Source organism: Pantoea sp. YU22 (genome assembly GCF_003970755.1).
GTDB lineage: Bacteria > Pseudomonadota > Gammaproteobacteria > Enterobacterales > Enterobacteriaceae > Pantoea > Pantoea piersonii.
This window is the reverse complement of sequence record NZ_RYDU01000007.1, coordinates 1-225,809: the sequence shown is the minus strand read 5'-3', so window position 1 is coordinate 225,809 and position 225,809 is coordinate 1. Positions and strand designations below refer to the sequence as shown.

Annotated in this window: 210 protein-coding genes, 1 tRNA gene, 1 pseudogene and 1 riboswitch; of the genes and pseudogenes, 132 read left to right on the top strand and 80 right to left on the bottom strand. The window is 59.0% G+C overall.

The window, feature by feature from the left end:
- Positions 1-83: 83 nt before the first annotated feature.
- Positions 84-159 (top strand) — tRNA-Trp (locus tag EKL29_RS12795).
- A 107-nt stretch (positions 160-266) separates the two neighbouring features.
- On the opposite strand, the gene hdfR is transcribed toward EKL29_RS12795, so the two are convergent.
- Complete coding sequence (gene hdfR, locus EKL29_RS12790) at positions 267-1,091, bottom strand: HTH-type transcriptional regulator HdfR (protein ID WP_120457013.1); 825 nt, start codon at positions 1,089-1,091, stop codon at positions 267-269.
- A gap of 121 nt (positions 1,092-1,212) precedes the next feature.
- On the opposite strand from hdfR, the gene EKL29_RS12785 reads away from it, so the two are divergent.
- The gene (locus tag EKL29_RS12785) at positions 1,213-1,551 is read left to right on the top strand and encodes a DUF413 domain-containing protein (RefSeq protein WP_120457015.1); all 339 of its coding nucleotides are present in this window, start codon (positions 1,213-1,215) and stop codon (positions 1,549-1,551) included.
- A gap of 26 nt (positions 1,552-1,577) precedes the next feature.
- Here the strand turns inward: EKL29_RS12785 and EKL29_RS12780 are convergent, their stop codons facing one another.
- Positions 1,578-3,098 carry a YifB family Mg chelatase-like AAA ATPase gene (locus EKL29_RS12780; RefSeq protein WP_126689870.1) on the bottom strand — a complete coding sequence of 507 codons (1,521 nt, stop codon included), beginning with the start codon at positions 3,096-3,098 and terminating at the stop codon, positions 1,578-1,580.
- A gap of 329 nt (positions 3,099-3,427) precedes the next feature.
- On the opposite strand from EKL29_RS12780, the gene ilvL reads away from it, so the two are divergent.
- The 6 genes from ilvL to ilvA all read left to right on the top strand — a co-directional run bounded on the left by ilvL (position 3,428) and on the right by ilvA (position 9,988).
- Positions 3,428-3,526, top strand: a complete 99-nt coding sequence (ilvL, locus tag EKL29_RS12775; protein WP_120457371.1) for an ilv operon leader peptide — start codon at positions 3,428-3,430, stop codon at positions 3,524-3,526.
- A 149-nt stretch (positions 3,527-3,675) separates the two neighbouring features.
- A complete protein-coding gene (gene ilvG / locus EKL29_RS12770; RefSeq protein ID WP_126689869.1) occupies positions 3,676-5,322 on the top strand; it encodes an acetolactate synthase 2 catalytic subunit in 1,647 nt (548 codons plus the stop codon).
- On the top strand, positions 5,319-5,582 hold the full coding sequence (gene ilvM, locus EKL29_RS12765; protein WP_120457021.1) for an acetolactate synthase 2 small subunit: 264 nt from the start codon (positions 5,319-5,321) through the stop codon (positions 5,580-5,582). The genes ilvG and ilvM overlap by 4 nt, the downstream gene beginning before the upstream one ends.
- Before the next feature lie 13 nt (positions 5,583-5,595).
- Complete coding sequence (locus EKL29_RS12760; RefSeq protein WP_120457023.1) at positions 5,596-6,525, top strand: branched-chain amino acid transaminase; 930 nt, start codon at positions 5,596-5,598, stop codon at positions 6,523-6,525.
- Between the two features lie 61 nt (positions 6,526-6,586).
- Positions 6,587-8,437, top strand: a complete 1,851-nt coding sequence (gene ilvD / locus EKL29_RS12755; protein ID WP_120457025.1) for a dihydroxy-acid dehydratase — start codon at positions 6,587-6,589, stop codon at positions 8,435-8,437.
- Positions 8,438-8,440: 3 nt separating this feature from the next.
- Positions 8,441-9,988 (top strand): threonine ammonia-lyase, biosynthetic, encoded by a 1,548-nt coding sequence (ilvA, locus tag EKL29_RS12750; protein ID WP_120457026.1) that lies wholly within the window; start codon positions 8,441-8,443, stop codon positions 9,986-9,988.
- Here the strand turns inward: ilvA and ilvY are convergent, their stop codons facing one another.
- Complete coding sequence (gene ilvY / locus EKL29_RS12745) at positions 9,989-10,870, bottom strand: HTH-type transcriptional activator IlvY (protein WP_126689868.1); 882 nt, start codon at positions 10,868-10,870, stop codon at positions 9,989-9,991.
- Positions 10,871-11,032: 162 nt separating this feature from the next.
- Between ilvY and ilvC the strand changes: the two genes are divergently transcribed.
- Positions 11,033-12,508, top strand: coding sequence for a ketol-acid reductoisomerase (gene ilvC / locus EKL29_RS12740; protein ID WP_120457030.1), 1,476 nt, complete (start codon positions 11,033-11,035; stop codon positions 12,506-12,508).
- Positions 12,509-12,566: 58 nt separating this feature from the next.
- On the opposite strand, the gene EKL29_RS12735 is transcribed toward ilvC, so the two are convergent.
- From EKL29_RS12735 to EKL29_RS12715, 5 genes are all read right to left on the bottom strand, one after another.
- Positions 12,567-13,565, bottom strand: a complete 999-nt coding sequence (locus tag EKL29_RS12735; RefSeq protein WP_126689867.1) for an aldo/keto reductase — start codon at positions 13,563-13,565, stop codon at positions 12,567-12,569.
- An 81-nt stretch (positions 13,566-13,646) separates the two neighbouring features.
- Entirely contained in the window at positions 13,647-14,579 is a 933-nt protein-coding gene (locus EKL29_RS12730) for a LysR family transcriptional regulator (protein ID WP_126689866.1), read from the bottom strand.
- Positions 14,580-14,659: 80 nt separating this feature from the next.
- Entirely contained in the window at positions 14,660-15,994 is a 1,335-nt protein-coding gene (locus EKL29_RS12725) for an MFS transporter (RefSeq protein ID WP_120457036.1), read from the bottom strand.
- Between the two features lie 275 nt (positions 15,995-16,269).
- Complete coding sequence (gene yhjD, locus EKL29_RS12720) at positions 16,270-17,286, bottom strand: inner membrane protein YhjD (protein ID WP_120457038.1); 1,017 nt, start codon at positions 17,284-17,286, stop codon at positions 16,270-16,272.
- Between the two features lie 45 nt (positions 17,287-17,331).
- On the bottom strand, positions 17,332-18,231 hold the full coding sequence (locus EKL29_RS12715) for a LysR family transcriptional regulator (protein ID WP_033753486.1): 900 nt from the start codon (positions 18,229-18,231) through the stop codon (positions 17,332-17,334).
- 115 nt (positions 18,232-18,346) lie between these two features.
- Between EKL29_RS12715 and EKL29_RS12710 the strand changes: the two genes are divergently transcribed.
- Positions 18,347-19,105 carry an SDR family NAD(P)-dependent oxidoreductase gene (locus EKL29_RS12710; RefSeq protein WP_126689865.1) on the top strand — a complete coding sequence of 253 codons (759 nt, stop codon included), beginning with the start codon at positions 18,347-18,349 and terminating at the stop codon, positions 19,103-19,105.
- A 75-nt stretch (positions 19,106-19,180) separates the two neighbouring features.
- Here the strand turns inward: EKL29_RS12710 and EKL29_RS12705 are convergent, their stop codons facing one another.
- Positions 19,181-20,029 carry a PhzF family phenazine biosynthesis protein gene (locus EKL29_RS12705; protein ID WP_126689864.1) on the bottom strand — a complete coding sequence of 283 codons (849 nt, stop codon included), beginning with the start codon at positions 20,027-20,029 and terminating at the stop codon, positions 19,181-19,183.
- A 98-nt stretch (positions 20,030-20,127) separates the two neighbouring features.
- Here EKL29_RS12705 and EKL29_RS12700 point away from each other — a divergent pair, with 98 nt between their 5' ends.
- The gene (locus EKL29_RS12700) at positions 20,128-20,751 is read left to right on the top strand and encodes a glutathione S-transferase family protein (protein ID WP_126689863.1); all 624 of its coding nucleotides are present in this window, start codon (positions 20,128-20,130) and stop codon (positions 20,749-20,751) included.
- Here the strand turns inward: EKL29_RS12700 and EKL29_RS12695 are convergent.
- Entirely contained in the window at positions 20,718-22,205 is a 1,488-nt protein-coding gene (locus EKL29_RS12695; RefSeq protein ID WP_126689862.1) for a PLP-dependent aminotransferase family protein, read from the bottom strand. The two genes, EKL29_RS12700 and EKL29_RS12695, sit on opposite strands and share 34 nt — an antisense overlap.
- Positions 22,206-22,340: 135 nt before the next feature.
- Between EKL29_RS12695 and EKL29_RS12690 the strand changes: the two genes are divergently transcribed.
- Positions 22,341-22,922, top strand: a complete 582-nt coding sequence (locus EKL29_RS12690) for a LysE family translocator (protein ID WP_126689861.1) — start codon at positions 22,341-22,343, stop codon at positions 22,920-22,922.
- Here the strand turns inward: EKL29_RS12690 and EKL29_RS12685 are convergent.
- The 3 genes from EKL29_RS12685 to EKL29_RS12675 form a co-directional block, all read right to left on the bottom strand.
- A complete protein-coding gene (locus tag EKL29_RS12685; protein ID WP_126689860.1) occupies positions 22,919-25,303 on the bottom strand; it encodes a phosphoketolase in 2,385 nt (794 codons plus the stop codon). The genes EKL29_RS12690 and EKL29_RS12685 overlap by 4 nt on opposite strands.
- A gap of 292 nt (positions 25,304-25,595) precedes the next feature.
- A complete protein-coding gene (gene mqo / locus EKL29_RS12680; protein ID WP_120457052.1) occupies positions 25,596-27,209 on the bottom strand; it encodes a malate dehydrogenase (quinone) in 1,614 nt (537 codons plus the stop codon).
- A gap of 515 nt (positions 27,210-27,724) precedes the next feature.
- Positions 27,725-27,967, bottom strand: a complete 243-nt coding sequence (locus tag EKL29_RS12675; RefSeq protein WP_120457373.1) for a DUF1158 domain-containing protein — start codon at positions 27,965-27,967, stop codon at positions 27,725-27,727.
- Positions 27,968-28,269: 302 nt separating this feature from the next.
- Between EKL29_RS12675 and mntP the strand changes: the two genes are divergently transcribed.
- From mntP to EKL29_RS12650, 5 genes are all read left to right on the top strand, one after another.
- The gene (gene mntP, locus EKL29_RS12670) at positions 28,270-28,845 is read left to right on the top strand and encodes a manganese efflux pump MntP (protein ID WP_120457054.1); all 576 of its coding nucleotides are present in this window, start codon (positions 28,270-28,272) and stop codon (positions 28,843-28,845) included.
- 119 nt (positions 28,846-28,964) lie between these two features.
- Positions 28,965-29,042, top strand: a complete 78-nt coding sequence (gene azuC, locus EKL29_RS23565) for a stress response protein AzuC (protein WP_120457375.1) — start codon at positions 28,965-28,967, stop codon at positions 29,040-29,042.
- 195 nt (positions 29,043-29,237) lie between these two features.
- Positions 29,238-30,074: a fumarylacetoacetate hydrolase family protein gene (locus EKL29_RS12660; protein WP_120457056.1), complete on the top strand. Its 837-nt coding sequence runs from the start codon at positions 29,238-29,240 to the stop codon at positions 30,072-30,074.
- Between the two features lie 135 nt (positions 30,075-30,209).
- Positions 30,210-31,130 carry an alpha/beta fold hydrolase gene (locus EKL29_RS12655; RefSeq protein ID WP_126689859.1) on the top strand — a complete coding sequence of 307 codons (921 nt, stop codon included), beginning with the start codon at positions 30,210-30,212 and terminating at the stop codon, positions 31,128-31,130.
- Positions 31,123-32,514 (top strand): hypothetical protein, encoded by a 1,392-nt coding sequence (locus EKL29_RS12650; protein ID WP_126689858.1) that lies wholly within the window; start codon positions 31,123-31,125, stop codon positions 32,512-32,514. The genes EKL29_RS12655 and EKL29_RS12650 overlap by 8 nt, the downstream gene beginning before the upstream one ends.
- Positions 32,515-32,538: 24 nt before the next feature.
- Here EKL29_RS12650 and EKL29_RS12645 read toward each other — a convergent pair whose 3' ends face one another.
- Complete coding sequence (locus EKL29_RS12645) at positions 32,539-33,891, bottom strand: MFS transporter (protein WP_126689857.1); 1,353 nt, start codon at positions 33,889-33,891, stop codon at positions 32,539-32,541.
- A gap of 167 nt (positions 33,892-34,058) precedes the next feature.
- Positions 34,059-34,961, bottom strand: coding sequence for a GntR family transcriptional regulator (locus tag EKL29_RS12640; RefSeq protein WP_120457064.1), 903 nt, complete (start codon positions 34,959-34,961; stop codon positions 34,059-34,061).
- A 137-nt stretch (positions 34,962-35,098) separates the two neighbouring features.
- On the opposite strand from EKL29_RS12640, the gene EKL29_RS12635 reads away from it, so the two are divergent.
- Entirely contained in the window at positions 35,099-36,127 is a 1,029-nt protein-coding gene (locus EKL29_RS12635; protein WP_126689856.1) for a zinc-binding alcohol dehydrogenase family protein, read from the top strand.
- Here EKL29_RS12635 and EKL29_RS12630 read toward each other — a convergent pair.
- Positions 36,108-37,034 (bottom strand): nucleoside hydrolase, encoded by a 927-nt coding sequence (locus tag EKL29_RS12630; protein ID WP_120457068.1) that lies wholly within the window; start codon positions 37,032-37,034, stop codon positions 36,108-36,110. The genes EKL29_RS12635 and EKL29_RS12630 overlap by 20 nt on opposite strands.
- A gap of 196 nt (positions 37,035-37,230) precedes the next feature.
- Between EKL29_RS12630 and EKL29_RS23115 the strand changes: the two genes are divergently transcribed.
- The 3 genes from EKL29_RS23115 to EKL29_RS12620 all read left to right on the top strand — a co-directional run bounded on the left by EKL29_RS23115 (position 37,231) and on the right by EKL29_RS12620 (position 38,837).
- The gene (locus EKL29_RS23115; protein ID WP_158618934.1) at positions 37,231-37,380 is read left to right on the top strand and encodes a hypothetical protein; all 150 of its coding nucleotides are present in this window, start codon (positions 37,231-37,233) and stop codon (positions 37,378-37,380) included.
- 36 nt (positions 37,381-37,416) lie between these two features.
- Positions 37,417-37,493: riboswitch (Fluoride riboswitch) on the top strand.
- 89 nt (positions 37,494-37,582) lie between these two features.
- Positions 37,583-37,960, top strand: a complete 378-nt coding sequence (gene crcB, locus EKL29_RS12625) for a fluoride efflux transporter CrcB (RefSeq protein WP_126689855.1) — start codon at positions 37,583-37,585, stop codon at positions 37,958-37,960.
- Positions 37,961-38,036: 76 nt separating this feature from the next.
- Complete coding sequence (locus EKL29_RS12620; protein ID WP_126689854.1) at positions 38,037-38,837, top strand: sugar phosphate isomerase/epimerase; 801 nt, start codon at positions 38,037-38,039, stop codon at positions 38,835-38,837.
- On the opposite strand, the gene EKL29_RS12615 is transcribed toward EKL29_RS12620, so the two are convergent.
- Genes EKL29_RS12615 through EKL29_RS12605 form a run of 3 tightly spaced genes read right to left on the bottom strand, consistent with a single transcriptional unit; the run spans position 38,834 to position 40,583 of the window.
- Positions 38,834-39,439, bottom strand: a complete 606-nt coding sequence (locus EKL29_RS12615) for an alpha/beta hydrolase (protein WP_126689853.1) — start codon at positions 39,437-39,439, stop codon at positions 38,834-38,836. The genes EKL29_RS12620 and EKL29_RS12615 overlap by 4 nt on opposite strands.
- Positions 39,440-39,449: 10 nt before the next feature.
- The gene (locus EKL29_RS12610) at positions 39,450-39,719 is read right to left on the bottom strand and encodes a hypothetical protein (protein ID WP_126689852.1); all 270 of its coding nucleotides are present in this window, start codon (positions 39,717-39,719) and stop codon (positions 39,450-39,452) included.
- Positions 39,720-39,758: 39 nt separating this feature from the next.
- Positions 39,759-40,583 carry an oxidoreductase gene (locus EKL29_RS12605; RefSeq protein WP_126689851.1) on the bottom strand — a complete coding sequence of 275 codons (825 nt, stop codon included), beginning with the start codon at positions 40,581-40,583 and terminating at the stop codon, positions 39,759-39,761.
- Positions 40,584-40,727: 144 nt separating this feature from the next.
- Between EKL29_RS12605 and EKL29_RS12600 the strand changes: the two genes are divergently transcribed.
- Together EKL29_RS12600 and EKL29_RS12595 are read left to right on the top strand one after the other, a co-directional pair.
- Complete coding sequence (locus tag EKL29_RS12600) at positions 40,728-41,648, top strand: AraC family transcriptional regulator (RefSeq protein ID WP_126689850.1); 921 nt, start codon at positions 40,728-40,730, stop codon at positions 41,646-41,648.
- A gap of 73 nt (positions 41,649-41,721) precedes the next feature.
- Positions 41,722-42,846, top strand: a complete 1,125-nt coding sequence (locus tag EKL29_RS12595) for a GNAT family N-acetyltransferase (protein ID WP_126689849.1) — start codon at positions 41,722-41,724, stop codon at positions 42,844-42,846.
- Here the strand turns inward: EKL29_RS12595 and EKL29_RS12590 are convergent.
- Positions 42,843-44,675 (bottom strand): ABC transporter ATP-binding protein, encoded by a 1,833-nt coding sequence (locus tag EKL29_RS12590; protein ID WP_126689848.1) that lies wholly within the window; start codon positions 44,673-44,675, stop codon positions 42,843-42,845. The two genes, EKL29_RS12595 and EKL29_RS12590, sit on opposite strands and share 4 nt — an antisense overlap.
- Positions 44,676-44,738: 63 nt before the next feature.
- Between EKL29_RS12590 and EKL29_RS12585 the strand changes: the two genes are divergently transcribed.
- The 3 genes from EKL29_RS12585 to EKL29_RS12575 all read left to right on the top strand — a co-directional run bounded on the left by EKL29_RS12585 (position 44,739) and on the right by EKL29_RS12575 (position 48,232).
- Positions 44,739-45,236, top strand: a complete 498-nt coding sequence (locus EKL29_RS12585) for a GNAT family N-acetyltransferase (protein ID WP_120457084.1) — start codon at positions 44,739-44,741, stop codon at positions 45,234-45,236.
- A 327-nt stretch (positions 45,237-45,563) separates the two neighbouring features.
- Positions 45,564-46,958 (top strand): MFS transporter, encoded by a 1,395-nt coding sequence (locus tag EKL29_RS12580; RefSeq protein WP_126689847.1) that lies wholly within the window; start codon positions 45,564-45,566, stop codon positions 46,956-46,958.
- 110 nt (positions 46,959-47,068) lie between these two features.
- Complete coding sequence (locus EKL29_RS12575) at positions 47,069-48,232, top strand: HD-GYP domain-containing protein (RefSeq protein ID WP_120457087.1); 1,164 nt, start codon at positions 47,069-47,071, stop codon at positions 48,230-48,232.
- Here the strand turns inward: EKL29_RS12575 and EKL29_RS12570 are convergent.
- Complete coding sequence (locus EKL29_RS12570; protein WP_126689846.1) at positions 48,229-50,319, bottom strand: TonB-dependent siderophore receptor; 2,091 nt, start codon at positions 50,317-50,319, stop codon at positions 48,229-48,231. The two genes, EKL29_RS12575 and EKL29_RS12570, sit on opposite strands and share 4 nt — an antisense overlap.
- Entirely contained in the window at positions 50,316-51,413 is a 1,098-nt protein-coding gene (locus EKL29_RS12565; RefSeq protein WP_126689872.1) for an ABC transporter substrate-binding protein, read from the bottom strand. The genes EKL29_RS12570 and EKL29_RS12565 overlap by 4 nt, the downstream gene beginning before the upstream one ends.
- A gap of 239 nt (positions 51,414-51,652) precedes the next feature.
- Here EKL29_RS12565 and kdpF point away from each other — a divergent pair, with 239 nt between their 5' ends.
- Genes kdpF through EKL29_RS12535 form a run of 6 tightly spaced genes read left to right on the top strand, consistent with a single transcriptional unit; the run spans position 51,653 to position 59,285 of the window.
- Complete coding sequence (gene kdpF, locus EKL29_RS12560; protein ID WP_033753373.1) at positions 51,653-51,742, top strand: K(+)-transporting ATPase subunit F; 90 nt, start codon at positions 51,653-51,655, stop codon at positions 51,740-51,742.
- Positions 51,742-53,430: a potassium-transporting ATPase subunit KdpA gene (gene kdpA, locus EKL29_RS12555; RefSeq protein ID WP_126689845.1), complete on the top strand. Its 1,689-nt coding sequence runs from the start codon at positions 51,742-51,744 to the stop codon at positions 53,428-53,430. The genes kdpF and kdpA overlap by 1 nt, the downstream gene beginning before the upstream one ends.
- Complete coding sequence (gene kdpB, locus EKL29_RS12550; protein WP_126689844.1) at positions 53,427-55,472, top strand: potassium-transporting ATPase subunit KdpB; 2,046 nt, start codon at positions 53,427-53,429, stop codon at positions 55,470-55,472. Before kdpA ends, kdpB begins: the two co-directional genes overlap by 4 nt.
- Positions 55,473-55,482: 10 nt before the next feature.
- Positions 55,483-56,046 carry a potassium-transporting ATPase subunit KdpC gene (kdpC, locus tag EKL29_RS12545; RefSeq protein ID WP_126689843.1) on the top strand — a complete coding sequence of 188 codons (564 nt, stop codon included), beginning with the start codon at positions 55,483-55,485 and terminating at the stop codon, positions 56,044-56,046.
- An 8-nt stretch (positions 56,047-56,054) separates the two neighbouring features.
- Positions 56,055-58,727 carry a two-component system sensor histidine kinase KdpD gene (gene kdpD / locus EKL29_RS12540; protein WP_126689842.1) on the top strand — a complete coding sequence of 891 codons (2,673 nt, stop codon included), beginning with the start codon at positions 56,055-56,057 and terminating at the stop codon, positions 58,725-58,727.
- 54 nt (positions 58,728-58,781) lie between these two features.
- Positions 58,782-59,285, top strand: coding sequence for a TIGR00645 family protein (locus EKL29_RS12535; protein WP_120457100.1), 504 nt, complete (start codon positions 58,782-58,784; stop codon positions 59,283-59,285).
- A 23-nt stretch (positions 59,286-59,308) separates the two neighbouring features.
- Here EKL29_RS12535 and EKL29_RS12530 read toward each other — a convergent pair whose 3' ends face one another.
- On the bottom strand, positions 59,309-60,250 hold the full coding sequence (locus tag EKL29_RS12530) for a LysR family transcriptional regulator (RefSeq protein WP_120457102.1): 942 nt from the start codon (positions 60,248-60,250) through the stop codon (positions 59,309-59,311).
- 95 nt (positions 60,251-60,345) lie between these two features.
- Between EKL29_RS12530 and EKL29_RS12525 the strand changes: the two genes are divergently transcribed.
- From EKL29_RS12525 to EKL29_RS12510, 4 genes are all read left to right on the top strand, one after another.
- Complete coding sequence (locus EKL29_RS12525) at positions 60,346-61,554, top strand: MFS transporter (RefSeq protein ID WP_120457104.1); 1,209 nt, start codon at positions 60,346-60,348, stop codon at positions 61,552-61,554.
- A gap of 59 nt (positions 61,555-61,613) precedes the next feature.
- Entirely contained in the window at positions 61,614-62,963 is a 1,350-nt protein-coding gene (locus tag EKL29_RS12520; protein WP_126689841.1) for a sodium:proton antiporter, read from the top strand.
- Between the two features lie 28 nt (positions 62,964-62,991).
- Entirely contained in the window at positions 62,992-63,342 is a 351-nt protein-coding gene (locus EKL29_RS12515; protein ID WP_120457108.1) for a hypothetical protein, read from the top strand.
- A 168-nt stretch (positions 63,343-63,510) separates the two neighbouring features.
- On the top strand, positions 63,511-64,407 hold the full coding sequence (locus EKL29_RS12510) for an alpha/beta hydrolase (RefSeq protein WP_126689840.1): 897 nt from the start codon (positions 63,511-63,513) through the stop codon (positions 64,405-64,407).
- Here EKL29_RS12510 and EKL29_RS12505 read toward each other — a convergent pair whose 3' ends face one another.
- Complete coding sequence (locus EKL29_RS12505) at positions 64,408-65,322, bottom strand: bestrophin family protein (protein ID WP_120457110.1); 915 nt, start codon at positions 65,320-65,322, stop codon at positions 64,408-64,410.
- A gap of 233 nt (positions 65,323-65,555) precedes the next feature.
- Between EKL29_RS12505 and EKL29_RS12500 the strand changes: the two genes are divergently transcribed.
- Both EKL29_RS12500 and EKL29_RS23110 read left to right on the top strand, forming a co-directional pair.
- Positions 65,556-66,197 carry a hydrolase gene (locus tag EKL29_RS12500; RefSeq protein ID WP_126689839.1) on the top strand — a complete coding sequence of 214 codons (642 nt, stop codon included), beginning with the start codon at positions 65,556-65,558 and terminating at the stop codon, positions 66,195-66,197.
- 203 nt (positions 66,198-66,400) lie between these two features.
- Positions 66,401-66,577 carry a hypothetical protein gene (locus tag EKL29_RS23110; protein WP_158618933.1) on the top strand — a complete coding sequence of 59 codons (177 nt, stop codon included), beginning with the start codon at positions 66,401-66,403 and terminating at the stop codon, positions 66,575-66,577.
- A 115-nt stretch (positions 66,578-66,692) separates the two neighbouring features.
- Here the strand turns inward: EKL29_RS23110 and gorA are convergent, their stop codons facing one another.
- On the bottom strand, positions 66,693-68,045 hold the full coding sequence (gene gorA, locus EKL29_RS12495; protein ID WP_120457114.1) for a glutathione-disulfide reductase: 1,353 nt from the start codon (positions 68,043-68,045) through the stop codon (positions 66,693-66,695).
- A gap of 124 nt (positions 68,046-68,169) precedes the next feature.
- Here gorA and rnz point away from each other — a divergent pair, with 124 nt between their 5' ends.
- Positions 68,170-69,081 carry a ribonuclease Z gene (rnz, locus tag EKL29_RS12490; protein WP_120457116.1) on the top strand — a complete coding sequence of 304 codons (912 nt, stop codon included), beginning with the start codon at positions 68,170-68,172 and terminating at the stop codon, positions 69,079-69,081.
- A gap of 12 nt (positions 69,082-69,093) precedes the next feature.
- On the opposite strand, the gene EKL29_RS12485 is transcribed toward rnz, so the two are convergent.
- A complete protein-coding gene (locus EKL29_RS12485; protein WP_126689838.1) occupies positions 69,094-69,936 on the bottom strand; it encodes a 23S rRNA (adenine(2030)-N(6))-methyltransferase RlmJ in 843 nt (280 codons plus the stop codon).
- 223 nt (positions 69,937-70,159) lie between these two features.
- Between EKL29_RS12485 and prlC the strand changes: the two genes are divergently transcribed.
- Complete coding sequence (gene prlC, locus EKL29_RS12480; RefSeq protein WP_126689837.1) at positions 70,160-72,202, top strand: oligopeptidase A; 2,043 nt, start codon at positions 70,160-70,162, stop codon at positions 72,200-72,202.
- Between the two features lie 8 nt (positions 72,203-72,210).
- The gene (gene rsmJ / locus EKL29_RS12475) at positions 72,211-72,963 is read left to right on the top strand and encodes a 16S rRNA (guanine(1516)-N(2))-methyltransferase RsmJ (protein ID WP_120457122.1); all 753 of its coding nucleotides are present in this window, start codon (positions 72,211-72,213) and stop codon (positions 72,961-72,963) included.
- A 148-nt stretch (positions 72,964-73,111) separates the two neighbouring features.
- Here rsmJ and uspA read toward each other — a convergent pair whose 3' ends face one another.
- Entirely contained in the window at positions 73,112-73,549 is a 438-nt protein-coding gene (gene uspA / locus EKL29_RS12470; RefSeq protein WP_081136391.1) for a universal stress protein UspA, read from the bottom strand.
- A gap of 427 nt (positions 73,550-73,976) precedes the next feature.
- Here uspA and uspB point away from each other — a divergent pair, with 427 nt between their 5' ends.
- Positions 73,977-74,312, top strand: a complete 336-nt coding sequence (gene uspB, locus EKL29_RS12465; RefSeq protein WP_033753315.1) for a universal stress protein UspB — start codon at positions 73,977-73,979, stop codon at positions 74,310-74,312.
- Positions 74,313-74,356: 44 nt separating this feature from the next.
- Here the strand turns inward: uspB and pitA are convergent, their stop codons facing one another.
- Positions 74,357-75,859, bottom strand: coding sequence for an inorganic phosphate transporter PitA (gene pitA, locus EKL29_RS12460; protein WP_120457377.1), 1,503 nt, complete (start codon positions 75,857-75,859; stop codon positions 74,357-74,359).
- Positions 75,860-76,101: 242 nt separating this feature from the next.
- Here pitA and EKL29_RS12455 point away from each other — a divergent pair, with 242 nt between their 5' ends.
- The 3 genes from EKL29_RS12455 (at position 76,102) to EKL29_RS12445 (ending at position 78,528) form a co-directional block, all read left to right on the top strand.
- A complete protein-coding gene (locus tag EKL29_RS12455) occupies positions 76,102-77,286 on the top strand; it encodes an NAD(P)/FAD-dependent oxidoreductase (RefSeq protein ID WP_120457124.1) in 1,185 nt (394 codons plus the stop codon).
- A gap of 236 nt (positions 77,287-77,522) precedes the next feature.
- Positions 77,523-77,720 carry a hypothetical protein gene (locus tag EKL29_RS12450; protein ID WP_120457126.1) on the top strand — a complete coding sequence of 66 codons (198 nt, stop codon included), beginning with the start codon at positions 77,523-77,525 and terminating at the stop codon, positions 77,718-77,720.
- Position 77,721: 1 nt separating this feature from the next.
- Complete coding sequence (locus EKL29_RS12445) at positions 77,722-78,528, top strand: hypothetical protein (protein WP_311779016.1); 807 nt, start codon at positions 77,722-77,724, stop codon at positions 78,526-78,528.
- Here the strand turns inward: EKL29_RS12445 and EKL29_RS12440 are convergent.
- Complete coding sequence (locus EKL29_RS12440; protein WP_126689836.1) at positions 78,506-79,525, bottom strand: LacI family DNA-binding transcriptional regulator; 1,020 nt, start codon at positions 79,523-79,525, stop codon at positions 78,506-78,508. The two genes, EKL29_RS12445 and EKL29_RS12440, sit on opposite strands and share 23 nt — an antisense overlap.
- A gap of 618 nt (positions 79,526-80,143) precedes the next feature.
- Here EKL29_RS12440 and EKL29_RS12435 point away from each other — a divergent pair.
- The 5 genes from EKL29_RS12435 (at position 80,144) to EKL29_RS12415 (ending at position 85,495) form a co-directional block, all read left to right on the top strand.
- The gene (locus EKL29_RS12435; protein ID WP_126689835.1) at positions 80,144-80,857 is read left to right on the top strand and encodes a gluconate 2-dehydrogenase subunit 3 family protein; all 714 of its coding nucleotides are present in this window, start codon (positions 80,144-80,146) and stop codon (positions 80,855-80,857) included.
- A gap of 32 nt (positions 80,858-80,889) precedes the next feature.
- Positions 80,890-82,662: a GMC family oxidoreductase gene (locus EKL29_RS12430; RefSeq protein ID WP_120457132.1), complete on the top strand. Its 1,773-nt coding sequence runs from the start codon at positions 80,890-80,892 to the stop codon at positions 82,660-82,662.
- A 1-nt stretch (position 82,663) separates the two neighbouring features.
- Complete coding sequence (locus EKL29_RS12425; RefSeq protein ID WP_126689834.1) at positions 82,664-83,974, top strand: cytochrome c; 1,311 nt, start codon at positions 82,664-82,666, stop codon at positions 83,972-83,974.
- Between the two features lie 119 nt (positions 83,975-84,093).
- Positions 84,094-84,756, top strand: a complete 663-nt coding sequence (locus EKL29_RS12420) for an SDR family oxidoreductase (RefSeq protein WP_120457136.1) — start codon at positions 84,094-84,096, stop codon at positions 84,754-84,756.
- 79 nt (positions 84,757-84,835) lie between these two features.
- On the top strand, positions 84,836-85,495 hold the full coding sequence (locus EKL29_RS12415; RefSeq protein WP_120457138.1) for an epoxyqueuosine reductase QueH: 660 nt from the start codon (positions 84,836-84,838) through the stop codon (positions 85,493-85,495).
- A gap of 50 nt (positions 85,496-85,545) precedes the next feature.
- Here EKL29_RS12415 and EKL29_RS12410 read toward each other — a convergent pair whose 3' ends face one another.
- Entirely contained in the window at positions 85,546-86,037 is a 492-nt protein-coding gene (locus EKL29_RS12410; RefSeq protein ID WP_120457140.1) for a helix-turn-helix domain-containing protein, read from the bottom strand.
- Between the two features lie 412 nt (positions 86,038-86,449).
- On the opposite strand from EKL29_RS12410, the gene EKL29_RS12405 reads away from it, so the two are divergent.
- Positions 86,450-87,472, top strand: coding sequence for an alpha/beta fold hydrolase (locus EKL29_RS12405; RefSeq protein ID WP_120457142.1), 1,023 nt, complete (start codon positions 86,450-86,452; stop codon positions 87,470-87,472).
- Positions 87,473-87,483: 11 nt separating this feature from the next.
- Here EKL29_RS12405 and EKL29_RS12400 read toward each other — a convergent pair whose 3' ends face one another.
- From EKL29_RS12400 to proP, 3 genes are all read right to left on the bottom strand, one after another.
- Entirely contained in the window at positions 87,484-88,455 is a 972-nt protein-coding gene (locus tag EKL29_RS12400) for a sensor domain-containing diguanylate cyclase (protein ID WP_120457143.1), read from the bottom strand.
- Between the two features lie 104 nt (positions 88,456-88,559).
- Complete coding sequence (gene hemB, locus EKL29_RS12395; RefSeq protein ID WP_120457378.1) at positions 88,560-89,537, bottom strand: porphobilinogen synthase; 978 nt, start codon at positions 89,535-89,537, stop codon at positions 88,560-88,562.
- 175 nt (positions 89,538-89,712) lie between these two features.
- A complete protein-coding gene (gene proP, locus EKL29_RS12390) occupies positions 89,713-91,218 on the bottom strand; it encodes a glycine betaine/L-proline transporter ProP (RefSeq protein WP_120457144.1) in 1,506 nt (501 codons plus the stop codon).
- A gap of 390 nt (positions 91,219-91,608) precedes the next feature.
- On the opposite strand from proP, the gene EKL29_RS12385 reads away from it, so the two are divergent.
- On the top strand, positions 91,609-92,052 hold the full coding sequence (locus EKL29_RS12385; protein ID WP_126689833.1) for a hypothetical protein: 444 nt from the start codon (positions 91,609-91,611) through the stop codon (positions 92,050-92,052).
- Here EKL29_RS12385 and EKL29_RS12380 read toward each other — a convergent pair.
- A pseudogene (locus tag EKL29_RS12380) lies at positions 92,041-93,000 on the bottom strand (D-2-hydroxyacid dehydrogenase family protein). The gene EKL29_RS12385 and the pseudogene EKL29_RS12380 overlap by 12 nt on opposite strands.
- Positions 92,975-94,579: an EAL domain-containing protein gene (locus EKL29_RS12375; RefSeq protein ID WP_120457148.1), complete on the bottom strand. Its 1,605-nt coding sequence runs from the start codon at positions 94,577-94,579 to the stop codon at positions 92,975-92,977. Before EKL29_RS12375 ends, EKL29_RS12380 begins: the two are co-directional and overlap by 26 nt.
- Before the next feature lie 235 nt (positions 94,580-94,814).
- On the opposite strand from EKL29_RS12375, the gene EKL29_RS12370 reads away from it, so the two are divergent.
- Positions 94,815-95,579 carry a class II aldolase/adducin family protein gene (locus EKL29_RS12370; RefSeq protein ID WP_126689832.1) on the top strand — a complete coding sequence of 255 codons (765 nt, stop codon included), beginning with the start codon at positions 94,815-94,817 and terminating at the stop codon, positions 95,577-95,579.
- 9 nt (positions 95,580-95,588) lie between these two features.
- Entirely contained in the window at positions 95,589-96,536 is a 948-nt protein-coding gene (locus EKL29_RS12365) for an ABC transporter substrate-binding protein (protein ID WP_126689831.1), read from the top strand.
- A gap of 187 nt (positions 96,537-96,723) precedes the next feature.
- Here the strand turns inward: EKL29_RS12365 and uxuA are convergent, their stop codons facing one another.
- Positions 96,724-97,911 carry a mannonate dehydratase gene (uxuA, locus tag EKL29_RS12360; protein ID WP_120457151.1) on the bottom strand — a complete coding sequence of 396 codons (1,188 nt, stop codon included), beginning with the start codon at positions 97,909-97,911 and terminating at the stop codon, positions 96,724-96,726.
- A 167-nt stretch (positions 97,912-98,078) separates the two neighbouring features.
- On the opposite strand from uxuA, the gene EKL29_RS12355 reads away from it, so the two are divergent.
- Positions 98,079-98,762, top strand: a complete 684-nt coding sequence (locus tag EKL29_RS12355) for a FadR/GntR family transcriptional regulator (RefSeq protein WP_126689830.1) — start codon at positions 98,079-98,081, stop codon at positions 98,760-98,762.
- Here EKL29_RS12355 and EKL29_RS12350 read toward each other — a convergent pair.
- The 4 genes from EKL29_RS12350 to EKL29_RS12335 form a co-directional block, all read right to left on the bottom strand.
- Positions 98,759-99,805 carry an AI-2E family transporter gene (locus EKL29_RS12350; protein WP_126689829.1) on the bottom strand — a complete coding sequence of 349 codons (1,047 nt, stop codon included), beginning with the start codon at positions 99,803-99,805 and terminating at the stop codon, positions 98,759-98,761. The two genes, EKL29_RS12355 and EKL29_RS12350, sit on opposite strands and share 4 nt — an antisense overlap.
- A gap of 87 nt (positions 99,806-99,892) precedes the next feature.
- Positions 99,893-101,545 (bottom strand): iron ABC transporter permease, encoded by a 1,653-nt coding sequence (locus EKL29_RS12345; protein WP_126689828.1) that lies wholly within the window; start codon positions 101,543-101,545, stop codon positions 99,893-99,895.
- A gap of 1 nt (position 101,546) precedes the next feature.
- Positions 101,547-102,518: an ABC transporter substrate-binding protein gene (locus EKL29_RS12340; protein ID WP_179256430.1), complete on the bottom strand. Its 972-nt coding sequence runs from the start codon at positions 102,516-102,518 to the stop codon at positions 101,547-101,549.
- Positions 102,496-103,209 carry an ABC transporter ATP-binding protein gene (locus tag EKL29_RS12335; protein WP_126689827.1) on the bottom strand — a complete coding sequence of 238 codons (714 nt, stop codon included), beginning with the start codon at positions 103,207-103,209 and terminating at the stop codon, positions 102,496-102,498. Before EKL29_RS12335 ends, EKL29_RS12340 begins: the two co-directional genes overlap by 23 nt.
- A 228-nt stretch (positions 103,210-103,437) precedes the next feature.
- On the opposite strand from EKL29_RS12335, the gene EKL29_RS12330 reads away from it, so the two are divergent.
- Positions 103,438-104,655: an MFS transporter gene (locus tag EKL29_RS12330; protein ID WP_120457160.1), complete on the top strand. Its 1,218-nt coding sequence runs from the start codon at positions 103,438-103,440 to the stop codon at positions 104,653-104,655.
- 89 nt (positions 104,656-104,744) lie between these two features.
- On the opposite strand, the gene EKL29_RS12325 is transcribed toward EKL29_RS12330, so the two are convergent.
- The gene (locus EKL29_RS12325; protein ID WP_120457162.1) at positions 104,745-105,560 is read right to left on the bottom strand and encodes a TIM barrel protein; all 816 of its coding nucleotides are present in this window, start codon (positions 105,558-105,560) and stop codon (positions 104,745-104,747) included.
- 403 nt (positions 105,561-105,963) lie between these two features.
- Here EKL29_RS12325 and EKL29_RS12320 point away from each other — a divergent pair, with 403 nt between their 5' ends.
- Together EKL29_RS12320 and iolB are read left to right on the top strand one after the other, a co-directional pair.
- Positions 105,964-107,469 (top strand): CoA-acylating methylmalonate-semialdehyde dehydrogenase, encoded by a 1,506-nt coding sequence (locus EKL29_RS12320; protein WP_120457164.1) that lies wholly within the window; start codon positions 105,964-105,966, stop codon positions 107,467-107,469.
- An 86-nt stretch (positions 107,470-107,555) separates the two neighbouring features.
- The gene (gene iolB / locus EKL29_RS12315) at positions 107,556-108,368 is read left to right on the top strand and encodes a 5-deoxy-glucuronate isomerase (protein WP_120457165.1); all 813 of its coding nucleotides are present in this window, start codon (positions 107,556-107,558) and stop codon (positions 108,366-108,368) included.
- Between the two features lie 67 nt (positions 108,369-108,435).
- On the opposite strand, the gene EKL29_RS12310 is transcribed toward iolB, so the two are convergent.
- The 4 genes from EKL29_RS12310 to iolD all read right to left on the bottom strand — a co-directional run bounded on the left by EKL29_RS12310 (position 108,436) and on the right by iolD (position 113,472).
- Complete coding sequence (locus tag EKL29_RS12310; RefSeq protein ID WP_120457167.1) at positions 108,436-109,275, bottom strand: MurR/RpiR family transcriptional regulator; 840 nt, start codon at positions 109,273-109,275, stop codon at positions 108,436-108,438.
- Positions 109,276-109,504: 229 nt separating this feature from the next.
- Positions 109,505-110,401, bottom strand: coding sequence for a myo-inosose-2 dehydratase (gene iolE, locus EKL29_RS12305; protein WP_120457169.1), 897 nt, complete (start codon positions 110,399-110,401; stop codon positions 109,505-109,507).
- Positions 110,402-110,458: 57 nt separating this feature from the next.
- Entirely contained in the window at positions 110,459-111,475 is a 1,017-nt protein-coding gene (locus EKL29_RS12300; RefSeq protein ID WP_120457171.1) for a Gfo/Idh/MocA family oxidoreductase, read from the bottom strand.
- Positions 111,476-111,531: 56 nt separating this feature from the next.
- Positions 111,532-113,472 carry a 3D-(3,5/4)-trihydroxycyclohexane-1,2-dione acylhydrolase (decyclizing) gene (iolD, locus tag EKL29_RS12295; RefSeq protein ID WP_126689826.1) on the bottom strand — a complete coding sequence of 647 codons (1,941 nt, stop codon included), beginning with the start codon at positions 113,470-113,472 and terminating at the stop codon, positions 111,532-111,534.
- 535 nt (positions 113,473-114,007) lie between these two features.
- Here iolD and iolC point away from each other — a divergent pair.
- The gene (gene iolC / locus EKL29_RS12290) at positions 114,008-115,921 is read left to right on the top strand and encodes a bifunctional 5-dehydro-2-deoxygluconokinase/5-dehydro-2-deoxyphosphogluconate aldolase (protein WP_120457176.1); all 1,914 of its coding nucleotides are present in this window, start codon (positions 114,008-114,010) and stop codon (positions 115,919-115,921) included.
- A gap of 84 nt (positions 115,922-116,005) precedes the next feature.
- Here the strand turns inward: iolC and EKL29_RS12285 are convergent, their stop codons facing one another.
- Entirely contained in the window at positions 116,006-116,560 is a 555-nt protein-coding gene (locus EKL29_RS12285) for a DcrB family lipoprotein (protein WP_126689825.1), read from the bottom strand.
- Positions 116,561-116,677: 117 nt separating this feature from the next.
- Positions 116,678-117,343, bottom strand: coding sequence for a 7-cyano-7-deazaguanine/7-aminomethyl-7-deazaguanine transporter (locus EKL29_RS12280; RefSeq protein ID WP_126689824.1), 666 nt, complete (start codon positions 117,341-117,343; stop codon positions 116,678-116,680).
- Between the two features lie 202 nt (positions 117,344-117,545).
- Here EKL29_RS12280 and tusA point away from each other — a divergent pair, with 202 nt between their 5' ends.
- Positions 117,546-117,797, top strand: coding sequence for a sulfurtransferase TusA (tusA, locus tag EKL29_RS12275; protein ID WP_103796303.1), 252 nt, complete (start codon positions 117,546-117,548; stop codon positions 117,795-117,797).
- Positions 117,798-117,812: 15 nt separating this feature from the next.
- Here tusA and EKL29_RS12270 read toward each other — a convergent pair whose 3' ends face one another.
- Together EKL29_RS12270 and EKL29_RS12265 are read right to left on the bottom strand one after the other, a co-directional pair.
- Positions 117,813-120,089, bottom strand: coding sequence for a zinc/cadmium/mercury/lead-transporting ATPase (locus EKL29_RS12270; RefSeq protein ID WP_126689823.1), 2,277 nt, complete (start codon positions 120,087-120,089; stop codon positions 117,813-117,815).
- Positions 120,090-120,175: 86 nt separating this feature from the next.
- Positions 120,176-120,805 (bottom strand): lysoplasmalogenase, encoded by a 630-nt coding sequence (locus EKL29_RS12265; protein WP_120457182.1) that lies wholly within the window; start codon positions 120,803-120,805, stop codon positions 120,176-120,178.
- 158 nt (positions 120,806-120,963) lie between these two features.
- Between EKL29_RS12265 and EKL29_RS12260 the strand changes: the two genes are divergently transcribed.
- A complete protein-coding gene (locus EKL29_RS12260) occupies positions 120,964-121,320 on the top strand; it encodes a DUF2500 domain-containing protein (protein WP_120457184.1) in 357 nt (118 codons plus the stop codon).
- A gap of 104 nt (positions 121,321-121,424) precedes the next feature.
- Here the strand turns inward: EKL29_RS12260 and EKL29_RS12255 are convergent, their stop codons facing one another.
- Together EKL29_RS12255 and rsmD are read right to left on the bottom strand one after the other, a co-directional pair.
- A complete protein-coding gene (locus EKL29_RS12255; protein WP_120457186.1) occupies positions 121,425-121,697 on the bottom strand; it encodes a DUF1145 family protein in 273 nt (90 codons plus the stop codon).
- The gene (gene rsmD / locus EKL29_RS12250; protein WP_126689822.1) at positions 121,687-122,286 is read right to left on the bottom strand and encodes a 16S rRNA (guanine(966)-N(2))-methyltransferase; all 600 of its coding nucleotides are present in this window, start codon (positions 122,284-122,286) and stop codon (positions 121,687-121,689) included. Before rsmD ends, EKL29_RS12255 begins: the two co-directional genes overlap by 11 nt.
- 235 nt (positions 122,287-122,521) lie before the next feature.
- Between rsmD and ftsY the strand changes: the two genes are divergently transcribed.
- From ftsY to rpoH, 4 genes are all read left to right on the top strand, one after another.
- Positions 122,522-123,967: a signal recognition particle-docking protein FtsY gene (gene ftsY / locus EKL29_RS12245; protein ID WP_126689821.1), complete on the top strand. Its 1,446-nt coding sequence runs from the start codon at positions 122,522-122,524 to the stop codon at positions 123,965-123,967.
- A 5-nt stretch (positions 123,968-123,972) separates the two neighbouring features.
- A complete protein-coding gene (gene ftsE / locus EKL29_RS12240; RefSeq protein WP_120457191.1) occupies positions 123,973-124,641 on the top strand; it encodes a cell division ATP-binding protein FtsE in 669 nt (222 codons plus the stop codon).
- The gene (ftsX, locus tag EKL29_RS12235; protein WP_120457193.1) at positions 124,631-125,614 is read left to right on the top strand and encodes a permease-like cell division protein FtsX; all 984 of its coding nucleotides are present in this window, start codon (positions 124,631-124,633) and stop codon (positions 125,612-125,614) included. The genes ftsE and ftsX overlap by 11 nt, the downstream gene beginning before the upstream one ends.
- Positions 125,615-125,855: 241 nt before the next feature.
- Entirely contained in the window at positions 125,856-126,713 is an 858-nt protein-coding gene (gene rpoH / locus EKL29_RS12230) for an RNA polymerase sigma factor RpoH (RefSeq protein ID WP_120457195.1), read from the top strand.
- Between the two features lie 38 nt (positions 126,714-126,751).
- On the opposite strand, the gene panM is transcribed toward rpoH, so the two are convergent.
- Entirely contained in the window at positions 126,752-127,138 is a 387-nt protein-coding gene (panM, locus tag EKL29_RS12225) for an aspartate 1-decarboxylase autocleavage activator PanM (protein ID WP_120457197.1), read from the bottom strand.
- 400 nt (positions 127,139-127,538) lie between these two features.
- Between panM and EKL29_RS12220 the strand changes: the two genes are divergently transcribed.
- The 10 genes from EKL29_RS12220 to ugpQ all read left to right on the top strand — a co-directional run bounded on the left by EKL29_RS12220 (position 127,539) and on the right by ugpQ (position 137,607).
- On the top strand, positions 127,539-128,666 hold the full coding sequence (locus tag EKL29_RS12220; protein WP_120457199.1) for a branched-chain amino acid ABC transporter substrate-binding protein: 1,128 nt from the start codon (positions 127,539-127,541) through the stop codon (positions 128,664-128,666).
- A 71-nt stretch (positions 128,667-128,737) separates the two neighbouring features.
- Positions 128,738-129,664 (top strand): high-affinity branched-chain amino acid ABC transporter permease LivH, encoded by a 927-nt coding sequence (livH, locus tag EKL29_RS12215; protein WP_120457384.1) that lies wholly within the window; start codon positions 128,738-128,740, stop codon positions 129,662-129,664.
- Complete coding sequence (locus EKL29_RS12210; RefSeq protein ID WP_126689820.1) at positions 129,661-130,929, top strand: high-affinity branched-chain amino acid ABC transporter permease LivM; 1,269 nt, start codon at positions 129,661-129,663, stop codon at positions 130,927-130,929. The genes livH and EKL29_RS12210 overlap by 4 nt, the downstream gene beginning before the upstream one ends.
- Positions 130,926-131,693: a high-affinity branched-chain amino acid ABC transporter ATP-binding protein LivG gene (gene livG, locus EKL29_RS12205; RefSeq protein WP_126689819.1), complete on the top strand. Its 768-nt coding sequence runs from the start codon at positions 130,926-130,928 to the stop codon at positions 131,691-131,693. The genes EKL29_RS12210 and livG overlap by 4 nt, the downstream gene beginning before the upstream one ends.
- A 1-nt stretch (position 131,694) precedes the next feature.
- Positions 131,695-132,408 carry a high-affinity branched-chain amino acid ABC transporter ATP-binding protein LivF gene (gene livF, locus EKL29_RS12200; RefSeq protein ID WP_120457205.1) on the top strand — a complete coding sequence of 238 codons (714 nt, stop codon included), beginning with the start codon at positions 131,695-131,697 and terminating at the stop codon, positions 132,406-132,408.
- A 274-nt stretch (positions 132,409-132,682) separates the two neighbouring features.
- A complete protein-coding gene (gene ugpB, locus EKL29_RS12195; protein WP_120457207.1) occupies positions 132,683-133,999 on the top strand; it encodes a sn-glycerol-3-phosphate ABC transporter substrate-binding protein UgpB in 1,317 nt (438 codons plus the stop codon).
- 62 nt (positions 134,000-134,061) lie between these two features.
- The gene (gene ugpA, locus EKL29_RS12190) at positions 134,062-134,949 is read left to right on the top strand and encodes a sn-glycerol-3-phosphate ABC transporter permease UgpA (protein ID WP_120457209.1); all 888 of its coding nucleotides are present in this window, start codon (positions 134,062-134,064) and stop codon (positions 134,947-134,949) included.
- Positions 134,946-135,791: a sn-glycerol-3-phosphate ABC transporter permease UgpE gene (ugpE, locus tag EKL29_RS12185; protein WP_120457211.1), complete on the top strand. Its 846-nt coding sequence runs from the start codon at positions 134,946-134,948 to the stop codon at positions 135,789-135,791. Before ugpA ends, ugpE begins: the two co-directional genes overlap by 4 nt.
- A gap of 2 nt (positions 135,792-135,793) precedes the next feature.
- Positions 135,794-136,867, top strand: coding sequence for a sn-glycerol-3-phosphate import ATP-binding protein UgpC (locus tag EKL29_RS12180; RefSeq protein ID WP_126689818.1), 1,074 nt, complete (start codon positions 135,794-135,796; stop codon positions 136,865-136,867).
- Positions 136,864-137,607 (top strand): glycerophosphodiester phosphodiesterase, encoded by a 744-nt coding sequence (gene ugpQ, locus EKL29_RS12175; RefSeq protein ID WP_126689817.1) that lies wholly within the window; start codon positions 136,864-136,866, stop codon positions 137,605-137,607. Before EKL29_RS12180 ends, ugpQ begins: the two co-directional genes overlap by 4 nt.
- Here the strand turns inward: ugpQ and EKL29_RS12170 are convergent.
- Positions 137,604-137,882 (bottom strand): DUF2756 domain-containing protein, encoded by a 279-nt coding sequence (locus EKL29_RS12170; RefSeq protein WP_120457216.1) that lies wholly within the window; start codon positions 137,880-137,882, stop codon positions 137,604-137,606. The genes ugpQ and EKL29_RS12170 overlap by 4 nt on opposite strands.
- Positions 137,883-138,071: 189 nt before the next feature.
- On the opposite strand from EKL29_RS12170, the gene ggt reads away from it, so the two are divergent.
- On the top strand, positions 138,072-139,823 hold the full coding sequence (gene ggt / locus EKL29_RS12165; protein WP_126689871.1) for a gamma-glutamyltransferase: 1,752 nt from the start codon (positions 138,072-138,074) through the stop codon (positions 139,821-139,823).
- Positions 139,824-139,863: 40 nt separating this feature from the next.
- Here the strand turns inward: ggt and EKL29_RS12160 are convergent, their stop codons facing one another.
- Positions 139,864-140,355 (bottom strand): GNAT family N-acetyltransferase, encoded by a 492-nt coding sequence (locus EKL29_RS12160; protein ID WP_126689816.1) that lies wholly within the window; start codon positions 140,353-140,355, stop codon positions 139,864-139,866.
- A gap of 360 nt (positions 140,356-140,715) precedes the next feature.
- Between EKL29_RS12160 and EKL29_RS12150 the strand changes: the two genes are divergently transcribed.
- The 4 genes from EKL29_RS12150 (at position 140,716) to gntU (ending at position 144,518) form a co-directional block, all read left to right on the top strand.
- A complete protein-coding gene (locus EKL29_RS12150) occupies positions 140,716-141,411 on the top strand; it encodes a pirin family protein (protein ID WP_126689814.1) in 696 nt (231 codons plus the stop codon).
- A gap of 92 nt (positions 141,412-141,503) precedes the next feature.
- Positions 141,504-142,499, top strand: coding sequence for a gluconate operon transcriptional repressor GntR (gene gntR / locus EKL29_RS12145; RefSeq protein ID WP_126689813.1), 996 nt, complete (start codon positions 141,504-141,506; stop codon positions 142,497-142,499).
- A gap of 139 nt (positions 142,500-142,638) precedes the next feature.
- Positions 142,639-143,175 carry a gluconokinase gene (gntK, locus tag EKL29_RS12140; protein WP_120457224.1) on the top strand — a complete coding sequence of 179 codons (537 nt, stop codon included), beginning with the start codon at positions 142,639-142,641 and terminating at the stop codon, positions 143,173-143,175.
- A gap of 2 nt (positions 143,176-143,177) precedes the next feature.
- Entirely contained in the window at positions 143,178-144,518 is a 1,341-nt protein-coding gene (gntU, locus tag EKL29_RS12135; RefSeq protein ID WP_120457226.1) for a gluconate transporter, read from the top strand.
- Positions 144,519-144,749: 231 nt separating this feature from the next.
- On the opposite strand, the gene EKL29_RS12130 is transcribed toward gntU, so the two are convergent.
- Complete coding sequence (locus EKL29_RS12130; RefSeq protein WP_120457228.1) at positions 144,750-145,343, bottom strand: YhgN family NAAT transporter; 594 nt, start codon at positions 145,341-145,343, stop codon at positions 144,750-144,752.
- On the opposite strand from EKL29_RS12130, the gene EKL29_RS12125 reads away from it, so the two are divergent.
- The 7 genes from EKL29_RS12125 (at position 145,318) to glgP (ending at position 156,457) form a co-directional block, all read left to right on the top strand.
- Complete coding sequence (locus tag EKL29_RS12125) at positions 145,318-145,551, top strand: hypothetical protein (protein ID WP_126689812.1); 234 nt, start codon at positions 145,318-145,320, stop codon at positions 145,549-145,551. The genes EKL29_RS12130 and EKL29_RS12125 overlap by 26 nt on opposite strands.
- A 12-nt stretch (positions 145,552-145,563) precedes the next feature.
- Positions 145,564-146,673 carry an aspartate-semialdehyde dehydrogenase gene (asd, locus tag EKL29_RS12120; RefSeq protein ID WP_120457230.1) on the top strand — a complete coding sequence of 370 codons (1,110 nt, stop codon included), beginning with the start codon at positions 145,564-145,566 and terminating at the stop codon, positions 146,671-146,673.
- A gap of 357 nt (positions 146,674-147,030) precedes the next feature.
- Positions 147,031-149,214 (top strand): 1,4-alpha-glucan branching enzyme, encoded by a 2,184-nt coding sequence (gene glgB, locus EKL29_RS12115; protein ID WP_126689811.1) that lies wholly within the window; start codon positions 147,031-147,033, stop codon positions 149,212-149,214.
- Complete coding sequence (glgX, locus tag EKL29_RS12110; protein WP_126689810.1) at positions 149,211-151,187, top strand: glycogen debranching protein GlgX; 1,977 nt, start codon at positions 149,211-149,213, stop codon at positions 151,185-151,187. Before glgB ends, glgX begins: the two co-directional genes overlap by 4 nt.
- 10 nt (positions 151,188-151,197) lie before the next feature.
- Entirely contained in the window at positions 151,198-152,484 is a 1,287-nt protein-coding gene (glgC, locus tag EKL29_RS12105) for a glucose-1-phosphate adenylyltransferase (RefSeq protein ID WP_120457236.1), read from the top strand.
- A 70-nt stretch (positions 152,485-152,554) separates the two neighbouring features.
- A complete protein-coding gene (gene glgA, locus EKL29_RS12100) occupies positions 152,555-153,988 on the top strand; it encodes a glycogen synthase GlgA (protein ID WP_120457238.1) in 1,434 nt (477 codons plus the stop codon).
- 21 nt (positions 153,989-154,009) lie between these two features.
- Entirely contained in the window at positions 154,010-156,457 is a 2,448-nt protein-coding gene (gene glgP / locus EKL29_RS12095) for a glycogen phosphorylase (RefSeq protein ID WP_120457241.1), read from the top strand.
- Positions 156,458-156,561: 104 nt separating this feature from the next.
- On the opposite strand, the gene glpD is transcribed toward glgP, so the two are convergent.
- Positions 156,562-158,070, bottom strand: a complete 1,509-nt coding sequence (gene glpD / locus EKL29_RS12090) for a glycerol-3-phosphate dehydrogenase (RefSeq protein ID WP_120457243.1) — start codon at positions 158,068-158,070, stop codon at positions 156,562-156,564.
- 227 nt (positions 158,071-158,297) lie between these two features.
- Between glpD and glpE the strand changes: the two genes are divergently transcribed.
- The 4 genes from glpE to malQ all read left to right on the top strand — a co-directional run bounded on the left by glpE (position 158,298) and on the right by malQ (position 162,673).
- The gene (gene glpE, locus EKL29_RS12085) at positions 158,298-158,624 is read left to right on the top strand and encodes a thiosulfate sulfurtransferase GlpE (RefSeq protein ID WP_120457245.1); all 327 of its coding nucleotides are present in this window, start codon (positions 158,298-158,300) and stop codon (positions 158,622-158,624) included.
- A gap of 33 nt (positions 158,625-158,657) precedes the next feature.
- Complete coding sequence (gene glpG / locus EKL29_RS12080; protein ID WP_120457387.1) at positions 158,658-159,482, top strand: rhomboid family intramembrane serine protease GlpG; 825 nt, start codon at positions 158,658-158,660, stop codon at positions 159,480-159,482.
- Between the two features lie 32 nt (positions 159,483-159,514).
- Positions 159,515-160,273 (top strand): DeoR/GlpR family transcriptional regulator, encoded by a 759-nt coding sequence (locus EKL29_RS12075; RefSeq protein WP_033753150.1) that lies wholly within the window; start codon positions 159,515-159,517, stop codon positions 160,271-160,273.
- A 327-nt stretch (positions 160,274-160,600) separates the two neighbouring features.
- The gene (malQ, locus tag EKL29_RS12070) at positions 160,601-162,673 is read left to right on the top strand and encodes a 4-alpha-glucanotransferase (RefSeq protein WP_126689809.1); all 2,073 of its coding nucleotides are present in this window, start codon (positions 160,601-160,603) and stop codon (positions 162,671-162,673) included.
- A 40-nt stretch (positions 162,674-162,713) separates the two neighbouring features.
- Here malQ and nfuA read toward each other — a convergent pair whose 3' ends face one another.
- Entirely contained in the window at positions 162,714-163,289 is a 576-nt protein-coding gene (nfuA, locus tag EKL29_RS12065) for a Fe-S biogenesis protein NfuA (protein WP_120457249.1), read from the bottom strand.
- Between the two features lie 58 nt (positions 163,290-163,347).
- The gene (gene gntX, locus EKL29_RS12060) at positions 163,348-164,028 is read right to left on the bottom strand and encodes a DNA utilization protein GntX (protein ID WP_120457251.1); all 681 of its coding nucleotides are present in this window, start codon (positions 164,026-164,028) and stop codon (positions 163,348-163,350) included.
- A 35-nt stretch (positions 164,029-164,063) separates the two neighbouring features.
- On the opposite strand from gntX, the gene bioH reads away from it, so the two are divergent.
- Together bioH and EKL29_RS12050 are read left to right on the top strand one after the other, a co-directional pair.
- Positions 164,064-164,840, top strand: a complete 777-nt coding sequence (gene bioH / locus EKL29_RS12055; RefSeq protein ID WP_126689808.1) for a pimeloyl-ACP methyl ester esterase BioH — start codon at positions 164,064-164,066, stop codon at positions 164,838-164,840.
- Positions 164,841-165,010: 170 nt separating this feature from the next.
- The gene (locus EKL29_RS12050; protein WP_120457255.1) at positions 165,011-165,280 is read left to right on the top strand and encodes a YdgH/BhsA/McbA-like domain containing protein; all 270 of its coding nucleotides are present in this window, start codon (positions 165,011-165,013) and stop codon (positions 165,278-165,280) included.
- Here EKL29_RS12050 and EKL29_RS12045 read toward each other — a convergent pair whose 3' ends face one another.
- The 4 genes from EKL29_RS12045 to yjbE form a co-directional block, all read right to left on the bottom strand.
- On the bottom strand, positions 165,281-166,972 hold the full coding sequence (locus tag EKL29_RS12045; RefSeq protein WP_126689807.1) for an alpha-amylase family glycosyl hydrolase: 1,692 nt from the start codon (positions 166,970-166,972) through the stop codon (positions 165,281-165,283).
- Between the two features lie 134 nt (positions 166,973-167,106).
- Positions 167,107-169,440: a Tex family protein gene (locus EKL29_RS12040; RefSeq protein ID WP_126689806.1), complete on the bottom strand. Its 2,334-nt coding sequence runs from the start codon at positions 169,438-169,440 to the stop codon at positions 167,107-167,109.
- A gap of 100 nt (positions 169,441-169,540) precedes the next feature.
- Positions 169,541-170,017: a transcription elongation factor GreB gene (greB, locus tag EKL29_RS12035; RefSeq protein WP_126689805.1), complete on the bottom strand. Its 477-nt coding sequence runs from the start codon at positions 170,015-170,017 to the stop codon at positions 169,541-169,543.
- Between the two features lie 154 nt (positions 170,018-170,171).
- Positions 170,172-170,411, bottom strand: a complete 240-nt coding sequence (gene yjbE / locus EKL29_RS12030) for an exopolysaccharide production protein YjbE (RefSeq protein ID WP_120457263.1) — start codon at positions 170,409-170,411, stop codon at positions 170,172-170,174.
- Positions 170,412-170,942: 531 nt separating this feature from the next.
- Here yjbE and ompR point away from each other — a divergent pair.
- Positions 170,943-171,662 carry a two-component system response regulator OmpR gene (gene ompR, locus EKL29_RS12025; RefSeq protein WP_001157751.1) on the top strand — a complete coding sequence of 240 codons (720 nt, stop codon included), beginning with the start codon at positions 170,943-170,945 and terminating at the stop codon, positions 171,660-171,662.
- Positions 171,659-173,017, top strand: coding sequence for a two-component system sensor histidine kinase EnvZ (gene envZ, locus EKL29_RS12020; protein ID WP_120457265.1), 1,359 nt, complete (start codon positions 171,659-171,661; stop codon positions 173,015-173,017). The genes ompR and envZ overlap by 4 nt, the downstream gene beginning before the upstream one ends.
- 37 nt (positions 173,018-173,054) lie before the next feature.
- Here the strand turns inward: envZ and pckA are convergent, their stop codons facing one another.
- From pckA to EKL29_RS11995, 5 genes are all read right to left on the bottom strand, one after another.
- Positions 173,055-174,674 (bottom strand): phosphoenolpyruvate carboxykinase (ATP), encoded by a 1,620-nt coding sequence (pckA, locus tag EKL29_RS12015; protein WP_120457267.1) that lies wholly within the window; start codon positions 174,672-174,674, stop codon positions 173,055-173,057.
- A 280-nt stretch (positions 174,675-174,954) separates the two neighbouring features.
- Positions 174,955-175,827: an Hsp33 family molecular chaperone HslO gene (hslO, locus tag EKL29_RS12010; protein ID WP_120457268.1), complete on the bottom strand. Its 873-nt coding sequence runs from the start codon at positions 175,825-175,827 to the stop codon at positions 174,955-174,957.
- A gap of 19 nt (positions 175,828-175,846) precedes the next feature.
- Positions 175,847-176,254 (bottom strand): ribosome-associated heat shock protein Hsp15, encoded by a 408-nt coding sequence (gene hslR, locus EKL29_RS12005; protein ID WP_126689804.1) that lies wholly within the window; start codon positions 176,252-176,254, stop codon positions 175,847-175,849.
- A 12-nt stretch (positions 176,255-176,266) separates the two neighbouring features.
- On the bottom strand, positions 176,267-176,929 hold the full coding sequence (gene yrfG / locus EKL29_RS12000; RefSeq protein ID WP_120457272.1) for a GMP/IMP nucleotidase: 663 nt from the start codon (positions 176,927-176,929) through the stop codon (positions 176,267-176,269).
- A gap of 106 nt (positions 176,930-177,035) precedes the next feature.
- Complete coding sequence (locus EKL29_RS11995) at positions 177,036-179,171, bottom strand: intracellular growth attenuator family protein (RefSeq protein ID WP_120457275.1); 2,136 nt, start codon at positions 179,169-179,171, stop codon at positions 177,036-177,038.
- A 392-nt stretch (positions 179,172-179,563) separates the two neighbouring features.
- Here EKL29_RS11995 and nudE point away from each other — a divergent pair, with 392 nt between their 5' ends.
- Positions 179,564-180,130: an ADP compounds hydrolase NudE gene (gene nudE / locus EKL29_RS11990; RefSeq protein ID WP_120457277.1), complete on the top strand. Its 567-nt coding sequence runs from the start codon at positions 179,564-179,566 to the stop codon at positions 180,128-180,130.
- 140 nt (positions 180,131-180,270) lie between these two features.
- On the opposite strand, the gene mrcA is transcribed toward nudE, so the two are convergent.
- Positions 180,271-182,820, bottom strand: coding sequence for a peptidoglycan glycosyltransferase/peptidoglycan DD-transpeptidase MrcA (gene mrcA / locus EKL29_RS11985; RefSeq protein ID WP_126689803.1), 2,550 nt, complete (start codon positions 182,818-182,820; stop codon positions 180,271-180,273).
- 117 nt (positions 182,821-182,937) lie between these two features.
- Here mrcA and pilM point away from each other — a divergent pair, with 117 nt between their 5' ends.
- The 12 genes from pilM to trpS all read left to right on the top strand — a co-directional run bounded on the left by pilM (position 182,938) and on the right by trpS (position 192,847).
- Positions 182,938-183,753: a pilus assembly protein PilM gene (pilM, locus tag EKL29_RS11980; RefSeq protein ID WP_126689802.1), complete on the top strand. Its 816-nt coding sequence runs from the start codon at positions 182,938-182,940 to the stop codon at positions 183,751-183,753.
- The gene (locus EKL29_RS11975; protein WP_126689801.1) at positions 183,753-184,295 is read left to right on the top strand and encodes a PilN domain-containing protein; all 543 of its coding nucleotides are present in this window, start codon (positions 183,753-183,755) and stop codon (positions 184,293-184,295) included. The genes pilM and EKL29_RS11975 overlap by 1 nt, the downstream gene beginning before the upstream one ends.
- Positions 184,288-184,779: a hypothetical protein gene (locus tag EKL29_RS23105; RefSeq protein WP_158618932.1), complete on the top strand. Its 492-nt coding sequence runs from the start codon at positions 184,288-184,290 to the stop codon at positions 184,777-184,779. Before EKL29_RS11975 ends, EKL29_RS23105 begins: the two co-directional genes overlap by 8 nt.
- On the top strand, positions 184,769-185,155 hold the full coding sequence (locus EKL29_RS11960) for a HofP DNA utilization family protein (RefSeq protein ID WP_126689799.1): 387 nt from the start codon (positions 184,769-184,771) through the stop codon (positions 185,153-185,155). The genes EKL29_RS23105 and EKL29_RS11960 overlap by 11 nt, the downstream gene beginning before the upstream one ends.
- A complete protein-coding gene (gene hofQ / locus EKL29_RS11955) occupies positions 185,094-186,359 on the top strand; it encodes a DNA uptake porin HofQ (protein WP_126689798.1) in 1,266 nt (421 codons plus the stop codon). The genes EKL29_RS11960 and hofQ overlap by 62 nt, the downstream gene beginning before the upstream one ends.
- A gap of 360 nt (positions 186,360-186,719) precedes the next feature.
- Entirely contained in the window at positions 186,720-187,241 is a 522-nt protein-coding gene (aroK, locus tag EKL29_RS11950) for a shikimate kinase AroK (RefSeq protein WP_033753090.1), read from the top strand.
- Between the two features lie 38 nt (positions 187,242-187,279).
- Positions 187,280-188,368, top strand: a complete 1,089-nt coding sequence (aroB, locus tag EKL29_RS11945) for a 3-dehydroquinate synthase (RefSeq protein ID WP_120457292.1) — start codon at positions 187,280-187,282, stop codon at positions 188,366-188,368.
- Positions 188,369-188,440: 72 nt separating this feature from the next.
- The gene (locus EKL29_RS11940) at positions 188,441-189,508 is read left to right on the top strand and encodes an SPOR domain-containing protein (protein ID WP_126689797.1); all 1,068 of its coding nucleotides are present in this window, start codon (positions 188,441-188,443) and stop codon (positions 189,506-189,508) included.
- 94 nt (positions 189,509-189,602) lie between these two features.
- Positions 189,603-190,415: an adenine-specific DNA-methyltransferase gene (dam, locus tag EKL29_RS11935; protein ID WP_120457389.1), complete on the top strand. Its 813-nt coding sequence runs from the start codon at positions 189,603-189,605 to the stop codon at positions 190,413-190,415.
- Positions 190,416-190,481: 66 nt separating this feature from the next.
- Positions 190,482-191,165 (top strand): ribulose-phosphate 3-epimerase, encoded by a 684-nt coding sequence (gene rpe, locus EKL29_RS11930; protein ID WP_126689796.1) that lies wholly within the window; start codon positions 190,482-190,484, stop codon positions 191,163-191,165.
- Positions 191,149-191,829 carry a phosphoglycolate phosphatase gene (locus tag EKL29_RS11925; protein WP_126689795.1) on the top strand — a complete coding sequence of 227 codons (681 nt, stop codon included), beginning with the start codon at positions 191,149-191,151 and terminating at the stop codon, positions 191,827-191,829. The genes rpe and EKL29_RS11925 overlap by 17 nt, the downstream gene beginning before the upstream one ends.
- 13 nt (positions 191,830-191,842) lie before the next feature.
- Positions 191,843-192,847 (top strand): tryptophan--tRNA ligase, encoded by a 1,005-nt coding sequence (trpS, locus tag EKL29_RS11920; RefSeq protein ID WP_126689794.1) that lies wholly within the window; start codon positions 191,843-191,845, stop codon positions 192,845-192,847.
- Between the two features lie 134 nt (positions 192,848-192,981).
- Here the strand turns inward: trpS and cysG are convergent, their stop codons facing one another.
- From cysG to tsgA, 4 genes are all read right to left on the bottom strand, one after another.
- Positions 192,982-194,346 (bottom strand): siroheme synthase CysG, encoded by a 1,365-nt coding sequence (gene cysG, locus EKL29_RS11915; protein WP_126689793.1) that lies wholly within the window; start codon positions 194,344-194,346, stop codon positions 192,982-192,984.
- A gap of 86 nt (positions 194,347-194,432) precedes the next feature.
- The gene (gene nirD / locus EKL29_RS11910; protein WP_126689792.1) at positions 194,433-194,759 is read right to left on the bottom strand and encodes a nitrite reductase small subunit NirD; all 327 of its coding nucleotides are present in this window, start codon (positions 194,757-194,759) and stop codon (positions 194,433-194,435) included.
- Complete coding sequence (nirB, locus tag EKL29_RS11905) at positions 194,756-197,296, bottom strand: nitrite reductase large subunit NirB (RefSeq protein WP_126689791.1); 2,541 nt, start codon at positions 197,294-197,296, stop codon at positions 194,756-194,758. Before nirB ends, nirD begins: the two co-directional genes overlap by 4 nt.
- Before the next feature lie 244 nt (positions 197,297-197,540).
- Positions 197,541-198,719 carry an MFS transporter TsgA gene (tsgA, locus tag EKL29_RS11900; protein ID WP_120457391.1) on the bottom strand — a complete coding sequence of 393 codons (1,179 nt, stop codon included), beginning with the start codon at positions 198,717-198,719 and terminating at the stop codon, positions 197,541-197,543.
- 261 nt (positions 198,720-198,980) lie between these two features.
- Between tsgA and ppiA the strand changes: the two genes are divergently transcribed.
- From ppiA to EKL29_RS11875, 5 genes are all read left to right on the top strand, one after another.
- A complete protein-coding gene (gene ppiA, locus EKL29_RS11895; RefSeq protein WP_120457308.1) occupies positions 198,981-199,553 on the top strand; it encodes a peptidylprolyl isomerase A in 573 nt (190 codons plus the stop codon).
- Between the two features lie 111 nt (positions 199,554-199,664).
- Entirely contained in the window at positions 199,665-199,847 is a 183-nt protein-coding gene (locus tag EKL29_RS11890) for a YhfG family protein (RefSeq protein WP_120457310.1), read from the top strand.
- Positions 199,834-200,430, top strand: coding sequence for a putative adenosine monophosphate-protein transferase Fic (locus EKL29_RS11885; RefSeq protein ID WP_120457312.1), 597 nt, complete (start codon positions 199,834-199,836; stop codon positions 200,428-200,430). The genes EKL29_RS11890 and EKL29_RS11885 overlap by 14 nt, the downstream gene beginning before the upstream one ends.
- A gap of 41 nt (positions 200,431-200,471) precedes the next feature.
- A complete protein-coding gene (locus tag EKL29_RS11880; RefSeq protein ID WP_120457313.1) occupies positions 200,472-201,047 on the top strand; it encodes an aminodeoxychorismate synthase component II in 576 nt (191 codons plus the stop codon).
- Between the two features lie 88 nt (positions 201,048-201,135).
- Positions 201,136-202,356 (top strand): aspartate aminotransferase family protein, encoded by a 1,221-nt coding sequence (locus EKL29_RS11875; protein WP_120457315.1) that lies wholly within the window; start codon positions 201,136-201,138, stop codon positions 202,354-202,356.
- On the opposite strand, the gene EKL29_RS11870 is transcribed toward EKL29_RS11875, so the two are convergent.
- Complete coding sequence (locus tag EKL29_RS11870) at positions 202,357-204,432, bottom strand: YccS/YhfK family putative transporter (RefSeq protein ID WP_120457317.1); 2,076 nt, start codon at positions 204,430-204,432, stop codon at positions 202,357-202,359.
- A 58-nt stretch (positions 204,433-204,490) separates the two neighbouring features.
- Complete coding sequence (crp, locus tag EKL29_RS11865) at positions 204,491-205,123, bottom strand: cAMP-activated global transcriptional regulator CRP (protein WP_000242758.1); 633 nt, start codon at positions 205,121-205,123, stop codon at positions 204,491-204,493.
- Positions 205,124-205,423: 300 nt separating this feature from the next.
- Between crp and EKL29_RS11860 the strand changes: the two genes are divergently transcribed.
- Positions 205,424-205,828, top strand: a complete 405-nt coding sequence (locus tag EKL29_RS11860; RefSeq protein ID WP_120457319.1) for an OsmC family protein — start codon at positions 205,424-205,426, stop codon at positions 205,826-205,828.
- Positions 205,829-206,063: 235 nt separating this feature from the next.
- Here EKL29_RS11860 and EKL29_RS11855 read toward each other — a convergent pair whose 3' ends face one another.
- From EKL29_RS11855 to EKL29_RS11845, 3 genes are all read right to left on the bottom strand, one after another.
- A complete protein-coding gene (locus tag EKL29_RS11855; protein ID WP_120457321.1) occupies positions 206,064-206,933 on the bottom strand; it encodes a phosphoribulokinase in 870 nt (289 codons plus the stop codon).
- Between the two features lie 61 nt (positions 206,934-206,994).
- Positions 206,995-207,213 (bottom strand): YheU family protein, encoded by a 219-nt coding sequence (locus EKL29_RS11850; RefSeq protein ID WP_120457323.1) that lies wholly within the window; start codon positions 207,211-207,213, stop codon positions 206,995-206,997.
- Positions 207,210-208,226 carry a hydrolase gene (locus EKL29_RS11845; RefSeq protein WP_126689790.1) on the bottom strand — a complete coding sequence of 339 codons (1,017 nt, stop codon included), beginning with the start codon at positions 208,224-208,226 and terminating at the stop codon, positions 207,210-207,212. The genes EKL29_RS11850 and EKL29_RS11845 overlap by 4 nt, the downstream gene beginning before the upstream one ends.
- A gap of 57 nt (positions 208,227-208,283) precedes the next feature.
- Here EKL29_RS11845 and EKL29_RS11840 point away from each other — a divergent pair, with 57 nt between their 5' ends.
- Positions 208,284-208,886, top strand: a complete 603-nt coding sequence (locus EKL29_RS11840) for a LysE family translocator (protein ID WP_126689789.1) — start codon at positions 208,284-208,286, stop codon at positions 208,884-208,886.
- Position 208,887: 1 nt separating this feature from the next.
- Here the strand turns inward: EKL29_RS11840 and EKL29_RS11835 are convergent, their stop codons facing one another.
- Positions 208,888-209,868, bottom strand: coding sequence for a LacI family DNA-binding transcriptional regulator (locus EKL29_RS11835; protein WP_126689788.1), 981 nt, complete (start codon positions 209,866-209,868; stop codon positions 208,888-208,890).
- Between the two features lie 235 nt (positions 209,869-210,103).
- Here EKL29_RS11835 and tauA point away from each other — a divergent pair, with 235 nt between their 5' ends.
- Genes tauA through tauD form a run of 4 tightly spaced genes read left to right on the top strand, consistent with a single transcriptional unit; the run spans position 210,104 to position 213,519 of the window.
- On the top strand, positions 210,104-211,084 hold the full coding sequence (gene tauA / locus EKL29_RS11830; protein WP_120457332.1) for a taurine ABC transporter substrate-binding protein: 981 nt from the start codon (positions 210,104-210,106) through the stop codon (positions 211,082-211,084).
- A 10-nt stretch (positions 211,085-211,094) separates the two neighbouring features.
- Complete coding sequence (tauB, locus tag EKL29_RS11825; RefSeq protein ID WP_126689787.1) at positions 211,095-211,862, top strand: taurine ABC transporter ATP-binding subunit; 768 nt, start codon at positions 211,095-211,097, stop codon at positions 211,860-211,862.
- Positions 211,859-212,683, top strand: a complete 825-nt coding sequence (tauC, locus tag EKL29_RS11820) for a taurine ABC transporter permease TauC (protein WP_120457337.1) — start codon at positions 211,859-211,861, stop codon at positions 212,681-212,683. Before tauB ends, tauC begins: the two co-directional genes overlap by 4 nt.
- Positions 212,680-213,519 carry a taurine dioxygenase gene (gene tauD, locus EKL29_RS11815; RefSeq protein ID WP_126689786.1) on the top strand — a complete coding sequence of 280 codons (840 nt, stop codon included), beginning with the start codon at positions 212,680-212,682 and terminating at the stop codon, positions 213,517-213,519. The genes tauC and tauD overlap by 4 nt, the downstream gene beginning before the upstream one ends.
- 115 nt (positions 213,520-213,634) lie before the next feature.
- Here the strand turns inward: tauD and EKL29_RS11810 are convergent, their stop codons facing one another.
- On the bottom strand, positions 213,635-215,539 hold the full coding sequence (locus EKL29_RS11810; protein ID WP_120457341.1) for an ABC transporter ATP-binding protein: 1,905 nt from the start codon (positions 215,537-215,539) through the stop codon (positions 213,635-213,637).
- Positions 215,540-215,652: 113 nt separating this feature from the next.
- Between EKL29_RS11810 and kefG the strand changes: the two genes are divergently transcribed.
- From kefG to slyD, 4 genes are all read left to right on the top strand, one after another.
- Positions 215,653-216,204 carry a glutathione-regulated potassium-efflux system ancillary protein KefG gene (kefG, locus tag EKL29_RS11805; RefSeq protein ID WP_120457343.1) on the top strand — a complete coding sequence of 184 codons (552 nt, stop codon included), beginning with the start codon at positions 215,653-215,655 and terminating at the stop codon, positions 216,202-216,204.
- A complete protein-coding gene (gene kefB, locus EKL29_RS11800; protein WP_126689785.1) occupies positions 216,204-218,009 on the top strand; it encodes a glutathione-regulated potassium-efflux system protein KefB in 1,806 nt (601 codons plus the stop codon). The genes kefG and kefB overlap by 1 nt, the downstream gene beginning before the upstream one ends.
- A gap of 21 nt (positions 218,010-218,030) precedes the next feature.
- Positions 218,031-218,225 carry a YheV family putative zinc ribbon protein gene (locus EKL29_RS11795; RefSeq protein ID WP_120457347.1) on the top strand — a complete coding sequence of 65 codons (195 nt, stop codon included), beginning with the start codon at positions 218,031-218,033 and terminating at the stop codon, positions 218,223-218,225.
- Positions 218,226-218,418: 193 nt separating this feature from the next.
- Entirely contained in the window at positions 218,419-218,970 is a 552-nt protein-coding gene (slyD, locus tag EKL29_RS11790; protein WP_126689784.1) for a peptidylprolyl isomerase, read from the top strand.
- Positions 218,971-219,125: 155 nt separating this feature from the next.
- Here slyD and EKL29_RS11785 read toward each other — a convergent pair whose 3' ends face one another.
- Complete coding sequence (locus tag EKL29_RS11785) at positions 219,126-219,344, bottom strand: SlyX family protein (RefSeq protein WP_120457351.1); 219 nt, start codon at positions 219,342-219,344, stop codon at positions 219,126-219,128.
- Positions 219,345-219,624: 280 nt separating this feature from the next.
- Here EKL29_RS11785 and fkpA point away from each other — a divergent pair, with 280 nt between their 5' ends.
- From fkpA to EKL29_RS23295, 9 genes are all read left to right on the top strand, one after another.
- Positions 219,625-220,452: an FKBP-type peptidyl-prolyl cis-trans isomerase gene (fkpA, locus tag EKL29_RS11780; RefSeq protein ID WP_120457352.1), complete on the top strand. Its 828-nt coding sequence runs from the start codon at positions 219,625-219,627 to the stop codon at positions 220,450-220,452.
- A gap of 165 nt (positions 220,453-220,617) precedes the next feature.
- Positions 220,618-221,340, top strand: a complete 723-nt coding sequence (locus tag EKL29_RS11775) for a transcriptional regulator (RefSeq protein WP_120457354.1) — start codon at positions 220,618-220,620, stop codon at positions 221,338-221,340.
- Entirely contained in the window at positions 221,340-221,726 is a 387-nt protein-coding gene (gene tusD / locus EKL29_RS11770; protein WP_126689783.1) for a sulfurtransferase complex subunit TusD, read from the top strand. The genes EKL29_RS11775 and tusD overlap by 1 nt, the downstream gene beginning before the upstream one ends.
- Positions 221,726-222,085, top strand: coding sequence for a sulfurtransferase complex subunit TusC (gene tusC / locus EKL29_RS11765; RefSeq protein WP_120457367.1), 360 nt, complete (start codon positions 221,726-221,728; stop codon positions 222,083-222,085). Before tusD ends, tusC begins: the two co-directional genes overlap by 1 nt.
- A 9-nt stretch (positions 222,086-222,094) precedes the next feature.
- Positions 222,095-222,382, top strand: a complete 288-nt coding sequence (gene tusB / locus EKL29_RS11760; protein WP_126689782.1) for a sulfurtransferase complex subunit TusB — start codon at positions 222,095-222,097, stop codon at positions 222,380-222,382.
- A gap of 124 nt (positions 222,383-222,506) precedes the next feature.
- A complete protein-coding gene (gene rpsL, locus EKL29_RS11755; RefSeq protein ID WP_126689781.1) occupies positions 222,507-222,881 on the top strand; it encodes a 30S ribosomal protein S12 in 375 nt (124 codons plus the stop codon).
- A 96-nt stretch (positions 222,882-222,977) separates the two neighbouring features.
- Positions 222,978-223,448, top strand: a complete 471-nt coding sequence (rpsG, locus tag EKL29_RS11750; RefSeq protein ID WP_013510774.1) for a 30S ribosomal protein S7 — start codon at positions 222,978-222,980, stop codon at positions 223,446-223,448.
- A gap of 93 nt (positions 223,449-223,541) precedes the next feature.
- Positions 223,542-225,656 carry an elongation factor G gene (fusA, locus tag EKL29_RS11745; protein ID WP_033752983.1) on the top strand — a complete coding sequence of 705 codons (2,115 nt, stop codon included), beginning with the start codon at positions 223,542-223,544 and terminating at the stop codon, positions 225,654-225,656.
- Positions 225,657-225,726: 70 nt separating this feature from the next.
- Positions 225,727-225,809: GTP-binding protein (locus EKL29_RS23295; protein WP_332459973.1), on the top strand; the 83-nt coding region annotated here is incomplete at its 3' end.

Here is a 225,809-nt window from a genome sequence, read left to right as displayed (position 1 = left end):
TGCGGTAGTTCAGTCGGTTAGAATACCGGCCTGTCACGCCGGGGGTCGCGGGTTCGAGTCCCGTCCGCACCGCCACCCTCTTTAGGGGCGTAGTTCAATTGGTAGAGCACCGGTCTCCAAAACCGGGTGTTGGGGGTTCGAGTCCCTCCGCCCCTGCCAGAAAAAAGAATCCTTTGCTTCGGCAAAGGATTTTTTTTGCTTTTTATTCAGCCGAAAGATCAAAAAGGCCGAAAATATCAGCCTCTTCTCCATTTTTTCCTGAAACCTTAGCGCGCCAGTACCGGAAACTTAAGCAGCTGTCGAATATGCGCCTGCTGGTCGCTGTTCTGCAGCCATACCGCGTATAAAGGACGCACCGCAACGGGCGTATCAGGGATCACCACCAGATCGCTATACAGGCTATGCCAGTAGTCAGGCAAAAATGCGCAGGCGCCCGTAGTGTAAAGCAGCTCTCGCGTAACGTGCGCAGAGGTCGTCGTTAACACCGGGACGTCGTCGCCACCCGACAGGTAGCTTTCATGCTGATGAAAGTCCGCGCCCCATTCCAGCTTGATGTAATCATACTTTTCTCGCTTCTCTGTTTTGCGCGCACGAAACAGCGCCAGCGAAATATGGCCGATCTGCTGGCTGGTAAGCTCATCCATTTTAGGCGCTTCTGTCGTGACCAGCAGATCCAGCTGTCGTTCGTGCAGCTGCTTGACCAGCAGGTGCCGCTGCGCCACGCGCGCCTCAAGATGCAGGCTCTCACGGTTCTCATAAAGGGTCTGCAGCCACGGCGTCAGATAGGCCTCCCATAGCGACGCGCTGGCGCCTATCGACAGCTCATGATGCTGCTGCGTATGCGAGACCTCTTTCTTGGCCATCATCCATGTGCTCATCAGGCTTTCCGCATAGGGCAGCAGACGTTCTCCTGCCGACGTCAGCCGTATGTTATTGCGATGACGAGTAAAAAGGTTAACGCCCAGCTGATTTTCCAGCTGACGAATGCGAAAGCTGACGGCGGACTGTGTGAGATAAAGTGCTTCTGCAGCACGCCCGAAATGGCGAGTTCTGCTCACTTCCAGGAAAGTTTTAAGTAATTCCGTATCCACAGCTTTCTCCCAAAAAATGTTTGTCGTATAGATTTAAATGTTTTGTTTTACACTCTGTCAAGCCTATCTAATACTCCGCGCCATTAATAGCTCGGCCATAAGAGAATCAGGAGCGTGTAAGATGGCGGAAAGCTTCTCAACCACAAATCGTTTCTTTGATAACAAACATTATCCGCGCGGTTTCTCGCGGCATGGTGATTTCACCATTAAAGAAGCCCAACTGCTGGAACGTCATGGTTTTGCTTTTAATGAACTTGATTTAGCAAAGCGTGAGCCGATTACTGAAGAAGAGCGTCTTTTCTTAGAAGTATGTCGTGGTCTGCGTGAGCCGCAAACCGAAGCTGAGCGAGTATGGTCTAAATATACTGCCCGCATTAAGCGTCCTAAGCGTTTTCATACGCTCTCTGGCGGCAAGCCGCAGATGGATACGGTTGAAGATTACAGCGACAGCGATGACTAAGCGGAATGGGGCAATCAGCCCCATTTTTATTCCAGACTACGATGCAAATGGATCAGTAACCGATCAATAGTGCGATAACCTAGCGCCTCCTGAAGATGAATACGTAAAATCCTCTCTTCACCCGCCAGATCGGCAATCGTACGCGACACCTTTAAAATACGCTGCCACGCCCGCACGGATAAGCCTAACTGATTAAGCACCTCCTCCAGCCACTCAGCATCTTCCCTGGCTATATCACACCACAACCTGATATCGACATTATTCATACGCGCATTGATCTTGCCTGCCCGCGCTATTTGCAATCTACGCGCCTTTAACACGCGTTCGGCGACGCTTGCTGAGCTTTCACCAGCGTCAGGGCGTTTGCTCAGCATCCCATTCGGTAGCAGCGGTACCTCAATCGACAGATCGAAGCGATCGAGAAAAGGGCCGGAGAGCTTACTCAGGTAACGCAGCACCTGTTGCGGCGAGCAGCGGTTATGTTGCCCCTGATAATGTCCGGTCGGGCTGGGATTCATTGCTGCGATGAGCTGAAAGCGTGCCGGATAAGTCACTTTCGCACGGGCGCGGGAAATAGCGATTTCGCCCGACTCAAGGGGTTCCCGCAGCGCGTCCAGCACTCGCCGGTCAAACTCCGGCAGCTCGTCCAGAAACAGCACGCCGTTGTGCGCCAGCGAAATCTCGCCAGGGCGAGGTAACGACCCGCCGCCAGTCAGCGCATAGATCGACGCGCTGTGGTGAGGCGAGCGGAAAGGCCGCTTACGCCACTCTCTCTGTAGCGTAACCTTATTCACCAGACTGGCGATAGCGGCGCACTCCAGCGCTTCTGTGTCGCTGAGTGGCGGCATGATGCCGGGCAGGCGTGTCGCCAGCATGGTTTTGCCGGTGCCGGGAGGACCAATCAACAGCAGGTTGTGTCCGCCAGCCGCCGTAATCTCCAGCGCGCGACGGCCTTGCTCCTGACCAATGATATCGCTCAGGTCTTCAGGCGGCTGTTGAGCGTCATCTTGTTGAGCCTGCGCGCATGCGAGTTCAGCCTGATTTTGCAGATACGCACAGATCTCCAGCAGATGAGCGGCAACCAGCGTATCGCCATGCTCTATCAGACCGACATCTTGCTGATTCTCTGTAGAGAGGATAAGGCGCCGTCCGGCGCGCATCGCTGCCAGCGCGGCCGGAATCGCGCCCTGAACGCCGCAGAGCGCGCCGTTGAGGGCAAGTTCGCCCACGAACTCATGTTGCGACAGTTTCGCTTCAGGAAGCTGTTCAGACGCCACGAGAATAGCGAGCGCCATTGGCAGATCGTAACGTCCGCCCTCTTTAGGCAGATCGGCAGGTGCCAGATTGATGGTGATACGCCTGGCGGGAAAACTGAATCCGCTGTTAATAATGGCGCTGCGTACCCGCTCGCGCGCCTCCTTCACCGTCGTTTCAGGCAAACCGACCAGCGTCAGCGCGGGTAATCCGTTGCTGATATGCGCTTCGATAGTAACCTGCGGCGCTTCTACACCTATCGCCGCTCGGGTAAGAATTCTGGACAATGTCATAACCGCTCCTTAACGCGGCGATTATGGCGCGGCAGAGACAAGGTCACGAGCCGGAATAGTTAACCTGTCGAAAGAGGCCGCAATAAAGCAGAGAGATTCTTGGCCCGCTGCATTTTTTCTGAAGCCGCTTAGCAAATATCACGCTTAACTGTTGCGACACGTTCGTGATGAATATTTATCAATGAAAAAATAACGCTTTAATTACAGTCTGATACCTCATGCCCGTGTCGAGGGGCATAAAAAAAGCTGATGGAAAAAGTTGTCATCTCACCCGTAACTGTGATAACTCTGTAGGCATTACTTCGAACAAACGAAAAAACAGACAACAGATGAAAGCCCTTCTACAAGTGATTAGCCTAGTTGTGATTAGCGTGGTGGTGATTATTAACCCACCGTGCGGGGCTGCGCTTGCAGGAAGAAAGGCTTAGAAATCAAGGCCGGAATTCGAAAAACCCCCGCACCGAAAGGTCCGGGGGTTTTTTTTTGACCGGAGTAAATATCAGCTAATTACCGAGGAGCAAACAATGAGCAGTAGCATAAAATTCTGTTGCTCCCCTAAGGATACAGGAGAATAACCATGACAGGTGCACAGTGGGTAGTTCAGGCTTTACGCGCGCAGGGTGTCGACACAGTATTTGGCTATCCTGGCGGTGCCATCATGCCAGTGTACGATGCGCTCTACGATGGCGGCGTGGAACACCTACTGTGTCGTCATGAGCAAGGCGCGGTGGTCGCGGCGATTGGCTATGCCCGCGCAACCGGCAAAACCGGCGTCTGCATTGCAACATCCGGCCCTGGTGCGACCAATTTAATCACTGGCCTGGCCGATGCGATGATGGATTCAGTGCCGGTAGTCGCGATCACCGGACAGGTCTCTTCGGCGTTTATCGGCACCGACGCCTTTCAGGAGATCGACGTATTAGGTTTGTCACTGGCCTGCACCAAACACAGCTTTCTGGTTGAGTCGCTGGATGATTTGCCTTCCGTCATGGCGGAAGCGTTCGCCATCGCCCAGTCAGGCCGCCCGGGTCCGGTGCTGGTTGATATTCCTAAAGATATTCAAATCGCCAGCGGCGAACTGACGCCGCATCTGCTGCAGGTTGAAGAGCCGGTCTCGCATTCACCGCAGCATATCGAAGAGGCGCGCGTGCTGATGGCGCAGTCGCGCAAGCCAATGCTCTATATCGGCGGCGGCGTTGGGATGGCGCAGGCCGTTCCCGCGCTGCGCGCCATGGCGCAGGAGACCGGCATTCCCATGGTCGCCACGCTGAAAGGTCTCGGCAGCGCCGACAGCGAAAGCGAAGTCTACCTCGGCATGCTGGGTATGCACGGCACCAAGGCCGCGAACCTCGCGGTGCAGTCCTGCGATTTGCTGATTGCCGTCGGCGCGCGTTTTGACGACCGCGTAACCGGCAAGCTCGATACCTTCGCGCCGCACGCCAGCGTTATCCATATCGATATCGACCCGGCCGAGCTGAATAAACTGCGTCGTGCGCACGTCTCGCTGCAGGGCGATCTGAATCAGGTGCTGCCCGCGCTGAGCATGCCGTTGCAGATCGAGGCCTGGCGCGAAGAGGTGAAGGCGATGAAAGCGGCGTTCAGCTGGCCCTACGACCATCCCGGCGAGGCGATCTACGCACCGCTGCTGCTGAAGCAGCTCTCCGATCGCAAGCCGGAAAGTGCCGTTATCACCACTGACGTTGGCCAGCATCAGATGTGGACCGCGCAGCATATGAACTTCAGCGCGCCGGAGAATTTCATCACCTCGAGCGGCCTCGGCACTATGGGTTTCGGCCTGCCGGCTGCGGTAGGTGCCCAGGTCGCCCGCCCCGATGACACCGTGATCTGCGTAACCGGCGACGGCTCCATCATGATGAATATTCAGGAGCTGGGCACCATTAAGCGTAAAAAACTGCCGGTGAAAATCCTGCTGCTGGATAACCAGCGTCTCGGCATGGTGCGCCAGTGGCAACAGCTCTTTTTCGACGGTCGCTATAGCGAAACTATTCTCACCGACAATCCCGATTTTCTGACGCTGGCCAGCGCGTTTGATATCCCTGGCCAGCGTATCAGCCGTAAAGATGAGGTCGATGCCGCACTTGATGCTCTGCTGAACAGCGAAGGTTCTTACTTCCTGCATGTTGCGATTGATGAGCATGAAAACGTCTGGCCACTGGTGCCGCCTGGTGCCAGCAATGCAAACATGATGGAGAAAACCGTATGAACCAGCACCAATTGTCTATCGAAGCTCGCTTTCGCCCTGAAATATTGGAGCGCATTTTACGCGTCGTCCGCCATCGCGGTTTTCAGGTCTGCGCCATGAACATGGGCGCAGTGGCTAACAGCGAGAACATCAATATCGAAATGACCGTTGCCAGTCAGCGCTCCGTCGATTTACTGTCTTCGCAGTTAAGCAAACTGATGGATGTCGCTTGCGTCCAGATCCAACAACATGCAACACAACAAATCCACGCCTGTTCGTGAAAGGAAAATAAGAATGAGTACGAAGAAAGCAGACTTTATTTGGTTCAATGGGGAGATGGTTAAGTGGGAAGACGCTAAGGTCAGCGTTATGTCTCACGCGCTGCACTATGGTACTTCTGTGTTTGAAGGCGTGCGCTGCTACGACTCGCACAAAGGCCCGGTGGTGTTCCGTCACCGTGAACATATGCAGCGTCTGCACGACTCAGCCAAAATTTACCGTTTCCCGCTGAAGTACAGCGTAGAAGAGCTGATGGAAGCGACCCGTAAAGTCCTGCGCGACAATAATCTGAAAAGCGCCTATATCCGTCCGCTGGCCTTTGTCGGCGACGTCGGCCTGGGCGTGAACCCGCCAGACGGCTATACCACCGACGTGATCATCGCCGCCTTCCCGTGGGGCGCATATCTGGGTGCCGAAGCGCTGGAGAACGGCATCAACGCGATGGTCTCCTCGTGGAACCGCGTTGCGCCGAACACCCTGCCGACCGCAGCGAAAGCGGGCGGCAACTATCTCTCTTCTCTGCTGGTGGGTAGCGAAGCGCGTCGTCATGGTTATCAGGAAGGCATCGCGCTGGACACCAACGGCTACATCTCTGAAGGCGCGGGCGAAAACCTGTTTGAAGTGAAAGACGGCATTCTGTTTACCCCGCCGTTTACCTCATCCGCACTGCCGGGCATCACGCGCGACGCCATTATTAAGCTGGCGCAGGATCTGGGTATCGAAGTGCGCGAGCAGGTGCTGTCCCGCGAGTCGCTCTACCTGGCAGACGAGATCTTTATGTCCGGCACCGCCGCGGAGATCACGCCGGTGCGCAGTGTTGACGGTATCCAGGTGGGCGAGGGCAAACGCGGTCCGGTGACCACCCAAATCCAGAAAGCCTTCTTCGGCCTGTTTACTGGCGAAACCGAAGATAAATACGGCTGGCTGGATCAGGTTAACGCATAACAAGACAGTAACGCGGGCGCAGCAGTGCCCGCGTCATTTTTCAGACTGGAGTAAACAGAGCATGCCTAAGTACCGTTCCGCCACTACCACTCACGGCCGCAATATGGCGGGTGCCCGCGCCTTATGGCGCGCGACAGGAATGACCGACGCCGACTTCGGCAAACCGATTATCGCCGTGGTCAACTCATTCACCCAGTTCGTGCCGGGCCATGTCCATCTGCGCGATCTCGGTAAGCTGGTCGCCGAGCAGATCGAAGCGGCGGGCGGCGTGGCTAAAGAGTTCAACACCATTGCGGTGGATGACGGTATCGCCATGGGCCATGGCGGCATGCTCTATTCGCTGCCGTCGCGCGAGCTGATCGCCGACTCAGTGGAATACATGGTTAACGCGCACTGCGCCGACGCCATGGTCTGCATCTCAAACTGCGACAAGATCACGCCGGGAATGCTGATGGCGTCGCTGCGCCTCAATATTCCGGTCATCTTCGTTTCCGGCGGGCCAATGGAAGCGGGGAAAACCAAACTTTCCGATAAAATCATCAAGCTCGATCTGGTCGATGCGATGATTCAGGGCGCGAACCCGAACGTCAGCGATGCCGACAGCGAGCAGATTGAACGTTCCGCCTGCCCAACCTGCGGCTCCTGTTCCGGCATGTTCACCGCCAACTCCATGAACTGCCTGACCGAAGCGCTGGGCCTGTCGCAGCCGGGCAATGGCTCGCTGCTGGCGACCCACGCCGACCGCAAAGATCTCTTTATCAATGCTGGCAAGCGCATCGTTAACCTGACCAAACAGTATTACGAGCAGGACGATGCGCGCGTACTGCCGCGTAATATCGCTAACAAAGCCGCATTCGAAAACGCCATGACACTTGATATCGCCATGGGGGGTTCTACCAATACCGTTCTGCACCTGCTGGCCGCCGCGCAGGAAGGCGACATCGACTTCAATATCTCCGACATCGATCGACTGTCGCGCAAAGTGCCGCATCTGTGCAAAGTCGCACCGAGCACGCAGAAATACCATATGGAAGATGTGCACCGCGCCGGCGGCGTGATCGGCATTCTCGGCGAGCTGGATCGCGCCGGTCTGCTGCATACCGACGTGCGAAACGTGCTGGGCCTGAATCTGCGCGAAACGCTGGACCAGTACGACATCATGCTGACCCAGGACGAGGCGGTGAAAAAAATGTTCCGCGCCGGTCCGGCGGGCATTCGCACAACGCAGGCTTTCTCGCAGGATTGCCGCTGGGATACGCTGGATAACGATCGCCAGGAGGGCTGTATCCGCACGCGCGAACACGCTTTCTCGCAGGATGGTGGCCTGGCGGTGCTCTACGGCAATCTGGCTGAAGATGGCTGCATTGTAAAAACGGCTGGCGTGGATAAAGAAATCCTCACCTTTAAAGGCCCGGCTAAAGTCTACGAAAGCCAGGATGACGCAGTCGAGGCGATCCTCGGCGGCAAAGTGGTCGCGGGCGACGTCGTGGTAATCCGCTACGAGGGGCCGAAAGGCGGGCCGGGCATGCAGGAGATGCTCTATCCGACCACCTATCTGAAATCGATGGGCCTTGGCAAAAGCTGCGCGCTGATCACCGACGGTCGCTTCTCCGGCGGCACCTCTGGCCTGTCGATCGGCCACGCCTCGCCGGAAGCAGCCAGCGGCGGCACGATCGCGCTGGTTAAAGATGGCGACATCATCGAAATCGATATCCCGAACCGCGGTATTAAGCTGGCGGTGCCGGATAACGAACTGCATGCGCGTCGCGAAGAGGAAGAAGCGCGTGGCGATGCGGCCTACACGCCGCACGGTCGCGAGCGTCAGGTTTCATTCGCGCTGCGCGCCTACGCATCCCTCGCCACCAGCGCCGACAAGGGCGCGGTGCGAGACAAGAGTAAGCTGGGAGGCTAACCGATGGCTGAGGCTCAACCGCTACCTGCGTCGCCCGGCGGCGCGGAATATTTGCGCGCAGTGCTGCGCTCGCCCGTGTATGAAGTTGCACAGGTGACGCCGCTGCAAAAAATGGAAAAAATTTCATCGCGTCTCGGCAACACCATTCTGGTGAAGCGCGAGGATCGTCAGCCGGTGCACAGCTTCAAGCTGCGCGGCGCCTACGCGATGATCGCCGGACTGAACGAAGAGCAGAAAGCGCGCGGCGTGGTGACGGCATCGGCCGGCAACCATGCGCAGGGCGTGGCGCTCTCCGCCAGCCGGCTCGGCATTAAATCGCTGATTGTGATGCCGGTGACCACGGCGGACATCAAGGTTGATGCGGTGCGCGCATTTGGCGGTGAGGCTTATCTCTACGGCGCTAATTTCGACGAGGCGAAAGCCAAAGCGATCGAGCTGGCGGAGCAGCAGGGCTACACCTTCGTGCCGCCGTTTGACCATCCGGCGGTAATCGCCGGTCAGGGCACGCTGGCGATGGAGCTGCTGCAGCAGGATGCGCATCTCGATCGCGTTTTCGTGCCGGTGGGCGGCGGCGGACTGGCGGCGGGCGTGGCGGTGCTGATCAAACAGCTGATGCCGCAAATCAAGGTTATCGCGGTGGAATCGCAGGACTCCGCCTGCCTGAAAGCGGCGCTGGAGGCTGGCGAGCCGGTGGATCTGCCGCGCGTCGGGCTGTTTGCCGAAGGCGTGGCGGTTAAGCGCATCGGTGACGAAACCTTCCGCCTGTGTCAGGAGTATCTCGACGACATCATCACCGTCGACAGTGACGCTATCTGCGCGGCGATGAAAGATCTGTTTGAAGATGTGCGCGCGGTCGCGGAGCCTTCAGGCGCGCTGGCGCTGGCGGGCATGAAGAAATATATCCAGCAGCACGGCATCAAAGGTGAACGTCTGGCCCATATTCTTTCGGGCGCCAACGTTAACTTCCACGGCCTGCGCTATGTTTCCGAGCGCTGCGAGCTGGGCGAGCAGCGTGAAGCGCTGCTGGCGGTCACCATCCCCGAACAACAGGGCAGCTTCCTGAAGTTCTGCCAGACGCTGGGCGGTCGTGCGGTCACCGAGTTCAACTACCGCTACGCCGATGCCGATAACGCCTGCATCTTCGTCGGCGTGCGCTTAACGCGCGGGTTAGAGGAGCGCAGCGAGATTATCAGCCAGCTGACGCAGGGCGGTTATCAGGTAATGGATCTCTCTGACGACGAGATGGCGAAGCTGCATGTTCGCTATATGGTGGGCGGACGTCCGTCGAAGCCGCTGCGCGAACGCCTCTACAGCTTTGAATTCCCGGAAGCGCCCGGCGCGCTGCTGAAGTTCCTGCAAACGCTCGGCACGCACTGGAATATTTCGCTGTTCCACTATCGCAGTCACGGCACCGATTATGGCCGCGTGCTGGCGGCCTTTGAAATCGGCGACAATGAACCGCGCTTTGAATCGCATCTGACCGAGCTGGGTTACGAATGCCACGATGAGGCCAATAACCCGGCGTTCCGTTTCTTCCTCGCCGGTCAGTAATTACAGCAGGTGCCAGAAGGCATGAATCAGCGGCTCCCCGAGCCGCTTTTTTTGTACGCATACGCCCAGCTCCAGCGGCGCCACCGACTCCACATTCTCCAGCGTCAGCACGCGATTGCGCACCGGTTCCGGGCTGTTCTCCAGCACCACGTCCGGCAGCAGCGCGATGCCGCAGCCGAGCGCCACCATCGAGACAATCGCTTCATGCCCGGAGACCGTGGCGTAAATCTGGGGATTCGGGATGCGGCGGCGGCGAAACCAGAGATCGATGCCGCGCCGCGCAGGCCCTTGATCGGGCAGGATAAAAGGGATTTTCGCCCAGTCGGGCGATTCCTGCGTCGCCTGGCTGCGCACCGGACAGGGTAGCGCCGGGGCGATTAAGACCAGCGGGATCAGGCCCAGCGGCGTAAAATCGATGCTGGCAGGTAGCGACTCAGGACGCCCGGCGATGGCCAGATCCGCCTCGCCGGACTGCACCATTTCAATGGCGTCCGCAGCGTCGCCGGTCGTCAGCTTGATCTCCACCTGCGGATGCTCGGCGCGAAAGCGATCCAGAATCGGCGGCAGATGGCTGTAGGCGGCCGTTACCGAACAGAACAGGCGGAGTTCGCCGCTCAGCGACGGACCGTTGAGATCCATCACGTGGCGCAGCTGCTGATACTGCAGCAGGGTCTGCTGCGCGAACTGGCGCAGACGTTCGCCCGCTTCGGTCAGGGTAACGGTGCGGTTATCGCGCAGAAACAGCGCATGCCCTACATCCTCTTCGAGACGCTGGATCTGGCGCGACAGCGTTGACGGACTGACATGCATAGCGCGCGCAGTACGGCCAAAGTGGCAGCTTTCGGCCAGATGAAGAAACAGCTTCAGATCGCGTAAATCCATACGGCTTAACCTCTCGCGTAGCGTTGCAAATCCTGCAATGTGGCCTTGCTAATATATCAATTTAAGCAACAGATTTCCTGTCATATGATGGGGTCATTCGCGGCGCTGCAGTCAGCAGCCGCTACCAGACAAAAACAAACACAACATCTGACCGGAGTGCCCATGGCTAACTACTTCAACACACTGAATCTGCGCAACCAGTTAGCGCAGTTAGGCAAATGTCGCTTTATGGCGCGCGATGAATTCGCCGACGGCGCCAGCTTCCTGAAAGGGAAAAAAGTGGTCATCGTGGGCTGTGGCGCACAGGGTCTTAACCAGGGCCTGAACATGCGCGATTCCGGTCTGGACGTCTCCTATGCGCTGCGTGCCGAAGCGATCGCCGAGAAGCGCGCTTCCTGGCGCAAGGCTACCGAGAACGGTTTTAAAGTGGGCACCTATGAAGAGCTGATCCCGCAGGCCGATCTGGTGGTTAACCTGACGCCAGACAAACAGCACTCAGCTGTAGTGCAGGCCGTACAGCCGCTGATGAAAGAGGGCGCGGCGCTGGGCTACTCGCACGGCTTTAATATCGTTGAAGTGGGCGAAACCATTCGTAAAGACATTACCGTCGTGATGGTCGCGCCGAAATGTCCGGGCACCGAAGTGCGTGAAGAGTACAAGCGCGGTTTCGGCGTACCGACCCTGATCGCCGTACATCCGGAAAACGATCCGAAAGGCGAAGGCATGGCGATTGCCAAAGCCTGGGCGGCAGCAACCGGCGGCGACCGCGCGGGCGTGCTGGAATCCTCTTTCGTCGCGGAAGTGAAGTCTGACCTGATGGGCGAACAGACTATTCTGTGCGGCATGCTGCAGGCCGGTTCGCTGCTCTGCTTCGACAAGCTGGTGGCGGAAGGAAACGACCCGGCTTACACCGAAAAACTGATTCAGTTCGGCTGGGAAACCATCACCGAATCGCTGAAGTTCGGCGGCATTACGCTGATGATGGATCGCCTTTCTAACCCGGCAAAACTGCGCGCTTACGCGCTGTCAGAGCAGCTGAAAGAGATTATGGCGCCGCTGTTCCAGAAGCATATGGACGATATCATCTCCGGCGAGTTCTCATCCGGCATGATGGCTGACTGGGCCAACGACGACAAAAACCTGCTGACCTGGCGTGAAGAGACCGGCAAAACCGCGTTTGAAACCGCGCCGCAGTTCGAAGGCAAAATCGAAGAGCAGGAGTACTACGATAAAGGCGTTCTGATGGTGGCGATGGTCAAAGCGGGCGTTGAGCTGGCGTTTGAAACCATGGTCGACGCGGGCATTATCGAAGAATCTGCTTACTATGAATCGCTGCATGAGCTGCCGCTGATCGCCAACACCATTGCGCGTAAGCGTCTGTATGAAATGAACGTGGTTATCTCCGATACCGCAGAGTACGGCAACTATCTCTTCTCCTTCGCTGCGGTGCCGCTGCTGAAAGAGTTTATGACTACGCTGCAGCCGGGCGATCTGGGCAAAGCGATCGAAGGCACGCAGGTTGATAACGCGCAGCTGCGTGACGTTAACGAAGCGATTCGTCAGCATCCGATCGAAGCGGTGGGCCGTAAACTGCGTGGCTACATGACCGACATGAAGCGTATCGCGGTTGCGGGCTAATTCACGCCTCCCACACTTTTCAGCACAGAAAAACCCCGGCTTGCCGGGGTTTTTCACATCAGGCGTTTATGCCTTTCATGCCCTCTTCTGAATAGCGCTCGCCTTGCACCTGAATGTGCTGGCGGAGATCATTCAGCAGCCTGACGTCTGCCTCGTCCAGCACCACCTCCGCCGCCATGGCATTTTCGACCAGGTACTGGATGTGTTTAGTGCCCGGGATCGGCACCAGTTTGTCGTACTGCGCCAGCAGCCAGGCGAGCGCAATCTGGCCTGGCGTGCAGCGGTACTTCTCCGCCAGCGGGCGCACGGCGTTCAGCAAGGCGGCATTGTGATCGAGACTGGCCTGCTGGAAGCGCGCACTGTTTTTGCGGAAGTCTCCCTCCGCGAAATCGCTGTTGCGGAGATATTTGCCGGTCAGGAAACCGCGGCCCAGCGGCGAATAGGCGACCAGCCCGATATCAAGCGCTTTAGCCGCTGGCAGGATCTCCTCCTCAATATCGCGCGTCCACAGCGAATACTCCGTCTGCAGGGCGGTGACGGGATGAACGGCGTGCGCGCGGCGTAAGGTTGCGGCTGAGACTTCACACAGCCCGATATGCTCTATTTTTCCCTCTTTCACCAGGCGGCTCAGGCAGGCCATGCTCTCTTCGATGGGCGTATCCTGACTTATGCGGTGAAGATAAAAGAGATCGATACGCTCAACGCCAAGCCGCTTAAGGGAGTCGTGGCAGCAACGCGTAATATAGTCAGGCCGGTTGTTGATGGTGCGGCTATAAGCCTCATCGGGCGCGCGTTCAATGCCGCATTTGGTGGCGATCTTAAACCTGTTTCGCGTGGCGCTATCCAGCCCGGCCAGAAAACGCCCTGTGAGCTTTTCATTGTGTCCGCGACCATACTGGTCCGCCGTATCAATAAAGGTCTGATCCAGTTCAACGAGTTTATGCAAAAGCTGCAGCGACTGCGTGTCATCCGTAGTGCCATAGAATTCACTGAGCCCCATCGCGCCATAGCCGATAGCGCTGACCTCAAAATCTTTTGCTAAATAACGTCTTTTCATAATCCCTCCTGTTGTCCTGACCTGATTCTTTCACCAGGCGCAGCAGCAGGGAATTGCCCTTTTTGTGATGCGGAAAAGGTATCAGCAAGGCGGGGAGGGATCGCGGGCGCCCAGGATGTCCAGCGCCTGCAGAAGCGGTAAACGCTCGTCAGAACGGCGCGTCGCGGCATAGATATCGATATTCAACTGCTGCGCCTGATCCTCGGACAGCGTCCGGTAGCACAACCCTTCCTGGCTAAAAGCGCATTTTGACTGAGGCAGCAGGGCGAATCCCTTACCACGGGCGATATGCGCCAGCATCGTCAGCGAATCCTCCGGCTCTTTGACCTTTTTTAGCGGCGTTTTCAGCGTAGCGAAAACTTTTTCACACTTATCGTAGAAGGCGGGGTTGGCGCTTCTGGAAAACCAGAACAGCGGCAGGTCGCTGACGTCATTCAGCGAGACGTTTTCCTGCTGGCTGGCGGGATGCGTTGCCGGCAGGGCGATAGACAGCGGCTCGCGGCAGAGCCAGCGATAGTGGACGCTCTCCTGCTGATATGCGCCTTTTTCTCCAGTCAGCACGATATCCAGCGTATTTTGCGTCAGGCACTGCAGCAGCTGGGCTGAGGAGAGATCGGGAGAGTCGATCTCATCGTCGATATCCAGCTGCGTCAGCCGCGCTCCGACAGGCTGTATGCGCGTAAAGTCCAGCGTTCGGGTGAGCCCGATACGCAGACGATCCTGATGGAAAAGGGGGTCGGCATTAAGAGCGTTAAGCGCCTCAAGAATCTTCTCCGCTCTGACAACCAGCGCGCGTCCAGCTTCAGTCAGGCTGACCGCATGGGTGCTGCGGCTGAACAGCTGCTGGTGGAGCAGAGACTCCAGGCTCTTAATCTGGCGCGTCAGCGGCGGCTGGGTCATGCTGAGGCGTTCGGCGGCCCGGCGAAAGTTAAGCTCATGCGCGACGGCCAAAAAACACTGAAGTTGTTTAACGCTGGGAAGGTTGCTGCTGATCAGGTGAGCTGTCGTCGCCATGGTTCGTGTCCTGCATACCGAAGTCACAGGCACTATAACATGACGATAAACCCGGCCTGAGCCGGGTTTATCTGTTTGTCTTACACCGCTTCGTAGAGCGTCTGATGGCGCGTCTCTTTACAGGCGATCAGCGCAATCAGCGTCAGCGCCGCCATCGCCGCCAGGTAATAGCCTACCGCCTGCAAACCGTAGCTGGCGTTCAGCCAGGTGGCAATATAGGGCGCAACGGAGGCGCCGAGAATCGACGACAGGTTATAGGAGAAAGAGGCGCCGGTATAACGCACCTCGGTCGGAAACAGCTCCGGCAGCAGCGCGCCCATCGGGCCAAAGGTCAGCCCCATCACGCTCAGGCCGAGCAGCAGGAAGGCCATCACCAGCGCCTGCGATCCGGAACCCAGCATCGACGGGAAAAGGAAGGCGAAGGCGATAATCATCAGCGTAATGGTGATCATGGTTTTACGGCGGCCAAAGCGATCCGCCAGCAGACCGGCGATAGGCACCATCACGCCGAAGCCGATAACCGCCACCATCAGCATCCACAGGAAGCTGTTGCGCGAGAAGCCGAGACCCGCAGGCGCAGGCGCAGTGCCGTAGCTCATCGAGTAGACCGTCATAATGTAGAACAGCGTATAGGTCGCCAGCATGATAAAGGTGCCGAGGATGGTCGCCTTCATATGCTGGCCAAGCAGCGTGCCGATTGGGATGCGCACCTGTTTTTTCTCTTTCTGCACCTTCGCAAATACCGGGCTTTCATGCAGCGAGACGCGCACATAGAGACCGATAATGACCAGCACCGCCGAGAGGATAAAGGGTACGCGCCAGCCCCACTGCATAAACTGCTCGTCGGTCAGCAGCCAGGAGAGCAGCAGAAAGGTGCCGTTGGCAAAGAAGAAGCCGATCGGCGCGCCAAGCTGCGGGAAGGAGCCATAGAGTGCGCGCTTTTTCGCCGGCGCGTTTTCTGTCGCCAGCAGCGCCGCGCCGCCCCATTCACCGCCAAGGCCGAGACCCTGACCAAAACGCGCCAGCGCCAGCAGCAGCGGCGCCGCGACGCCAATCGACTGGTAGCCCGGCAACAGGCCGATGATCACAGTGGAGACGCCCATGGTCAGCAGCGAAGCTACCAGCGTCGCCTTACGGCCTACACGGTCGCCGAAGTGGCCAAAAAGGGCGGAGCCGATCGGGCGCGCCACAAAGGCGATGGCAAAGGTCGCCAGCGACTGTAGCGTCGCCACGGTGTTATCACCCTGCGGGAAGAAAATATGTGGGAAAACAATTACCGCCGCCGTGGCGTAGATATAAAAATCGAAGAATTCAATGGCCGTACCGACCAGCGAGGCCACCACAACTTTGCCGCGCGAATTCACTGGCGTATCGTCTTGTGACTTTTTCAGAGGTTCTGTGATGGAGGCTTGCATAACTGTTTCTTAATTGTAAATAGAGACCAGGAATATTACGCACCTGTCATGCTGCATTCAACGATGATAAACCGCGCCAGAACGGGCTTTTTCGGCGAAAAAGTGAATAATTTGTGTCGAAATGGAATGCGTGGATTAAGGCAGGGAGAAGCCCGCCTTTTGCAGCGGGAATCTCTATAAAACGGGTAAATAAAAGTGACCCTTCAGCTATTCATCCTGCTGGTTGCATAATAAATAGCCGAAGGGGAAAATTTTCCGCTGATGTTAACGTTTTGTCACACCTGGCGATGCGAGCCGCGACCCGCTTCCGGCAGTTGCGGATCGTCCTTATATTTAGCAGTGGCGATCCAGGCGGCGCAGAAGAGCGTCAAACGGGCAAAAAAGTAGAAAAACGCCATCAGACCGAGCACGGAACCAAAGGCCGCGCCGGAGGGCGACGAGGCCAGCTTCGGCAGCGTCATCGTCATAATAAACTTGATTAACTCAAAGCCGATCGCTGCCAGCAGCGTGCCGCGAAACAGCGCTTTTTTACGCGGCTTATGGCGGGGCAATATCCAGAAAATCCACAGGAACAGAAGATAGTTCGCCAGAATTGAAATCGTCAGCGCTATCGCTGTCATTGCCGGACGCAGCCACTCGATATCCGCCAGACCCAGCGCGTTAACGATCGCCGTCTGCGCCGCCCCGGCGATAGAGGTCAGTGACAGGGTGATCACCAGCGCCAGCATCAGGCCGATCAGCGAGATCAGGTCACGCAGATATTTTTTCCAGAACTTCTCCTGATCGTCCGGCTTACGCTCCCAGACATCGCGCGACTGAGCGCGCACCGCTTCGCGCAGGTTGCCCATCCAGTTAATGCCGGAGTAGAGCGCCAGCAGCAGCCCGGTGATGCCGACGGTCGCGCGCTGCTGGATCGCCGTATTCACCGTATTCTTCAGGGTGGTGGCGAGCGTAGGATCGCTGATGCTGCTAACGATCTTGTTGATCAGCTGCGACAGCAGATCCTGGTTTGACGCCAGCACGAAACCCACCGCGGCAAAAGAGACCATCAGGATCGGGATAAGCGACAAGAAAGAGAAGTAGGTAATGGCCGCGCCAAACTGGCTGCCCAGACGATCGTTAAAGCGCTCCAGCGCGCGAATAAAGTGCGCCACCGCCGGAATGGCCTGAAACCAGGCGGCAAAGCGCGATACGCGCCGAATCGACCCGTCAACGGTTTTATTGCCGGTCTGAATATCGATCAGCGGTTTAGGTTGTTCGGGGTTAGTCGGGTTTTCCTGTTTGTCCGTCATAGACAGTTATCATCCTGCTTAACTTGAAAAGGCAATTATAGCCGCTCAGGTGACATACTCCTGTAGTACCTGACTCAGCCATTCCATAAACACGCGCACGCGACGCGCCACATTGCGCCGGTGAGGGTAGAGCAGCGAAATCGGCATCGGCTTCGCCGGGAAAGCGTGCAGCACCTCCACCAGCTGGCCAGACTCCAGCAGCGGATAGATGCCCATCGCTGGCACCTGAATAATGCCCAGCCCGGCCAGGCAGGCGGCGCGATAGGTTTCGGTGCTGTTGACCGTCACGACGCCGCCGGTCTGCACGTAATGGCACTGTTTGCCGTCGAAATACTCAAAGCCGGGCGAAGGCTGGCCGAGCTGCTGCGTGTAGTGCACCATGGCGTGCGACGACAGCTCCTCCAGCCGCGTCGGCATGCCGAAGCGGGAAAGGTAGCCAGGGCTGGCGCAGTTGATCAAGGTATAGGTGCCGATTTTCCGCGCAATCAGGCCGGAATCCTTTAACTCGCCGACGCGTATAACGCAGTCAAAGCCTTCACGAATGACATCCACCATGCGGTCGCTGCTGCTGAGCTCAATTTCTACGCCGGGGTAGTGCTGTAAAAACTCCGGCAGGCGCGGCAGGATAAAGCCTGTCGCCATCGCGACAGACATATCAACGCGCAGCTTGCCGCTCAGCGTAGCGGGATCGTGCTGGAACAGGCTATCCATATCGTCGATCATCGACAGCAGATCGAGACAGCGGTCGTAGTAGACCAGCCCGTCCTGCGTAAGCTGTACGCGGCGCGTGGTACGATGCAGCAGCCGCGTCCCCATCTGATTTTCCAGCGCCTGCAGCTGGCGCGACACGCTACCTTTGGGCAGGCCTAAACTCTCCGCCGCGCGGGTAAAACTGCCCATCTCCGCAACCCGCACAAAAACCTGCATTGCGTGAATTTTGTCCATGTTGTTCACCGATTGTTGTTGTAAGTGAAACAGTGCTGCGTATTCCCAAGCGTTTATAGATCAATTATTCGGGAATATCCTGATTTGGTGTTCAATTTTGCAACAGGATCGAAACATGACTCATAAAATTGCATTGATTACTGGCGCGAACCGCGGTTTAGGCAAGAATGCGGCGTTAAAACTGGCTGCAAAGGGCGTCGATATTCTTTTTACCTGGCGCAGCCATGGTGAAGAAGCTGAGACGCTGGTGAAAGAGATCGAGGCGCTCGGCAGCCGCGCGGTCGCGCTAAAGCTGGATGTCGGCGACAGCCGCCAGTTCGACGGCTTTGTCGTGCAGGTCAAAGAGGCGCTGAAAAACAGCTGGCAGCGGGAGCGCTTTGATTACTTAGTCAACAATGCCGGACATGGTCACTATAAGCTATTTAGCGAGACCACAGAGGAGGAGTTCGACGCGCTGGTTAACGTTCATTTTAAAGGCCCCTATTTCCTGACGCAGAAGCTGCTGCCGCTGATCAACGACGGCGGACGGATACTGAATATCTCCAGCGGCCTGACGCGCATGACCTATCCCGGCTCCGGCACCTACGCCGCCATGAAGGGCGCGATGGAAGTGCTGACGCGTTATCAGGCGAAAGAGCTGGGCGAACGTCGCATTCGCGTCAATATCCTGGCGCCGGGTGCCATTGAGACTGATTTCGGCGGCGGTCGCGTGCGCGATAACAAGGAAATCAACGATACCATCGCGGCCTTTACCGCGCTGGGGCGTGTAGGCCAGCCGGATGATATCGGCGACGCTATCAGCGCCATCCTCAGCGACGAAACTGGCTGGATCACGGCGCAGCGCATTGAAGCGTCAGGCGGTCAGGCGCTATAGGTACTGCTTGCAGGCGCGCGGTTGCCCCGCGCGACTTTGCAATCGAGTGGCGGTACCGGACCTGCAGCGTTGAGGCTACAGCGCGATGGTGCCGTCAATTACCGTAACGGTCTTTCCGCCGATCCAGATCGTGTCGCCCTCGTAGCGCACCGCTACGCGGCCCGCGCGCTGAATCGCCGTCCCCTGACGCGCCCGGTAATCTCGCCTCTGCCCCTGGGCGGCAAAATAGCGCGCCAGGCAGGCATTGGCGCTGCCGGTAATGGGATCTTCCGTCAGGCTGCCGTTCTCCACCAGCAGGCCGCGTACCTCGTACTGCTCGCTCTCGCCGTGCGGCAGCGGGCCGAACGGCATAACGCCGTTGGCGCCTGCATGAGTGATAAGACGCTGTAAATCACTGACGGCGGGCTGAATCGCCAGCACCGCGTCGGCGCTAATCATCGGGATCAGCAACCAGCGGATGCCCATATCGACAACGACGGGCGTTTGCGTGGTATCGAACAGTTCACAGTTCAGCGCATTGCCCATTAACGCGTCGGTGAAGGACGTAATGCTCGCCTCGGGCGCGGCAAACGCCAGCATACCGTCGGCGGCGATGCTGACCGTCACGTTGCCGACGCCGCACTCCTGCACGATTTCACCCGGGTTTTTCGTCGGCCAGCCCGCTTCGAGCAGCGCGTGCGCCGTACCCAGCGTAGGATGACCGGCAAACGGCAGCTCGCCTTCAACGGTAAAGATGCGTACGCGATAGTCAGCCTGCGGATGCTGCGGCGGCAGTACAAAGGTGGTCTCTGATAAATTGGTCCAGCGGGCAATAGCCAGCAGCTGGTCGTCGCTCAGTCCCTGCGCATCCATAATCACTGCCAGCGGGTTGCCGTTAAAGGCTGACGAGGTAAAGACATCTACTTGCTTAAACGCGACGTTCATTGCTGCTCCTTTCTCAACAGGGCATTTCCATGCCCGAGATTTGCGTTTATTGCCTGACAGGGTTATCAATATGTTAACAATTCCTGCAGGAGACCGTTATGCTGAAAATCCTTGGGCGCGACTCGTCAATCAACGTGCGTAAAGTGCTCTGGCTTTGTGACGAGCTGGATCTCGACTATGAGCACGAGGAGTGGGGCGCAGACCCTGACTCGCTGCGTAAACCGGAATTTCTCGCCCTTAACCCTAACGCCCTGATCCCTGTACTCATTGATGACGACTTCGTCATGTGGGAGTCAAACGCCATCCTGCGCTACCTGGCTAATGCCTATGAAGGCGACTGGCTCTATCCGCAAAATCCGCGCGCCCGCGCGCCGGTCGATCAGTGGATGGACTGGCAGTCCACTGAACTCAATACCTCGTGGCGCTACGCTTTTATGTCGCTGGTGCGCAATTCGCCCGCCCATCAGGATCCGCGCCTGCTGGCGGCGGCCTGCAAAGGGTGGGCGCACACTATGGGCATTCTCAACCAGCAGCTGGAGAAAACCGGGCGCTATGTCGCAGGCCGCAACTTTACCCTGGCAGATATCGGCGTCGGGCTGGCGGTAAACCGCTGGTATGAAACCCCACTGGATCATCCCAGCCTGCCTGCGGTGCGTAACTACTATGAGCGCCTTACCGAACGCCACCCTTACACGGTCTGGGGACGCAACGGCAAACCCTGATCGATCCCAGGCGCCACTCCCGCCAGCTCACAGGCGACAGCGCCGGTGCGCTTCAGCGCCCAGGTATAGCGATCGTCAAAGGGGTAACAGCAGGAGAGGCGCAGCGCATGATTATAGCGCTCGCTTAGCGAATAGAGCGCGCCGGGCGTAACGCAGATCTGCTCCTGCAGCAGGCGGTGAAACATCGCCACGGTATCAACCTTTTCCGGCAGTTCGACCCAAAAAACAAACCCGCCGCGCGGCAGCGTCGCGCGCGTTCCCTGCGGAAAATGGCGAGCGATCAGGCCGCGCGCCTCATCCATATTGGCGGCATAGCGGCGACGCAGCGTGCGCAGGTGATGATCATACCCGCCGTTGGCGAGAAATTCCGCCAGGGTCTCCGACAGCAGCCGGGATTCCGCCATGGAGGAGACCGCTTTCAGACGCGCAATCGCCTCATGGAAACGGCCTGCCGCGATCCAGCCGATACGAAAGTCAGGCGCGACGGTTTTGGTAAAGCTGGTGCAGTAGATCACCCAGCCTTCGCTATCGAATGACTTTACGGCAGGCGAGAGCGGCCAGTCGAACTGGAGTTCGTCATATAACCCATCTTCCAGCAGAGGAACGTTGTAAGTGTTAACTAACTTCGCCAGCCGCTGTTTGTTCTGTCGCGACATGCAGCAGCCCAGCGGATTTTGCGCGCTCGGCATAGCGATTAGCGCCTGAATGCGCTTCTCCTGCAGCAGCATCTCCAGCGCGTCGAGCGAAAGCCCGTGCTGCGGATCGGTAGGAATCTCCAGCGCCTTCAGCCCCAGCGACGCCAGCAGCGGAAAAAGGAAGAAGTAGGTCGGCGACTCCAGCCCAACGCAGTCGCCTGGCTGCGTTACCGCGCGCAGCGCCAGCTGTAGCGCCTCCATACAGCCGTGGGTCAGGGTGATCTCTTCGCTGGTCAGCGACACGCCCGCATGCAGCGCGCGGCGCGCTATCTCCTCCCGTAAGCGCTCACTACCAGGTGGAAGCGCATAGCGACCGATCAAATCGGGGCTGCGCCGCAGCAGCGAAGCGGTAATGCGGCTCAGACGCGCCGAGGGATAAAGTTCGCCATCCTGCGGGCAGGCCAGCGAAATATTGACGTAATCGGGATGATTCTGCGCGGCGAATACCTGATCGATCAGGTCGAGCTTTTCGCTGCTCGGATCTTTAATGCGCGCGCGGTGTGCTACAGGTCGCGTCAGGGCGGGCAGTACGCTGCGCACATAGTAGCCGGACTGGGGACGCGCCTCGATCAGGCCGCGGTCTTCCAGCAGCTGCCAGGCGTTCAGTACGGTATTGATGCTGATTTGATGAGTCTGTGCCACCCGGCGAATAGCGGGCAGGCGTTTGCCAGGCTTCAGCGTGCCCTGATGGATCGCCTCGGCGAAACTGTCGGCAAGCTGATAGTAGAGTGGCTGATCGGCAGAGAAAGCAAGGGACACAAAAGCCTCCGCGAGTCATGGGTACAATAGGTAAAATTCTAAACTGTAACCATGACAATAGTGATTTTGTGTCTCTGTTACCAATCCTTTTCGCGCTCTAGCATAGAGGCCTGTTTCTTAAACGAGAATGCCGACATGCTCGATCCCTCCTTTTTCAGCTACGTCACCGTTATGTCTATTACGCCCGGCCCCAACAATCTGCTGCTGGCGACCTCCGGGGTTAATTTTGGCCTGCGGCGCACGCTGCCGATGATCTCCGGCGTCCTGCTTGGCTGCCTGCTGCAAACCGCACTGGCGGTGCTGGCGCTGGAGTGGCTGCTGAGCTGGATGGGTGCCGTCAGAGTGCCGCTGACGGTCGCAGGTTGCGCTTATCTGCTCTGGCTGTCGTGGAAAATCTGGCGCGCGGACGCCCCGGCGCAGCGGGAAAAGGCGCATCCCATGACCATCGCAGGCGCCATCGGCTTTCAGGCGGTAAATCCTAAAGCCTGGCTGATGGCGACTAACGTGGCGCTGCTCTGGAGCGCGCAAAGCGGTCTGCTGCCGGTCATACTCGGCTTCGCGCTGGTGAACCTGCCCTGCATTCTTATCTGGGCGGCGCTGGGCGACCGGCTGGGCCTGCATCTGCAAACGCCGTGGAAGCGTCGTCTCTTCAACAGCGTGATGGCGCTGTCGCTGGTCGCCACGACGTTATGGATGCTGGTGGACGCGCTGCGTTAATCCGGCGCGCCGGAGCCGGTCTGCGACGGCCATTTCCAGTTGCGCACTTCCGGCACGTCTTCGCCATACTCGCGTACGTAGCGATGGTGTTCGGCGATGCGCTCCTGCAAATCATCCAGCAACTCCGGATGCCGGTCCGCCAGACCCGGCACGCGCAGAATCGCCTCCTGCGCCAGATGATAGCGGTCCAGCTCGTTAAGCACCGTCATATCGAACGGCGTGGTGGTGGTGCCTTCTTCATTGAAGCCGCGCACGTGGAAATTACGGTGGTTTTTACGCTGATAGGCGAGGCGATGCACCAGTGTCGGGTAGCCATGGAAGGCGAAAATCACCGGCTTATCGAGGGTGAACAGCGCGTCGAATTCCTCTTCGCTTTTGCCGTGAGGGTGCTGCTCCTGGGTCTGCAGCGCCATCAGGTCCACCACGTTCACCACGCGAATTCGCAGGTCGGGCAGATAGTCGCGTAGCAGATCCACCGCCGCCAGCGTCTCCAGCGTGGGGACGTCGCCCGCGCAGGCCATAACCACATCAGGCTCCTCGCCCTGCGGCGTGGTGCCTGCCCAGCGCCACTCGCCCATTCCCGCTTCGCAGTGCGCAATGGCGCTCTCCATATCCAGCCACTGCGCCGAGGGCTGTTTGCCCGCCACAATCACATTGATGCGGTCCCAGGTGCGCAGGCAGTGATCGCCGACCCACAGCAGCGTATTGGCATCGGGCGGCAGATAGATGCGCACGATATCCGCCTTTTTATTGGCGACGTGATCGATAAAGCCGGGATCCTGATGGCTGTAGCCGTTGTGATCCTGCCGCCAGACATGCGAGGAGAGCAGATAGTTAAGCGAGGAGACTGGCTTGCGCCAGCCGAGTTTGCGCGTCACCTTCAGCCATTTGGCATGCTGGTTGAACATCGAATCGACAATATGGATAAAGGCTTCGTAGCAGTTAAACAGGCCGTGTCGGCCGGTGAGCAGATAGCCTTCGAGCCAGCCCTGACACTGATGTTCGCTAAGGATTTCCATCACGCGGCCATCGCGCGCCAGCTGCTCGTCGTAGGGTTTAACCGGCTCCAGCCAGGTGCGGCTGGTGACATCGAAGACCGGCGTCAGGCGGTTCGAGGCGGTCTCATCGGGGCCGAACAGGCGGAAGTTATGCTGATTGCGCGCAAAAATCTCCGCCAGATAGCGGCCAAACTGCTCGGTGGCCTGCGCCAGCTGTGAGCCGGGCTCTTTTACATCAAAGGCGAAATCGCGGATATCTGGCGTTTTAAGCTCACGGCGCAGCACTCCACCGTTGGCGTAGGGGGAGGCCCCCATGCGTTTATCACCCTGCGGCGCCAGCGCGCGCAGCTCTGGTTTCAGGCGACCCTGCTCGTCGAACAGATCGTCCGGCTGATAGCTACGCAGCCACTGTTCCAGAATCTGGCGATGCCCCGCATCCTCGCGACAGGCCGCTACCGGCACCTGGTGCGCGCGCCAGAAATCCTCCACTTTTTTCCCGTCGACTTCCTGCGGGCCAGTCCAGCCTTTGGGACTGCGCAGAATAATCATCGGCCAGCGTGGAATGCCGTCCTGCTCGCCGCCCGTACGCGCCGCCTGCTGGAAAGCGGCGATGTTATCAAAGGCGTTTTCCAGCGTGGCGGCCATCTGTTGATGCATCTTCTCTGGTTCGTGGCCGCTGACGAACAGCGGTTCATAGCCATACCCGCGGAATAGCTGTTGCAGATCGTCATCGCTGGCGCGACCCAGAATAGTCGGGTTAGCGATTTTATAACCGTTGAGATGCAGGATCGGCAGCACTGCGCCGTCGCGCTGGGGATTGAGAAACTTAATGCCATGCCAGCTCGACGCCAGCGGGCCGGTTTCTGCCTCGCCGTCGCCGATCACGCAGGGCACGATCAGATCCGGATGATCGAAAGCCGCGCCAAACGCGTGCGACAGCGAGTAACCCAGTTCGCCACCTTCGTTGATCGACCCCGGCGTTTCCGGCGCGGCGTGGCTCGGAATGCCGCCGGGAAAAGAGAACTGCTTAAACAGGCGCTGCATGCCTTCGGCATCGTCGCTGATATGCGGATAGATTTCGCTGTAGCTACCTTCCAGCCAGGTATTCGCCACCATGCCCGGCCCGCCGTGGCCCGGCCCGCAGATATAGATAAGATTCAGGTCGCGCTGGCGAATAATGCGGTTCAGGTGCGCGTAGATAAAATTGAGGCCTGGCGTGGTGCCCCAGTGTCCCAGCAGACGAGGCTTAATATGTTCCGGCTGCAGCGGCTCGCGCAGCAGCGGGTTCGCCATCAGGTAAATTTGCCCGACGGACAGGTAGTTGGCGGCGCGCCAGTAGCGATCCAGCAGTTGCAACTCACTGGCAGCGGTCGATTGTGACATCGGGCATTCTCCTGGTTAGCGAAACGGTGACAGGTAAAAGCGTTTCATTAACCCTAATAGAGAATCCGCAACTCGACCAGGCGACGGGCAAGGACGCCGGGTGCACAAAAGTTAACAGCGCGGGGAGTATAAACTGACGAGCAAAGCGTCCCGCGCCATAGTGAGCGCCGGAAAAGCAGGCTGGGACAGGGATGCTCTGTTAGCGTTTTAGCGATCGGTTAATACGCGTTGTTCAGGCGCCACGGCCGAAAAAAAAAGCCTCGCTAATGCGAGGCTTTTTTGTCAAAACGCTTTATTTGCCGACGACATGGGCGGTTTCGCGCCCTTCGTCGTTCGCCGCGCCAGGGGTAACCGGCGAGTAGGCGAGCTTCAGGAGGCGGCTGGTATCCGCCAGCACTTTCTCCGTCAGCGCCACGTCGCCGTTGAGCTTGCGGCCCCAGGAAGGCACAACGGCGCGAATGCGGTTCTGCCATTCAGTCGAGGCCATTTGCTCCGGCCAGGCTTTCGCCATCAGCTCCAGCATAATAGGCGCTGCGGTCGATGCGCCCGGCGAGGCGCCGAGCAGGGCGGAGATAGAGCCATCCTGCGAGGTGACGACTTCAGTGCCGAGACGCAGCACGCCGCCCTCTTTGGCATCTTTTTTAATGATCTGCACGCGCTGGCCAGCGGTAACCAGACGCCAGTCGTCCGGATGCGCATCCGGCACGTAGGTGCGCAGTGCCTCCATGCGATCGGCGTCGCTCTGCAGCACCTGATCGACCAGATATTTCACCAGATCGAAATTCTTCAGCCCGACGTTCATCATCGGCAGCAGGTTGCCGCTGTTCATTGAACCGAACATATCCAGCAGCGAACCCTGTTTCAGGAATTTAGTCGAGAAGGTGGCGAATGGGCCAAACAGCAGCACCCTTTTGCCGTCCAGCACGCGCGTATCGACGTGCGGCACCGACATCGGCGGCGCGCCGACCGAGGCTTTGCCATATACCTTCGCCATATGCTGGCGTACCACGTCTGGATTCTCGGTGACGAGGAAGGAGCCGCCTACCGGGAAACCGGCATAACCGCTGACTTCCGGAATACCGCTTTTCTGCAGCAGCGGCAGCGCCGCGCCGCCCGCGCCGATAAAGACGTTTTTCGCCGTCAACACGCGTTTCTCGCCGGTGGCCAGCGCATGCAGCGTGACCTGCCAGCGGCCGTCACTCAGGCGTTTAAGATCGTGCACTTCCTGACGCAGACGCAGGCGGAAGCCAGGGTGCTTCTCCAGCGAAGCGATCAGCTGGCGCGTCACTTCGCCGAAGTTGACGTCAGTGCCCATTTCCGTCCAGGTCGCCGCCACTTTCTGTCGGCGATCGCGTCCTTTCATTACCAGCGGGATCCACTCGGCAATCTGCTGCGGATCTTCAGAGTAGGCCATGCCGCGGAACAGCGTGCTTTTCTGCAGCGCCTGATAACGCTTGCGCAGGAAAGCTACGTTCTCTTCGCCCCAGACAAAACTCATATGCGGCGTGCTGTTAATAAAACGTTCAGGCGAATGAAGACGCCCCTTCTGAACCTGATACGCCAGGAACTGACGGGAAATCTGGAAGGATTCATTGATCGCCAGCGCTTTGCTGATGTCGATGCTGCCATCCGCCTTTTGCGGCGTATAGTTTAGCTCCGCCAGCGCGGCATGGCCGGTACCGGCATTATTCCAGCCGTTAGAGGACTCTTCCGCCACGCTCTCGAGACGCTCGACCATTTCAATGGTCCAGTCCGGCTCCAGCTCCTGTAGCCAGGCGCCTAACGTCGCGCTCATCACGCCAGCGCCGATCAGCAGCACATCAACGTCTTTACGCTCGGACATCTGTGGTTTTTCCATGCCAGTGGCGCTCATTGCGAGCGTAAGGCTTAAAGCTGTCTTGCACATGAGGCGACATCTCCTCTCTCTGTTGACCTGATGCTCAACAGGTTCGCAGGCAAAATAGCCGCGCTTCTTGGGAACGCGTTGCGCTATTTCTCAAAGGTTAAGACTCAGGTTCGTTTAAGCGGGATGCAGGTTAACTGCACGTTATGCTTTGTCCATTGAATATAACATTCTCGCCTCTGAATTAAACATTTGTTTATTTTTTAAATGCAGAAATGATTCAGCATAAGAATTAATCATCTCAGGCTGGCGGCTATAAGGAATTTTTTACCGAAAACTCAGCAGGTTAACCGAATATGATGTTGCGTAAATGCACAATGACAGTGCAAGACAGGAAATGGAGAAGAATTCGCCTTATTTTATAAGCTTTTGATTTGAATGGTGTAAGCAGAAAGAGAACGATAAAGAATTTTTTATGAGGCGGGGTTTTTCAGCCGATCCTGTAAAAATAATGTTACATTTTTGTGATTCTTAACTGCCCGCTTCGGCGCAAAAACCGCCACGGGCAGGCCAGAGCATCAGGGACGAAACCAGCGGCGATAAATAAAGCGGATGACGTAAAACTCGATCGCGCCCAGCAGCAGGAACCACACGCAAAAAATCAGGGTGTAGAGCTGGTTGATATCCTGCAAGTGCAGCCGTTGCGTCAGGCTTTTAGCCATAGTCAGACCGAAATTCGGCGCGGGCAACAGCAAAGCAGAAAGAAAGCCAAGCAGCAAAATGCCGCCGGGAATAATCAGGGATTCAAAGGGGTTTTTCATCAGCAGGTTCCGCATTAATCAGCGCGGCTATTTTCCGGTAATCCGCGGCAGGGTTCAATCCCCGTGGTTGCTGTAGGGCCGCGTACCATTTTTATCCTGAGAAAAGGCTTAAGTACCATTAACTTAGCGGTAAAACATAGCGAACGATAAAAGTTATAGCCTTTGCTATACTTAAACCCATGATTTTCTTGTCTTTTTATCAGGCAGGATGCGTGTTAGACTGCGCGCTCTTTTACCAGACTGAACCTTTATTGCGGTAAAAAGCGGGTTTCTGAACGCTTTTTACCCTGACATTAGCCATTATGACTTTTATCGCAACCCTGATCCTTGCCTTCGGAATGTCGATGGACGCGTTTGCCGCTGCGTTAAGCAAAGGCGCGGCGTTGCATCGCCCCGGATTCAAAGAGGCGCTGCGCACCGGTCTGATTTTTGGTGCCATTGAAGCGCTGACGCCGTTAATTGGCTGGGCCGCAGGGCTGGCCGCCAGCCGCTATGTGATGGCCTGGGACCACTGGGTCGCCTTCTTTCTGCTGGCGTTCCTCGGCGGCCGCATGATGATGGAAGGTTTTCGACAGACTGCGACGGCTGAGCCGTGCGAAGCGCCGCAGCGCCATGGTTTTATGGTGCTTGCGACCACCGCGGTCGCCACCAGTCTCGATGCGCTGGCGGTCGGCGTCGGTCTGGCCTTCTTGCAGGTTAATATCATCGCGACGGCGCTAACCATCGGTATGGCGACGACGATCATGGCGACCACGGGCGTGCTGGTTGGCGGCTTAGTCGGTCCTGTACTGGGCAAGTGGGCGGAAGTGCTCGGCGGGCTGGTGTTGATTTCAATTGGCTGCACCATCCTTATCCAGCATCTCAATCTCTTCTCTTAACGCCTTGCGCAGAAAATTAATACTGTTTTTGTGATCTGCTTCAAAATTTATTGCCTGTAAAATGCACAAAAGCTATACTTTCACTGCATTTATTCAACAAATTTTGAATCAGGTGATCTATGAAACGCTTAGTAAAATACGTCTTCCGCGCTTACGTTGAGACCTTCAAATACGTTCCCCCCGGCGCAATGTACTAATCTGCTGCCAGCAGCGCCTGGCATCGCGGGCAGCTCATAACCCGTGATTATCATCTCGCTTCAGACCGTGCTGAACTGTTGCTGTGTCATGCGGTCTGCGCTCCGTCGACAGATCGGATGAGCGAAAGTCTGTACGATTTTTATCTTATCTTTTGCTAACCTGCGCGCGAATTTTCCTATAACAACGAGGCAGTAATGCAGCTTTGCAGTTTTTATCTTCCTGACCAGGCAAGAAAAAGTTTTGGCATCGTGCGTGAGAACGGCGTGGTAGATGTCGGATTGCGCCTGGGCGCGCAGTGCCCGGATTTGAAAACCTTTCTTGAACGTTCTTCCATGGCTGACCTGGCCGCTTTTCGCGAGATGCCGGCTGACTACGCTTTTTCCGCACTGCAGTTCCTGCCGGTGATTGAAAATCCAGGCAAAGTTTTCTGCGTCGGCATGAACTACGCCGACAAGCGCAAAGAGTTCTCCGAGACCCTGGATGCCCCTACGCTGTTTATTCGCTTCGCCGACTCGCTGACCGGACACGACCGGCCGCTGCTGAAGCCAGCGACCACCAGCGAATTCGATTATGAGGGCGAGCTGGCGGTTATCATCGGCAAACCTGCGCATCAGGTAAAAGCGGCGCAGGCGCTGGAATATGTCGCCGGCTACAGCTGTTTTATGGATGCGACGGTGCGCGATATGCAGTTTACCTGGTTCACCGCCGGGAAAAACTGGCCGCAGACCGGCGGCTTCGGGCCGTGGATGACCACTGCCGAAGCTGTCGGCGATCCGCAGGCGCTGGCGATTAAAACCTTCCTGAACGGTCGCGAAGTGCAGAACGACACCACCGGCAGCATGGTGCACAAGGTGGCGAATATCATCGAATATATTTCCGCTTTTAGTCCGCTCTCGCCGGGCGACGTCATTTTCACCGGCTCGCCGGGCGGCGTCGGTAAGAAACGCACGCCACCGCTGTTTATGTTCAGCGGCGACGTGGTGGAAGTGGAAATCGAAAAGATTGGCCGCTTGCGCAACGTGATCGCCTGATCCCGCTGCTGGCTGCGATTGTGCCCGATCGCAGCCTCTTCTTTTGTACCGCACCACAACTTTCCCCCGTCTCGCCTGCTGGTCACGCTTTCGCCGCCTACACTGAAGTAACACAACCATTTTCAGGAGTGGGTAATGAGGCGGAAGGAAAAACCGACGCGCTGGAAAAGCGGCGCGCTGCTGGCCGGGCTAGGGCTGGGCGCAGCGGCAACCTGGTGGGGCGTTCAGCAATGGCGACGTTTAAAGCAGACGCCGCCCGTTTCGCCGCGCAGTCACCATGCGGGACTGGCCGGCTATTTTCAACAGGTCGGTGAGTGGCGCATGTTTACCCGCGTCACGCCCAATGACGCGCCCGGTCTGCCGCTGGTGCTGGTGCACGGGCTGGTGATGTCGGGCCGCGCGATGGAGGAACTGGCGCTGGCGCTCGGCAATAATTACCGCGTTCTGGTGCCGGATCTGCCTGGATTTGGTGCCAGCGCGTTGCCGCCTTCCGCGCCGACGCTGTCGGTTGACGAGCAGGCCGACGCGCTCTGGGAGTGGCTGCAACACAATCAGCTGTCGCGCGCCATCTGGATAGGCAACTCCTTTGGCTGCCAGATCCTCGCTGCGCTGGCCGTCAGGCATCCTGACGCGGTGGCAGGGTTAGTGCTGCAAGGGCCAACGGTAGATCGTCACGCACGCAGTCTGGTGCGTCAGGCCTGGCGCGACTGGCGCAACGGCCGCCTTGAGCGGCACCGTTCTCCCGCATCGCTGGCGCGCATCGACTATGCCAAAGCCGGACTCTGGCGCGCGCTGCAAACCATGCGCGCGATGCTGCACGATCGTATCGAACAGCGCCTGGCTTACGTCAACGCACCGACCCTGCTTCTGCGCGGCTCGCGCGATGCGGTTTCGCCTGCGCGCTGGGTAGAAGAGCTGGGCGCGCTGCTGGCGCGAGGCGAGATAATGACGCTGCGCGGCGGCACCCATATGCTGCACTATGTTTATCCCTGGAGTTTCTGCCACGCCATTCGCCCGTTCCTGGCGCGCATTCAGCAGGAGAATCAGCATGAGTAAACCACCGAAGGGCATCGCCCGCTTCGACTCCGCCGCCGCCATGCTGATGGCGCTGGCCCACGCTCTGCATGACAAACCCTTCGACAGCCCAAGCCAGTCGCCGATGCTGGACCGCCTGCTCCCTTCGCTCAATCGTCTGCCGACCCGGCTGAAAGAGTGGGGCTACGCCATTGGCGGCATGGCGGAGGGGATCAGCGAAGCGCAGGCAGGGGATCTCGACGTCGAAGGCATTGCCGAGTGGATGGTGAGCGAATATCCGGAGCGTGACTATCCTGCCGCTTTTATCGGCTCATCGAACGGCGCGCTGACGCATCTTGCCGCCGCGATGGGCGCGCCCTGGCTGCCGCAAACTTTTCTCTGTCCGGTGCGTTCCCTTAATAACGATCCTGACGACGCGCAGGCGGGATTCGAGCAGGGCAAAGCAGTGGCGGCGGCGCTGCTGGCTGCCTGGCCGCGTCTGGCGGTGCACCATATGCAGGATCCGAATCAGGACAGGCTGATGCTCGATCAAATGAGCTATTTCCGTCTGAAGCTGCGCGCGCTGCCGCTGGCGTTTAATGAATTCCTGATGCGCAGTTTGCCGGATAAAAGCACCCTGTTCGTCAACCACTGCACGCGCCAGTGGCCGGTGACGCGCACCAGCGATCGCTCTTTCTTTCAGTTCGGCGCGCTGGGCGGCGCGACGGAGAAAGAGTATCTGCAGGGCGGCGGGCGCGTGGCGGAATTTCTGGCGCGCTACGGCAGCGATCGCAGCCGCTGGAATGCGCCCGCGCCAACCGATAATGTGCCGGAAGCGGAGTGGGGGCTGGATGAATATATCAAAGCGCCGTTAAAAAGGATGGCGGCCGACCGGAACTGGCAACTGCTGGAGATACGCTATCAGGACCCCGAAGCGTTGAGTTTCGTGGTGGCAGAGATCTACCGTGACTGGTATCTGGCGGCGGGGATCCACGCCACGCGTCTGACGGTCGATAGTTTCCTGCTGATGGACCCCTGGTGCACCATGCGCCAGCATGCCATTCCCTTCTGGCTGGTGTTCGGCACCGAGCCCTCAGCAGCAACGCTGTCTCGTTTTCTGGATCGCCAGCCGCGCTATCGCGATATCGATATGATGCTCTTTTCGCACGGCACGGAGAGCATCGGCATCGCGCCTGTCGAACGCTGGCGGCAATTGCTTGACCGCGCCACGCACGCCGGGGATTTTGTCGGCGTGGATACCGAGCGTTTCCCACACGATTTCGCCACTTTTGCCCGTTTTGACACCGCGCTGCGGGAACGCGCGCCGCTCTTTGCGCCGCCGCCGCCGCTCAGCGTAGAGAAGGTGATCGGCGGCATTGAGCGCTATGGTGCGCGCCACGGCGTGACGCTGCATAAGCTGAACTAGCCGGGCGAATGCCCGGCTCTGTGATTACGCGCCGTCGGTAATGGGCTTACGCACCAGGACCAGATAGGCGAGCGCGCCAGCCACGGCGATACCCGCGCAGATCATCAGCGCGAGGCTGAACGACTTAGTAGTATCCAGCACCCAGCCGGTGATGACCGGCGTAAAAGAGGCGAATACAAAACTGGCGAAGTTCTGGATACTGCCCACCGACGCGGTCATGCGTGCCGTGACGTTAGCGTGGATCAACCCCCAGCAGGAAGTGCCCGCAAAGTGGATGCAGAACAGCGCCATACCGATCAGCGTTACGGCGCTGGTGGTGTCAGTGGCGCGCGTCACGAAGGCGGTAAAGGCTGCCGACAGCAGCATGCCGGAGATAATGCAGACCTTCCGGGTTTTTACCGCGTCGAAGCCGCGACGCACCAGCGCATCCACCGCATAGCCGTTGAGCAGCATGCCCGCTGCGCCAAACAGGAACGGAATCGCCGCCAGCAGGCCGGTGCTTTTCAGATCCAGATGGTAGGTCGACTGCAGATAACCAGGCAGCCAGGCGATGTAGAGCCAGGCGGTATAGTTGATGCCGCTAAAACCGATCATCATGCCCCACATAGTGCGCTGCTTAAACAGGCCGCGCCATTCAGCGAAGCTCAGCGGCTCCTTGCGCGACGCGACGCTTCCCGCCTGCAGATAATGGATCTCCTCTGCGCTGAGGGTATTGTTGTCGCGGTCGCGATAAAGCATGTACCAGCCAATCGCCAGGAACATGCCGAGCACGCCAATGGTAATAAACATGCCGCGCCAGCCGAACGCCAGCATCATCGCGGCCAGAACCGGCGGCGCCACCGACAGCCCAATCATCGAGGCGGCGTTAAAGAAGCCCATCGGCATGCCGCGATCTTTAATGTTGAACCAGTCGTTGATGACCTTTACGCCGCACGGGTTCATCGGCGCTTCGCCGATGCCGAGACCGATACGCACCAGAATAAACTGGGTAAAGTTATGCACCAGCCCGGCGGCCGCCTGAAACAGCGACCAGAAAAACATCCCGATGCCTAACATAATGCGCGGGCCTTTACGGTCCAGCAGCGCGCCGCAGGGCAGCTGCGCCAGACCATACGCCAGCGAAAAGGCGGAGAGCAGCATGCCGATCTCCGTGGCGTTCAATCCCAGCTCCTCGCGGATCGTCATGTTGGCGACCGAGAGCGAACTGCGGTCAAGATAGTTGATGATGGCTGCGCACAGCAGCAGCAGCATGGCGGTGATCTGAATCTTGCGAATGCGCGGCGAGCGCACGATGTCGCTGCGCGCGGGCACATACTCCTGCCCTGGTTGCCCATCGGCAGCCGGGTTTTTAGCATCGCGAGTTGAGGTATTTTCCATGGCTTACTCCCGTAGCGGGGTCGTTATCGTCATCTGATGTCAAAGAACATAGCGGCCCAGCGGCCCGCCATGAGTTGCAGTCGAGACTAGAAGCAATGCAGCCATGATGTTGCGAAGTTGTTTCTGATTCGTGCGGAAGCTAATGCTTTGCGGTTTTTAATCGGTTTTTAATTGTACTGGCGAATAGAGCGTGCCATCGACGAGCGCGACGTGGCGAGGTGGTTATGCAATGCCAGCAGCGCATCGACATCCTGGCGGCTGATAAGCGCGGAGAGCAATGCCATATGTTCCTCCAGCGCCACGATATTGCGCTGCTTGAGATCGCGCTCATCCCACTGATAGTGCGAATGAAAAATAACGGAGATGATCTCCAGCGAGTGGTTGAAAAAGGGGTTGTTGGCAGCGGAGAGGATCAGCGAATGCAGCTCTTTATCCAGCGCGGCAAACTGGCGGTAATCGCTGGCGATGGTATCGCGTAGCGCACGGTGGCGATCCAGCAGGTCGCGGGCCTGAATCCAGCGCTCATCCTGCGACGGCAGGTTCAGAAAGCGCGTCAGCGCATGGGTTTCCAGCATTTCACGCAGTTCAAACAGCTTGTCGGCGTAGTCGAGCGTAAACTTCTTCATGCGCCAGCGTCCGCGCTTTACCGGCTCCAGCAGATCGTAACGCATAAAGCGCAGCAGAAACTCGCGCACTACCACCGGACTGACCTTAACCCGCTGCGCCAGCTGTAGTTCGCTAAAGGCGTCGCCGGGCGCGAGCTGACGCAGGTTAATCATCTCGAAAAACGCCTGTTCAAACTGGCTAGCCTGTTGCTCAATCGGCGAGGACAACTCGCTGAAGCCATCCTCGTCCTGCGGCTGACGCACAATCACGTAAGTGCCCGCAACCTTCTCCAGCACGCCGCGCTGCTCCAGATAGTGCAGCGTATGGCGCACCGTGGTGCGGCTGATATTGAACATCTCCGCCAGCGCCGCCTGCGCCGGCAGCGGCGAACGGATATGGTGCTGGGCGATCCCTTCCAGCATCTGGTTAATGACGTTCTGGCGCAGATTCAGGTTTCGGCTCACGGATGCTCCCCGGGTTTTTATTCATTAAAAACCATTCAAATCCCAAAAAAAACGTCACGCCTCACAGATCGCGCGGGCAAAACGGCCAGTCTGTGATCAATTCGTCATAAAGGCGGCAGGACAACAGGAGAATTCCCATGACGACAATGAAAAGCCTGGTCATCGCTGAACCAAAGAAAATGGTCTGGACCACGCGCGAGCAACCTGCGCCTGCGGCGGGCGAAGCGCTGATTAAAATTATCACCGCCGGTATTTGCGGCACCGATATCCACGCCTGGGCGGGCAATCAGCCTTTCTTCAGCTATCCGCGCGTGCTGGGACATGAGCTGTGCGGCGAAGTGGTCGCGCTGGGCGAAGGGGCGCAGGGCGTTGAGCCTGGCCAGCGCGTGGCGCTGATCCCCTATATCTCCTGTTTGCGCTGCGACGCCTGCCAGAGTGGGAAAACCAACTGCTGCGAAAAAATTTCAGTGATCGGCGTGCATCAGGATGGCGGCTTTTGCGAATTCCTCGCCGTGCCCGCCAGCAATCTCCTGCAGGCAGAAGAGGTCGCGCCGGAAACCGCTGCGCTGATTGAGCCGTTCGCGATCAGCGCACACGCGGTGCGCCGGGCGCAAATCACGGCGGGCGAACATGTGCTGGTGGTGGGCGCAGGGCCGATCGGTCTTGGCGTGGCGGCGATTGCGGCGGCGGCAGGTGCCAGCGTCGCGGTAGCGGACACCAGTGAATTCCGCCGCGCGCATGTCGCGAAAGAGCTGGGTCTGGCGGCGCTCGATCCCGCGCGCGAAGATTTTTACGACGCGCTGCGCGCGCAGTTCAACGGCAGGCTGGCGCTGAAGGTGATCGACGCGACCGGCAGCCCGGCAGCGATGAACAACGCGGTCAATCTGATGCGCCACGGCGGCACCGTAGTCTATGTTGGCCTGCACAAAGGCGATCTGGTTATTCCAGACAGCGAGTTCCATAAAAAAGAAGCGACCCTGATGGGCAGCCGCAATGCGACGCGCGAAGATTTTGACCGCGTGCGCGATTTGATGGCGAGCGGCAAGCTGCGCGCCGAGATGATGCTCAACGCGCATTTCGCCTTCTCGACGCTGGCGGAAAGCTTCGAGCCGCAGGTGATCAACAACCGTGAGCTGATTAAAGGCGTTATTCACTTCGATCGTTAAGCGTGCGCAGGAAATGGTCGCGCACCTGCGCGGCATCCACTCCCAGCGCCACGCGCTGGGCGGGCACATCGCGAAACGGATCTTCCCGCGACGCCAGCGCGCTCAGCTTGCGTACCGTCTGGCCGCGCGCGATGCCTTCGGTAATGACGCGCAGCGGGCCTTCCGCCAGCTGAAACGCCTCCGGCTGACAGAGCCAGGCGATCGCCAGCGTGTCGTGCAGCGCCATGCCGTCGAAGCCCTCTTTTTGCAGGCTATAGGCAAGATAGGGCCGCACAATGGCGTTGAGTACCGGCTGGTTAAGCTGCCGCACCTCCTGGCCGCTGATCAACACCTTATGCGTTACGTCGAGCGGCATGACCACCACCTTCAGCGCCGAGCTGAGCACCTGGTCGGCAGCGTGCGGATCTTTCCAGATATTAAATTCGGCGAAGGGCGTAACGTTGCCGCTATGGCCGTCGGTACCGAACGCGCCGCCCATTATCACCAGCTCTTTTACCAGCGGAATAATGTCGGGTGCCTGATTGATGGCGCTGGCGATATTGGTCAGCGGGCCGATGGCTACCAGCGTAATTTCATGCGGCTGTGCGCGCACGCTGTCGATAATAAACTGCACCGCGCCTGGCGCCATGTCGCTGTACGCGTTATCAAACGCATCGCCTAAGCCATCCTCACCATGCAGTTTCGCCGGTTCGCTGGGCGCCAGCGCCAGCGGGCGGGCGCAGCCGCGATAGATCGGCGCGTCAATCTGCATCTTTTCACAAAACAGGCGGGCATTCTTTACCGCCTGACCCACCGCCACGTTGCCGAACACCGTAGTGATGCCCAGCAGTCGCTGCGTCCGCGCTGCGTAAGCCAGCGCAAAGGCGTCGTCTACGCCGATGTCGGTATCGAAAATCAGAGTACGCATGAATTCTCCTGCGGAGCGGGATATTGCCTGAAAAAGCAACAAAACAGTCGCTCATGGTTTTTTTAAAGTCTAAATTTGGTCCACCAGCAGTGTAAGTAATGAACCGACGGCCCTGATTCGACGCGCGCTGGATGAGTTCGAACAGCGCGTAGCGCTCTGTCCGGAAGGCTGTCCGATCTGTAGCGAACTGCTGGCCTTGGGTATCAGCCGCTATCGCGAATGTTATACCAGCGGAGGCTATCGTATCTTCTACTCGCTGGCGCTGCCGAATGTCTTCGTTCATCTGCTGCTCTCGTCGCGGCAAAGCATTCAGAATCTGCTTTTTCGTCGTCTGCTGCTCACCTGACCCGCTTGTCTCTCCAGGTGCATCGTCGTATTATCAACGCCTTAAGGTGATGGCGTTCCACCTTTCCCAACCGCCTGCTGGCGACCCCAGCGGCTGATGACGCCTGACATTAACCCTAATCCTCTCGCAGGCGTTACTGGTGTGTCAGGCTGCTATTCTCTCCGCCACGACCCTGCGCGATTGCCGACTACAGGAGCAAATCATGTTGAAGTCGCTGTTCGCCGTTATGCTGGGCGGCGCTGCAGGCTGTACGCTGCGCTGGCTAATCTCGCTGCGTTTTAATGCGCTGTTTCCCAGCCTGCCGCCGGGCACGCTGCTGGTTAATCTGGCTGGCGGATTTATTATCGGCGCAGCGCTGGCCTGGTTTATCAAATATCCCCACCTCGATCCCGCCTGGAAGCTGCTTATCGTCACCGGCTTATGCGGCGGCCTGACGACTTTCTCTACTTTTTCGGCAGAAATTCTCATGTTGCTACAATCAGGAAAGTATTTGTGGGCGATGGCGAGCGTGCTGGTGCACGTCACCGGATCGCTGCTGATGACCTTCGCCGGCTTTGCGCTGGTGAATGCGCTCGGCTAAGCAACGCAAATACCGGCCACAGAGGCATTCCGCGTCTGTCGCAACCGATTATTCCGGACGATTAAGGAGGACGTTCATGATTCAACCTGCATTCCTTAACCTGGTGCTGTTAAGCGGTGAACCTGAACAGAAGTTACAGGCCGCGCGCGACGCGGGATTCGATCAGGTCGAAATCTGGCGTGAAGATGTCGAGGCCTGTCAGGGCGGCGCTGCGCGTCTGGCGCAGCAGGGCCTGGGTTTTACCAACCTGCAGGTGCTGCGTGACTTCACCGGCGCGCCCGGCGAGCTACGCCGGCAAAAACGGGACGAGCTGCGCCAGTTTATCGACATGGCGAAAGCGCTGGGCTGCAATACCATTCAGGCGCCCGCCACCACCCGCGATGACTGTATTGCCGAACAAATCGACGAAGATCTGCGCTGGATGGCCTCGGAAGCGGCGCGCTTCGGTATGCGCATTATGTATGAGCCGATGGCGTGGTGCAGCGTGGATAATACGCTGCCGAAGGCGTGGGAGCGTCTGCGTCGACTGGATCAGCCTAATATCGGGCTGGTGGTGGACCTCTTCCATATCTGCGCGCTGGGCGGTGACGCTTCGCATCTCGATGGCATTCCTGCCGAACGGATTTATGAGGTGCAGCTGTGCGATATGGCGGCTCAGCCGCCGCAGGATAAGCAGGCGATCATGACCATCGCTAAACATCAGCGCCAGTTGCCTGGCGCTGGCATCATTGATATCGGCAGCTTCATCGATAAGCTGAAAAGCGCAGGCTATCAGGGACCAGTGGGGATTGAGGTGTTCAATGACGATCTGAAACGCCTGCCACCGCACGAGGCGGCGCAGCAGGCGTATGCGGCGTTAAGGCGTTTCTGGCCTTAATCCTGCAGGCACTGAGCAATAAAGGCGGCGGCGCGCCTCGCGCCCTGTGGAGAAATGGTGTGCTCCGTTCTGGGTTCAAGCTGAAGCTCAAGGGGCACGCCAGCGGCTTTCAGACGCTGCGCGGCCGATTCGCTCTCGCGCCACGGGACTACCGCATCGGCGTGACCGTGGATTAGCAGCGCGGGCGTCTGTTCTGAAGGCGACAGTGGCTCATCAAACGCCAGTCGACCGGAGAAAGCGACCACGCCCGCCAGCGGGAAGCGGCCTGATGCCAGCGCGTCGAGCGCCATAATCGATCCCTGCGAAAATCCGACCAGCACCACCTTCTCCCAGGCGTCGCGCAGCGCATGCCGGGCGAGAATCGCCTCCAGCGTGTCGTCAAAGGCGGCGCGGGCGGCGCGAACGCGCGCCGGACGATTCTCTGGCGTCACCCCATCAAGGCTGAACCACTCAAAGCCCGCGCCATGCGCGAAGGGAAAGGGCGCATCAGGCGCTGCGAAGAGGACGTCCGGCAACAGCGGCGCCCAGTGATGCCCCAGCGACGCTAAATCCTCGCCGTTGCTGCCGACGCCATGCAGAAAAATCACTAACGCTTTCGCCATCCGCTTCTCCTTAAAAACCGTACTCGCTCATGTCGGACCCTGTCGGCACGATGCCGTTGGGATTGAGCGCCTTAATGGAATAGTAGCCCTGTTTGATGGGGGCGATATTCACCCTTTCATGCGCGCCGGAAACCGACAGCATGCCCTTGAGATAGCAGTTGAGCAATGCATAGTCACGCACCCGACGCTGATTACCTGTAAACAGGCCGTAGCCAGCGGCAACAAAGCTGCCCAGCTCCAGTATGGCGATAAACATTCGGCTGCAATCGAGCCGATCCATAAGGCGCCTCTACAACAGACAACGCCAACGTACAGGCTCTTAGCCGTCGGTTGAACGCGTCACGCTTTCCCATTCGGCGATACTGTGTTCAAGACTGCGTAGTTTGTCGCGCACCAGCTGCAGCGCGTCGCTGCCCAGCAGCAGGTGCGACGGCGGCGCGGGATGCTCCAGTAAGCTGAGGATCGCCAGCGCTGCTTTATGAGGATCGCCGTTCTGTCGGCCGCTTTTGGCAATGCGCGCTTCACGTACCGGATTGAAGAGCGCATCGTAATCGCGAATAACGCGTGCGCTGCGCACCATGGAACGGCCTGCCCAGTCAGTGCGAAACGAACCGGGTGCCACGGCGGTTACGGCAATATTAAATCCGGCCAGCTCCAGGCTCAGGGTTTCCGAAAAGGCTTCCAGCGCGAATTTACTGGCGCAGTAGTCGCTGATGCCAGGCAGCGTAATAAAGCCGCCCATTGAAGTGATATTGATAATCCGCCCGCGTCGCCGCGCGCGGAAAAGCGGCACCAGCGCCTTCATCATCGCCACCGCGCCCCAGACGTTAACATCAAACTGATGGCACATTTCCGCCAGCGTTGCCTCTTCGAAAATGCCTTCGTGGCCATAGCCTGCATTGTTGATGAGCGCATCGATCGGGCCGTGTGCCTTTTCCAGCGCCTGCACCAGCGGGGCGATACGCTCCACATCGGTGAGGTCGAGGATCGCGCCGTGGGCGCGCGCCGGATCCAGCGCTGTAAAGGCATCCAGCGCCTGCTGGCTGCGTACGGTGCCGAAAACGCTGTGGCCCGCCGCCAGTGCAGCCTGCGCCAGCGCCTGACCGAAGCCGCTGCTGACGCCGGTGATTAGGATCTTTTTCATTCACTTTCCTCTTTAAGGGGGGTGCTTCAGATTGCGCCCGTCGCGACAAAAAGAGGATGCCTGTTTATCTGTTATCCTTGCCTGAAACGCTGATTTTCACACTCGGTAGAGGGAAATTGCGCCAGAACCGTGCATAATCCTCGCATGAACGCTGAACCCCTACGCCTGCTCGCCGCGCTTGCGCCGCAGGAAGGCTATAACCTGACACCGCTGCCCGACGTGCGGCTGCTGCGCTCCAACCGTCCGCTGAGCCGCACGCCGGTGCTCTACGATCCGGGCATCGTTATCGTGCTGCAGGGCAGCAAACGCGGCTATTTCGGCAATCGCGTCTACTGTTACGACGCGCAGCACTACCTGGCGGTATCGGTGCCGGTGCCCTTTACCATGGAGACCGACGCCAGCGCGGAGGCGCCGCTGCTTGCGATCTATATGCACCTCGATCTGCCGGTGGCGGCAGAGCTGCTGCTGCAGATGGAGCAGGCGGGCGCGACGGTGTCGCACCAGCCAGCCGGGATGCTGTCCACGCCGCTCAGCGACGCGCTGCAGCGCTCGGTGACGAGGCTGCTCCACGCCCTGAGCGATCCGCTGGAAGCGGCGCTGCTCGGTCCGGCGCTGGTACGTGAAATCTACTTCCACGTGCTGAGCGGCGAGCAGGGAGGCGAACTGCGCGCCGCGCTGGCGCAGCAGGGCGCCTTCGGCAAAATCGCCCAGGCGCTGCGTCATATTCATCAAAACTATGCGCAGGCGCTGGATGTCGCGCAGCTCGCCAGCCGTGCGGGGATGAGCCACGCTACTTTTCACGCTCATTTTCGCGCCATTACCCAGACGTCGCCGATGCAGTACGTTAAGTCGATCCGTCTACACCAGGCGCGATTGCTGATGGTGCGCCAGCAGATGACCGCCGCCGCGGCCAGCCTTGCCGTGGGTTACGAAAGTCCCTCGCAGTTCAGTCGCGAATTCCGACGGCTGTTCGGCCTGTCGCCAGGCGAAGAGGCCAGGCGACTGCGTAACAGCTTCGCGCTGCCGCCCGCCCAGCCGAACGCGCTTTTCGTCGCTTCACATTAGGTGCCGTCGCCCTTTCGCTGTGCGGAAAAACCTGCTTGACTAGCCTTTCGCCCGTTTTGGTCTGGAGTTCTGCATGTCTCTGCTTCACCTTGCTTCGCTGGCGGATGTCGATGCCGCTGAATGGGACGCGCTGCTGCCCGACGATCAGCCCTTTTTGCGTCATGCCTTTTTGCTGGCGCTGGAGGAGAGCGGCAGCGTGCGCGCTGAGAGCGGCTGGCAGCCGGATCACCTGCTGTGGCGGGAAGCGGGCACGCTGCGCGCCGCCGTGCCCGGCTACCGCAAACGCAACTCATGGGGCGAATATGTTTTCGATCACGCCTGGGCGGACGCCTGTCAGCGCGCGGGCATTCGCTACTACCCGAAATGGCTGGGCGCGATCCCCTTCAGCCCGGTGACCGGCGCACGCGTGCTGGGCGAAGCGCAGGCTGCCGCGCAGCTGCTCGCCGCGCTGCCGGAGAGGCTGCACAGTCAGGGACTCAGCAGCGCCCATATCAATTTCACCGACGCGCGCGCCGATGCGCTGCTGCACCAGCAGCCCGACTGGCTGATGCGGCTCGGCTGCCAGTATCACTGGCATAATCGCGGCTATCGTGATTTTCAGGACTTTCTCGATACCCTGATGTCGCGCAAGCGCAAACAGCTGCGCAAAGAGCGCGAGCTGGTGGCGCAGAGCGGCTTTGAATTTATCTGGTATCGCGGCGACGAGCTGCGCGAGGATCAGTGGGACTTTGTTTACACCTGCTACGCCAATACCTATGCGGTGCGCGGCCAGCGACCCTATCTGACGCGCGACTTTTTCAGCCTGCTGGCGGCGCGGATGCCGCACAGCATTCGCGTGGCGATAGCGCATCTGCAAAATCAACCTGCGGCGATGGCCTTCTGTCTGGTGGATGGCGAGACGCTATACGGGCGCTACTGGGGCTGCCTGGCGGAGTTCGATCGTCTGCATTTTGAAACCTGCTTCTATCAGGGCATGGACTACGCCATCGCGACTGGCCTGAAGCGTTTCGATGCCGGTGCGCAGGGTGAGCATAAGCTGGTGCGCGGTTTTGAACCGCAGATCACCACCTCATGGCACTATCTGACGCATCCAGGCCTGCGCGATGCGGTGGCGGATTTTCTTCAGGAAGAGCGGGAAGGCGTGCGCGCCTGGGCTGATGAAGCGCGCGACGCCTTGCCGTATCGACGCGGCGATTAATGGTCGCCGACAAAGCCGCTGGTCTGGTGCCGCCACAGTCGCGCATAGAGACCGTTATGCGCCAGCAGTTCGCTGTGGTTGCCCATTTCGACGATATGTCCCTTATCCAGCACGATTAGCCGATCCATTTTGGCGATGGTCGACAGGCGATGCGCGATGGCGATAACCGTTTTACCCTCCATCAGCGCGCCCAGACTCTCCTGAATCGCCGCTTCCACCTCGGAGTCGAGCGCGGAGGTCGCCTCATCCATAATTAAAATCGGTGCATTCTTCAGCAGCACACGCGCGATAGCGATACGCTGGCGCTGTCCGCCAGAAAGCTTCACGCCGCGTTCGCCGACGTGCGCATCCAGTCCGGTGCGCCCTTCGGCGTCGGAGAGGCGCGGAATAAACTCGTCGGCGCGCGCGCGATGAATCGCCGCCTGCAGCTCCTCTTCGGTGGCGTCAGGGCGACCGTAGAGCAGGTTGTCACGAATCGATCGGTGCAGCAGCGACGTGTCCTGAGTAATCATGCCGATCTGGCCGCGCAGGCTCTCCTGCGTCACCTCGGCGATATTCTGATCGTCGATGGTGATACGGCCACCGTTCAGGTCATAGAGGCGCAGCAGCAGATTAACCAGCGTCGACTTGCCGGCGCCGGAAGGGCCGATCAGGGCGATCTTCTCGCCGGGCTTGATATGCAGGTTAAGACGGTTAATCACCTGATGACCGCCGCCGTAGTCAAAGCGAATATCCTCATAGCGGATCTGACCCTGCGTCACCTCCAGCTTTTTCGCCTGCGGCGCGTCCTGCACGCTGAGCGGCTGGGCAATGGTATTGATACCGTCCTGCACCGTACCGATATTTTCAAAAATACCGTTCACCACCCACATGATCCAGCCGGACATATTGACCAGACGAACCACCAGACCGGTCGCCAGCGCGATGGCGCCGACGCTGATCAGCGACTGGCTCCACAGCCACAGCGCCAGGCCGGAGGTAGAGACGATCAGCAGGCCATTCAGCGAAGAGAGCGTAACGTCCATGCTGGTCACCATGCGGCTCAGACGATAATTTTTGTCGGTCTGCTCCTGCAACGCTTCACGCGCGTAGCGCTTTTCCAGATCGTGATGCGCAAACAGCTTGATGGTGGCGATATTGGTGTAGCCGTCAACGATGGTGCCCATCAGCTTCGAGCGCGCCTGCGACGCCACCACGGAGCGCGCCTTCACGCGCGGCACAAAGTAGCTCAGCGAGGCGATATAGGCAGCTATCCAGAGCACCAGCGGGATCATCAGCCGCCAGTCCGCTTCCGCAAACAGTACCAGCGACGTTATCGCATAGATCAGCACATGCCAGATGGCATCCACCAGCTGCACCGCGGAGTCGCGCAGCGCGTTGCCGGTCTGGGTGATGCGCTGCGCGATGCGTCCGGCAAAGTCGTTGTGGAAGAAATTAAGGCTCTGGCGCAGCACGTAGTTATGCTGCTGCCACTGGATCATGCTGGTCATGCCCGGATTGATGCTCTGATGCACCAGCATATCGTGCAACGCGATAAAGACCGGACGCAGGAGCAGCGCGACAAACGCCATCCACAGCAGAACAGGCCAGTGCTCGGCGAACAGCGTGGCGGGCGTCGCGCTGTTGACCAGGTCGATAATGCGACTGAGGTAGCTAAACAGCGCCACTTCAATCAGCGCCGATACCAGCCCGACAACCAGCAGCGCCGCAAAGCTTGGCCACACCTGGCGCAGATAGTACAAATAGAAAGAGCCGATGCGGCCTGGCGGCGAATCGGATGGAGCATCCTGGAAAATATTGATAAAACGTTCGAAACGGCGATACAACATAACGACTCTCTTTGCGCCTGGGGAGAGTAAACAGCTTAGTGCAACTTAAAAGGGATTACCGATATGGAATTGATCATTCGCGGTCGTGAACCCAGTGATGCCGCTGGGTTTCAGCGTCTTTACAGCCACCCTGACGTCTATCGCTGGACCACGCAGCTGCCGTTCCCCAGCGTGGCGACATGGCAGAAAAAGTTCGAACGTATGGATAGCGAAGGCTATATCGGTTTCGTCGCTGAGCTTGACGGAAAGATGGTCGGCGAGCTGACCCTGTTTGTCGAAAACCGGCCTCGTACCCGGCACGGTCTGAGTTTCGGCATCGGCGTCGATCCCGCTTTTAGCGGGCGCGGAATCGGCGAACGTTTAATACGTAGCGGCCTTGATTACGCCTTTAACTGGCTGGGCGCGACGCGCGTAGAGCTGGAGGTCTTTCACGATAATGAGCGCGCACGACGGCTGTATCAGCGCATCGGCTTCGAACAGGAGGGCGTACGGCGGAAGGCCTGCCTGCGCGACGGCGAATATCACGACATTATTCTGATGGCGCTGCTGCGGGGGGAGTAAGGTGTTAAAAGCAGAGGGCGGGAGAAATTGTTCGCCTCTTTGCGTTTTCACCGCGAACCGCTGCGTTTCATAGCGTAGCCCGCCATGATTTCCTGGAGCTGGCGCACATTCCCCATGCGCCAGCCAGCATTTGTCCCGCTTATGTGCGGTGCCGCAAGCTGCTTTGTGAAGGCCGCCAAAATCAGTACCAGATAGCGCGCATGATTTCACCATTCGCCCAATGACCAACCCTTCGCCTGCTACCTATATTTCCTCAACAGGGCGTTCAACGCAGCATTCCTGATCATTTTTCCGGAGCAGCACGCTCCTTTTTGAGGAATAGACCTGATGAAAAGAGAGCACTCTGCCGGCGCGCGGCCCACCCGCGTGCGTATCTGGATCCTCTGTCTGATCCTGTTTCTTTCGGTTGTGGCCTACGCTGACCGGTCGATCCTGTCGATCTCAGGATCGGCGATCAAAGATGAGTTTGGTCTGTCAGCGATCCAGCTCGGCTTGATCCTCGCCGCGTTTAGCTGGGCCTATGTGATCGGTCAGATCCCCGGCGGGCTGCTGCTCGATCGCTTCGGCGCAAAGAAAGTTTATGGCGTCACGCTGGCGCTCTGGTCGGTTTCGACCATTGCGATGGGCTTCGTCGGCGAGTTCGCAGGCGGGATGACCGCCGCGCTGGTATTGATGTTTACGCTGCGCTTCGCGCTGGGACTGATTGAAGCGCCGAGCTTTCCCGCCAACGCGCGGGTAGTGATTATGTGGTTCCCCAGCGCCGAACGCGGACGCGCCTCGTCGCTGTTCAGCACGGCGCAGTACTTCGCCGTCGCGATCTTCTCACCGCTCTCCGGCTGGCTGGTATCGCGCTTCGGCTGGGAGTGGCCCTTCTTCGTGCTGGGCGGCATCGGCGTGCTGGCGGTGTTTGTCTGGGCGGCCTATATGCGCGAGCCGCGTAACCACCCCGGCGTATCAGAGAGCGAGCTGCGCCATATCGTTGACGGCGGCGGCCTGGTCGATATCGACGCATCGCATACGCTGCAGGCGCGTCCGCCGATAAACCGGGCGATGTTCAAAACGTTGCTCTCCAGCCGTATGCTCTGGTGCGCCTATCTCGGCCAGTATTGCACCATCGCGCTCAGCTACTTCTTTATTACCTGGTTCCCTATCTATCTGGTGCAGGCGCGCGGCATGAACATTCTTGACGCCGGTTTCGCCACTATCGCGCCTGCGCTGTTCGGCTTTCTTGGCGGCATCAGCGGCGGCTACATCTCTGACATGCTGATCAAACGCGGCTGGAGCATCTCCTGGGCGCGTAAAACACCCTATATCGTTGGCATGCTGATGGCGGCGTCGCTGATTATGGCGGCGGCGATCCCGAGCAACGTCGGCATTATCGCCATCATGTCCTTCGCCTTCTTCGGCAAGGGCGTGGCGGCGGGCGCAGGCACTTGGACGGTGATCAGCGATACCGCGCCGAAAGAGGCGGTGGGGCTGGCGGGCGCCATCTTTAACGGCATCGGCAACATTGCTGGTTTCGTGACGCCGCTGCTGTTTGGCGTAATCGTCGGACTGACCGGCAGCTACAGCATCGGGCTGGTGTTTGTCGGCGCGCACTGTGTGGTCGCCGCGCTGCTGTTCCTGTTCGTGATGGGGCCGATTAATCGCGTCGGCGAGGCGCAGACCTCAGAGGCGACGCGCGAGGCGCAAAAAGAGGCGCATGGTATTAAGGCAGTATAAATTTCCCGCCAGGTCGGCGCGCGCTGCGCCGACCACTTAAATCCCCACTGAAGAAAATTTGCTCATTTGCCGATAATTCTCTACCAGGAGTGATCCTAAGGAGAGATATCTTGCTCAAGCAAATCACTGTCGACGAGCTGCGACCCGGGATGTTTATCCATAAGCTCGAGGTCTGGTGGATCAAAGATACGCGCATCCATAATCAGATGCTGGTGACCGATCCGCGCCAGATCGAAATGTTGCGTAACGAAGGGATCCAGCAGCTCTGGATCGATCTGAATAAATCGTTGCAGGCGCCTGCCGCGCCGCCGCCTGCCAAAAAGCCCATCGACCGCACGCCCTTTTTTCAGGAACTGGACCAGGCGCAGAAGATTTTCCAGCAGGGCAAACCGCAGGTCATGGCGATGTTTAACGAGGCGCGTCTCGGTCATGGTCTCAATCTGGCGGGAATGCTGGAGCTGGTGGATGAAATCGCTGGCTCTATCCGGCGCGAGCCGACCGCCCTGTTGAGCGTGGCGCGCCTTAAAAACCATGACGATTACACCTGGCTGCACTCCATGGCGGTCTGCGGCCTGATGATTAACCTGGCGCAGCAGCTTGGACTGGATAACAGACAGGTGCTGCGCGTCGGTATGGGCGGATTGCTTCATGACGTCGGCAAGGCGGCGGTGCCGCTGGAGATCCTCAATAAACCCGGCAAGCTTACCGAGGAGGAGTTTGAAGTCATGCGCCAGCATCCGGTTACCGGCGCGCAGATGCTGATGGAGGCGAATGCGGAAGCCGATCTGCTGGATATCGCGCTGCATCATCATGAGAAATATGACGGCAGCGGCTATCCGCACCGGCTGAAAGGAGAAGAGATTTCGTTCTACTCGCGTATGGCCGCCGTGTGCGACGTCTATGATGCACTTACCTCGACGCGCGTCTACCGTAAGGGCTGGTCTCCCGCCGAAGCGATGCACAATATGCTGAGCTGGCGCGGCCACTTCGATAATCAGATCCTGTACACCTTTGTGCGTGCTATCGGCATCTATCCGGTGGGTTCGCTGGTGCGGCTGGCGTCAGGGCGCGTGGCGCTGGTGGTAAAAGCGGGCGAACGCTCGCTGCTTAAGCCGGTGGTGCACGCCTTCTGGTCGCTGCATGCCCAGCGCGAAGTGAGGCCGGAACGCATCGATCTCGGCGACAGCTTCTGCACCGACAGCATCATCGGCGCAGAAGAGGGACTGTTATGGGAAAATGCCGATCTTAACCGCGTCTGGGCGCTGGCGAGTTAAAAATCGACGCTGGCGCGCAGCACGATCTCGCGCGGATCGCCTACAGCGACGCGCAGATTATTGCCGCTCGACGGGTACCAGGTTTTATCAAACAGATTGTTGACGTTGACCTGCCATTTCACGCGGTAGCCGTTAAGCGGCATCTGCCAGGCGATAAAAGCGTCCGCCACCGTGTAATCATCCAGATAAAAACTGTTGGCTGCATCGCCGGGACGACGACCGACGTAGCGCGCGCCGACGCCTGCGCGTAGATCGTCCGCCGCCAGCAGGCCGGTAGTGCCAAAATCGTTGGTCAGGAACAGCGCGGCGGTATGGCGCGCCGTATTAGGCATGGCGTTGCCGTTATTCTGCGGATCGGCGGTGACGCGCGCGTCGGTCCAGGCGTAGCTGCCCACCAGGCTGAGCGAGTCGGTCAGCTTGCCCGCCAGATCCAGCTCGACGCCCTGCGAACGCACTTTGCCAGCGGTGCGCGTTACGGTCTCGCCGCCCACCAGTTCATCCACCATCACGTTGCGCTTCTGAATATCAAACAGCGCCAGCGTGCCGGTAACGCCGTTGGGCAGATCGATCTTACCGCCCACTTCCCAGGCCTTGCCCAGCTCCGGTGGCAGCGAGCCGATCTCGGTGGCGACAGAGGAGTTTGGCTTAAAGGATTCGGTGTAGCTGGCGTAGAGGCTTGACCAGCTGTTGAGGGTGTAAACCACGCCCGCGCGCGGCACCAGTCGGCTGTCGGAGCTGCGGGTGCGGGTGACGAACGGGCGGCCTTTGCCCGCCATTACGTCAAAGCTGTCGTAGCGCAGGCCGCCCAGCAGCAGCCAGTCGGGCGTCAGGCGGATCGCATCCTGTAAAAAGAGGCCGCGGCTGTCGATATTCTCGCGCTGGTCGCTGTCGGTGGCGCTCACCGTCGAGGTCGACGACATCTCGTCATAAACCGGATGCCAGATATTAAAGCGGGTATTTTTCTTGCCGCGCAGCATGTCACCGCGGAAGGTGCGGTCAGCTTCGTAGTCGAATCCCGCCATCAGCTGATGGTTTACGCGGCCCCAGTCGACATCGCCGTTCAGCGTCAGCTGCACCATCTGCGAACGGCTCTGCGCGTCACCGGTAGCGTCAGCCTGACGCGTCAGCACACCGGTATCGGCATTAAAGGCGGTGGCGCGCGCCTGGTGATCGCTGTAGGTATTGCGCGTAAAGCTGTAGTTGAGATGCGCTGTCCAGCTGTCGTTCAGCGTTTGATCGGCGGCCAGCGTGAGGGTGTCCTGATCGCCGCGCGTGGCGTTGAAACGCTCGTCGAAACGCTCTTCCCGCGGCGTATTCACCGGCTTGCCGGTTTTCGGGTTAATGACCGTGCCGCGATCGAAAGGCACCAGATACTCCATATGTTCCCAGGCGACGCGCAGAGTGGAGCTCTCGCCAAACCACATCAGCGACGGCGCGATGGTGGTCTGGCGGGTGCGGCCGAAGTTACGCCAGTAATCCGTCTCGTCGTGATCGACGATAAACCGGCCCGCGAAGCCGCTGGTGCCGAGCGGGCCGGTGACGTCGAGCTGGCCGCCACCGCCGCCAAAGCTGCTGTTGCGTCCCTCCAGATGCACCTGCGGCGTCAGCAGCGGTTTCTTGCTGATGACGTTGACCAGGCCGCCCGGTTCATTCATGCCGTAAAGCATGGAGGAGGGGCCTTTCAGCACCTCGACGCGCTCGCTGGTGGGCGTAAAGTTGCGCGCCTGAATGGAACGCACGCCGTCGCGCAAGATCGAGCCGTCGCGGTTATCGCCGAAGCCGCGCTTAATCAGCGCATCCTGGGTGCCGCCCAGCGTATTGGCCTGAGTAATGCCGCTGACGAATTTGACCGCGTCGTCGAGATCCTGCGCGTCGCTGTCCTGCAGCACCTGCTGCTGCACCACGGTCACGTTCTGCGGCGTGTCGAGAATTTTTGCCGGTGCGCGTGTGGCGGTCACGCTGCTGTGCGGCTGATAGCCGCTCTCCTGCGACTCGGCGTCTTGCGTCACCAGCAGCGTGGTTTCCTGCGCGTGCAGGCTGCCGGAAAGCAGCGCGCCGCCCAGCAGGAGGGAAGAAACGTTTTTCATTGAGGTAACTGGCTCCAGAAGGTCCCTGATAAATTCAGCGGCAGGAAGCGCTGATAAAGTTGTTCAAGCGTGCGTTGCGGATCGAGGTCGGTAAAAAGCTGCGGATAGAGCGCTTTGGCGAACACCTCCACCGCCACGACGTGCCACGGGCTGAGGTAGAAGTTGTGCCACAGGCCCCAGGCGCGATGGTTTTTCACCGCCTCAAGCTGGCTGAGCACCGGCTGCGCGGCCAGCAGCTTTTGCAGGCTGGCCGCCGCCTGATCTGCGCTTACCTGCGGGCCGAGCTGCAACGTTTTGTCGTTGTTCGCATCCGCCATGCCGGTCGCGATATAGACCTGCGGCGGCTGCGCCAGCACCTGTTCAGGATTGATCTCGCCGAACACGCCTTTTACCGCGCCCGCTGCAATATTATCGCCGCCCGCAAAAGCGAGCAGCTGGCCGAGGTTGCCGTTGACCGCCGTAGTGCAGCAGGTGTCGCGGCGGCCCAGATGCAGATGCAGCATGACGCGGGTTTTCGGCCCGTGATAGCTCGCCAGCCGGGCGCGGACGGTCTCCATATGCTGCTGATAGAAATCGATAAACGCCTGCGCGCGCTGCGGCTGGTTGAACACCTCGCCAAGGATTTTCAGGCTCGGCACCGTGTTGTTGAGCAGATCGACGCGCAGGTCGACATAGATCACCGGAACATTCACCTGCTGCATCAGCTGGCGGAAATGCGCCTCTTCCGCGCCGCTTTTCGCCAGGCGCGGCAGAATAATCAGATCGGGTTTGAGCTTTAGCACCTGCTCGGGATTGAGATCGCGCAGCGCGCCGCTGCCGAGCTGCGGCACCGCCTTTATCGCCGGAAAAACGGTGGTGAACTGCTGCCAGCTTTGGGCGTCATACTTCGCCATATCCGCAGGCCAGCCTGCGATCTGCGCCGCCGGGTTGCCGGGCACGATCAGCGCCAGGGTATAGAGCATGCGGCTTTCGCCCAGAATCACCCGCTGCGGATGGTCGGGGAGGGTGACGCGCTGACCGGTAATATCGACGATCGATTTGGCGAAAGTGGCGCAGCTGCACAGCAGCAACATCAGGGGAAAAAGAAAACGCATCACAATTATTTCACAAGGAAATCGAAATGATAATGAAAATCAATCGTCTTCACAACGTTAAGGTGGCCGATGCGATGCGCCGCCGGGTTTTATAACTAAAAACAGCAGCGATACGCGGTCATCCGCCTGTTTTATCGCCATTTTTATAACTTTTTTACGCCCGCCCTACGCAATTTAACCGCTTCTTTATACCGATGCGCGCAGGCTAACGCGAAACCCTGATCCCTCTGGAGGTCGCTGTGAGCGTGGGCGTGATAACCGGCATCGTGCTGGTGTTTTTATTACTGGGCTACCTGATCTATGCCCTGCTGAATGCGGAGGCGTTTTGATGGCCGCCAATGCGTTTTTACTGATTGCCGCTTTTTTACTGGCGCTGATGGCGCTGGCGCAGCCGCTTGGGCGCGGGCTGGCCGCGCTGATCGCCGATAAGCCTTTACTGGCCGGATTCGAGCGTCCGCTCTGGCGTCTGCTGGGCGCAGACGCGCCTGCAATGCGCTGGCCGCAATACCTGCTGGCGATTCTGCTGTTTAACCTGCTCGGTCTGCTGCTGCTGACGGCGATCCTGCTGTTGCAGGATCGGCTGCCGCTCAATCCGCAGCATTTGCCCGCGCTGAGCTGGCATCTGGCGATGAATACCGCGGTGAGTTTCGTCACCAATACCAACTGGCAGTCTTATGGCGGCGAAAGCACGCTGAGCTATTTCAGCCAGATGGTCGGCCTGACGGTGCAGAACTTCGTGTCGGCAGCGACCGGCATCGCGGTGGCGTTCGCCTTGATCCGCGGCTTCGCCAGCCGCGCGACCGATACGCTCGGCAACGCCTGGCGCGATCTGACGCGCATTACGCTCTGTCTGCTGCTGCCGATCAGCCTGCTGATGGCGCTGCTGTTCGTCAGCCAGGGCAGCATTCAAAACTTCCTGCCGTACCACGAGATCACCACGCTGGAAGGGGCGAAGCAGACGCTGGCGATGGGGCCGGTGGCGTCGCAGGAGGCGATCAAAATGCTGGGCACCAACGGCGGCGGTTTCTTTAACGTCAACTCGGCACATCCGTTCGAGAACCCCAACGCGCTGACCAACTTTGTACAGATGCTGGCGATATTTCTTATCCCGACGGCGCTCTGTTTTGCCTTTGGCTATGTGGTGCGCGATCGCCGCCAGGGCCATATGCTGCTCTGGGCGATGTCGCTGATGTTCGTGGTGGCGGTGGCGACGGTGATGTGGGCGGAAACGCGCGGCAACCCGCACCTGCTGGCGCTCGGCGCGGACAGCGCCCTTAACATGGAGGGCAAAGAGACGCGCTTCGGCATTCTAAACTCCAGCCTGTTTGCGGTGATCACTACCGCCGCGTCGTGCGGCGCGGTTAACGCGATGCATGACTCCTTCACCGCGCTGGGCGGCATGGTGCCGATGTGGCTGATGCAGCTGGGCGAAGTGGTGTTCGGCGGCGTTGGCGCGGGTCTTTACGGCATGCTGCTCTTTGTGGTGCTGGCGGTGTTTATCGCCGGGCTGATGATTGGCCGCACGCCAGAATACCTCGGCAAAAAGGTCGACGTGCGCGAAATGAAGATGACCGCGCTGGCGATTCTGGTGACGCCGACGCTGGTGTTGCTTGGCACCGCGCTGGCGATGATGACCGATGCGGGCCGCGCCGGAATGGCGAATCCGGGCATTCACGGCTTCAGCGAAGTGCTCTACGCGGTCTCGTCCGCTGCTAACAACAACGGCAGCGCCTTTGCCGGCCTGAGCGCCAACACGCCATTCTGGAACCTGCTGCTGGCGTTCTGCATGCTGGTCGGCCGCTTCGGCATCATTATTCCGGTGATGGCGCTGGCGGGCAGCATGGCGGTGAAAAAGGCGCAGCCGGTAGGCAACGGCACGCTGCCGACCCACGGCCCGCTGTTTATCGCGCTGCTGATTGGCGCGGTGCTGCTGGTGGGCGCGCTGACCTTTATTCCCGCTCTGGCGCTGGGTCCAGTCGCCGAGCATCTGCAACTTCTTCAGGGTACGCACTCATGAGTCGTCAACAACAGGCGCTGAACGGCGCACTGATGCGCGTCGCGCTGCTCGACGCGCTGAAAAAGCTGGATCCGCGCGTACAGTTTCGCAATCCGGTGATGTTCGTGGTCTGGCTCGGCAGCCTGCTCACTACGCTGCTGGCGCTCGGCATGGCGGGCGGCTGGCTCGACGGCCGCGCCAGCTTTACCGGTGCCATCGCGCTCTGGCTCTGGTTTACCGTACTGTTCGCCAACTTCGCCGAGGCGCTGGCGGAAGGGCGCAGCAAGGCGCAGGCGAGCAGCCTGAAAGGCGTCAAGAAAACCAGCTTTGCGAAAAAACTGGCTGAGCCGCGCCACGGCGGGCAGTGGCAGCAGGTCTCCGCCGACAGCCTGCGCAAAGGCGATATCGTGCTGGTGGAGGCGGGCGACATTATTCCGTGCGACGGTGAAGTGCTGGAGGGCGGCGCCTCGGTGGACGAAAGCGCGATCACCGGTGAATCTGCGCCGGTGATCCGCGAGTCGGGCGGTGACTTTGCCTCGGTCACCGGCGGCACGCGCATCCTCTCCGACTGGCTGGTGATCCAGTGCAGCGTCAATCCGGGGGAAACCTTTCTCGATCGCATGATCGCCATGGTAGAGGGCGCGAAGCGGCGGAAAACCCCCAACGAGATCGCGCTGACCATTCTGCTGGTATCGCTGACTATTGTGTTCCTGCTGGCCACCGTCACGCTGTGGCCTTTCTCGGCATGGGGCGGCTCGCCGGTGAGCGTCACGGTGCTGGTGGCGCTGCTGGTCTGCCTGATCCCGACGACGATTGGCGGCCTGCTCTCCGCCATCGGCGTAGCGGGCATGAGCCGCATGCTGGGCGCCAACGTCATCGCCACCAGTGGCCGCGCGGTAGAGGCGGCGGGCGACGTCGACGTGCTGATGCTGGACAAGACCGGCACCATTACGCTCGGCAACCGCCAGGCGACGCAGTTTCTGCCCGCGCCAGGCGTAAGCGAAGAGCAGCTGGCCGACGCGGCGCAGCTCGCCTCGCTGGCGGATGAAACGCCAGAGGGCCGCAGCATTGTGGTGCTGGCGAAACAGCGATTCAACCTGCGCGAGCGCGACCTTAACAGCCTGGGCGCGAGCTTTATTCCCTTCTCGGCGCAGACACGTATGAGCGGCGTCAACGTGCAGAACCGCCTGATCCGCAAAGGCGCCGTGGACGCCGTAAAACGCCATATCGAAGCCAACAGCGGCCGTTTCCCCACGGAGGTCAACGCGCTGGTGGAAGAGGTGGCGCGCGCAGGCGGCACGCCGCTGGTGGTAGCAGAAGGGGCGAAGGTGCTGGGGGTGGTGGCGCTAAAAGATATCGTTAAAGGCGGTATCAAAGAGCGCTTCGCCGAGCTGCGCAAGATGGGCATCAAAACCGTGATGATTACCGGCGACAACCCGCTCACCGCAGCGGCGATCGCAGCGGAAGCGGGCGTGGATGACTTTCTGTCGGAAGCGACGCCGGAAGCCAAACTGGCGCTGATCCGCCAGTACCAGGCGGAAGGCCGACTGGTGGCGATGACCGGCGACGGCACCAATGACGCCCCGGCGCTGGCGCAGGCTGACGTGGCGGTGGCGATGAACTCCGGCACCCAGGCGGCAAAAGAGGCGGGCAATATGGTGGATCTCGACTCGAACCCCACCAAGCTGCTGGAAGTGGTACACATCGGCAAACAGATGCTGATGACGCGCGGGTCGCTCACCACCTTCAGCATCGCCAACGACGTCGCTAAATATTTCGCCATTATTCCGGCAGCCTTCGCGGCGACCTATCCGCAGCTTAATTTGCTGAACGTGATGCATCTGCATTCGCCGTCGTCGGCCATTCTCTCTGCGGTGATCTTTAACGCGCTGGTGATCGTCTTCCTGATCCCGCTGGCGCTAAAAGGGGTGAGCTATCGGCCGCTGAGCGCGGCGGCGCTGCTGCGACGCAACCTGCTGATCTATGGCGTGGGCGGGCTGCTGGTGCCTTTTATCGGCATTAAAGCCATCGACCTGCTGTTAGTGCTGCTGGGTCTGGCATAAGGAGAAAAATATGAGTCAGTTACGTCCGGCAATGTTAGTTTTACTGCTGCTCACGCTGGTGACCGGCGTGGGATATCCTTTGCTCACTACCGGCCTGGCGCAGTGGCTGTTTCCGACGCAGGCCAGCGGATCGCTGACTGAAGAGGGCGGTTCGGCGCTGATCGGGCAGAACTTTACCCGGCCTGGCTATTTCTGGGGACGTCCGTCAGCGACCGGTGACGCGCCTTATAATCCGCTGGCGTCGAGCGGCAGCAATCTGGCGGCAAGTAATCCGGCGCTGGATAAGGCGGTGGCGGAACGCGTCGCTGCGCTGCGCGCCGCCAACCCGCTCTCGCCGCAGGCGGTGCCGGTGGATTTGGTGACCGCTTCGGCCAGCGGGCTCGACCCGGCGATTTCGCCTGCCGCCGCGCGCTGGCAGGCGCCGCGCGTCGCCACCGCGCGCCAGCTGCCGCTGAAAAGGGTAGAGGAGCTGATCGACGCGAATACGGAGCGGCCGCTGCTCGCCTTTAGCGGCGATCCTACCGTCAACGTGCTGCGGCTTAACCTGGCGCTGGATGCGCTGACTCAACCCTGAAGGACGTGATGAACGACGAACGCGAACGCCCCGATCCCGACGCGCTGCTGTTGCAACAGGTGGACAGCCATCGCGGCAAGCTGAAAATTTACTTCGGCGCCTGTGCGGGCGTGGGGAAAACCTACGCCATGCTGCAGGAGGCGCAGCGGCTGCGCGCCCAGGGACTCGACGTGCTGATCGGCGTAGTAGAGACGCACGGCCGGGAAGAGACCGCCAGTCTGCTGCGCGGGCTTCCTGAGCTGCCGCGGCGTGCTACCGGCCGCTCGCGTCATGCCGAGTTCGACCTTGACGCGGCGCTGGCGCGTCATCCGGCCGTTATCCTGATGGATGAGCTGGCGCATACTAACGTGCAAGGGTCGCGCCATCCCAAACGCTGGCAGGATATCGATGAGCTGCTGGACGCAGGCATTGATGTGATCACGACCGTCAACGTGCAACATCTGGAAAGCCTTAACGATGTGGTAGGTGGCGTGACCGGCATTCGCGTGCGCGAAACCCTGCCCGACCCCTTTTTCGACAGCGCCGATGAGATCGTGCTGGTGGATCTGCCGCCGGACGATCTGCGCCAGCGCCTGAAAGAGGGCAAGGTCTATGTCGGCGATCGCGCAGAGCGCGCCATCGAAAACTTTTTTCGCAAAGGCAACCTGTTCGCCCTGCGCGAGCTGGCGCTGCGGCGCACCGCCGACCGCGTTGACGACCAGATGCGCGCCTGGCGCGACCAGCAGGGACGCGACCGCGTCTGGCACACGCGCGACGCTATTCTGCTCTGCATCGGCGACGATACCGGCAGCGAAAAACTGGTGCGCACCGCCGCGCGGCTGGCGGCGCGGCTCGGCAGCGAATGGCACGCGGTTTATGTCGAGACCCCGCGCCTCAACCGGCTGCCAGAAGCGCGGCGGCGCGCCATCCTGAAAACCCTGCAGCTGGCGCAGGAGCTGGGCGCGGAGACCGCCACGCTCTCCGATCCCGACGAGGCGCAGGCGGTATTGCGCTACGCCCGCGAACATAACCTGGGCAAGATCGTTACCGGCCGTCGGCCGCTGCGGCGCTGGCATCGCGACAGCTTCGCCACGCGCCTCGGCAAGCTGGGGCCCGATCTCGATCTGCTGGTGGTGGCGCTCGATGAGCCTGTCGGCGAGGCGCCAGCCTTAGCTGACGCGCGCGACACCGGCGACCGCTGGCGCGTGCCGCTGCGCGGCGTGCTGATGGCGCTGCTGCTTTGCATTGTGGTGACCGCCGCCGGACGCTGGCTACTGGCCGGGTTCGATACCGCTAACGGCGTGATGATCTACCTGCTGGCGGTGGTGATTATCGCGCTGCGCTACGGGCGCTGGCCATCGGTGATCGCCACGGTGATGAATATTCTCGCCTTCGACCTCTTTTTCGTCGCACCAACCGGGACGATCGCGGTCTCCGACTTGCAGTACCTGGTCACCTTCGCGGTCATGCTGGCGGTGGGCGTTATCGTCGGCAACCTTACTGCAGGCGTGCGCTATCAGGCGCGCGTGGCGCGCTATCGCGAGCAGCGCGCGCGCCACCTCTACGAGATGGCGAAATCGCTGGGCAGCGCACTGACGCCAGAAGATATTGCCGCCACCAGCCAGCGCGTTATCGACGTCACCCTGCAGGCGCGCAGCCTGCTGCTGCTGCCGGACGAACAGGGTGAGCTGGTCGCGACGGGCGCGGCGACGCCTGGCAGCGAGCCGGATCGCGCTATCGCCAGGTGGAGCTACACCCGGGGCCAGCCCGCCGGCGCGGGTACCGATACGCTGCCCGCTGTGCCGTACCAGATCCTGCCGCTGAAGAGCGGCGCGCACTGCCGCGGACTGCTGGTGGTGGAGCCGCAAAACCTGCGTCAGCTGATGATCCCGGAGCAGCAGCGGCTGGTAGAGACCTTTACGGTGCTGATCGCCAACGCGCTGGAGCGGATGGCGCTGTCGCAGAGCGAAGCGGCGTCACGGCTGGCGGCGGAGCGCGAACAGCTGCGCAACGCGCTGCTCTCCGCGCTGTCACACGATCTGCGCACGCCGCTTACCGTGCTCTTCGGCCAGGCGGAGATGCTGATGCTGGACCTGGCCAGCGAAGAGTCAAAATATGTCACGCAGGCGAACCAGATCCGCGAGCAGACGCTGAGCACTATCCGGCTGGTGAGCAATATGCTGGATATGGCGCGCATTCAGTCGGGCGGGCTGAATCTGCGCGAAGAGTGGCTGGCGCTGGACGAGGTGATCGGCGGCGCGCTCAGCAGTATGGCGCCGTCGCTGAAAGGACACGGTGTCGCGCTCGATCTGCCGTCGGAGCTGGTGCTGATTAAAGGCGACAGCGCGCTGCTGGAGCGGGTGCTGACCAACCTGATTGAGAACAGCCTGAAGTATGCGGGCAACAGCGCGCAGCGCGGCATCCGCGCCTGGCGCGACGGCGAACGGCTGGAGATCGCGGTATGGGACAACGGGCCGGGCATCGCCGACAAAGACCTGACGCGTATTTTCGACAAGTTTGCCCGCGGCGATAAGGAGTCGTCAGTGCCAGGCGTCGGGCTGGGTCTGGCGATCTGCAAAACCATTGTCGAGAGCCACGGCGGGCGCATCTGGGCAGAGAATCGCATCGAGGGCGGCGTAGCGTTCCGCCTCTCTTTGCCGCTGCCGCCCGCGCCTGAAATTTCTGAAGAGGCGCTGAAATAACTTCACAGAGGATGGGGTATACTCCCCCACCTGTCTGTTTACCTGTGGGAAATTATGGAACGTTTTACCGAAAACCTGATGTATGCGTCGCGCTGGTTGCTGGCTCCGGTTTACATTGGACTTTCGCTGGGTTTGCTGGCGCTGACGATTAAGTTTTTCGAAGAAATTCTTCACCTGCTGCCCAATATTCTCAGTATTGCGGAAAACGATCTGATCCTGCTGTTGCTGTCGCTGGTAGACATGACGCTGGTAGGCGGTCTGCTGGTGATGGTGATGCTCTCGGGTTATGAGAACTTTATCTCTAAACTCGACATCGACGAAAATACAGAGAAGCTGAGCTGGCTCGGCAAAATGGATTCCGGCTCGCTGAAGAACAAGGTCGCGGCCTCTATCGTCGCCATCTCCTCTATCCACCTGCTGCGCGTGTTTATGGAAGCGCGCAACGTGCCCAACGACAAGCTGATGTGGTATGTGATTATCCATCTGACCTTTGTGCTGTCGGCCTTTGTGATGGGCTGGCTGGATACGATGTCGAAGAGCGAGAAAAAGTATTCATAACCGCCAGGAGGCGGCTCCGCCTCTTAGCGCTGAAATGTCCCTGCTGGCCGCGTGCCGGTCAGCTGCGGCATCACTTCCCGCACCATCTCGAAGAACTTCTGCAGTCGCGCCGGGTAGTAGCTTGCCCAGGGGTAGGTCAGCCAGACCGGCAAGGGCGGTGCCTGCCATTGCGGCGTAAGCTGAACCAGCTCGCCGCGCGCTAAATCCTCCTGCACTACCCATGACGACATAATCGCCGCACCCATGCCCATCAGCGCCGCTTTGCGCACCGCGTAGAGGCTGTCGCTGCTGAGTCGCGGCGCAATTGCCATATTAACCGGCTGGCCGTCGTCAATCCGCTGTAACGCAATTTCGTTACGGTAAAAGCTGGTCAGCGCCAGCCAGGGTAAATCCGCCAGTTGCTCTACGACGTCGACCGGCGCGTGCTGCGCCAGCAGACCGGGCGAGGCGACGACGATGCGCGGCACTTCCGCCAGCAAAATCGCTACGATAGCGGGATCGCTCAGCGCGCCGACCTGAATCGCGCAGTCGATATTCTCGGCGATAAAGTCCGGCGTGCGATCGTTGAGCATCCATTCCACGTTCAGGCGCGGATAGCGCATCAGATAGTCCACCAGCGGGGCGACCAGCTGATCCTGACCAAAGGCGTGCGGCGCGCGCACCCGCAGCGTGCCGACCGGCTCGTCGTTGGCGTGGGTCAGATCATCTTCCAGTGCGTGCCAGGTCGCCAGCAGCTGGCGCGCATGGGCATAACAGCGCTCGCCGTCGTCGGTCAGCTTCAGCGCGTGGGTGGTGCGCATAATCAGCTTGAGCCCGAGCCGCTGCTCCAGCGCCTGTAGTCGGCGGCTGATGGTGGGCTGAGTGGTGTTAAGCTGCGCCGCCGCTGCCGACAGGCTGCCGCTCTCGACGATGCGGATAAAGGTTTGCATCAGTTCAATACGATCGGGGCTGGATAAGTTGCTCATACGTATTACGCATAACAGTTTTGTTTTTTACCAGTCTACAACGTATGGCGGCAATCCGCTTTACTAAGCGCCATATACCTGTGGAGAAAGAAACTATGTCAGCCATTAACAGCATTGCGGCCAGCCCGACCGAAAGATTGCCCGGCCCGCTGGTCTTTACCCTCGCCGCAGGCGCAGGGCTGAGCGTCGCCTCGATTTACTACAGCCAGCCGATGCTGGATATCATCGGCAAACAGTTTAACGTCGGCGTCGGCGCGGTCGGTATGGTGCCGATGCTGACGCAGATGGGCTATGCGCTGGGCATTCTGCTGCTGGCGCCGCTGGGCGACCGTCACGATCGCCGCGTCATCATTCTGATAAAAGGTCTGCTGCTGGTGGCGGCGCTGTTGCTGTGCGGCTTTTCCGGCGGACTGAACGCCCTGCTGATCGCCAGCTTCGCCACCGGCCTGACGGCGACGGTCGCGCAGGATATCGTTCCGGCCTCCGCCGCGCTGGCGCCCGAGCGCAGCCGGGGCAAAACGGTCGGCACGGTGATGACCGGTCTGCTGGTCGGCATTCTGCTGTCGCGCGTGGTCAGCGGCGTGGTGGCGGAGTATTTCGGCTGGCGCGCCATGTACTGGCTCGCTGCGGCGCTGGTGCTCTTTATCAGCCTTGCGCTGTGGCGCGTGCTGCCGCGCTTTACGCCGGGCACTTCAGTGAGCTATCCGCGACTGCTGCTGTCGCTGGCGCATCTCTGGCAGCACCATCAGACGCTGCGCCGGGCGGCGCTGGCGCAGGGGCTGCTGTCGGTCGGCTTTAGCGCCTTCTGGTCGACGCTGGCGCTGATGCTCAGCGACCGCTTTCATCTCGACAGCGCGGTAGCGGGTGCTTTTGGCCTGGCGGGCGCGGCGGGCGCGATGGCCGCGCCGCTGGCGGGCAGCATTGCCGACCGTATCGGTCCGGCGCGCGTCACCCTTGTCGGCGCAGGACTGGTGACGATCTCCTTCGCGCTGATGTTCCTGCTGCCCGCGCTGCCGCTACCCGCCCAGCTGGCATTGATCGTGCTCAGCACTATCGGCTTCGACCTTGGGGTGCAGGCGACCCTGGTGGCGCATCAGACGCTGGTCTACAGCCTGGCGCCGGAAGCGCGCAGCCGCCTGAACGCGTTGCTGTTTACCGTGGTGTTTATCGGCATGGCGACCGGCGCCGCGCTGGGCAGCCTGGCGCTGGCGCGCTGGGGCTGGAACGGCGTTGTGACCCTTGCCACACTGGCCGGCGCCGCAAGCTTCGCGCTTCGCCTGGCGAGCCGCCATCTGAAGAACTGATCCCGCTTTCGCGCTCTTGTGCCAGGATTATACGTAATCTTCAGGGAAAACGGAGCGTTATGAACTTTCTCGCCTGGATGGCGGCGACCGGCTGCCTTCTGTTATTAATGTCGCTGGCTTCGGGGTGGATCCACCGCGGGCCAGTAACCTCGTTTGGGCTTTATCTGCTCGCCGGGATCCTCTGCGGACCCTGGGTATTCGACGTCGTACAGATTGATATTCTGAAACATTCGGAAGCGGCCGCGCATATTACCGAAATCACCATAGCAGCCTCGCTGTTTATTACCGGACTCAAGCTGCGCCTGCCGCTGCGCGCGCACAGCTGGCGGCTCGGGATGCGGCTCGCCTTTCCGGCGATGCTGCTGACGGTCGGCGGCATGACGCTGCTGGCGCACTGGCTGGTGGGCTTCGACTGGCCGCTGGCGCTGGCGTTCGGCGCTATCGTCGCGCCGACCGATCCGGTGCTGGCGAGCCTGATCTCCGTCAACGACGCGCGCGACGATGACGCGCTGCGCGTGGCGCTCTCCAGCGAAGCGGGCATGAACGACGGCTCGGCGCTGCCGCTGCTGATCCTGGCGCTGCTGCTGTTTAACGGCGAAAGCCTGACCTGGAGCAGCTTTGGACACTGGACCGCCGTCGAGGTGATCTGGGGCATCGGCGGCGGCCTGGGGCTGGGCTTTCTGTTCGGCCGTCTTGTTGGCGTGCTGGCGACGCGGCTGCGCAACGCGCACGGCGATGTGGCGCCCAGCGACTTTCTCGCGCTGGCGCTGATCGCGCTCAGCTATGCGGCGGCGGAAGCGCTGGGCGCGTCCGGCTTTCTGGCGACTTTCGCCGCAGGCGTCGGGCTGCGCCGCGCCGAGCTGCGCGTTTTTAAAAGTTTTCCCCCGGAAGAGCTGAGCGAAGAGCAGCGGGTGCTGCCCGCCGAGGCGCTGGTCAATCCCAACAACCGTCTGGAGCATGCGGGCGAAAACGGCAATATGGTGAAATCGGTCGGGCTGGTCGTCAGCGATGCGCTCTCTTTTGGTGATACGATTGAGCGTTTGCTGGCGGCGGCGATGATGGTGGTGCTGGGCGTGACGCTGGCCCACCACTGGAACCTCGACGGCGTTCTGTTGGGACTGGCATTATTTATCGTGGTGCGTCCGCTGGCGGTATGGCTGACGACGCTGCGCTGCGGCATTCCGGTGGTGCGACGCCTGCTGATAGGCTGGCTGGGCATTCGCGGTATCGGCAGTATTAACTACATCGCCTTCGCCTGGGTACACGGCATGGCGGGCCAGCAGGCGGAAACAATGGTTGATATGGCGCTGACACTGGTGGTGTGCAGCATCGTAATTCATGGCGTGACGGTGACGCCGCTGCTGAACTGGCGCTCGGCGCGCCTTTCCGCCCGGCAGAACGAAGAGTAGACCGTCACAGGTTAAAACAGGAGTGGATATGAAAAAGTCGTTATTGATTTTACTGGGGATGCTGACTTCATCGGCCGCGCTGGCCGCTGACGATGGCACCAACATCCCGCAGGAAAATGTTTATGCCAGCAAGCTGTGCCATATCGTCAGCGGGGAAACTCAGGTCGGCACCGCGGATTCCTACGTGCAGAAAATGAAAAGCTACACGGCGATGAGCAAGTCCCCCAGCGCAATGAATCAGCCGTCGTTCGACGAGGATATCGCGAACGAGGTGGCAAATGCCTGGCTGCAGCTGGGAGAAGAGGAGCGGGGGAAACTTCGCGCCGACGAACAGCAGTGCGAGCAGACGGTTATGACGCAGTTCCAGCAGGAAGATTAAGCCTTTTTTCTGCTCTGCATAAACGCGCCATCAGGGCGCGTTTTTTTGTGGCATTTTTCCCCAGATTGCGTACATAATCGCCAGCAATTGATACAGGTCACATAATAACAGCGCCGCCGCAGGCAGGCGCGTCTGAATCAGCGTACTGGCATTGACTCAACGGGCATCATGATCACGCGTCGACATTTTCTTTTGGGGTCCGGGGCCCTTCTCCTTTCTATGACCGCAGGCAAACTCTTTGCCCGCGATGAAGTCATTCCGCTGTGGCCGGACGAGCCGCCGGGCGGCGGCGGCCCGTCCGGGCCGCTGCGCGTGAACAAGCACGGCTCCTGGTCCAATATCGTCAGTCCGGCTATCCAGCGGTTTAAGCCGGAAAACCCCAACGGGGAAGCTGTGCTGATCGCGGCGGGCGGCGGCTATAAATTTATCGGCATGGGGCGCGAAGCCTGGCCGGTGGCGCGCTGGCTGAACAGCAACGGTTATACCGCCTATGTGCTGAGCTATCGGCTGCCGGAAGAGAAGTGGCAGGCGGGGCATCTTGCGCCGCTGCAGGACGCGCAGCGCGCCATTCGTCTGGTGCGTTCGTTTGAGCGCAAAGTGCATCTGCTGGGTTTTTCTGCCGGCGGGCACCTGCTCGGCATGGCGGCGGCGCGGCCAGATTTCCGCTCCTACGAGATTCAGGATGAGCTGGATAATGTGGTGCCGAAAGCCGACAGCGTCGGCTTGATCTATCCGGTAATTACTCTGGAAGCGCCCTATACCCATACCACCACGCACCGCATTCTGGTAGGCAACGACGCGACGCCGGCGGAAGAGGCGAACTGGTCGGTACAGAACTACGTAACCCGCAACTATCCGCCCACCTTTCTGGCGCAGGCGGAGGATGACCACATCTCTAACCCTCACAACACCGAGCTGATGCGCGATACCTGTCGGCGCAACCGTGTGCCGGTCGAGCTGATAGAGATCAGCCGCGGCGGCCACGGTTTCGGCCTCGGCACAGCCGGTACGCCTGCCGCTTTGTGGGATCAGGCCTACGCGCGCTGGCTCGATCGCCTCGGCTAATCAGGTCAGCACCCGACGGTTGTCGGGTTGCAGCGACGGCGGCAGCGGGAAGTCGTCGTTCATTTCCCGCAGGCTACGCTCAATGCCGATGCACAGCGCGTTGAGCGGCAAATCATTGGCCTCGACGCCGAAGGGATCTTCCAGTTCTTCCGACACTGACTCCAGCGCCAGAAAGGTGTAGGAGATAAACATCGAGACCAGCGGCGTCATGCCGTGCAGATCGCTCACCAGCGCAAACGGCAATAGCGTGCAAAACAGCGAGACCGTGCGGTGCAGGATCAGCGAGTAGGCAAAGGGGATCGGCGTTGAGGCGATGCGCTCACAGCCGCCCAGCACCAGCGACAGATGGTTAAGGTTCTCATCCATGCTCTGCCAGAGGATATCGGACACCTTGCCCTGCTGACGCTGTTCGCCCAGCCATTTGCCCATGCACAGCAGCGCACGGCTGGCGGGCATCGGGCTGTTGATCACTTCCTCGCGCCAGCGTAACGGCAGCAAACGCATCAAATCTTCATGCGGATCGCTGTTGCGTAGCTGATGCTTCATGCTGTAGCTGAACGCCATCTGCAGCGCCGCAAACTCATGCGCTTTCTCCGCGTCCAGCGGCACGCTCTTTACCTGACGCAGCAGCGAGCGATGGGTGATAAGCATGCTTCCCCAGAGCGTGCGCGCTTCGGTAAAACGCGCATAGCTGGCGTTGTTGCGAAAGCCGAGAAAGATCGCCAGCGCCACGCCGAGCAGGCTGAAGGGCGCGGTAGTAAGATGGACGCTGAGCGATTCGTACCATTGAAAGCAGACGATGGCGATAATCGACATCACCAGGTTTAACGACAGGCGGAAACCGATTTTCGGCAACACCGAACCGTGCCAGCCCAGCAGCCGACGGAACCAGTGCTGATAAGGACGAACAATCATATTGAATGCGATGCGAAGGTTATTTTTGTCTTTTAAGCCTACGCCGACAGAAGATTGAAGGCGAGTTTTCGCGTGCTTTTTCCGTTTCCATCTTAAAAATCTTATACATATCAGTCTTCTAAAATAAACTTCAACAACTTGTAAAATTCTTTCCGTTATCTCTTAACGGCCAGGCTACGTAAAGTTCATCTCAACGGAAACACAACATTCATCCCCTTGAGAGGAACACAATAATGTCTAAATTCGACCTGCTGGACCCGCAAAACTCAACGCTGATTTTCATCGACCACCAGCCGCAGATGTCTTTTGGCGTCGCAAATATCGATCGTCAGCAGCTTAAAAATAATACCGTTGCCCTGGCCAAGGCAGGAAAAATCTTTAACGTGCCGGTGATTTATACCTCGGTCGAAACCGAAAGCTTTAGCGGCTATATCTGGCCGGAACTGCTGGCGGTACATCCAGAGTCGAAGCCGATCGAACGTACCTCAATGAACTCATGGGAAGACGCGCAGTTTGTCGAAGCGGTTGAGAAAACCGGGCGCAAAAAGCTGATTATCTCCGCGCTCTGGACCGAGGTCTGTCTGACGTTTCCGGCGCTGATGGCAATGAAAGAGGGCTATGAGGTGTATGTGGTGACGGATACGTCCGGCGGCACCAGCGTGGACGCCCATGAGCGCTCGGTGCAGCGTATGGTGCAGGCTGGCGCCATTCCGGTCACCTGGCAGCAGGTACTGCTTGAGTACCAGCGCGACTGGTCACGCAAAGAGACCTACGACGCGGTGATGGATCTGGTGCGCGAACACAGCGGCGCGTACGGTATGGGCATGGATTACGCCTATACCATGGTGCACAAGGCGCCAGCGCGCCAGGCCTGAATGCCTCTCTCTTCTTGTCAGGCTAGTTAGTCAGGCAGCAGCGTAAAATTCATTTTCAACAGTGAAGGCCCAGTCTGGGCTTTCACTGTGCTGTTTCTGGTTTACAGGTGTAGATAGCGGGCGCTGGCGCGCTTAGCGGTATCGCGAATGACTGTTTTTTCAGACGCAGGAAAGATGAAGAGAGAACAGAAGGGGGTGCACTGATGACTATTGCAGAACAGCTAAAACAGGAAGGGCGTAAAGAAGGAAAGTTAGAGGGCAAGCCTGAAGCCAGACTCGAGGTTGCGCGCAGCCTGCTGAAAATGAATATGTCGCGCGAGGCGATTTTACAAGCCACCGGGCTGACAGAAGAGCAGCTGAGTCGCATTCAGGCAGATTGATGGACGCCTGAAACCCTGCCAACAAACAGACATAGCAAAAACCGGCTCGCTAAAAGTCAAAAGCCCGCCGAAAGCGGGCTTTGTGATGCGTGACTGGCCAGGCTATACGCCTCTGTTAGCGCATAGTGACAAACTCTTCTGCCGCGGTCGGGTGGATCGCCACCGTATTGTCGAAGTCTTTTTTGGTCGCGCCCATTTTCAGCGCTACCGCGAAGCCTTGCAGCATCTCATCCATACCTGAACCGATACCGTGAATGCCGACGATTTTCTCATCCGCACCGACGCATACCAGCTTCATGCGGCACGGCTGACGGTGCTGCGTGACGGCGGTATACATGGCGGTGAAAGAGGATTTATACACTTTTACCTGGTCATCGCCATACTGCTCGCGCGCCTGCGGCTCGGTAAGGCCGACGGTGCCGATTGGCGGGTGGCTGAATACCACGGTCGGAACGTTGCTGTAATCCAGATGCTCGTCCGGCTTGTTGTTAAACAGGCGCTCCGAGAGACGGCGCCCCGCCGCAACCGCAACCGGCGTCAGCTCTACTGCGCCGGTATTATCGCCCACCGCATAGATGCCGCTGATGTTGGTGTTCTGATACTTGTCGACGTTGATATAGCCTTTCTCGTTCAGCTCCACGCCGGTTACCGCCAGATTCAGGTTATCGGTCGCCGGTTCGCGGCCGATCGCCCATACCAGGCAGTCTACGGTCTGTTCGCGCCCGTCTTCCAGCTGCAGCGTCAGGCTGCCGTCGGCGTTCTTGATTACCGCTTTCGGCACCGCATGGGTGTGCAGCGTCGGGCCTTCGGCGTTCATGACTTCTACCAGCGTGTCGGTGATCAGCGGATCGAAGCTGCGCAGCGGCGCGTGCTTACGCACAAACAGATGCGTTTCTGAGCCCAGCGCGTTGACCACGCCCGCCAGCTCAACGGCGATATAGCCTGCGCCGATCACTGCGGTACGCTTCGGCAGCGCGTCCAGCTCAAAGAAACCGTCAGAGTCGATGCCGTACTCGGCACCCGGCACCGCCGGATGGCTCGGACGGCCGCCCGTGGCGATCAAAATATGATCGGCGGTAATGCGCTCGCCGTTGACTTCCACCGTATGGGCGTCAACAAAGCGGGCGAAGCCTTTGATTACGTCGACATTATTTTTACCCAGCACGTTGTCGTAGGAGGTGTGGATGCGGTCGATATAGGCGCTGCGGTTTTTCACCAGCGTCTTCCAGTCGAAATGGTTTACCGTCGTATCGAAGCCGTAATCCGGACCGTACAGGTGGATAGCCTCGGCGATCTGCGCCGCATGCCACATCACTTTCTTCGGAACACAACCCACATTTACGCAGGTGCCGCCCAGCTCTTTGGCTTCGATCAGCGCGCATTTCTGGCCATACATGGCTGCACGGTTAATCGAGGCGATACCGCCGCTGCCGCCGCCAATGGCGAGATAGTCATAATGTCGTGTCATGGTGTGTCCATCCGGTTGCAAGAGTTTGGTCGGGATTGTAACGCTGAGAGCCGAAACGGCGCAAAGATTGCGCCTATGATTGTAATAGGGTTGAATTCTCCCATTACTGACAGGGAAGCATAGCATGCAGCTTACATTTCTCGGCACGGGCGCCGGCGCGCCTGGCCTGCAACGCAACGTCACCTCCATCGCTTTTACCTGGTCGTCGCGCGGCGATACCTGGCTATTCGACTGCGGCGAAGGGACGCAGCTCCAGTACATGCGTTCGCCGCTTAAGCCGAGCCGCATGAACAAAATTTTCATCACGCATCTGCACGGCGATCATATTTTCGGCCTGCCTGGGTTGCTGACCAGCCGCTCTATGGGCGGCATCACCGAGCCGCTGACCATTTACGGGCCGGAAGGCATCAAACGCTTTGTCGAAACGGCGCTGTCGCTGAGCGGCTCCTACACCGACTATCCGCTGGAGATTATTGAGATTGAGGCGGGTCTGGTGCTTGACGACGGCGAGTTCCGCGTCAGCGCCTGGCCGCTGCTGCACCCAGTACCCTGTTTCGGCTACCGGATTGAACAGCACGATAAGCCGGGGTTTCTCGACGCGGCGCGTCTGAAAGAGGAGGGCGTGCCGCGCGGTCCCTGGTATCAGCAGCTAAAAGCGGGAGAGGCCGTGACGCTGGAGGATGGCCGGGTGATTAACGGCGCGGATTATCTTGGCCCGGCGACCCGAGGCAAAACCCTGGCGATTTTCGGCGATACCGCGCCGACGCCGATGGCGCTGCAGCTGGCGGCCGATGTCGATCTGATGGTGCATGAAACCACGCTGGAGGCGGCCTTGCAGGAGAAGGCCAACGGACGCGGCCACTCCACGACGCTGCAGGCGGCACAGGTGGCGAAAGAAGCGGGCGCAAAGCGCCTTATCGCCACGCATTTCAGTTCGCGCTATCTGCCGCGCGATATGCCGCGTTTGCTGGAGGAGTGCCGCTCGGTATTTCCGAATACCGAGCTGGCACAGGATCTGGCAGTGTTTACGCTGTAAAACCTGACGGGCTTATTCCGGTACGATCTGCGTCACGCTGGTGTGGCCGGTTCCGGCAGGCACCAGCTTCTGGTGCAGCCAGGGCAGCAGATCGTTCATCTGCTGCGCCAGCTTCCATGGCGGGTTGACGACAATCATGCCTGATGCGGTCATGCCACGCTGATCGCTGTCGGGACGGACCGCCAGCTCAATCTGCAGAATATTGCGGATGCCGGTCGCTTCGAGGTCGCGCAGCATATGCTTGATCTGCTGACGCAGCACCACCGGATACCAGAGCGCGAAAACGCCGGTAGCGAAGCGCTTATGGCCTTCATGGATCGCTTTCACCACCGCCTGATAGTCGCTTTTCAGCTCGTAAGGCGGATCGATCAGGATCAGGCCGCGACGGGTCGGCGGCGGCAGTTTCGCCTTCAGCTGCTGATAGCCGTCGGCGCGCTCTACGCGGGCGCGGCTGTCCTTCAGGAACTCACCGCGCAGCAGCGGGAAATCGCTGGGGTGCAGCTCAGTAAGCTGCAGTTTGTCCTCTGCACGCAGCAGATAGCGCGCGATAAGCGGCGAGCCGGGATAGTAGCGCAGCGTACCGCCGGGATTGAGATCGCGAATGGCGTTGAGGTAAGGCTTGAGCAGTTCCGGCGCGTCCGGCTGCTGCCAGATACGGGCGATGCCTTCCAGATATTCGCCGGTCCGTTCGGCGTGTTCGCCGCTCAGCAGATAGCGGCCTGCGCCGGCATGGCTGTCGAGGTAGAGGAACGGTTTTTCTTTCTCTTTCAGCGCGCTGATGATCAGGCTCTGTACGGTGTGTTTCAGCACGTCGGCATGGTTGCCGGCGTGAAAACTGTGGCGATAGCTCAGCATAACAGTGGGGATTCCGCGGTTGCGTAAAAAGGCGTACTGCAAGTAAGCGGGATTATACCTGCTGAAGGCGAAAAATGCTGGCCGATTCTCCGTCGCGAACCTTCCCGAGTCGATTCTTCGCCGCTCAGCCTGGGTGGCATTGATTTTCGCTACACTTAGCCGCATGTTAGTACGATTGCGTTGCGCGCCCCGCGCGCCCCATACATTGAACAAGGACTGCGCTATGACCAATCCATTACTCCAGCCTTTTACGCTGCCGCCTTTCTCCGCCATTCAGCCTGAACATGTGGTGCCCGCCGTGACCGAGGCGCTGAACGAGTGCCGCGCGGCGGTGGAAAAAGTTGTGGCTCAGGGCGCGCCTTATACCTGGGAAAACCTGGTGCAGCCGCTGGCGGAAGTCGACGATCGTCTCGGCCGTATCTTCTCGCCGGTAAGCCACCTCAACTCGGTGAAAAACAGCCCGGAGCTGCGTCAGGCCTATGAACAGACGCTGCCGCTGCTCTCGGAGTACAGCACCTGGGTCGGTCAGCATGAAGGGCTGTATCAGGCCTATCGCAACCTGAAAGAGGGCGAGAACTTCGTTACGCTCGACGTGGCGCAGCAGAAAGCGGTAGACAACGCGCTGCGCGATTTCGAGCTCTCCGGCATCGGCCTCGATAAAGAGAAGCAGCAGCGCTATGGCGAAATCGCCGCGCGCCTCTCCGAGCTGGGTTCGGCCTACAGCAACAACGTGCTGGACGCGACCATGGGCTGGAGCAAGCTGATCACCGACGAAAGCGAGCTCTCCGGTATGCCGGAAAGCGCGCTGGCAGCGGCGAAAGCGCAGGCCGAAGCCAAAGAGCAGGAAGGCTGGCTGCTGACGCTGGATATTCCAAGCTATCTGCCGGTTATGACCTACTGCGACAACGCCGCGCTGCGCGAAGAGATGTATCGCGCCTATTCGACCCGCGCTTCCGATCAGGGCCCGAACGCCGGTAAATGGGATAACGGTCCGATTATGGCGGAAGAGCTGGCGCTGCGTCATGAGCTGGCGCAGCTGCTGGGCTTCGACTCCTACGCCGATAAATCGCTGGCCACCAAAATGGCGGAAAACCCGGCGCAGGTGCTCGACTTCCTGAACGATCTGGCGAAACGCGCCCGTCCGCAGGCGGAAAAAGAGCTGGCACAGCTGCGCGCGTTCGCCGAGAAAGAGTACGGCGTCAGCGAGCTGAATCCGTGGGATCTCACCTACTACGGCGAAAAGCAGAAGCAGCATCTCTACACCATCAGCGATGAACAGCTGCGTCCTTACTTCCCGGAAGCGCGCGCCGTCAACGGTCTGTTTGAGGTGGTGAAGCGCATCTACGGCATCACGGCTAAAGAGCGTACCGATGTGGACGTTTACCATCCCGACGTGCGTTTCTTCGACCTGTTTGATGAGAGCGGCGAGCTGCGCGGCAGCTTCTACCTCGATCTCTACGCGCGTGAGCATAAGCGCGGTGGGGCCTGGATGGATGACTGCGTCGGCCAGATGCGTAAAGCAGACGGCACGCTGCAAAAGCCGGTCGCCTATCTGACCTGCAACTTTAACCGTCCGGTGAATGGCAAGCCCGCGCTGTTTACCCATGATGAAGTGACCACGCTGTTCCATGAGTTCGGCCACGGTCTGCATCATATGCTGACGCGCATCGAAACCCCCGGCGTTTCCGGCATCAGCGGTGTGCCGTGGGATGCGGTTGAGCTGCCGAGCCAGTTTATGGAGAACTGGTGCTGGGAGCCGGATGCGCTGGCCTTTATCTCCGGCCACTATGAAACCGGCGAACCGCTGCCGAAAGAGCTGCTCGACAAGATGCTGGCGGCGAAGAACTACCAGGCGGCGCTGTTTATCCTGCGCCAGCTGGAGTTCGGCCTGTTCGACTTCCGCCTGCACGCCGAGTTCGATCCGGCGAAAGGCGCGCAGATCCTTGAGACCCTGCGCGAAGTGAAAAAGCTGGTGGCCGTGGTGCCGAGCCCGGAATGGGGCCGTTTCCCGCACGCTTTCAGCCATATCTTCGCCGGCGGCTATGCGGCGGGCTACTACAGCTATCTGTGGGCGGATGTGCTGGCGGCGGACGCCTATTCGCGTTTCGAAGAAGAGGGCATTTTCAACCGCCAGACCGGCCAGTCCTTCCTCGACAACATCCTGACGCGCGGCGGTTCGGAAGAGCCGATGGAGCTGTTCAAGCGCTTCCGTGGTCGTGAGCCGCAGCTGGACGCGATGCTGGACCATTACGGCATCAAGGGATAACGGTTGCAGTGAAAATCTGTTTGATTGATGAATCGGGCGCCGGTGACGGCGCCTTGTCGCATCTGGCGCAGCGCTGGCAGCTTGAACATGACGAAGCCTGCGTGCTGGCGCTGGTGCAGACGCCGACCCACCTTGAGCTGCGCAAGCGCGACGAGCCGAAGCTGGGCGGCATCTTTGTCGACTTCGTCTCCGGCGCGATGGCGCACCGTCGTCGCTTCGGTGGCGGGCGCGGCGAAGCGGTGGCGAAAGCGGCTGGTGTTAAAGGTGATTATCTGCCGGACGTGGTAGACGCGACCGCCGGGTTAGGGCGCGACGCCTTTGTGCTGGCGGCTATCGGCTGCCGCGTGCGCATGCTGGAGCGCCATCCGGTGGTGGCGGCACTGCTGGAGGATGGGCTGCAGCGCGGCTACCAGGACGAAGAGATTGGCGGCTGGCTGCGCGACAGGCTGACGCTGATCCATGCGCCGAGCGCGCAGGCGCTTGGTGATATTACGCCTGCGCCGGACGTGGTTTATCTCGACCCGATGTATCCGCACCGGCAGAAGAGCGCGATGGTGAAAAAAGAGATGCGGGTGTTTCAGTCGCTGGTAGGGGCGGATGAAGACGCCGACGCGCTGCTGGAGCCCGCGCGTCGTCTGGCGAAGAAGCGTATTGTGGTGAAGCGTCCTGATTATGCGCCGCCGCTGGCAGGCGTCGCGACGCAGTCGGCGGTAGTGACCAAAAGCCATCGCTTCGATATCTATCCGCCGCTCGGCCAGTAGGGCAGCAAGCCGGAAAGTAAAGCCGTCTGTTACCTGAGTCAGCAGAGTGACGAGGGAAGTTAATTTACCTGTAATGGCGTTCAGGCCAGAGGCAGGGTAAAACAGGTCAGGCTGAAAAAAGCCGGTTCTCGCCGGCTTTTTTCTGCTGTTATTCGTCGTCCGCGTCGCGCAACGGAACAATCAGCATATCGATATGCACGGTGTTGATCAGCTGGCGCGCCGACGACATCAGCTTGCTCCAGAAGTCCTGATGATGGCCGCACACTACCAAATCCACATCATATTTTTTAATCGCATCGACCAGCACCTGGCCGAGATCGCCGCTGCCGCTCAGGGTTTCGCTAATAGGATAACCTGCCGCATCCGACAGCCCGCGCAGCGCAGTGTGCGTCTCTTCCGAGATGCGCTTCTGCATATCGCCCAGATTAACGTCAATCAGGCCGGTATAGAGATCGGAATAGTTCACGTCGACGTGAATCAGCGAAATTTTGGCGTCGTAGGGACGCGCCAGCGAAACGGCTTTATCCACCAGTAGCTGGCTTTCGGGAGAAAGGTCTACCGCAATCAGGATATGTTTATAAGCCATGATATAACTCCTTTCACAAGATTCAGGATGGCGACCTGTCTTCCTCTCGCGTCATTGCCTGCGCAATCCTTTACGCGAACGGGCGATGCCTGTCACCAGATGTGTGCTGTCGGTGCTCCCGACAGATAGTTATTATGCCTTTAGTATAGCGGCGACGGATAACAAATGCTCCCGTACGCGCTTCGGTTGTGAATGAGATCAAGGCTTATCGCGTTTTTCGCTCGCGGCGAACGAAAATCATCGCTGGAAAAGAGTTAAAAATTTCTCCTACACTACAAATTAACGGTGGTACTCGTCTGGTGCCGACCGCGTATGTTTGCCAAAAAAAACAGATCTGTTCAGGTCACTCAGTGGTCGGCTTTTTCCCGTAGAGCATAAGGCGCAGCCGCGCTTAACCTGTCTCTGCGGCTCCAGTCGGGAGGGGAATATGATCAGCACTATCGCGCTTTTCTGGGCTCTTTGTGTGGTATGTATTGTGAATATGGCGCGCTACTTTTCGTCTTTGCGCGCGCTGCTGGCGGTGCTGCGAGGCTGTGATCCCTTACTCTATCAGTACGTCGACGGGGCCGGTTTCTTTACGTCGCACGGCCAGCCGAGCAAACAGGTGCGGCTGGTGCGTTATATCTGGGCAAAACGCTATCTCGACCATCACGACGAAGAGTTTATTCGTCGCTGCGAGCGGGTGCGCGGTCAGTTTATCTTAACCAGCGCCTTATGCGGCTTAGTGATCCTCAGCCTGATTTGCCTGGCGATCTGGCATTAGAAATAAAAAAGGGCGACTTGCGTCGCCCTTGATACTGAAGCCTGTTACACCAGCTTCAGCGCCAGCCAGTAAAGGCATCCCGACAGCAGAATACACACCGGCAGCGTAAAGACCCACGCCATGGCGATATTCTTGATGGTGCGGCTCTGCAGTCCGCCGCCGTCCACCAGCATGGTGCCCGCGACCGACGACGACAGGATATGCGTGGTGGAAACCGGCATACCCGTGTAGCTGGCGATACCAATCGAGACCGCTGCGGTAACCTGCGCCGACATGCCCTGCGCGTAGGTCATGCCTTTTTTACCAATCTTTTCGCCAATGGTGGTGGCGACGCGACGCCAGCCGATCATGGTGCCGATGCCGAGCGCCAGCGCGACCGCCATAATAATCCACACCGGCGCGTACTCGATGGTGCCCAGCAGATCGGTTTTCAGCTTGCCGAGGAAGCGTTGATCGTCGGCGCTGGTTTCCGGCAGCTTGGCCGCTTTATCGGCGGTATCGGCGATGCACAGCAGCAGGCGACGCATCTGGCTGCGCTGCTCGACGGTAAGCTGCTCATAGCTCTGCAGATTGTTATTCAGCAGGTTCTGCGCATGCTGAACCGCCTGCAGCGCACGGGCGCTGTCGCAGTGGAACTGCTGCGGGCCGGACGGCGTCTCTTCTGGCGTCGGCAGGGCAGGCGGCGCCATCTGAATGATGTGCGTCAGCGCCTCGCTGTGCTGCTGATAATACTGCTCAAGGTGATTGACCGCGTCGCGCGTACGCGTGATGTCGTAACCGCTGGCGTTCATATTGACCACGAAACCAGCGGGTGCGACGCCAATCAGCACCAGCATAATCAGGCCGATGCCTTTCTGGCCGTCGTTAGCGCCGTGCGAGTAGCTGACGCCGATCGCCGAGACGATCAGAGCGATACGCGTCCAGAAAGGCGGTTTTTTCTTACCGTCGATCTTCTCGCGGTCAGCGGGGGTCATATGGATGCGCGCGCGCTTTTTAGTGCTGCTCCAGTAGCGACGCAGCAGGAAAATCAGGCTGCCTGCGATGATCAGACCAACAATCGGCGACAGAATCAGCGACAGGAAGATATTGATTACTTTGGGGATATTCAGCGCATCGATCACCGAGGTGCCGGTCATCAGCGCGTTGGTGAGACCGATGCCGATAATCGCGCCAATCAGCGTATGCGAACTGGAGGCCGGCAGACCGAGATACCAGGTGCCAAGGTTCCAGATAATCGCGGCCAGCAGCATGGAAAAGACCATCGCCAGGCCATGCGCAGAGCCAACATTCAATAACAGATCGGTAGGAAGCATATGCACGATAGCGTAAGCGACGCTTAAGCCACCAAGCAGGACGCCAAGGAAGTTAAATACGCCCGCCATCACCACAGCAAGCTGTGCGCGCATCGCGCGGGTATAAATAACCGTCGCCACTGCGTTGGCCGTGTCGTGAAAGCCATTGATTGCTTCATAAAACAATACAAACAGCAGGGCAAGAACCAATAACAGGCCGGTACTGAGGTCAAGACCAGCGAACAAATGTAGCATAAACATTACGCCATTTTTGAGGACATGAGCGCGGCGCATTATCTGCGACAATGCACGGTATGGGAAAGCAAAATATAGCCTTGTTTTGACTTAGGAATGTCTTAAATCACCTGGTTTCGCCTAAAAGTGTCTTAAAATTAGGCATTTACAATATGACATAATTACGACAACTTTTTGACGCTGGCGTCATGCAGAGCAGACCTCTACAATCAGCGCCTCTTAAGACAGGCAGGGCGAACGCAGTGGAAAAGTTTGACGTTATTATTATCGGCGCCGGTGCGGCGGGACTGTTTTGCGCGGCGCAGGCCGGGCAGCGAGGCCGACGCGTGCTGTTGCTGGATAACGGCAAAAAGCCCGGGCGCAAGATTCTGATGTCAGGCGGTGGTCGCTGCAACTTCACCAATATGTACACCGATCCCGCCGCCTATCTCTCGCACAATCCCCACTTCTGCAAATCGGCGCTGGCGCGCTATACCCAGTGGGATTTTATCGATCTGGTTAACCGCCACCATATTGCGTATCACGAAAAGACGCTGGGCCAGCTCTTTTGCGACGACTCGGCGGCGCAGATTGTCGATATGCTGATGGCGGAGTGCGAAAAAGGTCAGGTCACACTGCGCCTGCGCAGCGAGGTGCTGAGCGTCGCGCGTGAAGAGGCGGGCTATACGCTACAGCTTAACGGCGCGACGGTTCAGGCGGAGAAGCTGGTGATCGCCAGCGGCGGTTTATCTATGCCGGGTCTCGGCGCATCGCCTTTCGGCTATAAGATTGCCGAACAGTTCGGCCTGAAAGTCTACCCGACACGCGCCGCGCTGGTGCCGTTTACCCTGCATAAGCCGCTGCTTGAGCGGCTACAGACCCTTTCCGGCGTCGCGCTCGATACCACAATCGAAGCGCAGGACGGCACGCTCTTTAAAGAGGCGATGCTGTTTACCCATCGCGGTCTTTCCGGCCCGGCGGTCCTGCAAATTTCCAGCTACTGGCAGCCGGGCGAGCACATTACCGTTAACCTGTCGCCCGCCACCTCGCTCGATGACTTCATCAACGCGCAGCGCGAGGCGCATCCGAACCTGAGCCTGAAAAACAGCCTGGCGAAGCTGTTGCCGAAACGTCTGGTAGAGGTGCTGCAGGAGATGAAGCTGGTGCCGGACGTGACGCTGAAGCAGCTCAACAGCAAACAACAGGCTGAACTGGCGCAGACGTTACATCAGTGGCGCGTGCAGCCGAACGGCACCGAAGGCTACCGCACCGCGGAGGTGACGCTGGGCGGCGTCGATACCACGCAGCTCTCGTCGAAGACCATGGAGGCGCGGGATGTGCCGGGGCTCTATTTTATCGGCGAAGTGGTGGACGTCACCGGCTGGCTGGGCGGCTATAACTTTCAGTGGGCGTGGAGCTCAGCCTGGGCGTGCGCGCAGGCGCTGTAATGGCTTTATTCGGCGTCATTTCTCCCTTTCTGGCTCTGCCGCAGCCGGTGTGGCGCCGCGCTGAAAACGCCAGCCAGCGATAAATCCTCTCGCCGCCATAGCGCGGCTTCTCCTTGTTCCGCTGACCAGCCGCTTCGCTAATCCTCTTAGCCGCACTACTTTTAGACTAATCCGCCTGGCGCGTTTGCCGCCTGGATTTCATACTTCTGATTTACCACAAAGGAGATCCGCCCCCAATGCTCACCTTTATGCGTTCCCTGTTTTCCAGCCCCGAAAGCTTTATCAGAGGCATGTCGCGTCAGGATTTAAATGATTCCATCGCCGATGGCGAGCGCATCATTATCGACGAAGACGGCAACGCTTCGGTAAACGTGCTGAGTGAGGAAGTGCATGAGGATTTCGCCCGCCACATCGAAACGCTAAAAGGAGTTTAAGATGGGTACGGCGATATTCATGGTGCTGATGGTATGCGGCTACTGGTACACCAGCCGCGATCTCTCCAGCCGTTTTAAAATCCGTCGCAGCTTCGGCTGGGATGTCTATTTTCTGGTGGCGCTCTACGGCTGCATCTTCGTCCTGCAGGGGATGCTGGCGACGGCCATTATCTGGCTGCTGCTGCTGATTATCTCCAGTACTGCCAACGCATTGCATCTGGTGCCCGGCGAACATCTGCGCTGGCAGATGGAGTTTATGAACTGGAGCTTTCTCGGCATTCAGGCCCCGGTCGTAGTGATGCTCGCTTTTGCAGTACTGTTCTGTATGTATCGGTCAAACTGGTCAGCGAGCGCGCGCCTTAACAGCAGCGGTCGTAAAGATCTCTATCAGCAGCTCTCAAAATCCAATGGCGTCGAACAGCTGCTCTACCAGTGCATGCAGGAGGGGGAGCTGGCGTGGATCACCCTGAAGTCGCGCCGCATCTATATCGGTATGGTGCATGCCGCCACCTTTGAGTATGAAAATACCGCGAATATCGTGATCATTCCCATGCTCAGCGGCTACCGCGACAGTAAAACGCTCAGCATGTCGATAGAGCATAACTACAGCCGCTGGTATGCCGAACACGGCATCACGCTGACCTCCGAGCCCAAAAACGCCATGGCGTTTCGTAAAGTGCTGATGGTGGATCAGATTGAGAGCCTGTCGCTGTTCGATCCGGCCAGCGCCAGTTCGCTGGCCATGACTCACCACGACGGCATGCCGATGGAAGTACACGGCTCCTTTACTCCACATTCTCCGCCGTAAACAGCCGTAAGGCGACTTTGCCGTCCTGATAGGTATCGGGCTGGTAGCCGCTCTCCAGGTGACGCAGCAGCAGTTCAATAGCCAGACGCGCGTGCTGCTGCGCATTCTGATCCAGTGCAAAGGCCAGCTCGTCATTGCGCAGCAGCTGCCGCGTAACGGAATAAAGCTCATGGGTAATATAGCCGCAGCGACCCAGAAGGTGATGAGCGCGCAGCGTTTCGCTTATGTCGCTGTTGCCCATGCCAGTATTATAGAGACCCGCAACGTGCTGCGACTGCGCCAGGCTGCTCTCCAGCAGCGTGCGGATCGTGTCGCGCTGATCGAGTCCAAACAGCACTTCGCGCAGGTGGCGCTGCGGTGCGCGCTGCATCATGACCTCGCGAAAGCCTGCGATACGCTGACGATGCGCCCAGTAATCGAAGCGACCACTCACCATAACGATATCGCCCGGCTGATGCACTACCTTGCTCATCAACAAACCGGCGGTGCGGCCTGCCTGATACTGATCGATGCCGACATGGCAAAGGCGATCCGCATCCGGCAGGTCGGTGACGATGGTGATAACCGGCACGCCGCGTTTGCAACAGAGCGCCAGCGCGCGATAGATGGGCGGATAGTCGTGGCCGAAAACGATGATGCCGTCGCGCGTGGCGCTGCGTGCGATAATACTTTGCGCCAGCTTTTCCGGCTGCGACTCCGCAGCCAGCGTTTTATGCAGCGTAATGCGCCGATAGCCCAGCTCGCCCGCTACTTCGCTAAAGTAGCGCACCAGTTGCTGAAAAAACGAGGAGCCGTTATTGCTGAGAAACACTTCTATCTGCCAGGGATGGCGATACTCTTCCGGCAGCAGCCGCTTCAGGCCGAGTTCGCGCGCGGCTTTTAATACTTTGCGCGTCGTCTCCGGCGAGACGCCGCCGCGTTCGTTTAATACCCGATCGACAGTTGCGATACCGACGCCCGCTATTTTTGCCACCATCTCAAGGGTGAGCTTTTTCATTCTTGCTCCACACATGACTCTTTTTGTCATGCTGTTACTATTACTCGCCTGCTGGCGTGCTGCCTGCAAATGAATAATAAATTCCTGAACTATCTGGCGCTATTCTATTCAGCGCGCTGAACCTTACGCCAGCCTATTTTGATGACATTTCATGTCGCTGAAAAAATGTGCGCCTGAAGCAGTCAAAAAACAGGCAAGAAAGCGTGGATTAATAACTTATCGAAACTTTCTGCTGTCTTAAAAATGAGGGTTAGTGAATAACACTGTAAACCTTGATGTGATTAACTTGCTGAATTATAAAATATATTAAGTTTATTGATGGCTTTTCATCAACGCTTCGCTTTCCGGAAACAGGTTAAAAATTTATTATTATTTTGTTGTTAATAAACGGATTGTAATTTCAGGATATCAGCAACTCACCTCTGAACAGCACGATTTCTTCGTCGGTTAACGTAAGCGTTTAACGTGAAGTTTAATAAAAATTACTATTCTGTCGCCAGAGGGGATATTTCTGCGCGCAGTTAAAGGCCATGCTCTGAATAATTGCAGTCAGCATCGCCTTCGCATCTTCAAATAAAATTAAGCATTTAATGTGATTAATTCGTTAGCAGGGAAAATATGAAACGCAGAGAGTTTCTCACCTCCGTGGCTGCCCTGGGCGTGGCGTCGTCGCTGCCCATGGCAAAAGCTGAAACCGTCCAGGGTGGTCAACCCTGGGAACCCGGCAAAATCAACACGCCGTCTCTGCCGCGCAAAGGCGGCCTGCAATATCTGACACCGCACGAGTTCGACACTGTTGGCGCAATCGCCGAACGCTTTATTCCTGCTGACGATCTGAGCATCAGCGGTAAAGAGGCGGGCTGCGCGACCTTTATCGATCGCCAGCTGGCGGGCGATTACGGCAATGCGGTAGCCATCTACCGTCTGGGCCGCTTTGTGAAAGGCACCCCGGAGCAGGGGCCGCAGTCTCCGCTGACGCCTGCACAGCGCTATCGTCAGGGCCTCGCCGCGCTCGATGCCTGGACGCAAAAAACCTCCAACAAAGACTTTGTCGCGCTGAGCGGCGACCAGCAGGACGATCTGCTGCGCCGTATGGAGGCGAACCAGCTCGACCTCGGGCCGGAAGTCGAGACTAAAGTCTTTTTCGAACTGCTGCTGCAGAACGTGCGCGAAGGCTTTTTGTCCGATCCCATCTACGGCGGCAACAAAGACATGGCGAGCTGGAAAATGATCGGTTTTCCCGGCGCGCGCTATGACTTCCGCGACCTGATTGGCAAGAAAGGGAAGAAGCTCAACATCATCCCGACCAGCCTGATTGATAACACCCTTTAAATCTTCAGTCTGACTGAGCAGTGAGTTAACACATGCAAAATATTCGTCCAAAAGCTGACGCTGTGATCGTCGGCCTGGGTTGGTGCGGCTCGTTGATTGCCGAAGAGCTGACCCGCGCTGGCCTGAACGTGGTCGCCATCGAACGCGGCCCCTGGTTTGAAACCGCCACTGATTTTCCGCCCTCTATCGACACCGACGAGCTGCGCTGGGATACCCGCCGCAGCATGCTGCTGCCCCCTGCGGTAGAAACCACCACGTTCCGTAATAATCGCACGGAGACCGCGCTGCCGACGCGCGAATGGAACCTGAACGAGCTGGGCTATAACGTCGGCGGCTCCGGCACCCACTGGGCCGGTATGGCCTGGCGCTTTACGCCGTGGGATTTCCAGCCTTATACCCAGACGGTTGAGCGCTACGGCAAGCAGCAGATCGCCAAAGGGCTGATTCTGCAGGACTGGGGCGTGACCTACGACGAACTGGAGCCTTTTTACGATCGTTTCGAGAAGATCGCTGGCGTTTCTGGTAAAGCGGGCAAGCTTAACGGCGAGATCATACCCGATGGCAACCCCTTCGAAGGCAACCGCAGCAGCGACTATCCGCTGCCGCCGCTGGAGAGCACGCGCCTGACCGATCTGTTCCGCGACGCGGCGAAATCCCTTGGCCAGCATCCCTTTATGGTGCCTGCCGGACAGACCTCGCGCGCCTACGTTAACCCGCTCGGCGTCCATATGGGGCCTTGCACCTACTGCGGCTACTGCCTCTATTACGGCTGCGGCAACTTCTCCAAATCCAGCCCGAACGCCTGCGTGATCCCGGCACTGATGCAGCGTGAAAACTTTACCGTACTGACCGATTCCGCCGTTGTGCGCGTTAATAAATCGGAAGATGGCAAAACCGCCACCGGCGTAACTTATATCGACAAGAACAAAAAAGAGTGGGTGCAGCCAGCCGATATCGTCATTCTGTCGGCGTTCCAGATGCAGAACGTGCGCCTGCTGCTGCTGTCGAAAATCGGCCAGCCTTACAATCCGGAAACCAAAACCGGTACGGTCGGTCGCGCTTACAGCTTCCAGACCGTCTCCGGCGCCAGCCTGTTCTTCGAAGATGAATACCTTAACCAGTTTATCGGCGCAGGCGCGCTGTCGCAGCAGGTAGACGACTGGAACGGCGATAACTTCGATCACAGCGGCAAAGGCTTTATCGGCGGCGCTGGCATCCTGGTGGTAGCGCGCGGCGCGCGTCCTATCGGCAACGCCGACGCGCTTTTGCCAGGCACGCCGCGCTGGGGCAAAGAGTGGAAAAAGGCCTACACCCACGCTTTCCAGAACGCGACCTTTATCTTCGGTCAGGGCACCAGCTTCTCACACGAAGATTATTACCTCGATCTCGACCCGGAATACAAAGATGACAACGGCAACCCGCTGCTGCGCGTCACCTTCGACTACAACGAAAACGATCGCCGTTCAGCGAAGTTTATCGAAGAGAAGAGCGTAGAGATCGGCAAGGCGATGGGCGCGAAAACCGTGATCGGCACCAACTCGGCGGCGGGCAAATATTCGCCCTATAACTTCGCCAGCGACCATACCATCGGCGGCGCGGTGATGGGCACCGATCCGAAAACCAGCGTACTCAACCGCTATCAGCAGAGCTGGGATATGCACAACCTGTTTGTGCTTGGCGCCTCCTCGTTCCCGAACAACGCAGGCTACAACCCAACCGGTACTATCGGTGCCCTGAGCCTCTGGACGGCGAAGGCGATCGTAGAGCAGTACCTGAAAAACCCCGGCCCACTGGTGAAGGTGTGATATGAAAAAAACGACCCTTGCAGGCGGCGCGGTGGTGATCGCAGCCATTATTGCGGCGGGCCTGCTGTGGCAAAACGGCGATACCTCGGCCGATGACGTGGCAGATAATCAGACGCTGACCGGTCAGCCGCCAGCGGCGGCGGACGCCGCAGCGGTGGCGCGCGGCCGATACGTGGCGATTGCCGGTGACTGCGTGGCCTGCCATACCGCGCCGGGCAGCAAAGAGGCCTTTGCCGGCGGCTACTCTATCAGCACGCCGTTTGGCGGCATTTTCGCCAGCAACATTACGCCGGATAAAGAGACAGGCATCGGCAACTGGACCGAGCGCGACTTCTACCGCGCGGTGCGTCACGGCAGAGGTAAAGCGGGCGAGCACCTTTACCCGGCGATGCCGTACAACGCCTACGTAAAAGTCAGCGATCAGGATATGCACGACCTGTGGATGTATATGCGCTCGGTAAAACCGGTGCACTACAAGGTGCCGGAAACCAACCTGGGCTTCCCGTACAATATCCGACTGGCGATGATGGGCTGGAATTTGCTCTTCTTCCGCAACAGCGCCTTTGAAACCGATCCAGGCAAGTCCGCCGAGTTCAACCGCGGCGCCTATCTGGTAGAGGGGCTGGAGCACTGCGGCGCCTGCCATACGCCGAAAAATCTGCTGGGCGGCGATACTGACGCCTATTTGCAGGGCAGCAACCTCAGCGAATGGCACGCGCCGGACCTGACTTCGAACCGCTATGTCGGCGTCGGCAACTGGAGCAAAGAGCAGATCGTGGATTACCTGAAGCTGGGCAGCAACCACGTCGCGGTCGCGTCCGGCCCGATGGCGGAAGCGGTCACCAACTCGACGCAGTATCTCAACGACGCCGATTTGCGCGCTATCGCGACTTATCTGAAGGCGCAGCCCGCCTCCGCGACCCAGCCGCCGCAGCCGCAGACCCCTGACAGCGCGCTGATGAAGACGGGAGCGAATGTTTACAGCGCCAACTGCAGCGCCTGTCATAACAGCGACGGCAAGGGGATCCCGAACCTGGCCGCCAGCCTGGCGAACAACCCAGGCCTGCTGGCAGATGACGCCTCGTCTGTCATCACGACGGTGTTGCAGGGCGGGCGCGGCGCGGTGACGCAGGGCAATCCGACCAGCGGCGCGATGCCGAGTTTCGCCTGGAAGCTGACTGACGAACAGATCGCCGCAGTATCGACCTATATCCGCAACAGCTGGGGCAACGTCGCGACGCCGGTGAAGGCCGAAGAAGTAGCGGGCAAGCGCAGGCTGCTGAAGCTGCCAGACCAGATGGCGGCGCACTAAAAAGAGAGGCGGCGTCAGCCGCCTTTTTTACACCCAGTGCTCTCGCCTTTCTTCATCGCCTCTCAATTCGCGTGCCAGGCTATAAGCTGTTTAAGTCACTTCATCAGAGAGGAACGGATATGGCAGGCAAAGCATTAGTCATTGGCGCATCGCGCGGTATCGGGCTGGCGGTGGTCAACGCGCTGGCGGCAAAAGGCTGGCAGGTAACGGCAACCTATCGCAGCAGCGCGCCGGAGGCCGAAGCGCAGTGGCACGAGCTGGATATGACGCATCAGGACCAGGTGCGCCAGCTGGCGGCGCAGCTCAAGGACGAGACCTTTGACGCGATCCTGATCAACGCAGGCATTTCTGGCCCGTCGCATCAGAACCTGTTGCAGAGCAGCGACGCCGAGCTGGCGCAGCTCTTTCTGACCAACGCTATCGCGCCGGTACGCAGCGCGGAAACCCTGCTGCCGCTGCTGGCGAAGCAGAATGGCGTTATCGGCTTTACCACCTCGATTCTCGGCAGCCTGAACGAGAACGATACGGCGGCGATGCCGATCTACTCCGCCAGCAAATCGGCGCTCAATATGCTGAGCCGCGCGCTATTGCCGCAGATTAACGAGCATAACGCGACGCTGCTGTCGCTGCATCCAGGCTGGGTGAAAACCGATATGGGCGGCGAATCCGCGCCGGTGACGGTGGAGCAGAGCGGCGAAGGGCTGGTGCAGCAGCTGGAGGCGTATCGCGGACGCGGCGGCCACCACTACGTGGACTATGCCGGACAGCTATTGCAGTGGTAAATCCGGGCGCGCCAGCGCCTTTTTTGCATCTGCAGCGGCGAAACACTACACTCGCGGCATAGTCTGACAAGGAGTTCGTATGTCTCATTCCCTTCAGCGTAAGCCGCTGCCGCTGCCTGGCGGCCATAACAAAGTCCTGCTGCACTCCTGTTGTGCGCCCTGTTCCGGCGAGGTTATGGAGGCGATGCTCGCGTCCGGCATCGACTACACCATCTTCTTCTATAACCCCAATATCCATCCGCTGAAAGAGTATGAGCTGCGCAAAGAGGAGAATATCCGCTTTGCTGAACAGTTCGGTGTGCCCTTTGTCGACGCGGACTACGACCGTGATAACTGGTTTGAGCGCGCAAAAGGGATGGAGTGGGAGCCGGAACGCGGCGAGCGCTGCACCATGTGTTTTGATATGCGCTTTGAGCGCACCGCGCTTTACGCCCATGAACATGGCTTTCCCGTTATCACCAGCTCGCTTGGCATTTCGCGCTGGAAGAATATGCAGCAAATCAATGACTGCGGCGTGCGTGCCGCGTCGCGCTATCCCGATATGCTCTACTGGGAGTTTAACTGGCGCAAAGGCGGCGGGTCAGCGCGTATGATCGAAATCAGCAAGCGCGAGCGTTTTTATCAGCAGGAGTACTGCGGCTGCATCTATTCGCTGCGCGACAGCAATCGTCATCGCGTCGCCAACGGGCGTGAACGTATCAAGATCGGCGTGCAGTATTATACCCCGGACGAAGAGTAGAAAAATAAAGGGCGGCGATCGCCCTTTATTCCCGACAGCCGCGCAGGCATTCAGCGCAGGCCATTGCGCGCCTCATCCGTGTCGATAGTACGGATTTCCAGGCGAGCCGCAGTAAAACGCCTGCGATCGCTGGCCGCTGGCTGTGCCTGGCGGCAAAGCTCGCACGGATTTGTATTGCCTTCCAGCTGCGCCTGCGTTTGCGCGTCCAGCTGTTGCTTACGGCAGACGTAAGGCGTACAGCCCATTACCTGTTTAAACGATCGCGTAAATGACTGCTGGCTTTCAAAATGGTATTTCATCGCCAGCGTAATAATGGGCGTAGAACTGCTTTTGAGCGCATGAACGCAGGCGGCCAGCTTTCGCTGACGGATATAGCGCGCCAGAGTTTCGTTGCGGCAACGTGCAAACAGCTTCTGTAAATACCATTTGGAATAACCCGACTTTTCGGCAATGTCATCTATGCTAAGCCGCTGATCGAGATGGTTGTTAATCCACTCGGTAATGCTATCAATCACTTCTTCGTTATATTTTTTCTCACGCATAATCAACCTCATCAAACAGTTGGATACAGTGTAGGGAATTTAATGTTTCTCTATACGCGGCTTCGGTAAAGAAATATCAGAAAACGCATGTTTATTTTTTTGCAAGAGGAGCGGTATCGATGGTTTTTATCAAATGCTGGCGAAGGTTAATTAACGGATTCGGTGGGCAAATAAAAAGTTAAATAAGCGTGAAAATAATGTTTGACTTTGCTGTTAACTCTTTAGCGATTCTGTAATGTCGATAACGCGTATCGTTTAAAGCAGTTCTGCCGCAGGCGCAGGCCAGCAGGCAAAATAAGCTGAAGCCCGCTACGCTTCTTTATATAAAAATCATCTACATGACACAGCGCATCAATACGCCCGGTTCGCGCGCGTGTCACACTGCCGCTCTTTTTCCCATGGAGATCATCGCATGCGTCCGACCTCTGGCCTGAAAAAAACGCTTGCTGCCCTGCTCGCGTCGGTAACCCTGTTTAGCGCTGCGCCCGCGCTGGCCGCCAGCACTTACGGCGAGCAGCTGGAGGGCTTTCACTATCCCTTCCCGCTGCAGCGCTTCAACTTTTCCTCCCAGCAGCAGCCGCTCAGCATGGGCTACATGGATGTAAAACCAGCTAACCGCGCCAACGGCCAGACGGTCGTGCTGCTGCACGGCAAAAATTTCTGCGGCGCGACATGGGAAGAGAGCATACGCGCGCTGACGCAGGCGGGTTATCGCGTCGTCGCGCCCGACCAGATCGGCTTTTGCAGCGCCAGCAAACCGGCGCACTATCAGTACAGTTTCCAGCAGCTGGCAGATAACACGCATCAGCTTCTGGCCCATCTCGGCATAAAGAAAGCGGTTATCGTTGGTCACTCTACCGGCGGCATGCTGGCTACGCGCTATGCGCTGATGTATCCCGACGAGACGCAGCAACTGGTGCTGGTGAATCCTATCGGGCTGGAGGACTGGAAAGCTAAAGGTGCGCCATGGCGCAGCGTCGATCAGTGGTATCAACGCGAGTTGAAGCTCGACGCGGCGGGCATTAAAAAGTATGAGCAGCACACCTACTACAGCGGGCAGTGGAAGCCGGAATATGACAAATGGGTCGATATGCTGGCGGGCCTGAACGCCGGTCCGGGGCACGAGAAAGTCGCATGGAACTCGGCGCTGATCTACGACATGATCTTTACCCAGCCGGTGTTTTATGAGTTCGGCGATCTGAAAGTGCCGACCACGCTGATGATCGGTACGGCCGATACCACCGCCATCGGCAGCGATATCGCCTCGGCGCAGGTAAAAGCGAAGCTGGGCCACTACGATGTGCTGGGCAAAGAGGCGGCGAAGCGTATTCCCGGCGCACGCCTGATTGAATTCCCCGGCATGGGCCATGCGCCGCAGATGGAAGCGCCTGCGCAATTTAACCAGACGCTGATCGCAGCGTTAGCGCACCGCTAACGTCGCGCAGGTTACAGCTGCGCTTTCTTACTCTTTTTAGCGGCGTACATGCGTGCGTCGCTCCCTTCCAGCATCCGCTCCAGGCTTTGCGGGTGGGCGGCGTCAAACTCGACTACGCCTGACGAGAAGTGCAGCGCGTAACGACGATTCAGGCTGCTGGCCTGCTGTTGCAGATAACGTTCAAAGTCAGTCAGCAGCGCTTCCGCTTCCGGCTGACGCAGGCCGTTAAACAGCACGACGAATTCGTCGCCGCCCAGTCGTGCGAAAAGGTCGTGGTGGCTAAAGCAGACCTTCATCGCGTCGGCGAAATCCATCAGCGCGCGGTCGCCTTCGCGATGGCCGAGGGTATCGTTGATCTGCTTAAACTTATCGAGATCGAGAAAGGTCAGGCTGGCTGGGCGCTGCTTTAACAGGCAGTCGTTAAGCACCAGCTGCCCAAGGGTCATAAAACCGCGACGGTTAGTGATTTGCGTGAGCTCATCGCAGGTCGCGGTCTGAAACGCCGCCAGTTCTGCTTCGGCCAGCGCCGCCAGGTCACGCAGCGTTGCGCGATCGTCAGCGCTGAAGTCGCGCGGCTCGGGGCCGAGAATGCAGAGCGTGCCGACGTTAACGCCGCCTGGCCCGCGCAGCGGACAGCCAGCATAAAAACGAATATGGGGCTCGCCGGTCACCAGCGGGTTATCGTGAAACCGCTCGTCGTTAAGCGTATTTTCCACCACCATGATGTCGTCCTGCAGAATAGCGTGACCGCAAAACGAGATATCGCGCGGCGTACTCAGGGCGTCATAGCGGCCGGAAACGGATTTGAACCACTGCTGGCTGGCTTCCACCAGGCTGACCAGCGCCACGGGCGTGTTAAACAGACGACGCGCCAGACGCGTCAGGCGGTCAAAGCGCTCCTCCGGCGGCGTATTAAGGATTTTAATCTCGTGCAGTTCGGTAAGGCGTTGCGCCTCATTAGCCGGGTACTGAGGTGCTTTCATCGCGGTACTCTTATCTTTATTTATGCAGGTGAAGCGAAACTGGTGTGGCCGCAAGGGCTAAAAGAGATGCTGCCGCCATTAAGGCGGCAGCATCTCAGGCGGGATCAGAGCACTTTTTGTTCTGCAAGATCAAGGGCGAAATAGCTGAAAATCAGGTCAGCGCCGGCGCGTTTAATCGCGCCCAGGCTTTCCAGCACCACGTTACGCTCGTCAATCGCGCCCGCCTGAGCGGCGAATTTGATCATCGCGTATTCACCGCTGACCTGATACGCCGCCAGTGGCAGCTCGGTGCGGTCGCGGATTTCACGCAGCACGTCAAGGTAGGCGCCGGCCGGTTTCACCATCAGCGAATCCGCGCCTTCAGCAGCGTCAATCAGCGACTCGCGAATCGCTTCGCGGCGGTTCATCGGGTTCATCTGATAGGTTTTACGATCGCCTTTCAGCGCGGTGCCAGCCGCTTCGCGGAACGGACCGTAAAACGATGAGGCGAACTTGGTGGAATAGGACATGATGGCGGTCTGGGTAAAGCCCGCCGCGTCCAGCGCCTGACGGATCGCCTTAACCTGGCCATCCATCGCCGCCGACGGCGCAATAAAGTCCGCGCCCGCTGCTGCTGCCACTACCGCCTGCTTACCGAGATTAATCAGCGTCGCGTCGTTATCGACGCCGTGATCGCACAGCACGCCGCAGTGGCCGTGGCTGGTGTATTCGCAGAAACAGGTGTCGGACATAACGATCATTTCCGGCACCGTCTCTTTACAGATGCGCGACATGCGCGCCACCAGGCCGTTTTCATTCCAGGCATCGCTGCCGGTAGCGTCGGTGTGGTGCGAGATACCGAAGGTCATCACTGAGCGAATGCCCGCTTTGGCGATACGCTCAATTTCATAAGCAAGACGCTTTTCCGGAATGCGCATTACGCCCGGCATCGCTTCAATCGCTTTATAATCGTCAACGCCTTCCTCAACGAAAATCGGCAGCGCCAGGTCGTTCAGGCTGAGGGAGGTTTCCTGGAAGAGTTCACGCATCGCCGGGCTGGAGCGCAGCCTTCTTGGACGCTGGAGCAGAGAAAAATCAGACATATTCATTCTTACGCAGGTGAAAAAAGTAGCGTTAGTCTACTCCTTTTAACGCGCGGAAATGAAGAATGTGTGCGGCGATGGTAGAAATAGCGCGGAACACGTTGCGCTTCTGGCGCGCTTATCAGCCTGCCAGTTACGCAAAAAAAAGCCCGCCGTTCGGCGGGCATTAAAGGCTTTATTCGTTGATGTCGGGATGCTGCTGTACCAGGTTTTTACGCTTTTCTTCGAGGCGGGCAATTTCCACGTCGATATCTTCGATTTTCTGCTCGATATTGTCGTGGTGCTCCTGCAGGATCTCACGTGCTTCTTCGAGGTCAGATGCGGCAGGCGTCGCGCCGCGCAGCGGTTTATTCGCCGTCTCTTTCATATAAATGCCGGTAATCAGGCCGATTACCGCCACCACCATCAGGTAGTAGGCTGGCATATAGAGATTATTGGTGGTTTCCACCAGCCATGCTGCGAGCGTCGGGGTCAGACCGGCAATCAGTACGGAGATGTTAAAGGCGCTCGCCAGCGCGCTGTAGCGGATATGCGTCGGGAACATCGCCGGCAGCGACGACGCCATTACGCCGGTAAAGGCGTTGAGGATCACCGCCATCAGCAGCAGACCGGCGAAAATCAGCCCCAGCACGCCGCTGTTAATCAGCATAAATGCCGGAATGGCGAAGATCAGCAGCGCGATGCTGCCAATAATCACGAAAGGACGACGGCCGAAGCGGTCGCTCAACATCCCCATCACCGGCTGCACAAACAGCATGCCGAGCATAATCGCGATGATGATCAACACGCCGTGATCTTCCGAGTAGTGCAGGTTATGCGACAGATAGCTCGGCATGTAGGTCAGCAGCATGTAGTAGGTGACGTTCGTGGCGATCACCAGACCGATACAGGCAAGCAGGCTTTTCCAGTGTTTGCTGGCGATCTCTTTAAACGACACCTTCGGGCCGTCGCGCAAGCCTTCACGGTCGCCTTGCTCCAGTTTCTCAACGTGCTGCTGAAAGGCAGGGGTTTCTTCCAGCGCGTGGCGCAGGTAGAGGCCGATAATACCGAGCGGCAGCGCGAGGAAGAACGGCAGACGCCAGCCCCATTCCATAAACTTCGCTTCGCCGATAATCGCGGAGATCAGCACGACGATGCCCGCGCCGAGCACGAAGCCTGCGATTGAACCGAAGTCGAGCCAGCTGCCCATAAAACCGCGTTTACGGTCGGGCGAGTATTCGGCGACAAAGATCGAGGCGCCGGTATATTCGCCGCCCACCGAGAAGCCCTGTGCCATTTTGGCTAACAGCAGCAGAATCGGTGCCCAGATGCCAATCGAGGCGTAAGAGGGTATCAGACCAATACAGAAGGTACTGATCGACATAATCACAATGGTGATAGAGAGGATTTTCTGGCGCCCATACTTATCGCCCAGCATGCCGAAGAAAAGGCCGCCCAGCGGTCGAATCAGAAAGGGAACAGAGAAGGTGCCGAGTGCGGCAATCATCTGAATGCCTGGCGAGGCATCAGGGAAAAAGACTTTACCTAACGCGTAGGCAACAAAGCCGTACACGCCAAAATCGAACCATTCCATCGCATTGCCCAGCGACGCAGCGGTAATGGCTTTGCGCAAACGGGCGTCATCAATAATAGTGACGTCATCCAGCCCAATAGGTTTGACACGCTTCCTACGTAATTTCATAGATTTACCCTGTAATAGCACATGAAAGTCCTCAAGGTCGCGAACCGATTGAACGAAACAGTCCGCGGCATTGAGAAAATTTAAGCATAGCCGTTTGGCAGAATTTTCCACTGGCTACTATGCGCAATAATTAGTATTGAAATTATTGCGACAAGTGGCAGAGTATACCGTTTTTCTTTGATATTTGTCATGTTTGGACTGATAGCGGCCTTTTTTGCCGACGATAGCGGCTAAGCCAGCGGTGGGATAAAGCGGTAAAAAAGCGGTTTTGCGACAGCGGTTTTTTCTAAAAATGTAAAGGCGATCAATCTGGCGCAGGCGCGTCAGCTCTGGGCGGCTCAAATCCTCTGCGGCAGCGCGTTGACGTCAGGCGCAGCCCATCTTGCCGCTATGGCGTTATTCAGTAATACTTTGCGCCTCACTGTCAATGGAAGATCGATGGTAAGGAAAGAGACTGCGCCCTTTGAAAACCCCTGGCTGTCAGCCATTGACAGTACAGAAAAGAAACTTACCCGCTACGCTTCGTTTGCTCTACTTCATCCTGTGTCAGAGACGCCGTGCAGCGTCTGGCTTGCTCGCCATCCGCGGGCCCCTTTCGCGCAAAAAAGGCTTCCGCGCGCAAACGATTGGCTTTGCGTCAGGAACGCGCAGCGCAGCCCCTTAAAGGCGCTGCCGGAAGAGGAGTATCAGCAGCTGATGCCGACGCTGGCGCGCATCAACCAGCGATTAGCGGCGAAAAAAAGCGCGATAACGGCGACACATTGCCCGGATGAGAGTGTTGAAGTGGCGCTGCGCGCAGTAAGAAAGCTGCGCGCAGGGCGGCTAAAGCAGTGAGCGCAGCGGCTGATGTTGCAGCCAGGCCGCAATATTCTCCACCGCCTGCGTAAAGTAACGCCGGTAATTACTGTCGGCGACATAGCCCAGATGCGGCGTCGCCAGCACGTTCGGCAGCTGCCGCAGCGGGTGATCGGCGGGCAGCGGCTCCGTATCAAATACGTCCAGCGCAGCGCCAGCCAGCTGGCCCGAACGCAGCGCGGCGATCATCGCCTGCTGATCCACCAGGCCCGCGCGCGAGGTGTTCACCAGCAGCGCGCCCGGCTTCATCTGCGCCAGCGCGGCGCCATCCAGTAAATGATGCGTGCGCTCGCTTAACACCAGATGTATCGACACCATATCGCTTGCCGCCAGCAGCGCCTGCAGCGACGGCATCAGCGAAGCGCCGCACTGCGCCGCGCGCCCGGCGGTGAGGTTCTGGCTCCAGGCGCAAACGCGCATGCCGAACGCCTGAGCCACCTTCGCCATCCCGCCGCCAATCTTACCCAGCCCGATCAGTCCCAGGGTTTTGCCCTCAAGCCCGATTCCAAGATGCTGCTGCCAGGGACCGTTGCTGCGCAGCGCCTGATTCTCCGCCACGATATGGCGCGCCAGCGCCAGCAGCAGACCCTAGGTTAGCTCCAGCGGCGGGGCACTGCTGCTCTCGGTGCCGCATACCGCGATGCCGCGTGCGCGGCAGGCTTCAAGATCGATGGCGGCATTGCGCATGCCGGACGTAACGATAAGTTTCAGTCGCGGCAGGCGCGCCAGACGGGCGGCCGTGAGTGGCGTGCGTTCGCGCATCGCCACCAGAATATCACTGTCGGCAAGCGCAGCGATAAGCGGCTCATCATCGGCGATATGTTGCTGCAGCGAGCGAGTCTGGACTGTGGGCTGTAGCGAAGACCAGTCGGCCAGCGTCAGCGCTACGTTCTGGTAGTCATCAAGAAGGGTGCAGTTGAGCGTCATCAGGGACCTCTGTGCGCATCGGCTGGTGTTGATGCTCAGCGAGCCAGTCGATGAACGCGTCGTTATCCATGGGCAAAGCATAATAGTAGCCCTGAATAAAGGTCACGCCGCGCTGGCGCAGGTAGAGATACTGCAACGGCGTCTCTACGCCTTCGCCCAGCACTTCCAGCTGCAGCTTATGGCTGAGCGTGATAATCGCATCCAGCACCGGCGTTTCTCCCGTCAGCGACTCAATGGCGTTGATAAAGCCGCGATCGATTTTCAGATAGTCCAGCGCGAAGGTTTGCAGATAGCTCAGCGAGCAATGCCCGGTGCCGAAATCATCAATCGCCACCTTCATCCCGTCGGCGCGCAGGCGATCGAGCTTTCTTGCCACATCTTCGCCATCTTTGATCAGGCTGCGCTCGGTCAGCTCCAGCGTAATCTGCAGCGGCGTATGTTTAATTTTATCGGCGAAACTGGCCATATCCTCAACGAAGGCCGGGTGTTGCAGATGATCGGCGGCAACGTTGATGCCGATATGAAAGCCAGGCTCGATTTTCCACTGCTGAACATCTTCGGCAATGAGGTCGAGCAGGTGACGCGTCAGCGGCACAATCATGCCTTCCGCCTCGGCGGCGCTGATAAAGATATCGGGCCGGATAGTGTCGCCGTTCGGCAGCGTCCAGCGCAGCAGCGCTTCGGCGCCGGTACAGGTTTGAGTCTGGTTGTTATAGACCGGCTGGTAGTGCACCGAGAAGTGGCGCGCATTGATGGCGCGGCGGATCTCATCGCGCCAGGAGATGCGACGCTGTAGCCAGTTAGCGGTCAGCACCATCAGCAAAATAGAGAGGATCGCCGTCATCGGCAGGAAAATAAAGGTCACCTGTCGCCAGGCGCGCATGATCTCCGAGCCGGGCGTCTCGATTGTCACGCTGATGGGATAACGGTTCGACTGCGCCTGATAAATCTGATCGCTAAAAAGGCTGGCGTGAAGCGGAGTCGCTTTTCCGGCGGAGATCGGCGCGCCGTCACTAAAGCGCATGCTGAGCCGGTAGCCGCGCGACTCGCCGATGGCGTTCATAAAATCAATCAGATACTGGCCGTCGATAATCGCCCAGAAGCTTTGGTTATCCGCCAGCTGCCGCACGAAAATCACTGCCGGACGCTGCGGTACGGCAGCCGTACCGGCGAGAGAGAGGCTCCACCAGGCTTTGCCGGTTACCGGCGGCGCACGCCGCATCATTTCGCTTAATGTGCCGGGATTCATGCCATAAGCCGAGGAGCAGGTAATTTTTTGCCCCTCCATTTTACCGATGGCGCGGAAATAGGCGTTGAGGGTGCCGGCGCGCTGCAGCTCATCCTCAAACGCACTGCAGGGTTGATACTGAAAACGGCGTAGCCAGGTAATCATATCCCAGGCGCTGTCGCTCATTTTTTCTGCCTGCGAGAGCAGGGTGCTGGCGGCGCTGAGCTGCTGCTGCTGAACGGTGTGCCGTGCGTCGATAGCGGTAAACAGGATGCCGAGCAGCAAGGGCAGCACCCCGGACAAGATAATAATTATTCTGGCGTAGTCGCGTTTTCGTTTTAACGGCGGCACCGCGAATTCCTCTGAATGTGGATGCGTCTGTGAGGAGGTGCAAATTTAATCAGCGCAGCATAACACGCCCTCAGGCCGTGCAGGGTAGCGTTTTGCTCCGGCGAGCAGGTGATACAGATCAAGTATCGACCGCGCTTTGCATTTATTGACAATGTTTTGCCGCTTTTGGTATTTCCCAGCGGCAAAAACGCCGTGTCACCATGACGCCACACTGAATCGCGTACAAGAGGCGTATATGAGTACGGCAACCCTGGCATCATCTTCCCTTCAACAGCGCATTTCCGATGCGGAATGGCAGGCGCGCGTTAAGCTGGCGCAGGCTTACCATCTGGCGGCGAAGCTGCGCTGGACCGACCATATCTACACCCACTTTTCGCTGCGCGTGCCGGGCGATCGGCCGCATTTTCTGATTAACGCTTACGGGCAGACTTTTGACGAGATCCAGCCGGAAACGCTGGTCAAGATCGATATCGACGGCAATATCATCGACGATCCCACCGGGCTGGGGATCAATCCGGCAGGCTTTGTGATCCACAGCGCCATCCACCGTGCCCGCCCGGATGCACACGCAGTCATGCATACGCATACGGCGGCAGGCATCGGTGTGTCGGCGCAAAAGCAGGGGCTGCTGATGATTTCGCAGCACAGCACGCGTTTTCACAACCGCGTCGGCTATCACGATTACGAAGGGATCGCGCTCGATCTCGACGAGCAGCAGCGCATCGTAGCGGATCTCGGCACCCTGAACACGTTGATCCTGCGCAACCATGGCCTGTTGACTGCGGGCGGCAGCATCGAAGAGGCGTTTTATAACCTCTACTACCTTGAGCGCGCCTGCCAGGCGCAGCTGGCTGCACAGTCGGGCGGCGCGGAGCTGATTATTCTGCCGGACGCGGTGTCAGAAAAGGCAGCGCAGGCGTTTGATAACAGCATCCGCAACAAAAAGTATCAGCTGCACTGGGATGCCTATATTCGCCAGCTCAACCGCAACGCGCTGTAAGGAGCGGCAATGAACAGACTCAAGGTATTTGCGGCGGCGCTGCTGCTGAGCGCCAGCACACTGGCGCAGGCGGCGCCCGATCTCAGCGAGGTAACGCTGGTGCTGGGCGATCAGGCGCGCAATCTGCGCTCGCTGGTAGAGGCATCCGGCGTGCTCAAGGATGCGCCTTATCATTATCGCTGGGCTAACTTTCAGGGCGCGGCGCCGCTGTTTGAAGCGCAGCGCGCCGGCGCGGTCGATACCTCTTACGCAGGCGATCTGCCGGTGCTGATGGCGGCATCCGGCGGCGTGCCGCTGAAAATCATCGCCACCAACGTCGGCGACGCGGGCGCAAATGGGCTGATCGTGCCCGCCGATTCGCCGGTGCGCAGCGTAAAGGAGCTGGCGGGCAAAGAGGTCGTGATATCGTCGGCGCGCGGCAGCATTTCACAGCATTTGCTCTATGAAGCGCTGGAAGAGGCGAAGGTACCACGCGACAGCGTGTCGGTGCGCTTTGTGCTGCCGACCGACGCCAGCGCCGCCTTTAATGCCGGGCAGATTGGCGCCTGGGCGACCTTCGATCCCTATCTCGGCATCGCCGAGCAGCATGGCGCGCGCCTGCTGCGCGACGGTACGGGGTTGACCACCGCACTCTCCTTCGTGACCGCTACCCGGCAGTCGCTGGACGATCCCGGCAAGCGTGCCGCGATCGCCGATTTTGTCCAGCGGCTGGCGAAAGCGCGCGCATGGGCGCTGACCCACAAGGCGGCCTACAACCAGGTTTATGCGCAGCTGACGCGCCTGCCGCCCGCCGATGCGGAGAAAATTACCGCGCGCATTTCGCACGGCATTCGCGCCGTGACGCCAGAGGATATTGCGAAAGTACAGAAGGTGTCGGATCTCTTCAGCGAGCTGAAGATTTTGCCGAACAGGGTAAACGTGGCGGCGATTACCGATCGGAGCCTGTTTCCAGAGTAAGCCGGAGAGGCCAGGCACCGATATGGCGCGTTTCGCCGGTAAGCGATGCTGCGACCAGCATGGCGTCAAGCCGCCATGCTGGCCCGGCTTACGCAGACAGGCGCCTCATCCCTGAGGTGCGCATAACACGCCAGCGCTCTGCGTTTCTGTGCTGGCTCTTCCGCCATACCTGCCGCCGTAACTGATATTACCGATCGTTATACAGCGTCTGGCGCAGCGCCAGCTCGACGCCGCGCAGCTCCGCCAGCCCTTTCAGACGGCCAATCGCCGAATAGCCCGGATTGGTGCGCTTGTGCAGATCGTCGAGCATCTGATGGCCGTGATCGGGACGCATCGGAATGGCGTCTTTCTCTCCCGCGCGCCGACGGCGCTGCTCCTCCGCCAGAATCACGCTGATCACGCCGACCATATCCACATCGCCCGCCAGATGCGCCGCCTCATGGAAACTGTTGGGATTGGCTTCGCGCTGCGTGGCGCGCAGGTGGATAAAATTGATGCGATCCGCGAACCGCGCCGCCATCTGCGTCAGATTGTTATCGGCGCGCACGCCGTAAGAGCCGGTGCAGAAACAGAAGCCGTTATGCAGGCTGTCCACCGTCTCCTTCAGCCACTGCATATCCTCCTCAGTGGAGATAATGCGCGGCAGGCCGAGAATAGGGCGCGGCGGATCGTCCGGATGCACCGCCAGCTTGATGCCAACCTCTTCGGCGACCGGCACGATGGCGCGCAAAAACGTCGCCATATGTTCACGCAGCTTCGCCTTGTCGATGCCGTCATACTGCGCCAGCTGGGCGCGGAACTGATCGAGCGTATAGCCCTCTTCTGCGCCCGGCAGACCGGCGATAATATTGCGTGTTAACAAGGCTTTCTCATCGTCGCTCATGGCGGCGAAGCAGCGCGCGGCGGTCTCTTGTTCCGCCGCTGAATAATCCTCTTGCGCGCCGGGACGCTGCAAAATATGGAGTTCGAAAGCGGCAAAGGCGTCCGCGTCAAAGCGCAGCGCTTTCGCGCCGTCCGGCAGCGTCCAGGCGAGATCGGTGCGCGTCCAGTCGAGCACCGGCATAAAGTTGTAGCAGACCGTCTCGATGCCGCAGGCCGCCAGGTTGCGGATCGACTGCTGGTAGCTGGCGATATAGCGCTGATAGTCGCCGCGCTGCGTCTTGATCGCCTCGTGTACCGGAATGCTCTCCACCACCGACCAGACCAGGTTCTTTTCAGCCAGCAGCGCCTGACGCGCTTTAATCTCCTCAACCGGCCAGACTTCGCCGTTCGGAATATGGTGCAAAGCGGTAACGATGCCGGTCGCGCCTGCCTGACGCGCATCGTCTAACGAAACCGGATCGTTGGGGCCGTACCAGCGCCATGTATGTTCCATTTTTACTCCTTAGCCGCAAATTTGGCCCAGTGGTCAGGCCGCTGGACCAAGAGTATGCTAGCCTGACGGGAAAGGCCGTGATCGCGATCGCAGCGCAGTGAATTGCGTCTGTCGGAAAGGGCGCGCGGCTTGTGCTACGCTGCACCGCTGCTGACAGGAGAAAAAACATGGCGCTGCCTGTGCTGAAAACGGAACGTCTTTATCGCCAGATCGCTAACGCGATAATGGAAAGTATCAAACGCGGCGAGTTCGCCCCAGGCGCGGCGCTGCCGCCGGAGCGCGAGCTGGCGAAGCAGCTGGGCGTCAGCCGCTCCTCGGTGCGCGAAGCGCTGATTGCGCTGGAGATGACCGGCTGGGTGGATATTCGCACCGGCAACGGCGTCTATGTGATGCAGCCGCTGCCGCAGGCCACTGGCCCCGTGGCGGAGGCAGATTTTAGCCTGGAGGATCTGTTACAGGCGCGTCTCGCTTTTGAAGGGATGCTGGCGGAGATGGCGGCGCGAAACGGCAGCCCGGCGCAGCGCGGCCAGCTGCGCGCGCTGGCCGATACGCTGCTGCGCTACAACGCCAACGACGCGCAGTTTCTCGATCAGGATAAACGCTTTCATCTGCTGATTAGCGAAATGAGCGGCAACGAGGTACTGCGCGACCTGATGGAGTATCTCTGGAACAAGCGCGACAGCGCGCGTTTCCGGCGGCTGGAGAGTCATTTTGCCGACAACGCCTTTACCCAGGAGATGAACCGCGACCACCAGCAGATCGCCGCCGCGATAGAGGCGGGCGATGCCGCCGCCGCGCGCGCCGCGATGGAGAGCCATCTGGCGCAGGTGCAGCAGCGGCTGTTGGGTTAGATTTTATGGCGCTTAGGGCGGCCCGCGCCGAGCATGATCGCCAGTCTGCTGCCGCCCGGCGTCGTTTCCATCAGGATTTTGGTAATGCTCGTCAGCGGCACGGAGAGCAGCATGCCGACCGGCCCCAGCAGCCAGCCCCAGAAAATCAGCGAAAGGAACACCACCAGCGTCGACAGCCCTAAGCCGCGCCCCATAACGCGCGGCTCCAGCATATTGCCGAACACCATATGAATGGCGATAAACAGCGCCGCCACCAGCATCGCGTCGTAAGGGCTGTTAAGCAGCAACGCCTGCAACACGGGCGGAATGCCGGCGATAATCGGGCCGATATTGGGAATGTAGTTGAGAATAAAAGCCACCACGCCCCACAGCAGCGCGAACTTAACATCAAGCAGAAACAGGCTGCCCCACACCGCTACGCCGGTAATCAGGCTGATCAGCGTCTTCAGCGCCAGATAGTGGGTTACGCCTTTCAACGCCCTGTGCAGCCCGGCGATGCGGATCTGCGGGTTGGTCAGGGCATTGCGCATCTTGTAGGGCAGGTGACGCACTTCAAACAGCATAAACACCACCGTCAGGATCAGCAGCACGAAATTGCTCATCATGCCGGAGAACTGCGTCAGCGCGACGGTGGCGAACGACATCAGCATATTGGGATCAAAACGCTGCACCAGCGTCGTGGTCGAGACGTGAATGCCGATGCCCGCCGCCAGATGCTGCACCACGCTCATCTTCCTCTCCATGGTGGTGCGCAGCTGTGGATAGATATCGGAGAATTCGCTTACCGAGCTGGCGAGCACCGCCACCAGCAGCAAAATAACGATAAATATCACCGTAATCACTACCGTGATCGCTAGCCCGCGCCGCCAGCCGCGCCGCATTAAAAAGGTGACGATAGGATTCAACACGATGGCGAAAAAGGCGGCCAGCAAAAAGGGCACCATAATTTCGGACGCGGCGCGGATCCCGGCGAGAATAATCACCAGCATCGCCAGCTTAATCAGAATGCTTTGTCCTATTTTTTCCTGCTGTTGTTCGCTCATTCCCTCTCCCGAAAAGCCAGACCGCAGAGAGTAGTGTAGCTGAACGGCAATTAAACGCCTGATTCTGTTATGAAAGCGTAACGATAATCAGACTTTTTTACTGCGCTGCAGCAGCGCCGTCGCGCCCAGCATCAGCGCCAGCGTGGCGACCAGCGTCAACGTCGCCATCGCCATGCCTTGTCCCACCGAGCCTTGTTCGAACTGACGCCAGATAAACAGGGCGACGGTCTGCACGCCGGCGGGTGCCAGCAGCAGCGAGGTCACCAGCTCGCGGGAGGCGACGGCGAACACCATCATCATCGCCGCCAGCAAACTGGGCGACACCAGCGGGAAGACCACCAGACGCAGCGCCTGAAGGCGCGACGCACCGTGTACGCGCGCCGCTGGCTCCAGCGTCGGCGCGAGCTGACGCAGCGCGCTGCTGACGTAGCGCACCGGCCAGGGCAGCAGCAGACAGCAGTAGGAGAGCAGCAGGATGGCTGGCGTGTTGTAGGGCGAGACCGGCCAGAAGCTGCGGTTCCACAGCAGGATCAGGCCGACGCCGATGACCACGCCAGGGATCGCCGCAGGCAGCAGCGCCAGACCATCCAGCAGCGCCAGCGCGCGGCTCTTGCCCTCCGCCACGCGCCACGCCACCAGAAAACCCAGCGCGCCGGTCAGCAGCGCCGCGCCTAACGCCAGCCCGATGCTGGTAGAAAAGGCGCTCAGCGCATCGCCCTGCTGCGAAAAGAGCGCGGCGAAGTGGCGCAGCGTCAGATTCGCGCCGCGGAGGCCGCCCGACAGGGTATCGAGCAGGCCGCTCAGCGTCATCGAGCAGAGCGGCAGCGCAACGGCGACCAGCGCCGTAAGCGCAAACAGTAGCACTATTGGCAAGGTCCAGACGCCTGCGCTGACCGCTTCGCTGGCCGCGGGCTTGCCGCCAATAGTGGCGACATCCTGCGCGGCGGTCAGATGGCGCTGAGCAAACCAGGCGGCCAGCGCGACCAGGCTCAACAGCAGCGACAGCATGGCCGCGCCGGGTAAATCGATCGGCCAGTCCGACAGCTTCTGCTCAATACCGACCGTCATCAGGGTGAGGCCAGCGCGGGCGCCGAGCGCCGCCGGCACGCCATATTCATCAATCGCCAGCGTGAAAGCGAGCAGCGCGCTGCCCGCCAGCGCAGGCAGCAGCAGGGGCAGCGTAACGTGCCAGAAGGCGCGCCATGCCGACGCGCCGTGCACGCGCGCCACCAGCGCCAGCCGCTGCCCGCTCGCCATCAGCGCGCGCGATACGGCGAAATAGACCACCGGAAAGATATTGATCGTCATCACCAGGGTGATGCCGCTGGCGCTGAACAGCAGGCTCTCCAGATCGAGGCCGGTAAGCTGTTGCACATAGCCGTTGCGCTGCAGCGCCAGCGTCCAGTTCAGCGCCGCGATATAGGGCGGCGTAAGAAAGGGCACCAGAAACAGCAGATCCCACAGCGCGCTGCCGGGCAGGCGAAACAGGCCGCGCAGCACGCCGAGCGGCAACCCGATAATCAGGCTGCACAGCACCACGCCCAGACCCACTTTCAGCGTACCGAATCCCATCGGGAGCAGCGCGTCGTCGGTTAACAGGCGCGGCAGTGCGCTGAATGCGCCCTGCCAGCTTCCGGCACCCAGCTGCGGAAATATCGCCTGCAGCACAATAAACAGCAGCGGCAGCGCCACCAGTATGCCGAGCGCCAGCAGGATCAGGCTGTTCAGGACGCGCGACATCTTACTGTCCGAACAGCGTCGCGAAGCGCTTCAGAATCGACGCGCGGTCGGCGTTGCTCTCCTGCGGCATCGGCAGCAGTCGGATCTCGGTAATCAGCGGCCGCTGCGCCTTGATATCGGTGCGCGCGGGCATCAGCCAGGCGTTCGCCACCTGCTGCTGACCTTCATCAGAAAGCACGTAGTCGACGAATTTCTTCGCGTCGTCAGCGTGCTGACTGCTTTTCAGGATCATCATCGGACGCGGCGCGACCACGGTGCCGCTTTCCGGGAAGATCACCTTCACCGCTTCGCCCTGGGCGATATTGTTGTAGGTGACATAGTCCACCGCGCCGAATACTGCCGCCTTCGCGCCCTGCAGCACCGGCGTGACCGCCTGCGCGTTCGGTCCGCTGACCACCATGCCGTTCTGTTTCAGCTGCTGGAACAGCGTCCAGGCTTTTTCGCCTTCGCTGTTTTGCAGACCAGCCAGCAGATCGAGCGATGCGCCGGAGAGCGCCGGATCCGGCGTGGTGACCTTATCTTTGAACGCCGGGCCGGTGAGGTCCTGCCAGTTTTTCGGCTCCGGCGTGCCGCTTTTGGTATTCCATACGATGCCCAGCGCGGAGATGCCCTGTGCCACATAGTCGGCGGTTTTAAAGGCGTCTGGCACCTTTGCGGCGTTGGGACTTTGATAGGGCTGTAGCCAGCCGCGCTGTTGCAGATCTTCGGCGATATCCCATGAGGCGGAAATCAATACGTCGGCCTGCGGGCTGGCCTGCTCGGCCTCCAGTCGCGCCATGACCTTGCCGGTCGTGGCCTGAAAGATATTCACTTTAATACCGGTCTGTTTTTCGAATCCAGCCGCCAGGCTTTTCGCCAGCGAGCCGGGGCCAGCGGTGTACACCGTCAGCGCATGGGCGTCACTCATCATTGCGACAGAGGTCAGCAGCATCGTTAACATCGCTCCTGTTTTAACGGGCTTGAGAAAAGACATAGGGTTCCCCTGAGGATTGGGTAATGGACACAATCTGGCCCTGCGCCAGATGAAGGGTGCGATCGGCGATAATCTCCGCTTCGTCGCGGTCGTGGGTTACGTAGACGGCAGTGGTGCCGGACTGGCGCAGCAGCGCCTTCATGCTGTGCACCAGTGTTTCTCGCAGGTCGCGGTCGAGGTTGGAAAGCGGTTCGTCAAACAGCAGAATGGCCGGTTCGGCCACCAGCGCACGCGCCAGCGCCACGCGCTGCTGCTGCCCGCCGGAGAGCGCAGCAGGCTTACGCGCCGCGAAACCGTCAAGACCGACGCGCGCCAGCATGGCGCGGGCCTGCTCTTCGCGCGACTTTTTCCTCACGCCGCGCATGCGCAGCGGAAAGGCGACGTTTTCACCAACGCTCATATGCGGCCAGAGCGCATAATCCTGAAAGACCATGCCGAGCTGGCGTGCGTCGGGCGGCAGCGAATGGCGGGCGCTGGCGACGCAGCGATCGCCAATCCAGATTTCGCCGCTTTCCGGCTGGTTCAGGCCAGCCAGCAGTTTCAGCAGGGTGCTTTTGCCGCAGCCGGACGGACCGAGCAGGGCCAGGGTTTCGCCCGCGGCGATATCAAACGACAGGTTGTGCAGGACCGGCTGGCGACTGATGGACCAGCTGACCGCTTTTACAGAGACAGGCAGGGAAGCGCGCGTCATCGACCACCTCCGCGAAGGCACGCGGGCTGGACGAAGAACAGGCGCGCCTGAAAACTCAGGAGCGTCATCAGATTGTTATCCTCTTTGGGACTTATGGCGCGAGTGTAGGCGGCGATTATGACGACCCGATGACTAAAACCGCCTCCCAGGCGCGGCGGCGGCTCGAAATATTCCGCTGATGGTGGCAAGCTGTAGATAAAACTCAGTCAACCACGAGCGCACTTTGTCATGCCAGATCAACCCGCAGCGGAACCTGCTCATAAGGGCGTCGGATTAACCCTTCTGATTATCTCGATCGTGATCTACAACTTCGCCAGCTATCTCACCATCGGCCTGCAGCTGGCGGTGCTGCCAGGCATGGTGCATGACCAGCTCGGCTACAGCGCTTTCTGGGCGGGGGTGGTGATCAGCCTGCAGTACCTGGCGACGCTGCTGAGTCGTCCCCATGCCGGGCGCTACGCCGATATCTGGGGGCCTAAGCGCGTAGTGGTGCTGGGGCTGGTGGGCGTGTTGCTCAGCGGGGTCTGCTATCTGCTGGCGACCTGGCTTGCGGCATCGCCGATCGCCAGCCTGGCGCTGCTTTGCATCGGGCGCGTCATTCTTGGCATCGGGCAGAGCTTTACCGGCACCGGCACCTCGCTGTGGGGCGTCGCCCGCGTCGGCTCGCTGCATATCGGCCGCGTTATCTCATGGAACGGCATCTGCACCTACGGCGCGATGGCGCTGGGCGCGCCGCTTGGCGTCATCATCTATCGTCACGGCGGTCTGCTGCTGCTCTCCGCGGTGATTATCGCCATCTGCGCGCTGGCGATAGCGCTGGCGCTGCCGCGCCCGGCAGTGAAGGGCAGCCGCGCGCGTCCGCTGCCGTTCCGCGACGTGCTCGGCAAGATTTACGGCTTCGGTCTGATTCTGGCGATGGGATCGGCGGGATTTGGCGTGATCGCCACCTTTATTACCCTGTTTTATCAGGCGAAAGGGTGGGACGGTGCGGCTTTCGCGCTGACGCTGTTCAGCGCGGCCTTTGTCGGCACGCGCCTGCTGTTCCCCAACGCGATCAACCGTCTCGGCGGGCTGCGCGTCGCCAGCGCCTGTCTGGCGGTGGAAGCGGTCGGTCTGTTTCTGGTGGCGGGCGCATTCGATCCCTGGATGGCGAAAACCGGCGCGCTACTGACCGGCGCCGGTTTTTCGCTGGTCTTTCCGGCGCTCGGTGTGGTCGCAGTGAAAGCGGTGCCGCAGGCGAATCAGGGCAGCGCGCTGGCGACCTATACCGCCTTTATGGATTTAGCGCTGGGGATTACCGGGCCGGTAGCGGGATTTATTATGAGTTTTGCCGGGGTGCCGCTGGTCTATCTGCTGACGGGGCTGCTGGTTTGTCTGGGACTGTTCTGCACGCTGCGGCTAACCCGACGGCTGCCAGAGACATCAGCAGAAGTGAAAGAGAATTAAAAAAACGGCCTCCGACCGAGGCCAAAATGTGTCCAGGACACAGATAAGGGTAGGGCGACGCGGCGGGCTACTGGCCCGCCGCATGACAGTCAGGCCTGCAGTAGTTCAATACTGTGGCGAATCTGGCGCTCAATTTCAGCAGGCGTCCAGCTGTTAAGTTCAGACGAGAACGGCTCGAAGGCGTAGATGCCCTTGTAGCCAAGCATCTCCAGCCGTTTCACCTGCGCCACGCTGTTCAGCACGTCGCGGTCGCTCAGCATAATGCGCTCTTCGTCGGTGAGTTCTGCGGTGGGGCGCGTATCTTCCACGCCGGAGAGATGCACCAGGCCGATCATGTTGACATCGATTTCTGCCGGAAACTCCTGTTCGGCGTTCTCATACAGATGATGATGGAAGGTGTCGATGACCAGCTTAAAGGGCGCCTGGGCGTCGCGGATAAGCTGCTGCGCCTGCACCGCCGAGCGCAGAGAGCTGACCGGGAAGCCCAGCGGCTCTACCAGTCCCTGGACGCCATGCTGCGCAAAGCGCGGCGCAAGCGTGCGAAGCGCCGCCAGCGTGTCGTCCGGCGCAATGTTGACGCCTTCGTTCAGCGGGCACATTACCAGCGCTTTCGCGCCGATCGCCTGCGCGTCCTGCAGCAGCGCGTCGGTTTTCGCCAGCAACGCCTCATCCACGCGGTTGAATGGATAAATCGCGTTAATGGTGACCACTTCGATGTTGTACTTCGTTAACAGGGCGCGCGTCTGCTCATAAGTCAGATCGTCGCACACCTTGCCGCTCGGCATGTCGTTACGCAGTTCAACTTTATTCAGGCCCAGGCGTTGAACCAGCTGGAAAAACGCTTCTAAAGAAAGGGTCGGCGCAATTTTACGGTTAATACAGAAACGGGTCGGGTCGATGGCCATGCTGCAGCTCCTGTAGTGATGCAAGAGGAAAGATAAATAGGCTGGGGCCAAAGAAAACATTTATTTCATAAATAGTGAATTATGAAATTTAAAGGTTGAGATCTGCCTCTCAATAATTTCATTTTTCGCCGTTGTCGCGCCGGTTTAGCGCGCCCGGGCTGACAAAAAACCTGCTGTTCAGGGCAGCTTAATCCGGGCGCTGCGCCCTGTCAGCGCGCGGTTTTCGGCTTCGGTCGCGAAAATGCGATCCATGCCGCTAAAAGGGAATTTCTCAAAAAGTTTTATTTGAAAAATTTATTTCACTGTAATAGCTTCTTAGCATGCTTTCGGTTTTGCCTGGTCAGACGGCGTGGCGTCACGCTAAGGCTCTGCAGGGAACTCACACATCTTAAGAGGCTATGAAATGAATATCACAGGAAACTTCATTGGCGGTCAGATTACCTACAGCGCCAGCAACGAAACCATCCCTGTTTATGACCCGGCGACCGGCAAAGTGGTGCGCGAGCTAACGCAGAGCACCGGCGCAGAAGTCGCCGAAGCGATTAAAGTGGCGCATGACGCCTTCCCCGCCTGGTCGAAAACTTCGCCGCTGCGCCGCGCGCGCGTTTTGTTTAACTTCAAGGCGCTGATGGAGCAGCACCGCGACGAACTGGCCGAACTGATCGTCTCTGAACATGGCAAAGTGTGGTCGGATGCACAGGGCGAGCTGACGCGCGGGCTGGAAGTGGTTGAGTTTGCCTGCGGCATCCCGCATCTGATTAAAGGCGAATATTCGGCAAACGTAGGCACAGGCGTCGACAGCTACTCGCTGATGCAGCCGGTGGGAGTGGTTGCGGGCATTACGCCGTTTAACTTCCCGGCGATGGTGCCGCTGTGGATGTTCCCGATCGCGCTGGCCTGCGGCAACACCTTTGTGCTCAAGCCGCCTGCGCTCGACCCTTCCGCAGCGGTGCGTATGGCGGAGCTGCTGAAAGAAGCAGGTCTGCCGGACGGCGTGTTTAACGTGGTGCACTCTTCTAACGAAGATGCCGAGCAGCTCTATAAAGATCCGCGCATCGCGGCGGTGAGCTTCGTCGGCTCTTCCGGCGTCGCCGAGCACATTTACAAAACCGCCAGCGCCCATGGCAAACGCGTGCAGGCGTTCGGCGCGGCGAAGAACCACGCTATCGTCATGCCGGACGCCGATCTCGACGCGACGGTGAACGCTATTATGGGCGGCGCATTCGGCTCCGCCGGCGAACGCTGCATGGCGCTGCCGGTCGTGGTCGCGGTCGGCGACGATACTGCTGACAAGCTGATTGCCCGCCTGACGCCGCTGATCAAAGCGCTGCGCGTCGGACCTGGCATCAAGCAGGGCGCAGATGAGAATGAGATGGGGCCGGTTGTCTCCGCCGCGCATCAGAAAAAAGTGCTGGGCTATATCGATAAAGGCGAGCAGGAAGGAGCGAAGCTGGTGGTTGACGGCCGCAACTTCCAGGTGCCGGGCCACGCTGAAGGCTACTACGTTGGCGGCACGCTGTTCGATAACGTGACGTCAGATATGACTATCTGGCGCGAAGAGATTTTCGGGCCGGTGCTGAGCATTATGCGTGCGCCAGACTACGCCAGCGCGTTGCAGTTAGTGAACAGCCATGAGTTCGGTAACGGCAGCGCCATTTTCACCAGCAACGGCAACACGGCGCGCGAGTTCGTGCAGAACGTGGAAGCGGGCATGGTCGGCGTCAACGTACCGGTGCCGGTGCCGATGGCGTTCCACAGCTTCGGTGGCTGGAAACGTTCAGTGTTCGGCGCGCTTAACGTGCACGGGCCGGACGGCGTACGTTTCTACACCCGCATGAAGACCGCTACGGCGCGCTGGCCGAGCGGCCAGCAGACGGTATCGGAATTCAGCATGCCGACGCTGAGCTAATAAGCACACAACGTCATAATAACAGCTACAGGCCAGCGGCAACGCGCCTGTAGCTTCTTGTTTTCACGTTAAAAAGGAGAGTGGGAATGTCTTTTCTTGCAAAAGCGCAGCAGCCGGACGCCAGCGGTCGTATCCAGCACGTGACGCCGGAAAGCGCAGGCTGGCGCTATGTCGGCTTTGACGCCTACCTGCTGAAAAAGGGCGACACTCTGCGACTGAGCAGCGGCGACAAAGAGCTTTGTCTGGTGCTGGTAGCGGGACTCGCTTCGGTAAAAACGCGCCACGCAGACTTCCCTGGCATCGGCAAGCGTATGTCGCCGTTTGAGCGCGTTCCGCCTTATTCTGTTTATGTGCCGCATAACGATGAAGTGGAGATCGTCGCTGACAGCGATCTAGAACTGGCGGTCTGCAACGCGCCCAGCCAGGGTAATTTGCCGGCGCGTCTGATCGCACCAGCGGACGTCGGCGTCGAACACCGCGGCAAAGGGCGCAATAAGCGTCTGGTGCATAATATTCTGCCGGACGATAAGCCAGCCGATAGCCTGCTGGTGGTAGAGGTCTACACCGACGAGGGCGATACCAGCTCCTATCCCAGCCACAAGCACGATCAAGAGAGCGAAAACGAAACCTATCTGGAAGAGACCTACTATCACCGTTTCGATCCTGAGCAGGGGTTCGCTATGCAGCGCGTCTACACTGACGACCGCTCGCTTGATGCCTGTATGGCGCCTTATAACCGCGACGTCGTGACGGTGCCGCGCGGCTACCATCCGGTGGCGACGATTGCCGGTTATAACAACTACTATCTGAACGTGATGGCGGGGCCGGTGCGGCTGTGGAAATTTACCTGGGAGAAAGATCACGCCTGGGTTAACAGCGATAATTATCCGCGCGGCTAGCAGAAGCGGCGTTCATAAAAGAAAAGGGCAACCGCAGGGTTGCCCTTTTTATTGTCAAAACCCGTAATCAGGCGCTGGCATTATTTAACGCCAGCGATACCGCCAGCGTTTGCGCCAGACAGAGCGAAGCGACCTGCGAGCGGAAGCCATCCACCTGCGCTTCACGCACTACAAAACAGACGTCGCTGAAGGCCGCCAGCGGGCTCACCTGGCTATCTGTAATAGCGATCTGATGCGCGCCGCGCTTCGCACCCATCTCTACCAGCTCTACCGCTTCGCGCGCATAAGGAGAGTAGCTGATGGCGATAACGACATCTTTCGGGTTTACCAGGCTGAGCTGTTCGGTGAACATGCCGCCCAGGCCGTCGATCAGGAAAGCGCGGCGCTCAAGATGGCGCAGCGCATAGACCAGATAGGAAGCGACGCTGAACGAGCGGCGCAGGCCGATTACATAGATATTCTCAGCGTCATTCAGCAACTGCACCGCTTTGTTAAGCTGGTCGGGATTGATCTGCATCGCCAGCTGTTGCAGCGCCTGGCTATTGACCATGGTAAAAACGTTGAGGATTTCTACCGGGCTTTCCGGCGAAGTCGCAGCGTCGTCGGTGGCGGTCTGACGGAACAGGCGCGCGCGCTCGGTATAGTTAACCGTCTCTTCCATCAGGTGCTGACGAAAAACCTGTTTCATTTCGTTGAAGCCGCTGAAACCGAACGCGTTAGCGAAGCGAATAAGCGTTGATGGCGGGACGTCAGCCTGAGCGGCAATAGAAGCCACGGTATCAAAGGCGATGCTGTTGCTGTTATCAAGAATATAACGAGCCACCTGCTTCAGTCGCTTGCTCAGCGTTTCGTAGCGTCGACGAATATCATCCTGTAACAGGGAGAGTTGGGTAGGATTGTTGGTCATTACTTCGGCCCGTTAAAAAAGAAATATGGCTGGATAATGAGCGCTATAGTACCAGATGAATGGAAAATTTCATTTGTTTGCGCCCGATGCGGGCTTTATTTCATGGGTTTATGAATTGCCTCACATAATGCGGGGAATGTGGCGGGAATGGCGATGAAAACCCAGAAATAAAGCGGAGTTGAGGATCCTGCGCGCCGTCAGGCGGCGCAGGATCGCACAGGGAAGGCCCTTACAGCCCGGCGTTTTCGCGAATATATTTGCGCGCTTTCACCGCATATTCAAACGGGTTAGCCAGCGCCGGGTCCTGCTCCGCTTCCACCACCATCCAGCCTTTATAGCCGTAATCATCCAGGATCTTAAACACTGGCCTGAAGTCGATAACGCCGTCGCCCGGCACGGTGAAGGTGCCTTTCTTCACGCCGTCGAGGAAACAGAGATGATTGTCACGCACCTCTGCGACCACCTCATCGCGCACATCTTTCAGATGCACATGGAAAATACGCGGCAGATATTTTTGCAGCACGTCGAGCATCGCCTGCTGTGAGCCTTCGGAATAGTAGATATGGCCGGTGTCGTAGAGCAATCCGACAGTATCATTGGTCAGCGCCATAAAGCGGTCGATCTCTTCCACGGTCTGAATGCCGGTGCCCATATGATGGTGCAGCGTTACGCGCATCCCTTTCGCAGCGGCGATCTCCGCCAGTTCGTTGTAGCCTTCGGCCGTCAGGCGCCACTCTTCGTCGGTGAAAATCGGCTTTTGCTCCAGCACCGGCAGCGTGGTGCCCTGGATGCTTTTGCTCTGCTCAGAGCAGCCAATCACGCGCGCGCCCATGGCGTGCAGAAAGTTCATATGATTGACGAATTCATCGATGGTTTTCGCCTTGTCACCGTTGGCGAAGAAGGTGCTGAACCAGGCGTTGCAAATCTCAATGCCGCGAATATCGAGCATCGGCTTCAGCACCGCCGGATCGCGCGGGTATTTGCTGCCAACTTCGCTGCCGGTAAAGCCCGCCAGCGCCATTTCGCTCACCGTCTGCTGAAAGGTGTTCTCTTTGCCCAGCTCCGGCATGTCGTCGTTGGTCCAGCCAATCGGCGCGATAGCCAGTTTTACGTTCTCTTTGTTCATCTGTTTAGTCCTGACAGGTCGGGGCGGCCGCAGCCGCCCGCAAGGAGAGGAAAACGCTTATTTCTTGTCGTAGAAAGCCGGACGCGGCGGCATTTCAACCGGCTCAATGGCGCCGCTCTGTTGCGCCTTCAGGCAGGCATCGGCGGCCACTGAGGCGGCGAAGCCGTCCCAGGCGGACGGGCCGGTAAGCTGGCCCGCTTTCACGTCGTTGATAAAGGCCTGCAGTTCGACGTCATACGCTTCGATAAAGCGATCTTTCCAGTCGGTCAGGATAGTGGTAGAGAGTTTGGCTTCGCTGCGCAGCTGCACCGAGGCGGGCTCCGGCAGTCTGGCGATGCCGGTTTCACCAACGACTTCACACTGGATATCGTAACCGTAGGCACAGTTAACGAAGATCTCGACGTCGATGCGCACCCCTTTCTGGGTTTCAAACAGCACGATCTGCGGATCTTTCAGGCGCGCATGCGATTTTGAGGTCACGCGCGGGAAGACCACCTGTACGCTTTTATAGTCGTCGTTGGTCAGCCAGCGCAGCACGTCCAGCTCGTGGATCAGCGTATTGGTGATCGCCATATCAGTGGTATAGCTCTCCGGCACGGCCGGGTTGCGGTGCGCGCAGTGCAGCATCAGCGGTTCGCCGATGCCGCCTTCGGTAATCACTTTTTTCAGCGCGCGGTAGCCCGCATCGTAAGGGCGCATAAAGCCGACCTGCACCAGGCGCTTGCCGTGTTTGATCTCCGCATCCACCACGCGGCGACAGCCTTCAGCGCTCAGCGCCAGCGGCTTTTCGCAGAACACCGGTTTGCCAGCGGCGATGGCCGCCAGCGTAAACTCTTCATGCGTCGGGTCCCAGGAGGTCACCAGAATCGCATCCACTTCCGGCGACTGGATGACCTGATGGCCGTCTGCGTAGACTTCCGCTTCAATATTCAGTCGCTGCAGCGCAGCGCGCGCGCCGTCGACGTTAATATCCGACACCGCCACTACTTTTGCCCCCTGCAGGACATTGTTGCAGCGACGAATGTGTTCCTGGCCGATTGCGCCAGCACCGATAACGCCTAGTTTCAAAGTCATAATTACACCTGTAGGGTTTATAGCGAGGAATAAAGGGCCGGTTTCCCGGCCGGAAATCAGTATTTACGCGCCTGATCGAGATGGGCGTTAAGTTTTTCTGCTACCGCCTGTACGCGTTCGGATTCAGAGGCTTGCGCCACGCCGACGTGCCACCAGCTGAAGTATTTATGCACCATGGTCTTCGGCAGCACCTTGATGTCGATAAGCGTGGAAACCGTCTGCTTACGCGCATCTTCCAGCGCCGCGGTAAGCTGATCCAGCGTAGTGACGCGATAGGTTTTACAGCCGTAGCCCGCCGCGATGGCGGCGAAGTCCACCGGCACGAAGCCGCCGTCCAGCTTGCCGCCTTCTGGATTGCGGAAGCGGAATTCGGTGGTGAAGCTGTCCATACCATGTTCCATCTGCAGGTTGTTAATGCAGCCGTTGGTCATGTTGTCGAACAGCACCACGTTGATTTTGGCGCGCTCCTGAATCGAGGTGACCAGCTCGGAGTGCAGCATCATAAAAGAGCCGTCGCCCAGCAGCGCGTAGACCTCGCGATGCGGCTGCGCCAGCTTCGCGCCCAGCGCGGCGTTCACCTCATAGCCCATGCAGGAGTAGCCGTACTCAACGTGATACGAGTTGTAGTCGCGGGTGCGCCAGACGCGCTGCAGATCGCCCGGCAGACTGCCCGCTGCCGCCACAATCACTGCATCCTTTGGGAGCTGCTCATTTAGCGTGCCGAGCACGCGGCTCTGGGTGAGCACTGACTGGGTCAGACGATTAAATTCGGCAAATACCGCGTCGCGATCGATATGGTCGGCAATCTCCGGAATAAAGCCGTCGCCGGTATATTCCACCTGATAGACGCGCTGCGTCTCTTTCAGCAGCTTGCTCTGCGCCTGCTCGATCTGGCTGCCCCAGTCGTTGCTGTAGTTCTTATCCGCCAGTCCCGCCTCCAGCGCGACGAGCCCTTCACGCGCGTCGGCCAACAGCTGCACGCCGTCGAGCTTGTAGGTGTCGAAATTGCTGACGTTGACGTTAAGGAAGCTGACATCCGGGTTCTGGAAAATCCATTTCGATGCGGTGGTGAAATCGGTGTAGCGGGTGCCGACGCCAATCACCAGATCCGCCTCTTTCGCCAGCAGGTTGGCGGCCAGACAGCCGGTTTCGCCAACGCCACCGACGTTAAGGGGATGGTCAGAGACGATCGTGCCTTTGCCCGCCTGAGTTTCAGCGAACGGAATCTGGTAACGCTCGGCGAACTGACGCAGCGCCTCGCCCGCTTCAGAATATTTCACGCCGCCGCCCAGCACGATCATCGGCTTGCGTTTGCGCACGATCAGCGCCAGCGCGTCATCTAGCTGCGCAGCGGTCGGCAGACGGCGATCGAGACGGTGCACGCGCTTCTGGAAGAAGTAGTCCGGGAAATCCCAGGCTTCGCCCTGCACGTCCTGTGGCAGCGCGATCGTCACCGCGCCGGTTTCGGCGGGGTCGGTCAGCACGCGCATGGCGTTAATGCAGGCGGTCATCAGCTGTTCGGGACGGCTGACGCGGTCCCAGTATTTGCTCACGGCGCGGAAGGCGTCGTTGGTGCTGATGCTGAGATCGTAGCTCTGTTCGATCTGCTGCAGCACCGGATCGGGCTGGCGCGTAGCGAAGACGTCGCCCGGCAGCAGCAGCAGCGGAATGCGGTTCGCAGTGGCGGTGGCTGCTGCGGTGATCATATTGGCGGCGCCCGGGCCGACCGATGAGCTGCAGGCGATAATCTGGCGGCGCAGAGACTGTTTGGCGAAACCCATCGCGGCGTGCGCCATTCCCTGTTCGTTGCGGCCCTGATGCACAATCAGATCGCCGCTGTCCTGCTCCAGCGCTTGCCCCAGGCCCAGCACGTTGCCGTGACCGAAAATGGCGAAGAGGCCTTTCACAAACTTCGTTTCCACGCCGTCGACATTAATGTATTGATTATCAAGAAACTTAACCAGCGCCTGTGCGGTGGTCATTCTGATTGTGGCCATATTCTTTTCCTTTACATACTGCAACCTGGTGACAGGTTAGCGACGTGGCGTGTCGCGAAAGGCGACCGCAGGTAACTGAAACTTGAAGCGATTATAAACAAATATATTTTTCATAAAATACGATTACAGAAGAAACATTTCATTTTGCGATTGAGATCAAATTTAACCGTGAAACGCAGCTTTAACGGGACAGCGAAGCGGGCTAAGTGAAACAAGAAATGCGAAAAGCGGAGAAGCTGGAAGTTTTCATTTTAATTCAGTCGCTTCCTGCAGAGGCTTAGCTTTTTCTGCGATCCGCTTCACACCCCTGCAGCGGCGCGAAACGGATGAAACATCGCGCGCGTGATGTGCAGGCGGTGCAGAGTTTTACCTGGTTCACAAAATCGCGATGGATGTTTCATTTCATATTGAATTTGGAATTTTTATTCCTCATAATTTCTCCATCGTCAGTCTGGCAAAGGCAAAACCCAGACGCACGCCGGGATGCCTGCTCCCTTGCACGCGTGTCTGCTTATCACAGAAGGAAACCACAGGTATGAGTACAGAAAAGAAGCGGCTTGATGTGATTTGTATTGGGCGCATCGCCGTTGACCTTTATGGTCAGCAAATTGGTGCGCGGCTGGAGGATATGAGCACATTTGCTAAATATCTCGGCGGCTCCTCCGGCAACGTCGCCTACGGCACCGCGATTCAGGGGCTAAAATCGGCGATGCTGGCGCGCGTCGGCGATGAGCATAACGGCCGCTTTCTGCGCGAAGAGCTGAACCGCGTAGGATGTAATACCGACGGGCTGATTACCGATAAGCAGCGTCTGACCGGACTGGTTATTCTGGGCATCAAGGATGAAGAGACCTTTCCGCTGATCTTCTACCGCGATAACTGCGCCGATATGGCACTGGTGCCGGAAGATATCGATGAGGACTTTATCACCTCGTCGCGCGCAGTTGCCGTAACCGGCACCCATCTCTCTCATCCGCAGACGCGCGCCGCGGTGCTGAAAGCGCTGGATATCGCAAAGCGCAACGGCCTGCGCACCGCGCTGGATATCGATTATCGTCCGGTATTGTGGGGCCTGACCTCACTCGGCGACGGCGAAACGCGTTTCATCGAGTCTGAACAGGTGACGCGACAGCTGCAGGAAGTGATTCACTATTTCGACCTGATTGTCGGTACGGAAGAGGAGTTTCATATCGCTGGCGGCAGCACCGATACGCTTACGGCGCTGAAGAATGTGCGCCAGGCGACTCAGGCGACGCTGGTTTGTAAACGCGGTCCGCTGGGCTGCGTGGTATTTGAGGGCGATATTCCCGATTCCTGGGAACAGACGAAGCTACAAAGCGGCGTACGGGTTGATGTATTAAACGTGCTGGGCGCGGGCGACGCCTTTATGTCCGGTCTGCTGCGCGGCTGGCTCAACGACGAAGGCTGGGAACAGGCGTGTCGTTACGCCAATGCCTGCGGCGCGCTGGTGGTGTCGCGTCACGGCTGCGCCCCGGCGATGCCGACCAAAGAGGAGCTGGATGATTTCCTCAGCCGCGATAAAGAGGTGAAGCGTCCCGATCTCGACGCGCGTTTAAATCACCTGCATCGCGTGACCACGCGCAAACAGCAGTGGCCGGAGCTGAACGTGTTCGCCTTTGACCATCGCAAACAGCTGGCCGATATGGCGCGCGAAGCGGGCGTCGACGAGAGCAAAATCCCGGCGCTGAAAGTGCTGCTGCTGAAGGCGGCTGAAGAGGCGGCGCGCGAGGCCGGACTGGAGAACAAGAGCGGTATTCTTGCCGATACCACTTACGGCCAGAAAGCGCTGAACGCCATTACCGGCAAAGGCTGGTGGATTGGCCGTCCGATCGAAATGCCCAGCTCGCGGCCGCTGCGCCTGGAGCATGGCAATATCGGCTCGCAGCTTATCGACTGGCCGGCGGAGCATGTCGTGAAATGCCTGGTCTTCTACCATCCGCACGACAGCGCCGAAATGCGCAAAGAGCAGGACGATCTGGTGCTCGACGTCTGGAACGGCTGTAACAAGAGCGGGCACGAGCTGCTGCTGGAAGTCATTCTGCCGGAGAGCAATCCCGATCGTAACGAGGCCTACTATCTTGAGATCCTCAGCCACTTTTATCAGATGGGCATCCAGCCCGACTGGTGGAAGCTGCCGCCGCTGTCGGCGGAGAGCTGGCAGGCGATTAGCGGCCTGATCGAGCAGCAGGATCCTCATTGCCGTGGCATTTTGCTGCTGGGACTCGACGCGCCGGAAGAGAAGCTGAAGGCGGGCTTTGCCGCTGCGGCGAAAGCACCCTGGGTGAAAGGGTTTGCGGTCGGCCGCACTATCTTCGGCCAGCCGTCGCGCCAGTGGCTACAGGGCGAGCTGGATGATGAGGCGCTGGTTGAGAAGGTGAAGGGCAATTATCTGCGGCTGATCGACTACTGGCGCGCCGCGCGCGGTTAACAGCTAAAAAAACGGCGGGAACATTCCCGCCGTTTTTATCTGTCAGTTCTTATCTCAGGCTTTCAGCCATCCTTAAAAACATCCTTATTTCAGCGTGATGCTCTGGATAATGCTGTCCGCGTCGCTCTGCGCCTGCTGCTGGTTGTCGCCCGGCAGAGTAATCTGCAGCGTCAGCAATTTGCCGTCGACTTTCGCCAGGATCACTGAGGACCAGGAGGTCTGATTATTGGCTGACACTACGCTGTCCAGACGCTGCGCAGGCTGATCTTTCAGGGTAATCGCTTTGTCAGAAACCACCTGCAGCTGCGGGTCGCGGTTGCGCTGCTGCTGTTCCAGACGCTGCGCCAGCACGTCCAGCCCTTCGCTGGTGGCGTCGCCTGCGATCACAATAATGGCGCGCGCGCCGGTTTCATCGGCGTACACGTGCATATTGGTGGTCTGGTTGCCCAGCTTGCCGCTCTTGTCCGACATGCCGGCCGGCAGCGAGAAGCTCAGCTTACCGTCCATCAGCGTTACGTTCTGCGACGACTGGCTGGCGCTGGTGCCATTGCTGCCAGCCGCGTCATCTTTCTTCTGATCGCAGGCCGCCAGGCCCAGCACCAGTAAGCCAATACCCGCATATTTCACTAAGTTTCGCATCTGAATCCCTTTATTTGATTCCAGTAAGGCGTTCATACAACTCGAATCAGGCGGCAAAAGCAACCGCCCGATTGTCAGCAGATCTTAGCGGGTCGCAGCGAAACGCTCTATGTCCGTTTAGCCGAAATTAACCTGCGGGCGCTGCGAACGTTCTGTCAGACGTTTCAGCATCGCATTGAGCAGCACGCCGTAAGCGGGCAGGAAGAAGACAAGGCAGATCAGCACTTTAAAGCTGTAGTCCACCAGCGCGATCTCTACCCAGTGCGCGGCCATAAAGGGATCGGTGCTTTTATAAAAGGCGATAAAGAAAAAGGCGAGCGTATCGCTGATATTGCCGAGGAACATCGCGCAGCCAGGCGCGACCCACCACTGCGGCAGCTGGCGCAGGCGGTTAAAGACATGGACGTCAAGGATCTGTCCCAGCGCATAGGCCATAAAACTGGCGCAGGCGATGCGCGCAACGAACAGGTTGACGTTATGCAGCGCGGCGAAGCCCTGCCACTGGCCCTGATAAAACAGACTTGAGACCAGATAGGAGACAAACAGCGCCGGGATCATCACTGCCAGGATAATGCGGCGCGCCAGCGGGGCGCCGAAAATACGCACGGTCAGGTCAGTCGCCAGAAAGATAAACGGGAAGCTGAATGCGCCCCAGGTGGTGTTGAAGCCAAACACGGAAACCGGCAGCTGCACCAGATAGTTACTGGAAATAATCACCAGCAGGTGAAACAGGGATAGCCAGACCAGCGCATGCTGACGCTGACGCGAAGAAAATGCGATCATAATGGACCTTTTTCATATTGGGGTGAGGGAACCCATTGCCGTGCAAAGCGGAGCCTGCGCGACGGTACCGAATGTAAAAACCGCGGCATCTTACCGCGTTGTGCTATTTACGCAATGGTTAATTTTAACGCAATCGTTCTCGTCTTGCGTCTGCGGGAGCGCGCGTTAAAATGAGCGCCCCCTGTTTAGAACCGAGTGATTTATGAGCGACAACTTCTCCCATGCCGACCATCAGCTGGATGCCCTGGGCCTGCGCTGTCCGGAGCCGGTAATGATGGTGCGTAAAACGGTCCGCACTATGCAGGACGGGGAAACGCTGTTGATTATCGCCGACGATCCGGCCACTACGCGCGATATTCCCGGCTTCTGCCGCTTTATGGAACACCGCCTGCTGGCGCAGCAAACCGAAACCCTGCCTTACCACTATCTGATCCAGAAGGGTCTCGGCGCCTGATCGTCCTGTCGCGCGTTATTCCCGACGCGTGCGCAGCAGGCGCAGCGCGTTAGCGGTCACCAGCGCCGTCGCGCCGGAGTCGGCGACCACCGCCAGCCATAAGCCAGTCAGGCCCAGCAGCGTTGTGACCAGAAACAACGCCTTCAGCCCCAGCGCAATGGCGATATTCTGCCGTAGCGTGGCGCGCGTGCGCCGCGCCAGCGCCACCAGCGACGGCAACAGCGGCAAGGCATCGCGCGTCAGCGCGGCGTCGGCGGTCTCCAGCGCGATATCGCTGCCGCTGCCCATGGCGATACCGATGGTGGCCGCTTTCATCGCGGGCGCATCGTTGATGCCGTCGCCCACCATTGCCAGCGGTTGCTGCTGGCCCAGCGCGCGAACAGCATCGACCTTATCGGCAGGCAGCAGAGCGGCGCGAAAATCGATGTCGAGTTCGCGAGCGATCGCTGCCGCGGCGCGCGGGTTGTCGCCGGTAAGCATCATGCTTTCGATGCCCATTTTCTTTAACGCCGTTACCGCGACCTGCGCGTCGGCGCGCAGATTATCGCGCAGCGCCAGCGCGCCCAGCGGTTCGCCGTCGCGCAGGATCGCCACCAGCGTTTGTCCCTGTTCTTCCTGCTCGACAATCTGCGCGCGCTGCGCGGCGGTCAGGACGTCAACGCGGCCAGGGGACAGCAGTTCCACCTGCGCGCCGTCGACCTGCGCGGCGATGCCGCTGCCCGCCAGCGTCACCTGCTGGCTGGCGGAGGGCAGCGTCAGCTGCCGCTCCCTCGCGGCCGCGACAATGGCCGCCGCCAGCGGATGGGTTGAACCCTGTTCCACCGACGCCGCCAGCGCCAGCAGCTCATTCTGCGACAGCGTGGCGAAGCAGAGCACGGCGGCGACCTGCGGCTTGCCCTGCGTCAGGGTGCCGGTTTTGTCGAAGGCGATGGCGCGTATCTGGCTGAGGCGCTCCAGCGCCGCGCCGCCTTTAATCAGCGCGCCCTGACGCGCGGCGGCGGCAAGACCGGAGGTAATGGCGGCAGGCGTGGCAATCACCAGCGCGCAGGGGCAGCCGATCAGCAGCAGCGTCAGCCCTTTATAGATCCACGGCAGCCAGGCGCCGAAACCGAGCAGCGGCGGTACCACCATCACCAGCGCGGCCAGCAGCATAATCAGCGGCGTATAGATGCGGCTAAAGCGATCGATAAAGCGCTCCACCGGCGCGCGATGGCTGTCAGCCTCTTCTATCAGCGTCAGAATGCGGTCGATGGCGCTTTCGCCTGGTTTCGACGTTACCTCAAGCTGAATCAGGCGATCCACGCTGGTGGCGCCCGCCAGCAGCGCATCGCCCTTTTCACGCGTGACCGGCAGCGACTCGCCGGTCAGCGCGCTTTCGTCCAGGCTCGCTTCGTTACTCAGCAGACGGCCATCGACTGGCAGGCGTCCGCCAGCCGCGACCTCAATCACGTCTCCGGGCCGCAGCGCCGCCAGCGCCACGGTTTCCCGCACCTCGCCGTTTAACCGTACGGCGTTTTCCGGACGTAGCGCCATCAGCTGCGTAACGCCGCTGCGCGCGCGGGCGGCGGCAAAGGCTTCCAGTCTTTCGCCCAGCAGAAACAGCAGCAGCACCATCGCCGCTTCGGCATGGGCACCAATCAGCAGCGCGCCAGCGGCGGCAACGCTCATCAGCATTTCGATAGTAAAGGGCGAGCCGCTGCGCGCGCGTCGCCACGCGTCACGCGCCACCGGCCATAATCCAGTCAGCGTGGTGGCGATAAACAGCATGTCGCCCCAGTGCGGCATGAAGCGGCTCAGCGTAAAGCTGGCGAGCATCATAACGGCGAGTATCAACAGAGTTTGGTTCTCGCGCCAGCGGGAGGCGGGGCGGGGCGGCGTCGTCTCGCTGACTAGCGAGAAACCGGCGCGCGCGACGGCCTGTTCAACGGCGGCGGCGATATCATCGCTGGCGTCCACCAGCAGCTTTTCGCTGGCGAAGACGACGCGCGTGCGAACAACCTGGGGCAACTGGCTAACGGCGGTTTCAACGGTGCGGGCGCAGCTGGGGCAATCCATGCCGCTGACGCGCCAGCTAAAATGCCAGGAGCCACGCCTGTCGCCTTCTTCGTCGCCATCGCCGCCGGGGCTGCTGTCAGCCTCGCAGCAGCCCCCGCTGCATTCAGGTTGTACAGGCGTGGCAGCCTTAATATTGAGACGAACGGGCGTGGCGCCAGGCAGGGCGCACAAGGGTTTGGTTGCGGAATGGGTGGTGCCTGGGCGGCCGCAGCCGCAGGCGTGACGATGTTGGTGCATATAACCTCCAGTAACGGGCGGGCGACGCCGCCCGCTACTGCATCCTACACTCTGGAGTCGACTCCAGAGTCAAGACCGGTTTTGCACTAGTAGAGCCAGAGCGAACGAACAATCATAAAGTGCCCGGCGAAGTAACAGGCGGCGACGATGGCGCTGTCGGCGCTGAAGCGGCGGCGATAGTGGCTGACAAACCAGACGATATTCGCCAGCAGCAGCAGGCTCGCGCCCACAACCAGCGTGAAGCTGTCATCCGAGGGGCGGAAAACGTACTGCTCGGCGGCCAGCCATGTCATCACCAGCGTCATGCCAATCAGCGTGCAAATCGGCCAGCGCAGCGTCTCCAGGCGGCTCCAGATCACCGCGATGGTGACCACGCCGATAATTAACAGCGTCAGCGGAATCGGCCAGTAGAAGGTCATCGTCATGCCGGCGGCGAAGCAGATGGTGTAAAGCAGATGAGAGAGGAAGAACGCGCCCAGCGCATAGAGCATTTGCTGACGCGGCAACAGCAGCAGCGCATCGCCGACCAGCGTCGCGATAAGCCCGGCGATAATCAGGTAATCGGTAGGTTTCAGCACCGGCGCCTGCCAGGCCCAGCCGACCATTAGCAGCAGCGTGATGGGTTTGAATAGCCAGCGCTGCCACTGCGGGCCGCGATAGGATGCATCAACATAGAGCCAACCGGAAAAAAGTACCGCAAGAAATGACCAAAGCATTGCTGCTCCCTTAAGGACAACCTGTCCATCAGATGGTGAAAATTCCCAATAAGTCGATCCCAGTTTAGGTTACGGCTTCGCAATGTGACAATGAGGCAACTCTGGTTGTATGCTTCACCCGCATTGCTTTTCAGAGCTTAACGAGACGAGAAAAAACCATGAGCAAACCACCGCTACTCTTTTTTATCGTACTGGCCGTTATCGCCGTGCTGGCGACTCGTCAGTTTATCAGGCAGCGGCGCGAAGCGGCGGTCAACGACGCCTCACCGGTGCGCACGCTGACGGTGAAGGTGAAAACCAAGCGGGAATATCCGTCGCCTAATCGGCGTTCACGCCAGCGGGAAACGATCGCAGGCGAAGATATGCGTTATGAAGCCTGGTTCCATCCTCTGAACGGTGCCAGCGACATTAAAGCGATTGTGGGCGAGCGCGATTACAATCAGATGGATACCGGCGCGAAAGGAGAGCTGAAAATGCAGGGATCGCGCTTCGTCAGCTTTACGCCGGTACAGTAGAAAAGCGCTGACGGGATGCCGTGCCAGCGCGGGCGAGGCGGAACGCTTTGCTTGTCGTTCCGCTCATCCGGCCGCGAACCTTGCCAGCCGTTTGATCGCCGTGCTTATTTCTTCTTAGGGAAATTGGCCTTCTGCCACGCCAGCAGCTCAAAGACGCCAAAGAGAAAGATTTTCGTCTGCGTCCAGCGATCGATCGGCGGCGCGTCTTTCGGCTGGGTTGCGCGCAGCAGCGTCAGCTGCAGACCGTGCATCAGCACCATAAAGAACAGCGCGACGTGGATAAAATAGCGCAGCGGTTTAGGGTAGGGGTCTACCAGGTTGAACAGTAAAAAAGCCCAGACGCACAGCATCAACAGGCGACCTGAATTAAGCAACATCGGATGTCTCTTGTTGTCGGTGATATAAACGATACGCCACTTGCCCGGCGATCTTTTCGCGATGCAGCGCCCAACTGGTGGGCACCGGCGGCGCGCCGTGCTCCACTTCGCTCTCTACATAGATCATCGCCTCGTCCGCCAGCCAGCCATTCTGCTCCAGCAGCTGCAGCGTTTGCTCCAGCAGACCTTTGCGGAACGGCGGGTCGACGAATACCACATCATAAGGCTCGCCGGAAGCAGCCAGCCAGTTAAGGGTATTGGCGTTGATCACCTGCGCGTCGCTGGCACGCAGGGTTTGTACATTCTTCTCCAGCTGTTGCGCCACCGAACGTTCCAGCTCCAGCAGCGTCACCGACGCGGCAAAGCGCGACAGCGCCTCCAGACCGAGCGCGCCGCTGCCGGCAAAGCAGTCGAGACAGCGCGCCTGCTGCAGAACGGGCGCCAGCCAGTTAAACAGGGTTTCCCGAACGCGATCGGTGGTAGGGCGCAGCCCGGCGCTGTCGGGCACCGGCAGTTTGCGTCCGCGCCACTGACCGCCGATGATGCGGATTTGTCCGGCACCGCCTGTGCCACGAGGGGTTTTACTCATCTTGCTCACAACTCGTCATAATTTGTTGCGTAGTTTAACGGGCGAATCGGTGAGAAGAAACGGTAAAAAAGGGTGCTGTGGTGCGCTGGCTGGAAAGTGTTAGACTAGTGAGTTGCTGAAGTCATACATAATTCTGCCGTTTTTCGCCCTTTTGGCGGTGAAAACCAGAGCTAATTTTTATCCCCTGGGAACAGCGAGCGACCGGGATTAAGCCATCGAGGAGTGTGGTCACACAATGGCAAAAGAGAAAAAACGTGGCTTTTTTTCCTGGCTGGGATTTGGCAAAGAAGAAGAGACACAACAGCCTGCTGAAACGCCTGAACAGCAGCCAGAGGATCCTGCGCTAGCGCAGGCGGAAACCGACGCGGCACATACCGTCGAACTGACCGAGCAGCTCGCCGAGGCGCAGCGCGAAGCGCCAGCGCACGCCGTTGACGAGCACATTGCCGCTGAGCCGGAAGCGGAACAGATCGTCCAGAAGGCGCAGGATGCGGAAATTATCGCGCCGCTGGAGGAGATCATTCCGGAAGAAGAGCCGGAGCTGGCGCCGCAGCCGATTGAAGAAGAGATTGTGCCGGAAGCGCTGCCCGAAGAGGAGCAGCCGCTGGATGACGAAGAACTGGCGGCGCTGGCATTGGCGGAAGCGCCGCAGGATGAAGCGGCGGAAGAGATCGCCGCCGAAGACGAGGTTCAGGATACCGTCAGCGATCTGCCGCTCGCCGCCGCGCCGATCGTTTCTCAGGAACAGGAACGCCCCACCAAAGAGGGTTTCTTTGCCCGCCTGAAACGTAGCCTGGTAAAAACCCGCCAGAACCTTGGCTCCGGCTTTATCAGCCTGTTCCGCGGCAAAAAAATTGACGACGATCTGTTTGAAGAGCTGGAAGAGCAGCTGCTGATCGCCGACGTTGGCGTAGAGACGACGCGCCGCATCATTACTAACCTGACGCAGCAGGCGAACCGTAAACAGCTGCGCGATGCGGAAGCGCTTTACGGCCTGCTGAAAGCAGAGATGTCGGGCATTCTGGCGAAGGTCGACGCGCCGCTCGCCGTCAGTGGCAAAGCACCGTTCGTTATTCTGATGGTCGGCGTAAACGGCGTCGGTAAAACCACCACCATCGGCAAGCTGGCGCGTCAGTATCAGGCGCAGGGCAAATCGGTGATGCTGGCGGCGGGCGATACCTTCCGCGCGGCGGCCGTTGAGCAGCTGCAGGTGTGGGGCGAGCGCAACCATATTCCGGTCGTCGCGCAGCATACCGGCGCAGATTCCGCCTCGGTGATTTTCGATGCCATCCAGGCGGCGAAAGCACGCGGCGTTGACGTGCTGATCGCGGATACGGCGGGTCGACTGCAGAATAAATCGCACCTGATGGAAGAGCTGAAGAAAATCACTCGCGTGATGAAAAAGCTGGACGAAGAGGCGCCGCACGAAGTGATGCTCACCCTTGATGCCAGCACCGGTCAGAACGCCATCAGCCAGGCGAAACTTTTCCATGAGGCGGTCGGCCTGACCGGTATTACCCTGACCAAGCTGGACGGAACGGCGAAAGGCGGCGTGATCTTCTCTGTGGCCGATCAGTTCGGCATCCCGATTCGCTATATCGGCGTCGGGGAAGGCATTGAGGATTTACGGCCCTTCAAGGCCGAGGATTTTATTGAGGCACTGTTTGCCCGAGAGGACTAATTGGGATGATTCGCTTTGAAGAGGTCAGTAAGGCATATCTCGGTGGACGTCAGGCGCTGCAGGGCGCGGATTTCCATTTGCGGCAGGGCGAAATGGCGTTCCTCACCGGCCATTCCGGCGCCGGTAAGAGTACCCTGCTGAAGCTGATTTGTGGCATTGAGCGGCCGAGCGCGGGCCATATCTGGTTCAGCGGTCACGACATTTCCCGGCTGCGCAACAGCGAGGTGCCGTTTCTGCGTCGCCAGATCGGCATGATCTTTCAGGATCACCATCTGCTGATGGATCGTTCCGTCTATGACAACGTGGCGATCCCGCTGATTATCGCCGGCGCCAGCGGCGAAGATATTCGCCGTCGCGTGTCGGCGGCGCTGGATAAGGTCGGCCTGCTCGATAAGGCGAAAAGCTTTCCGATTCAGCTCTCCGGCGGTGAACAGCAGCGCGTCGGCATTGCACGCGCCGTGGTGAACAAGCCCGCCGTGCTGCTGGCGGACGAACCGACCGGCAACCTGGATGACGCGCTGTCGGAAGATATTCTGCGCCTGTTTGAAGAGTTTAACCGCGTGGGCGTTACGGTGCTGATGGCGACGCACGACAGCGGGCTGATCGCGCGCCGTCGCTATCGCGTTATGACGCTCAATCAGGGACGCCTGCATGGAGGCCACGATGGTCAATAAACGCAACAAGCGCCCCGCTGCGCCAAAAGCGAAAGCGCCGTCAAAAAGCAAAGCGCTGAAGGGCGGCTGGCAGGAACAGTGGCGCTACGCATGGCGCGGCACGCTGTCCGATATGTATCGCCAGCCGCTGGCGACGTTGCTGACGGTGATGGTTATCGCCATCTCGCTGACGCTGCCCAGCGTCTGCTACATGGTATGGAAAAACGTCAGCCAGGCCGCGACGCAGTGGTATCCCGCGCCGCAGCTGACGGTTTATCTGTCGAAAACGCTGGACGATACCGCCGCTGAAAATGTGGTGGCACAGCTGAAGCAGGTCGATGGCGTGGATAGCGTCAACTACCTGACGCGGGAAGAGGCGCTGAACGAGTTTCGCAACTGGTCGGGCTTTGGCGGCGCAATGGATATGCTGGAGCAGAACCCGCTGCCGGCAGTGGCGATTATCACGCCGAAGCTCAACTTCCAGAACTCCAGCACCATGCAGAACCTGCGCGACAGGGTAGCGAAAGTGCAGGGCGTTGATGAAGTGCGCATGGACGACAGCTGGTTCGCCCGTCTGGCGGCGCTGACCGGGCTGGTGGGACAAGTCGCTTCCATGATCGGCGTTCTGATGATTGTCGCGGTGTTCCTGGTGATCGGCAACAGCGTGCGGCTTAGCATCTTCGCGCGGCGCGATACCATCAACGTGCAGAAGCTAATCGGCGCCACCGATGGCTTTATCCTGCGCCCGTTCCTTTACGGCGGCGCGCTGCTTGGCTTTAGCGGCGCGGTGCTGTCGCTGATCCTCTCCGAGGTGCTGGTTCTGCGCCTGCAGTCGGTGGTGGCACAGGTGGCGCAGGTGTTTGGCACGACCTTCGCGCTGGAAGGCTTCTCATGGGATGAGGGGCTGCTGCTGCTGCTTATCGCTGCCATTATCGGCTGGATTGCGGCCTGGCTGGCGACCGTGCAACATTTACGTCGTTTTACGCCCCAGTAACCGCCTGCAACGTTTTTTTGATATAATGTTCCTCTGCTGCCGACGATCCGGGCGCAGAGGAACCCCTCTCTTCCCGCCTCGTCATCTGTGTGTAAAATATTCACCGCTATAATTGAACTTGTGGATAACTTAGCTACTCTAAGTAGCACAGATTGCTTTCGGATTTTCCCCGGCGTTGACTTAAGGTAACGTCTGCTCAAAGGGAAGACGCAGCAACTTAATAACCATTGTGAGGGTTTGAATGACCAAAGAAATGCAAACTTTAGCTATTGCTCCTCTTGGCAACCTGGAATCTTACGTTCGGGCCGCCAACGTCTGGCCGATGCTGTCGGCAGAAGAGGAAAAAGCGCTGGCTGAACGGCTGCATTACCAGGGTGATCTGGATGCGGCTAAGACGCTGATCCTGTCTCACCTGCGCTTTGTAGTTCATATCGCTCGTAATTATTCCGGTTACGGCCTGCCTCAGGCGGACCTGATTCAGGAAGGGAACATCGGCCTGATGAAGGCGGTGCGTCGCTTTAACCCTGAAGTTGGCGTGCGTCTGGTCTCTTTCGCCGTGCACTGGATTAAAGCCGAGATTCACGAATACGTGCTGCGTAACTGGCGTATCGTGAAGGTCGCTACCACTAAAGCGCAGCGCAAGCTGTTCTTTAACCTGCGTAAAACCAAGCAGCGTCTGGGCTGGTTCAACCAGGACGAAGTCGAGATGGTGGCGCGTGAACTGGGCGTAAGCAGCAAAGACGTGCGTGAAATGGAATCGCGTATGGCCGCGCAGGATATGACCTTCGATATGTCCGCCGACGATGAGAGCGGCGAAGGCAAAACAATGGCGCCGGTGCTCTATCTGCAGGATAAAACCTCAGACTTCGCTGACGGCATCGAAGAGGATAACTGGGAATCGCACGCTGCCGATAAGCTGAGCGACGCGATGCTGGGCCTCGACGAGCGCAGCCAGCACATCATCCGCGCCCGCTGGCTGGACGAAGATAACAAAACCACGCTGCAGGAACTGGCGGATCGTTACGGCGTGTCAGCCGAACGCGTGCGACAGCTTGAAAAGAACGCCATGAAGAAATTACGTATGGCGATAGAAGCATAAAAAAACGGGCGACGCGAAGTCGCCCTTTTTTTTGCCTGTTATTTGACCCAGCCGTCACTCTGCGCGCGAAAACCGCAGGCCTGCATAAAAGCGGCGCGCTCGCCCTGATTTGCGCTGCCGTCATCCGCTACCCACCAGCTTGAGACAGAGCCGTTTTGCGCCATCGTCTCTTCCATCAGATATTGACCCACGCCGCGCCGCCGCGTCACCTCACGCACCTCCAGCTGCGAAATTTTCCCCTGCGATCCCACAATCTCCAGCTTTAGCGCACCCAGCAGCCGTTCATTAAAGCGCGCGGCGTAAAGGCGCTGGTTTTCACTCAGGCTTTTTTCCAGCGCCGCAATATCTTCGTTTGGCCAGATTTTCGCCAGATCGATGTGGTCCTGCGGGCTGAAGGTGGTCAGGCGCAGAATAGTCAGCTTCATAACAAACACCTGTACTAGTCGAAAGGGCATAGTGTAGCGAATTTATACAGTCAGAGCGCCGTCACTTTTTTAAGTTGAAAACAGGTCAAAAGATGGCCGGGATGCCAGGATAGAGGAGATAAAGAACAATAAGCGGCGCATAAGCCAGCATAACGCGCTGGAGAAATGGAGAAAAAGCCTGCATAACAACCAGATGATTATGCTGTTTCGGCCCGCTATTTCCCAACAGGTCAGTTGATTTACAGAAGAAACTTCCTGTTTAATAACCTGAAAAATAAAGCCTTATTATCAAAAAATACCGGAAAAGCACGCTAAATCGTTCATAAACATCATTTTTCGGCTTTATCCGGTAGCAACAGCAAACCACAAATCACAGACACAACAAGATGGGGAAGTCCGCATGAAAATGAGTAAAGGCCGCGCATTACTGGCGGGTTGCGTTGCGCTGGCGATGAGCCACGCCGCCCTGGCTGCCGATATCAAAATCGCTATCGTGGGTGCCGTGACCGGCCCGGTAGCGCAGTATGGCGATATGCAGTTCACCGGCGCCGCTCAGGCGATTAAAGATATCAACGCCAAAGGCGGCGTGAACGGCAACAAACTGGTGGGCGTAGAGTATGACGACGCCTGCGACCCGAAACAGGCCGTGGCGGTGGCGAACAAAGTCGTCAACGACGGCATTAAATATGTTATCGGCCATCTTTGCTCCTCTTCTACCCAGCCTGCGTCTGACATTTATAACGACGAAGGCGTGCTGATGATCACCCCGGCGGCGACCGCGCCAGAGCTGACCGCACGCGGTTATGCCACCATTATGCGCACCACCGGGCTCGACTCCGATCAGGGCCCGACCGCTGCTAACTATATCCTCAGCGAGATCAAACCCAAGCGTATTGCCGTGGTGCATGACAAGCAGCAGTACGGCCAGGGGCTGGCGGAATCCGTGCAGAAAACCCTGAAAGCCAAAGGCGGCAACGTGGTGCTGTTTGAAGGCATTACCGCAGGCGATAAAGACTTCTCTACGCTGATTGCGCGTCTGAAGAAAGAGAATGTGGACTTCGTTTACTACGGCGGTTACTACCCGGAAATGGGCCAGATCCTGCGCCAGGCGAAAGCGGCGGGTCTGAACGCTGGCTTTATGGGACCTGAAGGCGTGGGCAACGCCTCGCTCTCTAATATCGCAGGCGACGCCTCGGAAGGCATCTACGTGACGCTGCCGAAGCGCTACGACCAGCTACCGGAGAACAAAGCGATCGTTGACGCTATCAAAGCCAACAGCGCGCAGAACCGCAAAGATCCGACCGGTCCGTTCGTCTGGACCACCTACGCGGCGATCCAGTCGCTGGTGGCTGGCATCGAGCGCAGCAAAAGCGACGAGCCGGAAGAGATTGCGAAAAACCTGAAGGGTGGCGAGCCGGTACCGACAGTGATGGGCAACCTGAGCTGGGACCAGAAAGGCGATCTGAAAGGTTTCGAGTTCGGCGTATTTAAATGGCACAAAGACGGTTCTTCTACCGCGGTTAAGTAATCGTCCCATCGGCAGACAAATCCCTTGCCGCTACGGCAGGGGATTTTCCCGTTCTAATGCAGGTCTTCACTATGTCCGAGCAGTTTCTTTATTTCACTCAGCAGATGCTTAACGGGGTCACTCTCGGCAGCACCTACGCGCTGATCGCCATTGGTTACACCATGGTTTACGGCATTATCGGCATGATCAACTTCGCTCACGGCGAGGTCTATATGATCGGCAGCTATGTCTCTTTTATCGTTATCGCCGCCCTGATGATGATGGGCATCGACACCGGCTGGCTGATGATCGCCGCTGGCTTTGTGATGGCGATCCTGATCTCCAGCGCCTACGGCTGGAGCATTGAGCGTGTCGCCTATAAGCCGGTGCGATCGTCGAAGCGATTGATCGCGTTGATCTCCGCCATCGGCATGTCGATCTTCCTGCAAAACTACGTCAGCCTGACGCAGGGCTCACGCGACCTCGCGCTGCCGAGCCTGATCACCGGCCAGTGGACGCTGGGCCAGAGCAACGGCTTTGCCGCCACCATCTCCACCATGCAGATCGTGATCTGGCTGGTGACCTTTCTGGCGATGCTGGCGCTGACGCTGTTTATTCGCTATTCGCGTATGGGTCGCGCCTGCCGCGCCTGCGCCGAAGACCTGAAGATGGCGAGCCTGCTCGGCATCAATACTGACCGCGTGATTTCGCTGACCTTTGTGATCGGTGCGGCGATGGCGGCGGTGGCGGGCGTGCTGCTCGGCCAGTTCTACGGCTCCATTAACCCCTTTATCGGTTTTATGGCGGGCATGAAGGCCTTTACCGCCGCGGTGCTTGGCGGCATCGGCAGCATTCCGGGCGCGATGATCGGCGGCCTGGTGCTCGGCATCGCCGAAGCGCTGACCTCCGCCTATCTCAGCACTGAATATAAAGACGTCGTCTCTTTTGCGCTGCTGATCGTGGTGCTGCTGGTCATGCCGACCGGTATCCTGGGTCGTCCGGAGGTAGAAAAAGTATGAAGTCCTCCTTTATCAATGCGCTGATCTCCACCGTCATGCTGCTGGTGCTGGCCAGCTTCTTTATGGGGATGCGGCTCGGCCTGGACGGCACGCGACTGGTGGTGCAGAGCGCCGGGGACGTGCGCTGGAACTGGATTTTCGTCGGCTGCGCGGTGGTTTTTCTGTTTCAGCTGCTGCGCCCGTTCTGGCAGCGCGGCATGAAAAAGATCGCCGGCCCGACGCTGGTGTTGCCCGGCATCGACGGCTCTACGCCTAAGCAGAAGCTGTTTATGCTGGCGCTGATCGTCGTAGCGGTGGCCTGGCCCTTTTTCGTGTCGCGCGGCGCGGTGGATATCGCCACGCTGACGCTGATCTACGTAATGCTTGGCCTGGGCCTGAACGTGGTGGTTGGCCTCTCGGGTCTGCTGGTGCTCGGCTACGGCGGCTTCTACGCCATCGGCGCTTATACTTTTGCGCTGCTGAACCACTACTTTGGTCTCGGCTTCTGGGAGTGTCTGCCGCTGGCGGGCATCGTGTCGGCGCTGTTCGGCCTGCTGCTCGGCTTTCCGGTATTGCGTCTGCGCGGCGACTATCTGGCGATTGTCACCCTCGGTTTCGGCGAAATCGTGCGTATCCTGCTGCTGAATAACACCGCCATTACCGGCGGCCCTAACGGCATTGCACAGATCCCGAAACCTTCGCTGTTCGGCCTGGAGTTTGGCCGCAAAGTCTCTGAAGGCGGCTGGAGCACGTTCCACGAATTTTTCGGCTTGAAATATGACCCCAGCGATCGCGTCATTTTCCTCTACCTGGTGGCGTTGCTGCTGGTGGCGCTGACGCTGTTCGTGATCAATCGCCTGCTGCGTATGCCGCTGGGCCGCGCGTGGGAAGCGCTGCGCGAAGATGAGATCGCCTGTCGCTCGCTCGGCCTGAGCCCGACGCGCATCAAGCTGACCGCCTTTACCATCAGCGCCGCCTTCGCGGGCTTCGCCGGTACGCTATTCGCCGCGCGCCAGGGCTTTGTCAGCCCGGAATCTTTTACCTTTGTCGAATCAGCCTTTGTGCTGGCGATTGTGGTGCTGGGCGGTATGGGCTCGCAGTTCGCCGTTATCCTCGCCGCTATCCTGCTGGTGGTTTCGCGCGAGCTGATGCGCGACCTGAATGAATACAGCATGCTGGTGCTGGGCGGCCTGATGGTGCTGATGATGATCTGGCGTCCGCAGGGGCTGCTGCCGATGAAGCGTCCGCATCTGAAACTGAAACAGAAACAAGGAGAGCAGGCATGATTCAGCCTTTATTAGCCGTTGAGGGTCTGATGATGCGCTTCGGCGGCCTGCTGGCGGTCAATAACGTGGCGCTGGAGCTGCGCCCGCAGGAGATCGTCTCGCTGATCGGCCCGAACGGCGCGGGCAAGACCACCGTTTTCAACTGCCTGACCGGCTACTACAAGCCGACCGGCGGCACCATTAAGCTGCGCGAGCAGCATCTGGAAGGCCTGCCCGGCCAGAAGATCGCCCGGATGGGCGTGGTGCGCACTTTTCAGCACGTTCGCCTGTTCCGTGAGATGACGGTTATTGAGAACCTGCTGGTGGCGCAGCATCAGCATCTGAAAAGCGGCCTCTTTTCCGGCTTATTAAAAACGCCTGCGTTTCGTCGCGGCGAGAGCGAAGCGCTGGATCGCGCCGCCACCTGGCTGGAGCGCATCGGGCTGCTCGATCTCGCTAACCGCCAGGCGGGCAATCTGGCTTACGGCCAGCAGCGCCGTCTGGAGATTGCGCGCTGCATGGTGACGCGCCCGGAGATCCTGATGCTGGACGAACCGGCGGCCGGGCTGAACCCGAAAGAGACGCACGAGCTGGATGAGCTGATTGCTGAACTGCGCGGCGAGCACAAAGTTTCCGTGCTGCTGATTGAACACGATATGAAGCTGGTGATGGGTATTTCCGACCGTATCTATGTGGTGAACCAGGGTACGCCGCTGGCCAACGGCACGCCGGAAGAGGTGCGCAACAATCCGGATGTGATCCGAGCCTATTTAGGAGAGGCGTAACATGGCAAACCCGATGTTATCCGTTAATAACGTCAGCGCGCACTACGGCAAGATCCAGGCGCTGCATAACGTCAGTCTGCATATCAGCCAGGGGGAAATTGTCACCCTGATCGGCGCCAACGGCGCGGGAAAAACCACGCTGCTCGGCACGCTGTGCGGCGAGCCACGCGCCACGCAGGGCACGATTACCTTTGACGGCAAAGTGATTACCGACTGGCAAACCGCGCGCATCATGCGCGAGGCGATCGCTATCGTGCCGGAAGGACGCCGGGTGTTCTCGCGCATGACGGTGGAAGAGAACCTGGCGATGGGCGGTTTCTTTGCCAGCCGCCGGGATTATCAGACGCGCATCGCGCGCGTCTATGAACTCTTCCCACGCCTGGCGGAGCGTAAAATCCAGCGTGCGGGCACCATGTCCGGCGGCGAGCAGCAGATGCTGGCGATCGGCCGCGCGCTGATGAGCCAGCCGCGTCTGCTGCTGCTGGATGAGCCTTCGCTAGGACTGGCACCGATTATTATCCAGCAGATCTTCGACACCATCGAACAGCTGCGCAAAGAGGGGATGACTATCTTCCTGGTGGAGCAGAACGCCAATCAGGCGCTGAAGCTGGCGGATCGCGGCTATGTGCTGGAAAACGGCCATGTGGTGCTGGAAGATACCGGGGAAGCCCTGCTCTCCAACGAAGCCGTCCGCAGCGCCTATTTAGGCGCCTAGGGCTGGCTGGCTTGCCAGATTGCGGTTGGGCAGCGCTCGTCATCCTCGCGTACTGCATGTACGCTCCGGTGACTGTGCCCTGGCCGTCCGTAATCTGGCTGCGTCGCCAATGGCCTGCGGCTGTAGTCTGTTAAAAAGGTCAGCTAAACCCTTTCATCTTGCCGTCATACGGCTGTCATTTATCTGTTATTAATCCGTCATTTCCCCGTGTCATGTTACACCGCGAACAAAAAATGCGTGATATCGCGCGTACCTACCTGCACAGGAAAATTCTATGTCCGTGTTTACTTTTCGTCGTAGCCTGATGAGTGCGGTTCTGGGCCTGGCTATCAGCGGCAATGCGCTGGCCGCCACTGAGATTCCTTTCTGGCATTCTATGGAGGGCGAGTTAGGCAAAGAAGTCGACTCTCTGGCGCAACGTTTTAACCAGGCGCATCCCGACTATAAAATTGTTCCAACCTACAAAGGTAACTACGAGCAGAGCCTCGCGGCAGGCATCGCAGCGGTACGTTCCGGCAAAGCGCCAGCCATTTTGCAGGTTTACGAAGTCGGCACCGCAACCATGATGGCCTCGAAGGCGATCGTGCCGGTGCATCAGGTTTTCCAGGACGCGGGCATCCCCTTTGACGAAAAACAGTTCGTGCCGACCGTGGCGGGCTACTACAGCGATGCCAGCGGCCATCTGATTTCTCAGCCGTTCAACAGCTCCACGCCGGTGCTCTACTACAACAAGGACGCCTTTAAAAAAGCGGGCCTGAACCCCGACCAGCCGCCGAAAACCTGGCAGGAGCTGGCGAAAGATGCCGACGCGCTGCGTAAAGCGGGCCTGACCTGCGGCTACGCCAGCGGCTGGCAGGGCTGGATCCAGATCGAAAACTTCAGCGCCTGGCACGCCTTGCCGGTCGCCAGCAAAAACAACGGCTTCGACGGCACCGATGCGGTGCTGGAATTCAACAAGCCGGTGCAGGTACGCCATATCCAGATGCTGGAGGATATGAACAAGAAAGGCGACTTCACCTACTTTGGCCGTAAAGACGAGTCCACCGCCAAGTTCTATAACGGCGACTGCGGTATTACTACCGCCTCCTCTGGTTCGCTGGCGGATATCAAGCACTACGCCAAATTCAACTACGGCGTCGGCATGATGCCGTATGACGAAACCGTGCCGAACGCGCCGCAGAACGCCATTATCGGCGGGGCCAGCCTGTGGGTGATGAAGGGCAAAAACGCCGATACCTATAAGGGCGTCGCGGAGTTTATGCAGTTCCTCGCGCAGCCGGAAATCGCTGCCGAATGGCACCAGAAAACCGGCTACCTGCCGATCACCACCGCGGCTTACGAGCTGAGCAAGCAGCAGGGCTTCTATGACAAGAACCCTGGCGCGGATATCGCGACGCGTCAGATGCTGAACAAAGATCCGCTGCCGTTCACTAAAGGCATGCGTCTGGGCAATATGCCGCAGATCCGCACCGTGGTTGACGAGGAGCTGGAAGGCGTCTGGACCGGCAAACAGTCGCCACAGGCTGCGCTGGATAACGCGGTGAAACGCGGCAACGAGCTGCTGCGCCGCTTTGAACAGCAAGTGAAGTAATTCCGTTCGGTAAAAGGGTCGGCGCGCGCCGACCCTGTTCTCTTTCTCAGACAGAGTACGCTATGTCTTCATCTCGCCCGGTGTTCCGCACCAGTCTGTTGCCCTATCTGCTGGTGCTGCCGCAGCTGCTGATTACCGCTATCTTTTTCCTCTGGCCCGCGGGCGAAGCCCTGTGGTATTCGCTGCAGAGCCTTGACCCGTTCGGCATCTCCAGCACCTTTGTCGGCTTCGAAAACTTCAGGCGTCTGTTTCAGGACAGCTACTACCTCGACGCCTTCTGGACCACTATCGTCTTTAGCACCCTGGTGACGGTATGCGGCATGGTGCTGTCGCTGCTGCTGGCGGCGCTGGTGGATTACGTTATTCGGCTGCGCAAACTCTACCAGACGCTGCTGCTGCTGCCTTACGCGGTGGCGCCCGTGGTCGCGGCGGTGCTGTGGATGTTTCTGTTCAATCCCGGCCTCGGCCTGATTAGCCATCTCCTTAACCAGCTTGGCTACAACTGGAACTATGCCCAGAACAGCGGCCAGGCGATGTTCCTGATCGTGGTGGCCTCGATCTGGCAGCAGATGAGCTACAACTTTTTATTCTTTTTCGCGGCGCTGCAGTCGATTCCGAAATCGCTGGTGGAAGCCGCGGCGATCGACGGCGCCGGTCCGGTGCGGCGCTTCTTCAATCTGTCGCTGCCGCTGATTACGCCGGTCAGCTTTTTCCTGCTGGTGGTGAACCTGATCTACGCCTTCTTCGACACCTTCCCGGTTATTGACGCCGCGACCGGCGGCGGTCCGGTGCAGGCGACCACTACGCTTATCTACAAAATTTATCGTGAAGGTTTTACCGGGCTGGATCTCTCCTCTTCGGCGGCCCAGTCGGTAGTGCTGATGCTGCTGGTTATCGGCCTGACCGTTATTCAGTTCCGCTTCGTTGAGCGTAAGGTACAGTACCAATGATTGAAAACCGTCGCGGGCTGGATATCTTCAGCCACACGCTGCTGGTGCTGGGCGTGCTCACTATTCTGTTTCCGCTCTACGTCGCCTTTGTCGCCGCCACGCTGGATAACGAAGCGGTCTATCAGGTGCCGATGACGCTCATCCCGGGAACCCATCTGTGGGAGAACGTCTCGCGCATCTGGACGCAGGGCGTTAACGGCAGCGGCCCGGCTTTTAGCCTGATGCTGCTTAACAGCCTGATCATGGCGTTCGGCATCACCGTCGGCAAGATCACGGTGTCGATGCTCTCCGCTTTTGCACTGGTCTGGTTCCGCTTTCCGCTGCGCACGCTCTTTTTCTGGCTCATCTTTATCACGCTGATGCTGCCGGTCGAGGTGCGTATCTTTCCGACGGTACAGGTGATTTCCAACCTCAATATGCTCGACAGCTACAGCGGCCTGACGCTGCCGCTGATGGCGTCGGCCACGGCGACCTTCCTGTTCCGCCAGTTCTTTATGTCGCTGCCGGACGAGCTAATCGAGGCGGCGCGCATCGACGGTGCCAGCGCGATGCGCTTCTTCTGGGATATCGTGCTGCCGCTATCGAAAACTAACCTCGCGGCGCTTTTCGTTATCACCTTTATTTACGGCTGGAACCAGTATCTCTGGCCGCTGCTGATCGTCAACGACGCCTCGCTCAGCACCGCGGTAGCGGGGATCAAAAGCATGATCTCTACCAGCGGATCGCCGACGCAGTGGAACGAAGTCATGGCGGCAATGTTATTAACCCTGATCCCACCGGTGGTGGTGGTGCTGGTCATGCAGCGCGCGTTCGTGCGTGGCCTGGTCGAGAGTGAGAAATAAGCATGGCAGGCGTAACCCTTCAGGCGGTAACCAAGTCTTACGACGGCAAGAATCAAATCATTCAGCCGCTTAACGTCACCGTCAATGACGGCGAATTTATGGTGATGGTCGGTCCCTCCGGCTGCGGCAAATCGACGCTGCTGCGCATGGTGGCGGGGCTGGAGCGCGTCACCTCCGGCGATATCTATATCGACGACAAGCGCGTCACCCAGATGGAGCCGAAAGATCGCGGCATCGCCATGGTGTTCCAGAACTACGCGCTCTATCCGCATATGACGGTAGAAGAGAACATGGCCTATGGGCTGAAGATCCGTGGGATGAGCAAAGAGCATATCCGCCTGCGCGTGCTGGAGGCGGCGCGCAGTCTGGAGCTGGATCAGCTGCTGAGCCGCCGTCCGCGCGAGCTTTCCGGCGGACAGCGCCAGCGCGTGGCGATGGGACGCGCTATCGTGCGCGAGCCGTCGGTGTTTCTGTTCGACGAGCCGCTCTCCAACCTGGACGCGCGCCTGCGCGTTCAGATGCGGCTTGAGCTTCAGCAGCTGCATCGCCGTCTGCAAACCACCAGCCTCTATGTGACGCACGATCAGGTCGAGGCGATGACGCTGGCGCAGCGCGTGATGGTACTGAACAAAGGTTTTGTCGAGCAGATCGGCACGCCGGTAGACATTTATGAGCGTCCCGCCAGCCAGTTCGTCGCCTCGTTTATCGGCGCGCCGGCGATGAATCTGCTGGTCGGCCAGATTGGCAGCGACGGTACACGCTTCAATATCGATAACTCGCACTCCCTGCCGCTCGGCGACAGCAAAGCGAAGTGGGCTAATCGCGCCGTTACGCTCGGCATTCGTCCGGAGCATGTGCAGGTCAGCCCGCATGAGCGCGATGGCATTCCGCTGCGCGTAGAGACGCTGGAGCTGCTCGGCGCGGACAATCTGGCGCACGGGCGCATCGGCGAGACGCCGCTGGTGGTGCGTCTGCCGCACAGCGAGCGGCCGCAGGCGGGCAGCACGCTGTGGCTGCATCTGCCGTCGGATGCGTTACACTATTTCGATTCAACTACCGGAAAGCGTCTGGAATGAACACACACAGCTGGCCCTATCCTCATATCGTCGCCCATCGCGGCGGCGGCAAACTGGCCCCGGAAAATACCCTGGCGGCGATCGACGTCGGCGCGGAGCTGGGTCATACCATGATCGAGTTCGACGCTAAGCTGTCGCAGGATAAGCAGATTTTCCTGCTGCACGACGATACGCTCGATCGCACCAGCAACGGCTGGGGCGTAGCGGGCGATCTGCCGTGGGAAAAACTGGCGCAGCTCGACGCGGGCGGCTGGTTCGGCAAGGCGTTTGACGGGGAACCGCTGGCGCTGCTTCCCGACGTCGCGGCGCGCTGTCGGCAGCATGCCATGATGGCGAATATTGAAATTAAACCCACTACCGGCAGCGAAGCGGAAACCGGCCGCGCCATCGCCCATGCGGCGAAGCGTTTGTGGCAGGGGATGACTGCGCCGCTGCTGTCGTCGTTCTCTTATGAGGCGCTGGAGGCGGCAATGCAGGCGGAGCCCGACTTGCCGCGTGGCCTGCTGCTGGATGAGTGGGATGAGGAGTGGCAAATAAAAACCGCGGCGCTCGCCTGTGTCTCAATTCACCTTAACCATAAGCTGCTCGACGCAGAGCGCGTCTCGGCGCTGAAGGCCGCCGGTCTGCATATTCTGGTCTACACGGTGAACGATCCTGACCGGGCGCGTACGCTGCTGGAATGGGGCGTTGACGCCATCTGCACCGATCGCATCGACATCATCGGCCCCGACTTCCGTTAATTACGGTTCTGCTGCTGTCCCGGCTGCGCATTAATCACGCGCTGCTGGGCGCTGCTCCGCTGCTCCTGTAGTTTCCGCTGTATCTGCTGCGTCTGCTGCTGCTGATCCTGCTGCAGTTTGCCCTGCTGTTGCTGCTGCTGGATTTGCATCTGCGTCTGCATACGCTGCTGGCTCGGGTTGTAGCCCGGCTGATTAGGTTGATTAGTATTGTTCAGCATATTAGCCATACCGCTTAGCGGCAGCAGTGCGGCAAAAACGATTAACCATTTTTTCATGTAACTTCCTCCGTCAGGCGGCCTTAACGGCATCTGATCTGCCATGGCCGCAGCTATAAGTTTAGCAACCTCACAAACTTCTCTCCCAGGAACGCACCGAATTTGACTTAGATGTTATTTTTTAGTTGTTCTTGTAAAGACTTGCCTGCGTGATAACAAATGTAAATAACTGAAAAGGGTAGAGGGATGATGATGATGCGAGGAAATATACGCCAGCTTGGCTGGGCTGTGATGATGAGTTTAACGGTAGTCAGCGTCGCCGATGCCGCGCCTGCCAGTGCGCCGCCCGTCTCCTATGGCGTCGAGGATGATACCTTTCATCCGGTCAGAGCGCAGCACGGCATGGTCGCCTCGGTCGATGCGCTGGCGACGCAGGTGGGCGTGGATATCCTGCGGCAGGGCGGCAATGCGGTGGACGCCGCCGTCGCCGTTGGCTTCGCGCTGGCGGTTACCCACCCGCAGGCGGGTAATCTCGGCGGCGGCGGCTTTATGCTGCTGCGCACCGCTTCCGGTCGCGCCACCTCTATCGATTTCCGTGAAATGGCGCCGGCCCGCGCCTCACGCGATATGTTCCTCGACAAGCAGGGCAACGCCGACAGCAAGCTGTCGCTGACGTCGCACCTCGCTTCCGGCACGCCGGGCAGCGTAGCGGGCTTTGCGCTGGCGGCGCAAAAATATGGCACGCTGCCGCTCAGCACGCTGCTGGCCCCGGCGATTAAGCTGGCGCGCGACGGCTATATCGTCAACGACGCGTTGGCGGACGATCTGAAAACCTACGGCAAAGAGGTGCTGCTCGCTCACCCCAACAGTAAAGCGATCTTCTTTAAACCTGACGGCACCCCGTGGCAGACAGGCGATCGTCTGGTGCAAAAAAACCTCGCCCACAGTCTGCAGCTGATTGCGCAGCAGGGGCCGGACGCTTTTTATAAGGGCGAAATCGCTGACGAGATCGCCGGTGAGATGGCGCAGCACGGCGGGTTGATCGGCAAAGCGGATCTGGCGGCCTACCGCGCCGTCGAGCGTAAGCCCGTCAGCGGCACTTATCGCGGCTATGAGGTCTTTTCTATGCCGCCACCCTCATCGGGCGGGATCCATATCGTGCAGATCCTTAATATCCTGGAAAATTTCGATCTGGCGAAAATGGGCTTTGGTAGCGCCGACGCGATGCAGGTTATCGCCGAAGCGGAGAAATACGCCTATGCTGACCGCTCGAAGTACCTCGGCGATCCCGATTTTGTAAAGGTGCCCTGGCAGGCGCTGACCAGCAAAGCCTACGCAAAGTCGATCGCGCAGCAGATTGACGTGGCGAAAGCGCGTCCGTCGAGCGAGATCAAGCCCGGCAAGCTGGAGCCTTATGAGAGCAACCAGACCACGCACTTCTCGGTGGTAGACAAGCAGGGCACGGCAGTAGCGGTAACTTACACCCTTAACACCAATTTCGGCAGCGGCATCGTGGCGGGTAACAGCGGCATTCTGCTGAATAATGAGATGGATGACTTCTCCGCGAAGCCGGGTACGCCGAACGTTTACGGCTTAGTCGGTGGCGAAGCGAACGCGGTGCAGCCTGCCAAGCGTCCGCTCTCTTCGATGTCGCCGACCATTGTGGCGAAAGGGGGTAAAACCTGGCTGGTCACCGGCAGTCCGGGGGGCAGCCGCATTATTACCACCGTGCTGCAAATGGTGGTGAACAGTGTCGATTTCGGGATGAACGTCGCGGAAGCGACCAGTGCGCCGCGCTTCCATCATCAGTGGCTGCCGGATCAGCTGCGCGTTGAGAAAGGGTTCAGCCCCGATACGCTGCGTTTGCTGGAGAATAAGGGGCAGCATGTGAAGGTGCTGCCTGCGATGGGCAGTACGCAGAGCATTATGATTGGGCCGGACGGCACGCTGTACGGCGCATCGGACCCGCGTACCCCGGGAGATTTGAGCGCCGGCTATTAAGCCAGAGAAACAGACGGGGCCAGCGGTCTGGCCCCGTTTTCTATTTCAGCCGCGCCATATAGTGCGTATCGATCATTTCGCCCTGCCGCATAGCATATCCCTTCGCCGTCCCCTCGATTTCAAAACCGAAATGGCGATACAAAGCGATGGCGGCAGGGTTGTCGGCAAACACCGTCAGCTCCATGCGCGTGACCTGTAGCCAGTTATCACAGAGATCCACCGCCGCGCCGAGCAGCGCTTTGCCGACGCCGCGGTTGCGATAATCCTGATCGACCCCCATGCCCAGGGTGGCGCAGTGACGGCGACGCGCCGTGGCGATGATGTCCAGCGTCAGCTGTCCGACAACTTTTCCTTCAATGCAGGCGACCAGCGAATGTCCCGTCGGAGAAAGATGGTTTAGCCGCTCCTGCCATTTTTGCAGCGAAGGCAGCGGGAGATGTAGCGTATTCGCCATGGTGTCCGGCTGACTGTAGATATGCAGCAGGGCGGCGGCATCATCAGGCGCTACGTGTCGAACAACAATCTCGCTCATCTTCTTTCTCCTTGTGTGGGCGGAAAACCCTTCAAACATCAAGGAAATCTTATTAATAATCAACAGAAAAGATCATAAAAGGCTTTACAGACGAGAATGATAATGATTATTATTGCGATGCGTTCTCGGGGCGTCGCCAGACAAACCGGAAAGCACGACATTGCTCACATTGCTTCCAGTATTTTTTAGCCAGCCGGGTGCTGGCTTTTTTTTGTCCCGCTTTCCTGTTAGCTCATTCAGCAGCGCTCACCATCCTCTCTGCGCTTGTTCACTATTTTTGAACAGAGGCGTGAAGTTTTTCAGCTATCAATAGGTTCGGCTCAGGTTCAGACTGTTTTAAAACATTGAGGAGAACTGAACATGATCTACTTACGCAAAGCAGAAGAACGCGGTCACGCTAACCACGGCTGGCTTGATAGCTGGCACACTTTCTCTTTCGCCAGCTATCACGATGCGAATTTTATGGGCTTCTCGGCGCTGCGCGTCATTAACGAAGATGTGGTTGCTGCCGGGCAGGGCTTCGGCACTCACCCCCATAAAGATATGGAGATCCTGACCTACGTGCTTTCCGGCACCGTAGAGCATCAGGACAGCATGGGGAATAAAGAGCAGATCCCGGCAGGGGAATTTCAGATCATGAGCGCGGGCACCGGCGTGCGTCACTCTGAGTACAACGCCAGCAGCAGCGACCCGCTGCACCTTTATCAGATCTGGATTATTCCAGAGCGTACTGGCATTGAGCCGCGTTACGCTCAGCGCCGTTTTCCCGATGTAAAAGGCCGCCAGTTTGTGCTGACGCCGGACGCGCGCGAAGGCTCGCTGAAGGTCTATCAGGATATGACGCTGTCGCGCTGGGTATTCAGCGCGGGCGAAAAAGATGCCGTCGAGATTGAAACGGGACGCCGCGTCTGGATTCAGGTCGTCAAAGGCGATATCCGCGTCAACGGCGAAACCGCCGGCGTCAGTGACGCTTTTGCCATCTGGGATGAAGCCAGCCTGACGATTGAGGCCAGCAGCGACGCGGAAGTGCTGCTGTTCGATCTGCCGCCGGTCTAAGCGGTGACGGGGCGCGCACTGTCGCGCCCTGCTTACAAATCTGCGGCCGAATAGTGATAGACTCGTCGTAATTGTGACCCTGGGCGCTTACGATGAAGAAAAAAAGACCGGTATTACAGGACGTTGCCGATCGTGTCGGCGTAACGAAAATGACTGTCAGCCGCTACCTGCGCAATCCTGAGCAGGTTTCTGCGCCGCTGCGCGACAAGATCGCCGTCGCGCTTGATGAGCTGGGCTACATACCCAATCGCGCGCCGGATATGCTCTCTAACGCCACCAGCCGCGCCATCGGCGTGCTGCTGCCTTCGCTGACCAATCAGGTTTTCTCCGACGTTCTGCGCGGCATCGAAGCGGTAACGGATGAAGCGGGCTACCAGACGCTGGTCGCCCATTTCGGCTACAGTCCGCAAAAAGAGGAGCTACAGCTGCGTTCGCTGCTGGGCTGGAACATCGACGGCGTGATCCTGACCGAGCGCACCCATACGCCTGCCACGCTGCGCATGCTGGAAGTGGCCGGTATTCCGGTGATTGAGATGATGGACAGCGTATCGCCCTGCCTTGATATGGCGGTGGGATTCGATAACGTCGAAGCGGCGCGTCAGATGACTCACGCCATACTGAGCAAAGGACATCGGTATACGGTCTATTTGGGGGCGCGTCTCGATGAGCGTACCCTGCAGAAACAGCAGGGCTATGAGAAAGCGATGCGCGAAGCGGGGCTGGAACCGCGTAGCGTGATGATGGAAGAGGCCTCCTCTTTCAGCGCGGGCGGTATGTTGCTGTGCGAGGCGCAGCGTCGCTATCCGCAAACCGACAGCCTGTTCTGCACCAACGACGACCTGGCCGTCGGCGCCATGTTCGAATGCCAGCGCCAGGGATTAAAAGTGCCGACGCAAATGGCGATCGCCGGATTTCACGGCCATGATATTAGTCAGGTGGTGACGCCGAAGCTGGCCACCGTCCTGACGCCGCGCGAACGCATGGGACGTGAAGCGGCCGCCATGCTGCTGGCGCGCATCAGCGGTGATTTCAGCGTCTCCGCGCCGCTGGATATTGGTTTTGCTATTAGCGAAGGCGGCAGCATCTGAATCTGGCGTTTTTATGAGTCAGCTCACACTTTCGTGCTTTTCCGGCTAAACAGGGTTGCCAGTCCGTAATGTGCTTAACACAATGGCAACCACTATTGTTATCGGTAACATTGGCGAATTTACCTGCCGGAGCAGAAAAATGACCACTCAATCCTCGTCTCATCACGTCTTTATTTTGATGGGCGTTTCAGGCAGCGGTAAATCCGTTGTCGCTAATCAGGTTTCTCACCAGCTCAATACCGCTTTTCTCGACGGCGATTTTCTCCATCCGCGCGCCAATATTTTAAAAATGGCCGAAGGTCATCCGCTGGACGACAACGATCGACAGCCGTGGCTGCAGGCGCTCAATGACGCTGCGTTCGCCATGCAGCGTACGCAGGCAATCTCCATTATCGTCTGCTCCGCGCTGAAAAAGCGTTACCGCGACATCCTGCGTCAGGGCAATGACAATCTGCGCTTTATCTACCTCAAGGGCGATTTCGACACTATCGAGTCACGCCTGAAGGCGCGTAAGGGCCACTTCTTTAAACCCCAAATGCTGGTGACGCAGTTCGCCACGCTGGAAGAGCCGGGCGCTGACGAGCCGGACGTGCTGACGGTGGATATCAATCATTCCGTTGACGAGGTTGTTGCGGCTACGGTTGCGGCTATCGGGAAAGCCATCAACAAGGGTTAGTCATGAGTACCGCAACGCTGGTGTTAACTGCAGCAGGCTCTGTCCTGCTGCTGCTTTTTTTAGTGATGAAAGCGCGTATGCACGCCTTTGTCGCGCTGATGCTGGTTTCGATTGGTGCGGGTCTCTGTTCCGGCATGCCGCTGGACAAGATCGCGGACACCATGCAGAAGGGCATGGGCGGCACGCTGGGCTTTCTGGCTATTGTTGTCGCGCTGGGCGCGATGTTCGGCAAAATCCTGCATGAGACGGGCGCGGTCGATCAGATCGCTATCCGCATGCTGAAAACCTTCGGCGAAAGCCGCGCGCACTATGCGATGGGCATCGCGGGTCTTATCTGCGCGCTGCCGCTCTTCTTTGAAGTGGCGGTTGTGCTGTTGATCAGTATCGCCTTTGCGGTGGCGCGCCGTACCCATGACAACCTGGTGAAGCTGGTGATCCCGCTGTTCGCCGGCGTGGCGGCGTCGGCGGCCTTTCTGCTGCCGGGCCCTGCGCCGATGCTGCTGGCTTCGCAGATGCACGCCGATTTCGGCTGGATGATTTTGCTGGGGCTCTGCGCCGCGATCCCCGGCATGCTGATTGCCGGTCCGCTGTTTGGCTCGCTGATTGCGCGCCGCGTGACCTTTAGCGCGCCGCCGGAAGATCACCAGCCGGACGTTGACGCGGCGAAGCTGCCGTCGTTCGGCTTCAGCCTGGCATTGATCCTGTTCCCGCTCATGCTGGTAGGGCTAAAGACCATCGGCGCACGCTTCACCGAGCAAGGCTCTACGCTGTATGAATGGCTGGAGTTTATCGGCCATCCTTTTACGGCGATTCTGCTCGCCTGTCTGGTGGCGATTTACGGTCTGGCTTACCGTCAGGGTATGGATAAAGAGAAAGTGATGCAGGTGTGCGGCAGCGCGCTGCAACCCGCGGGCATTATTTTGCTGGTCATCGGCGCAGGCGGCGTGTTCAAGCAGGTGCTGGTAGATTCCGGCGTCGGCCCGGTGCTGGGCCATGCGCTGACCGGCGCGGGGCTGCCTGTTGCGCTGGCCTGCTTTATCCTTTCTGGCGCGGTGCGCGTGATTCAGGGCTCAGCGACGGTTGCCTGCCTCACGACGGTCGGGCTGGTGATGCCGGTTATCGAACCGCTGCACTACAGCGGCGCGCAGCTGGCGGCGCTCTCAATCTGCATTGGCGGCGGCTCCATTATTATCAGCCACGTTAATGACGCGGGTTTCTGGCTGTTCGGCCGCTTTACCGGCGCGACCGAAGGGGAAACGCTGAAGACCTGGACGCTGATGGAGACGATTCTCGGCACCGTCGGCGCGATTGTCGGCATGATTGCCTTTCAACTGCTGTCGTAAATCCTGAGCCGCCGCGCCAGCGCGCGGTGGCTCTTCTGCTACGCCTCGAAAAACTCAACTTTGCCGGCGACAATTTTGTTTTTTTCTGCTCTTCCCGCTGTTTTCTCACCGCGCTGTTTTAAAAATATTTTGCTGGCCAGCTTTATTTTTATTCAGCAGGCCGTCACAGGGCGTTTTGCCCGAAAGCGCAGCTTCATACAAAGCCAGTAAGCGATCCCCTGTGCAACGCCGCTATAGCTTCAGGTAGACGCGAATGCCGTCCAGGAACATCTGCGTCGCCAGCATAATCAGTATCAGCCCCATCAGGCGCTCCAGCGCATTGACGCCTTTGTCGCCCAGCAGCCGCAAAAACAGGCCCGACAGCAGCAGAATCGTTACCGTCACGCCCCAGGCGATCAGCAGCGCGCCGACAAGATGCCCCATCTGATTAGGATACTGATGCGACAGCAGCATCAGCGTGGCGAGCAGCGAGGGGCCGGCGACCAGCGGGATCGCCAGCGGCACCAGAAACGGCTCCTCACCGGCGGGCAGTCCGCTGGTGCTGCTTTCGCCCGACGGGAAAATCATACGAATAGCGATAAGGAACAGGATCACGCCGCCGGAAATTGAGACCGTTTCGGTGCGCAGATTAAGAAAGGTCAGAATGCGTTCGCCCGCGAAGAGAAACAGCAGCATCAGCACCAGCGCAATCAGCAGCTCGCGGATCAATACCGCACGCCGCCGCTTCGGCTCCAGGTGCTTCAATACCGACATAAAAATCGGCAGGTTGCCCAGCGGATCCATAATAAGCAGCAGTAAAATGGTTACAGAAATCATTTCAGTCATTTGTTTTACGTTATCCCTTACATCCCGGCGCGAGGTTATTAGCCGCGCTGCTGAAAAAGTTGGCTTAATCGAATTAATTCACTTGCCAGAAAAGCTGCATTTTGTAGAGTTGTTGTTCACAGGTAAATCCATTTATGACGCAGAGCGGAGTGAAAACACCATTCCGTTCTTCCCTTCGGTAAGCAGGTCGGCTGTTATCGCTGACTGAGACGGACAGAAAATGAAGAATGTAGGTTTTGTTGGTTGGCGCGGTATGGTCGGCTCCGTGCTGATGTCGCGCATGAGCGAAGAGCGTGATTTTGACGTTATTAATCCGGTCTTCTTCTCCACTTCGCAGCTGGGACAGTCTGCGCCGACGTTTGGCGGCAAGTCCACAGGTGCGCTGCAGGATGCGTTTGATATCGAGGCGCTCAAGGCGCTGGATATCATTATCACCTGTCAGGGCGGCGATTATACCAGTGAAGTCTACCCAAAGCTGCGTGAAAGCGGCTGGCAGGGCTACTGGATTGACGCGGCTTCGACGCTGCGCATGAAAGATGACGCCATCATTATTCTCGATCCGGTAAACCATCAGGTGATTCGTCAGGGTCTCGACAACGGCATTAAGACCTTCGTCGGCGGCAACTGCACCGTCAGCCTGATGCTGATGTCGCTGGGCGGCCTGTTTGCTCAGGATTTGGTGGAGTGGGCTTCGGTCGCCACTTACCAGGCCGCTTCCGGCGGCGGCGCGCGCCATATGCGCGAGCTGCTGACGCAGATGGGCATGCTGCATAACCACGTCGCCACCTCGCTGCAGGATCCCGCTTCAGCTATTCTCGACATCGAGCGCAGCGTCACTGAGCTGACCCGCTCCGGCACCTTGCCTACCGATAATTTCGGCGTGCCGCTGGCTGGCAGTCTGATTCCCTGGATCGATAAGCAGCTCGACAACGGCCAGAGCCGCGAAGAGTGGAAAGGCCAGGCGGAAACCAACAAAATCCTCGGCACGCAGCAGACGATTCCAGTCGATGGCCTGTGCGTGCGCGTCGGCGCACTGCGCTGCCACAGCCAGGCATTTACCCTGAAGCTGAAAAAAGATGTGCCGCTGGCGGAAATCGAACAGCTGCTGGCGTCGCATAACGAGTGGGTGAAAGTGGTGCCTAATGACCGCGAGCTGACCATGCGCGAACTGACGCCTGCGGCGGTGACCGGCACGCTGACCACGCCGGTCGGCCGTCTGCGCAAGCTCAATATGGGGCCGGAATATCTTTCCGCCTTTACCGTCGGCGACCAGCTGCTGTGGGGCGCAGCTGAGCCGCTGCGCCGCATGTTGCGTCTGCTGGTGGACTAAAATAAAAAACTAAGCGAGGCCGGGATTTTCCCGGCCTCTTACCTGATTATTCTGAAATAAGTCAAACCGCTTACCGTCTGTAAGTGATCGGCTTCCCTTTTTTACGTCCCCGCCAATAATTTTTTGCTTTCCGGGCTGGCAACTTGCAAGCCCAAGCTATGATTTAACAATGATGTGCCGGTTGTTGACTGTTTTGTATTTCGCACTGAATAGTTGTTGTACACGGCAAAGTTATTTTCCCACGGAGCGGTTTCCTTTCTCTGCCGTTGTACGCATGGCTCAATGAAGAGCAGCGCACCTGATGCGTGGCAAAAGCCGCGCTCATTTCGCCTGCCACATAATCACAGGAAGAAAGTCATGTCAGAGCTTCCCGATCGCCTGGCGATCAATGCCCTGTTTGCGGGTAATTATTCCGATCCCTTCGCCTTACTGGGGATGCACCAGACAGCCAACGGGCTGGAAGTCAGGGCGCTGCTGCCCGACGCTTCGGAAGTATGGGTTATCGAAACCAACACGGGGCGTAAAGTCGCCCAGCTGAAATGCCTCGATCCGCGCGGCTTTTTCAGCGCGGTGGTGCCACGCCGCAAGAATATGTTTCGCTACCAGCTGGCGGTGGAATGGCACGGTCAGCAAAACCTGATCGACGACGCCTATCGTTTTGGTCCGCTGTTGCAGGAGATGGATGCCTGGCTGCTGGCGGAAGGGACCCATCTGCGTCCTTACGAAACCCTGGGCGCACACGCTGCGGTGATTGACGATGTGCACGGCACGCGCTTTAGCGTCTGGGCGCCCAACGCGCAGCGCGTTTCAGTAGTAGGCGATTTCAACTTCTGGGATGGCCGTCGTCATCCGATGCGTTTCCGCCGTGAAATGGGCATCTGGGAGCTGTTCGTGCCTGGCGCGTACAACGGGCAGCTCTACAAATTCGAAATCGTCGATCATACAGGCCATCTGCGCATTAAAGCGGATCCCTACGCGTTTGAGGCGCAAATGCGTCCGCAAACGGCGTCGATGATTTGCGGCCTGCCGCCGAAGGTCGAGATGGCCGAGGAGCGTAAGGCGCGCAACGAATTTGACGCGCCGATTTCTGTCTATGAGGTGCACCTCGGCTCGTGGCGGCGTCATACCGAGAATAATTTCTGGCTCAGCTACAAAGAGCTGGCGGAGCAGCTGGTGCCCTACGTCAAAGAGATGGGCTTTACCCATATTGAGCTGCTGCCGGTCAATGAGCATCCTTTCGATGGCAGCTGGGGTTATCAGCCGCTCGGCATGTATGCGCCGACGCGGCGCTTCGGCACGCGCGACGAATTCCTCTATTTTATCAATGCCGCGCACGAGGCGGGCCTTAACGTGCTGCTGGACTGGGTGCCAGGCCACTTCCCCAGCGACGATTTCGGCCTGGCGAAGTTTGACGGCACCGAGCTGTATGAGCACAGCGATCCGCGTGAAGGCTTTCACCAGGACTGGAACACCCTGATCTACAACTTTGGCCGCCGCGAAGTGAGCAACTATCTGGCGGGCAACGCGCTTTACTGGATAGAGCGCTGCGGTATCGACGGACTGCGCGTCGATGCGGTGGCCTCGATGATTTACCGCGACTACAGCCGCGCCGAAGGCGAATGGGTGCCGAACCATTATGGCGGCCGGGAAAATCTCGAAGCCATCGCCTTTCTGCGCTACACCAACCGCACGCTGGGACGCGCGGCGCCGGGCAGCGTCACCATCGCCGAAGAGTCTACCGACTTCGACGGCGTATCGCGTCCGCCGGAAGCGGGCGGCCTCGGCTTCTGGTACAAGTGGAACCTGGGCTGGATGCACGACACGCTCGACTACATGAAGCTCGACCCGGTGTACCGCAGCCATCATCACGATCTGATGAGCTTCGGCATGATGTACAACTACACCGAAAACTTTATGTTGCCGCTCTCCCATGACGAAGTAGTGCACGGCAAGAAATCGCTGCTTGACCGTATGCCGGGTGACGCCTGGCAGAAGTTTGCCAACCTGCGCGCCTACTACGGCTGGATGTGGGCCTTCCCCGGCAAGAAACTGCTGTTTATGGGCGGCGAGTTCGCTCAGGGCAGAGAGTGGAACCACGACGTCAGCCTTGACTGGCATCTGCTGGAGGGCGCCGATAACTGGCACCACGGCGTGCAGCGGCTGGTGCGCGATCTGAACCATACCTATCGCCACTATGCGCCGCTCCATCAGCTCGATTTCGATCCCGCTGGCTTCGAGTGGCTGGTTGTCGACGATCGCGAAAATTCGGTGTTCGTCTTTGTGCGTCGCGATCGCGACGGCAATGAGATTATCGTCGCCAGTAACTTTACGCCGGTGCCGCGCCATAACTATCGCTTCGGCGTTAATCAGGCAGGCAACTGGCGCGAAGTGCTCAACACCGACCAGCACAGCTATCACGGTAGCGATACGCGTAACCCGGTGGTGCATACCGATGAGATCTACAGCCATAACCGACCGCTGTCGCTGTCGCTGACGCTGCCGCCGCTCGCTACCATCTGGCTGGTGAAGGAGGCGGAATGACGCTGCTTCCGGGACGTGCTGAGCCACCTGGCGCCAGTTACGACGGCAAGGGCGTAAACTTTACGCTCTTTTCCCGGCATGCCGAGCGCGTCGAACTCTGCCTGTTTAACGAGGGGCAGGAGCGGCGTTTCGAACTTCCAGCGCGTACCGGCGATATCTGGCACGGCTATGTAGCCGCGCTGAAACCCGGCCAGCGCTACGGCTTCCGCGTATACGGCCCCTGGGCGCCGGAACGCGGACACCGCTTTAATCCAGCCAAGCTGCTGGTCGATCCCTGCGCCCGTGCGGTGGAGGGCGAGGTGACGGACGACGCGCGCATCTATGGCGGCATCGATCGGCCTGATGAGCAGGACAGCGCCGCAGTGGCGCCTAAGTCGCTGGTGGTGGCGGAAGATTTCGACTGGGAAGGGGATATCGCCCCGCGCACGCCCTGGGGCAACACGGTGATTTACGAGGCTCACGTGCGCGGATTAACGCAGCGACATCCGGAAATTCCGGAATCGCTGCGCGGGACTTACGCCGCGCTCGGCCATCCTGTTATGGTGAACTACCTGCGCCATCTCGGCATTACCACGCTGGAGCTGCTGCCGGTAGCCCATTTCGCCAGCGAGCCGCGTCTGCAGCGCCTTGGGCTAAGCAATTACTGGGGCTATAACCCTTTCGCCCTCTGGGCCGTCGATCCGCGTTACGCCTCGCAGGAGAGCGCGACGCCTTTGCAGGAGTTTCAGCAGGCGGTGAAAAACCTGCACGCGGCGGGCATTGAAGTGGTGCTGGACGTGGTGTTCAACCACACCGCCGAGCTGGAGGAGATCGGCCCGACGCTATCGCTGCGCGGCGTCGATAACGCCAGCTACTACTGGCTTAGCCCGCAGGGCGAATATGAAAACTGGACCGGATGCGGCAATACCCTGAACCTCAGCGATCCCCTGGTGATGAACTGGGCGCTGGAAGCGCTGCGCTACTGGGTGCGCGTCTGCCATGTCGACGGCTTTCGCTTCGACCTGGCGTCGGTGCTGGGACGCACGCCCGATTTTTCAGCGTATGCGCCGCTGTTTGAGGCGATCAAAGCCTGTCCGCTGCTCTCAACGGTCAAGCTGATCGCCGAACCCTGGGATATTGGCCCCGGCGGCTATCAGGTCGGCAATTTTCCGCCCCTGTTCGCCGAGTGGAATGACCATTTCCGCGACAATATGCGGCGCTTCTGGCTGCATCGCGACGTCAGCAACGGCGCGTTCGCCCGGCGCTTCGCCGCTTCCAGCGACCTGTTTCAGCGTGACGGCAGACTGCCGCACGCCGCCGTTAATCTGATTACCGCGCACGACGGCTTTACGCTGCGTGACCTGGTGAGCTTTAACCATAAGCACAATCAGGCCAACGGCGAGGACAACCGCGACGGCAGCAACGGCAATTTCAGCCACAACCACGGCGTGGAGGGGCTGCGCGCCAACTTCGACGTGATTGAGCGTCGCCGCCTTAGCGCCCATGCGCTGCTGACCTCGCTGCTGCTGGCGCAGGGCACCCCAATGCTGCTCGCGGGCGACGAGCGCGGCCACAGCCAGCGCGGCAACAATAACGCCTATTGTCAGGACAACCTCCTGACCTGGCTCGACTGGCAGGAAGAAGAGAGCAGTCTGGTAGATTTTACCGCCGCCCTGATCCGTTTGCGTCAGCAGATCCCGGCGTTAACCGCCGATCGCTGGTGGCAAGAGGGCGACGGCAATGTGCAGTGGCTAAATTCCAGCGGCAGGCCACTGCAGCGAGAGGAGTGGGAACAGAAGGCGCACAGAATGCAGATTCTGCTCTCCGGCCGCTGGTTAATAACAATAAACGCCACGGATTCGGTGAGTGACATCGCCTTACCAGACGGAGAATGGCGTGCCGTTCCTCCTTTCGCCGGGGATGACAATCCCATTTTGTCGACTGTCTGGCATGGTCCCGCACACGGTGTGTGCGTGTTCCAAAAGCAATCATAAGGAGTCAGACATGGTTAAGTTAGACAGAACTGATCACCTGATGCTGGCCCGCCAGCTCCCTACACAGACTGTTGCGCTAATCCTCGCCGGGGGAAGAGGCACGCGCCTGAAAGACCTGACCGCCAAACGCGCCAAGCCGGCCGTGCATTTCGGCGGCAAGTTTCGCATTATCGATTTTGCGCTCTCGAACTGCATTAACTCGGGGATACGCCGTATCGGCGTCATTACCCAGTATCAGTCGCACACGCTAACGCAGCACGTTCAGCGCGGCTGGTCTATCTTCAACGAAGAGATGAATGAGTTTGTGGATTTGCTGCCGGCGCAGCAGCGCACGCTAACGGAACACTGGTATCGCGGCACCGCAGACGCCGTAACGCAGAATCTCGACATTATTCGCCGCTATCAGGCGCAATACATCGTGATTCTGGCTGGCGATCATATTTATAAAATGGACTATTCGCGCATGCTGCTCGACCACGTCGACGCCAACGCGAAGTGCACCATCGCCTGCTTACCCGTGCCGCTTCATGAAGCGACCGCCTTTGGCGTCATGGCCGTGGATGAAAATAATAAAGTGATCGACTTTGTAGAGAAGCCGCCGCAGCCGCCTGCCATGCCAGGCGACGATACTCAGGCGCTCGCCAGTATGGGGATCTACGTGTTTAACGCCGATTATCTCTATCAGCTGCTGGAAGAAGATCTGCAGGAGCCTGAATCCAATCACGACTTCGGCAAAGATATTCTGCCGAAGGTGGTGGCGAGCGGCGAAGGGTACGCCCATTCGTTTACGCTCTCCTGCGTACAGCAGGATGAAAACTCGCCGCCTTACTGGCGCGACGTGGGGACGCTGGAGGCTTACTGGCGCGCTAATCTCGATCTCGCATCGGTGACGCCGGAACTGGATATGTATGACCATACCTGGCCGATCCGTACGCATATGGAGCCGTTGCCGCCCGCCAAGTTTGTGCAGGACCGCTCGGGCAGCCATGGAATGACGATGAATTCGCTGATCTCCGGCGGCACCATCATCTCTGGCTCAGTCGTGGTGAATTCCGTGCTGTTTCCACGCGTACGCATTAACTCTTTTTGCAATATCGATTCCGCCGTACTGCTGCCTGACGTGGTGGTAGGACGATCCTGCCGCCTGCGTCGTTGCGTGATTGACCGCGCCTGCGTGCTGCCGGAAGGCATGGTGATAGGAGAGAATCCTGACGAGGACAGTCGTCGGTTTTACCGTTCAGAAGAGGGTATCGTTCTGGTCACACGCGCCATGCTTGCCAGGCTGGCCAGCGCGTAGCCGACAACGATAAAAAGCACCATATAATCGACGCGAGGATCGCGCCCGATCACTAATTAAGAGGCCGAGGATGCAGGTTTTACATGTCTGTTCAGAACTTTTTCCGCTGCTAAAAACCGGCGGGTTGGCTGATGTTGTTGGGGCATTGCCACAGGCGCAAATTGCGGACGGAACGGATACGCGGGTGCTATTGCCCGCTTTTCCCGACCTGCGCAAGGGGATTCCTGAAACGGAGGTCGTGGCCGAGTTGCAGACCTTTGCCGGTCCGACACGGCTGCTGTTTGGCCATTTCAACGGCGTGGGCATCTATCTGATCGACGTGCCGGAACTTTACGATCGACCCGGCAGCCCGTATCACGATACGTCGCAGTTCGCCTATGTGGATAACTATCTGCGCTTTGCTCTGCTTGGCTGGATGGGCTGTGAAATCGCTTGCGGGCTGGATACTTACTGGCAGCCCGATATCGTGCATGCGCACGACTGGCATGCGGGCCTGACCTGCGCCTATCTGGAGGCGCGCGGACGACCGGCAAAGTCAGTGTTTACCGTGCACAACCTGGCGTACCAGGGACTCTTCAACGCCCGTCATCTGGATGAAATCGAGCTGCCTGTAGAATTCTTCGCTATGCACGGCCTGGAGTTCTACGGACAGATCTCCTACCTGAAGGCGGGCCTCTTCTATGCCGATCACATTACTGCGGTTAGCCCGACTTATGCGCATGAAATCACGCGTCCAGAGTTCGGTTACGGCATGGAGGCGCTGCTGGAACAGCGGCTGCGCGAAGGACGCCTGAGCGGCATCCTGAACGGCGTCGATCCTGGCATCTGGGATCCGGCGCACGATCTGCTGCTCAGCGCGCGCTATAACCGCGACACGCTGGAAGCGAAGGCTGAAAATAAACGTCAGCTGCAGATCGCGATGGGGCTGAAGGTCGATGACAGCGTGCCGGTGTTCGCGGTAATCAGTCGTCTGACCCGGCAGAAAGGGCTGGATTTGGTGCTGGAAGCGCTGCCTGGCCTGCTGGCGCAGGGCGGCCAGCTGGTGCTGCTGGGGCAGGGAGATGCCGAGCTGCAGCAGGGCTTCCTGGCCGCGGCGGCGGAGCATCCCGGCAGCGTCGGCGTGCAGATTGGTTACCATGAGGCTTTCTCGCACCGCATTGTCGGCGGCGCGGACGTCATCATGGTGCCGAGCCGTTTCGAACCCTGCGGCCTGACGCAGCTCTATGGCCTGAAATATGGCACCCTGCCGCTGGTGCGGCGTACGGGCGGCCTGGCCGATACGGTTAACGACAGCTCGCTGGAGAACCTGGCCGACGGCATCGCCAGCGGATTCAGCTTTGAAGACAGCAATGCCTGGTCGCTGTTACGGGCGATTCGACGTGCTTTTGTATTGTGGTCCCGCCCTTCTCTGTGGCGTTACGTTCAGCGACAGGCGATGGGGATGGATTTTAGTTGGCAAGTGGCCGCACAGGCTTACCGCGATCTTTACCAACGTTTGCTGTAACGAGAGACTGGGATAACTGATATGAATGCTCCTTTCAACTATACGTCGCCGACACTGACGGTCGAAGCGTTGAAACACTCGATTGCCTATAAGCTGATGTTCACCATCGGTAAAGATCCATCCGTGGCGAACCAGCATGACTGGCTCAACGCCTCGCTGCTGGCGGTGCGCGACCGTATGGTGGAGCGCTGGCTGCGCTCCAGCCGCGCGCAGCTTTCGCAGGATGTACGTCAGGTTTACTACCTGTCGATGGAGTTTCTGCTGGGCCGGACGTTAGGCAACGCGTTGATGGCGATGGGCATTTATGACGATCTCAATCAGGCGCTGGATGAGATGGGGCTGAATCTTGCCGATCTGATGGAAGAAGAGAACGATCCCGGCCTCGGCAACGGCGGCCTCGGACGGTTAGCCGCCTGTTTTCTCGATTCGCTCGCCACGCTGGGCCTGCCGGGACGCGGCTACGGCATTCGTTACGATTACGGCATGTTCAGACAGAACATTATCGACGGCGAGCAAAAAGAGTCGCCCGATTACTGGCTGGAGTATGGCAACCCCTGGGAATTCCAGCGCTATAACACGCGCTACAAAGTGCGTTTCGGCGGCCGCATCCAGCATGAAGGAGCGAAAGTCCGCTGGCTGGAGACTGAAGAGATTGTCGCCATGGCGTACGATCAAATCATCCCCGGCTTCGATACCGACGCCACCAATACGCTGCGCCTGTGGGGCGCGCAGGCGAGCAACGAAATCAATCTCGGCAAGTTCAACGAGGGTGATTACTTTGCGGCGGTTGAAGATAAAAACCACTCGGAAAACGTCTCGCGCGTGCTCTATCCCGACGATTCCACCTACTCAGGCCGGGAACTGCGTCTGCGCCAGGAGTATTTCCTGGTCTCCGCCACGGTGCAGGACATCCTTAACCGCCACTGGCAGATGCATAAGACCTGGGACAACCTGGCGGATAAGATCGCCATCCACCTTAACGATACCCACCCGGTGCTGGCGATCCCGGAGCTGATGCGTCTGTTGATCGACGATCATAAGTTTACCTGGGACGATGCGTTTGAAGTGACCTGCCAGGTCTTCTCCTACACCAACCACACGCTGATGAGCGAGGCGCTGGAAACCTGGCCGGTAGAGATGATCGGCAAGATCCTGCCGCGGCATCTCGGTATTATCTTTGAGATTAATGACTACTTCCTGAAGACGATTCAGGAGTACTACCCGGATGACTGGGATCTGCTGTCGCGCATCTCGATCATTGATGAAAACAATGGCCGCCGTATTCGTATGGCGTGGCTGGCGGTGGTGGTGAGCCACAAGGTCAACGGCGTTTCCGAGCTGCACTCTAACCTGATGGTACAGTCGCTGTTCGCTGACTTCGCTCGTCTGTTCCCGGGCCGCTTCTGCAACAAAACCAACGGCGTTACGCCGCGCCGCTGGCTGGCGCTGGCTAACCCTGCGCTGTCAGAACTGCTGGACGAAGAGATTGGCCGCACCTGGCGTACCGATCTCAGCCAGCTCGCCGAGCTGAACCAGAAGATCGACTATCCGGCATTTATCGAAAAAGTGGCCGACGCCAAGTTTGATAACAAGCGTCGTCTGGCAGACTGGGTAGCGAAGAACATGGACGTGGTGCTCGATCCTAACGCGCTGTTCGACGTGCAGATCAAGCGTATCCACGAATATAAACGTCAGCTGCTGAACGTGCTGCACGTTATTACCCGCTATAACCGCATCAAGGCCGATCCCACCGCCGACTGGGTGCCGCGCGTCAATATCTTTGCAGGCAAGGCGGCTTCGGCCTACTACACGGCCAAGCATATCATTCACCTGATCAATGATGTGGCGAGCGTGATCAACAACGATCCGCAGGTGAAGAACAAGCTGAAGGTGGTGTTTATTCCAAACTACAGCGTGAGTCTGGCGCAGATCATTATTCCGGCGGCGGATCTCTCCGAGCAGATTTCAACGGCGGGGACCGAGGCATCGGGCACCAGCAATATGAAATTCGCGCTTAACGGCGCGCTGACCATAGGGACGCTGGACGGCGCGAATGTCGAGATGCTTGAGCACATCGGCGAGGAGAATATCTTTATTTTCGGCAACACCACGCCGCAGGTCGAAGCATTGCGCGCTGGCGGCTATAACCCGCGTAAATATTATGAAGAGGATGCCGAGCTGCATCAGGTATTGACGCAGATCGCTTCCGGCGTATTCAGCCCGCAGGAGCCAGGCCGCTACCGCAACCTGTTTGATTCGCTGGTGAACTTTGGCGATCACTATCAGCTGCTGGCGGATTACCGTAGCTATGTGGATACGCAGGATAAGGTGGATGAGCTCTATCGCAAACCGGAAGAGTGGCAGCGCCGCGCCGCGCTGAATATCGCCAATATGGGCTATTTCTCCTCTGACCGGACCATCCAGGAGTATGCGGATGAGATCTGGCATATCAAGCCGGTGAGGTTGTAGTTATCGAGCGGGCGAAAGCCCGCTCGTTTATCTTCTGTCGCGTAGCGCATCTTAACCGCCTGCGCCACGGGCAAAAAAAACGGGGCCGTTGCCCCGTTTTTTCTTTAGCTTGCCAGTGACAGGCTGGGTTTCTGGCTATGCGTTGCCAGCCATTCCGCCACGCGCGCCTGCTGGGCTTCAGTCAGCCACATTCCTTGCTTGGTACGGCGCCAGATAGCGTCATCCAGTTCGCGTACCCATTCGTTCTGCACCAGATAGCGCAGCTCGGCTTCATAGAAATCATGGCCAAAGTTCTCGCCCAGATCTTCAAGACGCGTTGCGCCTTCGAGCAGCGTTTCGGTATTGCTGCCGTAGGTGCGGGCGAAGTGACGCGCCATGCCTTCGGTGATAAACGGATAACGACGACGCAGGCTGGCGGCGTAATCTTCACGGGTACCGGCGATATCGCCGCCCGGCAGCACGCAGTTTTTCGTCCATGCCGGCCCGGCATTCGGGAAATACTTCGTCAGTTTTTCCAGCGCATGCTCCGCCAGTTTACGGTAGGTGGTCAGCTTGCCGCCAAATACCGACAGCAGCGGCGCCTGGCCATTATCGTCACGCACGTCCAGCGTATAGTCGCGGGTAATCGCCTGCGGCGAATCCGATTCGTCATCACACAGCGGACGCACGCCGGAGTAGGTCCAGACTATGTCGTTACGCGCCAGCTGTTTCTTAAAGTGGCTGTTGTAAATCTTGAGCAGGTAGTCGATCTCGCTCTCTTCGATTTTGACGTTTTTCGGATCGCCTTTGTACTCCACGTCGGTGGTGCCGATGATGGAGAAATCGTCCATCCACGGGATAACAAACACGATACGGTTATCTTCGTTCTGCAGAATGTAAGACTGCTTCTCGTTGTGAACGCGCGGCACCACAATGTGGCTGCCTTTGATCAGACGGATGCCGTAAGGCGATTTCAGCTTCAGACCGTCATCGAAGAACTGTTTAACCCACGGACCAGCCGCATTGACCAGCGCTTTCGCGCGCCAGCTATAGGTTTTGCCGCTGTCGATATCTTCGGCTTCCACCATCCACAGGCCATTTTCGCGCCAGGCGCGCGTAACGCGAGTGCGGGTACGTACTTCGCCGCCGCGCTTAACCACTTCCTGCGCGTTCAGCACTACCAGGCGCGCATCGTCTACCCAGCAGTCGGAATATTCGAAACCGCGCGTAATTTCCGGCTTGAGGGCCGAATCCGCGCCAAAACGCAGGCTTTTACTGCCCGGCAGGCTGGTGCGTTTGCCAAGGTGGTCGTATAAAAACAGGCCGGTGCGAATCATCCACGCCGGACGCAGATGCGGACGGTGCGGCAGACGGAAGCGCATCGGGAAGGCAATATGCGGTGCCATTTTCAACAGAACTTCACGTTCAGCCAGCGCTTCGCTGACCAGACGGAATTCATAGTGCTCAAGGTAGCGCAGGCCGCCGTGAATCAGCTTGGAACTGGCGGAAGAGGTCGCGCAAGCCAGGTCCCGCGCCTCCAGCATCAGCACTGACAGGCCGCGTCCTGCAGCGTCCGCTGCAATACCGGCACCGTTGATGCCGCCGCCGATCACGATCAGGTCTTTGGTTTCCACGTCATCTCCTCCGATGTTCGGAATAGTTCATTAATGTTCGTTTTCGAGCATAATCATAATCGCAAACCAACATTGATGCCAGTGTTTAACGCGGTAAAAACATTTTAGCGTGATATAGCTAACATTCTTGCTGAGAAATAAATACATAGCCGGACACTTTGTCAGGTTATTGAGGCTGCTTATCAGGTTACACTAGGCGGTAATTGTGTCGCCCTAACGAGAGAACCATGGAAACCTTCGAATGCATTAACGTTCAGCAGGCCAGCGAGCATCTGGCGCAAGGCGCGCTGCTGGTCGATATTCGCGATCCGCAGAGCTTTGCGCTCGGCCATGCGGAAAACGCACAGCACCTGAGCAACGGCAACCTTAATGAGTTCCTCTCCAGCGCCAGCCGCGAGCTGCCGGTACTGGTGATGTGCTATCACGGCAACAGCAGCAAAGGGGCCGCGCAGTATCTGCTGAGTCAGGGCTTCCGCGCAGCCTACAGCATTGACGGCGGTTTCGACGCCTGGCGCGCCGCGTTCCCAGAGCAGGTTGTCGACGGCGGCCTGTGAGCCACGCCCGATGTACAAGGAGAGTGATTAATGGTGCGCATTACGCAGTTTAATAACCCGCGCATGGCGCAGGCGTTTGTCGACTATATGGCGACGCGCGGCGTCACGCTGCGAATCGAACATGACGGCCATTACGTGATCCTGCTTGATAACGAGGGCCAGCTTGAAATGGTCGAAAACGAACTTCAGCAGTTCGTTCGGCAGCCTGACCATCCGCGCTATCAGGCCGCAAGCTGGCATACCGGCAATACGAAAAGCGGCCTGCGCTATGAGCGCAGCAATTTATGGGCGAATATTCGCGATCGCGCCGGTCCGCTCACCATGACCGTTCTTTTTGCCTGCGTCGCGGTATTTATTCTGATGCAGATTTTTGGCGATCAGACAGTGCTGCTGTGGCTGAGCTGGCCGGACGGGCCGGGACAATATATTCAGGTGTGGCGCTGGTTCAGCCATGCGTTGCTGCACTTTTCGCTGCTGCATATCCTTTTTAACCTGATGTGGTGGTGGTATCTCGGCGGCGCGGTGGAGAAACGGCTCGGCAGCGGCAAGCTGTTCGTCATTATGCTGATCTCGGCGCTGCTCAGCGGCTTTGTGCAGGCAAAATTTAGCGGTATCTGGTTCGGCGGTTTGTCGGGCGTGGTTTACGCGCTGATGGGCTACTGCTGGCTGCGCGGCGAGCGTGACCCCGAAAGCGGCGTCTATCTGGAACGCGGACTGATTGGTTTCGCTATTGTATGGCTGGTGATCGGCTGGTATGGCGCGTTCGGGCTCGCCATCGCCAACGGCGCTCATGTCGCCGGTCTGCTGGTCGGGCTGGCGATGGCGTTTGTCGATACCCGTGCAGTACGGCGTCGTTAGCGCCGGATAAAAGAAGAAAACAGGAGAGTAATGTGAAGCAGACGCAACGTCATGACGCCATTATCGATCTGGTCCGGCGTCAGGGATATGTCAGTACCGAAGAGCTGGTAGAACATTTTGAAGTAAGCCCGCAGACCATCCGTCGCGACCTTAACGACCTCGCCGACCAAAATAAAATTCAGCGCCACCACGGCGGCGCAGCACTGCCTTCCAGCTCTGAAAATACCGCCTGGCAAGAGCGTAAAATGATGTGGTCAGCGGAGAAAGCGCGTATCGCCGAGCGCGTCGCCAGCGAAATTCCCGACGGCGCGACGCTGTTTATTGATATCGGCACCACGCCGGAAGCGGTGGCCTATGCGCTGCTTAACCATAAAAATCTGCGCGTGGTAACCAACAATATCAACGTGGCGACGCTGCTGATGTGTAAGCCCGATTTTCGGCTGATTATCGCAGGCGGTGAAGTGCGTACGCGCGACGGTGGCATTATGGGCGAGGCGACGCTCGACTTTATCTCTCAGTTCCGCCTCGATTACGGCATCCTTGGCATTAGCGGCATTGATATGGATGGCTCTCTGCTGGAGTTTGACTACCACGAGGTGCGCACCAAACGCGCCATTATCGAGAATTCCCGCTGTGTAATGCTGGTTGTCGACCATTCGAAATTTGGCCGCAACGCCATGGTGAACCTGGGCAATATGGGGCTAATCGATCAGCTTTACACTGATAAGCAGCCGCCCGCCAGCATCATGAAGGTAATTGAGCAGCACGAGGTTCAGCTCGAACTCTGCTAATTCCTCGGTCGCAAGCGGCAGTGCCCTTGCATAGCGCAAAAGCGCGCGCTGTCATAAATACGCACCTCATCCCTGAGGTGCGTCTGTCGCCGGACCAGCATTCTGGGTTGTAAAAAACGCAGCCCGCGTTTTTGTTCCTGTGCGGGATGCCTTATGCTTCGCGCGCTTTCGCCGCTCAGGCTGGCGTTTTTCTTTGTTTCCTGTCGATTTTTTCCCCACTGCCGTCTTTACTTAATGCTCTGTTTGCCTGCGCGCCGAAAAGGTATGCCGCAGATAGTGATTACATCGCAACTCAATGGCTTTGGATCGAAACGCTAAGGGGAGAGCATGAAAGAGAGCGCACTGGATCGCGCGGCAGTAGCCGCCGGAATTTCTCTGACCTATACCAACGCCAAAGGCGAGCCGGAAGCCATCAGCGACGAAACCAAAACGGCGCTGCTGGCGGTGATGGGCGATGCCAGAAAAGAGAAGGGCGCGCCGCTGCCGCCGGTACAGGTATTTAGCGGCGGAGCCGCGCGGCAGCTTAACCCGGAAGGGCGCGGCCTCTATCAGTGGCGGCTGCGCAGCGAGAAGGGCCGCGAGTTTAGCGGTGAACTTCAGGCGGGCGAGCCTTTTACACTGCCGTCGCCGCTCGGTCACGGCTACCACCAACTGACGCTGAGCAAAGGTAAGCAGCAGTGGCAGACGCGCATTATCCTTACGCCGCGCCGCTGCTGGCTGCCGGAACCGCTGCGCAACGGCGAGAAACGCTGGGGCGCGCTGGTACAGCTTTATACCGTGCGTTCCGCCGATAACTGGGGCATCGGCGATTTTGGCGATTTGCAGCAGCTTCTGGAGCAGGTTGCGCGTCAGGGCGGCGATTTTGTCGGGCTCAACCCGCTGCACGCGCTCTATCCCGCCACGCCAGATTTCGCCAGCCCCTACAGCCCCTCTTCCCGACGCTGGCTCAATATTATCTATATCAGCGTGGCGCAGCTGGAAGATTTCCAGCAGAGCGCGGCGGCACAGAAGTGGTGGAAGTCGGCAAAAACTCAGCGCGCGCTGGCGAAAGCCCGCGATAGCGAGTTTGTCGACTACGCGGCGGTGATGGCGCTGAAGCTCGCCGCGCTGCGTCACGCCTGGGCGCAGTTCAGCCTGCGCGCCGATGATGACGCGCAGCGGCAGGCGTTTGCGGATTTCGTGCGCGACGGCGGCGACAGCCTGCGTTATCAGGCGGCCTACGACGGCCTGCAGGCGGAACGGCGCAGCGAAGATGCGCAGGCCTGGGGCTGGCCCGCCTGGCCGGAAAGCTGGCGCAACAGCCAGTCGCCCGAGGTGCAGCGCTGGTGCGAGGCGCATGAAGATGAGATCGCATTCTGGCAATGGCTGCAGTGGCTGGCGCAAACCCAGTTTGCTCAGTGCTGGACGCGCAGCCAGGCGCTGAAGATGACGGTGGGGCTGTATCGCGACCTGGCGGTGGGCGTGGCGGAAGGCAGCGCAGAAACCTGGCACGATCCCGAACTCTATCGGCTTGAGGCCTCAGTCGGTGCGCCGCCGGATCGCCTCGGGCCGCTGGGGCAAAACTGGGGGCTGCCGCCGATGGATCCGCACGTGATGCGCGCGCGCGGCTATCAGCCCTTTATCGACATGCTGCGCGCCAATATGCGTGACTGTGGCGCGCTGCGCATCGATCACGTTATGGCGCTGCTGCGGCTGTGGTGGGTGCCGAAAGGGGAAAACGCCGATAAAGGCGCCTACGTCAGCTATCCGGTGCAGGATCTGCTGGGCATTCTGGCGCTGGAGAGTCAGCGCCATCGCTGTATGGTGATTGGCGAGGATCTCGGTACGGTTCCGCCAGAAATTGTCGGCCTGCTGCGCGCCAGCGGCGTTTTTTCCTGGAAGGTGATGTGGTTTGAGCAGCAGCGTGACGGCAGCTATCGTCTGCCCGGCGACTACCCGCGTCAGTCGATCGCCAGCGCCAGCACGCACGATCTGCCGACGCTGAGCGGCTTCTGGAGCGCAGGCGATTTCGCGCTGGGGGAAAAGCTGAAGCTTTATCCCGGCAAAGAGGTGTTGCAGTCGCTGCACGAGCAACGGGCGAAGCAGAAGCAGGCGCTGCTGGATGCGCTGCATAAAGCGGGCGTGATGCCGGCGCGCAGCGCGCGCCAGGCCGATAAGCTGGAGATGACGCCTGCGCTTAACCTGGCGATGCATAAATTTCTGGCGGCAACCGGCAGTGCGCTGCTTGGCCTGCAGCCAGAGGACTGGACAGGCATGACCACGCCGGTCAACGTGCCAGGTACCGTCGATCAATACCCTAACTGGCGACGCAAGCTAACGCAGCCGCTGGAGACGATTTTTACGGATAAAGAGGTAACAAAGCTGTTGAAGGCGGTAAGTCAGACGCGAAAAGGCAAGTAACGGAGAGCGCGCGACAGTCAACGACTGTCGCGCGGAGATATTAGTAGTAGGAGTGTTCGCCGCGCTGGTGCTCGGTGAGATCGCGGACGCCTTTCAGCTCCGGGAAAGCGGCCAGCAGCTCTTTTTCGATGCCATCTTTCAGGGTGACGTCGATCATGGAGCAGCCGTTACAGCCGCCGCCGAACTGCAGAATGGCGAAGCCGTCTTCGGTGATCTCCATCAGCGACACGCGGCCGCCGTGACCAGCCAGCTGTGGGTTGATCTGCGCCTGCAGCAGATACTCAACGCGCTCTGTCAGCGGCGCGTCATCAGAGACCTTACGCATTTTGGCGTTTGGCGCTTTCAGCGTCAGCTGCGAGCCGAGGTTATCAGTAACGAAGTCGATTTCGGCGTCTTCCAGATAAGGCGCGCTCAGCTCGTCAACATAGGCTGAGAGCTTCTCGAACTTCAGTTCCGTGTCGGTCGCTTCTACCGCGTCAGGCGGGCAGTAAGAGACGCCGCACTCGGCGGTCGGCGTACCCGGGTTAATGACGAATACGCGAATCTGGGTGCCATCTTCCTGTTTTGACAGCAGTTTAGCGAAGTGCTCCTGGGCAGAGTCTGTAATTCGGATCATGGCAATTGCTCAATAGTTGACTAATTTAGTTGGTTATAATACGCCCATCACCGACGCTCTACAAGGTACGGCACAGGCACCAGATTTGTACGCTGGCCGCGCCCTGCGCCAGCAAAATGCGGCTGATCTCCCCCACGGTATTACCCGTTGTCACCACATCATCTATCAGAGCGATATGGCGTCCGCGCACGGCGATTTCAAGCTGGAAAGCGCCGCGTACGTTGCGCCGGCGCTGCGATGCGCTGAGTCGATGCTGCAGCGCGCCGCGTCGCCTGCGGCGCACGCCATCCTGGAACGCGCAGCCGAGCCAGCGCGCCAGCGGTTGCGCCAGCAGCGCCGCCTGATTGTAGCCGCGTCGGCAGGCGCGCATCTTATGCAGCGGCACGCACAGCAGCAAATCGGGCCGTCTCAGCCCGCGCGTGCGGTGAGCTTCCAGCCAGCTTAGCAAAAGCAGACGCGCCAGCATCACCCTGAGTGCGGTTATGCGGTAAAACTTCAGCTGACGCACCCAGTGACGCAGCGGCGGCTGATAGCCGCTGACGCAGACCAGTGCCTGCCAGGGGGGCGGCGATCGCAGGCAGCGTCCGCAGACGACGCGGGAGGAGCCGGCGGGCAGGCCGCAGCGCGGACAGAGCACCGGCAACGGCGGCAGGGTGCGCAGGCAGACGCTGCATAGTCCGTGGGCGGCGACGCGCAGCGGCAGTCGGCATAGCCAACAGAGGGCTGGCATTGGTAGCATAGCGGCCTCCTTAATGTTTTACGGGATAGTAACTAATGACCTCGCTTTACTGGCACACCTGCGGAGAAGGGAAGAGTGATCTTGTGCTGCTGCACGGATGGGGACTGAACGCGGAGGTGTGGCAGAGCATCGTGCCGCGGCTCAGCCCGCATTTTCGTCTGCACCTGGTCGATCTGCCGGGCTACGGCCGCAGCACATCTGACGTCGCGCTTTCGCTGGCCGAGATGGCGCAACAGCTGCTGCCGCACTTGCCGCCGCGCGCGCTGCTGCTGGGCTGGTCGCTGGGCGGGCTGGTGGCGACCGAGCTGGCGCTGCGCGCGCCGCAACAGGTAGCGGGAGTGATCAGCGTCGCCTCTTCGCCCTGTTTTACCGCCAGCGAGGAGTGGCCGGGGATTAAGCCGGAAACGTTAGCGACCTTCCGTTCGCAGCTTAACAGCGACTTTCAGCGCACCGTCGAGCGTTTCCTGGCGCTGCAAACTCTGGGCACGGACAGCGCCCGTCAGGACGCGCGCCGGTTAAAAGAGGTGGTACTGGCGCAGCCGATGCCGCCGGTGGCGGTGCTGGATGGCGGGCTGGCGATCCTGCGCGATGTCGATTTACGTGACCAGCTGCCGCGCATCGGGATGCCGTTTTTGCGTTTGTATGGCGCGCTGGATGGGCTGGTGCCGCGTCGTATTGCCGCGCTGCTCGACGCCGCGCTGCCCGCTTCGCCTTCCGTGGTGATGGAGAAAGCCGCGCACGCGCCTTTTATTTCTCATCCGGAGGCCTTCTGCCAGCATATTCTTGATTTCAGTCAGAAGTGTGGTGGTTAAACCGGACGCAAGACTGGAAATTTCCTCACCAGCTGTAATACTTTGTAAGTAGGCATGGCCGCTTAATGATGTGAATTGTCCAGGGAGAGGATAATGCCGTTCCATCTCGCCTGACGCAATCCGGCGTCTGCTTACATCTCACATAACGGAAATGAATGAGGGGTATTGTAATGAAGGTGATGAAATGGGTTGTGGCTTCAGTGGTAATGGGCGCAGTGTCGTTTTCGGCGCTTGCGGCTAAGGAAGTGACCAAAGAAGAAGTGAAGAAAATGAATCTGGAGAAGATCGGTACGGTAAATACCACGGCGGAAACCACTTCGCCAATGGACGCCAAACGCGAACTCTCCAAAATGGCTGATGAAAAAGGCGGCAAATACTACCGCGTGATCGCTGGCCGTGAACACGGCAAATTCAGCGCCACCGCGGATGTCTATAAGTAATCAGCTACGCAACCAGACAAACTGCCAGGCATCCAGCGTAAGCGGCTGGGTGCCATCAACTCTCTTCTCTGTTACCACATCCTGAAAAAGACGCGCCTCCGGCAGCATCGTCTCGACGGTTTTCCCGCTCAGATTAAACACGCACAGCAGGCCGCTACCCGTCTGCTGCGGCTCATGACGCCTCAGCACCAGCAGCGCATTATCGCTGTCATAGAGGGTCATCGGATTATCGGGATGAAAGGCGGCCTGGCGCGTGCGCAGCTGAATCAGCTGACTGAGGCGGGTATAAATGGCGTGACGCAGTCCGCTGCTGTCCGCCAGCGCCGCCTCGATCGTTTTTAAGTCAAACTTTTGCCGGTTAATGGCGCGGTTATGGCCTGCGGCTTTGACGCCTTCATAGTCGTTACGCGAGCCGAGAATACTCTGGACATAGATGGCGGGCACGCCGGGGAACGACAGCAAAATAGCGTGCGCCAGCAGAAAGCGTCGCAGGCGCGTCTGGTCGTCGTCGTTCTGATGGTTGAGCGCGTCGAGATAGGTGACGTTAATCTCATAAGGGCTGGTGGTGCCGTCCGGGTTGTTTTTATAGGAGACCAGCGCCCCTTCCAGCGCCAGATCGCGCACCAGTGCCACAATTTCCGTCTCAGAGAGAATGCCGCGCGCCGGGTTAAGCCCGATGCCGTCGTGCGAGGCGAGAAAATTAAAGAAGGTCGTGCCGCCCTTGCCTGGCTCAAGCGCGCCGGCCCACTGACGCAGCGCGCGTCCTGAACCCGAATGGATAGCGTGCAGCACCAGCGGCGGCAGGGAAAACTGATAGACCATCTGCGCTTCGTCATGACCGTCGCCGAAGTAACTGACGTTATCTTTATGCGGCACGTTGGTTTCGGTGATGATCACCGTGCCGGGCGCGACCGTATCGGCAATGGCGCGAAACAGCTTAACCAGCAGATGCGTTTTTTCCAGATGGATGCAGCGCGTGCCGGGCGTTTTCCACATATAGCCGACGGCGTCGAGACGCACGTAATCCGCCCCTTTTTGCAGGTAGTCGAGCAGCACTTCCACCATACGGATCAGCACTTCGGGATTGCCAAAGTTAAGATCGATCTGATCGGCGCTGAAGGTCGTCCAGATAAAGCGCATCTCGCCGTTCGCCATCTCGAAGGGCGTCAGCAGCGGCGAAGTGCGCGGCCGCGTCACGCCGCTGAGATCGGTGGCGGGCGGCATGCTGATAAAGAAATCGTCCCAGCCGGGATCGAGCGCCAGGTAGTGTTTAAACCAGGCGCTGTGCGCGGACATATGGTTGCAGACGAAGTCAAACATCAGGCGCGTTTCCTGATGCAGCCGGGCGACATCCGGCCAGTCGCCACACAGCGGGTTGACCTGATGGTAATCGATGACGGAAAAGCCGTCGTCGGACGAATAGGGGAAAAAGGGCAGCAGATGAACCAGAGGAAAGGTGGACTGCAAATGCTGCTGATAAAAGCGGGAAAAGCTTTGCAGCGTGGGGACATCCGCCTCGCGAAACTGATCCGCGTAGGTGATCAGCACGACATCCTGTTCGTCCCAGTGCGCTTTGCGCGGCAGCTTAGTCGCGTCGCGCGCGGCGGCGATATGGCGCAGCAGGCGCTCTCGCGCCGCCTGAGGAAAGGTGTCGGCATAGATTTTATCGAGCAGCGCTGTGATCGTTTCCATCGCGAATTGGGTGCCACGTCCCGGGTTGTTTTTTATGCAGGCGTGCTTTCAGCGTAGCGTCAAGAGAGGGATTTTCAACTTTACAGAGGAGGTTACGCGCGCCCGATCCAGAATAAGCCGGGCGCGCGCAGGGTTTAACGTTTTTTGCCGAAGGCCGCCGCCAGCGCATCGCCCATCGCGCTGTTGCCTGCAGGCTGGCTGTTCGGGCGCGGACGCGGCTTCGCGCCGCCAGCCGGACGCGCGTTGTCGCGCGGCGCGCTGCGACCGTTGCCGCTGCTGCGCGCATTGCTGTCGCCAGGCTGTTCATCCAGCCGCATCGTCAGCGCGATGCGCTTGCGCGGCAGATCGACGTCCAGCACTTTCACCTTCACGATATCGCCCGCTTTCACCACCTGATGCGGATCTTCCACAAACTTGTCCGACAGCGAAGAGATATGCACCAGGCCATCCTGATGTACGCCGATATCGACAAAAGCGCCAAAGTTAGTGACGTTGGTCACCGCGCCTTCCAGCACCATGCCCGGCAGCAGATCGTTAAGGGTTTCGACCCCTTCGGCGAACTGCGCGGTTTTAAACTCAGGACGCGGGTCGCGGCCCGGTTTTTCCAGCTCTTTAATAATGTCGGTAACGGTCGGCAGGCCGAAGCGCTCGTCGGTAAAATCGACCGCCTTAACGTTGCGCAGGCTGGAAGGATTGCCCATCAGGTCGTTCAGCGCCTGCTCGGTTGCCGCCAGGATACGCTCCACGACCGGATAGGCTTCCGGGTGTACCGTTGAGGCGTCGAGCGGGTTATCGCCATGGTTGATACGCAGGAAGCCCGCGCACTGTTCAAAGGCTTTCGGGCCGAGGCGGCTTACCTTAAGCAGCTGCTGGCGGTTCTGGAAACGGCCGTTCTCGTCGCGCCAGCTGACAATATTCTGCGCCATCATGCGCGTCAGCCCGGCGACGCGAGCCAGCAGCGGGACGGAGGCGGTGTTGAGATCGACGCCGACCGCGTTCACGCAGTCTTCCACCACCGCGTCCAGCTTCTTCGCCAGCAGGCTCTGGCTGACATCATGCTGATACTGGCCGACGCCGATCGATTTCGGATCGATTTTCACCAGCTCCGCCAGCGGATCCTGCAGGCGTCGTGCGATAGAGACCGCGCCGCGCAGCGAGACGTCGAGATTCGGGAACTCCAGCGCCGCCAGTTCAGAAGCGGAATAGACGGAGGCGCCTGCTTCACTGACGATCACTTTTTGCGCGGTGATATGCGGATACTGTTTCTGCACGTCGAGGAAGAAACGCTCCGTCTCGCGCGAGGCGGTGCCGTTGCCGATCGCCACCAGCTCAACCTGATGTTTCGCGCAGAGTGCAGCCACCACGGTCGCGGCTTTGGCTGCCTGGCCGGTATGCGGATAAATGGTATCGGTAGCGACCAGCTTGCCGGTGGCGTCCACCACGGCGACTTTTACGCCGGTGCGCAGGCCGGGATCGAGACCCATGGTGGCGCGCATGCCCGCCGGTGCCGCCATCAGCAGATCGTGCAGGTTGCGGGCGAAGACGTTAATCGCTTCGTCTTCGGCGCGCTCGCGCACCGTGCCCATCAGCTCCGTCTCCAGGTGCAGCATCACCTTGATGCGCCAGGTCCAGCTCACCACCGCCTTGCGCCAGCTGTCGGCCGGCGCGCCGTTGAGGCGCAGGTTAAGATGCTCGGCGATCAGCGTTTCGCCGTAGCTTTCGCGCGGCGGCTCGTCGAACTGCGGATCGGCGTTCAGCGACAGCTGTAGCACGCCCTCGTTACGACCGCGCAGCATCGCCAGTGCGCGGTGCGACGGCACGCTGTTCAGCGCTTCGTGATGATCGAAGTAGTCGCGGAATTTGGCCCCTTCCTGCTCTTTGCCTTCGACTACGCGCGACACCAGATGCGCGTTTTTCCACAGGTAGTCGCGCACCTTCGCCAGCAGCGTGGCGTCTTCGGCGAAGCGCTCCATCAGGATATAGCGTGCGCCGTCCAGCGCGGCGCGCACGTCGGCGACGCCTTTGTCGGCATCGACATACTGCACCGCCAGCTGTTCGGGATCCTGCGACGCATCCTGCCACAGCGTTTCGGCCAGCGGTTGCAGACCCGCTTCAATCGCGATCTGACCGCGGGTGCGGCGTTTAGGCTTATAAGGCAGATAAAGGTCTTCGAGTTCGGTTTTACTGAGCGTGCCGTTAATAGCGCCGGCGAGTTCGTCAGTCAGTTTGCCCTGCTCGTTAATAGACTTCAGAATCGACTGGCGGCGCTCTTCCAGTTCGCGCAGGTAGCCGAGACGCGTCTCCAGCTGGCGCAGTTGGGTGTCGTCCAGACCGCCGGTCACCTCTTTACGATAGCGTGCGATAAACGGCACGGTGTTCCCTTCGTCCAGCAGACGCACAGCGGCTTCAACTTGCTCCGCACGCGCCTGCAGCTCACTGGCAATAATGTGGCTGAGATCTTTCATCATCGATTCTGTCTTGCTTACAGGGTTGAAAAACAGGGGACAGTTATACGGACTGAAAAGTGAAATTGCCAGCGATGAGGGCGGCTTTCAGCGATATTCTGAATCAGGCGTCCGGGTAGGTAATTTCGTTGACATACCAGAGCGCGGGACCCAGCGGCGTCTCTACCGTCACGGCGTCGCCGGGCTCTTTTTTCAGCAGTGCGCGCGCCATCGGCGAGTCGATTGAAATGTAATCTTTCCGGCCGAAAATCTCGTCGTAGCCGACGATGCGAAAGCGTTTTACCTCGCCGTCGTCATTTTCTACTTCTACCCAGGCGCCAAAAAAGACTTTGCCATCCTGCTGCGGCGAATAGTCGACAATGCGCAGCGTCTCAAGGCTTTTTGTCAGATAACGTACGCGGCGATCGATTTCGCGCAGGCGTTTTTTGTTGTACTGGTAGTCAGCGTTCTCGCTGCGATCGCCAAGGCTGGCGGCCCAGGTCACTTTTTTCGTGACTTCGGGGCGTTCTTCGCGCCAGAGATAGTCGAGTTCGGCTTTCAGCTTATTGAAGCCTTCACGGGTGATCAGTCGGGTTTTCATGCGTATCGACTCGGAAGCGTAAAAGCAGGCAGTGTAAAGCAAAGCAGGCGCGGCAAAAAAGAGTCGGGGAACAGGTTTTCAACGGTGAAAACCCTGTGTGTCGTTCCCCGGTGGCGAAAGGGGCAGGTACAAAAAGTTAAAACGGCTTAAATCGTTATTTTCCCGCCACGGTAGACGTGGTGGTAGAAGAAGAGGTGCTTTTGTCGCCGCCGCCTGCGGTCGCAAGCGCCACGCCGAGCAGCGCGGCGACAGCGCCGACGCCAATGGCGTTAGAGTTGCCCTGCGCGGTGGTCGAGGCCTGCGCACCGGCAGCTTCGCCAGCGGCGGTTGCCGCCAGAGCAGGATTCAAACTAAGGGTGGCCAGCGCACCCAGCACTAACAACGTTTTTTTCATTATTGCTATCCCTGTAGTGAAGCGAGTGAAAGCAGTGTGGTGCAATTCACAGCGGGCGGAAAGATAGCTTTACTAATTGATTTAAAGGACTTTATTTTTGAATGGCCTGAACCGTGGCGAAAATAGCGTTAATCCGAGAGAAGCATGCGGCAAGGCGCGCAGAGGATGGTATTTTATGCTGTCGCCCGACGAGGCCGCTGCGCATTGAGGTATGGAAAGAAGACGACGAATAGCGCTAAAGTCAAATTGAGGATTAACTGTTTGATCTGCAAGCCTCAATAAACGACGGTTTACTTTTACGGCCGCAAATATCGAGAAAAAGTGACCGACTTTCAGATTTGCCGTAACTGTTGTGATCGGAGCATAAATAGATGATTTCACATTTAGCGCAGCGAGAAAATTAAAGATAAGCTCCTGTTTAATATGCTTTGTAACAATTTCGACTAGAATATAAACCATTAATGGCTGTCACAGGCAGACAACTTTTTTTAACAATATCGTCTCAGGCAATGGCGCCTTTGGGAGTAGGAAATGCAAGAGAACTACAAAATTCTGGTCGTTGATGATGATATGCGTTTGCGTGCGCTGCTGGAGCGCTATCTCACCGAGCAGGGCTTTCAGGTGCGCAGCGTCGCCAACGCCGAGCAGATGGATCGTCTGCTGACCCGTGAATCTTTCCACCTGATGGTGCTGGATCTGATGCTGCCGGGCGAAGATGGCCTGTCGATTTGCCGTCGTCTGCGCAGTCAGAGCAACCCGATGCCGATCATTATGGTGACGGCGAAAGGCGAAGAGGTCGACCGTATCGTCGGGCTGGAGATCGGCGCGGATGACTACATTCCAAAACCGTTCAACCCGCGTGAACTGCTGGCGCGTATCCGCGCGGTGCTGCGTCGTCAGGCCAATGAGCTGCCGGGTGCGCCTTCGCAGGAAGAGGCGGTTATCGCTTTTGGCAAGTTCAAGCTGAATCTCGGCACGCGCGAAATGTTCCGCGAAGATGAACCGATGCCGCTCACCAGCGGCGAGTTCGCCGTACTGAAAGCGCTGGTCAGCCATCCGCGTGAACCGCTGTCGCGCGACAAGCTGATGAACCTGGCGCGCGGACGCGAATACAGCGCAATGGAGCGCTCCATCGACGTACAGATCTCGCGTCTGCGCCGTATGGTAGAAGAGGATCCGGCGCACCCGCGCTATATCCAGACGGTCTGGGGCCTGGGCTACGTTTTCGTTCCGGACGGTTCTAAAGCATGAGGCGACTGCGCTTCTCGCCTCGAAGCTCATTTGCCCGCACCCTGTTATTGATCGTTACCTTGCTGTTCGTCAGCCTGGTAACGACCTATCTGGTGGTGCTCAACTTCGCCATTCTTCCCAGCCTGCAGCAGTTCAACAAGGTGCTGGCGTATGAAGTGCGCATGTTGATGACTGACCGGCTGCAGCTGGAAGACGGCACGCAGCTGGAGGTGCCGCCCGCCTTTCGCCGCGAGATCTACCGTGAGCTGGGCATTTCGCTCTATACCAATGCGGCAGCCGAAGAGAGCGGGTTGCGCTGGGCGCAGCACTATGAATTCCTTAGCGAGCAGATGGGCCAGCAGCTTGGCGGCCCGACCGACGTGCGCGTCGAGGTCAATAAAAATTCGCCGGTGGTCTGGCTGAAAACCTGGCTGTCGCCTGACATCTGGGTGCGCGTGCCGCTGACGGAAATCCATCAGGGCGACTTCTCGCCGCTGTTCCGCTACACGCTGGCGATTATGCTGCTGGCGATTGGCGGCGCATGGCTGTTTATCCGCATCCAGAACCGACCGCTGGTGGACCTGGAGCATGCGGCACTACAGGTCGGTAAAGGCATTATTCCGCCACCGCTGCGCGAGTATGGCGCGTCGGAGGTGCGTTCGGTGACGCGCGCCTTTAATCAGATGGCTGCCGGTGTTAAACAGCTGGCGGACGACCGTACGCTACTGATGGCAGGCGTCAGTCATGATCTGCGCACGCCGCTGACGCGTATTCGCCTCGCCACCGAAATGATGGGCGAAGAAGATGGATACCTCGCCGAATCGATCAATAAAGATATCGAAGAGTGCAACGCCATCATTGAGCAGTTCATCGATTATCTGCGCACCGGCCAGGAGATCCAGACTGAACGCGCCGATCTCAACGGCGTGCTGGGCGAAGTGGTCGCCGCCGAAAGCGGTTACGAGCGCGAGATTGAGAATGCCGTGATGCCGGAAGAGCTGATGCTGGATATCAACCCGCTGTCGATTAAGCGCGCAGTGGCGAACCTGGTGGTGAACGCGGCGCGTTACGGCAATGGCTGGATCAAGGTGAGCAGCGGCCGTGAACTGCATCGCGCCTGGTTTCAGGTCGAGGATGACGGTCCGGGCATCAAGCCAGAGCAGCTGGCGCATCTGTTACAGCCCTTTGTGCGCGGCGACAGCGCGCGCAGCACCAGCGGCACCGGTCTTGGGCTGGCGATTGTGCAGCGCATTATCGATGCGCATCAGGGGTCGCTGGAGATTGGCGAGAGCGAGCGCGGCGGGCTGCGGATTCGCGCCTGGCTGCCGCTGACGGAACAGTCTGCGCCGGGCAGTAACAGCACGACGCAGAGCTGAGCAGTAAGCGGGCGCGGCGATGGCCGCGCCCGAAGAGTTACAGCACCGGACCTGCTTTAACCAGCGCGGCGCCCGCCGCGTTATCGGTATATTTCTCGAAGTTAGTGATAAAGCGCTGCGCCAGATCGCGCGCCGCTTCCAGCCACTTCTCGTCACTCTCCCAGCTGCTACGCGGATCGAGCGTCGCGGCGTCGAGCTGACCCAGCGCTTTCGGCACCTGCAGGTTGAACACCGGCAGCGTCTCGGTTTCGGCATCATCCAGCTCGCCAGCCAAAATCGCGTTGATAATGGCGCGCGTATCCTTCAGCGAAATACGTTTGCCGCTGCCGTTCCAGCCGGTATTGACCAGATAAGCCTGCGCGCCTGCCGCCTGCATGCGCTTCACCAGCACTTCCGCATACTGGGTTGGGTGGAGCGTCAGGAACGCCGCGCCGAAACAGGCGGAGAAGGTAGGCGTCGGCGCGGTGACGCCGCGCTCGGTGCCAGCCAGCTTGGCGGTGAAGCCGGAAAGGAAGTGGTACTGCGTCTGCTCAGGAGTCAGGCGCGACACCGGCGGCAATACGCCGAAGGCGTCGGCGGTCAGGAAGATCACTTTCTTCGCGTGGCCCGCTTTCGAGACCGGACGCACGATATTGTCGATATGGTCGATAGGATAGGAGACGCGGGTGTTTTCCGTTTTGCTGTCGTCGTCATAATCGACGCTGCCATCTTCGCGCACCACGACGTTCTCCAGCAGCGCATTACGACGGATGGCGCGGTAGATTTCCGGCTCGGCCTGTTCGGAAAGCTTGATGGTCTTGGCGTAGCAGCCGCCTTCGAAGTTGAACACGCCGTCGTCATCCCAGCCATGCTCGTCGTCGCCGATCAGCTGACGTTCCGGATCGGTGGAGAGGGTGGTTTTGCCGGTGCCGGAGAGGCCGAAGAACACCGCCACGTCGCCCGCTTTGCCGACGTTAGCCGAGCAGTGCATAGAGGCGATGCCGCGCAGCGGCAGCAGGTAGTTCATCACCGCAAACAGCCCTTTCTTCATCTCGCCGCCGTACCAGGTGCCGCCGATCAGCTGCATCCCTTCGGTAAGGTTGAACGCCACGAAGTTTTCTGAGTGCAGCCCCTGCGCCTGCCAGTTAGGGTTAGTGCATTTCGCCCCGTTCAGCACCACGAAATCGGGTTTAAAGTCCGCCAGCTCGCTTTCGCTCGGCTGAATAAACATGTTTTTGACGAAGTGCGCCTGCCAGGCCACTTCGGTCACGAAGCGCACGCTGAGGCGCGAATCGGGGTTGGCACCGCAGAAGGCGTCGATAACGAACAGACGTTTACCGGAGAGCTGTTCGGTTACGCAGGCTTTCAGCTGCTGCCAGGTTTCCTGCGACAGCGGCTGGTTGTCGTTTTTGCCTGTTCCTTGATCGTTCCACCACAGCGTGTCGCGGGTGGTGTCGTCACGGACGATATATTTATCCTTTGGCGAGCGGCCGGTAAAAATGCCGGTATCGACCGCCACTGCGCCGCTTTGCGTCAGGGTGCCGCGCGCATAACCTTCCAGCTCGGGACGGAGTTCTTCGGTAAACAGCGTATCGAAATCGGGGTTGTGGACCACTTCGGTGGTGCCCTCGATGCCCAAAGCGGCAAGATCTTGCGAGGTCAGGCCGGTAACGCGCATGTGACTGCTCCTTAAATCGTTTTGGTACTGCACAGGCGAATAATTATTGGTGTCGTGCCATCCTCTCCGCGTGTTGCTGGGCGGATGCACGATCGCGCGCAGTGTACTCTTCTGAGCCTGTGGGAAAAGCGTTGTCCATCAGAAATGCGAACCAGGGCGCGTTAAGCAGCAAAAACAACCGCTTTTGAAAGTAAAGTTAGCGTGAAAAGCTTATTTTACTTTGTAAATTAAGGGGATATAGCGGGGAGGAAAAAGGGCGGCAAAGCCGCCCAGAGATAAATCAGTGGATGCTGTCGCTGTTTTCGCCTTCCGCGCCGCCTTTACGGATCGCCGCGATATCGACCGCGTCGTAGACGTAGTGCGTGCCGCAGTAGTCGCAGTGCATATCGACCTGACCATCCTCTTCGATAATCTCGTCAACTTCATGCTGAGGCAGGGTTTTCAGCACTTCGCCGCAGCGCTCGCGCGAACAGGTGCACTTAAAGCTCACCGGCTGCGGATCGAAAACGGTCGCTTCTTCCTGATGATAGAGGCGCCACAGGACGTCGGTCGCCGGCAGATCGATCAGCTCTTCGCTCTTCACGGTTTCGGTCAGCGTCGCCAGGTGGTTGAAGTCTTCGGTCTGGGTATCCTGCGCCGGCAGGACCTGCAGCAGAATGCCCGCCGCCCCTTTTTCATTAGTGCGAATAAACAGGCGGGTCGGCAGCTGTTCAGAACGCATGAAATAGTCTTCCAGGCAGGCGGCCAGCGTATCCCCTTCCAGGCCGACGACGCCCTGATAACGCTCGCCTTTCTCAGGCGAAATGGTGATCGCCAGATAACCGGTACCGACCATGCTTTTCAGGGTGCTGTCCGCCGGGATATCGCCCTTCACGCGCGCGACGCCGCGCAGTTCCTGGCGATTATTGCCGTTGATGACCGCCAGCGACAGCGGACCATCGCCCTGCAGCTGCACCGTGATGTCGCCGTCGAATTTCAGCGTGGCGGTCAACAGGCTGGTCGCCACCAGCAGTTCGCCCAGCAGCGTCTGCACCGGTGCCGGATAGTCATGGTTTTTGATGATTTCCTGCCAGGTGTGGCTGACATTCACCAGCTCGCCGCGCACGGCCACATTCTCAAACAGGTAACGATGCAGTTGATCTTGTACAGACATAAATTTTCTCTCGTTGGGGCTAAGCCTGGTCGTCGCCCGTTAATTTAAATTTCATCAAATCGCGGCGCTCTTTTTTATCGGGGCGGCGATCGGGATGCGGCATGGTGAGCGCGTTCATCTTGCGCGCCAGCGCCACCTTTTCCCGTTTCTCAATGCTGGCTGCGGTTTCGCTGTAGAGCTGCTGCGCCACTTCCGCCGGACCGCGCTTGTCGCTCAGCGCGGTGACGATCACGGTGCGCTCGTCGTTGCCCTGGCGCAGCGTCAGCTCCGCGTCCAGCTCAACCAGCTTGCTCGGCTTGCTGCGCTGACCGTTATAGTGGACTTTGCCGCCTTCGATCATCTCGCGTGCCAGCGAGCGCGTTTTGTAGAAGCGCGCCGCCCAGAGCCATTTGTCGAGGCGCACGCCTTCGCTGCTTTTCTCTTTCATTGCTGCTCCCGTTTACGCCAGCGCGCTGCACAGGGTGCGATAATCGCGGACCGCCGCGTGACGCTGGAAGACCTGATCGGGACGCCCGGAGTCGGGGTTGCTGACGCCTAAACACCAGCCGATGCCCCAGCTTTTCGCCGCGTCGAGAATGGTCTCGTTGTCATCAATAAACAGCGTTCGCGGACGATCAAATCCGGTATGCTGCTCCACCGCCTGCCACAAGCGCGGGTCCTCTTTCGGATACCCAAAGGTATGGGTGGAAAGTAATAAATCAAGGTGCGGCGCAAGGCCGGTCTGCGCCAGTTTGATATCCAGATTGTATGGATGGGCGTTGGTCAGCAGAATGGTGCGTTTTCCTGCCCGACGTAGCGCCTGCAAAAACGGCACGGTATCTTCCCGCATCGTCGCCAGGCTACGTTTGGCAAACGTCATGGCGCGAATATCCAGCGCCAGCTCTGCTGCCCAGTAGTCCAGACAATACCAGTTTAGCGTATGCGCCACCGCCTGGTACTTTCCGGCGATCAGCGACTCCGCTTCCGCAAGTGTAATGCCGCGCGTTTCGCTCAGGGTTAGCGGCACATGCTCCAGCCAAAAATGACGGTCAAACGCCAGGTCCAGCAGCGTGCCGTCCATATCCAGCAGTACGGTATCGATTTGCGCCCAGTTCAGCGTCATCAGGCAGGTTCTCCGGTCAAAAGAGGGCGACAGGGTAGCACAGAATGGGGCGGGAGAGGGCAGGGCGGCGCGGGGATAGCCGCAGCGCCGCTCGGGTTCTGATGCGTCAGAACATCGAGCGCACGCTCTGCATGGTCGTGAGATTGTGATTAAAGCACTTGTCGTAATATTGCTGGATATTCGCCATGCGCTGACGGTTGCGGTGGATGCGGCGCAGAGAGAGCAGCGCGTTAATCACCGCGCAGGCCAGCAATACCACCAGCAGCAGCGTCGTGCCGAGATAGCGCCACATCGCCATCGCATCCGGTTCGTTGTGCAGCGCGATATGACGCGTGCCGTTGGCGTCTACCGACAGGCTGGTGATAATGCCGCTGGCGCTGAATGAAGTATGCAGCAGCATGCCGGAGAGACGCTGCAGCTCGCGCCACTGCGACGGCGCGTCCAGATCGAACAGCGACACCGTAGGCTGCGGCTGATTAACCAGCTGGCGGCCCTCGTCGCTGACGATCAGGAATCCGCCCGGCGGCGGGCTGTTAAGGTTTTCGGCGGCGCGGCGCGTCTCGCGGAAAAAGAAGCTGGAGGTGGCGGTATTAACCAGGTTTTCCAGCGCTTCGGCGCTCACCGGGCGCAGCAGCACGTTCATGCCGTTCAGCTGGCCGGAGTCGGCGCGACGCACCAGCGTATCCCAGTCTTTGGCGTTGCCGAGATTCACCAGCGCGTTCTTCAGCCGCACGCAATCCTGCTGTTGGCTACAGAGATCCTGCGTTTTCAGCACCAGGTCGGCAAAGTCGTCCAGCAGGATCATGCCCGACTTTTGAATCGCCGACGCGAGCTGCGGGTTGAGTTTGGGATCGGTGTTAGTTTCCGGATGAAGCTGCCGCGTGGTGGCATCCAGCAGCGCCGAGGCTTTATCGATAATGTCGGACTGGGGCTGCGGCAACGGAGAGGCGTTGTTCCAGTAGACCGCCGAACAGTCAAACGGCATATAAGCGTAGCTGCGGTTACTCTGATAGTTATCGGGGACGGAACACATGCCGGTGCCGTTAACTTTTAAAATATCGCCAACGTGCAGCGACTGCGCCGCCAGCTTATCTACGTTGTTCACTTCCAGGCTCTCCGTGCCCTTTATCCAGGCCAGGCTGAGTTTGATCGGCATACTGAGCGGGATCCAGCTCACCAGCAGCGCCATTACCAGCAACGAGCCGCAGGCCAGCACTACGTTTTTGCGCCAGCGCTGGATAGGGAAGTTACGTACTTCGTCCTGAAGCGATAAAAAGCGGCCCTGACGCACCACATGGCGGTTCAGGTAGATTTCGACATCCGTTGTCTGCCCCAGATCGTGGGCGACATAGGGCAGCCAGTGCGGCGGGTAGGCGAGATCGATAATGCCCAGCGTGATGTTGCTCTGCTCCTGATTCGACTCGCCGAACAGGCCCCAGCGTTTGGGCGCGCCGCGCAGACAGTGAATATCGCGCATGCGCTTCTGGGCGGGAATATGGAACAGCGACCAGACGCTGGCGCCGATCATGGCGCATCCCAGCAGCACCAGCCAGCCCATCAGAGCCGCGGGCACCAGCAGGCTGATGAAAAAGAGTAAAAAGGCGAAGGTAATGGTCACCGCTTCGCGCGTGCCGTCCGGGCGCGTCAGCTGATACTCTTCCAGCGTCTCTTTGCGCACCTGCAGCAGCTCGACGTTTTCACTCTCTTCTTTGCGTATGGAGGCGTTGGTCGAGCCTGGACGCACCAGCGCCGGCAGCGATGGCTGATCGCTGCCATAATTTACCAGCGAGTGGCCGTTCAGCGAGATCACCAGCGGAATCGTCTGGGTGCGGATCAGCTCAACGTAGTTCTCATCGGTAATATATTGTTCCCAGTGCGGCGGCAGATGCACTTCCACTTCGTCAAGATAGTAGCGCCACTTGTGCGGGTCGTCGGTTGAGAGGCCATAGCGAGTGATGGCGCGCGTAACGGGGTAGACGTTGTTGCTCTGGGCGGTAAGCGTCAGGTTGTCGAAAAGAGGATGTTTTTCACCGGGTACAGCGGGACGCGACTGCTTCGCAAGCGAGGCGACGTATTTTTCGACCGCACGACGTTCATCGTCGGTGAGTTTGCGGCAGGGCGGACTGATAAATGGCAGTGGTTTCGCCAACGGCGGACGATGCCGCATAGCGTACCAAAAGCCGATACCTGCCAAACCTGAGCAGACCAGCACTATGACCAGGACAAAAAGGATTGTGCTCATGGGTTGCTCAATTCAGCCAAAATCCTGCCTTCACGTTGGACTAATGCTCCCAGATAGAACTGTTATTTAAGACAATTTTGGCGGGAATAAACTATTCTGACAAGCTAAATGCCAGAGGAAATAACGCGCAAAATCATTAAATTAGAAGTTAATGCAGCATGCCTTGTCCGAATGTTAACCGTCAGAACCTGAATTAAACATCGGTCTTTTCTGAATTTTACCCTCTGACGTTGACTTATTGCAAAAGCGTTAACTGGCGCAACAACGCCCGTGAGCCCCTGATACGGCGCAGCGTCGGGCTGAGTGGCTAAACTCGCTGTCGCACAATCGCCTGTGGTCAGGTAAGCTAATTTTTTCCCGGCATCGCACGGCGTTGAAAGTCTGAGGCTGATATGAAGAATCCGTTAAAAAAACCCGACATTCTCAATGTGGAAACCGTGGCGCGTTCGCGGCTCTTCACCGTTGAGTCGGTCGATCTCGCTTTTAGCAACGGCGCGCGACGCGTGTATGAGCGAATGAAACCGTCCGAGCGCGAGGCGGTAATGATTGTCCCGATTATCGACGACCAGGTCGTGCTGATTCAGGAGTACGCGGTTGGACTGGAAACCTATGAGCTGGGTTTTCCCAAAGGATTGATCGATCCGGGCGAAACGGTGTTCGAAGCGGCCAACCGCGAGCTGAAAGAGGAAGTGGGCTTCGGCGCGGAGAAGCTGGAGTTTCTCAGCAAGCTGACGATGGCACCCTCTTACTTCTCCAGCAAGATGAATATCGTCGTGGCGGAAGGGCTCTATCCTGAACGGCTGGAGGGCGATGAGCCTGAGCCGCTGATTGAGCATCGCTGGCCGCTGGATAACCTGCTGGCGCTGCTGCAGGAGCCCGATTTCCGCGAGGCACGCAACGTCAGCGCGCTGTTCCTGGTGCGGGAATGGCTGGTGCGGCAGGGAAGGCTGCGCTACTAACGGTCAGGGTAGCGACTGAATAAGAAGACCGACTTTTTTAGCCTTACAGAGAGCTGATAACGCTCACCCGCGCTGGCACACTGGCAGTAAACAAAAAAGGCCGACATCACTGTCGGCCTTTTTGCTGGGTTCACCCCTATTTAGAACAGTTCGTGGCTCTCACCGTTATCCATAATGGTGGTGCCGACGTCATGCACTGAATATTCCGTTGGCTGCGTGCCATTGATGAAATATTCCTGACGCGTATTGCCGCCGCCGTTAGCCAGCTTACCGGTGCTGCGGTCGATAGTGACCGTAACAATGCCGTCCGGCGGCGTCAGAGGCTGCTCCGGCACGCCGTCCAGCGCGCTCTTCATATAATCATCCCACGCGGGCTGCGCGCTTTTCGCGCCGCCTTCGTAACCGGAAATCTGGTTCGGAATCGCGCCTGAGAGCGTGCTGCGGCCTAAGTCGCGGCGCGCATCGTCAAAGCCAATCCATACCGAGGTCACTACGCCAGGGCCGTAACCCGAGAACCAGGCATCCTTCGAGCTGTTGGTGGTACCCGTTTTACCGCCAATATCGTTGCGTTTCAGGTCGCGCGACGCGCGCCAGCCGGTGCCCATCCAGCCCGGTTCGCCAAAGATATTGGAGTTAAGCGCGCTTTTGATCAGGAACGACAGCGGCGTATTGATCACATGCGGCGCATACTGCTGTTCGCCCGGCTGCGACTGAACGGGAACCTGCTCCAGCGCAGGCTGCGGCGCAGTCTGGTTCTGGCTTTGATCGGACGTCGCAACGTTCTCGACGCTCTCTTCGTTAAGCGCCAGCGCTTTACGCGTTTCGCCGTAAATCACCGGTAAATTGCACTGCGGGCAGGCGATGCGCGGTTTCGCTTCGAAAACCGTTCCGCCTTGCTCGTTCTCAATCTTGCTGATGAAGTAAGGATCGACCAGGAAGCCGCCGTTCGCCATTACCGAGTAGCCGCGAACCACCTGCATCGGCGTAAAAGAAGCCGCGCCCAGCGCCAGCGATTCGGTATGAACGATATTCTGCGCCGGGAAGCCGAAGCGCTGCAGATATTCCGCCGCGTAATCGACACCCATCGCGCGCATGGCGCGCACCATCACAACGTTTTTCGACTGACCTAACCCCTGACGCAGACGAATCGGGCCATCATAGGTGGGCGGCGAGTTTTTCGGTCGCCAGTCGGCACCCGCGCCGGCATCCCAGCGCGAAATCGGTACGTCGTTCAGAATGGAAGCGAGCGTCAGGCCGCGGTCCATCGCTGCGGTATAGAGGAACGGCTTGATATTGGAGCCGACCTGACGCAGCGCCTGGGTGGCGCGGTTGAACATGCTTTGATTGAAGTCGAATCCGCCGACCAGCGCGCGTACCGCACCGGTTTGCGGATCGAGCGACACCAGCGCGGAGTTGACGTCCGGCACCTGCGCCAGCCACCAGTTGTTATCGACTTTACGCACCCAAATCTGCTGGCCCGGCTGTACGACCTGGGTCACGCTCCGCGGCGTCGGACCTTGTACGGTATCGGACTTGAACGCGCGCGCCCAGCGCACGCCGGCGAGGCCCAGCGAGACGCTGGTGCCATCTTTCAGCATCGCGGTCGCTTCGTCGCTGCTGGCCTGTGTTACCACGGCAGGCAACAGCGGGCCGTAAACCGGCAGCGGCTTCAGCGCTTTCAGGATCTGCTCCTGGCTCCAGGCGGGTTCGCCTACTTTCCAGAACACGCTGGTCGGCCCACGGTAGCCGTGACGCATATCATAGGCCAGCACGTTATTGCGCACCGCCTCCTGCGCCGCCTGCTGCAGGCGACGGGTCACAGTGGTATAGACCTTATAACCGTCGTTGTAAGCGCCGTCGCCGTAGCGTTTCACCATCTCCTGACGCACCATCTCGCTCAGATAGGGCGAAGAAAAGGCGATTTCCGGTCCGTGATAGCTCGCTTCAAGCGGCGTATTGCGCGCTTCATCGTACTGCTGCTGGGTGATATAGCGCTGATCCAGCATACGCGAGAGCACCACATTGCGACGCGCCAGCGCGCGGCTGTGGGAGTAGAGCGGGTTAAAGGTCGAAGGCGCCTTCGGCAGGCCCGCAATCATCGCCATTTCGCTCAGCGAAAGCTGGTCTACCGGTTTGCCGAAATAGACCTGCGCAGCAGCGCCGACGCCATAGGCGCGGTAGCCGAGGTAGATCTTGTTCAGATAGAGCTCAAGGATCTCATCTTTATTCAGCAGCTGCTCAATGCGGATGGCGAGAAACGCCTCCTTGATTTTACGCATCAGCGTGCGTTCCGGGCTGAGGAAGAAGTTACGCGCCAGCTGCTGCGTAATGGTGCTCGCGCCCTGCGACGCGTGGCCGGACATCAGCGCGATACTGGCCGCACGGAAAATACCGACCGGATCTACGCCGTGATGCTCATAGAAACGGCTGTCTTCCGTTGCGATAAACGCTTTGATCAGCTCTGGCGGCATCTGCTGCAGCGTCAGCGGAATACGGCGTTTTTCTCCGTACTGGGCGATCAGCTCGCCATCCGCGCTGTACACCTGCATGGGCGTCTGCAGGCGCACATCTTTCAGCGTGTTAACGTCGGGCAGCTGCGGCTCTATATATTTGTACAGACCATAAATCGAGCCAGCTCCCAGCAAGATGCAACACACTGCAAGGATTAATAAATACTTTACGAACTTCACCTGGAGTTTCCCATCTGTTGTCGTTTGAGCAGTTTATAAACAACCGCGCGGTAGTATAAAGGCAAGCCAGACGCTTTGATATGTCCTTTTACCCCTGTAGATAAGGAGATCGCGCGCATGGCTTTTCAGACATGGCAAGTCGGACTGGATATTCAGAATACGCAGCTCTGCGCTCTCGCTATACAGCGCCGGCGCGGCGGCTGGCAACTGTGCCGCTGGTGGCAGCAAGGGCTGCCGCAAGATACGTTAAGAAACGGCGTGCTGCAATCTTCGCCTGAATTGCAGGCGGCGCTGCGCATGTTGCAACAGCAGCTGCCGCAGCGCTATTCGCTGCGCGTTGGGCTGCCGACGCAGCTGGTACTGCAACGGTCGCTGGCTCTGCCGACGCAGCGTCTGCAAGAGCCTGCGCTGGAACGTTACGTGACGTCGGCGGCGCAGCGTCTCTTTCCTGTCGAACCGGAAGCGCTGGCGCTGGATTACCGCGCCAGCGAAGCGGATCGCCAGCTTTACATAACGGCCGCGCGGCAGGCGGTGATCGCGCAGTGGCTGGCGCCGCTGCAGCAGAGCGCGCTGCGGCCCCGGGTTTTTGAGCTGACGACGCATGCTCTGGCCCTGGCGGCGCAGGCCGCTGGGCTGGCCGACGATGCCGCACTGCTGCTCTGTCACGACGCCCAATGGCTCTGGTATAGCCGCGCCGGCGAGAGCGTCGTCGGCAGCGCCAGTCTGGACATAACCGCAGAAGACGTCGCGCAGCGCTCCTTTCCTCACGCCAGCATGCTGTACGGCTGCGCGCCCTCCGATGTCGTTCTGCCCGCTGCATTTTCTCCTTTCTCGCCGTTCAGGCTGTTTACGTATCAGCAGCCGCCGCTGCCGCAGCAGGAAGCGGCGTTCTGTATCGCCGCTGGTCTGGCACTGCGCCCGGAGGACTGCTGATGATTGCGGTGAATTTGCTGCCGTGGCGGCATGCGCGTCTGCGACGTCAGCGCCGCGCCGCCCTGGGCGTTGGCGCGATGCTATTGCTGTTGCTGATGCTGGCCGCAGTCTTACAGCTCTGGCATCTCAACCGCATCAGCCAGCAGTTAAGGAGCGCGCAGAACGACGCGCACGATGCGCTGACGACGATTGCCCGGCAGCTCAGCCAGCGTCGCGATCTGCAGCAGCAGCTGGCTATGCAGCAGACGCAGTGGCGCAACGCGCAGCACCACGCTGCGGAACTGATGCGGTGGCATCATTTCTGGCAGGCGCTGCCGACGCTGCTGCCTGACCAGCTCTGGCTGGAGCGCGTGGAAAAAGAGCCGGCACGGCTGAGCGTAGAAGGGCGCTCGCTGGATATGGGGGCGATAGACGAACTGCGTCGACGGCTCGGCGAACAGACGCTGTTTGCGGCGGTCAAGCAGGGCGATGTAGCGCGTCAGCCGGACGGTTACTATCGTTTTGCGCTGCGCGCCCGGCTTGAGGAGTCCGGCGATGAATAGCGTGCTGGAGCGCTGGCTGCGTCTGCCGCTGCGCGGACAGATCGCTATGGCGACGGCGTGCTTTGTCCTGGCGACGCTGGTGTTGTGGCTGCTGCTTGTGCGGCCGCAGCGGCTGGCGCAGCAGGAGCTGCGCGTCGACATCGCAAGGCTTGAACAGTCATATCAGCAGCAGCTGGCGCAGCTTAGCGCGCTGCCTGCGGAGGCGTTGCTACGGGCGCAGCTGACCGATATCGCAGACCACTCTGACGCCCCCCGTGCCGTGCCGCTTGAAACGCTGCTGGCGGCGCGCGGCAGCCAGCTGGAGGCGTGGCAGCCTGAGTCGGAGCCGCGCAGCGTAACGCTGCTGCTGGCGTGGGAGCAGTTTCAGCCGTTGTTCGCCGATCTGGCAAGTACAGAGGTTCCTTTCCCTGCGCGCTTCTTGCTTGAGGCGCACCAGGGAAAAGTACGGGCGAGGCTCTGGCTGGAGAGCGACGATGCGCGCTAAATGGCTGCTCCTCTGGCTGAGCGCAGCCAGTCTGTATGCCGCGCCGCGCGACCCGTTTCAGCCGCTGGCGAGCAGCCTGTGCGTCGCGCCGACCGCCCTGACCGGCTGGCGACTGCAGGGCGTGCTGGGACGAGCGGCTGCCCTGCGCGCCTGGCTGGTTTCTCCCCAGGGCACCATCGTTAAGATCGCCCCGGCGGATCCCCTTCCGCTGTCGGGCTGGCGAGTGAGCGCCATCGCGCCTCGCAGCCTGACGCTAACAACAGGCAGCGGCTGCTCGCCGCAGATGATCACTTTCTCCCTGAAAGGAAGCGCTTATGCTCAGGATAACCCTCTTTCTGCTGGCGAGCCTCTGGCTGGCGCCGACGCTGGCGAATGACGACGATAACGGCCAGCGGCTCAGCCTCAATTTCGATGATGCGCCGGTAGCCCGGATTCTGCAGGCGCTGGCGGATTATCAGCACCTTAACCTGTTAATCGCTCCTGGCGTGGAGGGAAGCCTCTCGCTGCGGCTTGATGACGTGCCCTGGAAGCAGGCGCTGTCGCTGGTGACGCGGCTGGCGGCGCTCACGGTAGTGGAAGAGGAGAACGTGCTGCTGGTCTATCCCGACAGCTGGCAACAGCAACAACAGCAAGAGCTGGCGGCCAGCACGCCGCCGCCGCTGGAGCTGCGCGCCGTGACGCTGCACTACGCTAACGCGGCGGAGGTCTATCGCAGCCTGCAGGGGGAGCGGCAGACGCTGCTGACGCCGCGCGGCAGCGTGACCCTGGATGCGCGCGCTAACGCCTTGCTGCTGCGCGATACGCCCTCGGCGCTCAGGGATGCCGAACGCTGGCTGCAGGCGCTTGATGTGCCGCTTGAGCAGGTCGAGCTGGCGGCGCATATCGTCACCATCAGCGAGGAGACGCTGCGCGAACTCGGCGTTAACTGGAACCTGTCTGCCAGCGCGGACGCGGTGACCGACGCGTTGCGTAATCCACGACTGGCGATTCCACTGGCGGCGAGCTCGCCGGGAATAACGGCGGGCGTCACGCTGGCGCGGGTCGGCGGTCGGCTGCTCGATCTGGAGCTAAGTGCGCTGGAGCAGGAAAACCAGGTTGATATTATCGCCAGTCCGCGTCTGTTCACCTCGCACCAGCAGAAGGCGATGATCAAGCAGGGCAGCGAAATTCCGTATGAAGTTTCGGCAGGCAACAGCGGCGCGACTACTATTGAATTTAAAGAGGCGGTGCTGGGCATGGAGGTCACGCCTGATGTGCTGGGCAACGGGCGCATCCACCTGAAAATCCGTATCAGCCAGAACGTGCCGGGCCGTGCGATTCAGAACGGCGACAGCAGCATACTCTCCATTGATAAGCAGGAGATCGAAACGCAGGTCACCCTGAAAGATGGCGAAACCCTGGCGCTGGGCGGTATTTTTCAGCAGCAGCGAAGCCGGGGCGAAAATCGCGTGCCGGTGCTGGGCAATATCCCGCTGCTGGGGGCGCTGTTTCGTCATCAGACCGCGGAAAATAAAAAACGCGAGCTGGTAATCTTCATTACGCCGCGATTGGTCAGGGAAGCAGCGCTTACGGCCGGATAAACCGGAAAATGCGCTCCGTAGTGCCAACTGCGTTGACGCAGGACTGGAATTAGCATACAAGGTTTAGCGATTTTTAGAACGCTGTAACCGTCCCGACGGCGCGTATCCGTCAGGGTCAGATATCTCTCCTGAAGGCGGCGCGTAAAAAGCGCAGCGCTAATGCGCATCGTTTCGCATATTGCACACCGGTCCCGCAAGGGGAATGCCGGGCGCGATTTATTCGGTTGCCAAACGCCCTTGAGTGTTGAGATAATTTTTCGTCTGACTCTTGCTAACGCTCATGAGGTCTCAGTTCCTGTCCCGCCAGCGATATCGCTGAACGCGGGGTATCATCAACGAATTCTTAGTAATACCGACAAAATGGCAGAGAAACGCAATATCTTTCTGGTTGGGCCGATGGGTGCCGGCAAAAGCACTATTGGTCGTCAGTTAGCTCAGCAACTCAATATGGAATTTTTCGATTCCGATCAGGAAATTGAGCGACGTACCGGAGCGGATGTGGGCTGGGTATTTGACGTCGAGGGCGAAGCTGGATTTCGTGACCGCGAAGAAAAAATCATTAACGAGCTGACCGAGAAGCAGGGCATTGTCCTGGCGACCGGCGGCGGTTCCGTCAAATCTCGGGAAACACGCAATCGTCTCTCCGCCCGCGGTGTCGTGGTGTATCTTGAAACCACCATTGAGAAACAGCTGGCACGCACGCAGCGCGATAAAAAGCGCCCGCTGCTGCAGGTTGATTCACCGCCGCGTGAAGTGCTTGAAGCGCTGGCGGGCGAGCGCAACCCGCTCTATGAAGAGATCGCGGATGTCACCATTCGTACTGACGATCAAAGTGCGAAAGTGGTGGCCAACCAGATTATCCACATGTTGGAAAAAAACTGATCTAATGCCGAAAGGCTCAGTAACAGGTATCGAGCATCATGGAGAAGATCACCGTCTCACTGGGAGAGCGTAGCTATCCCATCACCATTGCCGCCGGACTGTTCAAGGATCCGGCTTCTTTTTGGCCGCTGAAAGCGGGTGATAACGCGATGCTGGTCACCAACCAGACGCTGGAGCCGCTCTATCTTGAAAAGCTCTCGGCGCTGCTGACGGCTGCGGGCGTCAAAGTGGATCAGGTGATTCTACCCGACGGCGAGCAGTACAAAACGCTGGCTGTGATGGATGAGGTCTTTACCGCGTTACTACAAAAGCCGCACGGCCGCGACACCACGCTTATTGCGCTGGGCGGCGGCGTGATCGGCGATCTTACCGGCTTTGCGGCCGCCAGCTATCAGCGCGGCGTGCGCTTTATTCAGGTACCCACCACGCTGCTGTCGCAGGTCGATTCATCGGTCGGCGGCAAAACGGCCGTTAACCACCCGTTAGGCAAAAACATGATCGGCGCCTTCTACCAGCCCGCATCGGTAGTGATCGATACTGACTGTCTGCGCACGCTGCCGCCGCGCGAGCTGGCTTCAGGCCTGGCGGAAGTGATCAAATACGGCATTATTCTGGACGGCGATTTCTTTAGCTGGCTGGAGCAAAACCTCGATGCACTGCTGGCGCTGGATGAACAGGCGACAGCCTGGTGCATTCGCCGCTGCTGCGAGCTTAAGGCAGAGGTCGTCGCGGCGGATGAGCATGAGCATGGCCAGCGCGCGCTGCTGAACCTGGGGCACACCTTCGGCCACGCCATCGAGGCGCATATGGGCTACGGCAACTGGCTACACGGCGAAGCCGTCGCGGCGGGGATGGTCATGGCGGCGCGCACGGCGCAGCGTCTGGGTCAGTTCAGCGAGGCCGACACGCAGCGTATCATCGCGCTGTTGCAGCGCGCCGGTCTGCCGGTGCACGGCCCGGAGAGCATGAAGGCGGAAGATTATCTGCCGCATATGCTGCGCGACAAAAAGGTGCTGGGTGGCGAGCTGCGGCTGGTGCTGCCGCTGGCGTTAGGCCGCTCCGAAGTGCGCGGCGGCGTGGCGCATGATATGGTGCTGGCTGCAATTAACGACTGTCAGAAACCCTGAATATAAGCAGTTAAGTGGTGACGCGGCGCGCGGGGTGCGCATGGCCGAATGCCGCTTTACGGAGGAGGCAAAATGGATGAGTTTAAACCGGAAGACGAGTTAAAACCTGACGCCAGCGACCGCCGTCCCTCGCGCCCGCGTAAGACGGCTTCTGCACCTAAAGTACCGGTTTCGCGCCAGCATATGATGATGGGCATCGGCATTCTGGTGCTGTTGCTGCTGGTGCTTGGCATTGGATCGGCGCTGAAAGGCCCCGATGAGAGCAAACCGGCGGCAGGCAACGGCGCGAAGAACGCACCGGCTTCCTCCGGCGGCAACGGCGGCGAAAAGAGCATCGATCTTTCCGGCTCGACCACCATGAGCGGCGGGCAGACGGCGCCGACGGAAGGCGCAGCCGCAGGCAACGCGCCGGTCGATGGCAGTGCGCCAGCCAGTGGCAGCGCGCCGCGCGACGTCTCTATGCCGCCGGTCTCCTCTACGCCGACGCAGGCAGCGCCGGTGGAGGCGCCCGCCAGTCAGCAGCGCGTCACTTTGCCTGGCGATCTCAACAGCGCGCTGAGCAATCAGCAGCAGCAGGTTGATAACGCCGCACAGGGCGGCAGCTCGCTGCCGACTGCGCCGGCGACCGTCAGCGGTAGCGCTGGCAACAGCATTAGCGCGCCTGCGGCGACGCGTTCGACCACGCCACGCCCCGCTGCGCAGCCGCATGCGTCACGCGAACCGGCGCATAAATCCGCCGCAGCCAGCCGCCCAGCGGTCAGCGAAAGCCGCACCCATACCACGCCAGCGCGTCCTGCCCTTGGCGGCACGACAAGCGGTAACGGCGCGGCATCCAGCAGCAGTGCGACAGCCAGTAGCAGCGCAGCAGGCAAGTCGGTGCCGGGCGGCAACTATACGCTGCAGCTGAGCGGTGCCTCGCGTGCAGAAAGCCTGAACGCCTGGGCGAAGAAACAAAATCTCAGCGGCTATCACGTCTACAAAACCATCCGCAACGGCCAGCCGTGGTACGTGCTGGTGAGCGGATCTTACGCGACCTCGGCGGACGCCCGACGTGCCGTCGCCTCGCTGCCCGCAGAAGTACGCGCGCAAAATCCCTGGGTGAAGCCCGTGAGTCAGGTTAAAAAAGAAGCCAGCCAGTAAACCATGTGGGGCCGGTTAATCCGGCCCCGTTGATAAGCGCCGTTCTGCTGTCGGTCCGCCACAGCTCCACAATAAGATGTATAACCACGACAGCATGAAGAAAAATCGCGCTTTCCTGAAATGGGCAGGAGGCAAATACCCTCTGATGGAGGATATCCGTCGCCATCTGCCGCAAGGCGACTGCCTGATTGAGCCATTTGTCGGCGCGGGTTCGGTGTTTCTCAACACCGACTATGAGCGCTACCATCTGGCGGATATCAACAGCGACCTGATTAATCTCTATAACATTGTTAAAGACCGCAGCGCGGTATTTATTGAGGATGCGCGTCGGCTCTTCTCGCCGGAAGGCAATACGTCGGAGTGCTATTACCTGCGCCGCACCGCCTTTAACGCCAGCAGCGACGCCTATGAGCGTGCGCTGCTGTTTCTCTATCTTAACCGCCACGGTTACAACGGCTTATGCCGCTATAATCTGCGCGGCGAGTTCAACGTGCCCTTCGGCCGCTACCGCAAGCCCTATTTTCCTGAGGCTGAACTGCTATGGTTTGCTGAGCGAGCGCAAAAGGCGACCTTTGTCTGCGAATCGTACGATGTTACCCTGACTAACGCGCAGGCGGGTTCGGTGGTCTATTGCGATCCGCCCTATGCGCCGCTGTCGGCAACGGCCAATTTTACGGCCTACCACACCAACAGCTTTAGCCTGCGGGAGCAGCAGCATCTTGCGGAGCTGGCGTCGCGGCTGGCGCTGGAGAGCCGCATACCGGTTCTGATCTCTAATCACGATACCGCGCTGACGCGTCTCTGGTATCAGGATGCAGTCTTACATGTGGTTAAAGCACGGCGTTCTATCAGTCGGAGCATAACGGGTCGCACACAGGTCGACGAACTGCTGGCACTTTACTGCTAGTCTGTTTCGTCCGCGACCAGGCATTACGTCAGCCGCAAGGCTGGCGCACAACATTGGGAGAATCGGATGAAACAATATTTGCTGGCCCCTTCAATCCTCTCGGCGGATTTTGCCCGCCTTGGTGAAGATACCGCAAAAGCGTTAGCCGCTGGCGGCGACGTGGTGCATTTCGACGTGATGGACAACCACTATGTTCCCAATCTGACGATGGGGCCGATGGTGCTGAAAGCGCTGCGCGACTACGGCATTACCGCGCCGATAGACGTGCATCTGATGGTTAAGCCGGTCGATGCGCTGATCCCGGAGTTCGCCAAAGCAGGCGCCAGCTATATCACCTTTCATCCCGAAGCGAGCGAGCACGTTGACCGCACGCTGCAGCTGATTAAAGAGCACGGCTGCAAAGCGGGCATGGTATTTAACCCCGCGACGCCGCTGAGCTACCTCGATTACGTGATGGATAAGCTCGACGTGATCCTGATTATGTCGGTCAATCCTGGCTTCGGCGGCCAGTCCTTTATTCCCGGTACGCTGGATAAGCTGCGTGAAGCGCGCAGGCGTATCGATCACGGCGGCTACAATATTCGCCTGGAAGTGGACGGCGGCGTAAAAATTGACAACATCGCGCAGATCGCCGCGGCAGGTGCGGATATGTTCGTTGCCGGTTCGGCGATCTTCGGCCATCCCGACTACAAGAAAGTGATTGATGAAATGCGTCACGAACTGGAGAAGGTTAATGGCTCATTTCACTGATATCCGCGCGCTGGCGTTCGATCTTGACGGTACGCTGGTGCACAGCGCGCCAGGGCTGGCGCAGGCTATCGACCACACGCTGGCGGATTTACAGCTGCCGCCCGCGGGCGTAGAGCGCGCCTCTACCTGGATCGGCAACGGCGCGGATGTGATGATGTCGCGCGCGCTGACCTGGGCGCTGGGCCGCGCGCCGCAGCCCGATGAGCAGCGCGACGCGCGCGCGCTGTTCGACAAACATTACGCCAGTACGGTGGAAGCGGGCAGCACGCTCTTTCCGCAGGTGAGAGAGACGCTGCTGGCGCTGCATGCCAAAGGCTTGCCGATGGCGATCGTCACCAATAAACCGACGCCTTTCGTCGCGCCGCTGCTGGCGTCGCTGGGCATCGCCGAAGCCTTTACGCTGATCATTGGCGGCGATGACGTGATCGTAAAGAAACCGCACCCCGCCGCGATTTTTCTGGTGCTGGGCCGCTTCGGCGTACTGCCGAATCAGCTTTTGTTCGTCGGCGATTCACGCAACGATATTCAGGCGGCCCAGGCCGCTGGGGTGCCGAACGTCGCCATGACCTATGGCTATAACTACGGCGAGCCGATTTCCGGCAGCAACCCTGACTTGACTCTCGACTCTTTTGATGAACTTTTGCCCCTTCTCGGGCTGCACTAATCAGGACACAAGTATGAGCAAACCCATTGTTTTCAGCGGCGCACAGCCGTCCGGCGAACTTACCATTGGCAACTATATGGGTGCGCTGCGTCAGTGGGTGCAGATGCAGGACGATTTCCACTGCATTTACTGCATCGTCGATTTGCACGCCATCACCGTTCGTCAGGATCCGATCGCGCTGCGCAAGGCGACGCTGGATACGCTGGCGCTCTATCTCGCCTGCGGCATCGATCCCAGCAAGAGCACCATTTTCGTGCAGTCGCACGTACCGGAACATGCTCAGCTGAGCTGGGTGCTGAACTGTTACGCCTATTTCGGCGAGCTGAGCCGCATGACTCAGTTCAAGGATAAATCGGCTCGCTACGAAGAGAACATTAACGCGGGTCTGTTTGATTATCCGGTGCTTATGGCGGCGGATATCCTGCTTTACCAGACCAATCAGGTGCCGGTAGGCGAAGACCAGAAGCAGCACCTTGAGCTGAGCCGCGATATCGCACAGCGTTTTAACGCCATCTATGGCGATATTTTCCGTGTCCCTGAGCCTTTTATCCCGAAATCTGGCGCGCGCGTGATGTCGCTGCTGGAGCCGACCCGTAAGATGTCCAAATCGGACGATAACCGCAATAACGTTATCGGCCTGCTGGAAGATCCGAAATCGGTCGTCAAGAAGATCAAACGCGCCGTTACCGACTCCGAAGAGCCGCCAGTGGTGCGTTACGATGTCAAGGAGAAGGCTGGGGTGTCGAACCTGCTGGATATCCTGTCGGGCGTGACCGGCAAAACCATTGCCGAGCTGGAAGCGGAGTTTGAAGGCAAGATGTATGGCCACCTGAAGGGCGCCGTGGCGGATGCGGTATCCGGTATGCTCTCTGAGCTGCAGGAGCGTTACAACCGCTACCGCAACGATGAAGCCTTCCTGGAGCAAGTGATGCGCGACGGCGCGCAGAAAGCGCGTGCGCGTGCGCAGGAGATGCTGAAGAAGGTCTACGAAGCGATCGGCTTTGTTGCCGCGCCCTGAGGCCCTGAAAAAATAAAAGGACGGCAATTACGCCGCCCTTTCAGAACGCAGGACAAACCCTCTCACCTGCGTCAGTATCCTGCACAAATCTTCTCGATACGGCGGTTATCGGCCGCCGTTCTTATCTCTTCCGCTTAAAACCAGCGCAGCCGATCGCGTAGCGAAACCACGCTGCCGATAATAATCAACGACGGGCTCTCAACCTGTTGCGCCAGGTCGCTGAGCCGCTCCAGCGTGCCAGTCACTACGCGCTGTCGCGTGCTGGTGCCGTTTTCCACCAGCGCTACCGGCATATCCGCGCGCATACCGTGACGCATTAGCTGCTGCTGAATATGCGGCGCCTGCGTCAGCCCCATATAAAACACCAGCGTCTGCTGCTCGGCAGCCAGTTTTTCCCACTCCAGTGCGTTTTCCTGCTGCAGATGGCCAGTCACCAGCCGTACGCTCTGCGCATGATCGCGGTGAGTCAGCGGAATGCCGCTGTAGGCCGAGCAGCCTGACGCCGCCGTCACGCCCGGCACCACGCTGAACGGTATCTGATGCTGCGCCAGGATCTCCAGCTCCTCGCCGCCGCGTCCGAAAATAAAGGGATCGCCGCCTTTCAGCCGCACGACGCGCTTGCCGCGCTGCGCCTGTTCCAGCAGCAGCTGGTTAATCTGCGCCTGGGGCACGCAGTGATGTCCGGCACGCTTGCCGACGAAAATCCGCTCCGCATCGCGACGCACCAGGTTAAGGATCTCCTCTGAAACCAGCCGGTCATACACAATCACATCAGCCTGCTGGATCTGCTGTAGCCCTTTCAGCGTTAGCAGCCCGGCGTCGCCTGGCCCGGCGCCCACAAGCGTCACTTCGCCCTGCGCGGGCAGCGCGTCGCTGAAGAGGGAATCGACCATCTGCGCCGCGCGCGCGCCGTCGCCGTTAGCCAGCGTCTGCGCCAGCCTGTCGCTGGTAAAGAAACGCTCCCAGAAATAGCGGCGCTGCGCCATAGAGGCGAAACGTTGTCTGACGCGCGCGCGCAGCGTGCCTGCCAGCGACGCCAGCTGACCGAGATGCTGCGGCAGCAGCGCCTCGATTTTTTCACGCAGCAGGCGGGCCAGCACCGGGGCGCGCCCGCCGGAAGAGACCGCCACCATCAGCGGCGAACGATCAATGATTGACGGCATAATGGCGCTGGCCTGTTCCGGCGCATCCACCAGATTGCAGAAGATGCGACGCGCTTCGGCGGCCTGCGCCACCTGCTGATTCACCGCATCGTCATCGGTGGCGGCGACTACCAGCCAGCACCCGTCCAGCCATGCGTCGTTAAATGCGCCTGAGATCGGCGTTATCTCGCCGCTGTCGGCCCACTGACGGAACGCAGAGGAGAAATGCAGCGCGCCGACGTGCAGATCGGCGCCGGCAGAGAGCAGCAGGCGCGCTTTGCGCTCAGCGACTTCGCCACCGCCCACCAGTAAACAGCGTTTGCCCTGCAGGCGGCAAAAAAGGGGAAAGTAGTCCATAGAGCGTCCTGAAAGCGAGAGAGGAAGGCGGGCTGCCGGCGCGCAGGGCGTCGGCAGCGTAGCATAGCATCAGGAGAGAGGTCGGTTCAGGCGCACACTTCGACTTTGCCTGCGGTTACCCGTACCGGAAAAGCGGCGACAGAGCGCGACGCATCCTCCATACAGTAGCCGTCGCTGAGGCGAAAACGCTGCTTCTTCAGCGGGCTGGCTACCCAGAGGCTCTCTTCATGCTCGGCGATTATGCCGCGCGACAGCACGCTGGCCTGCGCAAAGGGATCGATATTGCTGATGGCGAACAGCTCACTATCCTGGCGCGGGCGGAAAATAGCGATCTGCTGGTTATTCACCAGCGCGCATACGCCGGTGGCGGGCAGGATTTGCTCCAGATCGCAGACGGGCGTCCACTGGCTCATACTTCGCTCTCCTCAATCAGGGTAACGGCAATGCGCTCTTCCGGCCGCGCCGGGCGATGCTGGCTGCGCTCGGCGACCATCTGCACGTTGGGATCGCGCAGCGGCGCGTTGATAAAGTGGGCGAAACGCGCCTGCTGGGCGGGATCTTCCACTGCTTCTTTCCACTCGCAGCGGGCGCGGGCGCGCAGCTCGCTCAGCTCCGCCTCCAGCCTGCTGTTAATGCCCAGTTTGTCGTCGATAATCACGCTGCGCAGATAGTCGATGCCGCCCTCAAGGCTCTCCAGCCACAGCGAGGTGCGCTGCAGCCTGTCCCCGGTGCGGATGTAGAACATCATAAAGCGATCCAGATAAGCGATCAGCGTGTCGCCGTCGAGATCGGCCGCCAGCAGATCGGCGTGGCGCGGCTTCATGCCGCCGTTGCCGCATACGTAGAGGTTCCAGCCTTTTTCCGTGGCGATAATGCCGACGTCTTTGCCCTGCGCCTCGGCGCATTCGCGCGTGCAGCCTGAGACGCCGAACTTCATTTTATGCGGCGTGCGGATACCTTTATAGCGATTTTCCAGCGCGATGCCGAAGCCGAGGCTGTCGCCGACGCCGTAACGACACCAGGCGCTGCCGACGCAGGTTTTCGCCATGCGCAGTGCTTTAGCGTAGGCCTGACCGGTTTCAAAGCCTGCGGCGATAAGCTGCGACCAGATGGCGGGCAGATCGTCTTTCTGCGCGCCGAACAGGCCGATGCGCTGCGAGCCGGTGATTTTGGTGTAAAGGCTGTAGCGCTCAGCGACATCGCCAATCACTTTGAGGCCCTGCGGCGTGATTTCGCCGCCGGGCGAACGTGGAATAACGGAATAGGTGCCATCTTTCTGGATATTGCCGAGGAAGAGATCGTTGCTGTCCTGTAGCGGTGTATGCTGCGGCGTAAGCACAAAGTCGTTCCAGCAGGAGGCCAGCAGCGAAGCTACCGTGGGTTTGCAGACTTCGCAGCCGTAGCCTTCGCCATATTTTGCCAGCAGCGCGTCGAAGCTTTTAATCTCCTCGACGCGAATCAGGTGATAAAGCTCCTGACGGGAGTAGGGGAAATGGGCGCAAAGGTGGTTATTGACCTCAATGCCCTGACGGCTAAGCTCGGCGTTCAGCACCTGCGTCAGCAGCGGAATGCAGCCGCCGCAGCCGGTTCCCGCGCGCGTTTCGCTCTTCAGCGCCGCCACGGTGTGGCAACCGCCCTGAACCGCTTTGATGATGTCGCCTTTGCTGACGTCGAAGCAGGAGCAGATCTGCGCGCTGTCCGGCAGCGAATCGACGCCCATAACCGGCTTTTCACCACTGCCAACGGGCAGGATCAGACCTTCCGGATTTTCCGGCAGCGGAATGGCGTTAAGAACGAACTGCAGCAGATTGCCGTAGTCGCTGGTATCGCCTACCAGCACTGCGCCGAGCAGGGTTTTGCCCTCTTCGCTGACGATCAGGCGTTTGTAGATCGACCGGCTCTCATCCAGCCAGACGTAGCTGCGCGCCCCTGGCGTACGGCCGTGGGCATCACCGATGCCGCCGACATCGACGCCGAGCAGCTTGAGCTTGGCGCTCATGTCAGCGCCCTGGAAGGTGCTGTCGCGGCCGGTTAAGGCATCGCTCGCCACCTGCGCCATTTTATATCCCGGCGCGACCAGACCAAATACGCGGTTCTGCCATGCGGCGCACTCGCCGATGGCATAAATTGCCGGATCGCTGGTGCGGCAGCGGTCGTCTACGGCGATGCCGCCGCGCTGGCCGATCGCCAGGCCGCACTGTTTCGCCAGTTTGTCCTGAGGACGAATGCCGGTGGAAAAGACAATAAAGTCGACGTCCAGCGCGCTGCCATCGGCAAACTGCAGGGTTTTGCCACCCGCCGCATGATGCACGATCTGCTGGGTGTTTTTGCTGGTGTGCACCTGCACGCCCATCTCTTCGATTTTACGACGCAGCTGCTCGCCGCCCTGAACGTCGAGCTGTTCGGCCATCAGTACCGGCGCGAATTCAATCACGTGCGTTTCGATGCCTAAGTTTTTCAACGCGCCTGCGGCTTCCAGACCGAGCAGGCCGCCGCCGATTACCGCGCCGCGTTTGCTGCGGCGCGCGCAGGCTTCAATGGCGTTGAGATCTTCAATGGTGCGATAGACGAAGCAGTCTGCGCCTTCCGAGCCTTTGATCGGCGGGATCCAGGGCCAGGAACCCGTGGCGAAGATCAGCGTATCGTAACGGACGGCGCGGCCGGTATTGGAGTGGATCAGTTTCTCTTCACGGTTGATGGTGATGGCGCGTTCGCCCAGCAGCAGATTGACCTGATGTTTTTCATAGTAGCCTTCGCGAACCAGGGAGAGTTCTTCGGCGGTATGGTGAGAGAAGTAGGCGGAAAGGTGGACGCGGTCATAGGCGACGCGGGGTTCTTCACAGAACACGGTTAACGCGAACTGGCCGGGTTCGGCTTTGTCGATCAGTTCTTCAATAAAGCGATGCCCCACCATGCCGTTACCGATAACGACGACATTGTGCTTGCTCATACTTGCCTCAAAATTGCGGGAATTGAGGCTACAATAGCGCGCCGTTTTTAGCTCATATTGATATATATCAAGTGCCTTTCCGTATACCTATTTTGAGGTATGTAGCTGTTTCTGAATCATTTTTCGTAAGTTATTCGATCTACTAAGAAAAGCGCTGGATCACATTTTTTGCGGCGGCCAGAAAAGAAAAGGGCGGCTTGCGCCGCCCTTAATACAGGACAAGGTGTGTTAGACGATCTTGTTATCAGTGCATCGCATGGCCGTGCTGGCGATGGCGGGTAACAAAGCCCAGCAGTACGCACATCACGAACACGACGGCATAGAGTCCATTGGCCGTCAGCAGCGCGGCATGAACGCCGCCTTGCTTCACGATGGGGCTGGTCACCACGAAGGTCAGCATGGTGCCGACGGTGCCGCAGGTGAGGATAAAGTTCACCAGCTTCGGCGAGGAGACTTTGGTCTGCAGTGAGCCGAGCGTAATGATGGTGGTGTAGATGGCGCTGGAGCTAAAGCCGAGGATCATAATCACCCAGCGCAGCATGCTGGCGTCCGTGGCGCTGACGAACCAGTACATCAGCAGCGTCGCCAGACCGGCCAGCACCATCAGAATGCGCTGCAGATCGAAGAAGCGCAGCAGGAAGCTGAAGACCCACATGCCGACCATATAGGCGGTCCAGAAGTTGCCGACCAGCTGGCCCGCGCTGGCGATATCCATGCCCATGGTTTTCGTAGCGTACTCAGGCACCCAGGAGATAAAGCCGAGCTGGCCGAGGATATAGCAGAGCGCGGCTACCGCGAGGAACAGGACGCCGATGCCCCATTTCTCTTTTTCCACCGTCGGGCTGTTTTCCGGCTTGCGCAGCACCGGGAACTCGACGCACAGGGTCAGGATGAAGATGGCAACGTAGATAAGCCCGATGCAGACATAGACCCAGTACCAGGGCAGCGCGCGCGCCAGCAGGATGCCAGCCAGGACCGGAAACAGCGTACCGGCCATGCTGAAGAAAGAGTCGGTAAACAGCAGGCGTGAGCCGCGCTGACGGCCTTCATACATATGCGTAATAAGGAAGGTGCCGATCGACATAGTGATGCCGCTGACCACGCCCAGCACGAACATACAGAGCGAGAAGACAGAGAGATCGCGGCTGGTCATCAGACCCAGCACCGCCAGCACCATCAGAATAAAGCCGAAAATCAGCTGGCGCTTCAGCGGCACGATAACCATCAGCCAGGCGTTAAGGAAAACCGAGACCAGAATGCCGGCGTTCAGAAAGGTAAAGGTGTTGCCCATACTTTCAATCGGCAGCTGGAAATCCTTCGCGATATCGCCCATGACCATGCCGGTGACGATCACCAGCGCGCCGGTCAGCGCGTACGAGAAAAAGCTTATCCAGGTAAGCCCAATACGATTACGATTTGTCATGTTGTGAACCTGTGAAAACAGAGAGGGCGGCATAAAACTGTCAGAAAGTGTAAACGGAACCGTGATCTTAATAAATAAAGACTGAAAATCACCTTTCATATTTCATTCATAATGTGACTTGTGTCACGAGAACGTTTGCGCAGGCGCTTCTTCTGCCCTGAACAGGCTGTGCGTAAATAACGGTAAAACGCTGGCTCTTGTATTTTATGCTCTTTACAATCAGTCTCGTTAAAAACTGCTCTCCAGGGTAAGGAATCTTTCATGCTTAAACGTACTCTTACAGCGGCGGTCGCCCTGTTTGCGCTCTCTTCCGTTTCAGCCTCGGCGCTGGCCGCCAAAGGCGATACGCACGTCCTGTTCACGACGTCCGCCGGTAATATCGAACTCGAACTGAATAATCAAAAAGCGCCGGTTTCGGTGAAAAACTTCGTCGACTACGTTAACAGCGGGTTCTATAACAACACTATTTTTCACCGCGTGATCCCGGGCTTTATGGTGCAGGGCGGCGGTTTTACTACCGACATGCAGCAGAAGCAGACCAACGCGCCGATCAAAAATGAAGCGGATAACGGTCTGCGCAACCTGCGCGGCACCATCTCCATGGCGCGTACCGCCGATAAAGACAGCGCGACCAGCCAGTTCTTTCTGAACGTTGCCGATAACGCTTTCCTCGATCATGGACAGCGCGACTTCGGCTACGCGGTTTTTGGTAAAATTGTGAAAGGAATGGATGTAGCCGACAAAATTTCCCAGGTCCCTACCAAAGATGTCGGCCCTTATCAAAATGTGCCGGTAAAACCGGTAGTTATCCTCTCTGCTAAAGTCCTGCCGTAACTTTTTGCGCCGCCATCCTCTGGCGGCGTCGCCTTGCCCGCTTCCGGCAAAGGGAAAATTTGCTCCTATACTCAGCTTCGAGAGTGCGGACAACCCTGAGCAGGAGGCGGCATGGCAAACAAACTCACCGAGAAGCAGAAAAATACGCTCTGGCAGCAGCGACGCGTCGCCAGTTATCAGGCCAGCTGTCGGCTGGAAGGCTTAACGCTGGCGGAGCCTGTCAGCGCTTACGAGCAGGCTGAAGCGGCTGAAGCGCGACTCGACTCGCTGAGGAGGCAGTATGGTGCCGAATAGTAGCGTCGCACGCGATCCCTATCTGTGGCAAAACGACGACGTGTTGAAAAACCGGCTGGAAATCCACGACGCCGCGCAGTTGCGTAAGGCGGAGCTGGCGTTTAGCGCCGCGCGTCTCGCCACGCTGGAGCTGGGGCCAGCCACTATCGGTCTCCCTTTCCTGCGTCATATTCACCGCACGCTGTTTCAGGATGTCTATAGCTGGGCGGGTGAGCTGCGCACTATCGATATCTGGCGCGACGACACGCCGTTTTGTCATTTCGAATATATCGAAAAAGAGGGCAATACGCTGATGGACGCGCTGGAAGAGGAAGAGGGGCTGCGCAACCTTGAGCAGGAGGATTTCGTGGCGCGTATCGCGCACTACTACTGCGAAATCCATATGCTGCATCCGTTTCGTGAAGGCAACGGGCGCGCCCAGCGCATTTTCTTCGAACAGCTGGCGCTGCACGCCGGGTATTTCCTGGCGTGGCAGAACGTTGAGGAGCAGCAGTGGCGAGAGGCTATCCAGGCGGGCGCGGACGGCGACATTGCGCCGCTGGAAGCGGTATTCGCCCGCATCGTGAGTCGCGCCAGTCTGTAAAACGCGTAGAATAGCGGCGGCTTTCTCCGTCTGGACTGACTATGCTGTTGCTAATCGACAACTACGACTCCTTTACCTGGAACCTTTACCAGTATTTTTGCGAGCTTGGCGCGCAGGTGCGCGTAGTACGCAACGATGCCATCACGCTGGAGGAGATGGCGGCGCTGCCGCTGTCGCATCTGGTGATTTCGCCGGGGCCCTGCACGCCCGATGAGTCAGGTATTTCGATGGCGGCGATCCGCCACTTCGCCGGGCGCATTCCGGTGCTTGGCGTCTGTCTGGGCCATCAGGCGATCGCCCAGGCTTATGGCGCGAAGGTGGTTCGCGCCCGTCAGGCGATGCACGGCAAAACCTCCGCTATCGCCCACACGCAGCGCGGCGTGTTCCGCAATCTCAATCAACCGCTGACCGTCACGCGCTACCACTCTCTGATTGTGGCGTGGGATTCTCTGCCCGACGCCTTTGAAATCACTGCCTGGAGCCTGAAAGAGGGCGAGCCGGATGAGATTATGGGGTTTCGTCACAAGGCGCTGGCGCTGGAAGGGGTGCAGTTTCATCCGGAAAGTATTCTGAGCGAGCAGGGACATCAGCTGCTGCGTAATTTTCTCGAATCCTGAAGTTATGTTTGCCTTTGAATGATTTATTATGCATATTTTGTGATTATTATTTCACTGTGGCTCAATAAATAATCAGAGGTGGTCGGCGATGGCAACGGAGAAAATTGCGGTAACGCGGGAAACGTTCGATAACGTTATCTTGCCTGTTTATGCACCTGCGCAGTTCGTGCCGGTAAAAGGCAAGGGCAGCCGTGTCTGGGATCAGCAGGGCAAAGAGTATATCGACTTTTCCGGCGGCATCGCCGTAACGGCGCTGGGCCATTGCCATCCGGCGCTGGTGGAGGCGCTGAAAACCCAGGGCGAAACCCTGTGGCATTTGAGCAATGTCTTTACCAACGAGCCTGCGCTGCGCCTCGCCAGCAAACTGATCGATGCCACCTTCGCCGAGCGCGTCTTTTTCGCCAACTCCGGCGCCGAAGCGAACGAAGCCGCTTTCAAGCTGGCGCGCTACTACGCCTGCCATCGCCACAGCCCGTTCAAAACCAAAATCATCGCGTTCCACAACGCGTTTCACGGCCGTACCCTGTTTACCGTTTCCGTTGGCGGTCAGCCCAAATATTCCGACGGTTTTGGACCGAAACCAGCGGATATCGTACACGTTCCCTTTAACGATCTGGAGGCGGTCAAAGCGGTTATTGATGACCATACCTGCGCCATCGTGGTTGAGCCGATTCAGGGCGAGGGTGGCGTTATGCCCGCCACGCCGGAGTTTATGCAGGGATTGCGCGCGCTGTGCGATAAGCATCAGGCGCTGCTGGTGCTGGATGAAGTGCAGAGCGGCATGGGACGCAGCGGCAAGCTGTTCGCGTATGAACACTACGGTGTGACGCCGGATATTCTCACCACCGCCAAAGCGCTGGGCGGCGGCTTCCCGGTGAGCGCCATGCTGACCACCCATGAGATCGCCTCAGCCATGTCGCCGGGCGTACACGGCACCACCTACGGCGGCAACCCGCTGGCCTGCGCGGTAGCGGAAGCCGCGCTGGATGTCATCAATACGCCGGAGGTGCTACAGGGCGTTCAGACGCGTCGCGAGCAGTTCGTAACGGCGCTGAAAGCGCTCGACGCGAAGCATGATCTCTTTACGGACATTCGCGGCAAAGGTTTGCTGATCGGCGCGGCGCTGAAGCCGCAGCATGCCGGTAAAGCGCGCGATATCCTTCACGCGGCTGCGGCGGAGGGCGTGATGGTGCTGGTGGCGGGAACCGATGTGATCCGCTTTGCGCCATCGCTGGTCATTGAACCCACCGATATTGAAGAGGGCATGACGCGCTTTGCCCGCGCGGTGGAAAGCGTCCTGACGGCCTGATCAACTTTTCCGCAGATGCCTTATCAGCCAGCGGCCATGGTGCGGCCGTTGGCTCCACGCCAGCGACGAAATGGTGTGCATCACGTTCAGATGCTCCAGAATGCGCTTCACATGCTGCTCCAGAATCGTCGTGGGGCCTTCATCCATGTTTTCTACGCCCGCCATCACGTTGGTCTGCGATCCCGGCCCGTCATACTCCAGCCGCTGCTGGCAGCGCTGTAGCGCAATTTCGCATGACTGCAGATAACGCTGCGCCAGATCGGGCGTCAGCATAGTGTGTTCGCGAGCAAGGATCGTCATGGCGTTGATATGCTCGACGATAAACTGGCTGTGCGTCACCCATAAGCGCATATCTTTCAGGTATTGCGCATTGAAGCCCGGTTCCTGCATCGCCTGATTGAGCGAGTTGAACAGCGCATTATGCGCCTGGTTGACCTTCATACGCTGATAAGCCAGCTGCTTCGCCTCCTGCTCCGGCCCCAGCAGCAGGCGCAACGCATCCTGATAGGTTTCCAGCGCGTCGTGGGCGTTCTGACGCAGCAGCCCGCTCTGCCACTGCGGCCAGAGCCATAGCATGCCGCCAAAGGCGATAAGGCATCCCATCAGGGTATCCATCAGGCGTGGCAGTAAAAACTGCGCGCCGTTTAGCGACAGCAGCTGCAGCGAGTAAACCGCCGTGACGGTAAAGCCGATCATCGACCAGCCGTAATATTTACGCGTCACCAGATAGCTCAGCAGCGTCACCACCAGCATAAACAGCAGCACCAGCGATTCCGGTACCGCGAAGCGCAGCGAGGCGGCGGCAATCACCAGGCCGGCGAAGGTGCCCAGCGCCCGGTGCTGGATCCGCACCCGCGTGGCGCTGTAGCCGTTCTGGCTGACAAACATAATGGTCATCAGGATCCAGTAGGGCTTGGGGATATCGAACAGCATCGCCAGCGCGCTGCCGAACATCAGCATCACGGCGAAGCGCGCCGCCGTGCGCAGCGCAGAGGACTTCAGCGACAGATAGCTGCGCAACGCGGCAAGCAGCGGCAGACGGCGCTGGCGATCGGTCATCAGGTCGCGCTGATAGAGCGGTTTTTGCGTGCGCAGCACGCGCGCGATGCGGCTGAAGTGGTAGAAGCAGAAGTGGCCCACCGGGTTATCGGGATGCTGACGGGCGATCTTCTCCAGCGCGCCGAGCGGCTTATCCATATCGAAACGGCTCGGCAGCTGGTGGTAAAGAATGGCGTCGGCGAGCGCGCGCAGTCGTGCCGAGATAATGTTGGCGTTCCAGCGTATTACCGCTTCTGCATGGCTGCGCTCTACCAGTTTCTGCACCTCCTCTGGCTGATGCAGGCTGACAGAGATATGCTCCTGCAGATCGAGCGCCACCTGAAAAGCGCGCGTCAGCCGTTTATGGCTGTTGTCGCGGCTGGCGGAGAGCATATGCATCTGCTGATAGCAGGTGTTAATCAAATCGACCGCTTTCTGCTGGCGCGCCAGCAGCGGGGGCAACGCTTTTTCCGGATCGGTAAGCTGGGTCAGCAGCGTATATTTCGCGTCGCAGTAATCCGCCAGTTCGCGGTAGATCAGGCTCAGGGTTTCGCGCATCGGCTGCTCTTTCCACAGCCAGAACCAGAACCAGTTGAAGAGTCCATACCAGAGCGTGCCGCCGATATAGAGCAGCGGCGGCACATAGATCGGCATGCGGCCGATCAGGCTTAGCGTAAAGATGGCCGCCACCAGCGTCCCTGAGAGCAAACGCCCGTGCAGAGGGCTGATTTCGCCGGTAACGCCCAGCAGCAGCGGCAGAACAAAGAGCACGGCAGGCAGCGGCACGCCTTTCAGCGTTAAGAGCTGGATCAGGAAACTGCCGAGCGCAAACAGCGAGCCGCCGACAATCAGACGTTTGAAGAAGCGTTTGTGCGGCGTATCCAGGCCCGCGACGTTACAGCAGGCAGGAACGAGAGAGAAGAGCAGCCCTTTTTGCAGATCGCCGAACAGCCAGCCGAGTGCCACGGGAATGCACAGCACCAGCGTCTGCCGCAGGGCATAGTTAACTTCGGGGTGATAGATGATTCGACGCCACATCACTTCGCTAAAAGCAGTAACGGCGTGACTGAGAAATCACGCCGTGAGTGAGAGGAAATCAGCGGGTGCCGTAAACGACAATGGTTTTGCCGTGTGCGGAAATCAGATTCTGGTCTTCCAGCATTTTCAAAATGCGGCCCACGGTTTCGCGTGAGCAACCAACGATTTGGCCAATTTCCTGACGAGTAATTTTGATTTGCATGCCGTCGGGATGCGTCATGGCGTCTGGCTGTTTAGCCAGGTTAAGCAGGGTTTGTGCAATACGTCCGGTAACGTCGAGGAAAGCTAAATTGCCTACTTTTTCCGATGTGACCTGCAGACGGCGCGCCATCTGCGACGAGAGACGCATTAAAATATCCGGGTTCACCTGGATAAGCTGACGGAATTTCTTGTAGGAAATCTCCGCCACTTCGCACGCGGTTTTAGCGCGTACCCAGGCGCTGCGCTCCTGACCTTCTTCAAACAGGCCAAGCTCGCCGATAAAATCACCCTGATTCAGGTAAGAGAGGATCATCTCTTTGCCCTCTTCATCTTTGATAAGTACCGCAACGGAACCTTTCACGATGTAGTAGAGGGTTTCAGCCTTCTCACCCTGATGAATCAGCGTACTTTTGGATGGATATTTGTGAATATGGCAATGGGACAGGAACCATTCGAGTGTAGGGTCTGTTTGCGGTTTGCCGAGAACCATTCGCTATTATCCTCTGTTGTAATCGTGCCCAAAACGCGGGGGGATTATTCCCTGCCAGGCGATGAAAGCTTCAAGCGTTTCTCCTGAAGGAGATTATTCGGGCCTTATTTTGCGGCAGGCGCTTGATGTGTCCCGTCTTCGTCCTTAACAGAACGAACTATTTTCAGCACTGTTTGTAGCACAGCTTTTGCCGACTGTCTTCTGTTGTCTCGCTTCAGCAAAGGGGGGATTACTCTGGATTGCTGTTTGTCAGGTGAACGCGTACTCTGGCGGCAAACGGGCTATTCTTGAGGTGGAAACATGCAGGCACGAGTGAAGTGGGTCGAAGGGTTAACCTTTCTCGGCGAGTCGGCGTCGGGACATCAGATTCTGATGGACGGCAACTCCGGCGATAAAGCGCCAAGTCCGATGGAGATGGTGCTGATGGCGACGGGCGGCTGCAGTGCCATCGACGTGGTCTCTATTTTACAGAAAGGGCGCAACGAGGTGGCGGACTGCGAGGTGAAGCTGACCTCAGAGCGTCGCGAAGAGGCGCCGCGTCTGTTTACCCATATTAACCTGCACTTTGTGGTCAGCGGCAAAGCGCTGAGCGATAAAGCCGTGGCGCGCGCGGTAGATCTCTCAGCGGAGAAGTATTGTTCGGTGGCGTTAATGCTGGGCAAGGGCGTTGAGATTACCCATAGCTATGAGGTGATTGAGCTGTAAGGCTGGTTGCCTTTAGCAACGAGCTCGCGCGGGTGAAATGGGCCGATCGCAAAGTCGCTCAAGGCATCCATGCGCGCTCGGCCCGCGACATCCTTGTCGCGGGACGCTTTGCTCCTCTGCCCATCTCACCCGCTCTTTGCGTTCCGGATGCCCTCTTTTGCGTCTTTGCGATCGGGCCTTGCCATCCGCGACCACCTCGGTCTTACCACCTGCGACCACCTGCGACCACAGCCGGTCAGGCGATCTGCTTCCCTTCCATCAGTCGCTGCACCAGCGGTGCCATAATCAGCTCCATCGCCAGCCCCATTTTACCGCCCGGCACCACCAGGGTATTCATATGCGAAATAAACGAACCCTGCAGCATCGCCAGCAGATAGGGGAAGTCGATATTTTCCAGCCCGCGGAAGTGAATAACCACAAAGCTCTCGTCCAGCGACGGGATCTCACGCGCGGCGAACGGGTTTGAGGTATCGACGGTAGGGACGCGCTGGAAGTTGATATGGGTGCGTGAAAACTGCGGCGTAATGAAGTTGATGTAATCCTCCATCGAGCGAACCACGGAATCCATCACGGCTTCGCGCGAGTGACCGCGTTCGCTGGTGTCGCGCACCAGCTTCTGGATCCACTCCAGGTTAACGATCGGCACAACCCCTACCAGCAGATCGACTTTCTCCGCCACATTATGCTGCTGCGTCACTACGCCGCCGTGGAGTCCTTCATAGAACAGCACGTCGGTATTTTCCGGCAGCGGCTGCCAGGGCGTAAAGGTGCCAGGCACCTGATTCCAGGGAACGGCTTCGTCGTAGGTATGCAGATACTTGCGCGACTGGCCTTTCCCTTCGTTGCCGTAGTCGGTAAAGGTTTGCTCCAGCAGACCGAAATCATTGGCTTCCGGACCGAAATAGCTGACGTGGCGCCCTAAGTCGCGCGCCTTGCGGATAGCCATATCCATTTCCGGCCGCGTATAGCGGTGGAAGCTGTCGCCCTCCAGCTCGGCGGCATGCAGGTTGAGCTGCTGAAAAATTTTACGGAACGCCAGGCTGGTGGTGGTGGTGCCGGCGCCGCTGGAGCCGGTTACCGCAATAATCGGATGTCGTGCTGACATGGAAAAGCTCCCTGTAGAGTCGGGCGATGAGCATAGTTAACACGAAAAGCGCGTCGACGCATCAGCCGCGAAATTCGCTGCGCGGCATAATATTGATAGTTTCATGCAGTTCCGACCAGACCAGCACGACGTCGCCGCGCTCCAGCTGGCGGCGCACATCATCGACTTTTTGCGCCAGGCTGCGCTCCTGCTCGCCATAGTCAGTGCCTTCGCGCAGCACAAAGGCTTCAATCAGGTTGGTAAGCGTATCGGGATCGAGTTGTTGCCAGGGAATAATCATGATGAGAGCCATTGTGTAAGCCACTGCGGCACACGTTGTTCGAGCCACATCTGCGGTTGACGCAGCGTGCCGCCGACAAAGCCAACGTGTCCGCCATGCGGCGTAAGTTGATAGAGGGTGCTGGCTGAGAGCTGCTCCGGCAGTGGGATCACCTCATCAGTCATAAAAGGATCGTCTTTGGCGTGAATGATCAGCAAGGGTTTACGCACCTTTTTTAACAGCGGCATAGCGCTGGCGCGCCGGTAATAGTCGCCCGCATCAAGAAAGCCGTGGGCGCGGGCGGTGATGGCGTCGTCAAAATCGCGCAGGCGGCGCAGCGCCTTAAGCTGCAGCAAATCTACCGGCAGCGTGCCCGGCCAGGCGCGCAGTTTACGCTCGGCGTTCTTTTTCAGCTGATCGAGCAGATAGCGTTGATAAAAGCGTGAAAAGCCCTGTTCAAGCTTCAGACTGCACGGCTCCAGCAGCAGCGGCGCAGAGACGATAACCCCGGCGTCGAGCGGCGCCGCCTCGCCCAGCCTGCCGAGCAGGCAGCCCAGCATATTGCCGCCGAGCGAAACGCCTACCGCGGCGGTCGGCGCATCGCCCCAGCGCGTTTTCAGCCAGCGCAGAAAAAAGGCGGCGTCTTCGGTTTCGCCAGAGTGATAGATACGATGCAGGCGGTTCGGTTCGCCGCCGCAGCCGCGAAAATGCATCACGACGCCGAGCCAGCCCTGCCGCTGGCAGGCATGCATCAGCCCGTGGGCATAAGGACTGTGAAAGTTGCCCTCCAGACCGTGAAACAACACCACGCGCGGCTTATGGCTCGCCTGCTGCGGATCTTCGCTCCAGGCGAGATCGACGAAGTCGCCGTCCGGCAAATCAAGGCGCTGCCAGTGCGGACGCAGCAGCAGACGACGACGCACCAGACGCGGCAGCACCGTCTGCAGATGCGGATTGCGCAGGGCGCGCGGCGGCATAAAGCCCGCTGTCGCGTCAGGAGTAAAATTCATGCCGCCAGGGCTTGTCTGATCCATATCACACTGTTAGCTTCGTTAAGTTTGTCGCAAGTCTGGGGTGAGGAGCACCCGTTCATGGAACTGAGCCTGTTTTTTTCAATGTTAGGTTTTCTCTGGGTCGCCGCCATCACGCCAGGCCCTAATAATATGTTACTCACCGCCTCCGGCGCCAATTTCGGCTTCTGGCGTACCTTGCCGTTAATGGTCGGCATTATGATCGGCATGCAGGTGATGCTGCTGATGGTGGCGTTCGGCGTCGGCGGCCTGATCCTGCTCTATCCCGCGCTGCACCTTATCCTCAAGATCGCCGGCAGCCTTTATCTGCTCTGGCTGGCCTGGAAAATCGCCACTGCCGCCTATGAGAAGCTGGAAACCGGCGACGCGCCGCCAAAACCGATGCCGTTCTGGCAGGGCGGCCTGCTGCAGCTGATAAACCCGAAAGCCTGGCTGATGGCGCTGGGCGCGGTCGCGAGCTTTAGTCTTGCCGGCGCTGCCTATCTGCATTCGGTCATGGCTATCAGCTTTGGCATGTTTCTGGTTAACCTGGTGGCGGGCATTATCTGGATCGGTTTCGGCGCGCTGATTGGCCGTATCCTGCAAAGCCGCCGCGCCTGGACCCTCTTTAATGTGGCGATGGGCCTGCTGACCGCTGCCTGCGTGCTGCTTATCTGGCGTTGAACTAGCTGGAGGCGCGCTCGACGCGCTTCCACGGCAGCAGATCGCGCACCACCGGCGACGTCGGGCGGCGAATACGCTGCAGCAAAAGCTGAACGCTGCGCGCGCCAAGCTGATACATCGGCTGTTCAACGGTGGTGAGCGGCGGATTCAGGCTGCGAGTGAAGGGAATGCCGTCAAAGCCGACGACGGCGAGATCCTCCGGAACGCGCAGGCCCGCCTCCAGCGCGGCATGCACCACGCCTACCGCCAGCACGTCCGACACCGCCAGCACCGCATCCGGTGGCTCAGGCTGCTGCAACAGCTGACGCAGCGCCTGGCTGCCCGCCTCGCATGAAATCTCTTCGGCATAGGCCACGCCGCGCCACGGCAGCCCCAGCTGTTCCAGCTCTTCGCGATAGCCCGCCTCACGCTGATGCGAATAGAGGTAGCGCATATCGCTGTTAACCAGTCCGATACGGCGACGGCCTTTGCCTGCCAGATAGCGCACGGTTTCGCGCGCCGCGCCGCGGTTATCAATGGCGACGGAAGAGGCTGCTATGGCGGGATCGTATTCTGCGCACTGCACCCAGGGCGCGTCGCCAATCAGGGCGGCGATATCCTGTAGCGTAGAGGCCGCATCCATGGTGATAACGCCATTAACCACCTTGCCGGTCAGCAGACCGAGCCAGGCGGATTCTCGCCGCAGCTGCGAGGCGGAGTTGCAGAGAAGAATATGGTAGCCCTGCGCTTCCGCTTCTGCCTCGATGCCTTGCACCACGCGCGAGCAGAAGGGATTAGTGATATCGGAAATCAGCACCAGCAGCATATGGCTCTGGGCGGTGCGCAGCTGGCGCGCAAGCAGGTTGGGCTGGTATTCGCTGGCGGAGATCGCCGCCAGCACCCGGTCGCGCGTGTCCGCTTTTACGCCTGGATGCGCATTAAGCACGCGGGATACCGTAGCTTTAGAGACGCCCGCCAGCAGCGCGACCTTCTCAATGGACATATTGCCGCATACCTTTCTTGCCGGTTAACAGGGAGCCCTATCAATAACACAGCGGCAATGTGAGCGCCTGCCATTTTGTCTGAATAATCGGTCGCTCATTGCCAGATTTCGCATCAGCTTTGCCGATCATGATCTAAGAACATCTTTTTATTATGAATAATTTTTAATTCCTTTATGAAATCACTGCCGCTGGCGACACTGCGCCCATCATAAGAGCCTGGCGGAGTGCGATTTCATGGCAGTAAAAAGACCTTTAACGATGTTGGCCGCAGCGCTTTCGCTGTGGGTGTTTCAGGCGCAGGCCGTCAATGTGACGGTGGCGTATCAGACCTCTGCCGAACCGGCGAAAGTGGCGCAGGCGGACAACACCTTTGCGCGAGAGAGCGGCGCGACCGTTGACTGGCGTAAGTTCGACAGCGGCGCGGGCGTGCTGCGCGCGCTGGCGTCGGGCGATGTGCAGATCGGTAATATCGGCTCCAGCCCGCTGGCCGTGGCCGCCACGCAGCAATTACCGATCGAAGCTTTTTTACTGGCGTCGCAGCTCGGCAGCTCCGAAGCGCTGGTGGTGAAAAAGGGGATTGGCGGCCCGAAAGATCTGATCGGTAAACGCATCGCCGTGCCGTTTATTTCCACTACCCACTACAGCCTGCTGGCGGCGCTGAAGCACTGGGGCATCAAGCCGACAGAGGTGCAGCTGGTAAATCTGCAGCCGCCCGCGATTATCGCCGCCTGGCAGCGTGGGGATATCGACGGCGCCTATGTCTGGGCGCCCGCCGTCAACGAGCTGGAGAAAGATGGCAAGGTGCTAACGGACTCTTCGCAGGTAGGGCAGTGGGGCTCGCCGACGCTTGACGTCTGGGTGGTGCGCAAAGATTTCGCCAGCGCGCATCCTGACATAGTAACGGCTTTCGCCCGCAGCGCCATTGAGGCGCAAAAGCCTTACCTTAATAATCCGGACCAGTGGCTGAAGCAGCCAGATAATCTGAGCAAGCTGTCGCGTCTGAGCGGCGTGCCCGAAGCGCAGATAGCGGATCTGGTGAAAGGCAATACCTACCTCACGGCGCAGCAGCAGGTAGAGCAGCTGGGCAAGCCGGTGAATAAAGCGATCGTCGATACGGCCAGCTTCCTGAAAGAACAGGGCAAGGTGCCGCAGGCGAAGGCCGACTACAGCGATTTCGTCACCAGCCGCTTTGTCGAGCCGCTGGCGAAACAGTAAGGAGAACGCCATGCTGCGCATTGCTCATCTTAACGCGCGCTATGCCGGACGACCTGCGCTGCAGGATATCAGCCTGCAGCTCGATAAAGGCGAACTGCTGGTGGTGCTCGGCCCATCGGGCTGCGGCAAAACGACGCTGCTTAACCTGATCGCCGGCTTTTTGCCGGTAGAGTCGGGCAGCATCACGCTGGAAGGCAACGCTATCAGCGGGCCAGGCGCGGAGCGCGGCGTGGTGTTCCAGCATGAGGGGCTGCTGCCCTGGCGCAACGTGCTGGACAATGTCGCCTTTGGTCTTCAGCTCGCCGGGATGGCGCGCAGCGAACGCAACGCTATCGCGCGGCGGCTGCTAAAAAAGGTCGGGCTTGAAGGGGCGGAAAATCGTCCTGTCTGGCAGCTTTCCGGCGGTCAGCGTCAGCGCGTCGGCATCGCGCGTGCGCTGGCGGCGGATCCGCAACTGCTGCTGCTTGACGAGCCCTTTGGCGCGCTGGATGCCTTTACCCGCGAGCAGATGCAGACCCTGCTGCTGACGCTGTGGCGCGACAGCGGCAAACAAATTTTCCTGATTACTCACGATATAGAAGAAGCTGTTTTCCTGGCCAGCGAACTGGTGCTGCTCTCGCCGGGGCCGGGTCGCATTGTGGAGCGCCTGAAGCTTAACTTCGGCCAGCGCTTCGCCGCTGGTGAACCCTGCCGCGCCATCAAATCCGATCCCGCGTTTATTGAACAGCGCGAATATGTGCTGAACCGGGTATTCGAACAGCGGGAGTCCTTTGTATGAGCGCGGTCATCAACGATAAAACCACCGCGGCGCGTCGTCTGCGCTGGCCTTTCTCCCGCCCGTTCAGCCTCAGCCTGCTGAGCCTGGCGCTGCTGCTGCTGATCTGGTGGAGCGTCACGGCGCTGGGCCTGATTAGTCCGCTGTTTTTACCTGCGCCGCAGCAGGTGCTGAGCAAGCTGCTGCTGATCGCCAGTCCTCAGGGGTTTATGGACGCCACGCTATGGCAGCATCTCGCCGCCAGCCTGACGCGCATGCTGGTTGCGCTGTTCGCCGCGGCGGCGATCGGTATTCCGGTCGGCATCGCCATGGGCCTGAGCCCGGCGGTGCGCGGCCTGCTCGATCCGCTGATTGAGCTTTACCGTCCCGTCCCGCCGCTCGCCTATTTGCCGCTGATGGTGATTTGGTTCGGCATCGGCGAGACCTCCAAAATCCTCTTGATCTATCTGGCCATCTTCGCGCCGGTGACGCTTTCGACCCTGGCGGGCGTACGTAATACGCAGCAGGTGCGGATACGCGCCGCGCAGTCGCTGGGCGCCAGCCGCTGGCAATTGCTGCGCTGGGTGATCCTGCCTGGCGCGCTGCCGGAGATCCTGACGGGGCTGCGTATCGGCTTAGGTGTCGGCTGGTCGACGCTGGTGGCGGCAGAGCTGATCGCCGCGACGCGCGGGCTGGGATTTATGGTGCAGTCCGCCGGAGAATTTCTGGCAACCGACGTGGTGCTGGCGGGTATCGCGGTTATCGCGCTGATTGCTTTTACCTTAGAACTCGGGCTGCGCGCCCTGCAGCGTCGTCTGACGCCCTGGAATGGAGAACAACAATGAATGAAAAGCTGAATATCACGGCGCTCGGCCCTTATATTGGCGCGCAGGTGTCGAATCTCGATTTAACCCGACCGCTCAGCGACACCCAGTTTGAGCAGCTCTATCACGCGTTGCTGCGCCATCAGGTGCTGTTTCTGCGCGATCAGCTGATTACGCCGCACCAGCAGCGCGCGCTGGCAGCGCGCTTCGGCGACCTGCATATTCATCCGGTTTATCCGCACGCTGAAGGCGCAGAGGAGATTATCGTGCTGGATACCCACCAGGATAATCCGCCGGACAACGATAACTGGCACACCGACGTTACCTTTATCAACACGCCGCCGGCGGTGGCGATTCTGGCGTCGAAGCTTTTGCCTGAATCGGGCGGCGATACCTTGTGGGCGAGCGGCATCGCCGCCTTTGAAACCCTTTCGGCGCCGATCAAAACCCTGCTGGAAGGGCTGCACGCCGAGCATGATTTCAAAAAGTCGTTCCAGGAGTATAAATATCGCCGTACCGCAGAGGAGCACCAGCGCTGGCAGGAGGCGGTAGCGAAGCATCCGCCGGTGCAGCATCCGGTGATCCGCACTCATCCGGTAAGCGGACGCAAGGCGCTGTTCGTTAATGAAGGATTTACTACGCGGATTGTAGAGCTGAGCGAAAAAGAGAGCGACGCCGTGCTTGCGCTCTTATACGCACATGCCACTAAGCCGGAGTTCCAGGTGCGCTGGCGCTGGCAGCCAAATGACGTAGCGATCTGGGATAATCGCGTGACGCAGCACTATGCGAATGCGGATTATTATCCGGCAAGGCGGGTGATGCATCGGGCGACGGTGCTGGGGGATCGGCCTTTTTAAACGTCCGTACCGGGCTGCGGTGTAAATATATTAAAACGTCCGTACCGGGCTGCGACTGCGTTGCTGCGCCGGTACGATCGTTTCAAGGCCAGGGAGTTAAATTTCCAAACTTTAACTAGCTTGCCAGCATCGCCTCAAGCTGTTCCTGGGCATCCAGCCACGCCATCTCGACCTCCTCCAGCGCCGCTTTGCTCTCCGCCTGGCGCTGCAGCGCGGCGGTCAGATCCGCTTTACGGCTGGGATCGTAGATCTCGCCGTCGGCAAGCTGCGTTTCCGCTTCGGTGAGCTGGCTCTGCCATTTCGCCATTTGCTTCTCCAGCTTCTCGATCTCTTTGCGCAGCGGCTGCGTCTGGGCGCGCAGCTCGGCGTCGCGGCGCTTCTGATCTTTACGCGCCTGCGCGCTGTTGCCGTTGTCCTGCTTCGGTGCGGCGTCCGCCTGCGCCTGCTGCTTCTGCAGGTCGCTCAGCCACTGCTGGTAATCCTCAAGATCGCCGGGGAAGACATCAACCTTGCCGTCATGCACCAGATAGAGATCGTCGGTGGTGGCGCGCAGCAGATGACGGTCGTGCGAAACCACCACCAGCGCGCCTTCGAAATCGATCAGCGCTTCGGTCAGCGCCTGACGCATGTCGAGATCGAGGTGGTTGGTCGGTTCGTCGAGCAGCAGCAGGTTAGGACGCTGCCAGACGATCAGCGCCAGCACCAGCCGCGCCTTTTCGCCGCCGGAGAAGCGCGCCGTGACTTCGCTGACCTTATCACCCTGAAAGCCAAAGCCGCCAAGGTAGTCGCGCAGCTGCTGTTCCAGCACCTTCGGCGCGATGCGCGCCAGATGCTGCAGCGGCGACTCGTCGCTACGCAGATACTCCAGCTGATGCTGCGCGAAGTAGCCGAGCTTGATGCCTTTCGCCAGCCCGACTTCGCCATCAAGCGGGGTCAGCTCGCCCGCCAGCAGCTTAATCAGGGTCGATTTGCCCGCGCCGTTGCGGCCCAGCAGGCCAATACGCGAGCCCGGCACCAGATTAAGTTTGATGGCGTCGAGAATGATGCGCTCGCCATAGCCTGCGGTGACTTTTTCCATCTTCAGCAGCGGATTCGGCAGGCTTTCCGGGGCGCGGAAGCTGAAGCTGAACGGGTTGTCGACGTGAGCCGGCGCGATCATCTCCATGCGTTCCAGCATTTTGATACGACTCTGCGCCTGTTTCGCTTTAGAGGCCTTGGCGCGGAAGCGATCAATATAGCTTTGCAGGTGCGCCACTTTCTCCTGCTGGCTTTCGAACAGCGCCTGCTGCTGCGCCAGCTTAGCGACGCGCTGCCGTTCAAATGAGCTGTAATTGCCGGTGTATTCGTAGAGGGTTTCCTGCTCGATATGAATGATCTTATCCACGACCGGATCGAGGAAGTCGCGATCGTGCGAGATCAGGATCAGGGTGCCTTCATAGCTTTTCAGCCAGCGCTCCAGCCAGATTACCGCGTCGAGATCCAGGTGGTTGGTCGGTTCGTCGAGCAGCAGGAGATCCGAACGGCACACCAGCGCCTGCGCGAGGTTGAGGCGCATGCGCCAGCCGCCGGAGAAGTCGCTTACCGGTCGGTTAAGCTGCTCCTGACTAAAGCCGAGGCCGTGCAGCAGGCTGGAGGCGCGGGCGTGAATGCTCCAGGCCTGGATCGCATCCAGCTTGCCATGCAGCAGCGCGATAGCGTTGCCGTCGTTGCGCTGGTTGGCGTCCGCCAGCTCCGCCTCAAGCTGACGATATTCACGATCGCCGTCGATAACGTATTCCAGCGCCGCTTTGCTCAGCGCCGGGGTCTCCTGGTTAACCCAGGCCAGCGCCCAGTTGCCGGGAAAGGTCACGCTGCCTGCGTCGCTGCTGATCTCGCCTTTTAACAGCGAAAGCAGGGTCGATTTGCCGCAGCCGTTTTTACCCACCAGACCAACTTTCTGGCCGGGGTTAATGGTGGCGGAAGCGTTATCGAGCAGCACGCGGACGCCGCGGCGGATTTGCAGAGAAGAAAAGACAATCATAAGCGCCGTATCGTCAGAATATGTTAATTTACCCACCACATAATTAGAGGGTGTCGCGTCGTGCATGGTAGCGGAAAACCGCCGCTATGACGACGCTTTGGAAGAGGATAACTATGTCGCAGCCAGCAAAAGTTTTGCTGCTTTATGCCCACCCGGAAATGCAGGAGTCGATAGCGAATCGGGTTCTGCTGCAGTCGGCGCAGAAACAGGCGAACGTCACCGTACACGATCTGTACGCGCACTATCCTGATTTCTTTATTGATATTCACTATGAACAGCAGCTGCTGCGCGAGCATCAGGTTATCGTCTTTCAGCACCCGCTCTATACCTACAGCTGTCCTGCGCTGCTGAAAGAGTGGCTGGACCGCGTGCTGTCGCGCGGTTTCGCCAGCGGCGTCGGCGGCAACGCGCTGGAAGGCAAATACTGGCGCAGCGTGATTACCACCGGCGAGCCGGAGACGGCCTATCATCAGAACGGCCTTAACCGCTATCCGATGTCGGACATTATGCGTCCGTTCGAACTGACCGCACAGATGTGCCGCATGCACTGGATGACGCCGATGATCCTTTACTGGGCGCGTCGACAGCCGAAAGAGGTGATGAGCCACTTTGCCCGCGCCTATGGCGAATGGCTTGCCGCGCCGCTGCCCAACGGAGGTCTCTGATGGAAGGACAAACGCTGCTGACCGCAGGCGTTATCTATCTGGTGGCGGCGGTGCTGATTGTACCCATCGCCGCGCGCCTTGGTATTGGTGCCGTGCTGGGCTATCTGGTGGCCGGGATCGCCATCGGCCCGTGGGGACTGGGCTTTATCAGCGACGTTGAGGAGATCCTGCACTTCTCGGAGCTGGGCGTGGTTTTCCTGATGTTTATCATCGGACTGGAACTGAATCCGTCGAAACTCTGGGCGCTGCGGCGTTCGATTTTCGGCGTCGGCGCGGCGCAGGTGCTCATCTCCGCCGGCATCCTCGGCGCGCTGCTGTGGCTGAGCGACTTTAGCTGGCAGGCGGCGGTGATTGGCGGCATCGGCCTTGCCATGTCCTCAACCGCAATGGCGCTGCAGCTAATGCGCGACAAAGGCATGAACCGCAGCGAGGCGGGGCAGCTCGGCTTCTCGGTGCTGCTGTTCCAGGACCTGGCGGTCATCCCGGCGCTGGCGCTGGTGCCGCTGCTGGCGGGCAGCGATAGCGGCACTATCGACTGGATGAAGGTCGGCATGAAAGTGCTGGCGTTCGCCGGCATGCTGGTGGGCGGACGCTACCTGCTGCGGCCGATTTTCCGCTTTATCGCCGCTTCCGGCGTTCGTGAGGTCTTTACCGCCGCCGCTCTGCTGCTGGTGCTGGGCTCGGCGCTGTTTATGGACGCGCTCGGACTGTCGATGGCACTGGGTACCTTTATCGCCGGTATCCTGCTGGCGGAGAGTGAGTACCGCCACGAACTGGAAGTCGCCATCGATCCGTTTAAAGGCCTGCTGCTCGGGCTGTTCTTTATCTCTGTCGGCATGGCGCTCAACCTTGGCGTGCTCTATACCCATATTCTGGAGATCCTGCTCGGCGTGCTGATTCTGGTTACGATAAAGACGCTGGTGCTCTATGTGCTGGCACGCGTCTACGGCCTGCGTAGCTCCGAGCGTCAGCAGTTCGCCGGTGTGCTGAGCCAGGGCGGCGAATTCGCCTTTGTGCTCTTTTCCGCCGCTTCTTCGGCACATCTTTTCGCTGGCGATCAGCTGCCGCTGCTGCTGGTAACGGTCACGCTGTCAATGATGACCACGCCGCTGCTGATGCAGGGGATCGATAAACTGCTGGCGCGGCGCTTTAATGAAGTTGATGAAGATGGGGAAAAACCCTTCGTCGACGATGACCAGCCGCAGGTGATCGTGGTGGGCTTCGGACGAATGGGGCAGGTGGTTGGTCGTCTGCTGATGGCTAATAATAAAAGGATCACGGTGCTGGAGCGCGACATCAGCGCGGTGAGCCTGATGCGCAAGTATGGCTATAAGGTTTACTATGGCGATGCGACCGAGCTTGAGCTGCTGCGCGCTGCCGGTGCGGCCAGCGCGCAGTCGATCGTTATTACCTGTAACGAGCCGGAAGATACCATGGCGATCGTGCACCTTTGTCAGCAGCACTTTCCGCAGCTGGAGATTGTGGCGCGGGCGCGCGGGCGCGTAGAGGCGCACGAGCTGCTGCTGGCGGGCGTGACGCAGTTCTCGCGCGAAACGTTCTCCAGCGCGCTGGAACTGGGACGCAAAGCGCTGATTTCGGTCGGTATGCACCCGCACCAGGCGCAGCGCGCGCAGTTGCACTTCCGCCGTCTGGATATGCGTATGCTGCGCGAGCTTATGCCGAACCACGCCGACAACGCGCAGATTTCCCGCGTGCGCGAGGCGCGGCGCGAGCTGGAGGATATTTTCCAGCGCGAGATGCAGCATGAGAAACGGCAGTTTGACGACTGGGACGAAGATCAGTAACAGCAACACAGGTTAACCAACATGCGTAAACGATTTATTGCTGGTGCGGTTTGTCCGCACTGTCAGGAAAAAGACACGCTGGCGATGTGGCGTGAAAACAACGTCGACGTAGTGGAATGCGTAAAATGCGGGCACCAGATGCGCGAGGCGGATAAGCAGATCCGCGATCAGGTTCGCAGCCAGGAGCAAGTGATCGGTATTTTCCATCCAGAGTAGCGAAATGGCGCAGCTTTTTTTACGCTTAAACTTACAGTGGGATTGAATTCCGATACAATCGGCGCCACTAACGCTGAGGTTAATCGCGTAGCCTAAGGCGCGGTCTCAGCCCCGAACCTTTCTGGTTGGTGTTATTGCACGTAAGAATAGACCAATGAGACGGGATCTCAGTTCTCAACGGTTAGGAGATATCATGAAAGTAGCAAAAGACCTGGTGGTGAGCCTGGCCTATCAGGTACGTACAGAAGATGGTGTGTTGGTTGACGAGTCGCCGGTAAGTGCGCCGTTAGACTATCTGCACGGTCATGGTTCCCTGATTTCTGGTCTGGAAAAAGCGCTGGAAAATCATGCGGTCGGCGACAAGTTTGACGTGCATATCCCGGCTAACGATGCATACGGCCAGTACGACGACAACCTGGTGCAGCGCGTACCTAAAGACGTCTTTATGGGCGTTGACGAACTGCAGGTTGGCATGCGCTTCCTGGCGGAAACTGACCAGGGCCCGGTTCCGGTCGAAATCACCGAAGTGGAAGACGAGCACGTTGTGGTTGACGGCAACCATATGCTGGCGGGCCAAAACCTGAACTTCAACGTGGAAGTTGTCGCGATCCGCGAAGCGACCCCGGAAGAGCTGGCGCACGGTCACGTCCACGGCGAGCACGGTCACGATCACGATCATGACCATGGTCATGACCACGGCAACGGCGGCTGCGGCAGCCACGGCGGTTGCGGCTGCAACCACTAAGCCACGCCTGACAAATGACAAGGCCACCAGACGGTGGCCTTTTCTTTTGCTCATAACTTTTGCGGTCGACGCGTGCGCGCGAGGGTGGCGCATACCAGGGTATGTGACCTCTCACGCTGAGGCAGCATCGACGCTGCACAGCCACTCTGAATCTGTCAGTAATGCGGCGGCGGCGTCTCTTCCGACTGCGACGCGATCATCGACGGCGCGGCCGCTTTCAGCTTATCCAGCAGCAGGCGCTGCTGCTCGCGCATTTTCGCCATCTCCAGCTCGTGCTGCACCACCGTTTGATTAAGCTGCTCGATAGTCAGCTCCTGAAAGGCCAGCTTGCTTTCCAGCGCTTCAAGCCGTTGTTCCCACTCTGATTGTTGCATGACCTCTCCTTATAGTGTGATGCGGCGAATCTCGCATCAGCCGCTGATTTTACGGTTTCCCCGCTAAGAATCACCCCATTTCTTTGCCGCTTCGCCTGACAGGGGTTGAATAACGTCTGCCGCAGCAGCATCTCTGATGAAACTTCCTGATGCAAAAAAGGTCGGAGGAGAGCCGGGTAATTACGCTGCGGGAGTGTTCGCCGCTGCCGCGTACAGTTATAGTGTGGAGCTTTAGTCCGCAATAATTCCCGAGGTGAGACGCTTCGGTTTTGGAGAAAGGATGAAATCACTGTTTAAAGTCACAATGTTAGCCACCACCATGGCCATCGCGCTGAACGCGCCGCTGGCAATGGCAGCCGAAGCGACTGCAGCACCGGCTGCGAGCGATGCGGCACCCCAGGCACCGAAAAATGCGGCCTTCAAAAATGAAGATCAGCAATCAGCCTACGCACTGGGCGCCTCGCTGGGTCGCTACATGGACAACTCCCTGAAGGAACAGGAGAAACTGGGCATCAAGCTGGACAAAGACCAGCTGATTGCGGGCGTTCAGGATGCATTCGGCGGTAAGAGCAAGCTCTCTGACCAGGAGATCGAGCAGACCCTGCAGGCCTTTGAAAGCCGCGTGAAAGGCGCAGCGCAGGCGAAGATGGAAAAAGACGCGAAAGAGAACGCCGATAAAGGCACCGCTTTCGCCAGCAAGTTCGCCAAAGAGAGCGGCGTGAAGAAAACCGAATCTGGCCTGCTGTATAAAGTAGAGAAAGAAGGCACCGGCGATGCGCCGAAAGACAGCGATACTGTTGTAGTGAACTACAAGGGCACGCTGATCGACGGCACCGAATTCGACAACTCCTATACGCGCGGCGAACCGCTCTCTTTCCGTCTCGACGGCGTTATTCCGGGCTGGACTGAAGGTCTGAAGCACGTGAAGAAAGGCGGCAAAATCAAGCTGGTGATCCCGCCGCAGCTCGCCTACGGTAAAAACGGCGTGCCGGGCATTCCGGCCAACTCTACGCTGGTGTTCGATGTTGAACTGCTCGACATCAAACCGGCGCCTAAAGCAGATGAGAAAGCGCAGGCGCCTGCCGCCGACGCGAAGAAATCTCAATAATCTGTCTGCCGCCGCCTTCGGGCGGCGGTTTCATTTCCCGCCTGTGACAAAGCTCTGGCATAAGCGTGCGACATTTGCCAGACTATCCCCTGCATAACTTTCCCAATAAAAAGAGTCTGCCCGCTGCGCTGAGACAGGCTCCAGCCATTTAGGGTAATGTCTTCGATGTCAAATCCATTCAATCCCGGCGAACTGAGCGACTTCGATTTACTGGAGCAGCGTCCGTTCGAGCAAGCGGACTACGATATTCTCAAATCTTATGAGGCGGTAGTCGACGGCCTGGCGATGCTGATTGGTTCGCACTGCGAAATCGTGCTGCACTCGCTGGAAGACCTGAAATGTTCGGCGGTGCGCATCGCTAACGGCGAACATACCGGTCGTAAAGTGGGCTCGCCAATTACCGATCTGGCGCTGCGCATGCTGCACGATATGCACGGCGCAGACAGCAACGTTTCCCGCGCCTACTTCACCCGCGCCAAAAGCGGCGTGCTGATGAAGTCGGTCACCATCGCGATACGTAACCGGCAGCAGCGCGTGATTGGGCTGTTGTGCATCAATATGAACCTCGATGTGCCTTTCTCGCAGATAATGTCGACCTTTATGCCGCCGGAAATGCATCAGGTAGATTCGAATGTTAACTTCGCCAGCTCGGTAGAAGATCTGGTGACGCAGACGCTGGAGTTCACCATTGAAGAGGTGAGCGCCGATCGCAACGTCTCCAACAACGCCAAGAACCGCCAGATCGTGCTGAATCTTTATGAGAAGGGCATCTTCGATATTAAAGATGCGATCAATCAGGTTGCGGATCGCCTCAATATCTCCAAGCACACTGTTTACCTCTATATCCGCCAGTTCAAGAGCGGAGACTTCCAGGGGCAGGAGCGCTGATGCGCTATACCCTGCTGGTGACCGGTCCGGCTTACGGCACGCAGCAGGCGAGCAGCGCCTTGCTGTTCGCCCGCGCGCTGCTGGCCGCCGGCCATCAGCTGCAGAGCGTTTTCTTTTATCGCGAGGGCGTGCTGAACGCCAATGAGCTGACCGCGCCAGCCAGCGACGAGGCGGATATCGTACGCGCCTGGCTTGCGCTGCATGAAGAGCAGGGCGTGGCGTTGAATATTTGCGTAGCCGCCGCGCTGCGCCGCGGCGTTACCGATGCGCAGGAGGCGGAGCGGCTGCAGCTGGCAGGCAGCAACTTACAGCCGGGGTTTGAACTCAGCGGTCTGGGTGCGCTGGCGGAAGCCGCGCTCGGCTGCGATCGACTGGTGCAGTTTTAATGAATCGCGTCGCCTTTGTTTTTACCCGCGCGCCGCACGGCAGCAGCGCGGGCCGCGAAGGGCTCGACGCCGCGCTGGCGACCGGCGCGCTGAGCGAGTCGATAGGCCTGTTCTTTATTGGCGATGGAGTATTGCAGCTGACGCCTGGCCAGCAGCCGGAAATTATTCTGGCCCGCAATCACGCCGCCACGTTTGGCGTGCTGGCGCTGTATGATATTGAACATTGCTATATCAGCCGCGAGGCGTTGCGCGAGCGCGGCCTGGCGGAAGAGGGCGCGCGCGTGCTGGACGCCGGCATTCTGGACGCCGCGGCGCTACGGCAACAGTTGGCGACCTACGATCGCATCATCACCTTTTAAGAGCGCGCTATGTTGCACACCCTGATGCATTCACCTTATTACAGTGACCTGAATACGCTGCTGCTGCTGCTGACGGCGGAAGACGATTTGCTGTTGTTGCAGGACGGCGTGCTGGGCGCGCTGGAAGGCAGCAGCGCGTTAAGCCAGCTTCTCACCTCGCCTGCGACCTTATGGGTCCTGACGGAAGACGTGACCGCGCGCGGGCTTAGTGGTCAAATTTCAGCCAAAGTAAGGCCGGTGGACTATACTGGTTTCGTCGCGCTCACTGAAAAACATCAGCAGCAGATGACCTGGTAATGTCGTAAAGCCTGGTTATTTCTTGACACCCTATTGGCTCAGCCCTAAAATTCTGCGTCCTCGTAGTAATACGAGGCGATTTATTACGTGTTTACGAAGCAAAAGCTAATCCAGGAGCTATTTAATGGCAACAGTTAACCAGCTGGTTCGCAAACCACGCGTACGCAAAGTTGTAAAGAGCAACGTGCCTGCGCTGGAAGCTTGCCCGCAAAAACGTGGTGTTTGTACTCGTGTGTACACCACCACTCCGAAAAAACCGAACTCAGCACTGCGTAAAGTTTGCCGTGTTCGTCTGACTAACGGTTTTGAAGTTACCTCCTATATCGGCGGTGAAGGTCATAACCTGCAGGAACACTCCGTGATCCTGATCCGTGGCGGTCGTGTTAAAGACCTGCCAGGTGTGCGTTACCACACCGTTCGTGGCGCGCTGGACTGCTCAGGTGTTAAAGACCGTAAGCAGGCTCGCTCCAAGTATGGCGTGAAGAAGCCAAAGGCTTAATGGTTCTCCGTTAAGTAAGGCCAAACGTTTTAACTTAAATGTCAAACTAAACTCGTAGAGTTTTGGACAATCCTGAATTAACAACGGAGTATTTCCATGCCACGTCGTCGCGTCATTGGTCAGCGTAAAATTCTGCCGGATCCGAAGTTCGGATCAGAGCTGCTGGCCAAATTTGTAAATATCCTGATGGTAGATGGTAAAAAATCTACTGCTGAATCAATCGTTTATACTGCGCTTGAGACCCTGGCTCAGCGTTCTGGTAAAAACGAGCTGGAAGCCTTTGAAGTAGCCCTTGAAAACGTGCGTCCGACTGTCGAAGTTAAGTCACGTCGCGTTGGTGGTTCTACCTATCAGGTTCCAGTAGAAGTCCGTCCGGTTCGTCGTAATGCTCTGGCAATGCGCTGGATCGTAGAAGCTGCTCGTAAACGCGGTGATAAATCTATGGCTCTCCGCCTGGCGAACGAACTTTCTGACGCTGCAGAAAACAAAGGTACTGCAGTTAAGAAACGTGAAGACGTTCACCGCATGGCAGAAGCCAACAAGGCGTTCGCTCACTACCGCTGGTAATCGCCACGTAGTTGTTGTTAAACCAGCGGGCGTGCAAAATGCTAACCTGCTGGGTTCGACTAATTTTGAACGCCCGAGAATCAGAGGAATCAAATGGCTCGTACAACACCCATTGCGCGCTACCGTAACATTGGTATCAGCGCACACATCGACGCCGGTAAAACCACAACTACCGAGCGTATCCTGTTCTACACCGGTGTTAACCACAAAATCGGTGAAGTGCATGATGGCGCAGCGACCATGGACTGGATGGCGCAGGAGCAGGAGCGTGGTATCACCATCACGTCTGCAGCGACCACCGCATTCTGGTCCGGTATGGCTAAGCAGTTTGAGCCGCACCGTATCAACATCATCGACACCCCGGGACACGTTGACTTCACCATCGAAGTAGAACGTTCTATGCGTGTGCTCGATGGCGCAGTAATGGTTTACTGTGCTGTAGGTGGCGTGCAGCCGCAGTCTGAAACCGTATGGCGTCAGGCGAACAAATATAAAGTTCCGCGTATCGCGTTCGTTAACAAAATGGACCGTATGGGCGCGAACTTCCTGAAAGTTGTTGGTCAGATCGAATCCCGTCTGGGCGCGACTCCGGTTCCGCTGCAGCTGGCAATCGGCGCTGAAGAGAACTTCACCGGCGTTGTTGACCTGATCAAAATGAAAGCCATCAACTGGAACGATGCTGACCAGGGCGTTACCTTCGTTTACGAAGATATCCCGGCTGACATGCAGGAACTGGCTGAAGAGTGGCGCGGCAAGCTGATCGAAGCGGCAGCAGAAGCTTCTGAAGAGCTGATGGAGAAATTCTTCAGCGGCGAAGAGCTGAGCGAAGAAGAGATCAAAACGGCTCTGCGTCAGCGCGTACTGCGCAACGAAATCATCCTGGTTACCTGTGGTTCTGCGTTCAAGAACAAAGGTGTTCAGGCGATGCTGGATGCCGTGGTTGAATACCTGCCGGCACCGACTGACGTTCCTGCGATCAACGGTATGCTGGACGACGGTAAAGATACTCCGGCTGAGCGTCACGCTGACGACAGCGAGCCGTTCTCTGCGCTGGCGTTCAAAATCGCTAACGACCCGTTCGTGGGCAACCTGACCTTCTTCCGCGTGTACTCTGGCGTGGTTAACTCAGGTGACACCGTACTGAACTCAGTGAAATCTGCACGTGAGCGTTTTGGCCGTATCGTACAGATGCACGCCAACAAGCGTGAAGAGATCAGCGAAGTTCGCGCGGGCGACATCGCAGCAGCGATCGGTCTGAAAGACGTGATCACCGGTGATACCCTGTGTGATCCGAGCAACCCGATCATCCTGGAGCGCATGGAGTTCCCTGAGCCGGTAATCTCTATCGCCGTTGAGCCGAAAACCAAAGCTGACCAGGAAAAAATGGGTCTGGCTCTGGGTCGTCTGGCTAAAGAAGACCCGTCATTCCGCGTATGGACTGACGAAGAGTCTAACCAGACCATCATCGCCGGTATGGGTGAGCTGCACCTCGACATCATCGTTGACCGCATGAAGCGTGAATTCAACGTTGAAGCGAACGTGGGCAAACCGCAGGTAGCTTACCGCGAAGCGATTCGCTCTAAAGTTACCGACATCGAAGGTAAACACGCCAAGCAGTCTGGTGGTCGCGGTCAGTACGGTCATGTTGTTATCGACATGTACCCGCTGGAGCCGGGTTCAAACCCGAAAGGCTACGAATTTGTCAACGACATCAAAGGTGGTGTGATTCCTGGCGAATACATCCCTGCGGTTGACAAAGGCATCCAGGAACAGCTGAAATCTGGCCCGCTGGCAGGTTATCCGGTTGTTGATCTGGGCGTGCGTCTGCACTTCGGTTCTTACCATGACGTGGACTCCTCAGAGCTGGCGTTTAAACTGGCCGCTTCTATCGCCTTTAAAGATGGCTTTAAGAAAGCGCAGCCGGTACTGCTTGAGCCGATCATGAAGGTTGAAGTAGAGACTCCGGAAGAGAACACCGGTGACGTCATCGGTGACCTGAGCCGTCGTCGTGGTATGCTGAAAGGGCAGGAATCTAACGCTACCGGCGTTCAGATTCACGCTGAAGTTCCGCTGTCTGAAATGTTCGGATACGCGACGCAGTTGCGTTCTCTGACGAAAGGCCGTGCTTCTTACTCCATGGAGTTCCTGAAGTACGATGATGCGCCGAACAACGTCGCTCAGGCCGTTATTGAAGCTCGTAGCAAATAAGGCTACGGTTTAAAAATTGTGAACAGATGCCTTCATCAATGATGAAGGCATAACAGTAAGGATTATCGCCATGGCGAAAGAGCAATTTCAACGTAACAAACTGCACGTAAACGTGGGCACCATCGGTCACGTTGACCACGGTAAAACCACCCT

Excerpts from the sequence above, each read along its gene's own strand:
- glgC (WP_120457236.1), top strand. The coding sequence starts at position 151,198 with ATGGTTAAGTTAGACAGAACTGATCACCTGATGCTGGCCCGCCAGCTC.
- EKL29_RS12280 (WP_126689824.1), bottom strand. The coding sequence starts at position 117,343 with ATGATCGCATTTTCTTCGCGTCAGCGTCAGCATGCGCTGGTCTGGCTA.
- EKL29_RS12610 (WP_126689852.1), bottom strand. The coding sequence starts at position 39,719 with ATGGATCGGCTCGATTGCAGCCGAATGTTTATCGCCATACTGGAGCTG.
- EKL29_RS12715 (WP_033753486.1), bottom strand. The coding sequence starts at position 18,231 with ATGGACAAAATTCACGCAATGCAGGTTTTTGTGCGGGTTGCGGAGATG.
- EKL29_RS12705 (WP_126689864.1), bottom strand. The coding sequence starts at position 20,029 with ATGAACGTCGCGTTTAAGCAAGTAGATGTCTTTACCTCGTCAGCCTTT.
- ppiA (WP_120457308.1), top strand. The coding sequence starts at position 198,981 with ATGCTTAAACGTACTCTTACAGCGGCGGTCGCCCTGTTTGCGCTCTCT.
- EKL29_RS12355 (WP_126689830.1), top strand. The coding sequence starts at position 98,079 with ATGGCGCTGCCTGTGCTGAAAACGGAACGTCTTTATCGCCAGATCGCT.
- gntU (WP_120457226.1), top strand. The coding sequence starts at position 143,178 with ATGAGTACCGCAACGCTGGTGTTAACTGCAGCAGGCTCTGTCCTGCTG.
- kdpD (WP_126689842.1), top strand. The coding sequence starts at position 56,055 with ATGAACGACGAACGCGAACGCCCCGATCCCGACGCGCTGCTGTTGCAA.
- proP (WP_120457144.1), bottom strand. The coding sequence starts at position 91,218 with ATGAAATTACGTAGGAAGCGTGTCAAACCTATTGGGCTGGATGACGTC.
- EKL29_RS12615 (WP_126689853.1), bottom strand. The coding sequence starts at position 39,439 with ATGGCGAAAGCGTTAGTGATTTTTCTGCATGGCGTCGGCAGCAACGGC.
- envZ (WP_120457265.1), top strand. The coding sequence starts at position 171,659 with ATGAGGCGACTGCGCTTCTCGCCTCGAAGCTCATTTGCCCGCACCCTG.
- gorA (WP_120457114.1), bottom strand. The coding sequence starts at position 68,045 with ATGACACGACATTATGACTATCTCGCCATTGGCGGCGGCAGCGGCGGT.
- EKL29_RS12520 (WP_126689841.1), top strand. The coding sequence starts at position 61,614 with ATGAACTTTCTCGCCTGGATGGCGGCGACCGGCTGCCTTCTGTTATTA.
- glpE (WP_120457245.1), top strand. The coding sequence starts at position 158,298 with ATGGAAACCTTCGAATGCATTAACGTTCAGCAGGCCAGCGAGCATCTG.
- EKL29_RS11845 (WP_126689790.1), bottom strand. The coding sequence starts at position 208,226 with ATGGATCAGACAAGCCCTGGCGGCATGAATTTTACTCCTGACGCGACA.
- kdpC (WP_126689843.1), top strand. The coding sequence starts at position 55,483 with ATGAGTCAGTTACGTCCGGCAATGTTAGTTTTACTGCTGCTCACGCTG.
- EKL29_RS12500 (WP_126689839.1), top strand. The coding sequence starts at position 65,556 with ATGTCTAAATTCGACCTGCTGGACCCGCAAAACTCAACGCTGATTTTC.
- EKL29_RS11885 (WP_120457312.1), top strand. The coding sequence starts at position 199,834 with ATGGTGCCGAATAGTAGCGTCGCACGCGATCCCTATCTGTGGCAAAAC.
- ompR (WP_001157751.1), top strand. The coding sequence starts at position 170,943 with ATGCAAGAGAACTACAAAATTCTGGTCGTTGATGATGATATGCGTTTG.
- EKL29_RS12340 (WP_179256430.1), bottom strand. The coding sequence starts at position 102,518 with ATGTCTTTTCTCAAGCCCGTTAAAACAGGAGCGATGTTAACGATGCTG.
- EKL29_RS12710 (WP_126689865.1), top strand. The coding sequence starts at position 18,347 with ATGACTCATAAAATTGCATTGATTACTGGCGCGAACCGCGGTTTAGGC.
- EKL29_RS12270 (WP_126689823.1), bottom strand. The coding sequence starts at position 120,089 with ATGCACCAACATCGTCACGCCTGCGGCTGCGGCCGCCCAGGCACCACC.
- yrfG (WP_120457272.1), bottom strand. The coding sequence starts at position 176,929 with ATGACGCTGAACTGGGCGCAAATCGATACCGTACTGCTGGATATGGAC.
- ugpB (WP_120457207.1), top strand. The coding sequence starts at position 132,683 with ATGTCCGTGTTTACTTTTCGTCGTAGCCTGATGAGTGCGGTTCTGGGC.
- EKL29_RS12130 (WP_120457228.1), bottom strand. The coding sequence starts at position 145,343 with ATGACTGAAATGATTTCTGTAACCATTTTACTGCTGCTTATTATGGAT.
- EKL29_RS12325 (WP_120457162.1), bottom strand. The coding sequence starts at position 105,560 with ATGGCCATCGACCCGACCCGTTTCTGTATTAACCGTAAAATTGCGCCG.
- glgP (WP_120457241.1), top strand. The coding sequence starts at position 154,010 with ATGAATGCTCCTTTCAACTATACGTCGCCGACACTGACGGTCGAAGCG.
- EKL29_RS12675 (WP_120457373.1), bottom strand. The coding sequence starts at position 27,967 with ATGAAAAACCCCTTTGAATCCCTGATTATTCCCGGCGGCATTTTGCTG.
- EKL29_RS12485 (WP_126689838.1), bottom strand. The coding sequence starts at position 69,936 with ATGCTGAGCTATCGCCACAGTTTTCACGCCGGCAACCATGCCGACGTG.
- iolD (WP_126689826.1), bottom strand. The coding sequence starts at position 113,472 with ATGGCCACAATCAGAATGACCACCGCACAGGCGCTGGTTAAGTTTCTT.
- EKL29_RS12515 (WP_120457108.1), top strand. The coding sequence starts at position 62,992 with ATGAAAAAGTCGTTATTGATTTTACTGGGGATGCTGACTTCATCGGCC.
- EKL29_RS11925 (WP_126689795.1), top strand. The coding sequence starts at position 191,149 with ATGGCTCATTTCACTGATATCCGCGCGCTGGCGTTCGATCTTGACGGT.
- EKL29_RS12660 (WP_120457056.1), top strand. The coding sequence starts at position 29,238 with ATGCAGCTTTGCAGTTTTTATCTTCCTGACCAGGCAAGAAAAAGTTTT.
- EKL29_RS11785 (WP_120457351.1), bottom strand. The coding sequence starts at position 219,344 with ATGCAACAATCAGAGTGGGAACAACGGCTTGAAGCGCTGGAAAGCAAG.
- EKL29_RS12045 (WP_126689807.1), bottom strand. The coding sequence starts at position 166,972 with ATGGAAACGATCACAGCGCTGCTCGATAAAATCTATGCCGACACCTTT.
- kdpA (WP_126689845.1), top strand. The coding sequence starts at position 51,742 with ATGGCCGCCAATGCGTTTTTACTGATTGCCGCTTTTTTACTGGCGCTG.
- tusB (WP_126689782.1), top strand. The coding sequence starts at position 222,095 with ATGTTGCACACCCTGATGCATTCACCTTATTACAGTGACCTGAATACG.
- EKL29_RS12505 (WP_120457110.1), bottom strand. The coding sequence starts at position 65,322 with ATGATTGTTCGTCCTTATCAGCACTGGTTCCGTCGGCTGCTGGGCTGG.
- EKL29_RS11850 (WP_120457323.1), bottom strand. The coding sequence starts at position 207,213 with ATGATTATTCCCTGGCAACAACTCGATCCCGATACGCTTACCAACCTG.
- EKL29_RS12635 (WP_126689856.1), top strand. The coding sequence starts at position 35,099 with ATGACGACAATGAAAAGCCTGGTCATCGCTGAACCAAAGAAAATGGTC.
- pckA (WP_120457267.1), bottom strand. The coding sequence starts at position 174,674 with ATGCGCGTTACCGGCCTGACCTCGCAAGATCTTGCCGCTTTGGGCATC.
- glgA (WP_120457238.1), top strand. The coding sequence starts at position 152,555 with ATGCAGGTTTTACATGTCTGTTCAGAACTTTTTCCGCTGCTAAAAACC.
- hofQ (WP_126689798.1), top strand. The coding sequence starts at position 185,094 with ATGCTCAGGATAACCCTCTTTCTGCTGGCGAGCCTCTGGCTGGCGCCG.
- EKL29_RS12260 (WP_120457184.1), top strand. The coding sequence starts at position 120,964 with ATGAGCAAACCACCGCTACTCTTTTTTATCGTACTGGCCGTTATCGCC.
- EKL29_RS12445 (WP_311779016.1), top strand. The coding sequence starts at position 77,722 with ATGGGTACGGCGATATTCATGGTGCTGATGGTATGCGGCTACTGGTAC.
- EKL29_RS12420 (WP_120457136.1), top strand. The coding sequence starts at position 84,094 with ATGGCAGGCAAAGCATTAGTCATTGGCGCATCGCGCGGTATCGGGCTG.
- EKL29_RS12595 (WP_126689849.1), top strand. The coding sequence starts at position 41,722 with ATGTCTCTGCTTCACCTTGCTTCGCTGGCGGATGTCGATGCCGCTGAA.
- EKL29_RS12570 (WP_126689846.1), bottom strand. The coding sequence starts at position 50,319 with ATGAAAAACGTTTCTTCCCTCCTGCTGGGCGGCGCGCTGCTTTCCGGC.
- rpsG (WP_013510774.1), top strand. The coding sequence starts at position 222,978 with ATGCCACGTCGTCGCGTCATTGGTCAGCGTAAAATTCTGCCGGATCCG.
- tusC (WP_120457367.1), top strand. The coding sequence starts at position 221,726 with ATGAATCGCGTCGCCTTTGTTTTTACCCGCGCGCCGCACGGCAGCAGC.
- EKL29_RS12785 (WP_120457015.1), top strand. The coding sequence starts at position 1,213 with ATGGCGGAAAGCTTCTCAACCACAAATCGTTTCTTTGATAACAAACAT.
- EKL29_RS12430 (WP_120457132.1), top strand. The coding sequence starts at position 80,890 with ATGCAAAATATTCGTCCAAAAGCTGACGCTGTGATCGTCGGCCTGGGT.
- EKL29_RS12650 (WP_126689858.1), top strand. The coding sequence starts at position 31,123 with ATGAGTAAACCACCGAAGGGCATCGCCCGCTTCGACTCCGCCGCCGCC.
- EKL29_RS12735 (WP_126689867.1), bottom strand. The coding sequence starts at position 13,565 with ATGAAAAGACGTTATTTAGCAAAAGATTTTGAGGTCAGCGCTATCGGC.
- yjbE (WP_120457263.1), bottom strand. The coding sequence starts at position 170,411 with ATGAAAAAAACGTTGTTAGTGCTGGGTGCGCTGGCCACCCTTAGTTTG.
- EKL29_RS11795 (WP_120457347.1), top strand. The coding sequence starts at position 218,031 with ATGCGTAAACGATTTATTGCTGGTGCGGTTTGTCCGCACTGTCAGGAA.
- EKL29_RS23110 (WP_158618933.1), top strand. The coding sequence starts at position 66,401 with ATGACTATTGCAGAACAGCTAAAACAGGAAGGGCGTAAAGAAGGAAAG.
- EKL29_RS12760 (WP_120457023.1), top strand. The coding sequence starts at position 5,596 with ATGAGTACGAAGAAAGCAGACTTTATTTGGTTCAATGGGGAGATGGTT.
- glgX (WP_126689810.1), top strand. The coding sequence starts at position 149,211 with ATGACGCTGCTTCCGGGACGTGCTGAGCCACCTGGCGCCAGTTACGAC.
- ftsY (WP_126689821.1), top strand. The coding sequence starts at position 122,522 with ATGGCAAAAGAGAAAAAACGTGGCTTTTTTTCCTGGCTGGGATTTGGC.
- EKL29_RS12605 (WP_126689851.1), bottom strand. The coding sequence starts at position 40,583 with ATGAAAAAGATCCTAATCACCGGCGTCAGCAGCGGCTTCGGTCAGGCG.
- EKL29_RS11960 (WP_126689799.1), top strand. The coding sequence starts at position 184,769 with ATGCGCGCTAAATGGCTGCTCCTCTGGCTGAGCGCAGCCAGTCTGTAT.
- ugpQ (WP_126689817.1), top strand. The coding sequence starts at position 136,864 with ATGAACACACACAGCTGGCCCTATCCTCATATCGTCGCCCATCGCGGC.
- rpsL (WP_126689781.1), top strand. The coding sequence starts at position 222,507 with ATGGCAACAGTTAACCAGCTGGTTCGCAAACCACGCGTACGCAAAGTT.
- EKL29_RS11810 (WP_120457341.1), bottom strand. The coding sequence starts at position 215,539 with ATGATTGTCTTTTCTTCTCTGCAAATCCGCCGCGGCGTCCGCGTGCTG.
- EKL29_RS12510 (WP_126689840.1), top strand. The coding sequence starts at position 63,511 with ATGATCACGCGTCGACATTTTCTTTTGGGGTCCGGGGCCCTTCTCCTT.
- rnz (WP_120457116.1), top strand. The coding sequence starts at position 68,170 with ATGCAGCTTACATTTCTCGGCACGGGCGCCGGCGCGCCTGGCCTGCAA.
- EKL29_RS12435 (WP_126689835.1), top strand. The coding sequence starts at position 80,144 with ATGAAACGCAGAGAGTTTCTCACCTCCGTGGCTGCCCTGGGCGTGGCG.
- ilvC (WP_120457030.1), top strand. The coding sequence starts at position 11,033 with ATGGCTAACTACTTCAACACACTGAATCTGCGCAACCAGTTAGCGCAG.
- EKL29_RS12345 (WP_126689828.1), bottom strand. The coding sequence starts at position 101,545 with ATGTCGCGCGTCCTGAACAGCCTGATCCTGCTGGCGCTCGGCATACTG.
- EKL29_RS11995 (WP_120457275.1), bottom strand. The coding sequence starts at position 179,171 with ATGAGCACAATCCTTTTTGTCCTGGTCATAGTGCTGGTCTGCTCAGGT.
- EKL29_RS12645 (WP_126689857.1), bottom strand. The coding sequence starts at position 33,891 with ATGGAAAATACCTCAACTCGCGATGCTAAAAACCCGGCTGCCGATGGG.
- cysG (WP_126689793.1), bottom strand. The coding sequence starts at position 194,346 with ATGGACTACTTTCCCCTTTTTTGCCGCCTGCAGGGCAAACGCTGTTTA.
- EKL29_RS12265 (WP_120457182.1), bottom strand. The coding sequence starts at position 120,805 with ATGCTTTGGTCATTTCTTGCGGTACTTTTTTCCGGTTGGCTCTATGTT.
- EKL29_RS12255 (WP_120457186.1), bottom strand. The coding sequence starts at position 121,697 with ATGTTGCTTAATTCAGGTCGCCTGTTGATGCTGTGCGTCTGGGCTTTT.
- nudE (WP_120457277.1), top strand. The coding sequence starts at position 179,564 with ATGAAGAATCCGTTAAAAAAACCCGACATTCTCAATGTGGAAACCGTG.
- EKL29_RS12210 (WP_126689820.1), top strand. The coding sequence starts at position 129,661 with ATGAAGTCCTCCTTTATCAATGCGCTGATCTCCACCGTCATGCTGCTG.
- aroK (WP_033753090.1), top strand. The coding sequence starts at position 186,720 with ATGGCAGAGAAACGCAATATCTTTCTGGTTGGGCCGATGGGTGCCGGC.
- EKL29_RS12580 (WP_126689847.1), top strand. The coding sequence starts at position 45,564 with ATGAAAAGAGAGCACTCTGCCGGCGCGCGGCCCACCCGCGTGCGTATC.
- EKL29_RS12530 (WP_120457102.1), bottom strand. The coding sequence starts at position 60,250 with ATGAGCAACTTATCCAGCCCCGATCGTATTGAACTGATGCAAACCTTT.
- EKL29_RS12655 (WP_126689859.1), top strand. The coding sequence starts at position 30,210 with ATGAGGCGGAAGGAAAAACCGACGCGCTGGAAAAGCGGCGCGCTGCTG.
- EKL29_RS12700 (WP_126689863.1), top strand. The coding sequence starts at position 20,128 with ATGCTGAAAATCCTTGGGCGCGACTCGTCAATCAACGTGCGTAAAGTG.
- EKL29_RS12690 (WP_126689861.1), top strand. The coding sequence starts at position 22,341 with ATGCTCGATCCCTCCTTTTTCAGCTACGTCACCGTTATGTCTATTACG.
- EKL29_RS12405 (WP_120457142.1), top strand. The coding sequence starts at position 86,450 with ATGCGTCCGACCTCTGGCCTGAAAAAAACGCTTGCTGCCCTGCTCGCG.
- EKL29_RS12620 (WP_126689854.1), top strand. The coding sequence starts at position 38,037 with ATGATTCAACCTGCATTCCTTAACCTGGTGCTGTTAAGCGGTGAACCT.
- pilM (WP_126689802.1), top strand. The coding sequence starts at position 182,938 with ATGGCTTTTCAGACATGGCAAGTCGGACTGGATATTCAGAATACGCAG.
- EKL29_RS12150 (WP_126689814.1), top strand. The coding sequence starts at position 140,716 with ATGATCTACTTACGCAAAGCAGAAGAACGCGGTCACGCTAACCACGGC.
- uspA (WP_081136391.1), bottom strand. The coding sequence starts at position 73,549 with ATGGCTTATAAACATATCCTGATTGCGGTAGACCTTTCTCCCGAAAGC.
- livF (WP_120457205.1), top strand. The coding sequence starts at position 131,695 with ATGGCAAACCCGATGTTATCCGTTAATAACGTCAGCGCGCACTACGGC.
- EKL29_RS12330 (WP_120457160.1), top strand. The coding sequence starts at position 103,438 with ATGCCAGATCAACCCGCAGCGGAACCTGCTCATAAGGGCGTCGGATTA.
- EKL29_RS12300 (WP_120457171.1), bottom strand. The coding sequence starts at position 111,475 with ATGACTTTGAAACTAGGCGTTATCGGTGCTGGCGCAATCGGCCAGGAA.
- crcB (WP_126689855.1), top strand. The coding sequence starts at position 37,583 with ATGTTGAAGTCGCTGTTCGCCGTTATGCTGGGCGGCGCTGCAGGCTGT.
- EKL29_RS11890 (WP_120457310.1), top strand. The coding sequence starts at position 199,665 with ATGGCAAACAAACTCACCGAGAAGCAGAAAAATACGCTCTGGCAGCAG.
- ugpE (WP_120457211.1), top strand. The coding sequence starts at position 134,946 with ATGATTGAAAACCGTCGCGGGCTGGATATCTTCAGCCACACGCTGCTG.
- EKL29_RS12160 (WP_126689816.1), bottom strand. The coding sequence starts at position 140,355 with ATGAGCGAGATTGTTGTTCGACACGTAGCGCCTGATGATGCCGCCGCC.
- gntK (WP_120457224.1), top strand. The coding sequence starts at position 142,639 with ATGACCACTCAATCCTCGTCTCATCACGTCTTTATTTTGATGGGCGTT.
- fkpA (WP_120457352.1), top strand. The coding sequence starts at position 219,625 with ATGAAATCACTGTTTAAAGTCACAATGTTAGCCACCACCATGGCCATC.
- yhjD (WP_120457038.1), bottom strand. The coding sequence starts at position 17,286 with ATGACGGACAAACAGGAAAACCCGACTAACCCCGAACAACCTAAACCG.
- EKL29_RS12170 (WP_120457216.1), bottom strand. The coding sequence starts at position 137,882 with ATGAAAAAATGGTTAATCGTTTTTGCCGCACTGCTGCCGCTAAGCGGT.
- panM (WP_120457197.1), bottom strand. The coding sequence starts at position 127,138 with ATGAAGCTGACTATTCTGCGCCTGACCACCTTCAGCCCGCAGGACCAC.
- EKL29_RS12335 (WP_126689827.1), bottom strand. The coding sequence starts at position 103,209 with ATGACGCGCGCTTCCCTGCCTGTCTCTGTAAAAGCGGTCAGCTGGTCC.
- EKL29_RS12525 (WP_120457104.1), top strand. The coding sequence starts at position 60,346 with ATGTCAGCCATTAACAGCATTGCGGCCAGCCCGACCGAAAGATTGCCC.
- EKL29_RS12600 (WP_126689850.1), top strand. The coding sequence starts at position 40,728 with ATGAACGCTGAACCCCTACGCCTGCTCGCCGCGCTTGCGCCGCAGGAA.
- ggt (WP_126689871.1), top strand. The coding sequence starts at position 138,072 with ATGATGATGCGAGGAAATATACGCCAGCTTGGCTGGGCTGTGATGATG.
- EKL29_RS12630 (WP_120457068.1), bottom strand. The coding sequence starts at position 37,034 with ATGCGTACTCTGATTTTCGATACCGACATCGGCGTAGACGACGCCTTT.
- asd (WP_120457230.1), top strand. The coding sequence starts at position 145,564 with ATGAAGAATGTAGGTTTTGTTGGTTGGCGCGGTATGGTCGGCTCCGTG.
- rpe (WP_126689796.1), top strand. The coding sequence starts at position 190,482 with ATGAAACAATATTTGCTGGCCCCTTCAATCCTCTCGGCGGATTTTGCC.
- tauC (WP_120457337.1), top strand. The coding sequence starts at position 211,859 with ATGAGCGCGGTCATCAACGATAAAACCACCGCGGCGCGTCGTCTGCGC.
- EKL29_RS12320 (WP_120457164.1), top strand. The coding sequence starts at position 105,964 with ATGAATATCACAGGAAACTTCATTGGCGGTCAGATTACCTACAGCGCC.
- nirD (WP_126689792.1), bottom strand. The coding sequence starts at position 194,759 with ATGAGCCAGTGGACGCCCGTCTGCGATCTGGAGCAAATCCTGCCCGCC.
- hslO (WP_120457268.1), bottom strand. The coding sequence starts at position 175,827 with ATGTCTGTACAAGATCAACTGCATCGTTACCTGTTTGAGAATGTGGCC.
- trpS (WP_126689794.1), top strand. The coding sequence starts at position 191,843 with ATGAGCAAACCCATTGTTTTCAGCGGCGCACAGCCGTCCGGCGAACTT.
- EKL29_RS12050 (WP_120457255.1), top strand. The coding sequence starts at position 165,011 with ATGAAGGTGATGAAATGGGTTGTGGCTTCAGTGGTAATGGGCGCAGTG.
- tusD (WP_126689783.1), top strand. The coding sequence starts at position 221,340 with ATGCGCTATACCCTGCTGGTGACCGGTCCGGCTTACGGCACGCAGCAG.
- EKL29_RS12585 (WP_120457084.1), top strand. The coding sequence starts at position 44,739 with ATGGAATTGATCATTCGCGGTCGTGAACCCAGTGATGCCGCTGGGTTT.
- uspB (WP_033753315.1), top strand. The coding sequence starts at position 73,977 with ATGATCAGCACTATCGCGCTTTTCTGGGCTCTTTGTGTGGTATGTATT.
- EKL29_RS12780 (WP_126689870.1), bottom strand. The coding sequence starts at position 3,098 with ATGACATTGTCCAGAATTCTTACCCGAGCGGCGATAGGTGTAGAAGCG.
- slyD (WP_126689784.1), top strand. The coding sequence starts at position 218,419 with ATGAAAGTAGCAAAAGACCTGGTGGTGAGCCTGGCCTATCAGGTACGT.
- mqo (WP_120457052.1), bottom strand. The coding sequence starts at position 27,209 with ATGTGCAAGACAGCTTTAAGCCTTACGCTCGCAATGAGCGCCACTGGC.
- EKL29_RS12725 (WP_120457036.1), bottom strand. The coding sequence starts at position 15,994 with ATGCAAGCCTCCATCACAGAACCTCTGAAAAAGTCACAAGACGATACG.
- EKL29_RS12565 (WP_126689872.1), bottom strand. The coding sequence starts at position 51,413 with ATGCGTTTTCTTTTTCCCCTGATGTTGCTGCTGTGCAGCTGCGCCACT.
- mntP (WP_120457054.1), top strand. The coding sequence starts at position 28,270 with ATGACTTTTATCGCAACCCTGATCCTTGCCTTCGGAATGTCGATGGAC.
- uxuA (WP_120457151.1), bottom strand. The coding sequence starts at position 97,911 with ATGGAACATACATGGCGCTGGTACGGCCCCAACGATCCGGTTTCGTTA.
- EKL29_RS11840 (WP_126689789.1), top strand. The coding sequence starts at position 208,284 with ATGGAACTGAGCCTGTTTTTTTCAATGTTAGGTTTTCTCTGGGTCGCC.
- ilvL (WP_120457371.1), top strand. The coding sequence starts at position 3,428 with ATGAAAGCCCTTCTACAAGTGATTAGCCTAGTTGTGATTAGCGTGGTG.
- iolE (WP_120457169.1), bottom strand. The coding sequence starts at position 110,401 with ATGAACAAAGAGAACGTAAAACTGGCTATCGCGCCGATTGGCTGGACC.
- EKL29_RS11870 (WP_120457317.1), bottom strand. The coding sequence starts at position 204,432 with ATGTGGCGTCGAATCATCTATCACCCCGAAGTTAACTATGCCCTGCGG.
- EKL29_RS12310 (WP_120457167.1), bottom strand. The coding sequence starts at position 109,275 with ATGACCAACAATCCTACCCAACTCTCCCTGTTACAGGATGATATTCGT.
- nfuA (WP_120457249.1), bottom strand. The coding sequence starts at position 163,289 with ATGATCCGAATTACAGACTCTGCCCAGGAGCACTTCGCTAAACTGCTG.
- EKL29_RS12440 (WP_126689836.1), bottom strand. The coding sequence starts at position 79,525 with ATGAAAAAGCTCACCCTTGAGATGGTGGCAAAAATAGCGGGCGTCGGT.
- EKL29_RS12450 (WP_120457126.1), top strand. The coding sequence starts at position 77,523 with ATGCTCACCTTTATGCGTTCCCTGTTTTCCAGCCCCGAAAGCTTTATC.
- ilvG (WP_126689869.1), top strand. The coding sequence starts at position 3,676 with ATGACAGGTGCACAGTGGGTAGTTCAGGCTTTACGCGCGCAGGGTGTC.
- gntR (WP_126689813.1), top strand. The coding sequence starts at position 141,504 with ATGAAGAAAAAAAGACCGGTATTACAGGACGTTGCCGATCGTGTCGGC.
- EKL29_RS12350 (WP_126689829.1), bottom strand. The coding sequence starts at position 99,805 with ATGAGCGAACAACAGCAGGAAAAAATAGGACAAAGCATTCTGATTAAG.
- EKL29_RS12425 (WP_126689834.1), top strand. The coding sequence starts at position 82,664 with ATGAAAAAAACGACCCTTGCAGGCGGCGCGGTGGTGATCGCAGCCATT.
- EKL29_RS12410 (WP_120457140.1), bottom strand. The coding sequence starts at position 86,037 with ATGCGTGAGAAAAAATATAACGAAGAAGTGATTGATAGCATTACCGAG.
- nirB (WP_126689791.1), bottom strand. The coding sequence starts at position 197,296 with ATGAGCAAGCACAATGTCGTCGTTATCGGTAACGGCATGGTGGGGCAT.
- malQ (WP_126689809.1), top strand. The coding sequence starts at position 160,601 with ATGAAAGAGAGCGCACTGGATCGCGCGGCAGTAGCCGCCGGAATTTCT.
- iolB (WP_120457165.1), top strand. The coding sequence starts at position 107,556 with ATGTCTTTTCTTGCAAAAGCGCAGCAGCCGGACGCCAGCGGTCGTATC.
- EKL29_RS12285 (WP_126689825.1), bottom strand. The coding sequence starts at position 116,560 with ATGCGAAACTTAGTGAAATATGCGGGTATTGGCTTACTGGTGCTGGGC.
- ftsX (WP_120457193.1), top strand. The coding sequence starts at position 124,631 with ATGGTCAATAAACGCAACAAGCGCCCCGCTGCGCCAAAAGCGAAAGCG.
- EKL29_RS12220 (WP_120457199.1), top strand. The coding sequence starts at position 127,539 with ATGAAAATGAGTAAAGGCCGCGCATTACTGGCGGGTTGCGTTGCGCTG.
- EKL29_RS11940 (WP_126689797.1), top strand. The coding sequence starts at position 188,441 with ATGGATGAGTTTAAACCGGAAGACGAGTTAAAACCTGACGCCAGCGAC.
- crp (WP_000242758.1), bottom strand. The coding sequence starts at position 205,123 with ATGGTTCTCGGCAAACCGCAAACAGACCCTACACTCGAATGGTTCCTG.
- tauD (WP_126689786.1), top strand. The coding sequence starts at position 212,680 with ATGAATGAAAAGCTGAATATCACGGCGCTCGGCCCTTATATTGGCGCG.
- kefG (WP_120457343.1), top strand. The coding sequence starts at position 215,653 with ATGTCGCAGCCAGCAAAAGTTTTGCTGCTTTATGCCCACCCGGAAATG.
- tusA (WP_103796303.1), top strand. The coding sequence starts at position 117,546 with ATGAGCGACAACTTCTCCCATGCCGACCATCAGCTGGATGCCCTGGGC.
- EKL29_RS12590 (WP_126689848.1), bottom strand. The coding sequence starts at position 44,675 with ATGTTGTATCGCCGTTTCGAACGTTTTATCAATATTTTCCAGGATGCT.
- EKL29_RS11875 (WP_120457315.1), top strand. The coding sequence starts at position 201,136 with ATGGCAACGGAGAAAATTGCGGTAACGCGGGAAACGTTCGATAACGTT.
- ilvA (WP_120457026.1), top strand. The coding sequence starts at position 8,441 with ATGGCTGAGGCTCAACCGCTACCTGCGTCGCCCGGCGGCGCGGAATAT.
- EKL29_RS23105 (WP_158618932.1), top strand. The coding sequence starts at position 184,288 with ATGAATAGCGTGCTGGAGCGCTGGCTGCGTCTGCCGCTGCGCGGACAG.
- glgB (WP_126689811.1), top strand. The coding sequence starts at position 147,031 with ATGTCAGAGCTTCCCGATCGCCTGGCGATCAATGCCCTGTTTGCGGGT.
- EKL29_RS11775 (WP_120457354.1), top strand. The coding sequence starts at position 220,618 with ATGTCAAATCCATTCAATCCCGGCGAACTGAGCGACTTCGATTTACTG.
- EKL29_RS12685 (WP_126689860.1), bottom strand. The coding sequence starts at position 25,303 with ATGTCACAATCGACCGCTGCCAGTGAGTTGCAACTGCTGGATCGCTAC.
- EKL29_RS12400 (WP_120457143.1), bottom strand. The coding sequence starts at position 88,455 with ATGAAAGCACCTCAGTACCCGGCTAATGAGGCGCAACGCCTTACCGAA.
- rpoH (WP_120457195.1), top strand. The coding sequence starts at position 125,856 with ATGACCAAAGAAATGCAAACTTTAGCTATTGCTCCTCTTGGCAACCTG.
- azuC (WP_120457375.1), top strand. The coding sequence starts at position 28,965 with ATGAAACGCTTAGTAAAATACGTCTTCCGCGCTTACGTTGAGACCTTC.
- ilvY (WP_126689868.1), bottom strand. The coding sequence starts at position 10,870 with ATGGATTTACGCGATCTGAAGCTGTTTCTTCATCTGGCCGAAAGCTGC.
- EKL29_RS12365 (WP_126689831.1), top strand. The coding sequence starts at position 95,589 with ATGAACAGACTCAAGGTATTTGCGGCGGCGCTGCTGCTGAGCGCCAGC.
- tauA (WP_120457332.1), top strand. The coding sequence starts at position 210,104 with ATGGCAGTAAAAAGACCTTTAACGATGTTGGCCGCAGCGCTTTCGCTG.
- rsmD (WP_126689822.1), bottom strand. The coding sequence starts at position 122,286 with ATGAGTAAAACCCCTCGTGGCACAGGCGGTGCCGGACAAATCCGCATC.
- ftsE (WP_120457191.1), top strand. The coding sequence starts at position 123,973 with ATGATTCGCTTTGAAGAGGTCAGTAAGGCATATCTCGGTGGACGTCAG.
- ilvD (WP_120457025.1), top strand. The coding sequence starts at position 6,587 with ATGCCTAAGTACCGTTCCGCCACTACCACTCACGGCCGCAATATGGCG.
- tauB (WP_126689787.1), top strand. The coding sequence starts at position 211,095 with ATGCTGCGCATTGCTCATCTTAACGCGCGCTATGCCGGACGACCTGCG.
- livG (WP_126689819.1), top strand. The coding sequence starts at position 130,926 with ATGATTCAGCCTTTATTAGCCGTTGAGGGTCTGATGATGCGCTTCGGC.
- EKL29_RS12125 (WP_126689812.1), top strand. The coding sequence starts at position 145,318 with ATGGTTACAGAAATCATTTCAGTCATTTGTTTTACGTTATCCCTTACA.
- EKL29_RS11855 (WP_120457321.1), bottom strand. The coding sequence starts at position 206,933 with ATGTCAGCACGACATCCGATTATTGCGGTAACCGGCTCCAGCGGCGCC.
- greB (WP_126689805.1), bottom strand. The coding sequence starts at position 170,017 with ATGAAAACCCGACTGATCACCCGTGAAGGCTTCAATAAGCTGAAAGCC.
- EKL29_RS12180 (WP_126689818.1), top strand. The coding sequence starts at position 135,794 with ATGGCAGGCGTAACCCTTCAGGCGGTAACCAAGTCTTACGACGGCAAG.
- EKL29_RS11860 (WP_120457319.1), top strand. The coding sequence starts at position 205,424 with ATGCAGGCACGAGTGAAGTGGGTCGAAGGGTTAACCTTTCTCGGCGAG.
- tsgA (WP_120457391.1), bottom strand. The coding sequence starts at position 198,719 with ATGACAAATCGTAATCGTATTGGGCTTACCTGGATAAGCTTTTTCTCG.
- iolC (WP_120457176.1), top strand. The coding sequence starts at position 114,008 with ATGAGTACAGAAAAGAAGCGGCTTGATGTGATTTGTATTGGGCGCATC.
- kdpB (WP_126689844.1), top strand. The coding sequence starts at position 53,427 with ATGAGTCGTCAACAACAGGCGCTGAACGGCGCACTGATGCGCGTCGCG.
- EKL29_RS12415 (WP_120457138.1), top strand. The coding sequence starts at position 84,836 with ATGTCTCATTCCCTTCAGCGTAAGCCGCTGCCGCTGCCTGGCGGCCAT.
- prlC (WP_126689837.1), top strand. The coding sequence starts at position 70,160 with ATGACCAATCCATTACTCCAGCCTTTTACGCTGCCGCCTTTCTCCGCC.
- EKL29_RS12370 (WP_126689832.1), top strand. The coding sequence starts at position 94,815 with ATGAGTACGGCAACCCTGGCATCATCTTCCCTTCAACAGCGCATTTCC.
- gntX (WP_120457251.1), bottom strand. The coding sequence starts at position 164,028 with ATGCTACCAATGCCAGCCCTCTGTTGGCTATGCCGACTGCCGCTGCGC.
- ilvM (WP_120457021.1), top strand. The coding sequence starts at position 5,319 with ATGAACCAGCACCAATTGTCTATCGAAGCTCGCTTTCGCCCTGAAATA.
- pitA (WP_120457377.1), bottom strand. The coding sequence starts at position 75,859 with ATGCTACATTTGTTCGCTGGTCTTGACCTCAGTACCGGCCTGTTATTG.
- EKL29_RS11880 (WP_120457313.1), top strand. The coding sequence starts at position 200,472 with ATGCTGTTGCTAATCGACAACTACGACTCCTTTACCTGGAACCTTTAC.
- aroB (WP_120457292.1), top strand. The coding sequence starts at position 187,280 with ATGGAGAAGATCACCGTCTCACTGGGAGAGCGTAGCTATCCCATCACC.
- bioH (WP_126689808.1), top strand. The coding sequence starts at position 164,064 with ATGACCTCGCTTTACTGGCACACCTGCGGAGAAGGGAAGAGTGATCTT.
- hemB (WP_120457378.1), bottom strand. The coding sequence starts at position 89,537 with ATGTCTGATTTTTCTCTGCTCCAGCGTCCAAGAAGGCTGCGCTCCAGC.
- livH (WP_120457384.1), top strand. The coding sequence starts at position 128,738 with ATGTCCGAGCAGTTTCTTTATTTCACTCAGCAGATGCTTAACGGGGTC.
- EKL29_RS12385 (WP_126689833.1), top strand. The coding sequence starts at position 91,609 with ATGGCGTTATTCAGTAATACTTTGCGCCTCACTGTCAATGGAAGATCG.
- fusA (WP_033752983.1), top strand. The coding sequence starts at position 223,542 with ATGGCTCGTACAACACCCATTGCGCGCTACCGTAACATTGGTATCAGC.
- EKL29_RS12040 (WP_126689806.1), bottom strand. The coding sequence starts at position 169,440 with ATGATGAAAGATCTCAGCCACATTATTGCCAGTGAGCTGCAGGCGCGT.
- kefB (WP_126689785.1), top strand. The coding sequence starts at position 216,204 with ATGGAAGGACAAACGCTGCTGACCGCAGGCGTTATCTATCTGGTGGCG.
- EKL29_RS12535 (WP_120457100.1), top strand. The coding sequence starts at position 58,782 with ATGGAACGTTTTACCGAAAACCTGATGTATGCGTCGCGCTGGTTGCTG.
- dam (WP_120457389.1), top strand. The coding sequence starts at position 189,603 with ATGAAGAAAAATCGCGCTTTCCTGAAATGGGCAGGAGGCAAATACCCT.
- EKL29_RS11835 (WP_126689788.1), bottom strand. The coding sequence starts at position 209,868 with ATGTCCATTGAGAAGGTCGCGCTGCTGGCGGGCGTCTCTAAAGCTACG.
- EKL29_RS11975 (WP_126689801.1), top strand. The coding sequence starts at position 183,753 with ATGATTGCGGTGAATTTGCTGCCGTGGCGGCATGCGCGTCTGCGACGT.
- ugpA (WP_120457209.1), top strand. The coding sequence starts at position 134,062 with ATGTCTTCATCTCGCCCGGTGTTCCGCACCAGTCTGTTGCCCTATCTG.
- EKL29_RS12730 (WP_126689866.1), bottom strand. The coding sequence starts at position 14,579 with ATGGCGACGACAGCTCACCTGATCAGCAGCAACCTTCCCAGCGTTAAA.
- hslR (WP_126689804.1), bottom strand. The coding sequence starts at position 176,254 with ATGAAAGAGAAAAGCAGCGAAGGCGTGCGCCTCGACAAATGGCTCTGG.